This is a genomic window from Pseudomonas putida (genome assembly GCF_025905425.1).
In the GTDB taxonomy this organism is placed as follows: Bacteria; Pseudomonadota; Gammaproteobacteria; order Pseudomonadales; family Pseudomonadaceae; genus Aquipseudomonas; species Aquipseudomonas putida_AF.
Genome location: NZ_CP109603.1, coordinates 4951046 through 5181731, shown reverse-complemented (window position 1 = coordinate 5181731; position 230686 = coordinate 4951046). Strand labels below are relative to the sequence as shown.

178 protein-coding genes, 4 tRNA genes, 7 rRNA genes and 1 pseudogene (1 of these 190 only partly in view) are annotated in these 230686 nt (G+C 61.2%); 115 read left to right on the top strand and 75 right to left on the bottom strand.

What is annotated here, in order from left to right:
* From OGV19_RS23290 to OGV19_RS23280, 3 genes are all read right to left on the bottom strand, one after another.
* Positions 1–88: the beginning of an NAD(P) transhydrogenase subunit alpha part 2 gene (locus tag OGV19_RS23290; protein WP_027591944.1), read on the bottom strand. Its footprint begins 227 nt before the window's first position; only the first 88 of its 315 coding nucleotides appear in the window; its start codon is at positions 86–88; its stop codon lies beyond the left edge, outside the window.
* A gap of 11 nt (positions 89–99) precedes the next feature.
* Positions 100–1221, bottom strand: coding sequence for a Re/Si-specific NAD(P)(+) transhydrogenase subunit alpha (locus OGV19_RS23285; RefSeq protein ID WP_264310826.1), 1122 nt, complete (start codon positions 1219–1221; stop codon positions 100–102).
* A gap of 422 nt (positions 1222–1643) precedes the next feature.
* Positions 1644–2543, bottom strand: coding sequence for a LysR family transcriptional regulator (locus OGV19_RS23280; RefSeq protein WP_264310825.1), 900 nt, complete (start codon positions 2541–2543; stop codon positions 1644–1646).
* Positions 2544–2705: 162 nt separating this feature from the next.
* Between OGV19_RS23280 and OGV19_RS23275 the strand changes: the two genes are divergently transcribed.
* From OGV19_RS23275 to rrf (OGV19_RS23225), 11 genes are all read left to right on the top strand, one after another.
* Entirely contained in the window at positions 2706–3887 is a 1182-nt protein-coding gene (locus tag OGV19_RS23275; protein WP_264310824.1) for an acyl-CoA dehydrogenase, read from the top strand.
* A gap of 14 nt (positions 3888–3901) precedes the next feature.
* Positions 3902–5122, top strand: a complete 1221-nt coding sequence (locus OGV19_RS23270) for a CaiB/BaiF CoA transferase family protein (protein ID WP_413470107.1) — start codon at positions 3902–3904, stop codon at positions 5120–5122.
* A gap of 567 nt (positions 5123–5689) precedes the next feature.
* Positions 5690–7226 (top strand): 16S ribosomal RNA (locus OGV19_RS23265).
* 310 nt (positions 7227–7536) lie between these two features.
* Positions 7537–10429: ribosomal RNA gene (locus OGV19_RS23260) — 23S ribosomal RNA — on the top strand.
* A 135-nt stretch (positions 10430–10564) separates the two neighbouring features.
* Positions 10565–10680 (top strand): 5S ribosomal RNA (gene rrf, locus OGV19_RS23255).
* Between the two features lie 450 nt (positions 10681–11130).
* Positions 11131–12667: ribosomal RNA gene (locus tag OGV19_RS23250) — 16S ribosomal RNA — on the top strand.
* A gap of 87 nt (positions 12668–12754) precedes the next feature.
* Positions 12755–12831 (top strand) — tRNA-Ile (locus OGV19_RS23245).
* 24 nt (positions 12832–12855) lie between these two features.
* Positions 12856–12931: transfer RNA gene (locus OGV19_RS23240), tRNA-Ala, on the top strand.
* 237 nt (positions 12932–13168) lie between these two features.
* Positions 13169–16061, top strand: a 23S ribosomal RNA gene (locus tag OGV19_RS23235).
* Between the two features lie 135 nt (positions 16062–16196).
* Positions 16197–16312: ribosomal RNA gene (gene rrf, locus OGV19_RS23230) — 5S ribosomal RNA — on the top strand.
* Positions 16313–16421: 109 nt separating this feature from the next.
* Positions 16422–16537, top strand: a 5S ribosomal RNA gene (gene rrf / locus OGV19_RS23225).
* Together the 16S, 23S and 5S rRNA genes with 2 tRNA genes alongside form the textbook arrangement of a ribosomal RNA operon.
* Positions 16538–16590: 53 nt before the next feature.
* On the opposite strand, the gene OGV19_RS23220 is transcribed toward rrf (OGV19_RS23225), so the two are convergent.
* The 4 genes from OGV19_RS23220 to OGV19_RS23205 all read right to left on the bottom strand — a co-directional run bounded on the left by OGV19_RS23220 (position 16591) and on the right by OGV19_RS23205 (position 21457).
* Positions 16591–19005: a TonB-dependent siderophore receptor gene (locus tag OGV19_RS23220; protein WP_319026089.1), complete on the bottom strand. Its 2415-nt coding sequence runs from the start codon at positions 19003–19005 to the stop codon at positions 16591–16593.
* 168 nt (positions 19006–19173) lie between these two features.
* The gene (locus OGV19_RS23215; RefSeq protein WP_264310823.1) at positions 19174–20142 is read right to left on the bottom strand and encodes a FecR domain-containing protein; all 969 of its coding nucleotides are present in this window, start codon (positions 20140–20142) and stop codon (positions 19174–19176) included.
* The gene (locus OGV19_RS23210) at positions 20139–20642 is read right to left on the bottom strand and encodes a sigma-70 family RNA polymerase sigma factor (protein WP_264310822.1); all 504 of its coding nucleotides are present in this window, start codon (positions 20640–20642) and stop codon (positions 20139–20141) included. The genes OGV19_RS23215 and OGV19_RS23210 overlap by 4 nt, the downstream gene beginning before the upstream one ends.
* Positions 20643–20767: 125 nt before the next feature.
* Positions 20768–21457 carry a GntR family transcriptional regulator gene (locus tag OGV19_RS23205; protein ID WP_264310821.1) on the bottom strand — a complete coding sequence of 230 codons (690 nt, stop codon included), beginning with the start codon at positions 21455–21457 and terminating at the stop codon, positions 20768–20770.
* Between the two features lie 202 nt (positions 21458–21659).
* Between OGV19_RS23205 and lapG the strand changes: the two genes are divergently transcribed.
* Positions 21660–22421 carry a cysteine protease LapG gene (lapG, locus tag OGV19_RS23200; RefSeq protein WP_264310820.1) on the top strand — a complete coding sequence of 254 codons (762 nt, stop codon included), beginning with the start codon at positions 21660–21662 and terminating at the stop codon, positions 22419–22421.
* 10 nt (positions 22422–22431) lie between these two features.
* Entirely contained in the window at positions 22432–24378 is a 1947-nt protein-coding gene (gene lapD, locus OGV19_RS23195) for a cyclic di-GMP receptor LapD (RefSeq protein WP_264310819.1), read from the top strand.
* A gap of 73 nt (positions 24379–24451) precedes the next feature.
* On the opposite strand, the gene OGV19_RS23190 is transcribed toward lapD, so the two are convergent.
* From OGV19_RS23190 to OGV19_RS23180, 3 genes are read right to left on the bottom strand one after another with little or no spacing between them, the layout of a single operon-like run.
* Complete coding sequence (locus OGV19_RS23190; RefSeq protein WP_264310818.1) at positions 24452–25810, bottom strand: HlyD family type I secretion periplasmic adaptor subunit; 1359 nt, start codon at positions 25808–25810, stop codon at positions 24452–24454.
* Positions 25811–25817: 7 nt separating this feature from the next.
* The gene (locus OGV19_RS23185) at positions 25818–27974 is read right to left on the bottom strand and encodes a type I secretion system permease/ATPase (protein WP_264310817.1); all 2157 of its coding nucleotides are present in this window, start codon (positions 27972–27974) and stop codon (positions 25818–25820) included.
* A gap of 44 nt (positions 27975–28018) precedes the next feature.
* Positions 28019–29356: a TolC family outer membrane protein gene (locus OGV19_RS23180; RefSeq protein WP_264310816.1), complete on the bottom strand. Its 1338-nt coding sequence runs from the start codon at positions 29354–29356 to the stop codon at positions 28019–28021.
* A gap of 347 nt (positions 29357–29703) precedes the next feature.
* Here OGV19_RS23180 and OGV19_RS23175 point away from each other — a divergent pair, with 347 nt between their 5' ends.
* The 6 genes from OGV19_RS23175 to OGV19_RS23150 all read left to right on the top strand — a co-directional run bounded on the left by OGV19_RS23175 (position 29704) and on the right by OGV19_RS23150 (position 64025).
* The gene (locus OGV19_RS23175; protein WP_264310815.1) at positions 29704–59637 is read left to right on the top strand and encodes an immunoglobulin-like domain-containing protein; all 29934 of its coding nucleotides are present in this window, start codon (positions 29704–29706) and stop codon (positions 59635–59637) included.
* Between the two features lie 163 nt (positions 59638–59800).
* Positions 59801–60142, top strand: a complete 342-nt coding sequence (locus OGV19_RS23170) for a tryptophan synthase subunit beta (RefSeq protein ID WP_264313991.1) — start codon at positions 59801–59803, stop codon at positions 60140–60142.
* A gap of 200 nt (positions 60143–60342) precedes the next feature.
* Positions 60343–61242, top strand: coding sequence for a TauD/TfdA dioxygenase family protein (locus OGV19_RS23165; RefSeq protein WP_264310814.1), 900 nt, complete (start codon positions 60343–60345; stop codon positions 61240–61242).
* An 18-nt stretch (positions 61243–61260) separates the two neighbouring features.
* Positions 61261–62280 carry an ABC transporter substrate-binding protein gene (locus tag OGV19_RS23160; protein ID WP_264310813.1) on the top strand — a complete coding sequence of 340 codons (1020 nt, stop codon included), beginning with the start codon at positions 61261–61263 and terminating at the stop codon, positions 62278–62280.
* 6 nt (positions 62281–62286) lie between these two features.
* Positions 62287–63147 (top strand): ABC transporter ATP-binding protein, encoded by an 861-nt coding sequence (locus OGV19_RS23155; RefSeq protein ID WP_264310812.1) that lies wholly within the window; start codon positions 62287–62289, stop codon positions 63145–63147.
* Positions 63148–63161: 14 nt separating this feature from the next.
* Positions 63162–64025 (top strand): ABC transporter permease, encoded by an 864-nt coding sequence (locus OGV19_RS23150; RefSeq protein ID WP_027595109.1) that lies wholly within the window; start codon positions 63162–63164, stop codon positions 64023–64025.
* A 117-nt stretch (positions 64026–64142) separates the two neighbouring features.
* On the opposite strand, the gene OGV19_RS23145 is transcribed toward OGV19_RS23150, so the two are convergent.
* Complete coding sequence (locus OGV19_RS23145) at positions 64143–64703, bottom strand: WCX domain-containing protein (RefSeq protein ID WP_264310811.1); 561 nt, start codon at positions 64701–64703, stop codon at positions 64143–64145.
* A gap of 206 nt (positions 64704–64909) precedes the next feature.
* Here OGV19_RS23145 and OGV19_RS23140 point away from each other — a divergent pair, with 206 nt between their 5' ends.
* The 9 genes from OGV19_RS23140 (at position 64910) to OGV19_RS23100 (ending at position 73284) form a co-directional block, all read left to right on the top strand.
* Positions 64910–65704: a tetratricopeptide repeat protein gene (locus OGV19_RS23140; RefSeq protein ID WP_264310810.1), complete on the top strand. Its 795-nt coding sequence runs from the start codon at positions 64910–64912 to the stop codon at positions 65702–65704.
* 263 nt (positions 65705–65967) lie between these two features.
* Complete coding sequence (locus OGV19_RS23135) at positions 65968–66420, top strand: MarR family winged helix-turn-helix transcriptional regulator (protein WP_264310809.1); 453 nt, start codon at positions 65968–65970, stop codon at positions 66418–66420.
* The gene (locus OGV19_RS23130) at positions 66417–68504 is read left to right on the top strand and encodes an FUSC family protein (RefSeq protein ID WP_264310808.1); all 2088 of its coding nucleotides are present in this window, start codon (positions 66417–66419) and stop codon (positions 68502–68504) included. The genes OGV19_RS23135 and OGV19_RS23130 overlap by 4 nt, the downstream gene beginning before the upstream one ends.
* The gene (locus tag OGV19_RS23125; protein ID WP_136912409.1) at positions 68501–68713 is read left to right on the top strand and encodes a DUF1656 domain-containing protein; all 213 of its coding nucleotides are present in this window, start codon (positions 68501–68503) and stop codon (positions 68711–68713) included. The genes OGV19_RS23130 and OGV19_RS23125 overlap by 4 nt, the downstream gene beginning before the upstream one ends.
* Complete coding sequence (locus tag OGV19_RS23120) at positions 68710–69585, top strand: efflux RND transporter periplasmic adaptor subunit (RefSeq protein WP_264310807.1); 876 nt, start codon at positions 68710–68712, stop codon at positions 69583–69585. The genes OGV19_RS23125 and OGV19_RS23120 overlap by 4 nt, the downstream gene beginning before the upstream one ends.
* Positions 69582–71000, top strand: a complete 1419-nt coding sequence (locus tag OGV19_RS23115; RefSeq protein ID WP_264310806.1) for an efflux transporter outer membrane subunit — start codon at positions 69582–69584, stop codon at positions 70998–71000. Before OGV19_RS23120 ends, OGV19_RS23115 begins: the two co-directional genes overlap by 4 nt.
* A 307-nt stretch (positions 71001–71307) precedes the next feature.
* Positions 71308–72243 carry an IS110 family transposase gene (locus OGV19_RS23110; RefSeq protein WP_264309399.1) on the top strand — a complete coding sequence of 312 codons (936 nt, stop codon included), beginning with the start codon at positions 71308–71310 and terminating at the stop codon, positions 72241–72243.
* 632 nt (positions 72244–72875) lie between these two features.
* Positions 72876–73019 (top strand): hypothetical protein, encoded by a 144-nt coding sequence (locus OGV19_RS23105; RefSeq protein ID WP_264310805.1) that lies wholly within the window; start codon positions 72876–72878, stop codon positions 73017–73019.
* A gap of 16 nt (positions 73020–73035) precedes the next feature.
* Positions 73036–73284, top strand: coding sequence for a DUF3077 domain-containing protein (locus OGV19_RS23100; RefSeq protein WP_027595118.1), 249 nt, complete (start codon positions 73036–73038; stop codon positions 73282–73284).
* 33 nt (positions 73285–73317) lie between these two features.
* On the opposite strand, the gene OGV19_RS23095 is transcribed toward OGV19_RS23100, so the two are convergent.
* Positions 73318–74814, bottom strand: a complete 1497-nt coding sequence (locus OGV19_RS23095) for a Fic family protein (protein WP_264310804.1) — start codon at positions 74812–74814, stop codon at positions 73318–73320.
* Positions 74815–75019: 205 nt separating this feature from the next.
* Between OGV19_RS23095 and OGV19_RS23090 the strand changes: the two genes are divergently transcribed.
* Positions 75020–76963 (top strand): cytochrome c/FTR1 family iron permease, encoded by a 1944-nt coding sequence (locus OGV19_RS23090; protein ID WP_264310803.1) that lies wholly within the window; start codon positions 75020–75022, stop codon positions 76961–76963.
* A 27-nt stretch (positions 76964–76990) separates the two neighbouring features.
* On the opposite strand, the gene OGV19_RS23085 is transcribed toward OGV19_RS23090, so the two are convergent.
* A complete protein-coding gene (locus tag OGV19_RS23085; RefSeq protein WP_264310802.1) occupies positions 76991–77236 on the bottom strand; it encodes a TIGR02647 family protein in 246 nt (81 codons plus the stop codon).
* 69 nt (positions 77237–77305) lie between these two features.
* Positions 77306–77605, bottom strand: a complete 300-nt coding sequence (locus OGV19_RS23080) for a hypothetical protein (RefSeq protein WP_264310801.1) — start codon at positions 77603–77605, stop codon at positions 77306–77308.
* A 147-nt stretch (positions 77606–77752) separates the two neighbouring features.
* Here OGV19_RS23080 and OGV19_RS23075 point away from each other — a divergent pair, with 147 nt between their 5' ends.
* Complete coding sequence (locus OGV19_RS23075) at positions 77753–78415, top strand: glutathione S-transferase (RefSeq protein ID WP_264310800.1); 663 nt, start codon at positions 77753–77755, stop codon at positions 78413–78415.
* Positions 78416–78549: 134 nt separating this feature from the next.
* On the opposite strand, the gene argH is transcribed toward OGV19_RS23075, so the two are convergent.
* Entirely contained in the window at positions 78550–79944 is a 1395-nt protein-coding gene (argH, locus tag OGV19_RS23070) for an argininosuccinate lyase (protein ID WP_264310799.1), read from the bottom strand.
* Positions 79945–80254: 310 nt separating this feature from the next.
* Between argH and OGV19_RS23065 the strand changes: the two genes are divergently transcribed.
* The 7 genes from OGV19_RS23065 to rsd all read left to right on the top strand — a co-directional run bounded on the left by OGV19_RS23065 (position 80255) and on the right by rsd (position 86654).
* On the top strand, positions 80255–80998 hold the full coding sequence (locus OGV19_RS23065) for a LytR/AlgR family response regulator transcription factor (protein WP_027595125.1): 744 nt from the start codon (positions 80255–80257) through the stop codon (positions 80996–80998).
* 124 nt (positions 80999–81122) lie between these two features.
* Positions 81123–82064 (top strand): hydroxymethylbilane synthase, encoded by a 942-nt coding sequence (hemC, locus tag OGV19_RS23060; RefSeq protein WP_264310798.1) that lies wholly within the window; start codon positions 81123–81125, stop codon positions 82062–82064.
* Positions 82061–82828, top strand: a complete 768-nt coding sequence (locus OGV19_RS23055) for a uroporphyrinogen-III synthase (RefSeq protein WP_264310797.1) — start codon at positions 82061–82063, stop codon at positions 82826–82828. The genes hemC and OGV19_RS23055 overlap by 4 nt, the downstream gene beginning before the upstream one ends.
* Positions 82829–82873: 45 nt before the next feature.
* Positions 82874–83974 (top strand): uroporphyrinogen-III C-methyltransferase, encoded by a 1101-nt coding sequence (locus tag OGV19_RS23050; protein WP_264310796.1) that lies wholly within the window; start codon positions 82874–82876, stop codon positions 83972–83974.
* Positions 83971–85209 carry a heme biosynthesis protein HemY gene (locus tag OGV19_RS23045; protein ID WP_264310795.1) on the top strand — a complete coding sequence of 413 codons (1239 nt, stop codon included), beginning with the start codon at positions 83971–83973 and terminating at the stop codon, positions 85207–85209. Before OGV19_RS23050 ends, OGV19_RS23045 begins: the two co-directional genes overlap by 4 nt.
* A 236-nt stretch (positions 85210–85445) precedes the next feature.
* Complete coding sequence (locus tag OGV19_RS23040; RefSeq protein ID WP_264310794.1) at positions 85446–85952, top strand: disulfide bond formation protein B; 507 nt, start codon at positions 85446–85448, stop codon at positions 85950–85952.
* A gap of 231 nt (positions 85953–86183) precedes the next feature.
* Entirely contained in the window at positions 86184–86654 is a 471-nt protein-coding gene (gene rsd / locus OGV19_RS23035; RefSeq protein ID WP_264310793.1) for a sigma D regulator, read from the top strand.
* A gap of 9 nt (positions 86655–86663) precedes the next feature.
* Here the strand turns inward: rsd and OGV19_RS23030 are convergent, their stop codons facing one another.
* Entirely contained in the window at positions 86664–87314 is a 651-nt protein-coding gene (locus OGV19_RS23030) for an FKBP-type peptidyl-prolyl cis-trans isomerase (protein WP_264310792.1), read from the bottom strand.
* A 228-nt stretch (positions 87315–87542) separates the two neighbouring features.
* Here OGV19_RS23030 and OGV19_RS23025 point away from each other — a divergent pair, with 228 nt between their 5' ends.
* On the top strand, positions 87543–88568 hold the full coding sequence (locus OGV19_RS23025; RefSeq protein WP_264310791.1) for an AlgP family protein: 1026 nt from the start codon (positions 87543–87545) through the stop codon (positions 88566–88568).
* Here the strand turns inward: OGV19_RS23025 and OGV19_RS23020 are convergent.
* Complete coding sequence (locus OGV19_RS23020; protein WP_264310790.1) at positions 88544–89026, bottom strand: TIGR02444 family protein; 483 nt, start codon at positions 89024–89026, stop codon at positions 88544–88546. The two genes, OGV19_RS23025 and OGV19_RS23020, sit on opposite strands and share 25 nt — an antisense overlap.
* A 50-nt stretch (positions 89027–89076) precedes the next feature.
* On the opposite strand from OGV19_RS23020, the gene OGV19_RS23015 reads away from it, so the two are divergent.
* From OGV19_RS23015 to OGV19_RS23005, 3 genes are all read left to right on the top strand, one after another.
* Positions 89077–90987 carry an ATP-binding cassette domain-containing protein gene (locus OGV19_RS23015; RefSeq protein WP_264310789.1) on the top strand — a complete coding sequence of 637 codons (1911 nt, stop codon included), beginning with the start codon at positions 89077–89079 and terminating at the stop codon, positions 90985–90987.
* On the top strand, positions 90987–91574 hold the full coding sequence (locus tag OGV19_RS23010; RefSeq protein ID WP_264310788.1) for a mechanosensitive ion channel family protein: 588 nt from the start codon (positions 90987–90989) through the stop codon (positions 91572–91574). The genes OGV19_RS23015 and OGV19_RS23010 overlap by 1 nt, the downstream gene beginning before the upstream one ends.
* 133 nt (positions 91575–91707) lie before the next feature.
* Positions 91708–92340, top strand: a complete 633-nt coding sequence (locus OGV19_RS23005; protein ID WP_264310787.1) for a LysE family transporter — start codon at positions 91708–91710, stop codon at positions 92338–92340.
* 31 nt (positions 92341–92371) lie between these two features.
* Here the strand turns inward: OGV19_RS23005 and OGV19_RS23000 are convergent, their stop codons facing one another.
* Positions 92372–93124, bottom strand: a complete 753-nt coding sequence (locus tag OGV19_RS23000; protein ID WP_027595137.1) for a slipin family protein — start codon at positions 93122–93124, stop codon at positions 92372–92374.
* 2 nt (positions 93125–93126) lie between these two features.
* The gene (locus OGV19_RS22995) at positions 93127–94476 is read right to left on the bottom strand and encodes an NfeD family protein (protein WP_264310786.1); all 1350 of its coding nucleotides are present in this window, start codon (positions 94474–94476) and stop codon (positions 93127–93129) included.
* Between the two features lie 97 nt (positions 94477–94573).
* Here OGV19_RS22995 and OGV19_RS22990 point away from each other — a divergent pair, with 97 nt between their 5' ends.
* From OGV19_RS22990 to OGV19_RS22980, 3 genes are all read left to right on the top strand, one after another.
* The gene (locus OGV19_RS22990; RefSeq protein ID WP_264310785.1) at positions 94574–95032 is read left to right on the top strand and encodes an aminoacyl-tRNA deacylase; all 459 of its coding nucleotides are present in this window, start codon (positions 94574–94576) and stop codon (positions 95030–95032) included.
* 61 nt (positions 95033–95093) lie between these two features.
* Positions 95094–95336 carry a DUF2789 domain-containing protein gene (locus OGV19_RS22985; protein ID WP_264310784.1) on the top strand — a complete coding sequence of 81 codons (243 nt, stop codon included), beginning with the start codon at positions 95094–95096 and terminating at the stop codon, positions 95334–95336.
* A 69-nt stretch (positions 95337–95405) separates the two neighbouring features.
* The gene (locus OGV19_RS22980) at positions 95406–96044 is read left to right on the top strand and encodes an NADH:ubiquinone oxidoreductase subunit N (RefSeq protein WP_264310783.1); all 639 of its coding nucleotides are present in this window, start codon (positions 95406–95408) and stop codon (positions 96042–96044) included.
* A gap of 6 nt (positions 96045–96050) precedes the next feature.
* Here the strand turns inward: OGV19_RS22980 and OGV19_RS22975 are convergent, their stop codons facing one another.
* On the bottom strand, positions 96051–96488 hold the full coding sequence (locus OGV19_RS22975; RefSeq protein WP_264310782.1) for a CBS domain-containing protein: 438 nt from the start codon (positions 96486–96488) through the stop codon (positions 96051–96053).
* 255 nt (positions 96489–96743) lie between these two features.
* Here OGV19_RS22975 and OGV19_RS22970 point away from each other — a divergent pair, with 255 nt between their 5' ends.
* Genes OGV19_RS22970 through OGV19_RS22960 form a run of 3 tightly spaced genes read left to right on the top strand, consistent with a single transcriptional unit; the run spans position 96744 to position 100786 of the window.
* On the top strand, positions 96744–98300 hold the full coding sequence (locus OGV19_RS22970) for an OmpA family protein (RefSeq protein WP_264310781.1): 1557 nt from the start codon (positions 96744–96746) through the stop codon (positions 98298–98300).
* Positions 98301–98321: 21 nt separating this feature from the next.
* Positions 98322–99956 carry a hypothetical protein gene (locus OGV19_RS22965; RefSeq protein WP_264310780.1) on the top strand — a complete coding sequence of 545 codons (1635 nt, stop codon included), beginning with the start codon at positions 98322–98324 and terminating at the stop codon, positions 99954–99956.
* Positions 99953–100786: a hypothetical protein gene (locus tag OGV19_RS22960; RefSeq protein WP_264310779.1), complete on the top strand. Its 834-nt coding sequence runs from the start codon at positions 99953–99955 to the stop codon at positions 100784–100786. The genes OGV19_RS22965 and OGV19_RS22960 overlap by 4 nt, the downstream gene beginning before the upstream one ends.
* Positions 100787–100911: 125 nt before the next feature.
* On the opposite strand, the gene OGV19_RS22955 is transcribed toward OGV19_RS22960, so the two are convergent.
* The 4 genes from OGV19_RS22955 to OGV19_RS22940 form a co-directional block, all read right to left on the bottom strand.
* Entirely contained in the window at positions 100912–102642 is a 1731-nt protein-coding gene (locus tag OGV19_RS22955) for a dipeptidase (RefSeq protein ID WP_264310778.1), read from the bottom strand.
* A gap of 192 nt (positions 102643–102834) precedes the next feature.
* Positions 102835–103575 carry an SDR family NAD(P)-dependent oxidoreductase gene (locus OGV19_RS22950; RefSeq protein ID WP_264310777.1) on the bottom strand — a complete coding sequence of 247 codons (741 nt, stop codon included), beginning with the start codon at positions 103573–103575 and terminating at the stop codon, positions 102835–102837.
* A gap of 29 nt (positions 103576–103604) precedes the next feature.
* The gene (locus tag OGV19_RS22945; RefSeq protein WP_264310776.1) at positions 103605–104435 is read right to left on the bottom strand and encodes a shikimate dehydrogenase family protein; all 831 of its coding nucleotides are present in this window, start codon (positions 104433–104435) and stop codon (positions 103605–103607) included.
* Positions 104436–104719: 284 nt separating this feature from the next.
* Positions 104720–105433 (bottom strand): FadR/GntR family transcriptional regulator, encoded by a 714-nt coding sequence (locus OGV19_RS22940; RefSeq protein ID WP_264310775.1) that lies wholly within the window; start codon positions 105431–105433, stop codon positions 104720–104722.
* Positions 105434–105714: 281 nt separating this feature from the next.
* On the opposite strand from OGV19_RS22940, the gene OGV19_RS22935 reads away from it, so the two are divergent.
* From OGV19_RS22935 to OGV19_RS22875, 13 genes are all read left to right on the top strand, one after another.
* Positions 105715–106956, top strand: coding sequence for a branched-chain amino acid ABC transporter substrate-binding protein (locus tag OGV19_RS22935; protein ID WP_264310774.1), 1242 nt, complete (start codon positions 105715–105717; stop codon positions 106954–106956).
* A 59-nt stretch (positions 106957–107015) separates the two neighbouring features.
* Positions 107016–107957 carry a branched-chain amino acid ABC transporter permease gene (locus OGV19_RS22930; protein WP_264310773.1) on the top strand — a complete coding sequence of 314 codons (942 nt, stop codon included), beginning with the start codon at positions 107016–107018 and terminating at the stop codon, positions 107955–107957.
* Positions 107958–107960: 3 nt separating this feature from the next.
* On the top strand, positions 107961–109238 hold the full coding sequence (locus OGV19_RS22925) for a branched-chain amino acid ABC transporter permease (protein ID WP_264310772.1): 1278 nt from the start codon (positions 107961–107963) through the stop codon (positions 109236–109238).
* Entirely contained in the window at positions 109235–109990 is a 756-nt protein-coding gene (locus OGV19_RS22920) for an ABC transporter ATP-binding protein (protein WP_264310771.1), read from the top strand. Before OGV19_RS22925 ends, OGV19_RS22920 begins: the two co-directional genes overlap by 4 nt.
* Positions 109987–110709 (top strand): ABC transporter ATP-binding protein, encoded by a 723-nt coding sequence (locus tag OGV19_RS22915; RefSeq protein ID WP_264310770.1) that lies wholly within the window; start codon positions 109987–109989, stop codon positions 110707–110709. The genes OGV19_RS22920 and OGV19_RS22915 overlap by 4 nt, the downstream gene beginning before the upstream one ends.
* Before the next feature lie 116 nt (positions 110710–110825).
* Complete coding sequence (locus OGV19_RS22910) at positions 110826–112067, top strand: OprD family porin (protein ID WP_264310769.1); 1242 nt, start codon at positions 110826–110828, stop codon at positions 112065–112067.
* Positions 112068–112184: 117 nt separating this feature from the next.
* On the top strand, positions 112185–113027 hold the full coding sequence (locus OGV19_RS22905; protein WP_264310768.1) for an SDR family NAD(P)-dependent oxidoreductase: 843 nt from the start codon (positions 112185–112187) through the stop codon (positions 113025–113027).
* Between the two features lie 60 nt (positions 113028–113087).
* A complete protein-coding gene (locus OGV19_RS22900; RefSeq protein WP_264310767.1) occupies positions 113088–115280 on the top strand; it encodes an alpha-ketoacid dehydrogenase subunit alpha/beta in 2193 nt (730 codons plus the stop codon).
* Positions 115277–115762: a VOC family protein gene (locus OGV19_RS22895; protein WP_264310766.1), complete on the top strand. Its 486-nt coding sequence runs from the start codon at positions 115277–115279 to the stop codon at positions 115760–115762. The genes OGV19_RS22900 and OGV19_RS22895 overlap by 4 nt, the downstream gene beginning before the upstream one ends.
* Positions 115762–116979: a pyruvate dehydrogenase complex dihydrolipoamide acetyltransferase gene (locus OGV19_RS22890; protein WP_264310765.1), complete on the top strand. Its 1218-nt coding sequence runs from the start codon at positions 115762–115764 to the stop codon at positions 116977–116979. Before OGV19_RS22895 ends, OGV19_RS22890 begins: the two co-directional genes overlap by 1 nt.
* Before the next feature lie 10 nt (positions 116980–116989).
* Positions 116990–118381, top strand: a complete 1392-nt coding sequence (gene lpdA / locus OGV19_RS22885) for a dihydrolipoyl dehydrogenase (protein ID WP_264310764.1) — start codon at positions 116990–116992, stop codon at positions 118379–118381.
* 197 nt (positions 118382–118578) lie between these two features.
* Positions 118579–119004 carry an SRPBCC family protein gene (locus OGV19_RS22880; RefSeq protein WP_264310763.1) on the top strand — a complete coding sequence of 142 codons (426 nt, stop codon included), beginning with the start codon at positions 118579–118581 and terminating at the stop codon, positions 119002–119004.
* A complete protein-coding gene (locus OGV19_RS22875; RefSeq protein WP_264310762.1) occupies positions 119001–119438 on the top strand; it encodes a MarR family winged helix-turn-helix transcriptional regulator in 438 nt (145 codons plus the stop codon). The genes OGV19_RS22880 and OGV19_RS22875 overlap by 4 nt, the downstream gene beginning before the upstream one ends.
* Before the next feature lie 41 nt (positions 119439–119479).
* Here the strand turns inward: OGV19_RS22875 and OGV19_RS22870 are convergent.
* The 4 genes and pseudogenes from OGV19_RS22870 to OGV19_RS22855 all read right to left on the bottom strand — a co-directional run.
* A pseudogene (locus OGV19_RS22870) lies at positions 119480–119701 on the bottom strand (helix-turn-helix domain-containing protein); the annotation flags it as partial.
* 81 nt (positions 119702–119782) lie between these two features.
* Positions 119783–119859 (bottom strand) — tRNA-Arg (locus OGV19_RS22865).
* Positions 119860–119939: 80 nt separating this feature from the next.
* Entirely contained in the window at positions 119940–120803 is an 864-nt protein-coding gene (locus OGV19_RS22860) for an ABC transporter ATP-binding protein (protein WP_264310761.1), read from the bottom strand.
* Positions 120800–122398 (bottom strand): ABC transporter permease, encoded by a 1599-nt coding sequence (locus OGV19_RS22855; RefSeq protein ID WP_264310760.1) that lies wholly within the window; start codon positions 122396–122398, stop codon positions 120800–120802. Before OGV19_RS22855 ends, OGV19_RS22860 begins: the two co-directional genes overlap by 4 nt.
* 300 nt (positions 122399–122698) lie before the next feature.
* Here OGV19_RS22855 and OGV19_RS22850 point away from each other — a divergent pair, with 300 nt between their 5' ends.
* Together OGV19_RS22850 and OGV19_RS22845 are read left to right on the top strand one after the other, a co-directional pair.
* Positions 122699–123736, top strand: a complete 1038-nt coding sequence (locus OGV19_RS22850) for an ABC transporter substrate-binding protein (protein WP_264310759.1) — start codon at positions 122699–122701, stop codon at positions 123734–123736.
* A gap of 36 nt (positions 123737–123772) precedes the next feature.
* Positions 123773–124678, top strand: a complete 906-nt coding sequence (locus OGV19_RS22845) for a TauD/TfdA dioxygenase family protein (RefSeq protein WP_264310758.1) — start codon at positions 123773–123775, stop codon at positions 124676–124678.
* Between the two features lie 117 nt (positions 124679–124795).
* On the opposite strand, the gene OGV19_RS22840 is transcribed toward OGV19_RS22845, so the two are convergent.
* Positions 124796–125710, bottom strand: coding sequence for a LysR family transcriptional regulator (locus tag OGV19_RS22840; protein ID WP_264310757.1), 915 nt, complete (start codon positions 125708–125710; stop codon positions 124796–124798).
* Between the two features lie 193 nt (positions 125711–125903).
* Between OGV19_RS22840 and OGV19_RS22835 the strand changes: the two genes are divergently transcribed.
* From OGV19_RS22835 to OGV19_RS22815, 5 genes are all read left to right on the top strand, one after another.
* Positions 125904–128240, top strand: a complete 2337-nt coding sequence (locus OGV19_RS22835) for a TonB-dependent receptor (protein WP_264310756.1) — start codon at positions 125904–125906, stop codon at positions 128238–128240.
* 17 nt (positions 128241–128257) lie between these two features.
* Complete coding sequence (locus tag OGV19_RS22830) at positions 128258–129934, top strand: aryl-sulfate sulfotransferase (RefSeq protein ID WP_264310755.1); 1677 nt, start codon at positions 128258–128260, stop codon at positions 129932–129934.
* A gap of 338 nt (positions 129935–130272) precedes the next feature.
* Complete coding sequence (gabD, locus tag OGV19_RS22825; RefSeq protein WP_264310754.1) at positions 130273–131715, top strand: NADP-dependent succinate-semialdehyde dehydrogenase; 1443 nt, start codon at positions 130273–130275, stop codon at positions 131713–131715.
* Between the two features lie 180 nt (positions 131716–131895).
* Positions 131896–133173, top strand: a complete 1278-nt coding sequence (gabT, locus tag OGV19_RS22820; protein WP_264310753.1) for a 4-aminobutyrate--2-oxoglutarate transaminase — start codon at positions 131896–131898, stop codon at positions 133171–133173.
* Between the two features lie 136 nt (positions 133174–133309).
* Entirely contained in the window at positions 133310–134572 is a 1263-nt protein-coding gene (locus OGV19_RS22815; protein WP_264310752.1) for a response regulator, read from the top strand.
* A 91-nt stretch (positions 134573–134663) separates the two neighbouring features.
* On the opposite strand, the gene OGV19_RS22810 is transcribed toward OGV19_RS22815, so the two are convergent.
* Together OGV19_RS22810 and desA are read right to left on the bottom strand one after the other, a co-directional pair.
* The gene (locus tag OGV19_RS22810; protein WP_264310751.1) at positions 134664–135695 is read right to left on the bottom strand and encodes a GGDEF domain-containing protein; all 1032 of its coding nucleotides are present in this window, start codon (positions 135693–135695) and stop codon (positions 134664–134666) included.
* A 100-nt stretch (positions 135696–135795) separates the two neighbouring features.
* Complete coding sequence (gene desA / locus OGV19_RS22805) at positions 135796–136980, bottom strand: delta-9 fatty acid desaturase DesA (protein WP_264310750.1); 1185 nt, start codon at positions 136978–136980, stop codon at positions 135796–135798.
* 147 nt (positions 136981–137127) lie between these two features.
* Here desA and dibA point away from each other — a divergent pair, with 147 nt between their 5' ends.
* Positions 137128–139023 carry a phosphodiesterase DibA gene (dibA, locus tag OGV19_RS22800; protein WP_264310749.1) on the top strand — a complete coding sequence of 632 codons (1896 nt, stop codon included), beginning with the start codon at positions 137128–137130 and terminating at the stop codon, positions 139021–139023.
* Positions 139024–139069: 46 nt separating this feature from the next.
* Here the strand turns inward: dibA and OGV19_RS22795 are convergent, their stop codons facing one another.
* From OGV19_RS22795 to tcyJ, 9 genes are all read right to left on the bottom strand, one after another.
* Positions 139070–139714, bottom strand: coding sequence for a methionine ABC transporter permease (locus OGV19_RS22795; RefSeq protein WP_264310748.1), 645 nt, complete (start codon positions 139712–139714; stop codon positions 139070–139072).
* Positions 139704–140813 carry a methionine ABC transporter ATP-binding protein gene (locus tag OGV19_RS22790; RefSeq protein ID WP_264310747.1) on the bottom strand — a complete coding sequence of 370 codons (1110 nt, stop codon included), beginning with the start codon at positions 140811–140813 and terminating at the stop codon, positions 139704–139706. Before OGV19_RS22790 ends, OGV19_RS22795 begins: the two co-directional genes overlap by 11 nt.
* Before the next feature lies 1 nt (position 140814).
* Positions 140815–141615: a MetQ/NlpA family ABC transporter substrate-binding protein gene (locus OGV19_RS22785; RefSeq protein ID WP_264310746.1), complete on the bottom strand. Its 801-nt coding sequence runs from the start codon at positions 141613–141615 to the stop codon at positions 140815–140817.
* Positions 141608–142999: an LLM class flavin-dependent oxidoreductase gene (locus tag OGV19_RS22780; RefSeq protein ID WP_264310745.1), complete on the bottom strand. Its 1392-nt coding sequence runs from the start codon at positions 142997–142999 to the stop codon at positions 141608–141610. The genes OGV19_RS22785 and OGV19_RS22780 overlap by 8 nt, the downstream gene beginning before the upstream one ends.
* Complete coding sequence (locus OGV19_RS22775) at positions 142999–144180, bottom strand: SfnB family sulfur acquisition oxidoreductase (RefSeq protein ID WP_264310744.1); 1182 nt, start codon at positions 144178–144180, stop codon at positions 142999–143001. The genes OGV19_RS22780 and OGV19_RS22775 overlap by 1 nt, the downstream gene beginning before the upstream one ends.
* 134 nt (positions 144181–144314) lie before the next feature.
* Positions 144315–145556, bottom strand: a complete 1242-nt coding sequence (locus OGV19_RS22770) for an SfnB family sulfur acquisition oxidoreductase (protein WP_264310743.1) — start codon at positions 145554–145556, stop codon at positions 144315–144317.
* 313 nt (positions 145557–145869) lie between these two features.
* Entirely contained in the window at positions 145870–146628 is a 759-nt protein-coding gene (gene tcyN / locus OGV19_RS22765; RefSeq protein WP_264310742.1) for an L-cystine ABC transporter ATP-binding protein TcyN, read from the bottom strand.
* Between the two features lie 2 nt (positions 146629–146630).
* A complete protein-coding gene (gene tcyL, locus OGV19_RS22760) occupies positions 146631–147299 on the bottom strand; it encodes a cystine ABC transporter permease (protein WP_252826408.1) in 669 nt (222 codons plus the stop codon).
* Positions 147296–148090 carry a cystine ABC transporter substrate-binding protein gene (gene tcyJ / locus OGV19_RS22755; protein ID WP_264310741.1) on the bottom strand — a complete coding sequence of 265 codons (795 nt, stop codon included), beginning with the start codon at positions 148088–148090 and terminating at the stop codon, positions 147296–147298. The genes tcyL and tcyJ overlap by 4 nt, the downstream gene beginning before the upstream one ends.
* 270 nt (positions 148091–148360) lie before the next feature.
* Between tcyJ and epsC the strand changes: the two genes are divergently transcribed.
* Together epsC and betT are read left to right on the top strand one after the other, a co-directional pair.
* On the top strand, positions 148361–149293 hold the full coding sequence (gene epsC, locus OGV19_RS22750; protein ID WP_264310740.1) for a serine O-acetyltransferase EpsC: 933 nt from the start codon (positions 148361–148363) through the stop codon (positions 149291–149293).
* Between the two features lie 256 nt (positions 149294–149549).
* A complete protein-coding gene (gene betT / locus OGV19_RS22745) occupies positions 149550–151511 on the top strand; it encodes a choline transporter BetT (protein WP_264313990.1) in 1962 nt (653 codons plus the stop codon).
* Between the two features lie 131 nt (positions 151512–151642).
* Here betT and tauD read toward each other — a convergent pair whose 3' ends face one another.
* The 4 genes from tauD to tauA are packed head-to-tail and all read right to left on the bottom strand — an operon-like array spanning position 151643 to position 155131.
* Positions 151643–152476 carry a taurine dioxygenase gene (gene tauD, locus OGV19_RS22740; protein ID WP_264310739.1) on the bottom strand — a complete coding sequence of 278 codons (834 nt, stop codon included), beginning with the start codon at positions 152474–152476 and terminating at the stop codon, positions 151643–151645.
* Between the two features lie 45 nt (positions 152477–152521).
* Positions 152522–153361 (bottom strand): taurine ABC transporter permease TauC, encoded by an 840-nt coding sequence (gene tauC, locus OGV19_RS22735; protein WP_264310738.1) that lies wholly within the window; start codon positions 153359–153361, stop codon positions 152522–152524.
* Positions 153358–154146 (bottom strand): taurine ABC transporter ATP-binding subunit, encoded by a 789-nt coding sequence (gene tauB, locus OGV19_RS22730; RefSeq protein ID WP_264310737.1) that lies wholly within the window; start codon positions 154144–154146, stop codon positions 153358–153360. Before tauB ends, tauC begins: the two co-directional genes overlap by 4 nt.
* Positions 154147–154159: 13 nt before the next feature.
* The gene (tauA, locus tag OGV19_RS22725) at positions 154160–155131 is read right to left on the bottom strand and encodes a taurine ABC transporter substrate-binding protein (RefSeq protein ID WP_264310736.1); all 972 of its coding nucleotides are present in this window, start codon (positions 155129–155131) and stop codon (positions 154160–154162) included.
* Positions 155132–155627: 496 nt separating this feature from the next.
* On the opposite strand from tauA, the gene OGV19_RS22720 reads away from it, so the two are divergent.
* The 8 genes from OGV19_RS22720 (at position 155628) to OGV19_RS22685 (ending at position 162784) form a co-directional block, all read left to right on the top strand.
* Entirely contained in the window at positions 155628–156956 is a 1329-nt protein-coding gene (locus tag OGV19_RS22720; RefSeq protein ID WP_264310735.1) for an OprD family porin, read from the top strand.
* A 165-nt stretch (positions 156957–157121) separates the two neighbouring features.
* The gene (locus tag OGV19_RS22715) at positions 157122–157760 is read left to right on the top strand and encodes a peroxiredoxin (protein WP_264310734.1); all 639 of its coding nucleotides are present in this window, start codon (positions 157122–157124) and stop codon (positions 157758–157760) included.
* Between the two features lie 284 nt (positions 157761–158044).
* The gene (ssuE, locus tag OGV19_RS22710; protein ID WP_264310733.1) at positions 158045–158638 is read left to right on the top strand and encodes an NADPH-dependent FMN reductase; all 594 of its coding nucleotides are present in this window, start codon (positions 158045–158047) and stop codon (positions 158636–158638) included.
* Positions 158639–158732: 94 nt separating this feature from the next.
* Positions 158733–159698 (top strand): sulfonate ABC transporter substrate-binding protein, encoded by a 966-nt coding sequence (locus OGV19_RS22705; RefSeq protein WP_264310732.1) that lies wholly within the window; start codon positions 158733–158735, stop codon positions 159696–159698.
* Positions 159699–159758: 60 nt separating this feature from the next.
* Positions 159759–160907, top strand: a complete 1149-nt coding sequence (gene ssuD / locus OGV19_RS22700) for an FMNH2-dependent alkanesulfonate monooxygenase (protein WP_264310731.1) — start codon at positions 159759–159761, stop codon at positions 160905–160907.
* 10 nt (positions 160908–160917) lie between these two features.
* Positions 160918–161715 (top strand): aliphatic sulfonate ABC transporter permease SsuC, encoded by a 798-nt coding sequence (gene ssuC / locus OGV19_RS22695; protein ID WP_264310730.1) that lies wholly within the window; start codon positions 160918–160920, stop codon positions 161713–161715.
* Complete coding sequence (gene ssuB / locus OGV19_RS22690; protein ID WP_264310729.1) at positions 161712–162524, top strand: aliphatic sulfonates ABC transporter ATP-binding protein; 813 nt, start codon at positions 161712–161714, stop codon at positions 162522–162524. Before ssuC ends, ssuB begins: the two co-directional genes overlap by 4 nt.
* 44 nt (positions 162525–162568) lie before the next feature.
* On the top strand, positions 162569–162784 hold the full coding sequence (locus tag OGV19_RS22685; RefSeq protein WP_027595183.1) for a TOBE domain-containing protein: 216 nt from the start codon (positions 162569–162571) through the stop codon (positions 162782–162784).
* A gap of 123 nt (positions 162785–162907) precedes the next feature.
* On the opposite strand, the gene OGV19_RS22680 is transcribed toward OGV19_RS22685, so the two are convergent.
* The 4 genes from OGV19_RS22680 to OGV19_RS22665 form a co-directional block, all read right to left on the bottom strand.
* Complete coding sequence (locus tag OGV19_RS22680) at positions 162908–163540, bottom strand: TetR/AcrR family transcriptional regulator (RefSeq protein ID WP_264310728.1); 633 nt, start codon at positions 163538–163540, stop codon at positions 162908–162910.
* The gene (gene gshA, locus OGV19_RS22675) at positions 163540–165117 is read right to left on the bottom strand and encodes a glutamate--cysteine ligase (protein WP_264310727.1); all 1578 of its coding nucleotides are present in this window, start codon (positions 165115–165117) and stop codon (positions 163540–163542) included. The genes OGV19_RS22680 and gshA overlap by 1 nt, the downstream gene beginning before the upstream one ends.
* A 153-nt stretch (positions 165118–165270) precedes the next feature.
* The gene (locus OGV19_RS22670) at positions 165271–165654 is read right to left on the bottom strand and encodes a PaaI family thioesterase (RefSeq protein ID WP_264310726.1); all 384 of its coding nucleotides are present in this window, start codon (positions 165652–165654) and stop codon (positions 165271–165273) included.
* Positions 165654–167978 (bottom strand): Tex family protein, encoded by a 2325-nt coding sequence (locus tag OGV19_RS22665; RefSeq protein WP_264310725.1) that lies wholly within the window; start codon positions 167976–167978, stop codon positions 165654–165656. Before OGV19_RS22665 ends, OGV19_RS22670 begins: the two co-directional genes overlap by 1 nt.
* A 227-nt stretch (positions 167979–168205) precedes the next feature.
* Between OGV19_RS22665 and ompR the strand changes: the two genes are divergently transcribed.
* Together ompR and OGV19_RS22655 are read left to right on the top strand one after the other, a co-directional pair.
* Positions 168206–168946, top strand: coding sequence for an osmolarity response regulator transcription factor OmpR (gene ompR, locus OGV19_RS22660; RefSeq protein WP_027595187.1), 741 nt, complete (start codon positions 168206–168208; stop codon positions 168944–168946).
* A gap of 13 nt (positions 168947–168959) precedes the next feature.
* Positions 168960–170273 (top strand): ATP-binding protein, encoded by a 1314-nt coding sequence (locus tag OGV19_RS22655; protein WP_264310724.1) that lies wholly within the window; start codon positions 168960–168962, stop codon positions 170271–170273.
* A 91-nt stretch (positions 170274–170364) separates the two neighbouring features.
* On the opposite strand, the gene rimK is transcribed toward OGV19_RS22655, so the two are convergent.
* Both rimK and OGV19_RS22645 read right to left on the bottom strand, forming a co-directional pair.
* On the bottom strand, positions 170365–171270 hold the full coding sequence (rimK, locus tag OGV19_RS22650) for a 30S ribosomal protein S6--L-glutamate ligase (RefSeq protein WP_012316721.1): 906 nt from the start codon (positions 171268–171270) through the stop codon (positions 170365–170367).
* A complete protein-coding gene (locus OGV19_RS22645) occupies positions 171267–171749 on the bottom strand; it encodes a retropepsin-like aspartic endopeptidase RimB (RefSeq protein ID WP_264310723.1) in 483 nt (160 codons plus the stop codon). Before OGV19_RS22645 ends, rimK begins: the two co-directional genes overlap by 4 nt.
* A 109-nt stretch (positions 171750–171858) precedes the next feature.
* On the opposite strand from OGV19_RS22645, the gene OGV19_RS22640 reads away from it, so the two are divergent.
* Positions 171859–172260: an Hsp15 family ribosome-associated heat shock protein gene (locus OGV19_RS22640; RefSeq protein WP_027595190.1), complete on the top strand. Its 402-nt coding sequence runs from the start codon at positions 171859–171861 to the stop codon at positions 172258–172260.
* 65 nt (positions 172261–172325) lie between these two features.
* On the opposite strand, the gene OGV19_RS22635 is transcribed toward OGV19_RS22640, so the two are convergent.
* Positions 172326–173120: a phosphatase PAP2 family protein gene (locus tag OGV19_RS22635; protein WP_264310722.1), complete on the bottom strand. Its 795-nt coding sequence runs from the start codon at positions 173118–173120 to the stop codon at positions 172326–172328.
* A gap of 119 nt (positions 173121–173239) precedes the next feature.
* On the opposite strand from OGV19_RS22635, the gene hslO reads away from it, so the two are divergent.
* The gene (hslO, locus tag OGV19_RS22630) at positions 173240–174139 is read left to right on the top strand and encodes an Hsp33 family molecular chaperone HslO (RefSeq protein ID WP_264310721.1); all 900 of its coding nucleotides are present in this window, start codon (positions 173240–173242) and stop codon (positions 174137–174139) included.
* A 179-nt stretch (positions 174140–174318) separates the two neighbouring features.
* Positions 174319–175860, top strand: coding sequence for a phosphoenolpyruvate carboxykinase (locus OGV19_RS22625; protein WP_264310720.1), 1542 nt, complete (start codon positions 174319–174321; stop codon positions 175858–175860).
* A 56-nt stretch (positions 175861–175916) separates the two neighbouring features.
* On the opposite strand, the gene OGV19_RS22620 is transcribed toward OGV19_RS22625, so the two are convergent.
* Complete coding sequence (locus tag OGV19_RS22620) at positions 175917–176189, bottom strand: type II toxin-antitoxin system RelE/ParE family toxin (RefSeq protein ID WP_264310719.1); 273 nt, start codon at positions 176187–176189, stop codon at positions 175917–175919.
* Entirely contained in the window at positions 176189–176653 is a 465-nt protein-coding gene (locus tag OGV19_RS22615) for a ParC-related protein (protein WP_264310718.1), read from the bottom strand. Before OGV19_RS22615 ends, OGV19_RS22620 begins: the two co-directional genes overlap by 1 nt.
* A 102-nt stretch (positions 176654–176755) precedes the next feature.
* Between OGV19_RS22615 and OGV19_RS22610 the strand changes: the two genes are divergently transcribed.
* The gene (locus tag OGV19_RS22610; protein WP_264310717.1) at positions 176756–177196 is read left to right on the top strand and encodes an acyl-CoA thioesterase; all 441 of its coding nucleotides are present in this window, start codon (positions 176756–176758) and stop codon (positions 177194–177196) included.
* A gap of 55 nt (positions 177197–177251) precedes the next feature.
* On the opposite strand, the gene OGV19_RS22605 is transcribed toward OGV19_RS22610, so the two are convergent.
* The 3 genes from OGV19_RS22605 to fdhD form a co-directional block, all read right to left on the bottom strand.
* Positions 177252–177731 (bottom strand): glycine zipper domain-containing protein, encoded by a 480-nt coding sequence (locus OGV19_RS22605; protein ID WP_027595195.1) that lies wholly within the window; start codon positions 177729–177731, stop codon positions 177252–177254.
* Between the two features lie 316 nt (positions 177732–178047).
* Positions 178048–180393: an FdhF/YdeP family oxidoreductase gene (locus OGV19_RS22600; protein ID WP_264310716.1), complete on the bottom strand. Its 2346-nt coding sequence runs from the start codon at positions 180391–180393 to the stop codon at positions 178048–178050.
* A gap of 5 nt (positions 180394–180398) precedes the next feature.
* Positions 180399–181229, bottom strand: coding sequence for a formate dehydrogenase accessory sulfurtransferase FdhD (fdhD, locus tag OGV19_RS22595; protein WP_264310715.1), 831 nt, complete (start codon positions 181227–181229; stop codon positions 180399–180401).
* 174 nt (positions 181230–181403) lie between these two features.
* Between fdhD and lysM the strand changes: the two genes are divergently transcribed.
* Positions 181404–181844: a peptidoglycan-binding protein LysM gene (gene lysM, locus OGV19_RS22590; protein WP_264310714.1), complete on the top strand. Its 441-nt coding sequence runs from the start codon at positions 181404–181406 to the stop codon at positions 181842–181844.
* Positions 181845–181963: 119 nt separating this feature from the next.
* Here the strand turns inward: lysM and yrfG are convergent, their stop codons facing one another.
* Entirely contained in the window at positions 181964–182626 is a 663-nt protein-coding gene (gene yrfG / locus OGV19_RS22585; RefSeq protein WP_264310713.1) for a GMP/IMP nucleotidase, read from the bottom strand.
* 64 nt (positions 182627–182690) lie between these two features.
* On the opposite strand from yrfG, the gene nudE reads away from it, so the two are divergent.
* A complete protein-coding gene (nudE, locus tag OGV19_RS22580) occupies positions 182691–183257 on the top strand; it encodes an ADP compounds hydrolase NudE (protein WP_264310712.1) in 567 nt (188 codons plus the stop codon).
* Positions 183254–184081: a 3'(2'),5'-bisphosphate nucleotidase CysQ gene (gene cysQ, locus OGV19_RS22575; RefSeq protein ID WP_264310711.1), complete on the top strand. Its 828-nt coding sequence runs from the start codon at positions 183254–183256 to the stop codon at positions 184079–184081. The genes nudE and cysQ overlap by 4 nt, the downstream gene beginning before the upstream one ends.
* Positions 184082–184327: 246 nt before the next feature.
* Here cysQ and OGV19_RS22570 read toward each other — a convergent pair whose 3' ends face one another.
* From OGV19_RS22570 to rfbC, 4 genes are all read right to left on the bottom strand, one after another.
* Positions 184328–184783, bottom strand: a complete 456-nt coding sequence (locus OGV19_RS22570) for a thioesterase domain-containing protein (RefSeq protein WP_264310710.1) — start codon at positions 184781–184783, stop codon at positions 184328–184330.
* Positions 184780–186189, bottom strand: a complete 1410-nt coding sequence (locus tag OGV19_RS22565; protein WP_264310709.1) for a sigma-54-dependent transcriptional regulator — start codon at positions 186187–186189, stop codon at positions 184780–184782. The genes OGV19_RS22570 and OGV19_RS22565 overlap by 4 nt, the downstream gene beginning before the upstream one ends.
* A complete protein-coding gene (locus OGV19_RS22560; protein WP_264310708.1) occupies positions 186186–188000 on the bottom strand; it encodes a sensor histidine kinase in 1815 nt (604 codons plus the stop codon). The genes OGV19_RS22565 and OGV19_RS22560 overlap by 4 nt, the downstream gene beginning before the upstream one ends.
* Before the next feature lie 90 nt (positions 188001–188090).
* Positions 188091–188636, bottom strand: coding sequence for a dTDP-4-dehydrorhamnose 3,5-epimerase (gene rfbC, locus OGV19_RS22555; RefSeq protein ID WP_264310707.1), 546 nt, complete (start codon positions 188634–188636; stop codon positions 188091–188093).
* Between the two features lie 257 nt (positions 188637–188893).
* Here rfbC and aguA point away from each other — a divergent pair, with 257 nt between their 5' ends.
* Positions 188894–190000 (top strand): agmatine deiminase, encoded by a 1107-nt coding sequence (aguA, locus tag OGV19_RS22550; RefSeq protein WP_264310706.1) that lies wholly within the window; start codon positions 188894–188896, stop codon positions 189998–190000.
* Positions 190001–190183: 183 nt separating this feature from the next.
* Positions 190184–190381, top strand: coding sequence for a hypothetical protein (locus OGV19_RS22545; RefSeq protein WP_264310705.1), 198 nt, complete (start codon positions 190184–190186; stop codon positions 190379–190381).
* 50 nt (positions 190382–190431) lie between these two features.
* On the opposite strand, the gene OGV19_RS22540 is transcribed toward OGV19_RS22545, so the two are convergent.
* Positions 190432–192516, bottom strand: a complete 2085-nt coding sequence (locus OGV19_RS22540; RefSeq protein WP_264310704.1) for a TonB-dependent receptor — start codon at positions 192514–192516, stop codon at positions 190432–190434.
* A gap of 468 nt (positions 192517–192984) precedes the next feature.
* Here OGV19_RS22540 and OGV19_RS22535 point away from each other — a divergent pair, with 468 nt between their 5' ends.
* Positions 192985–194304: an OprD family porin gene (locus OGV19_RS22535; RefSeq protein WP_264310703.1), complete on the top strand. Its 1320-nt coding sequence runs from the start codon at positions 192985–192987 to the stop codon at positions 194302–194304.
* Positions 194305–194442: 138 nt separating this feature from the next.
* Here the strand turns inward: OGV19_RS22535 and OGV19_RS22530 are convergent, their stop codons facing one another.
* The 3 genes from OGV19_RS22530 to OGV19_RS22520 all read right to left on the bottom strand — a co-directional run bounded on the left by OGV19_RS22530 (position 194443) and on the right by OGV19_RS22520 (position 198348).
* A complete protein-coding gene (locus OGV19_RS22530) occupies positions 194443–196113 on the bottom strand; it encodes an FMN-binding glutamate synthase family protein (protein WP_264310702.1) in 1671 nt (556 codons plus the stop codon).
* A gap of 146 nt (positions 196114–196259) precedes the next feature.
* Positions 196260–197627: an ATP-binding protein gene (locus tag OGV19_RS22525; protein WP_264310701.1), complete on the bottom strand. Its 1368-nt coding sequence runs from the start codon at positions 197625–197627 to the stop codon at positions 196260–196262.
* A 1-nt stretch (position 197628) separates the two neighbouring features.
* Positions 197629–198348 (bottom strand): response regulator, encoded by a 720-nt coding sequence (locus OGV19_RS22520; RefSeq protein WP_264310700.1) that lies wholly within the window; start codon positions 198346–198348, stop codon positions 197629–197631.
* Between the two features lie 140 nt (positions 198349–198488).
* Here OGV19_RS22520 and OGV19_RS22515 point away from each other — a divergent pair, with 140 nt between their 5' ends.
* Positions 198489–200786, top strand: coding sequence for a TonB-dependent siderophore receptor (locus OGV19_RS22515; RefSeq protein ID WP_264310699.1), 2298 nt, complete (start codon positions 198489–198491; stop codon positions 200784–200786).
* Between the two features lie 68 nt (positions 200787–200854).
* Here OGV19_RS22515 and OGV19_RS22510 read toward each other — a convergent pair whose 3' ends face one another.
* Positions 200855–201061, bottom strand: a complete 207-nt coding sequence (locus OGV19_RS22510) for a DUF3079 domain-containing protein (RefSeq protein WP_264310698.1) — start codon at positions 201059–201061, stop codon at positions 200855–200857.
* Positions 201062–201216: 155 nt separating this feature from the next.
* The gene (locus OGV19_RS22505; RefSeq protein ID WP_264310697.1) at positions 201217–201546 is read right to left on the bottom strand and encodes a DUF2834 domain-containing protein; all 330 of its coding nucleotides are present in this window, start codon (positions 201544–201546) and stop codon (positions 201217–201219) included.
* An 887-nt stretch (positions 201547–202433) separates the two neighbouring features.
* Between OGV19_RS22505 and OGV19_RS22500 the strand changes: the two genes are divergently transcribed.
* From OGV19_RS22500 to OGV19_RS22390, 23 genes are all read left to right on the top strand, one after another.
* Positions 202434–203882: a site-specific integrase gene (locus OGV19_RS22500; RefSeq protein WP_264310696.1), complete on the top strand. Its 1449-nt coding sequence runs from the start codon at positions 202434–202436 to the stop codon at positions 203880–203882.
* A gap of 1394 nt (positions 203883–205276) precedes the next feature.
* Positions 205277–205582: a helix-turn-helix domain-containing protein gene (locus OGV19_RS22495; RefSeq protein WP_264310695.1), complete on the top strand. Its 306-nt coding sequence runs from the start codon at positions 205277–205279 to the stop codon at positions 205580–205582.
* 320 nt (positions 205583–205902) lie between these two features.
* Positions 205903–206061 carry a hypothetical protein gene (locus OGV19_RS22490; RefSeq protein ID WP_198749610.1) on the top strand — a complete coding sequence of 53 codons (159 nt, stop codon included), beginning with the start codon at positions 205903–205905 and terminating at the stop codon, positions 206059–206061.
* Between the two features lie 325 nt (positions 206062–206386).
* The gene (locus OGV19_RS22485; protein WP_198749611.1) at positions 206387–206686 is read left to right on the top strand and encodes a hypothetical protein; all 300 of its coding nucleotides are present in this window, start codon (positions 206387–206389) and stop codon (positions 206684–206686) included.
* Positions 206683–206898, top strand: coding sequence for a hypothetical protein (locus OGV19_RS22480; RefSeq protein WP_198749612.1), 216 nt, complete (start codon positions 206683–206685; stop codon positions 206896–206898). The genes OGV19_RS22485 and OGV19_RS22480 overlap by 4 nt, the downstream gene beginning before the upstream one ends.
* Positions 206895–207611 (top strand): hypothetical protein, encoded by a 717-nt coding sequence (locus tag OGV19_RS22475; RefSeq protein WP_198749613.1) that lies wholly within the window; start codon positions 206895–206897, stop codon positions 207609–207611. The genes OGV19_RS22480 and OGV19_RS22475 overlap by 4 nt, the downstream gene beginning before the upstream one ends.
* Before the next feature lie 2 nt (positions 207612–207613).
* Positions 207614–207898: a hypothetical protein gene (locus OGV19_RS22470; protein WP_264310694.1), complete on the top strand. Its 285-nt coding sequence runs from the start codon at positions 207614–207616 to the stop codon at positions 207896–207898.
* Positions 207891–208118, top strand: a complete 228-nt coding sequence (locus OGV19_RS22465) for a hypothetical protein (protein WP_196128462.1) — start codon at positions 207891–207893, stop codon at positions 208116–208118. The genes OGV19_RS22470 and OGV19_RS22465 overlap by 8 nt, the downstream gene beginning before the upstream one ends.
* Positions 208115–209005 (top strand): toprim domain-containing protein, encoded by an 891-nt coding sequence (locus OGV19_RS22460; protein WP_264310693.1) that lies wholly within the window; start codon positions 208115–208117, stop codon positions 209003–209005. Before OGV19_RS22465 ends, OGV19_RS22460 begins: the two co-directional genes overlap by 4 nt.
* Positions 208992–210791, top strand: a complete 1800-nt coding sequence (locus tag OGV19_RS22455) for a DUF927 domain-containing protein (protein WP_264310692.1) — start codon at positions 208992–208994, stop codon at positions 210789–210791. Before OGV19_RS22460 ends, OGV19_RS22455 begins: the two co-directional genes overlap by 14 nt.
* Positions 210792–211127: 336 nt before the next feature.
* Positions 211128–211430 (top strand): hypothetical protein, encoded by a 303-nt coding sequence (locus tag OGV19_RS22450; protein WP_264310691.1) that lies wholly within the window; start codon positions 211128–211130, stop codon positions 211428–211430.
* Entirely contained in the window at positions 211427–212026 is a 600-nt protein-coding gene (locus OGV19_RS22445) for a hypothetical protein (protein ID WP_264310690.1), read from the top strand. The genes OGV19_RS22450 and OGV19_RS22445 overlap by 4 nt, the downstream gene beginning before the upstream one ends.
* A gap of 3 nt (positions 212027–212029) precedes the next feature.
* A complete protein-coding gene (locus tag OGV19_RS22440; protein ID WP_050580700.1) occupies positions 212030–212974 on the top strand; it encodes an RNA polymerase sigma factor in 945 nt (314 codons plus the stop codon).
* Positions 212975–213150: 176 nt separating this feature from the next.
* Positions 213151–213762 carry a hypothetical protein gene (locus OGV19_RS22435; protein ID WP_060538543.1) on the top strand — a complete coding sequence of 204 codons (612 nt, stop codon included), beginning with the start codon at positions 213151–213153 and terminating at the stop codon, positions 213760–213762.
* Between the two features lie 281 nt (positions 213763–214043).
* Positions 214044–214229 carry a hypothetical protein gene (locus tag OGV19_RS22430; RefSeq protein ID WP_264310689.1) on the top strand — a complete coding sequence of 62 codons (186 nt, stop codon included), beginning with the start codon at positions 214044–214046 and terminating at the stop codon, positions 214227–214229.
* Positions 214230–214320: 91 nt separating this feature from the next.
* Positions 214321–217935, top strand: a complete 3615-nt coding sequence (locus OGV19_RS22425; RefSeq protein WP_264310688.1) for a phage tail length tape measure family protein — start codon at positions 214321–214323, stop codon at positions 217933–217935.
* Positions 217932–218246, top strand: coding sequence for a hypothetical protein (locus tag OGV19_RS22420; protein WP_264310687.1), 315 nt, complete (start codon positions 217932–217934; stop codon positions 218244–218246). Before OGV19_RS22425 ends, OGV19_RS22420 begins: the two co-directional genes overlap by 4 nt.
* A gap of 144 nt (positions 218247–218390) precedes the next feature.
* On the top strand, positions 218391–219005 hold the full coding sequence (locus OGV19_RS22415) for a recombinase family protein (protein WP_264310686.1): 615 nt from the start codon (positions 218391–218393) through the stop codon (positions 219003–219005).
* 1202 nt (positions 219006–220207) lie between these two features.
* On the top strand, positions 220208–221104 hold the full coding sequence (locus tag OGV19_RS22410) for a DUF6731 family protein (RefSeq protein ID WP_264310685.1): 897 nt from the start codon (positions 220208–220210) through the stop codon (positions 221102–221104).
* Positions 221088–221492: a hypothetical protein gene (locus tag OGV19_RS22405; protein ID WP_264310684.1), complete on the top strand. Its 405-nt coding sequence runs from the start codon at positions 221088–221090 to the stop codon at positions 221490–221492. Before OGV19_RS22410 ends, OGV19_RS22405 begins: the two co-directional genes overlap by 17 nt.
* Before the next feature lie 984 nt (positions 221493–222476).
* On the top strand, positions 222477–222722 hold the full coding sequence (locus tag OGV19_RS22400) for a hypothetical protein (RefSeq protein ID WP_264310683.1): 246 nt from the start codon (positions 222477–222479) through the stop codon (positions 222720–222722).
* A gap of 222 nt (positions 222723–222944) precedes the next feature.
* Positions 222945–223148: a hypothetical protein gene (locus tag OGV19_RS22395; protein ID WP_027610146.1), complete on the top strand. Its 204-nt coding sequence runs from the start codon at positions 222945–222947 to the stop codon at positions 223146–223148.
* Between the two features lie 659 nt (positions 223149–223807).
* The gene (locus OGV19_RS22390) at positions 223808–224056 is read left to right on the top strand and encodes a pyocin activator PrtN family protein (RefSeq protein ID WP_264310682.1); all 249 of its coding nucleotides are present in this window, start codon (positions 223808–223810) and stop codon (positions 224054–224056) included.
* Between the two features lie 122 nt (positions 224057–224178).
* Here OGV19_RS22390 and OGV19_RS22385 read toward each other — a convergent pair whose 3' ends face one another.
* From OGV19_RS22385 to OGV19_RS22375, 3 genes are all read right to left on the bottom strand, one after another.
* Positions 224179–224358: a helix-turn-helix transcriptional regulator gene (locus tag OGV19_RS22385; RefSeq protein ID WP_319026088.1), complete on the bottom strand. Its 180-nt coding sequence runs from the start codon at positions 224356–224358 to the stop codon at positions 224179–224181.
* A gap of 403 nt (positions 224359–224761) precedes the next feature.
* A tRNA-Thr gene (locus tag OGV19_RS22380) sits at positions 224762–224837 on the bottom strand.
* A gap of 98 nt (positions 224838–224935) precedes the next feature.
* The gene (locus OGV19_RS22375) at positions 224936–225184 is read right to left on the bottom strand and encodes a hypothetical protein (protein ID WP_264310681.1); all 249 of its coding nucleotides are present in this window, start codon (positions 225182–225184) and stop codon (positions 224936–224938) included.
* A 456-nt stretch (positions 225185–225640) separates the two neighbouring features.
* Here OGV19_RS22375 and OGV19_RS22370 point away from each other — a divergent pair, with 456 nt between their 5' ends.
* Positions 225641–225934: a DUF3077 domain-containing protein gene (locus tag OGV19_RS22370; RefSeq protein ID WP_264310680.1), complete on the top strand. Its 294-nt coding sequence runs from the start codon at positions 225641–225643 to the stop codon at positions 225932–225934.
* A 236-nt stretch (positions 225935–226170) separates the two neighbouring features.
* Here the strand turns inward: OGV19_RS22370 and OGV19_RS22365 are convergent, their stop codons facing one another.
* The 5 genes from OGV19_RS22365 to OGV19_RS22345 form a co-directional block, all read right to left on the bottom strand.
* Positions 226171–227382 carry a methyltransferase gene (locus OGV19_RS22365; RefSeq protein ID WP_264310679.1) on the bottom strand — a complete coding sequence of 404 codons (1212 nt, stop codon included), beginning with the start codon at positions 227380–227382 and terminating at the stop codon, positions 226171–226173.
* A 125-nt stretch (positions 227383–227507) separates the two neighbouring features.
* Complete coding sequence (locus OGV19_RS22360; RefSeq protein WP_264310678.1) at positions 227508–228197, bottom strand: ABC transporter permease; 690 nt, start codon at positions 228195–228197, stop codon at positions 227508–227510.
* Complete coding sequence (locus OGV19_RS22355; protein ID WP_264310677.1) at positions 228197–228889, bottom strand: ABC transporter permease; 693 nt, start codon at positions 228887–228889, stop codon at positions 228197–228199. Before OGV19_RS22355 ends, OGV19_RS22360 begins: the two co-directional genes overlap by 1 nt.
* 55 nt (positions 228890–228944) lie before the next feature.
* A complete protein-coding gene (locus tag OGV19_RS22350; protein WP_264310676.1) occupies positions 228945–229706 on the bottom strand; it encodes an ABC transporter substrate-binding protein in 762 nt (253 codons plus the stop codon).
* A 13-nt stretch (positions 229707–229719) separates the two neighbouring features.
* A complete protein-coding gene (locus tag OGV19_RS22345) occupies positions 229720–230493 on the bottom strand; it encodes an ABC transporter ATP-binding protein (RefSeq protein ID WP_264310675.1) in 774 nt (257 codons plus the stop codon).
* Positions 230494–230686: the final 193 nt, after the last annotated feature.

Sequence of the window (230686 nt, the reverse complement as noted above, 5' to 3'; positions counted from 1 at the left end):
CGTTCCACACCACGTGGTAACCCACATAGATGGCCAGCACGAAAATGATCAGGTTGTAGATGCCGTGGGAAATCAGCATGTCTTCCATTGTCGTGCTCCTTAGCCGTTCTTGCGGACGACTTGCCCGTCGCGGCACATGAGGCAGGCCGCGACGATATCGTCTTCGAGGTTGATGACCAGCGCGTTGTCCTTGTCGAACAACAGCTTCATGAAGTCCAGCAGGTTGCGTGCGTACAGCGCTGAAGCATCGGCCCCCACCTGGGCAGGCAGGTTGGTGGGGCCGACGATGGTCACGCCGTTCTGCAGCACCACTTGATCGGCGACGGTCAGCGGGCAATTGCCGCCTTGGGCTGCCGCCAGGTCGATGACCACCGAGCCTGGCTTCATCTGCGCGACGGTTTCGGCGCTGAGCAGTGTCGGTGCCTTGCGGCCAGGGATCAGTGCCGTGGTGATGACGATATCGGCCTGCTTGGCGCGCTCGTGTACGGCCTGGGCCTGGCGCTGCATCCAACTGGCCGGCATCGGCCGGGCATAGCCGCCAACCCCTTCGGCGCACTCACGTTCCTCGTCGGTTTCGTAAGGCACGTCGAGGAACTTGGCGCCCAGCGACTCGATCTGCTCCTTGACTGCGGGGCGTACATCCGAGGCTTCGATCACGGCGCCCATGCGTTTGGCGGTGGCAATGGCCTGCAGGCCTGCAACGCCGGCGCCCAGAATCAGCACACGGGCAGCCTTCACGGTACCGGCGGCGGTCATCAGCATGGGCATGAAGCGAGGGTAGTGATGCGCTGCCAGCAGCACCGCCTTGTAACCAGCGATGTTGGCCTGGGACGACAGCACGTCGAGGCTTTGTGCCCGCGAGGTACGCGGCGCCGCTTCAAGGGCGAAGGCGGTGATACCGCGTTCGGCCATCTTGCCGATCATTTCGCTGTTGAACGGGTTGAGCATGCCCACCAGGAGGCTGCCGCTGTTTATCAGCGCGAGCTCTTGATCGTTGGGCGCGACCACTTTGAGTACGAGTTGCGCGCCGTAGGCGTCGGCGGCGCTTCCCAGGGAGGCCCCCACGACCTCATAGGCACTGTCCGGAATGCTGGCGTTTAGCCCTGCCCCCCGTTGGACGGTGACCTGATGGCCTTGGGCAACCAGTTTTTTGATGGTTTCAGGGGTCGCGGCGACCCTTGTCTCACCCGTCTGCGTCTCGAGAGGAACACCAATGTGCACGACTTTGTCTCCTGCGGTGACCTTTTGTCTTTGTGGAAGCCAGCGTACTTCGGGTGGTGCGCTGGTACGGTCGTTGAGCGTCAACCCGCCGAATCCCAGGCGGGCCAGGCATTTTGCAGATGAACCCAGGGGCCTACAACCAGTTCTGGAGCGAAACCAGGTTAAAACTACAAGTCACCCTGTGACCGTATGTCGCAAGCTTACGGTCGCAGCCCGTCAAACATGGGCCATTGGGAGATTAGGAGAAAAAAACAAAAAAATCGCGGTAATTCGCTCACAGCTTGGTGAATGTCGCAATTTAACCCTGAAAGCCGCGTAGTAAGCTGGGTTAAAGGGGATTTTCAGGCTTGCGTAACAGTTTACGTAGATGCGACAAATACATACATCTGTAGGTGTTTAAAATAATTGACTACGAGGTCAGCTTAGGCCGAGGCGGTGTATTCCTGGGCTTGTGCCACCAGCCAGTCGCGGAAGGCTCGCAGTGAGGCAGACTCCACTTTGCGTTCGGGAATCATCAGATAGTAGGCCTTGTCGCTGCTCAGGGCATGCCTGTTAGCGACCACCAACCTACCCTCCTCCAACTCTCGCTGGATCAGGAAGGGTGGGATCAGTGCGATGCCCATTTCGTGCATTGCCGCCTGCGCGAGCATGGAGAATAGTTCATAGCGTGGGCCTGTCATGTCGCGCTCCACGTTCATGCCCAGGCTGCCGAACCATTGTCGCCAGGCATAGGGGCGTGTGGTCTGCTGCAGCAATGGCAGTTGTGCAATGCGCCGAGCGTCGAGCATGCCCTGCCCGTCCAGCATGGCTGGGCTGCACACCGGCACTGGGTTTTCACCCATCAGCCGGTGCGACTGTGTGCCCGACCAGTCGGCATCGCCGAAATAGATGGCGGCATCAAAGGCGGTGTCGGCGAACAGGAACGGCCGGGTGCGGTTGGTCAGGTTGACGGTGACGTCGGGGTGGCGCTGCTGGAGGTCCTTGAGCCTGGGAAGCAGCCATTGGGTGCCAAAGGTAGGCACCACGGCAAGCTCGATCACATTGGCGCCTTGCTGGCGCATCACCGACAGGGTGTCGCGCTCAACGGCATCCAGTTGCGCGGCGACCTGGCGGCTGTAGGAAAGCCCGGCCTCGGTCAGCTTCACCCCGCGCCGTGAACGACGAAACAGTTCCACATTAAGGAAGGCCTCCAGGCCGCCGATCTGCCGACAGACGGCGCTTTGGGTCAGCGCAAGCTCTTGCGCGGCCTTGGTAAAGCTCTCGTTTCGCGCCGCGGCTTCGAAACAGACCAGGGCGGCAGTGCTGGGGATCTTGCGGCGCATGTACGTCAACCTCACTTGTAAGGCTGTGAATGTGGCGTTTTGCTGATTTACGAAGTGACAAATTATCACTAATCCGTGCGCAATCCTCGTTTGTCGCGGCAGCCGATCAGGCCTAGGCTCAAGGGCACAAGAATTTGCTCTCTCTATTCGAGGATTTCGCTCATGGCCGGTAAAGCAAGCTTCAACTGGATCGATCCGCTGCTGCTGGATCAGCAGCTCACTGAAGAAGAGCGCATGGTGCGTGACAGCGCTTATCAGTTCGCCCAGGACAAGTTGGCGCCGCGTGTGCTCGAGGCTTTCCGCCATGAGCAGACCGACCCGGCGATCTTCCGCGAGATGGGGGAAATCGGCTTGCTGGGTGCGACCATCCCCGAGCAGTACGGCGGCAGCGGTCTGAATTATGTGTGCTACGGGCTGATTGCACGTGAGGTCGAACGCATCGACTCTGGCTATCGCTCGATGATGAGTGTGCAGTCCTCCCTGGTAATGGTGCCGATCAACGAATTTGGCACTGAGGCGCAAAAGCAGAAGTACCTGCCCAAACTGGCCACCGGTGAGTGGATCGGCTGCTTTGGCCTGACCGAGCCTAACCATGGCTCCGATCCCGGTTCGATGATCACCCGCGCCAGGAAGGTCGACGGTGGCTACCGTCTCACCGGCAGCAAGATGTGGATCACCAACAGCCCGATCGCCGATGTATTCGTGGTCTGGGGCAAGGATGATGCTGGCGACATTCGGGGCTTCGTCCTGGAAAAGGGCTGGGAAGGCCTCAGCTCTCCGGCGATCCACGGCAAGGTCGGCCTGCGTGCTTCGATCACGGGTGAGATCGTGATGGATAACGTATTCGTGCCTGAAGAAAACATCTTCCCGGACGTGCGTGGCCTCAAGGGGCCGTTCACCTGCCTGAACTCGGCCCGCTATGGCATCTCCTGGGGGGCGCTGGGCGCTGCCGAGGCTTGCTGGCACACCGCGCGCCAATACACCCTGGACCGTCAGCAGTTCGGCCGCCCGCTTGCAGCCAATCAGCTGATCCAGAAAAAGCTGGCGGACATGCAAACCGAGATCACCTTGGCGCTGCAGGGCTGTCTGCGGTTGGGGCGCATGAAGGACGAAGGCACGGCAGCCGTCGAGATCACGTCGATCATGAAGCGTAATTCCTGCGGCAAGGCCTTGGATATCGCCCGCATGGCGCGTGACATGCTGGGTGGTAACGGTATTTCCGATGAGTTCGGCGTGGCCCGTCATCTGGTCAACCTTGAGGTGGTCAACACCTATGAGGGCACCCATGATGTACATGCATTGATCCTGGGGCGTGCTCAGACCGGTATCCAGGCCTTCTATTAATAAGGAGTCTGCCCATGGGCGCGCTATCACATCTGCGGGTGCTGGACCTTTCGCGCGTGTTGGCCGGCCCATGGTCTGGCCAGATTCTCGCTGACCTTGGGGCTGACGTGATCAAGGTCGAGCGCCCTGGCAATGGCGACGATACCCGCTCGTGGGGGCCGCCTTTCCTTAAGGATGCACAAGGTGAGAACACCAGCGAAGCGGCTTATTACCTCTCGGCCAACCGCAACAAGCGTTCGGTGACGATCGACTTCACGCAGCCTGAGGGTCAGCGCCTGGTGCGTGAGCTGGCGGCCAAGTCGGATATCGTCATCGAGAACTTCAAGGTGGGCGGCCTGGCGGCGTACGGGCTGGATTACCAAAGCCTGAAAGCGCTCAACCCGAAGCTTATCTATTGCTCCATCACCGGCTTCGGCCAGACGGGGCCATATGCCAAGCGCGCGGGGTATGACTTCATGATCCAGGGGCTGGGCGGGCTGATGAGCCTGACCGGGCGGCCTGAGGGTGAGGAAGGCGCGGGGCCGGTAAAGGTTGGCGTAGCACTCACCGACATCCTCACTGGGCTGTACTCGACGGTGGCGATTTTGGCGGCCCTCGCTCATCGTGATCAGGCCGGCATCGGTCAGCATGTCGACATGGCGTTGCTCGATGTGCAGGTGGCGTGCCTGGCCAACCAGGCGATGAACTATCTGACCACGGGTAATCCACCTCGACGCCTGGGCAATGCGCATCCCAATATCGTGCCTTACCAGGACTTCCCTACAGCAGATGGCGATTTCATCCTTACCGTGGGTAATGACGGTCAGTTTCGCAAGTTTGCCGAGGTGGCTGGGCAGCCCCAGTGGGCGGATGATCCGCGCTTTGCTACCAATAAGCTGCGGGTAGCCAATCGCGGTGAGCTGATTCCGTTGATTCGTCAGGCCACGGTGTTCAAGACCACGGCGCAGTGGGTGAGCCAGTTGGAGAAGGCAGGGGTGCCATGTGGACCTATCAATGACCTGGCGCAGATGTTCCAGGATCCGCAGGTAGTGGCTCGAGGGTTGGCGGTGAATATCCCGCATCCGCTGGCGGGGAGTGTGCCGCAGGTGGCCAGCCCTATTCGGTTGTCGGAGACGCCGGTGGAGTACCGGCGGGCGCCACCGTTGTTGGGTGAGCATACCGAGGCGGTATTGAGTGACGTGCTGGGGCTGGATGCTGATGCGGTACACCGCTTGCGCAGTGCCGGGGTGCTTTGAGGCTATATAGAGCTATGGAACAGCGGGGAGGCCGAAGGCCTCCCCGCTTTGCTTTTTAGCGATATTAAGGTTTCGTGAAATTAAAGGTTGACGGGGTTTCGAATCCCCTTATAATGCGCCCCACTTCCAGCGTAGTTGGAACGAAAAACTCCTTGAGTATCAAAGAGTTAATCAATTCAGGTGATGATGGAAGGGCTTCGATCGAAAGATCGTCAGCGGTTGAAATGGTGGTTGACAGCGCTTCTAAACGCTGTAGAATTCGCCTCCCGCTACGAGAGATCGCAGCGAGTTAAGTGTTTGAAGCTAAACGAGATTCTCGCGAAAAACTTCAAAATAAACGCTTGACAGGCCCTGAGGAAAGCGTAGAATGCGCGCCTCGGTTGAGACGAAAAGCTCTTAACCAAACGCTCTTTAACAAATTGAATCAAGCAATTCGTGTGGGTGCTTGTGAGTATGGACTGATAGTCAAAAAGATTATCAGCATCACAAGTGACCATGCGAGAAATCACATAGTCATTTGAGATTGCTGAGCCAAGTTTAGGGTTTCTTAAAAACCCAAGCAGTATTGAACTGAAGAGTTTGATCATGGCTCAGATTGAACGCTGGCGGCAGGCCTAACACATGCAAGTCGAGCGGATGAGAAGAGCTTGCTCTTCGATTCAGCGGCGGACGGGTGAGTAATGCCTAGGAATCTGCCTGGTAGTGGGGGACAACGTTTCGAAAGGAACGCTAATACCGCATACGTCCTACGGGAGAAAGCAGGGGACCTTCGGGCCTTGCGCTATCAGATGAGCCTAGGTCGGATTAGCTAGTTGGTGGGGTAATGGCTCACCAAGGCGACGATCCGTAACTGGTCTGAGAGGATGATCAGTCACACTGGAACTGAGACACGGTCCAGACTCCTACGGGAGGCAGCAGTGGGGAATATTGGACAATGGGCGAAAGCCTGATCCAGCCATGCCGCGTGTGTGAAGAAGGTCTTCGGATTGTAAAGCACTTTAAGTTGGGAGGAAGGGCAGTAAGCGAATACCTTGCTGTTTTGACGTTACCGACAGAATAAGCACCGGCTAACTCTGTGCCAGCAGCCGCGGTAATACAGAGGGTGCAAGCGTTAATCGGAATTACTGGGCGTAAAGCGCGCGTAGGTGGTTTGTTAAGTTGAATGTGAAAGCCCCGGGCTCAACCTGGGAACTGCATCCAAAACTGGCAAGCTAGAGTACGGTAGAGGGTGGTGGAATTTCCTGTGTAGCGGTGAAATGCGTAGATATAGGAAGGAACACCAGTGGCGAAGGCGACCACCTGGACTGATACTGACACTGAGGTGCGAAAGCGTGGGGAGCAAACAGGATTAGATACCCTGGTAGTCCACGCCGTAAACGATGTCAACTAGCCGTTGGAATCCTTGAGATTTTAGTGGCGCAGCTAACGCATTAAGTTGACCGCCTGGGGAGTACGGCCGCAAGGTTAAAACTCAAATGAATTGACGGGGGCCCGCACAAGCGGTGGAGCATGTGGTTTAATTCGAAGCAACGCGAAGAACCTTACCAGGCCTTGACATGCAGAGAACTTTCTAGAGATAGATTGGTGCCTTCGGGAACTCTGACACAGGTGCTGCATGGCTGTCGTCAGCTCGTGTCGTGAGATGTTGGGTTAAGTCCCGTAACGAGCGCAACCCTTGTCCTTAGTTACCAGCACGTTATGGTGGGCACTCTAAGGAGACTGCCGGTGACAAACCGGAGGAAGGTGGGGATGACGTCAAGTCATCATGGCCCTTACGGCCTGGGCTACACACGTGCTACAATGGTCGGTACAGAGGGTTGCCAAGCCGCGAGGTGGAGCTAATCTCACAAAACCGATCGTAGTCCGGATCGCAGTCTGCAACTCGACTGCGTGAAGTCGGAATCGCTAGTAATCGCGAATCAGAATGTCGCGGTGAATACGTTCCCGGGCCTTGTACACACCGCCCGTCACACCATGGGAGTGGGTTGCACCAGAAGTAGCTAGTCTAACCTTCGGGAGGACGGTTACCACGGTGTGATTCATGACTGGGGTGAAGTCGTAACAAGGTAGCCGTAGGGGAACCTGCGGCTGGATCACCTCCTTAATCGACGACATCAGCCTGCTGATGAGCTCCCACACGAATTGCTTGATTCATTGTCGAAGACGATCAAGGCCTTCTATAGGTCTTATCTTGTTCCTGATCAGAACTTAGAAATGAGCATTCGCTTCGAATGTTGATTTCTGACTTTTGTCAGATCGTTCTTTAAAAATTCGGATATGTGATAGAAATAGACTGAACACTACTTTCACTGGTAGTGGATCAGGCTAAGGTAAAATTTGTGGGCTCGAAAGAGCAAAACGAATTTTCGGCGAATGTCGTCTTCACAGTATAACCAGATTGCTTGGGGTTATATGGTCAAGTGAAGAAGCGCATACGGTGGATGCCTTGGCAGTCAGAGGCGATGAAAGACGTGGTAGCCTGCGATAAGCTTTGGGGAGTCGGCAAACAGACTGTGATCCAGAGATCTCTGAATGGGGGAACCCACTCAGCATAAGCTGAGTATCTTGTACTGAATACATAGGTGCAAGAGGCGAACCAGGGGAACTGAAACATCTAAGTACCCTGAGGAAAAGAAATCAACCGAGATTCCCTTAGTAGTGGCGAGCGAACGGGGACCAGCCCTTAAGTTGGTTTGAGATTAGTGGAACGCTCTGGAAAGTGCGGCCATAGTGGGTGATAGCCCCGTACACGAAAATCTCTTATCAATGAAATCGAGTAGGACGGAGCACGAGAAACTTTGTCTGAATATGGGGGGACCATCCTCCAAGGCTAAATACTACTGACTGACCGATAGTGAACTAGTACCGTGAGGGAAAGGCGAAAAGAACCCCGGAGAGGGGAGTGAAATAGATCCTGAAACCGTATGCGTACAAGCAGTGGGAGCCTACTTTGTTAGGTGACTGCGTACCTTTTGTATAATGGGTCAGCGACTTATATTCAGTGGCGAGCTTAACCGAATAGGGGAGGCGTAGCGAAAGCGAGTCTTAATAGGGCGTTTAGTCGCTGGGTATAGACCCGAAACCGGGCGATCTATCCATGGGCAGGTTGAAGGTTAGGTAACACTGACTGGAGGACCGAACCGACTACCGTTGAAAAGTTAGCGGATGACCTGTGGATCGGAGTGAAAGGCTAATCAAGCTCGGAGATAGCTGGTTCTCCTCGAAAGCTATTTAGGTAGCGCCTCATGTATCACTGTAGGGGGTAGAGCACTGTTTCGGCTAGGGGGTCATCCCGACTTACCAAACCGATGCAAACTCCGAATACCTACAAGTGCCGAGCATGGGAGACACACGGCGGGTGCTAACGTCCGTCGTGAAAAGGGAAACAACCCAGACCGTCAGCTAAGGTCCCAAAGTCATGGTTAAGTGGGAAACGATGTGGGAAGGCTTAGACAGCTAGGAGGTTGGCTTAGAAGCAGCCACCCTTTAAAGAAAGCGTAATAGCTCACTAGTCGAGTCGGCCTGCGCGGAAGATGTAACGGGGCTCAAACCATGCACCGAAGCTACGGGTATCATCTTATGATGATGCGGTAGAGGAGCGTTCTGTAAGCCTGTGAAGGTGAGTTGAGAAGCTTGCTGGAGGTATCAGAAGTGCGAATGCTGACATGAGTAACGACAATGGGAGTGAAAAACTCCCACGCCGAAAGACCAAGGTTTCCTGCGCAACGTTAATCGACGCAGGGTTAGTCGGTCCCTAAGGCGAGGCTGAAAAGCGTAGTCGATGGAAAACAGGTTAATATTCCTGTACTTCCAGTTATTGCGATGGAGGGACGGAGAAGGCTAGGCCAGCTTGGCGTTGGTTGTCCAAGTTTAAGGTGGTAGGCTGAGATCTTAGGCAAATCCGGGATCTCAAGGCCGAGAGCTGATGACGAGTTGCCTTTAGGCGACGAAGTGGTTGATGCCATGCTTCCAAGAAAAGCTCCTAAGCTTCAGATAACTGGGAACCGTACCCCAAACCGACACAGGTGGTTAGGTAGAGAATACCAAGGCGCTTGAGAGAACTCGGGTGAAGGAACTAGGCAAAATGGCACCGTAACTTCGGGAGAAGGTGCGCCGGCGAGGGTTAAGGACTTGCTCCGTAAGCCCATGCCGGTCGAAGATACCAGGCCGCTGCGACTGTTTATTAAAAACACAGCACTCTGCAAACACGAAAGTGGACGTATAGGGTGTGACGCCTGCCCGGTGCCGGAAGGTTAATTGATGGGGTTAGCGCAAGCGAAGCTCTTGATCGAAGCCCCGGTAAACGGCGGCCGTAACTATAACGGTCCTAAGGTAGCGAAATTCCTTGTCGGGTAAGTTCCGACCTGCACGAATGGCGTAACGATGGCGGCGCTGTCTCCACCCGAGACTCAGTGAAATTGAAATCGCTGTGAAGATGCAGTGTATCCGCGGCTAGACGGAAAGACCCCGTGAACCTTTACTATAGCTTTGCACTGGACTTTGAATTTGCTTGTGTAGGATAGGTGGGAGGCTTTGAAGTGGGGACGCCAGTTCTCATGGAGCCATCCTTGAAATACCACCCTGGCAACTTTGAGGTTCTAACTCAGGTCCGTTATCCGGATCGAGGACAGTGTATGGTGGGTAGTTTGACTGGGGCGGTCTCCTCCCAAAGAGTAACGGAGGAGTACGAAGGTGCGCTCAGACCGGTCGGAAATCGGTCGTAGAGTATAAAGGCAAAAGCGCGCTTGACTGCGAGACAAACACGTCGAGCAGGTACGAAAGTAGGTCTTAGTGATCCGGTGGTTCTGTATGGAAGGGCCATCGCTCAACGGATAAAAGGTACTCCGGGGATAACAGGCTGATACCGCCCAAGAGTTCATATCGACGGCGGTGTTTGGCACCTCGATGTCGGCTCATCACATCCTGGGGCTGAAGCCGGTCCCAAGGGTATGGCTGTTCGCCATTTAAAGTGGTACGCGAGCTGGGTTTAGAACGTCGTGAGACAGTTCGGTCCCTATCTGCCGTGGACGTTTGAGATTTGAGAGGGGCTGCTCCTAGTACGAGAGGACCGGAGTGGACGAACCTCTGGTGTTCCGGTTGTCACGCCAGTGGCATTGCCGGGTAGCTATGTTCGGAAGAGATAACCGCTGAAAGCATCTAAGCGGGAAACTTGCCTCAAGATGAGATCTCACTGGGATCTTGAATCCCCTAAAGGGCCGTCGAAGACTACGACGTTGATAGGTTGGGTGTGTAAGCGCTGTGAGGCGTTGAGCTAACCAATACTAATTGCCCGTGAGGCTTGACCATATAACACCCAAGCAATTTGAGCGTAAGACGCCGAATTGTGGTGGTGAAGACGAAATAACCGAAAATTCGTAACCACAAATATCGCATATCCGAATTCGCTGGGCTGTCCATCTGGACATTCTGGCTACAGAATTTCTTGACGACCATAGAGCATTGGAACCACCTGATCCCATCCCGAACTCAGTAGTGAAACGATGCATCGCCGATGGTAGTGTGGGGTTTCCCCATGTGAGAGTAGGTCATCGTCAAGATTCATTTCGCAAAACCCCTATCTGCGCAAGCAGGTAGGGGTTTTGTCTTTAAGTAGAAGCTCAAGCTTCTTGCTGACCAGGTTGAATGACCGCTCAGCAGCGGCAAAAAGGTGGTTGACAGCGTTTTTGAATGCTGTATTATTCGCCTCCCGCTACGAGAGATCGCAGCGAGTTAAGTGTTTGAAGCTAAACGAGATTCTCGAAAGAAACTTCAAAATAAACGCTTGACAGGCTCTGAGGAAAGCGTAGAATGCGCGCCTCGGTTGAGACGAAAAGCTCTTAACCAAACGCTCTTTAACAAATTGAATCAAGCAATTCGTGTGGGTGCTTGTGAGTATGGACTGATAGTCAAAAAGATTATCAGCATCACAAGTGACCATGCGAGAAATCACATAGTCATTTGAGATTGCTGAGCCAAGTTTAGGGTTTCTTAAAAACCCAAGCAGTATTGAACTGAAGAGTTTGATCATGGCTCAGATTGAACGCTGGCGGCAGGCCTAACACATGCAAGTCGAGCGGATGAGAAGAGCTTGCTCTTCGATTCAGCGGCGGACGGGTGAGTAATGCCTAGGAATCTGCCTGGTAGTGGGGGACAACGTTTCGAAAGGAACGCTAATACCGCATACGTCCTACGGGAGAAAGCAGGGGACCTTCGGGCCTTGCGCTATCAGATGAGCCTAGGTCGGATTAGCTAGTTGGTGGGGTAATGGCTCACCAAGGCGACGATCCGTAACTGGTCTGAGAGGATGATCAGTCACACTGGAACTGAGACACGGTCCAGACTCCTACGGGAGGCAGCAGTGGGGAATATTGGACAATGGGCGAAAGCCTGATCCAGCCATGCCGCGTGTGTGAAGAAGGTCTTCGGATTGTAAAGCACTTTAAGTTGGGAGGAAGGGCAGTAAGCGAATACCTTGCTGTTTTGACGTTACCGACAGAATAAGCACCGGCTAACTCTGTGCCAGCAGCCGCGGTAATACAGAGGGTGCAAGCGTTAATCGGAATTACTGGGCGTAAAGCGCGCGTAGGTGGTTTGTTAAGTTGAATGTGAAAGCCCCGGGCTCAACCTGGGAACTGCATCCAAAACTGGCAAGCTAGAGTACGGTAGAGGGTGGTGGAATTTCCTGTGTAGCGGTGAAATGCGTAGATATAGGAAGGAACACCAGTGGCGAAGGCGACCACCTGGACTGATACTGACACTGAGGTGCGAAAGCGTGGGGAGCAAACAGGATTAGATACCCTGGTAGTCCACGCCGTAAACGATGTCAACTAGCCGTTGGAATCCTTGAGATTTTAGTGGCGCAGCTAACGCATTAAGTTGACCGCCTGGGGAGTACGGCCGCAAGGTTAAAACTCAAATGAATTGACGGGGGCCCGCACAAGCGGTGGAGCATGTGGTTTAATTCGAAGCAACGCGAAGAACCTTACCAGGCCTTGACATGCAGAGAACTTTCTAGAGATAGATTGGTGCCTTCGGGAACTCTGACACAGGTGCTGCATGGCTGTCGTCAGCTCGTGTCGTGAGATGTTGGGTTAAGTCCCGTAACGAGCGCAACCCTTGTCCTTAGTTACCAGCACGTTATGGTGGGCACTCTAAGGAGACTGCCGGTGACAAACCGGAGGAAGGTGGGGATGACGTCAAGTCATCATGGCCCTTACGGCCTGGGCTACACACGTGCTACAATGGTCGGTACAGAGGGTTGCCAAGCCGCGAGGTGGAGCTAATCTCACAAAACCGATCGTAGTCCGGATCGCAGTCTGCAACTCGACTGCGTGAAGTCGGAATCGCTAGTAATCGCGAATCAGAATGTCGCGGTGAATACGTTCCCGGGCCTTGTACACACCGCCCGTCACACCATGGGAGTGGGTTGCACCAGAAGTAGCTAGTCTAACCTTCGGGAGGACGGTTACCACGGTGTGATTCATGACTGGGGTGAAGTCGTAACAAGGTAGCCGTAGGGGAACCTGCGGCTGGATCACCTCCTTAATCGACGACATCAGCCTGCTGATGAGCTCCCACACGAATTGCTTGATTCACTTGTATAAAGACGATGCTGTAACGCGACCCTGTTATAGGTCTGTAGCTCAGTTGGTTAGAGCGCACCCCTGATAAGGGTGAGGTCGGCAGTTCAAATCTGCCCAGACCTACCATTACATGGTTCAGCCGTAGAATACGGGGCCATAGCTCAGCTGGGAGAGCGCCTGCCTTGCACGCAGGAGGTCAGCGGTTCGATCCCGCTTGGCTCCACCACTTTCGCCGTAAGCAGTAGCTTGTCAGAACTTAGAAATGAACATTCGTTAATGAATGTTGATTTCTGACTTTTGTCAGATCGTTCTTTAAAAATTCGGATATGTGATAGAAATAGACTGAACACTACTTTCACTGGTAGTGGATCAGGCTAAGGTAAAATTTGTGGGCTCGAAAGAGCAAAACGAATTTTCGGCGAATGTCGTCTTCACAGTATAACCAGATTGCTTGGGGTTATATGGTCAAGTGAAGAAGCGCATACGGTGGATGCCTTGGCAGTCAGAGGCGATGAAAGACGTGGTAGCCTGCGATAAGCTTTGGGGAGTCGGCAAACAGACTGTGATCCAGAGATCTCTGAATGGGGGAACCCACTCAGCATAAGCTGAGTATCTTGTACTGAATACATAGGTGCAAGAGGCGAACCAGGGGAACTGAAACATCTAAGTACCCTGAGGAAAAGAAATCAACCGAGATTCCCTTAGTAGTGGCGAGCGAACGGGGACCAGCCCTTAAGTTGGTTTGAGATTAGTGGAACGCTCTGGAAAGTGCGGCCATAGTGGGTGATAGCCCCGTACACGAAAATCTCTTATCAATGAAATCGAGTAGGACGGAGCACGAGAAACTTTGTCTGAATATGGGGGGACCATCCTCCAAGGCTAAATACTACTGACTGACCGATAGTGAACTAGTACCGTGAGGGAAAGGCGAAAAGAACCCCGGAGAGGGGAGTGAAATAGATCCTGAAACCGTATGCGTACAAGCAGTGGGAGCCTACTTTGTTAGGTGACTGCGTACCTTTTGTATAATGGGTCAGCGACTTATATTCAGTGGCGAGCTTAACCGAATAGGGGAGGCGTAGCGAAAGCGAGTCTTAATAGGGCGTTTAGTCGCTGGGTATAGACCCGAAACCGGGCGATCTATCCATGGGCAGGTTGAAGGTTAGGTAACACTGACTGGAGGACCGAACCGACTACCGTTGAAAAGTTAGCGGATGACCTGTGGATCGGAGTGAAAGGCTAATCAAGCTCGGAGATAGCTGGTTCTCCTCGAAAGCTATTTAGGTAGCGCCTCATGTATCACTGTAGGGGGTAGAGCACTGTTTCGGCTAGGGGGTCATCCCGACTTACCAAACCGATGCAAACTCCGAATACCTACAAGTGCCGAGCATGGGAGACACACGGCGGGTGCTAACGTCCGTCGTGAAAAGGGAAACAACCCAGACCGTCAGCTAAGGTCCCAAAGTCATGGTTAAGTGGGAAACGATGTGGGAAGGCTTAGACAGCTAGGAGGTTGGCTTAGAAGCAGCCACCCTTTAAAGAAAGCGTAATAGCTCACTAGTCGAGTCGGCCTGCGCGGAAGATGTAACGGGGCTCAAACCATGCACCGAAGCTACGGGTATCATCTTATGATGATGCGGTAGAGGAGCGTTCTGTAAGCCTGTGAAGGTGAGTTGAGAAGCTTGCTGGAGGTATCAGAAGTGCGAATGCTGACATGAGTAACGACAATGGGAGTGAAAAACTCCCACGCCGAAAGACCAAGGTTTCCTGCGCAACGTTAATCGACGCAGGGTTAGTCGGTCCCTAAGGCGAGGCTGAAAAGCGTAGTCGATGGAAAACAGGTTAATATTCCTGTACTTCCAGTTATTGCGATGGAGGGACGGAGAAGGCTAGGCCAGCTTGGCGTTGGTTGTCCAAGTTTAAGGTGGTAGGCTGAGATCTTAGGCAAATCCGGGATCTCAAGGCCGAGAGCTGATGACGAGTTGCCTTTAGGCGACGAAGTGGTTGATGCCATGCTTCCAAGAAAAGCTCCTAAGCTTCAGATAACTGGGAACCGTACCCCAAACCGACACAGGTGGTTAGGTAGAGAATACCAAGGCGCTTGAGAGAACTCGGGTGAAGGAACTAGGCAAAATGGCACCGTAACTTCGGGAGAAGGTGCGCCGGCGAGGGTTAAGGACTTGCTCCGTAAGCCCATGCCGGTCGAAGATACCAGGCCGCTGCGACTGTTTATTAAAAACACAGCACTCTGCAAACACGAAAGTGGACGTATAGGGTGTGACGCCTGCCCGGTGCCGGAAGGTTAATTGATGGGGTTAGCGCAAGCGAAGCTCTTGATCGAAGCCCCGGTAAACGGCGGCCGTAACTATAACGGTCCTAAGGTAGCGAAATTCCTTGTCGGGTAAGTTCCGACCTGCACGAATGGCGTAACGATGGCGGCGCTGTCTCCACCCGAGACTCAGTGAAATTGAAATCGCTGTGAAGATGCAGTGTATCCGCGGCTAGACGGAAAGACCCCGTGAACCTTTACTATAGCTTTGCACTGGACTTTGAATTTGCTTGTGTAGGATAGGTGGGAGGCTTTGAAGTGGGGACGCCAGTTCTCATGGAGCCATCCTTGAAATACCACCCTGGCAACTTTGAGGTTCTAACTCAGGTCCGTTATCCGGATCGAGGACAGTGTATGGTGGGTAGTTTGACTGGGGCGGTCTCCTCCCAAAGAGTAACGGAGGAGTACGAAGGTGCGCTCAGACCGGTCGGAAATCGGTCGTAGAGTATAAAGGCAAAAGCGCGCTTGACTGCGAGACAAACACGTCGAGCAGGTACGAAAGTAGGTCTTAGTGATCCGGTGGTTCTGTATGGAAGGGCCATCGCTCAACGGATAAAAGGTACTCCGGGGATAACAGGCTGATACCGCCCAAGAGTTCATATCGACGGCGGTGTTTGGCACCTCGATGTCGGCTCATCACATCCTGGGGCTGAAGCCGGTCCCAAGGGTATGGCTGTTCGCCATTTAAAGTGGTACGCGAGCTGGGTTTAGAACGTCGTGAGACAGTTCGGTCCCTATCTGCCGTGGACGTTTGAGATTTGAGAGGGGCTGCTCCTAGTACGAGAGGACCGGAGTGGACGAACCTCTGGTGTTCCGGTTGTCACGCCAGTGGCATTGCCGGGTAGCTATGTTCGGAAGAGATAACCGCTGAAAGCATCTAAGCGGGAAACTTGCCTCAAGATGAGATCTCACTGGGATCTTGAATCCCCTAAAGGGCCGTCGAAGACTACGACGTTGATAGGTTGGGTGTGTAAGCGCTGTGAGGCGTTGAGCTAACCAATACTAATTGCCCGTGAGGCTTGACCATATAACACCCAAGCAATTTGAGCGTAAGACGCCGAATTGTGGTGGTGAAGACGAAATAACCGAAAGTTCGTAACCACAAATATCGCATATCCGAATTCGCTGGGCTGTCCATCTGGATATTCTGGCAACAGAATTTCTTGACGACCATAGAGCATTGGAACCACCTGATCCCATCCCGAACTCAGTAGTGAAACGATGCATCGCCGATGGTAGTGTGGGGTTTCCCCATGTGAGAGTAGGTCATCGTCAAGATTCATTTCGCAAAACCCCTATTTGCGCGAGCAGGTAGGGGTTTTGTCTTTAAGTAGAAGCCATAGAATTTCGCGGGTACGTCTTCAGGACGGGCCGGCACACAGAATTTCTTGACGACCATAGAGCATTGGAACCACCTGATCCCATCCCGAACTCAGCAGTGAAACGATGCATCGCCGATGGTAGTGTGGGGTTTCCCCATGTGAGAGTAGGTCATCGTCAAGATTCAAACCCAAAGCCCCTGTCTGCGATGCAGACAGGGGCTTTGTCTTTTCCGGTCAGAACTGATAGCTGACCGTAGCGCTTACGTTTCGCTCTTCACCCATGTAGCAGTAGTTCAGGCTGGCACATGAGGTGATGTAGCTTTCGTTGGTGAGGTTGTTGGCGTTCAGGCGCACATCCACCCCCGTCAGGCCTACCTTGCCCAGGTCATAGCCGATGGAAGCGTCAAATAGCGTGTAGGAAGGCACCTTCATGCTGTTTTCCGCATCCACCCAGCTGTACCCCACATACCGTACCCCGCCGCCCAGTCGCAGGCCGTCCAGCGCTCCCTGACGGAAGTTGTAATCAGCCCACAGTGAAAACATCTGCTTGGGTGCCTGGGTAGGTGAATGACCCTTGTTGTCCAGGCTGGGGGCCACCAGGCTCGGCATCGTCTTGGAATACTCGATGTCGGTAAAGGTGTAGCCGCCCAGCAGCTTGAGGTTATCGGTCACCTGAACATGGGCCTCCAATTCCAGCCCTTGTGAGCGAACTTCACCCACGGGGCGATAGAACTCCTCGTTCGGCTGCTTGGATGCCAGGTTCTCTTGCTCGATCCGGAATACCGATGCGGTGAACAGGTTGTCACTGCCTGGTGGTTGATACTTGATACCCGCCTCCCACTGAGTGCCCTCGGTCGGAGCCAGCGGGCGGCCATCCTGGTCAGAAACGGTATTGGGGTTGAACGACTCCGAGTAGCTGACATAAGGCGCCATACCGTTCTCGAACAGATACAGCACACCCGCCCGGGTGGTGAACTTGGTGCGCTGGTCGTTGACCTTGGTGTTGCTGTCACGGTTCTCCTCAGAGACTTTCACCCAGTCCTGGCGCAGCCCCAACGAGAAGCGCCATTGGTCCAGCTCGACCAGGTCCTGCAAGTACACACCTGTTTGCTGCAGACGGCGCTGATAGCGGTTTTCACCGAGCACCTGCAGGTTGCCATTGCCGTATTGAGGGTTGCCCGCATCCAGCGGATCGACTGTGCCGTAACGCCATTCAACGTCCGCCTTGCGGCGCTGATAGTCGGTGCCAAGCAGCAAGGTATGCTTGGCCGCGCCTGTGAAGAACTCTGCCTGCAGCATGTTATCGATGATGTACGAATGCAGGCGCTCGTCACCGCCGGTATAGGCGCGGTTGAGGATGTTGCTGTCGGCATCCGCCCAGCCGGCCGAATACACCTGGTCCATCGAGACATCAGAGTCCTGGTAGCGGAAGTTCTGCCGGGCGGTGAACACGTCGTTGAAGCGGTGCTCGAACTGGTAGCTGAACGACTGCTGTGTGCGTTCGTAGTTGTCGACCCCGGGTTCGCCCTCAAAGAAGTGGTCTGACAGGCGCAGCCCGTTGCGCTTGTGCAGCATGCCGTCCGCCGGGTTGCCGCCGTGGTAGCCGCCATTGGGGTCGTGCTGCAGATACGCCTGCAGCGTCAGTGAGGTGTCTTCGGTGAAGTCGATGCTGATAGCCGGAGCGATGGCGTAGCGTTCTTCCTTGCTGTGGTCGAACTGGGTGTCTGAGCTATCCGCCAGGCCTGTCAGACGATAGGCGATACGTTTGTCGTCATCTACCGGGCCGCTGAAGTCGAAACCCATGCCACGCTGGCCCTGGGTGCCCACAGTGGCCTGGATCTGATGGAAAGGGGTAAACAGGGGCTTCTTGGTGGTCAATGCCACCAGCCCCCCAGGGGAGCTGCGGCCATAAAGGACCGAAGAGGGCCCTTTGAGGATGTCGATGCGTTCAAGGAAGTAAGGGTCCACCTGCATGGTGCTGTAGGTGCCGTTGTCACCCATGGACTTCAGGCCATCGACGTAGATGTTGTCCACCGAACCATCATTGAAACCACGCATGGCCACATAGTCGTAGCGGTGCGTAGCGCCATAGGGGTTGGTCAGTACCCCTGGGGTATAACGCATGGCCTGGGCGACGGTCTGCGAGCCCTGATCATCCATTTGCTGGCGGGTCACCACCGAGACTGATTGCGAGGTTTCCACCAGTGGCATGCTGGTCTTGGTCGCAACCTGGCTGTGCGTAGCGTTATAGCCGTCCATGCTGCCCAGGGCATTGCCAAGGCTGAAGCTGCGGATGTCGGTGTCTGGCAGCGACAGCGCGGCACCCTCAGGCAGTGCCCGCAACACATAGTTGCGCCCACCTTGGCTGACGGCTTCCAGGCCGCTGCCATTGAGCAGTTGGCGCAGAGCCTGTTCGGGCGAGTAATGCCCTTGCAGGCCACTGGATTGCAGCCCGCTGGTCAATTGCGGTGTGCTCGATAAGGTGATCCCCGTCTGGCGTGCAAACTGGTTGAGCACATCGTTCAATTGGCCGGCCGGGATCGCATACTGCTGGCTTGCCTGAGAGGCCTCGGCGGCCAGGGCTTGAAGCGGCAGGGCGGTCATGCCCAGGGCGGTGCCGAACAGGGCTGCCCGTACGGCTTTGCGCAGGCTGGCTGAATTCAAGACAGGTCGAAAATCATTCGCGTTGGATGGGCGTGCGGGTGTTGAGGCGATGGGCATGAATGAGTCCATTAAAGGGGAGGGCAGAAGGCGTTGCTTACTGTCCTAGCCGGATCGGCGCCCAAATCCCGCCAAAAAATCAGCACGTGGGTGAAGTCAGGCAATGTGCTCAACGCGAATCCACCAGCGCGTGCGTTGGCGAAGCCTCACAGGCAGCGTTTGGGGCAGCAGTTGCAGCAGTTGTTCAGGGTCCTGGAGACGGAATACACCTGACAGGCGCAGATCGGCAATATCATCGCTGCAGCCCAGGTAGCCGTTGCGATAACGGCTCACCTGCTGAAGAAAATCGCGCAAGCGCATGTCGCGGGTCACGATCAGCCCTTCGCTCCAGGCCGCCGGGTCCATGGCCACGCGGTCCAGGCGTTGTGCACTGTTTACGTCCAGGCGCCAGTCCTGACCGCTGGTGATCCACTGCACCTGGCCATTCCCCGGCCGGTGGATCGCCACATTGCCCTGGCTGACGCTGACCCTTGTGCAGTCGATATCCTGCCGTACCACAAAGCGCCCATTGAGACCTTCGAGCAGGGCGTGTTGCGTCTGTACCAACAGGGGGCGTGGCGGATTCGGCGCCTCGCTGCAGGTGAGCATCAACTCCCCTTGCTTGAGGCGGATCAAACGCTGCTGATCGTCAAAGGCCAGGTCCACGGCACTGCGCGTATTCAGTTGCATCAGCGAGCCATCGGGCAGGCGGAAGCTACGCCGTTCGCCAGTGGCAGTAGCGTAGTCCGAGGCCCACACGCTGACACTATCGAGGTCTTTGGCCAGCCATGCAGCAGTGCCCGCCAGGGCAGCACCGCCAAGCAATTTGAGCGCCTGGCGGCGGTGCAGGCGTCGTTGGCTGGTTTCCAGGGTCTGCAGGGCAACCCCCGCGCCGGGGATAGCGCGCAGGTCAAGGTCCTGATGCAGATGAACCACCCGCTGCCACGCCAGCTCGTGTTCGTGTCGCGCGCGACGCCACTGCTCGCATTGATGCTGCAGTGCGGGGCTATTGCCGCTCTCGCGCAGCCTGAGCATCCACTGAATGGCCTGCTTGACTGTTTTGGCCGAAGGGGCGGCGGCTGTCATCGCTCGTCTTCGAAGCGCAGCAGGTAGCAATGGTAGAGCGCATCCGCGATATAGCGCTCCACGGTGCGTACGGAGATACCCATTTGCTCGGCAATGGCCTGATGCTTCAGCCCTTCGCATTGGGCCAGCAAAAATGCGCGGCGCACTTTAGGCTTGAGGCCATCGAGCATACGCGCGATACGCTCCAGCAGTTCCAGCAACACTTCGCGGGTTTCGGCCGAAGGCGCCAGGGCCTCAGGCAGATGAGCCAGTGCTTCGAGGTAAGCCCGATGCAGTTCTTCACGACGCCAGTGATCGATCACCAACCCACGTGCGACGGTGCACAGGAAGGCCCTTGGCGTGTTGAGCTGCACCTGCTCGCGGCGCTGTAACAGCCGGACGAAGGTGTCCTGGGCCAAGTCCGCGGCATCGGCGGCATTGCCCAGCTTGCTGCGCAGCCAGGCATGCAGCCAGCCGTGGTGGTCACTGTAGAGCGTTTGCACGGAGTCATTGGAAGGCATGGAGGAGGGCGCTGGCTTCAATGGACATGAATGATAATTAGTCTCATTGTTTGCGGTGCAAGGCTAATTTGCAACAGTCTGATGTCGGGCTGCTATGCAACCCGTGGCCAGGCCAGGCAGAACCGTTAGCGCCCCAACTGTGTATCCAGGTAGTTCCTGATAACACGCGCCCCTGAGTTCAAGTGCCGCTCCAGCACCGCGATGGCTTCATCCACCAGCTTGTCGCTGGCCGCGTCCACCAGGGCGTTGTGATCGTCCTGGGTGAGTTTCCCCAGCCCCATGGACGAAAGATGAAAGCGCAGAAAACGCTCTTCCTCGTTCAGCTCGTTCTCGATCAGGCGTAGCAACTTCTTGTTCGACGCCTTGCTGTACAGCGTCATGTGGAGCAGACGGTTGAGGCGACCGATTTCGGCGTGGAGGGTCTCGTTTTCGAGTTGCTGGATGTAGCCGCGGGCTCGGGCGATGTCGTCGCTATCAAGCAGCGGCACCGATTGGCGCAGCGCCTCGCTTTCGAGCAGTACACGCAGGGCATAAGTGTCCACTGCGTCCTCGCCAATCAATGGCGCAACCACCGCCCCTTTGTGCATCTCCACTTTCAGCAGCGATTGCGCTTCGAGTTGGCGCAGGGCCTCGCGCACAGGCATGCGGCTGACCCCGAACAAGGTAGCGAGCTCTTGTTGACGCACAGCAGTACCTGGCGGCAGACGACCATCAAGAATGGCGCTGCGCAGGCGCTCTTCGATCACGGCACGTGCCAGGTGCGGGGATAGCTGTTCGCTAGCCAGCACGTTGCTCAATTTGATTTTCTCGGCCACGCGGAGTCTGCCTCGACAATAACGAAAGTTGGATCCAATGACACTAGTAATAGGCAAGGGGGCTTGTCAAACCGTCAACCGCACTGGAGCGGGTGACCCAAGGCCGCGGCTATGGTGTATGAAGTCGCCTGCCAAAGGAAGCGGCACATAGAACGAGATAGCCATAAAGTTATTATGGCCCGACCATTGGCGTGATTGCAGGGTGCCATTGTCTTTTGCACTGGCAGGCCGCACCATCGCTGCTTTCGACTGGTCTGAACAGGTCTTCGCAGTGGCGATATCCTGGATGTTCAAAACCGCTGTGCGACGTGTCGGCCTTGCCGCGCTGCTGGGTAGCTTGCTACTGGGCGGTTTGCACGCGGATTGGGATTTTTCCCAGATCAGTCGCAAGTCGCAAGCCCTGTATGGCCCGCTGGGCGCAGGGCAGGGGCGTATCGACGCCTGGCAGAACCTGATGACCACGCAGAAGCAGGCCAGTGAGTTGGAGCAGCTGCAGGTGGTCAATCGCTTCTTCAACCAGCAACTGCGCTACGTCGAAGATATCGACCTGTGGCGCGAGGTCGATTATTGGGCCACGCCGGTCCAGGCCTTGATCAAGGGGGCTGGTGATTGCGAGGACTACGCTATTGCCAAGTATTTCAGCCTACGGCGCATGGGCATCCCCAGCGAAAAGCTGCGTATCACCTACGTCAAGGCGTTGCGGCAGAACCGAGCGCACATGGTGCTGACCTATTATGCAAGCCCACAGGCCCAACCGTTGGTGCTCGACAGCCTGATGGATGCCATCAAGCCAGCGAGCCAGCGCCCCGACCTGTTGCCGGTATACGCCTTCAATGGTGAGGGGCTGTGGCTGACAGGTGCTGCCGGCAACAAGAAGGTCGGCGATACCAAGCGGCTGTCACGCTGGCAGGATTTGCTGAAAAAAATGCAGGCCGAAGGGTTCCCGGCCGAGCCGGTTTACTGAAGGAGCACAGATGTCACTGTTCAAACAATTGCTGTTGGCCATTTGCCTGTTCCTGGTGGTCGCGTTCAGCGGCAGCTTCATGGTCAGCCTGGAGAGCTCGCGCAGCCAGTACGTCAACCAGCTGCGTTCGCACGCCCAGGATGCAGCCACCGCCCTGGCGCTGTCGTTGACGCCAAACATAGATGACCCGGCGATGGTCGAACTGATGGTCAGTTCGATCTTCGACAGTGGCTACTATGCGAGCATCAAGGTCGTCGACCTGGGCTCCAATGCCGTGCTGGTGGAGCGCCATGCCGAGCCTGATCGGGGAGGTGTGCCAGCCTGGTTCGTGCACCTTATCGGCCTTGAAGCTGCCGGTGGCGACGCCATCGTCAGCCGTGGATGGCAGCAGGCCGCCCGGGTCGAGGTGATCAGCCATCCGATGTTCGCCATCGCCAAGCTCTGGCAGAGCGCGTTGGGCAGCCTGGGCTGGTTGTTGCTGTGCGGCGCTGCCAGCGCGGTGCTCGGTGCCTTGCTGCTGCGCCGCCAATTGCGGCCGCTGGATTACATGGTCGAGCAATCCCATGCCATCGCCCGACGCGAATTCCTCAGCCTGCCAGACCTGCCGCGTACACCTGAACTGCGCCGTGTGGTACAGGCGATGAACCAGATGGTCGAGAAGCTCAAGGCCCTGTTCACCGAGCAGGCCGAGCGCAGTGAGCGGTTGCGTGCAGAGTCCTACCAGGACAGCCTCACCGGCTTGTCTAACCGCCGTTACTTCGAGATGCAGCTCAATACGCGCGTCAGCAACATGGAGGAGGCGCGTGCCGGTTACTTGCTGTTGCTGCGGGTGCAGGGGCTGGCAGGCCTCAACGCACGCTTGGGCGGGCAGCGTACCGATCAGCTGTTGCAGGCCGTGGGCGAGCAGTTACGCCGCACCTGTGCCAGCTACCCAGAAACCAAAGACCTGATTTCGCGTAGCCGTGGCGGCGAGTTCGCCGTGCTGGCGCCGGGCATGGTGCATGAGGAGGCGGTGCAGCTCGCCCAGGCCCTGGAGGCAACGCTACAGAGCCTGCACGAGACGGGCGCCAGTGATGTCGACCCGGTGGCGTGCATCGGCCTTGCGCCCTTCAGCCCCGGCGATGCGCCACAGGCATTGCTGAAACTCGCCGACGAAGCCCTGGCCCGCGCCGAAAACCAACCGACGCCGGGCTGGGTGTGCCTTGAACAGGGTGCGGCCGCGGTGGCTGGCGATAGCCATCATGCCTGGCATGAGCGGCTCGATCAGGCATTCCTCAACGGTCATTTCGAGCTGTTCTTCCAGCCGGTGGTGGACTGCGGCACAGCGCAACGGGTGTTGCATCACAAAGTCATCTCGCGCTTGCAGGATGAGCCGGGCGAGGCGCTGCCGGCCGGCCGCTTCCTGCCCTGGCTGGAGCGCTTTGGCTGGATGCCGCGTCTGGATGTGCTGGTGCTGGAAAAGGTGCTCGCTCACTTGCGCAGCCATGATCAGATGCTGGCGCTGAACCTGTCTGCTGCAACCTTGGCCGACCCCAAGGCGCTGCAACGCGTGTACGAGTTGCTAAGCCAGAATGCGGCGCTGGGCCCACGCTTGACGTTCGAGATCGGCGAAGAGCAGTTGCCCGAGCAGTCTGCACTGGAACAACTGACCCGCCGCCTGCACGCACTTGGCTTCGGGCTGGCGCTGCAGCGCTTTGGTGGCCGCTTCAGCATGATTGGCAACCTGGCGCACCTGGGCCTTGCTTACCTGAAAATCGATGGCAGCTACATCCGCAACATCGACCATGAGCAGCACAAGCGCCTGTTCATCGAGGCAATCCAGCGTGCGGCACACAGTATCGACCTGCCGTTGATTGCTGAACGGGTCGAGACGGAAGGGGAAAGGTTGGTGCTACGGGAGATGGGCGTGGGCGGTATTCAGGGGCAGTTGGTGGGTGAGCCCGCGCCCTGGCGCTGAACCCTGTGTAGGAGCGGCCCTGCGTCGCGAAAGGGCCGCTCCTACACAGGCAGCGCACGTTTAGTGTCAGCCCTTAACGCTCGCGCAAGGCCTCCGAGCGCGCCTTCATGATCGGCTTGAGCAGGTAGCTCATGATGGTCTTCTTGCCGGTCATGATATCCACCGTCGCCACCATCCCGGGAATGATCAGCAGGGGCTTCTCGTCAGTGCCCAGGTGGCTGCGATCGGTGCGCAGCTTGATCAGGTAATACGTGGTCTTCTTGTCTTCATCGGTGATGGTGTCGGCACCGATCTGTTCCAGCTTGGCCTTGAGGCCACCGTAGATGGTGTAGTCATAGGCAGTGAACTTGACGGTTGCCTCCTGGCCCGGGTGCAGGAACGCGATGTCCTTGGGCAGGATCTTGGCCTCGATGACCAGCGTGTCGTCCAGTGGCACGACCTCGACGATGTCGCTACCCGGCTGGATCACCCCGCCGATGGTGTTGACCAGCAGCTGTTTGACGATACCGCGCACAGGCGAGGTGACCATGGTGCGGTGAACCCGGTCATCCAGTGCTTTGCTGGTGGCGGTGGCTTTGCTGAGCTCGGTGCGGGCCTCGTTGAGCTGGGTCAGCGCTTCGCTGCGGAACTTGCCACGGGTTTCCTCGACCTTGCTCTGTACTTCCCGGATGGCGGCCTCGGCACGCGGGATGGCGAGCGCGGTGGAGTCCATCTGGCCGCGGTTTTCCACTTCGGCACGGCGCAGGCGCAGCACCTCGACCTGGGAGATCGCGCCCTGGGCTACCAGCGGCTCGGACATCGAGATTTCCTGACGCAGCAGTTGCAGGCTGTTGGCGTACTGCGCGCGCTTGGAGGTGTACTCGCGCAGCTCTTGCTGGCGCTGTACCAACTGCTGCTGCAGGCCACCAATCTCATCCTGCAGTTGCTGGCGCCGGCTCAGGTACAGCGACTCTTCGTTGGCTGCCTGGCTAGGCGCTGCCTTGCGCAGTTCTTCATCGATTTTCAGCGGGCGGTCTTCGACCTCGGCACTCAGGCGTTCGACGCGCAGGGCCATGGCCAGGCGGTCGGCCTCGGTCTCGCCGACGTTGGAGGCGAAGCGGGTTTCGTCCAGGCGCAGCAAGGGCTGGCCGACTTCGACGATTTGCCCTTCCTTGGCGTAAATTTCGGCGACGATGCCGCCCTCAAGGTTCTGGATCTTCTGCACCTTTGAGGATGGAATGGCCTTGCCTTCACCGCGCGTAACCTCATCGATCGGCGCAACGCTGGCCCAGACGATCAGGAACACGAAAAACGCGATCACACCCCAGATGGTCAGGCGCACCACCCGCGGCGCGTCCTCGATCAGTGCCTTGTTGACCTCGGGCAGCGGCTGCCCGCCAAGCGAATCGGAGCCTTTGAAGTAGCGCCGCAGGCCATCCTTAAACTGCCCCATATCGAGCTTATGCAACACTGATCTGCCCCTTCTTCAGCGCATCCATGACCGCGGCTTTCGGGCCGTCGGCGACAATCTGCCCGCGATCGATGACGATCAGCCGGTCCACCAGCGACAGCAACGAGGCGCGGTGTGTCACCAGCAGCACCGTCTTGTTTTCGATTACCGCCTGCAGACGCTGTTTGAGGCGCTCTTCACCGGTGTTGTCCATGGCGCTGGTCGGCTCGTCGAGCAGCAGGATCTGTGGGTTGAGCAGCAATGCACGGCCCAGGGCAACGTTCTGCCGCTGGCCGCCGGAGAGGTTCTGGCCACGCTCACCCACTTGCAGCTCATAGCCGTCGGGGTGCAGCCGGGCAAACTCATGAACACCAGCAAGTTCCGCAGCCTGGAGGATCATTTCGTCTTCGATGTAGCGCGCGCCGCTGACCAGGTTGTCGCGCAGGGTGCCGGCCATCAGCTGGATGTCCTGAGGCACATAGCCGATGTTGTGGCGCAGCTCGCTGACGTCGATTTGACGGATATCCACGCCATCGACCAGCAGAGACCCACCGTCGGACTCATACAGGCCAACGATGAGCTTGGCCAGAGAGCTCTTGCCCGAGCCGCTTCGGCCAATGATGCCAACCTTTTCGCCGGGGCGAATGGTCAGGTTGATGTTCTTCAGCGCCAGGTTCTGCTGGTTCGGGTAGGTGAAATCGACCCCGCGGAACTCGATGCTGCCCTGCAGCACACGGCGGCTCAGTGGGCGTTCCTCGAAGTTGCGCTCCTGCGGCAGTTCCATCATGTGGTCGGTGGAGACCATGGTCACCTTGGCCTGCTGATAACGGGCCAGCAAACCGTTGAGCTGGCCCAGCGGGCCGAGGGCGCGGCCGCTGAGCATGTAACAGGCGACCAGGCCACCCATGCTCAGGTTGCCGTCGATGATCATGTAGACACCGACGCAGATCATCGCCACGCCAGCCAGCTGCTGGATCAGCAGGGTGATGTTCATCGCCAGGCTCGACAGCACTTTGACGCGCAATTCCAGACGGCTGAGGGTGCCCAGCGTCTGCTCCCACATGTACTGGCGCTCGCTTTCGGCGTTGTTGACCTTGACCGCATCCAGGCCCGCTAGGGTCTCGATCAGGCTCGACTGACGCTCCGAGGCCAGGGCCATGGTCCGCTCCATGGTCGCCATCAGCGGCCGTTGCAGGGCGTAACCGATGCCCAGGGCCAGCGGGAAGGCAATGATCGGGATCCACACCAGGTGCCCGCCAATGATGGCGATGACGATCAGGATCAATAGCGTGAACGGCAGGTCGATCAGGCTGGTCAGGGTCAAGGACGCCAGGAAGTCGCGTAAACCCTGGAACTCATGGATGTTCTGGGCAAAGCTGCCGACCCGCGCCGGGCGGTACTTCATCGACATGCCGACGATACGCTCGAACAACGTCGCCGAGATGATCAGGTCGGTCTTCTTGCCGGCCAGGTCCAGACAGAGGCCGCGCAGGCCTTTGAGGATCAGGTCGAAGAGGTAGGCGCCGGCGATGCCGACGGCCAGCACCCACAGGGTGGAGGTCGCCTGGTTGGGCACCACCCGGTCATACACGTTCATGACGAACAGCGGCGCGGCCAGGGCGATCAGGTTGATCACCAGGCTGGCGGCGATGGCGTCGATATACAGCCATTTGCTGCGCAGCAAGGTGTCGCGGAACCAGGATTTGGCACGCGGGATGAGGTTGCCGTGGTTGACGTCGAACTTGTGCTGCGGCTGAGCGAAGAACACGCGCCCGCTGTAGTCACTGAGCAGCGCTTCGCGGCTGACGTGCACCTCGCCACCATCGCTCTCGCTGAGCAGCAGGCGTGCGGTGTCTTCGTTCTCCCAGCCCAGCAGGACGGCGCTGCGGCCTTCCTTGAGCAACAGCATGGCCGGCATGGCGATACTGGGGATCTGCTCCAGCTTGCGCTGCAGCAGCCGCCCTTGCAGGCCGGCCCTGGCTGCCGCACGGGGCAGCAGCTCGGGGCTCAGGCGCTGGGCGGGCAGCGGCAGGCCGGTGGTCAGCATGACCCGGCTGGCAGGTTTCTGGTGCAGGACACACAGGCTCAGCAGGCTATCCAGCAAGGGATCGTCATGCTGACTGCGTGGATCGTGGCTGAGTTGGACTCGACTGACTTCGGATTCCACGCGGCGCTCTCTTCATCCTTGCGGTGGGTGGGGCAGGGTGTGCCTCAGTTCAGGCCTGGCAGGCTCACCCTCGGTTTCAGATCGTTCTGCACAACGGTGGCCAGCGGGGCTACGACACCCTGACTCTTGAGCAGCTGGCCAATGGTCGCCTTGATTCGATACTGAGTAAACAATTGTATGTTCTTCACTTCCACCAGGCGACGCTGGGCAGTGAAGGTTTCATTCTCGCTGTCGAGCAAGTCGAGCAGGGTTCGCTCGCCCAGGCTGAATTGCTGTTGGTAGGCGCTGCGCACACGGTTGCTGTGATCGACATACTGCTGGGCGATCGGCAACTGGGCGTTGGCGTTATCCTGAGCATTCCATGCCAGTCCCAACTCTTCATTGAGCTGACGCAAGGCATTGTTGCGGATATCCAGCGCCTGGTTGGACAGGTACGACTTGGACTCCAGGTCTGCCTTGTTGCTGCCGCCAGCATACAAATTGAAGTTCATTCGCAGCATAGCCTGCCATTCGTTGTTATGGCCTGCGGTGCCGTCGATATTGTTATCGGCCGTGCGTCCGAGTTCTGCATCGAAGCGGGGGTAGAACGACGACTTTGCCGCCTCGTACTGTTTTTCTGCTGCGGCAATGTCCGACTCGGCCGAGCGCAGCACTGGGCTGCTTTCCACCAGCTGCGTGCGGGCTTCTTCCAGTGTGGCTGGTAGCAGGTCGATGAACGGCGCAGGTGCGCTCAGCTCATCGGGCAACTGGCCCACCACGCTGAGGTAGTTGGTGCTGGCATCGGCCAGGTTGGTCTTTTCGGTAATCAGATTGTTTTGCGCCTGGGCCAGGCGTGCCTCAGCTTGGTCCAGGTCAGCCAGGCGGCCGACGCCGCGGCTGGTGCGCAATTTGATCTGATCCAGAATGCGTTCGTGGTTGCTCAGGTTGTCTTCGGCCAGGCGCACCATCTCGCGTCGCGACAGCACATCCAGGTACACCTGGGCGACGTCGAGCGCGGTGCGCTCGGAGGTGCCCATCAGGGAGTAGGCGCGTGCGTTGGCGGTGGCTTGTTGACGGCCGACTTCATTGGACGTGGCAAAACCGTCAAAAACCATTTGGCGAAGACGGATTGCTGACTCGCCTCGGTTCAGCGTGTCCCAGCGATTACCGGTGCTCGGGCTATCGGTACCCTCGCGACCATACCCTGCCGTCACATCCACCCGCGGCAGATAGCCACCCTTGGCCGCACGCAGCTGATAATCAGCGGCCACTCGAGCATTCACACCGGCCTGGATTTCCGGGTGTCTCTCAAGGGCTGTCTGCATGGCTTCGGGCAAGGATTGTGCTTGTACGAACGTGGCGGCTAGGGTGATGGGAAGAACGGTAAACAGTGACGCACGCATTTTTGGCGGGTTCCCGAGGGCGCTATTGTCCTGAATCACGGTTTTTGCTGTTCAGGGCCTGGAAAATGGCAACTGATCTGACCGATGAGCGGACTTCCTGCGGGCACTGGATTAGTACTAAAGGAAGGGGTGGCAAAGGTACAAATATCAATGTGACATTACATTGCCGATTGTTTAGGATGGCGAGTATAAGGTCAATAGTTTGGCAGATGGTTAATTCCAAACAGTTATAGACGTAATTTTGACGTCAAATCGTCAACATATCAATCGACACAGATCCGCCGGAAGTGGCTTAAGAGCGCCGCTCTGGCAGGGAAGTACCCGAATCGGGTCACACGGAGAGTCCAATGAGCAGCGTTGTAGCCATCGTCAAAAGCATTGTCGGCCAGGTTATTGCGGTATCCCCAGAGGGCATCCGGCGTGTACTCATCGAAGGTGATCGCCTGTTGGCGGGTGAGGAAGTGCTCACCGGCCCAGGCGGCGCTATAACCCTCGAGCTGGCCGACGGCCGTCTGCTCGACCTGGGTCGCGACAGCCACTGGAGCGCGGATGCGCCCTACAGCAGCACCGACCTGGGCCAGGCCACTGCGGAGGCAGCGCCGTCGGTTGAAGAGTTGCAGCAGGCGATCGCTGCGGGTGTCGACCCGACTACCGAACTCGAAGCTACCGCAGCAGGCCCGGCAGCGGCGAGCGGTGGTGGTGCGCTGGGGGGGGGCCACAGCTTTGTCATGCTTGAGGAGACCGCGGGCCGTGTTGACCCGAGTATCGGTTTCCCGACCGACCCATTGGGCTTTGCCGCAGTGCAGGACAATGAAGATGTCGGCGCGGTGGATACCAGTAACAACAACCAGGTCATTCCGCCCACAACCGAGACCAATGTCACTACCGCCCTGGTCCTCAACGCCACCCCTTCCATCACCGAAGCGGGTGGCGTAATCGTTTATACGGCGACAGTTGGCCAGGCGCCGACGTCGAATCTGATCGTCACCCTGGCCAACGGCGCAGTGATCGTCATTCCGGCAGGGCAGACCAGCGGTAGCGTAAATGTCACCATCCCGGCCAATGACACGCCGTACATCGACGGTGGGCAGATTTCGACGACCGTCACGGGCACGACCGGTGGTAACGGCCTGATCGTGACCCTGCCGCAAACGCCGGCGGTTACGCAGATTACCGACACCATCGACACCACTACGGCGACCTTGACGGCCAACCCTTCGGTGACCGAAGGCGGCGTGATCACCTACACCGTGACCCTGAGCAACCCTGCTCAAACTCCGGTGACCGTGACCCTGTCCAATGGCCAGACCATCACGATTGAACCTGGTAAAACTCAAGGCAGCGTTGATTTCCAGACCCCGGCCAATGACGTTTACAACAATGGCTCGACCGTTAGCACCACCATCACGGGTGCTACCGGCGGTAACTTCGAGCAGTTGACGCCGAATCCTGCACCGGCCGAGACCACGATCAACGACTCGGTGGATGTGACCACTGCGACCCTGACCGCTTCGCCAAGCGTGACCGAAGGCGGCGTGATCACCTACACCGTGACCCTGAGCAACCCTGCTCAGACTCCGGTAACCGTGACCCTGTCCAACGGCCAGACCATCACTGTTGAGGCTGGCAAGACCCAGGGCAGCGTTGACTTCCAGACCCCGGACAACGACGTCTACAACAACGGCTCGACCGTTAGCACCACCATCACTGGCGCGACTGGCGGTAACTTCGAGCAACTGACGCGGAACCCGACTCCGGCACAGACCACAATCAATGATTCGGTCGATGTCACCACCGCGACCCTGACTGCTTCGCCAAGCGTGACCGAAGGCGGCGTGATCACTTACACCGTGACCCTGAGCAACCCAGCTCAAACTCCGGTGACCGTGACCCTGTCCAACGGCCAGACCATCACCGTTGAAGCGGGCAAGACCCAGGGCAGCGTTGATTTCCAGACCCCGGACAACGACGTTTACAACAACGGCTCGACCGTTAGCACCACCATTACTGGCGCGACTGGCGGTAACTTCGAGCAACTGACGCCGAACCCGACCCCAGCGCAGACCTCGATCAATGACTCGGTCGATGTGACCACTGCGATCCTGACCGCCAATCCTTCGGTAACCGAAGGCGGCGTAATCACTTACACCGTGACCCTGAGCAGTCCAGCTCAAACTCCGGTGACCGTGACCCTGTCCAACGGCCAGACCATCACCGTTGAAGCGGGCAAGACCCAGGGCAGCATTGACTTCCAGACCCCGGACAACGACGTCTACAACAACGGCTCGACCGTTAGCACCACCATCACTGGCGCGACTGGCGGTAACTTCGAGCAGTTGACCCCGAACCCGACTCCGGCGCAGACCTCGATCAATGATTCGGTCGATGTCACCACTGCGACCCTGACCGCTTCGCCAAGCGTGACCGAAGGCGGCGTAATCACTTACACCGTGACCCTGAGCAACCCAGCTCAAACTCCGGTGACCGTGACCCTGTCCAATGGCCAGACCATCACTGTTGAAGCGGGCAAGACCCAAGGCAGCGTTGACTTCCAGACGCCGGACAACGACGTCTACAACAACGGTTCGACTGTTAGCACCACCATCACTGACGCTACCGGCGGTAACTTCGAGCAACTGACGCCGAACCCGACTCCGGCGCAGACCTCGATCAATGACTCGGTCGATGTCACCACTGCAACCCTGACCGCCAATCCTTCGGTAACCGAAGGCGGCGTGATCACCTACACCGTGACCCTGAGCAACCCTGCTCAGACTCCGGTAACCGTGACCCTGTCCAACGGCCAGACCATCACTGTTGAAGCGGGCAAGACCCAGGGCAGCGTTGATTTCCAGACCCCGGACAACGACGTCTACAACAACGGCTCGACTGTAAGTGTCACGATCCAGGACGCTACCGGCGGTAACTTCGAGCAACTGACGCCGAACCCAACCCCGGCGCAGACCTCGATCAATGACTCGGTCGATGTCACCACTGCAACCCTGACCGCTTCGCCAAGCGTGACCGAAGGCGGCGTAATCACTTACACCGTGACTCTGAGCAACCCTGCTCAAACTCCGGTAACCGTGACCCTGTCGAACGGCCAGACCATCACTGTTGAGGCTGGCAAAACCCAGGGCAGCGTTGATTTCCAGACCCCGGACAACGACGTCTACAACAACGGCTCGACTGTAAGTGTCACGATCCAGGACGCTACCGGCGGTAACTTCGAGCAACTGACACCGAACCCGACTCCAGCGCAGACCTCGATCAATGATTCGGTCGATGTCACCACCGCGACCCTGACCGCCAATCCTTCGGTAACCGAAGGTGGCGTGATCACCTACACCGTGACCCTGAGCAACCCTGCTCAAACTCCGGTGACCGTGACCCTGTCCAACGGCCAGACCATCACTGTTGAAGCGGGCAAGACCCAAGGCAGCGTTGACTTCCAGACCCCGGACAACGACGTTTACAACAATGGCTCGACCGTTAGCACCACCATCACTGACGCTACCGGCGGTAACTTCGAGCAACTGACGCCGAACCCGACCCCGGCGCAGACCACGATCAATGATTCGGTCGATGTGACCACTGCGACCCTGACCGCCAGTCCTTCGGTAACCGAAGGCGGCGTAATCACTTACACCGTGACCCTGAGCAACCCTGCTCAAACTCCGGTGACCGTGACCCTGTCCAACGGCCAGACCATCACCGTTGAAGCGGGCAAGACTCAGGGCAGCGTTGACTTCCAGACCCCGGACAACGACGTCTACAACAACGGCTCGACTGTTAGCACCACCATCACTGGCGCGACTGGCGGTAACTTCGAGCAACTGACGCCGAACCCGACTCCGGCACAGACCACAATCAATGATTCGGTCGATGTCACCACCGCGACCCTGACTGCTTCGCCAAGCGTGACCGAAGGCGGCGTAATCACTTACACCGTGACCCTGAGCAACCCAGCTCAAACTCCGGTGACCGTGACCCTGTCCAACGGCCAGACCATCACCGTTGAAGCGGGCAAGACCCAGGGCAGCGTTGATTTCCAGACCCCGGACAACGACGTTTACAACAACGGCTCGACCGTTAGCACCACCATTACTGGCGCGACTGGCGGTAACTTCGAGCAACTGACGCCGAACCCGACTCCGGCACAGACCACAATCAATGATTCGGTCGATGTGACCACCGCGACCCTGACCGCCAGTCCTTCGGTAACCGAAGGTGGCGTGATCACTTACACCGTGACCCTGAGCAACCCTGCTCAGACTCCGGTAACCGTGACCCTGTCCAACGGCCAGACCATCACTGTTGAAGCGGGCAAGACCCAGGGCAGCGTTGATTTCCAAACTCCGGACAACGACGTCTACAACAACGGTTCGACCGTAAGTGTCACGATCCAGGACGCTACTGGCGGTAACTTCGAGCAACTGACGCCGAACCCGACCCCGGCGCAGACCTCGATCAATGATTCGGTCGACAACACCACCGCGACCCTGACTGCTTCGCCAAGCGTGACCGAAGGCGGCGTGATCACCTACACCGTGACCCTGAGCAATCCTGCCCAGACTCCGGTAACCGTGACCCTGTCCAACGGCCAGACCATCACCGTTGAAGCGGGCAAGACCCAGGGCAGCGTTGATTTCCAAACCCCGGACAACGACGTCTACAACAACGGCTCGACCGTTAGCACCACCATCACTGACGCTACCGGCGGCAACTTCGAGCAACTGACACCGAACCCGACTCCGGCGCAGACCACGATCAATGATTCGGTCGATGTCACCACCGCGACCCTGACCGCCAATCCTTCGGTAACCGAAGGTGGCGTGATCACCTACACCGTGACCCTGAGCAACCCTGCTCAAACTCCGGTGACCGTGACCCTGTCCAACGGCCAGACCATCACTGTTGAAGCGGGCAAGACCCAAGGCAGCGTTGACTTCCAGACCCCGGACAACGACGTTTACAACAATGGCTCGACCGTTAGCACCACCATCACTGACGCTACCGGCGGTAACTTCGAGCAACTGACGCCGAACCCGACCCCGGCGCAGACCACGATCAATGATTCGGTCGATGTGACCACTGCGACCCTGACCGCCAGTCCTTCGGTAACCGAAGGCGGCGTAATCACTTACACCGTGACCCTGAGCAACCCTGCTCAAACTCCGGTGACCGTGACCCTGTCCAACGGCCAGACCATCACCGTTGAAGCGGGCAAGACTCAGGGCAGCGTTGACTTCCAGACCCCGGACAACGACGTCTACAACAACGGCTCGACTGTTAGCACCACCATCACTGGCGCGACTGGCGGTAACTTCGAGCAACTGACGCCGAACCCGACTCCGGCACAGACCACAATCAATGATTCGGTCGATGTCACCACCGCGACCCTGACTGCTTCGCCAAGCGTGACCGAAGGCGGCGTAATCACTTACACCGTGACCCTGAGCAACCCAGCTCAAACTCCGGTGACCGTGACCCTGTCCAACGGCCAGACCATCACCGTTGAAGCGGGCAAGACCCAGGGCAGCGTTGATTTCCAGACCCCGGACAACGACGTTTACAACAACGGCTCGACCGTTAGCACCACCATTACTGGCGCGACTGGCGGTAACTTCGAGCAACTGACGCCGAACCCGACTCCGGCACAGACCACAATCAATGATTCGGTCGATGTGACCACCGCGACCCTGACCGCCAGTCCTTCGGTAACCGAAGGTGGCGTGATCACTTACACCGTGACCCTGAGCAACCCTGCTCAGACTCCGGTAACCGTGACCCTGTCCAACGGCCAGACCATCACTGTTGAAGCGGGCAAGACCCAGGGCAGCGTTGATTTCCAAACTCCGGACAACGACGTCTACAACAACGGTTCGACCGTAAGTGTCACGATCCAGGACGCTACTGGCGGTAACTTCGAGCAACTGACGCCGAACCCGACCCCGGCGCAGACCTCGATCAATGATTCGGTCGACAACACCACCGCGACCCTGACTGCTTCGCCAAGCGTGACCGAAGGCGGCGTGATCACCTACACCGTGACCCTGAGCAATCCTGCCCAGACTCCGGTAACCGTGACCCTGTCCAACGGCCAGACCATCACCGTTGAAGCGGGCAAGACCCAGGGCAGCGTTGATTTCCAAACCCCGGACAACGACGTCTACAACAACGGCTCGACCGTTAGCACCACCATCACTGACGCTACCGGCGGCAACTTCGAGCAACTGACACCGAACCCGACTCCGGCGCAGACCACGATCAATGATTCGGTGGATGTGACCACTGCGACCCTGACCGCCAATCCTTCGGTAACCGAAGGCGGCGTAATCACTTACACCGTGACCCTGAGCAACCCTGCTCAGACTCCGGTAACTGTGACCCTGTCCAACGGCCAGACCATCACCGTTGAAGCGGGCAAGACCCAGGGCAGCGTTGATTTCCAAACCCCGGACAACGACGTCTACAACAACGGCTCGACCGTTAGCACCACCATCACTGGCGCGACTGGCGGTAACTTCGAGCAACTGACACCGAACCCGACTCCGGCGCAGACCACAATCAATGATTCGGTCGATGTCACCACCGCGACCCTGACTGCTTCGCCAAGCGTGACCGAAGGCGGCGTAATCACCTACACCGTGACCCTGAGCAATCCAGCTCAAACTCCGGTAACCGTGACCCTGTCCAACGGCCAGACCATCACCGTTGAGGCTGGCAAAACCCAGGGCAGCGTTGATTTCCAGACCCCGGACAACGACGTCTACAACAACGGCTCGACCGTTAGCACCACCATCACTGGCGCGACTGGCGGTAACTTCGAACAACTGACGCCGAACCCGACTCCGGCACAGACCACAATCAATGATTCGGTCGATGTGACCACCGCGACCCTGACCGCCAGTCCTTCGGTAACCGAAGGTGGCGTGATCACTTACACCGTGACCCTGAGCAACCCTGCCCAGACTCCGGTAACCGTGACCCTGTCCAACGGCCAGACCATCACTGTTGAGGCTGGCAAGACCCAGGGCAGCGTTGACTTCCAGACGCCGGACAACGACGTTTACAACAACGGCTCGACCGTTAGCACCACCATTACTGGCGCGACTGGCGGTAACTTCGAGCAACTGACGCCGAACCCGACTCCAGCGCAGACCACGATCAATGATTCGGTCGACAACACCACTGCGATCCTGACTGCTTCGCCAAGCGTGACCGAAGGCGGCGTAATCACTTACACCGTGACCCTGAGCAACCCTGCCCAGACTCCGGTGACCGTGACCCTGTCCAACGGCCAGACCATCACCGTTGAAGCGGGCAAGACCCAGGGCAGCGTTGACTTCCAGACCCCGGACAACGACGTCTACAACAACGGCTCGACCGTTAGCACCACCATCACTGGCGCTACTGGCGGTAACTTCGAGCAGTTGACCCCGAACCCGACTCCGGCGCAGACCTCGATCAATGACTCGGTCGATGTCACCACCGCGACCCTGACTGCTTCGCCAAGCGTGACCGAAGGCGGCGTGATCACCTACACCGTGACCCTGAGCAATCCAGCTCAAACTCCGGTAACCGTGACCCTGTCCAACGGCCAGACCATCACTGTTGAGGCTGGCAAGACCCAGGGCAGCGTTGACTTCCAGACGCCGGACAACGACGTTTACAACAACGGCTCGACCGTTAGCACCACCATTACTGGCGCTACCGGCGGTAACTTCGAGCAACTGACGCCGAACCCGCCCCCGGCGCAGACCTCGATCAACGACTCGGTCGATGTGACCACCGCGACCCTGACCGCCAGTCCTTCGGTAACCGAAGGCGGCGTGATCACCTACACCGTGACCCTGAGCAACCCTGCTCAGACTCCGGTAACCGCGACCCTGTCCAACGGCCAGACCATCACTGTTGAAGCGGGCAAGACCCAGGGCAGCGTTGACTTCCAGACCCCGGACAACGACGTCTACAACAACGGCTCGACCGTAAGTGTCACGATCCAGGACGCTACCGGCGGTAACTTCGAGCAACTGACGCCGAACCCGACCCCGGCGCAGACCACGATCAATGATTCGGTGGATGTGACCACTGCGACCCTGACCGCCAATCCTTCGGTAACCGAAGGTGGTGTGATCACTTACACCGTGACCCTGAGCAACCCAGCTCAAACTCCGGTGACCGTGACTCTGTCGAACGGCCAGACCATCACCGTTGAAGCCGGTAAGACCCAGGGCAGTGTCGACTTCCAGACCCCGGACAACGACGTCTACAACAACGGCTCGACTGTAAGTGTCACGATCCAGGACGCTACCGGCGGTAACTTCGAGCAACTGACGCCGAACCCAACCCCGGCGCAGACCTCGATCAATGATTCGGTCGATGTCACCACCGCGACCCTGACTGCTTCGCCAAGCGTGACCGAAGGCGGCGTGATCACCTACACCGTGACCCTGAGCAATCCAGCTCAAACTCCGGTAACCGTGACCCTGTCCAACGGCCAGACCATCACTGTTGAGGCTGGCAAGACCCAGGGCAGCGTTGACTTCCAGACCCCGGACAACGACGTCTACAACAACGGTTCGACTGTTAGCACCACCATCACTGGCGCGACTGGCGGTAACTTCGAGCAACTGACGCCGAACCCGACCCCGGCGCAGACCACGATCAATGATTCGGTGGATGTGACCACTGCGACCCTGACCGCCAATCCTTCGGTAACCGAAGGTGGCGTGATCACTTACACCGTGACCCTGAGCAACCCAGCTCAAACACCGGTGACCGTGACCCTGTCCAACGGCCAGACCATCACCGTTGAAGCCGGTAAGACCCAGGGCAGTGTTGATTTCCAGACCCCGGACAACGACGTTTACAACAATGGCTCGACTGTCAGCACCACCATCACTGGCGCGACTGGCGGCAACTTCGAGCAATTGACGCCGAACCCGACTCCGGCGCAGACCACGATCAATGACAGTATTGATACCGTCACGGTAAGCATCGTCAGCAATGGCAACGTGACTGAAGATCAGCAGCCATCCTTCACGGTAAAAGTGAGCCAGGCACTGGACCGTCCGTTGACGATCACTCTGTCGAACGGCGAAACCGTCACCATCGAGGCCGGCAAGACCGAGGTCGAATACAAGACCCCGGCCCAGGGTGACGACGTCATCAAGGACGCGGGCTCGGTGACGCTGAGTGTCACCGACGCTACTGTGTCTGGTGCGACCTTCGAAAATCTCGCCCTCGGTGGCCCGGCTACCGTAGAGATTTCGGACACTATCAGTGAAGTCATTGCAACCCTGACTGTCGACAAGTCGACCGTGGCGGAAGGTGGTCAGGTGACCTACACCGTCACCCTGACCAACGCACAGGGGCTGTCTGTCACTCAGCATGGCGCGCTGACTTTCACCCTCACCGACGGCACAAAAGTTACGATTCCGGCCAATAGTGCATCTGGTACTGCAACCGTCACGGTTAATGATGACGTGTATGTCGGTGGTCAGACCGCTATCGCCAACAAGCTTGAATCGGTATCGGGTGCAGACAACTTCGAGAAGCTGACTCTGGGTAGTGATACCGTCAGCACTTCCGTGACGGACGAGCCGGGCTCGGGTACTCCAGGCACTGGCAACGAAGGCGACTTGGTCAAAGTCACCATCACTGCCGACCAGGTTTCGGTCGCTGAGAACGTCAAACCGACCTTCACCGTTCACATCAACACCGCTCTGGCCCACGACCTTGTCGTGACCTTGAGCAACAACGCCACCGTCACCATCAAGGCTGGCGAAACCAGCGCGCCGTACACCCACGACGCGCAGGGCGACGACGTCTACAAGGATGCTGGCGAAATCGAGCTGGGTATCAAGTCCGCCGTCGATGTGGATGGCCGTGCCTTCGAAAACCTGCAGTTGGGCGACGCCGCTTCGGTCAAAGTCACTGACACCACCGACGACGTGGTGGCCAAGCTGACTGCTACACCTTCGGTAACCGAAGGTGGTGTGATCACGTACACCATTACCCTGACCAACAAAGACGGTCTGCCGATCGACAAGCATTCGGCGCTGACCTTCACGCTGAGCGATGGCACTACCGTCATCACCGTCCCGGCTAACAGCACCACTGGTTTCATCACCGTGACTGCCCCGGACAACGTCTACACCGGCACCAACGACCCAGTGATCAAATCGATCGCCACCGTCGACGGCACCGATGTTGGCAAGTTCGAGAACCTGGTTCTGGACAAGACCCCGGTCAGCACTGCTGTGACCGATGAGCCAGGCACTCCGGGCAACGAAGGGGATCTGGTCAAAGTCACCATCACGGCTGACCAGGTGTCGGTCGCCGAGAACGTCAAACCGACCTTCACCGTCCACATCAACACCGCTCTGGCCCACGACCTGGTCGTGACCTTGAGCAACAACGCCACCGTCACCATCAAGGCTGGCGAAACCAGCGCGCCATACACCCACGACGCGCAGGGCGACGACGTCTACAAAGATGCTGGCGAAATCGAGCTGGGCATCAAGTCCGCCGTTGATGTTGACGGTCGTGCCTTCGAAAACCTGCAGCTCGGCGATGCGGCGTCGGTCAAAGTCACCGATACCACCGATGACGTGGTGGCCAAGCTGACCGCTACGCCTTCGGTTACCGAAGGGGGTGTGATCACCTACACCATCACCCTGACCAACAAAGACGGTCTGCCGATCGACAAGCATTCGGCGCTGACCTTCACTTTGAGCGACGGCACCACCGTCATCACCGTCCCGGCCAACAGCACCAGCGGTTTCATCACCGTGACTGCCCCGGACAACGTCTACACCGGCACCAACGACCCAGTGATCAAGTCGATCGCAACCGTCGACGGCGCCGATGTTGGCAAGTTCGAGAATCTGGTTCTGGACAAGACCCCGGTCAGCACTGCTGTGACCGACGAGCCTGGTACTCCGGGCAACGAAGGTGATCTGGTCAAAGTCACCATCACCGCTGACCAAGTGTCGGTCGCCGAGAACGTCAAACCGACCTTCACCGTTCACATCAACACCGCCCTGGCCCACGACCTGGTCGTGACCCTGAGCAACAACGCGGTTGTGACCATCAAGGCCGGTGAAACCAGCGCACCGTACACCCACGACGCGCAGGGCGACGACGTCTACAAAGACGCTGGCGAAATCGAGCTGGGCATCAAGTCGGCAGCAGACATCGACGGCCGTGCCTTCGAGAACCTGCAGCTGGGCGACGCGGCGTCGGTCAAAGTCACCGATACCACCGATGATGTGGTGGCCAAGCTGACTGCTACACCTTCGGTCACCGAAGGCGGGGTGATCACTTACACCATCACCCTGACTAACAAAGACGGTCTGCCGATTGATAAACACTCGGCACTGACCTTCACGCTGAGCGACGGCACTACCGTCATCACCGTCCCGGCTAACAGCACCACTGGTTTCATCACCGTGACGGCTCCGGACAACGTCTATACCGGCACCAACGACCCAGTGATCAAATCGATCGCAACCGTCGACGGCGCCGATGTTGGCAAGTTCGAGAATCTGGTTCTGGACAAGACCCCGGTCAGCACCGCTGTGACCGACGAGCCAGGTACTCCAGGCAACGAAGGCGATCTGGTCAAAGTCACCATCACCGCTGACCAAGTGTCGGTCGCGGAAAACGTCAAACCGACCTTCACCGTTCACATCAATACTGCCTTGGCTCACGACTTGGTCGTAACCCTGAGCAACAACGCGGTTGTGACGATCAAAGCTGGCGAAACCAGCAGCGCACCGTACATCCACGACGCGCAAGGTGACGACGTCTACAAAGACGCCGGTGAAATCGAGCTGGGTATCAAGTCCGCCGTCGATGTTGACGGTCGTGCCTTCGAGAACCTGCAGCTGGGCGATGCGGCATCGGTCAAAGTCACCGACACCACCGACGACGTGGTGGCCAAGCTGACCGCTACGCCTTCGGTTACCGAAGGCGGGGTAATCACTTACACCATCACCTTGACCAACAAAGATGGTCTGCCGATCGACAAGCATTCGGCGCTGACCTTCACCTTGAGCGACGGCACCACCGTCATTACCGTCCCGGCTAACAGCACCACTGGTTTCACCACCGTGACGGCTCCGGACAACGTCTACACCGGCACCAATGACCCAGTGATCAAATCGATCGCCACCGTTGACGGCGCCGATGTTGGCAAGTTCGAGAACCTGGTTCTGGACAAGACCCCGGTCAGCACCGCAGTGACCGACGAGCCTGGCTCGGGCACTCCAGGGACTGGCAACGAAGGCGATCTGGTCAAGGTCACCATCACGGCTGATCAGGTATCGGTCGCCGAGAACGTCAAACCGACCTTCACCGTTCACATCAATACTGCCCTGGCTCACGACTTGGTCGTAACCCTGAGCAACAACGCCACCGTCACCATCAAAGCTGGCGAAACCAGCGCACCGTACACCCATGACGCGCAGGGCGATGACGTTTACAAAGACGCTGGCGAAATCGAGCTGGGCATCAAGTCGGCAGCAGACATCGATGGCCGTGCCTTCGAAAACCTGCAGCTGGGCGATGTCGCGTCGGTCAAAGTCACTGACACCACCGACGACGTGGTGGCCAAGCTGACTGCTACGCCTTCGGTTACCGAAGGCGGGGTAATCACTTACACCATCACCTTGACCAACAAAGACGGTCTGCCGATCGACAAACACTCGGCGCTGACCTTCACCTTGAGCGACGGCACCACTGTCATCACCGTGCCGGCCAACAGCACCACCGGTTTCACTACGGTGACTGCCCCGGACAACGTCTACACTGGCACCAACGACCCAGTGATCAAGTCGATCACCACCGTCGATGGCGCCGATGTCGGCAAGTTCGAGAACCTGGTCCTGGACAAGACGCCGGTCAGCACCGCTGTGACCGACGAGCCAGGTACTCCGGGCAACGAAGGCGACTTGGTCAAAGTCACCATCACCGCTGATCAGGTCTCGGTGGCGGAAAACGTCAAACCGACCTTCACCGTTCACATCAACACTGCCCTGGCCCACGACCTGGTCGTGACCTTGAGCAACAACGCCACCGTCACCATCAAGGCTGGCGAAACCAGCGCGCCATACACCCATGACGCGCAGGGCGATGACGTTTACAAAGACGCTGGCGAAATCGAGCTGGGCATCAAGTCGGCAGCAGACATCGATGGCCGTGCCTTCGAGAACCTGCAGTTGGGCGATGCAGCCTCGGTCAAAGTGACTGACACCACCGACGACGTGGTGGCCAAGCTGACCGCGACACCTTCGGTCACCGAAGGCGGTGTGATCACCTACACCATCACCCTGACCAACAAAGATGGTCTGCCGATCGACAAACACTCGGCACTGACCTTCACCTTGAGCGACGGCACCACCGTCATCACTGTCCCGGCTAACAGCACTACCGGTTTCACCACCGTGACTGCCCCGGACAACGTCTACACCGGCACCAATGACCCGGTGATCAAATCGATCGCTTCGGTGGATGGCGCCGATGTCGGCAAGTTCGAAAATCTGGTTCTGGATAAGACGCCGGTCAGCACCGCTGTGACCGACGAGCCAGGTACTCCGGGCAACGAAGGCGACTTGGTCAAAGTCACCATCACCGCTGATCAGGTCTCGGTGGCGGAAAACGTCAAACCGACCTTCACCGTTCACATCAACACTGCCCTGGCCCACGATCTGGTTGTGACCCTGAGCAACAACGCTACCGTCACCATCAAAGCTGGCGAAACCAGCGCGCCATACACCCATGACGCGCAGGGCGATGACGTCTACAAAGATGCCGGTGAAATCGAGCTGGGCATCAAGTCCGCCGTCGATGTTGACGGCCGTGCCTTCGAGAACCTGCAGTTGGGCGATGCAGCCTCGGTCAAAGTGACTGACACCACCGACGACGTGGTGGCCAAGCTGACCGCTACGCCTTCGGTCACCGAAGGCGGTGTGATCACCTACACCATCACCCTGACCAACAAAGACGGTCTGCCGATCGACAAGCATTCGGCGCTGACCTTCACCCTGAGCGATGGCACCACCGTCATCACCGTGCCGGCGAATGGCACCTCGGGCTTTGTGACTGTCACCGCTCCGGACAACGTTTACACCGGCACCAATGACCCGGTGATCAAGTCGATCGCCACCGTCGACGGCGCTGATGTTGGCAAGTTCGAAAATCTGGTTCTGGATAAGACGCCGGTCAGCACCGCTGTGACCGACGAGCCAGGTACTCCGGGCAACGAAGGCGACTTGGTCAAAGTCACCATCACCGCTGATCAGGTCTCGGTGGCGGAAAACGTCAAACCGACCTTCACCGTTCACATCAACACTGCCCTGGCCCACGACCTGGTCGTGACCTTGAGCAACAACGCCACCGTCACCATCAAGGCTGGCGAAACCAGCGCGCCATACACCCATGACGCGCAGGGCGATGACGTCTACAAAGACGCCGGTGAGATCGAGCTGGGCATCAAGTCGGCAGCAGACATCGATGGCCGTGCCTTCGAAAACCTGCAGCTGGGCGATGCCGCGTCGGTCAAAGTCACTGACACCACCGACGACGTGGTGGCCAAGCTGACTGCTACGCCTTCGGTTACCGAAGGCGGGGTAATCACTTACACCATCACCCTGACCAACAAAGACGGTCTGCCGATCGACAAACACTCGGCGCTGACCTTCACCTTGAGCGACGGCACCACCGTCATTACCGTCCCGGCTAACAGCACCACTGGTTTCACCACCGTGACGGCTCCGGACAACGTCTACACCGGCACCAATGACCCAGTGATCAGATCGATCGCCACCGTTGACGGCGCCGATGTTGGCAAGTTCGAGAACCTGGTTCTGGACAAGACCCCGGTCAGCACTGCTGTGACCGACGAGCCTGGTACTCCGGGCAACGAAGGTGATCTGGTCAAAGTCACCATCACCGCTGACCAAGTGTCGGTCGCCGAGAACGTCAAACCGACCTTCACCGTTCACATCAACACCGCCCTGGCCCACGACCTGGTCGTGACCCTGAGCAACAACGCGGTTGTGACCATCAAGGCCGGTGAAACCAGCGCACCGTACACCCACGACGCGCAGGGCGACGACGTCTACAAAGACGCTGGCGAAATCGAGCTGGGCATCAAGTCGGCAGCAGACATCGACGGCCGTGCCTTCGAGAACCTGCAGCTGGGCGACGCGGCGTCGGTCAAAGTCACCGATACCACTGACGATGTGGTGGCCAAGCTGACCGCTACGACTTCGGTTACCGAAGGCGGGGTGATCACTTACACCATCACCTTGACCAACAAAGACGGTCTGCCGATTGATAAACACTCGGCGCTGACCTTCACCCTGAGCGATGGCACTACCGTCATCACCGTCCCGGCTAACAGCACCACCGGTTTCACCACCGTGACTGCACCAGACAACGTCTACACCGGCACCAACGACCCGGTGATCAAGTCGATCGCCACCGTCGACGGCGCTGATGTTGGCAAGTTTGAAAATCTGGTTCTGGACAAGACGCCGGTCAGCACCGCTGTGACCGACGAACCGGGTACTCCGGGCAACGAAGGCGACTTGGTCAAAGTCACCATCACCGCTGACCAGGTTTCGGTGGCGGAAAACGTCAAACCAACGTTCACCGTCCACATCAACACTGCCCTGGCTCACGATCTGGTTGTGACCTTGAGCAACAACGCGGTTGTGACGATCAAGGCGGGTGAAACCAGCGCGCCATACACCCACGACGCGCAAGGTGACGACGTCTACAAAGACGCCGGTGAAATCGAGCTGGGTATCAAGTCCGCCGTCGATGTTGACGGTCGTGCCTTCGAAAACCTGCAGCTGGGCGACGCCGCTTCGGTAAAAGTCACCGATACCACCGATGACGTGATCGCCAAGCTGACCGCCACCCCTTCGGTCACCGAAGGCGGTGAGATCACTTACACCATTACGCTGACCAACAAAGACGGCTTGCCGATCGACAACCACGCGCCGTTGTACTTCACCCTGAGTGACGGCAAAACGGTCATCACCGTGCCGGCCAACAGCACCACCGGTTTCACTACCGTGACTGCCCCGGATAACGTTTACGTCGGTGCCAACGACCCTGTGGTCAAATCGATCGCCGATGTCAGCGGCGCTGACGCGTGGAAGTTCGAAAACCTGGTTCTGGATAAGACCCCGGTCAGCACTGCTGTGACCGACGAGCCAGGCACTCCGGGCAACGAAGGTGACGTGGTCAAAGTCACCATCACGGCTGACCAAGTGTCGGTCGCCGAGAACGTCAAACCGACGTTCACCGTCCACATCAACACTGCTCTGGCCCACGACCTGGTCGTGACCCTGAGCAACAACGCGGTTGTGACCATCAAAGCCGGTGAAACCAGCAGCGAACCGTACACTCACGACGCACAAGGCGACGACGTTTACCAAGATGCCGGTGAAATCACCCTGGGCATCAAGTCGGCAGCAGACATCGACGGCCGTGCCTTCGAAAACCTGCAGTTGGGTCATGAAGCCTCGGTCAAAGTCACCGACACCACCGACGACGTGGTGGCCAAGCTGACTGCTACACCTTCGGTCACCGAAGGCGGCGAGATCACTTACACCATCACCTTGACCAACAAAGACGGCTTGCCGATCGACAACCACGCGCCGTTGTACTTCACCCTGAGTGACGGCAAAACGGTCATCACCGTGCCGGCCAACAGCACCACCGGTTTCACCACCGTGACGGCTCCGGACAACGTCTACGTCGGTGCCAACGACCCTGTGGTCAAGTCGATCGCCGATGTCAGCGGCGCTGACGCGTGGAAGTTCGAAAACCTGGTCCTGGACAAGACCCCGGTCAGCACCGCTGTGACCGACGAGCCAGGTACTCCAGGCAACGAAGGCGATCTGGTCAAGGTCACCATCACGGCTGACCAGGTGTCGGTGGCAGAAAACGTCAAACCGACCTTCACCGTTCACATCAACACCGCTCTGGCCCACGACCTGGTGGTGACCCTGAGCAACAACGCCACCGTCACCATCAAGGCCGGTGAAACCAGCGCGCCATACACCCATGACGCGCAGGGCGATGACGTCTACAAAGATGCTGGCGAAATCGAGCTGGGCATCAAGTCCGCCGTCGATGTGGATGGCCGTGCCTTCGAGAACCTGCAGTTGGGCGATGCGGCATCGGTCAAAGTCACCGACACCACCGACGACGTGGTGGCCAAGCTGACCGCTACGACTTCGGTTACCGAAGGCGGTGTGATCACTTACACCATTACCCTGACCAACAAAGATGGCTTGCCGATCGACAAGCATTCGGCGCTGACCTTCACCCTGAGCGACGGCACCACCGTCATCACTGTGCCGGCCAACAGCACCACTGGCTTCACCACAGTCACAGCCCCGGACAACGTCTACACCGGCACCAACGACCCAGTGATCAAGTCGATCGCCAACGTCGACGGCGCCGATGTCGGCAAGTTCGAGAATCTGGTTCTGGATAAGACGCCGGTCAGCACCGCAGTGACCGACGAGCCTGGCACTCCGGGCAACGAAGGTGATCTGGTCAAAGTCACCATCACCGCTGATCAGGTATCGGTCGCCGAGAACGTCAAACCGACCTTCACCGTCCACATCAACACTGCTCTGGCCCACGACCTGGTCGTGACCCTGAGCAACAACGCGGTTGTGACCATCAAGGCCGGTGAAACTAGCGCGCCGTACACCCATGACGCACAGGGCGACGACGTCTACAAAGACGCTGGTGAAATCGAGCTGGGTATCAAGTCGGCAGCAGACATCGATGGCCGTGCCTTCGAAAACCTGCAGCTGGGCGATGCCGCGTCGGTCAAAGTCACTGACACCACCGACGACGTGGTGGCCAAGCTGACCGCGACACCTTCGGTCACCGAAGGCGGTGTGATCACCTACACCATCACCCTGACCAACAAAGACGGTCTGCCGATCGACAAGCATTCGGCGCTGACCTTCACCTTGAGCGACGGCACCACCGTCATCACTGTCCCGGCTAACAGCACTACCGGTTTCACCACCGTGACTGCACCGGACAACGTCTACACCGGCACCAACGACCCAGTGATCAAGTCGATCGCCACCGTCGATGGCGCCGATGTCGGCAAGTTCGAGAACCTGGTTCTGGACAAGACCCCGGTCAGCACTGCTGTGACCGATGAGCCTGGTTCGGGCACTCCAGGGACTGGCAACGAAGGCGATCTGGTCAAGGTCACCATCACCGCTGACCAAGTGTCGGTGGCTGAAAACGTCAAACCGACCTTCACCGTCCACATCAACACTGCCCTGGCTCACGACTTGGTCGTAACCCTGAGCAACAACGCGGTTGTGACAATCAAAGCTGGCGAAACCAGCAGCGCGCCGTACATCCATGACGCGCAGGGCGATGACGTCTACAAAGACGCCGGTGAAATCGAGCTGGGTATCAAGTCCGCCGTCGATGTTGACGGTCGTGCCTTCGAGAACCTGCAGTTGGGCGATGCGGCGTCGGTCAAAGTCACCGACACTACCGACGACGTGGTGGCCAAGCTGACCGCCACCCCTTCGGTCACCGAAGGTGGTGCGATCACGTACACCATCACCTTGACCAACAAAGACGGTCTGCCGATCGATAAGCACTCGGCACTGACGTTCACGCTGAGCGACGGCACCACCGTCATCACCGTCCCGGCTAACAGCACCACTGGTTTCACTACTGTGACTGCGCCGGACAACGTTTACACCGGCACCAACGACCCGGTGATCAAATCGATCGCCACCGTCGACGGCGCCGATGTCGGCAAGTTCGAGAACCTGGTTCTGGACAAAACGCCGGTCAGCACTGCTGTGACCGACGAACCGGGTACTCCGGGCAACGAAGGCGATCTGGTCAAGGTCACCATCACGGCCGACCAGGTTTCGGTCGCCGAGAACGTCAAACCGACGTTCACCGTTCACATCAACACTGCCCTGGCTCACGACCTGATCGTGACCCTGAGCAACAACGCGGTTGTGACGATCAAAGCTGGCGAAACCAGCAGCGCGCCGTACACCCATGACGCGCAGGGCGATGACGTCTACAAAGACGCCGGTGAAATCGAGCTGGGCATCAAGTCCGCCGTCGATGTTGACGGCCGTGCCTTCGAGAACCTGCAGTTGGGCGACGCGGCGTCGGTCAAAGTCACCGACACCACCGACGACGTGATCGCCAAGCTGACCGCGACCCCTTCGGTCACCGAAGGCGGTGAGATCACCTACACCATTACGCTGACCAACAAAGATGGTCTGCCGATCGACAACCACGCGCCGTTGTATTTCACCCTGAGTGACGGCACCACCGTCATCACCGTCCCGGCTAACAGCACTACCGGTTTCACCACGGTGACTGCCCCGGACAACGTCTACGTCGGTGCCAACGACCCTGTGGTCAAGTCGATCGCCGATGTCAGCGGCGCTGACGCGTGGAAGTTCGAAAACCTGGTTCTGGATAAGACCCCGGTCAGCACCGCTGTGACCGACGAGCCAGGTACTCCGGGCAACGAAGGTGATCTGGTCAAAGTCACGATCACCGCTGACCAAGTGTCGGTCGCTGAGAACGTCAAACCAACGTTCACCGTTCACATCAACACTGCCCTGGCTCACGACCTGGTCGTGACCTTGAGCAACAACGCGGTTGTGACGATCAAAGCTGGCGAAACTAGCGCGCCGTACACCCATGACGCACAGGGCGATGACGTTTACAAAGACGCCGGTGAAATCGAGCTGGGCATCAAGTCCGCCGTCGATGTGGATGGTCGTGCCTTCGAAAACCTGCAGCTCGGCGATGCGGCGTCGGTCAAAGTCACCGATACCACCGATGACGTGGTGGCCAAGCTGACCGCTACGCCTTCGGTTACCGAAGGTGGTGTGATCACTTACACCATCACCCTGACCAACAAAGACGGTCTGCCGATTGATAAACACTCGGCGCTGACCTTCACCCTGAGCGACGGCACCACCGTCATTACCGTGCCGGCTAACAGCACTACCGGTTTCACCACCGTGACGGCTCCGGACAACGTCTACACCGGCACCAACGACCCGGTGATCAAGTCGATCGCTACCGTTGACGGCGCCGATGTTGGCAAGTTCGAAAACTTGGTCCTGGACAAGACGCCGGTCAGCACTGCTGTGACCGATGAGCCTGGTTCGGGTACTCCGGGCACGGGCAACGAAGGTGATCTGGTCAAGGTCACCATCACCGCTGACCAAGTGTCGGTGGCTGAGAACGTCAAACCAACGTTCACCGTCCACATCAACACCGCTCTGGCTCACGACCTGGTCGTGACCCTGAGCAACAACGCCACCGTCACCATCAAGGCCGGTGAAACCAGCGCACCGTACACCCACGACGCGCAGGGCGACGACGTCTACAAAGACGCTGGCGAAATCGAGCTGGGTATCAAGTCCGCCGTCGATGTGGATGGCCGTGCCTTCGAGAACCTGCAGTTGGGCGATGCGGCGTCGGTCAAAGTCACCGATACCACTGACGACGTGGTGGCCAAGCTGACCGCTACGCCTTCGGTCACCGAAGGTGGTGTGATCACTTACACCATCACCCTGACCAACAAAGACGGTCTGCCGATTGATAAACACTCGGCACTGACCTTCACGCTGAGCGACGGCACCACCGTCATCACTGTGCCGGCCAACAGCACCACTGGCTTCACCACCGTGACTGCCCCGGACAACGTCTACACCGGCACCAACGACCCGGTGATCAAATCGATCGCCACCGTCGACGGCGCCGATGTCGGCAAGTTCGAAAACCTGGTTCTGGACAAGACCCCGGTCAGCACTGCTGTGACCGATGAGCCTGGTTCGGGCACTCCAGGGACTGGCAACGAAGGCGATCTGGTCAAGGTCACCATCACGGCTGACCAGGTGTCGGTGGCTGAGAACGTCAAACCAACGTTCACCGTCCACATCAACACCGCTCTGGCCCACGACCTGGTCGTGACCCTGAGCAACAACGCCACCGTCACCATCAAGGCCGGTGAAACTAGCGCACCGTATACCCACGACGCGCAGGGCGACGACGTCTACAAAGACGCTGGCGAAATCGAGCTGGGTATCAAGTCCGCCGTCGATGTGGATGGCCGTGCCTTCGAGAACCTGCAGCTGGGCGACGCGGCGTCGGTCAAAGTCACCGATACCACCGATGACGTGGTGGCCAAGCTGACCGCCACCCCTTCGGTCACCGAAGGCGGTGTGATCACTTACACCATCACCTTGACCAACAAAGACGGTCTGCCGATCGACAAACACTCGGCGCTGACCTTCACGCTGAGCGACGGCACCACCGTCATCACTGTGCCGGCCAACAGCACCACTGGCTTCACCACCGTGACTGCCCCGGACAACGTCTACACCGGCACCAACGACCCGGTGATCAAATCGATCGCCACCGTCGACGGCACCGATGTTGGCAAGTTCGAGAACCTGGTTCTGGACAAGACCCCGGTCAGCACTGCTGTGACCGATGAGCCTGGTTCGGGCACTCCAGGGACTGGCAACGAAGGCGATCTGGTCAAGGTCACCATCACCGCTGACCAAGTGTCGGTGGCTGAGAACGTCAAACCAACGTTCACCGTCCACATCAACACCGCTCTGGCTCACGACCTGGTCGTGACCCTGAGCAACAACGCCACCGTCACCATCAAGGCCGGTGAAACCAGCGCACCGTACACCCACGACGCGCAGGGCGACGACGTCTACAAAGACGCTGGCGAAATCGAGCTGGGCATCAAGTCGGCAGCAGACATCGACGGCCGTGCCTTCGAGAACTTGCAGCTGGGTGACGCTGCGTCGGTCAAAGTCACCGATACCACCGACGACGTGGTGGCCAAACTGACCGCTACGCCTTCGGTCACCGAAGGCGGTGTGATCACTTACACCATCACCCTGACCAACAAAGATGGCTTGCCGATCGACAAGCATTCGGCGCTGACCTTCACCTTGAGCGACGGCACCACCGTCATTACCGTCCCGGCTAACAGCACCACTGGCTTCACCACCGTGACTGCCCCGGACAACGTCTACACCGGCACCAACGACCCGGTGATCAAGTCGATCGCTACCGTTGACGGCGCCGATGTTGGCAAGTTCGAAAACTTGGTCCTGGACAAGACGCCGGTCAGCACTGCTGTGACCGATGAGCCTGGTTCGGGTACTCCGGGCACGGGCAACGAAGGTGATCTGGTCAAGGTCACCATCACCGCTGACCAAGTGTCGGTGGCTGAGAACGTCAAACCAACGTTCACCGTCCACATCAACACCGCTCTGGCTCACGACCTGGTCGTGACCCTGAGCAACAACGCCACCGTCACCATCAAGGCCGGTGAAACCAGCGCACCGTACACCCACGACGCGCAGGGCGACGACGTCTACAAAGACGCTGGCGAAATCGAGCTGGGTATCAAGTCCGCCGTCGATGTGGATGGCCGTGCCTTCGAGAACCTGCAGTTGGGCGATGCGGCGTCGGTCAAAGTCACCGATACCACTGACGACGTGGTGGCCAAGCTGACCGCTACGCCTTCGGTCACCGAAGGTGGTGTGATCACTTACACCATCACCCTGACCAACAAAGACGGTCTGCCGATTGATAAACACTCGGCACTGACCTTCACGCTGAGCGACGGCACCACCGTCATCACTGTGCCGGCCAACAGCACCACTGGCTTCACCACAGTCACAGCCCCGGACAACGTCTACACCGGCACCAACGACCCGGTGATCAAATCGATCGCCACCGTCGACGGCGCCGATGTCGGCAAGTTCGAAAACCTGGTTCTGGACAAGACCCCGGTCAGCACTGCTGTGACCGATGAGCCTGGTTCGGGCACTCCAGGGACTGGCAACGAAGGCGATCTGGTTAAGGTCACCATCACGGCTGACCAAGTGTCGGTCGCTGAGAACGTCAAACCGACCTTCACCGTTCACATCAATACCGCTCTGGCCCACGACCTGGTCGTGACCCTGAGCAACAACGCGGTTGTGACCATCAAGGCCGGTGAAACCAGCGCACCGTACACCCACGACGCGCAGGGCGACGACGTCTACAAAGACGCTGGTGAAATCGAGCTGGGTATCAAGTCGGCAGCAGACATCGACGGCCGTGCCTTCGAGAACCTGCAGTTGGGCGACGCGGCGTCGGTCAAAGTCACCGATACCACCGACGACGTGGTGGCCAAGCTGACCGCTACGCCTTCGGTCACCGAAGGTGGTGTGATCACTTACACCATCACCCTGACCAACAAAGACGGTCTGCCGATTGATAAACACTCGGCACTGACCTTCACGCTGAGCGACGGCACCACCGTCATCACTGTGCCGGCCAATAGCACCACTGGCTTCACCACAGTCACAGCCCCGGACAACGTCTACACCGGCACCAACGACCCAGTGATCAAGTCGATCGCCAACGTCGACGGCGCCGATGTCGGCAAGTTCGAGAATCTGGTTCTGGATAAGACGCCGGTCAGCACCGCAGTGACCGACGAGCCTGGCACTCCGGGCAACGAAGGTGATCTGGTCAAAGTCACCATCACCGCTGATCAGGTATCGGTCGCCGAGAACGTCAAACCGACCTTCACCGTCCACATCAACACTGCTCTGGCCCACGACCTGGTCGTGACCCTGAGCAACAACGCGGTTGTGACCATCAAGGCCGGTGAAACTAGCGCGCCGTACACCCATGACGCACAGGGCGATGACGTTTACAAAGACGCCGGTGAAATCGAGCTGGGCATCAAGTCCGCCGTCGATGTTGACGGTCGTGCCTTCGAAAACCTGCAGCTCGGCGATGCCGCCTCGGTCAAAGTCACCGATACCACCGACGACGTGGTGGCCAAGCTGACCGCGACGCCTTCGGTCACCGAAGGTGGTGTGATCACTTACACCATCACCCTGACCAACAAAGACGGTCTGCCGATTGATAAACACTCGGCACTGACCTTCACGCTGAGCGACGGCACTACCGTCATCACCGTGCCGGCCAATAGCACCACTGGCTTCACCACCGTGACGGCCCCGGACAACGTCTACACCGGCACCAACGACCCGGTGATCAAATCGATCGCCACCGTCGATGGCGCCGATGTCGGCAAGTTCGAAAACCTGGTTCTGGACAAGACCCCGGTCAGCACCGCTGTGACCGACGAGCCTGGCTCGGGCACTCCAGGGACTGGCAACGAAGGCGATCTGGTCAAGGTCACCATCACCGCTGACCAAGTGTCGGTGGCTGAGAACGTCAAACCAACGTTCACCGTCCACATCAACACCGCTCTGGCTCACGACCTGGTCGTGACCCTGAGCAACAACGCCACCGTCACCATCAAGGCCGGTGAAACCAGCGCACCGTACACCCACGACGCGCAGGGCGATGACGTCTACAAAGACGCTGGTGAAATCGAGCTGGGTATCAAGTCGGCAGCAGACATCGACGGCCGTGCCTTCGAGAACCTGCAGTTGGGCGACGCTGCGTCGGTCAAAGTCACCGATACCACCGACGACGTGGTGGCCAAGCTGACCGCTACGCCTTCGGTCACCGAAGGCGGTGTGATCACTTACACCATCACCCTGACCAACAAAGATGGCTTGCCGATCGACAAGCATTCGGCGCTGACCTTCACCTTGAGCGACGGCACCACCGTCATTACCGTCCCGGCTAACAGCACCACTGGCTTCACCACCGTGACTGCCCCGGACAACGTCTACACCGGCACCAACGACCCGGTGATCAAGTCGATCGCTACCGTTGACGGCGCCGATGTTGGCAAGTTCGAAAACTTGGTCCTGGACAAGACGCCGGTCAGCACTGCTGTGACCGATGAGCCTGGTTCGGGTACTCCGGGCACGGGCAACGAAGGCGATCTGGTCAAGGTCACCATCACCGCTGATCAGGTCTCGGTGGCCGAGAACGTCAAACCGACCTTCACCGTTCACATCAACACCGCTCTGGCTCACGATCTGGTTGTGACCCTGAGCAACAACGCGGTTGTGACGATCAAAGCTGGCGAAACCAGCAGCGCGCCGTACACCCACGACGCGCAGGGCGACGACGTCTACAAAGACGCCGGTGAAATCGAGCTGGGCATCAAGTCCGCCGTCGATGTTGACGGCCGTGCCTTCGAGAACCTGCAGTTGGGCGATGCGGCGTCGGTCAAAGTCACCGACACCACCGACGACGTGGTGGCCAAGCTGACCGCCACCCCTTCGGTCACCGAAGGTGGTGTGATCACTTACACCATCACCCTGACCAACAAAGACGGTCTGCCGATTGATAAACACTCGGCACTGACCTTCACCCTGAGCGACGGCACCACCGTCATCACCGTGCCGGCTAACAGCACTACCGGTTTCACCACCGTGACGGCTCCGGACAACGTCTACACCGGCACCAACGATCCAGTGATCAAGTCGATCGCCACCGTCGACGGCGCCGATGTTGGCAAGTTCGAAAACCTGGTCCTGGACAAGACGCCGGTCAGCACTGCTGTGACCGACGAGCCAGGCGTAGGCACCCCAGGCACCAACAACCAGGGCGACAAGGTCGAACTGAGCATCGTTGCCAACCAGACTTCGGTCTTCGAGATCGAGAAACCGACCTTCACCGTCAGCATCAAACAGGCCCTGGACCAGGACCTGACCGTGCAGCTGAGCGAAGGCAAGTCGGTAGTGATCAAGAAGGGCGAAACCTCGGCCATCTTCACCCACGACGCCCAAGGCGAAGACGTGTACGTCGATGCCGGTTCGCTGACGGTCAGCATCACCGGCACCAGCGTGCCGGATGGCCGCCAGTTCGAGAACCTGGTGGTCACCAAGCCTTCGGCCTCGGTGGACATCAAGGACACCTCGAACGAAGTCATCGCCAAGCTGACGGCAACCGAGTCGGTTACCGAAGGCGGCTCGATCGTCTACACCGTGACCCTGACCAGCAAAGATGGCCTGCCGGTCAACAACCACGGCGCACTGACCTTCACGCTGAGCGATGGCAAGACCGTCATCAACGTGCCGGCCAACGGCACCGTCGGTACGGCCACTGTCGCTGCGCCGGATAACGTCTACATCGGCCAGACTTCGGTCAGCCAGACCCTGCAATCTGTAGGCGGCGCGGGTGCCAGCAAGTTCGAGAACCTGACCCTGGACAAGGCCCCGGCCACCACCACGGTCAACGACGAGCCAGGCGTAGGCACCCCAGGCACCAACAACCAGGGCGACAAGGTCGAACTGAGCATCGTTGCCAACCAGACTTCGGTCTTCGAGAACGAAAAACCGACCTTCACCGTCAGCATCAAACAGGCCCTGGACCAGGACCTGACCGTGCAGCTGAGCGAAGGCAAGTCGGTAGTGATCAAGAAGGGCGAAACCTCGGCCATCTTCACCCACGACGCCCAAGGCGAAGACGTGTACGTCGATGCCGGTTCGCTGACGGTCAGCATCACCGGCACCAGCGTGCCGGATGGCCGTCAGTTCGAAAACCTGGTGGTCACCAAGCCTTCGGCCTCGGTGGACATCAAGGACACCTCGAACGAAGTCATCGCCAAGCTGACGGCAACCGAGTCGGTTACCGAAGGCGGCTCGATCGTCTACACCGTGACCCTGACCAGCAAAGATGGCCTGCCAGTCAACAACCACGGCGCACTGACCTTCACGCTGAGCGATGGCAAGACCGTCATCAACGTGCCGGCCAACGGCACCGTCGGTACGGCCACCGTCGCTGCGCCGGATAACGTCTACATCGGCCAGACTTCGGTCAGCCAGACCCTGCAATCTGTAGGCGGCGCGGGTGCCAGCAAGTTCGAGAGCCTGACCCTGGACAAGGCCCTGGCCACCACCACGGTCAACGACGAGCCGGGTGTCGGCACCCCAGGCACTGGCAACCAGGGCGATGTCACCACCATCGGCATCACCGGCACCACCTCGTTGACCGAAGGTGAAACCGGGAAATACACCCTGACCCTGAGCAACCCATCGAAGGCGGAAGTCACCGTAACCCTGACCTACAGCGGCACCGCCAACGGCCAGGATTACACCGCAGTCACCACCGTGAAGATCCCGGCCAACAGCAGCAGCTTCACCTTCGATATCAAGACCATCGACGACAAGCTGGTTGAAGATACCGAAAACTTCACCGTGACGATCGGCGCCGCCACCGGTGGTAACTTCGAGAACCTGCAGGTCGATAGCAGCAAGTCGAGCGTTACTACCAACATCCTCGACAACGACCACCTGCCGGTCTCGACGGGCGGTGCGGTCAAAGGCGTGGAAGACACCGACTACCTGTTCACCTGGAATGACTTCAAGGTCACCGATGCCGATGGCAACACCGGCTTGTTCGTGACCATCACGTCCCTGCCGGTCGACGGTAGCCTGAAGTTCTACAACGGCACCGCGTGGGTCGATGTGAAAGCGGGGCAGGTCGTCAGCCAGGCCGACATCACCAGCAACTACCTCAAGTTCGTACCGAAGGCGAACGAGTCGGGTACCGATGGCTATGGCGGTTCCGGTGTCGGCAACAAGCAGGCTGACTACGCGCAGTTCAAGTACAAGCCGAACGATGGCACCAACCTGGGCAGCGAAGTGACCATGAAGGTCGACATCAGCCCAGTGGCCGACAAACCGACCCTGACGATCGGCAGCACCGACGTCGAGTCCAAAGGCCTGACCAAGGAAGTCTGGAGCACCCTGAAAAACCTGGGTACCGGTGGTAATGGCATTACTGGCGAAGAGCTGAAGACTGTCTTTGCCAACTCCGGCAATGCCACCTCCAGCGCCACCACTACCAACGTGCAGTCCGATGGCAGCGTTACCGCTGGCAGCGGTTCGAAAACCTCGGGCCTGCTCTTCCTGGAAGCCGGCAAAACCTACACCTTCAGCGGCATCGCCGATGACAGCATGGTGGTCACCATTGGTGGCAAGACCGTGGTCACGGCGACCTGGGGCGCAGGTGGCCAGATTTCCGGCACCTTCACCCCAACGTCCAGCGGCTACTACCCGATCGAGGTCTACCACGCCAACCAGTCTGGCCCAGGTAGCTATGACCTGAACATCCAGGTGGGCTCCGGTGCGGCCACCGACCTGAGCAGCAGCAACATCCCGATGTACCAGAACGTGACCGAGATGGCCAACGCTGGCCTGGGCGTGTCCGATCTGCACACCGTCAACGGCCAGAGTTACTACGACGGCTACAAGCTCAACGAAGGGCCAGAAGGTGGTTCGGTCAAGCTGGTCGGTATCAGCACCGGCCTGACCGACACCGATGGTTCCGAAACCTTGAACGTGACCCTCAGCGGCATTCCGAAAGGGACTGTGCTGAGCGATGGTGCGGGCCACACCGTGACTGTCGGCGGTACGCCGGTTGATGTGACAGGCTGGAAACTCAGCGGCCTGACACTGACGCCGCCTGCCTACTACAAAGGCTCGTTCGACATCACCGTTACCTCGACCGCCACCGAAAGCCTCGGCGGCTCGGACAGCATCACCGGCAAGATTCCGGTCACTGTCTACGCCGCCAACTACAAGGCAACAGTGGGTACCTCGGGCGATGACACCATCAATGGCAGCGAAGGCAACGACATCATCGTCGCCGACGTGGCTGGCCTGAACGTGGTTGCGGGCAAGAACTACAACATTGCCTTCATGGTCGACAGCTCGGGCAGTATGAGCACCCAGTCCGTCGCCGCGGCCAAGGCCCAGTTGGCTTCGGTGTTCCAGACGCTGAAAGCCAGCCTGGGCTCCGATACCTCGGGGACGGTGAATATCTTCATCGCCGACTTCGACACCCAGGTAAACAAGAACGTGGCGGTCAATCTTGCCGATACCGACGCACTGACCAAGCTTCAGGCGGTGCTGGACTCGATGGTGGGTGGCTCAAGCTACGGCGGTGGTACCAACTATGAGGATGTGTTCAAGACCACGGCCAACTTCTTCAAGAGCACCATGGCTACCGGTAACAGCGGCGCGGACAACCTGACCTACTTCATCACCGACGGTAAGCCGACCTATTACCAGGCCAATGAGACGACCAACTACCGCCTGTGGAGCGGCGGCAAGTACCTGGATGACGTGGTCAACGTCAACAACTACAAGGTGGGTGACACCTTCAGTGTCTGGGCCGACGCAACACACAAAGTTGAAATCAATAGCGAAGGCACCCTCAAAGTGCTGACCTACTCAGAAAACCGTTGGGGCAACCTGGTGCTTGATTCCACCCGTACTATCGGGACGATTCATGCGCAAGGGGATGGCACCTACGAGTTCTCCGGCCTGGGCGGTACCGGTTATGCCGACTCCTGGAACTACGCGGATTCGGCGAACAACACCTCTGCCAGCTTCGCCCTGTTGGGCGGGACCAACGGCGTAAGCAAGGTTCAGGCAATTGGTTTGAACAGCGATGTCAGCCTGACTGACCTGAAGCCATACGACAGTGCCGGCAAACCGCAGGCCAATATCGACCCATCCAACCTGGCCAGCGCGATCCTCGGGCATTCCGAGGCGACACTGCCAGGCGCCGACAAGGTCGATGGCGGCAATGGCAACGACATCATCTTCGGTGACCTGATCTCCCTCAACGGTGTCGTCAGCGAGGGCTACCAAGCCCTGCAGACGTACGTTGCGCAGAAGAGCGGCGTCGAGGCCAGTGCGGTCACCACCAGCAATGTCCACCAGTACATCACCGAGCACTACACCGAGTTCGATATCTCCGGTGCCAACGACGGCAAGGACTTCCTGTCGGGCGGCAATGGCAACGACATCCTCTTCGGCCAAGGTGGCGATGACACCCTCGATGGTGGCAAAGGTAACGACATCCTGCTGGGCGGTAGCGGCAAGGACATCCTTATCGGTGGCCAGGGTGACGACATCCTGATCGGCGGTAGCGGTGCCGACACCTTCGTGTGGAAGTCGGGCGATGTCGGCAACGACGTGATCAAGGACTTCAAGGTGGCCGAAGGTGACCGTATCGACCTGAAGGATCTGCTTCAGTTCGAGAAGGGCAGCACCATCGACAACTACCTGAAGATCACCACGGTGGACGGCTCCTCGACGCTGCAGGTCAGCAGCGAAGGCAAGCTCAACGCCGCAGGTGGCCTGGCCAACGCCGATGTGACGATCAAGTTGGAAGGGGTCAACTGGTCCAATACCTCGATCAACTCGTTGATCAGCGGTGGCGACCCGACCATCCGTATCGATAACAAAGACAGCTGATGCCCACCCCACCCGTGCGGTCGAAATGACCGTACGGGTGGGGGCCGGCTCTTTCCTGCCTTCCCATGACAGCGCATACTCCTGCGCCGGGCCTGCGTGCCCGGAAATCTTTGCCTATGCTGCTGTCTACCAACAAGGAACCAACGTGACGAGGGACACCGCCATGTTCTACGTGCAACGCGACGCCACCGGCCAGTTGCTGCGGGTAGAAGCAGCTTCATATGAGGGGTTCAGCGAAATACTCCCCGCCGACAACGCCGAAATCCAGGAATGGTTTGGCGATGACGAGGTGGAAAACAGCCTCAAGCAGCTCAAGCAAAGCGATCTGGACATGATCCGTGTGCTTGAGGACTTGATCGATGTGCTGACCGCCAAGGGCGTCTTCAGCATCACCGACCTGCCTGCCGGGGCACAGGCAAAGCTGCTTAACCGTTCCAAGGCGCGCAGGGCGCTGGGCAGCCTGAACAACCTGATTGATGAAGAAGAGCAGGGTGGGTTGATCTGACGGCGGATCAGCCCCGTTCCACGGTGATATGGTTATTCTTTAAAGGTATTTAAAATATCCTGCTTATGACTTTATAGTCATTCCCACTGCGTACCCGTCGACCAATCGATGCGCCGCACGACTTGAACCCACACGGGAAATCCCCGTGCGTTTCTGATCGTTGCGCGCCTTTGACGTCGCGCACTGCGTGGGAGTGAACCATGTCCGCCGCCTCGAACGCCTTGTCGTCCATCGACAGCGCCCAGCCGCAAAGCTTTGAAATCCGCCCATTCTCTGGTGCCGTCGGCGCCGAGATCATCGGCCTGGACCTGACCAAGCCGGTCAACGCCGAGGATTTCACCCGTATTCACCGCGCCCACCTCGATCACCATGTGTTGGTGTTTCGCGACCAGCGCATCACCCCAGACCAACAGATCAGCTTCAGCCGCCGATTTGGCGAGCTGCAGATCCATGTGCTCAAACAGTTTCTGCTGACCGGGCACCCCGAGATTTTGATCGTATCCAACATCGTCGAAGACGGCCGCAACGTCGGCCTTGGGGATGCGGGCAAGTTCTGGCATTCGGACCTGTCGTACAAAGCACTCCCCAGCCTGGGTTCGATGCTCCATGCCCAGGAGCTGCCCAGTGAGGGCGGCGACACCCTGTTTGCTGACATGCACAAAGCCTGGGACGCCGTACCCGAAGCCCTGCGCAAGGTGGTCGAGGGCCGGGACGCGGCTCACTCCTACACGGCCCGTTACGCCGAAACCAAGTTCGAAGGCAACTGGCGCCCGACCCTCAGCGCCGAGCAGTTGGCCCAGGTGCAGGAAGTCATCCACCCGGTGGTACGCACCCACCCGGAAAACGGCCGCAAGGCGCTGTTCGTCAGTGAAGGTTTCACCACCCGTATCGTCGGCCTGCCGGACGATGAAAGCCGCGATGTGCTGCAACAGCTATATGCCCTGAGTGTGCTTGAGCAGAACATCTACCGCCATCAGTGGCAGCCCCACGACCTGGTGTTCTGGGACAACCGTTCGCTGATCCACCTGGCCACCGGCTGCCCCGCGCACCTGCGGCGCAAGCTCTATCGCACCACCATCCAGGGCGATGCCCCGTTCTGACGACTGAGGAAACACATCATGCGCAAATCCATCAGCCGCCTGGCGGCAAGCATCGGCCTGGGCGCGAGCCTGGTCGTCGGCAGCCTGGCAGCCCCTGCAGTGGCCCAGGCCGAAGGCGAGATCCGTATCGCCGAGCAGTTCGGCATCGTTTACCTGTTGCTGAACGTGGTACGTGACCAGCACCTGATCGAGAAACACGGCAAGGAGCAGGGCATCGACATCAAAGTCGATTGGGCTCAGCTTTCTGGCGGTGCGGCCATCAATGACGCGCTGCTGTCTGGCTCGGTGGACATCGCCGGTGCTGGCGTTGGCCCACTGTTGACCGTCTGGGACCGCACCAAGGGCCGGCAGAACGTCAAGGCTGTCGCCTCGCTTGGCAACTTCCCGTACTACCTGGTCAGCAGCAACCCCAACGTGAAGACCATCGCCGATATTTCCGAGAAGGACCGCATCGCCGTACCGGCAGTCGGCGTCTCTGTGCAGTCGCGGTTCCTGCAGTACGCCGCTGCCCAGCAGTGGGGCGACAAGGAATACAACCGCCTCGACAAGTACACCCTGGCCGTACCGCACCCCGATGCTACGGCTGCGCTGATAGCCGGCGGCACCGAGCTCAACGGGCACTTCTCCAACCCGCCGTTCCAGGACCAGGCGTTGGCCAACAAAGACGTACATGTAGTGCTCAACAGCTATGACCTGCTGGGCCCTAACTCGCCGACCCTGCTGTTTGCCACCGAAAAATTCCGCAATGACAACCCCAAGACCTACAAGGCCTTTGTCGACGCCCTGGCCGAGGCTGCGGATTTCGCGCAGAAGGACAAGGCTGCCGCCGCCGATACCTACATCCGCGTGACCAAGGCCAAGATCGACCGCGACACGCTGATCAAGCTGATCGACAACCCGCAGTACGAGTTCACCGTAACGCCGAAAAACACCTACAAGCTGGCGGATTTCCTGTATCGGGTTGGCGCCATCAAGCACAAGCCGGCGTCGTGGAAGGATTATTTCTTCCAGGATGAACGCCCGCTGCAGGGGAGCTGATCGATCATGACCGCCCCATTGCCAGGCCACGCGGCCAGCAACCTGAGCCGTGTCGCCACGCCACCGTTACTCAAGGTGGACAACCTCAGCCTCGAATACCGCACCGCACAACGCGTGGTGCGGGCCACCCACCAGGTCAGCTTCGAAGTCGATCGCGCCGACCGTTTCGTCTTGCTGGGGCCTTCGGGCTGCGGCAAGTCCACCTTGCTCAAGGCCGTGGCCGGGTTCATCACCCCCCAGGAAGGGCAGATCCTGCTGCAGGGCCAGCCCGTCAAAGGCCCAGGCCCTGACCGCATCGTGGTGTTCCAGGAGTTCGACCAGTTACCACCGTGGAAGACGGTGAAGCAGAACGTCATGTTCCCACTGCTGGTGTCTGGCCAGCTCAAGCGTGCCGAGGCCGAAGAACGGGCGCTGCACTACTTGGACAAGGTCGGCCTGGCAGCGTTTGCCGATGCCTATCCACACACCCTGTCGGGTGGCATGAAGGCGCGCGTGGCGATTGCCCGGGCCTTGGCTACCCAGCCGAAGATCCTGCTGATGGACGAGCCATTCGCCGCGCTGGACGCGCTGACCCGGCGCAAGATGCAGGAAGAACTCCTGCTGCTGTGGGAAGAGGTGCGCTTCACCTTGCTGTTTGTGACCCACTCCATCGAAGAGGCACTGGTGGTCGGTAACCGCATCCTCCTGCTGTCGCCCCACCCAGGGCGGGTGCGGGCCGAGGTGCACAGCCATCAGTACGATCTTGCCAGCCTGGGCGCCGCCGACTTCCAGGCCAGTGCCCGGCGCATTCATCGTTTGCTGTTCGATGAGGCAGAGCCCGAGCAGGCTGACGACCTTGGCTTCAACGATATCCGTATCGCCTACTGACAGGAGCTTGCGCCATGACCACTACCCCTGTACGTCAGGAATACGAGGTGCAGCTGGAGCCACTGCTCAGTGTGCCTCTGGAACGCCAACTGCCACTCGCCCAGCGTTTGTGGCAACAAGGCTGGCTGCGCAAGGCTGTCATCCTGGTGGTGATCGCCGCGCTGTGGGAGGCCGTGGCCCGCTATCAGGGCAACGACCTGCTGCTGCCGAGCTTTCTGCAAACCTCCGCTGCGCTGTGGGACGGCCTGCTCAGTGGCGAGCTGCCCGCCAAGGTCGGCGTGTCGCTGGTGATCTTGCTCAAGGGCTACGTGCTGGGCATTGTGCTGGCCTTTGGTTTGACCAGCCTGGCGGTCTCTACCCAGCTCGGTCGTGACCTGCTGGGCACCTTGACCTCGATGTTCAACCCGCTACCGGCGATCGCCTTGTTGCCGCTGGCGCTGCTGTGGTTCGGGCTGGGCGACAACAGCCTGATCTTCGTGCTGGTGCACTCGGTGCTGTGGGCGCTGGCGCTGAACACCTATGCGGGCTTTCTTGGTGTGTCCGAGACCCTGCGCATGGCCGGCCGCAACTATGGCCTGAAGGGCTTGCGCCTGGTGCTGCACATCCTGGTACCAGCGGCTTTGCCGTCGATTCTGTCGGGGTTGAAGATCGGCTGGGCGTTTGCCTGGCGCACCTTGATCGCCGCCGAACTGGTGTTTGGCGCCAGCAGCGGCAAGGGCGGGCTGGGTTGGTACATCTTCCAGAACCGCAACGAGTTGTACACCGACAAGGTGTTTGCCGGGTTGGCGGTAGTGATTTTGATTGGTTTGCTGGTCGAGGGGTTGGTGTTCAATACCCTGGAGCGGCTGACCGTGCGGCGGTGGGGAATGCAGCGCTAACCGGTAGCCTGCCCCGGCCTCTTCGCGGGCAAGCCCGCTCCCACAGGTTTCGCACCACTTTCAAGGTTGGTGATGACCTTGTGGGAGCGGGCTTGCCCGCGAAGAGGCCGGTACAGGTCATGGATTCTGGTATTGAGCCGCCGCATTGCTCAACATCTTGCCAATTTCTTCGCGCAACCCTTCCGGTTGCTCCACCACCACCCCATCCCCCTGGCTCAACAGCCACCAGCGCAACGGCCAGCCATCGCTCACCGTGGCACGCAGCCGATGCCCATGTTTCAGCGCTGTCAGCTGCATGTCGGTGCTCAATGGCGTCTGGCGCAACTGCCGCGCCAATGCGTCATTGATCCGCGCCACCAGCTCTATCCCCTCGCCCTGGACCGGCTGCAAGGCGTCACCCCGCAGGTAGGTCAGCAGATCGAAATTGCCCCGCAGCTCACCCACGGCACTCGACGACCAGTGCCAGCCGAACGGTATGCTCTTGTCATTGCGCTCCAGCGGAAAAATCAGCGACAGCTCGTTGAGGTCGCGCTCAACCGTGCGTTTGCTGACATTGAAGCCCACATCACGCAGGCGCCAGACCAGCTCGGCGCTGGTGATGCCTGGGGAGCGGCTGGGCAGTTGGCGCAGCAGCGCCCACTGACGGCTGAGGGTGGCGCGAGTGGTGGCGAACGGCAAAAGATAACGTCCTTGTCTAGGCTTGCCGCAATAGGATGGCGGCACGAGCGGGGCATGGCAATTGGCCACAGCCTGCTCAGATCAAGGAAGTCGCATTTGGTTGCCTCGTGCCGAATCGTTCGCGACAGGTTTTGTCGTGACGTCACGCAGAATCACGCCTCATCACAGCCAAGGTTGGGATTGTGTGTCGTTCAATGAGGATGAACATGTCTGCTGCCAGCAATATCCATTCGCTGCTTGCCCGTCTTCTGCCAGAGCGGGTGATCGCTCCTCCAGCCCCTGCCGGGAGACGTCATCGGCTGTTTGCCGGGGTCGGGTTGCCCAGCCAGCGGTCGCTGTTGGTCAGCCGCCTGGATGAGGCCAGTGATTTGCAGGTGGTGTATGCCGACCTGCGCCACCAGGCGCTGCAAGGCAGCGTGGCTGCGCTCAATGACCTCGGCTGGATCTGGCTCAATGGCAAGTACTGGCGTGCCGATACCGTGCTGGCCGGCCACCTGCTGCGCATGGCAGCCTTGCAGGGCAACGCCGCGGCCTGGTTCAACCTGGGCCAACAGCACTACTTCGGTAAAGGGATCGAGACCTCCTACGTGCAGGCGGCCGAGTGTTATCGGCAGGCGTTTGACCGCGGCATGTTGCATGCTGCCGCCGCGCTGGGTGATTTGTATGAAGAAGAAGTGTGCGATGGCGACCTGGACTGGCAGGTCGACCTGGTGCAAGCCTACCAATGGTTCATGCGCGGTGCCGAGCGGGGCGAAGCGCGCTGCCGGTTCGAGGTGGGTTACCGGCTGATGCATGGCCTGTACGTGGAGGCCGATATCAAAGGTGCGCTGTATTGGCTTGAGTTGGCGGCTGCGGCGGGGGTGATGCAGGCTGCCGAGGAGCTGGCGGTGCACTTCAGCAGCCGCGACAGTGCGCGGTACCTGGAGTGGCGCGACCGGGCAGTGCAGATGGGCAGCACGCTGGCGCTGACGATGAAGCTGGAAGACCAGGTACAGCCTTGATCGTTGCATCAAATTCGGGGGAAGACGCAGCCCATGTGTGGCCCTTTCGCGGCGCAAGGCCGCTCCCACAGGTAATACGCCAGTTTTTAGAAGTTGAGCAAGACAGTTGCCCCCACAGGGATTTGAGCTGGATTTGATCAAGGCGCAAAGGCCCAACATGAACAACAATTCACCCACGCTATCCGTCGCCCCCTGTTGACGACAGGGGGAGGGCCAGGCGTATATTGATAGTTAGCAAACTATGAATATCCTTGGTTCCTTTCATGTCCCTTGATCTCCTGCGCCTGCAAGTCAGCAGCGGCATGGTGGTTGCCGCTCGCCATTGGCGGCGCATCTGCCACGCCGCGTTGACCAGCTACGGCATCTCCGAGGCCTGCGCCGCACCGTTGCTGATGATCGTGCGCCTAGGCGATGGCGTGCATCAGGTGGCGGTGGCCCAGGCCGCCGGCCTCGAAAGCCCGTCGCTGGTGCGCCTGCTCGACCAACTGTGCAAAGCCGGGCTGGTGTGCCGCAGCGAGGACCCATTGGACCGTCGCGCCAAGGCCCTGAGCCTGACCGCCGAAGGCCGCGCCCTGGCCGAGTCCATCGAGGCTGAGCTGGTGCGCCTGCGCCGTGATGTACTGCAGGGCATCGACCAGGCCGACCTGGAGGCCGCCCTGCGCGTCCTGCGCGCCTTCGAGGCCGCCGGCCTCGGCACACCCGGCGGTGCAGCATGAACGGCTTCTTCAGTTCGGTACCCCCGGCCCGCGATTGGTTCTACGGCGTGCGCACCTTCGCCGCGTCGATGATCGCCCTGTACATCGCCCTGCTTATGCAGTTGCCGCGCCCTTACTGGGCGATGGCGACCGTCTACATCGTCTCCAGCCCCTTCGTCGGCCCGACCAGTTCCAAGGCGCTGTACCGTGCCCTCGGCACGTTGCTGGGTGCCGGTGGGGCGATACTCCTGGTGCCGCCTTTGGTACAGTCGCCGCTGTTGCTCAGCGTCGCCATTGCCTTGTGGACCGGCACCTTGCTGTTCCTCTCGCTGAACCTGCGCACCGCCAACAACTACGTGCTGATGCTGGCCGGCTACACCCTGCCGATGATTGCCCTGGCAGTGGTCGACAACCCCACGGCGGTGTTCGATGTGGCCTCGTCGCGGGCCCAGGAAATCTGCCTGGGCATCGTCTGCGCGGCCGTAGTCGGTGCGATCTTCTGGCCGCGCCGCCTGGCCCCGGTGGTGGTCGGCTCGACCGGTAACTGGTTCGCCGAGGCGATCCGCTACAGCGACACCTACCTGGCCCGCGACATCGCCGCCGACAAGGTGGGCGGCATGCGTGCCTCGATGGTGGCCACGTTCAATACCCTGGAAATGATGATCGGCCAGCTTGGCCACGAAGGCGCCGGCCCCCACACCCTGAAGAATGCCAGCGAACTGCGCGGGCGGATGATCCACCTGCTGCCGGTGATCGACGCCCTGGACGACGCTCTGATCGCCCTTGAGGGCCGTGCGCCTGTGCAGTTCGCCCAGCTGCAACCGTTGCTGGCCGAGGCCCGCGAATGGCTCAAAGGCACCGCCGACGATGCCTCCCTGGCACCCTGGACCGCGCTGCACGAGCAGATCACCCGCCTGCAACCCAGCGCCGCCGCTCTGGACCAGCGCGGCGGCCTGCTACTGTCCAACGCCCTGTATCGTCTGACCGAGTGGGTCGACCTCTGGCAAGACTGCTGCACCCTCCAGCACGCCTTGCGCAAGGACGACGCCACGCCCTGGCGCGCGGCCTATCGCCATTGGCGCCTGGGCCGTTTGACGCCCTTCTTCGACCGTGGCCTGATGCTCTACTCGGTGTTCTCCACCGTTACCGCGATCATCGTCGCCAGCGGCCTATGGATTTTGCTCGGCTGGAACGACGGTGGCAGCGCGGTCATTCTCGCTGCCGTGGCCTGCAGCTTCTTTGCCGCGATGGACGACCCGGCGCCGCAGATCTACCGGTTCTTCTTCTGGACGCTGATGTCGGTGATCTTCTCCAGCGTCTACCTGTTCCTGGTGCTGCCCAACCTGCACGACTTCCCGATGCTGGTGCTGGCGTTCGCCGTACCCTTCATCTGCGTCGGCACGTTGACCGTGCAGCCGCGTTTCTACCTTGGCACCTTGCTGACCATCGTCAACACCGCCACGTTCATCAGCATTCAGGGCGTCTACGACGCAGACTTCCTAACCTTCATCAACGCCAACCTGGCCGGCCCGGTCGGGCTGCTGTTCGCCTTCATCTGGACCCTGCTGCTGCGCCCGTTCGGCGTGGAACTGGCCGCCAAGCGCATGACCCGCTTCGCCTGGCGCGACATCGTCGAGATGACCCAGCCCGCCACCCTGGCCGAACACCGCCAGGTCGGCGTACAAATGCTCGACCGCCTGATGCAGCACTTGCCGCGCCTATTGCAGACCGGCCAGGACAGCGGTGTGGCGCTGCGTGACCTGCGTGTGGGCCTGAACCTGCTCGACCTGCTGGCCTACATGCCGCGCGCTAACCCGCAGGCCCGCGAGCGCCTGGCCACGGTCATCGAGGAAGTCGGCGCCCACTACGCCGCTTGCCTGCGCGCCAACCAGCGCCTGCACGCCCCGGCCGCGCTGCTGCGCAACATGGAGCGTGCGCGGCAAGGGCTGGCGCTGGACGATCACAACGACCGTGGCGACGCCCGTGTGCACCTGCTGCACGCCTTGAGCGGCCTGCGCCTGGCATTGCTGCCCGGTGTCGAAGTGATGCTTGAGCCTACCGAACAACCGCAACTGCCCCCCGGCATCGATGGAGCCCCACTGTGATCGGTGATCTGGATATCAGCGGGGTGTTCCTGCCCACGCTGCTGGTGATGATGGTGTTCACCTACTTGCTGTTTCTGGGCGTGCACGCCGTGCTGGTGCGCCTGCATTTCTACCGCCTGGTCTGGCACCGGGCATTGTTCAACGTTGCCCTCTACGCCGTGATGCTGGGCGCGGTCGACCACTTTTGCCGAAACCTGATGCTGCCATGAAAAAACCTTTGCTGACCCTGGGCCGTGTGGTCCTGACCTTGCTGGTCGTGAGTTTCGCCGCCGTGCTCGTGTGGCAGATGGTGGTGTACTACCTGTTCGCCCCCTGGACCCGCGACGGCCACATTCGCGCCGACGTGATCCAGATCGCCCCGGATGTGTCCGGGCTGATCCAAAAGGTCGAGGTGCGTGACAACCAGGTGGTCAAGCGCGGCGACGTGCTGTTCACCATCGACCAGGACCGCTTCAGCCTGGCCTTGCGCCAGGCCCAGGCAACCCTCGCCGAGCGTGAGGAAACCCTGGCCCAGGCCGCCCGCGAGACGCGCCGTAACCGCACGCTGGGCAACCTGGTCGCGGCCGAGCAGTTGGAAGAGAGCCAGTCCCGCGAAGCCCGCGCCCGTTCGGCGGTCAACGAGGCGCAGGTGGCGGTCGATACCGCCCAGCTCAACCTCGACCGCTCGGTGGTGCGCAGCCCGGTGGATGGCTACCTCAACGACCGCGCCCCGCGTAACCATGAGTTCGTCACCGCCGGCCGGCCAGTGCTGTCGGTGGTCGACAGCGCCTCTTACCACGTCGATGGCTACTTCGAAGAAACCAAGCTCGGTGGCATCCACATCGGCGATGCCGTGGACATCCGCGTGATGGGCGACAACACGCGCCTGCGCGGCCACGTACAGAGCTTCGCCGCCGGCATCGAAGACCGCGACCGCAGCAGCGGCGCCAACCTGCTGCCCAACGTCAACCCGGCGTTCAGCTGGGTGCGCCTGGCTCAACGGATACCGGTGCGTATCGCCTTCGACGAAGTGCCACAAGACTTCCGCATGATCGCCGGGCGCACGGCCACGGTGTCGATCATCGAGGACAAGCGCCCATGAAACGCCTGATGCTGGTGGGCATGGCCCTGTCCCTCGGTGCCTGTGCCCTGGTTGGCCCGGATTACGAAGTGCCGAAAGACGCGGCCGTGCAGCGCAGCGACCTCAACGGCCCGCTGCGCCAGGACGCCGACAGTGTGGTGTCGGCGCCGGTGCCCGAAGACTGGTGGCAGCTGTACCAGGATCAACGCCTCAACCAACTGGTGCGCCAGGCGTTGAGCGCCAATACCGAGCTGCGGGTGGCTGCGGCCAACATCGCCAAGGCCCGCGCCCAGGTCGAAGTGGCCGAATCGCAGGGCGGCTTCAGTGGTGGCATCAAGGCCGGCGCCCAGCGCTTGCAGGAGTCCGGCGAGGCCTTTTTGCTGCCCGAGAAGGTGCCTGTGGCCAATATCGGTGAAGCCATCATTAGCGCCTCCTACCAGTTTGACCTGTGGGGCACGTTCAAGCGCGGTACCGAGGCGGCCAAGGCCAACGCCGACGCGGTGCAGGCCGCAGCGGACACGGCGCGCATCACCCTGGTGGCGGATGTGGTCAAGGCGTATACCCAGGTGTGCTCGGCCAACGAGGAATACCACATTGCCCGCGAGTCGCTGGACCTGCAGGAGCAAGGTGTAAAGCTGAACCAGCGCCTGCGCGATGCCGGCCGTGGCGACGAAACCCAAGTCACCCGCTCGCAGACCCAATTCAAATCCCTGCGCGCTGAGCTGCCACGCTTCAAGGCCGAGCGCGAGACCGGCCTGTATACCCTGGCCGCACTGCTGGCCAAGCCGGTCGAGCAGTTGCCCGCCGGCACCGCCGATTGCGCCGAACTGCCGCACCTGGCCCAGCTGATCCCGGTGGGCGACGGCGCCGCGCTGCTCAAGCGCCGCCCCGACGTACGCCAGGCCGAGCGCCAATTGGCGGCTGCCACCGCTTACATCGGCGTGGCCACGGGCGCGCTGTACCCGGATATCAGCATCGGCGCCCAAGTTGGCACCATCGGTATCCTCGAGAACCTCGGCGAGCCGGCGACCAACCGCTGGGGCTTTGGCCCACAGATCAGTTGGACCATCCCCACCAACGGCACCCGTGCACGCATCCGCATGGCCGAAGCCTCGACTCAGGCGGCGCTGGCGCATTTCGACGGCGTGGTGCTGAACGCCATCCGCGAGACCCAGACCCGGCTGGCGCAGTACAGCGCCTTGCTCGACCGGCGCGATGCATTGGCCGAGGCGGAGAAGTCGGCCAAGGAAGCGGCGGACCAGACGCACCGGTATTACCAGGCTGGGCGTGAGTCGTTCCTGGCGGACTTGCAGGCGACGCGGACGTATACCGATATGCGCGCGCAGTTGGCGGCGGCGAATAGCCAGGTGGCGGTGGGGCAGATAGGGGTGTTTTTGGCGTTGGGTGGGGGCTGGAAGGGGGGTGGCACTCCTTGATCATTGTGGGGTGGCGGGAAGGTGTTTGGCGATTGAGCTGCAGGGTCTTTGAGATCGAGCGCCGCCCGCGCGGCGCTTCGCGGGGCAAGCCCGCTTGTGTCTTGGAGAGGGAATAGAATCTGAAGTGAGAGCGGTGAATGGCAAGCTGATAGCCCGAGGTGCCCAGAGCACGTGTGGGAGCAAAAGCTGCCATTCACCGTTCCACTTTGGCGAGAGCCCGAACAGTTGGATGAGGGGCGTAATCTCGAATCACAAGCGTGGGCCAAGCCAAAGCGCTCTCACTCCTTGAGTTTAAGAGGGTTTGGCCATGTCTTCCTCTGTCGGCATCGATGTTTCCAGTGCCACACTTGCTGTTCACATCCGCCCTGAGGGGGTGAACTTCAGTGTTTCCAATGACTTGAAGGGATTCCAACTGCTCGTCGAAAAGCTTGGCGGGTATGCAGTTTCAATGGTCTTGCTCGAAGCTACCGGTGGCTACGAGTGCAATGTCCTCAAAGCGCTGCAGGATGCCGATTTTCCGGTTTGCCGGATCAATCCCAGTCGTGCCCGGGACTTTGCCAAGTCGATGGGTAAACGCGCCAAGACCGATCCCATTGACGCAGCTGTTTTGGCTCACCTGGCTGAAGTTATGCCCCCACGGCCTTGCCAGGTGATGACACCCGAGCGGGCCTTGCTGCGCGAACTGCTTATGCAGCGGGATCGCTTCGTCCAACAGCGCGACGATGACAAGCGGCGCCTGAAGCAGGCGCGGGCTCCCAGTGTTTGTTTGCGGTTGGAACAACACATCGCCTATCTGAAGGGTGAAATTCGAGCGCTGGAACAAGAGATCGCACAGCAGGCAGCAGCTTTGCCTGATGATCGGGTTAAACAGCTCACTCAAGTCAAAGGAATTGGTCTGATTACTGCCGGAAAGCTGATGGCCTTGCTGCCAGAGCTGGGCCAGGTGGATAAGAAGGAAATTGCCGCCTTGGTCGGTGTTGCGCCGTTCAATCAGGACAGCGGCAAGCAGTCGGGCAAGCGTTCAATCTGGGGGGGACGCTCACAAGTCAGGCGGGCGCTCTATATGGCCTGCTGGGTGGTGATACGGCACAACAAGGACTTCTGCGAGCGCTACAAAGCACTGCGAGCCCAGGGGAAGTGCGCGAAAGTATCGGTGGTGGCGTGTATGCGAGTATTGATAGTGAGGCTAAATGCGATGCTCAAGACCGGAACGCCCTGGAAGGAGCAAATAGCTCATTCGTAGGAGCAAGCCTTGCTGGCGATGCCCGGCACAGCCGGGCCTGGGGCGCTACGCGCCCCATCGCCGGCAAGGCCAGCTTCCACAAGAAGACAGTTGCTCCCACATCTGTATCGGGCCATTCTCGCCTGTGATTGAGGCGCGCGACCGCCTTGTTTGTACCACGCGATATTAAGACGGGCACCAAGGGGCCGAGCGCAAATGCTTCAGGAGTAACTGGCCCGAAACAGATGTGGGAGCGGGCTTGCCCCGCGAAGCGCCGCGCGGGCGGCGCTCGATCTCAAGAGCGCTGAAACGCTGACGGCGAACACCTTGAAGCCGTAAGACATTTCCGAACTTGAAGCCAATTGCTTCAGCTCTCCCCATCAGGAGAACTATCCTACGCGCCTGTCGGAAGGTGCTGTCTAGGCGGTGAAATGCCCCAGGAATAATGTCCTCGGGTCGCCTCGCAAGGCGATCGGGCGTGAGACACCTGGTTTGCATTCGGTAGCACACTGCTTCATGGCGGTCGTGCGCGGGCAGGCTTCGGCCTGGCCGGGGTTACCGTATGTCCCGGGTCTCACTCCGTGCACGACTGCCACCCAATTCCGTGAGACGAGGAGGACGGTAGTTTTTCTTTCCGCATACGGAGCCGCACCATGAAAAAAATCGTCCCCGACTCACCGCCCGCAACCCTCCTTCTGCTCGACCCGCCCATCATCACACTCCAAGACCCTCCCTGCGCCGAAGCGTGCGACTTGCTGATCCGCGCCCTGTACGACCACACCCGCGCCAGCGCCTGAGCCGAGGAACGATACGATGCGCGACGATCCCACAGCGTCCTCCACCGCAGGCGAGGAAACCTTCGACCTGTTCCGCCTGCAACCTGACGTACCCTTCAACCACGCCTTCTCTCAGCTGTCGGTACTGCTCGGCTGCATCCGCCACCTGACCACGGAAGCGGAAATGGAGAATGACCGCGTGGCCGGCAGTGCAGCGCGGATTCTCAGCGAGATGGCCAAGGCTTTGATCGATGATATGGAACGGGGCATGAACAGGGTGCATTGAGTGCACTAGCGCCAAGGCAGCGAGTGAGTGCGCTCACTCCTGCTTGGCTTCGGCCCGTTGTGCCGCAAGGATGTGTTGCGACTGCTGTTCGATGAAGTCGAATACCTCGACCGGAACGGTGTATTGGAATTGCTTGCGCCGGTTCCTGGATACGATGCCATCATTGGTCAGGCACATCATCACCAGGTTGGCCAAGTCGCTGCCACGGACATCGTACTGATCGTCCACTGCCCGATAGACAGCGTCGTAGCTGGCCAGAAAATCGGCTTCCTTCTGCAGTTCCACTTCAAGGGCTATTCTGGCCATGTCGAGCGTGAAGGCCACGCACGGCGTCGCATCCCAATAGCGATAGACAGCTTCGTGGCCCTTGAACTCGAAGCTATATTGGCCAAAATCGATCCACCTCACCTCCCATAAATCCCGCACCGGTCGTGAGAACGATTGCAGGGCTTCCAGATAGCGAAGTTCTTGGCTTTTCATTGCTACTGACATGGGCAACAGCAGACCATTGTCTAATGCCCCCGCGCGACACAGCGCTTGGTGAATCAAAAAGCGTGACAAACGACCATTGCCATCCATGAACGGATGGAGCAGCACAAACCCAAACGAGGTAATGCCTGCTGCCACTAAAGGGTCAACCTGAGTCGGAGCGTCATTGGCAAAGCTCATCAAGCTTTCCATGAGTTCCCGGCACAGGTCTGGAGGGGGCGGCAGGAAGGTAACCCCAGTAGCACCTGGTGTACCATCCGAGAGATAGTTTTGCTCGTGCCTGAAGGCTGCTGCCAGATCGAAGGGGTTGGACACCGTCGCATTCTGCAGGGCTACTAGATAGTCCTCGGTAAGAGGCTGGCGCTGGTGAGCCTGACGGAGTAGCTGGATAAAGCGGCGGGACTTGTCTTCAGAAGGGGACTCTCGCTCGATGGCGAATGAATCCTTGGTTTCATGCATGTAGGCCCAATTCAGTGCCCGGTCCATCATGACGGGAGGTAATGCCGCGATGAATGCTTGTGCTTTAGTGAGGATGTCATGATCGAGTAGCGACTGGATTTCGGCAGTACGCTCGACTGTCGCACAGTAGGTCAGGTCGCCAAGGCCATTGAAGTCGATTCGCCATTTCGTGTTCCGCTCGCCGGCGCGGGTGATATAGCGCTGTGGATCGAAAAGCGGACGATACGGACCTGTGACTTTGACAGTCTGCTTGAGTTGCTCGCCCGTGAATGCTTCCCGTAAATAGCAGGCCTTTCTAATGAAAACGCCATTCGGAGACTCCCGGTGGGCGTGTTCAAAGTCGGCAGCTGGAATCCGTGGCAATGCCTGGGCGAGAGCAGCCAAGTTGATGCCTTCATGTTTAAGTGCAAACAGCACGTGAGCCAGTAGCTCATTTTTTGCAGGGGTAATGGCCGCAGGGACTGCCAGTGTGGTTCCGATGAGCTTCAATCGGGTAACAGGAAGCACCGTAGCAGGCCGCAGCATAGGCACCGCAGCCAGACCCAGTTGTTGAATGAGGTGCGCGTAGCCAGCGGCTTCCATTTCAAACCTCCTTCACCAGGTCCAAATTCGCCATTTTATTTTCAGCGGGCTTAGAAAATTTTCAATTGAAGAGACTTTGATCATTTTTTTTTCAAAATCCTAGGTGAAAATTGTAAACGTCACGCCTGATTTCCCCCTGTTTTGTCACAAGATTTTTCATGAAATCCGCCCGCCACCCTTGAGAGAAATAGAGTGGAAGTGAACAATGTTCTCTTTCGCATTCCCTCCGAGACTGGCCATGAAAACCCGTTCCCGTCTGCTAGCTTGGCTGCCTGCTTTATTGCTTGGCCCAGTGCTGGCGCTGTGCAGCACCGTGGTGCTGGCCGAAACCCCCGCCGAGGCCACCAAGGCCTTGCACCTGCTCGATTACCTCGGTGCCGACTACCCGCCGACCGTGCGTGACGGCAAGGTGATCGACGAGGGCGAATACCGCGAGCAACAGGAGTTCAGTGCGGTGCTGGCCGAGCTGGTCAAAGGCTTGCCGGCGCATGCCGAGCAACCCGCACTGGAGCAGGGCGTGCAGGGCTTGCGCCAGGCCATCGAGCAGCGTCAGGACGGCGCCGCCGTTGCCCGCCAGGCCCGCCAGCTGGGCGCGCGCCTGGCGGTGGCCTACGAGGTCAGCCAGGCCCCGGTGATTACCCCGGACCCGGCCCGCGGGGCCTCGCTGTATGCGCAGAATTGCTCGATCTGCCACGGCGACACCGGCGCCGGCGATGGCCCGGCCGGTGTTGGCCTGGAGCCGCCGCCCGCCAACCTGCGCAGCGTCGAGCGGCTTGACCAGTTGAGCCTGTTCGACCTGTACAACACCCTTGGTTTGGGCATTGAAGGCACCGAGATGCCGTCGTTCGCCGATCAGCTTGATGAGCGTCAACGCTGGGACGTCGCCGCCTATGTGGCGAGCTTCACCGCCAAGCCCGACGCCGCCAAGGGTGACAAGGCCTGGAACCTGGCAGACCTTGCCCGCCAGACCCCAACCGAAGTCGCCGCCAACGAAGGGGCCGGTGCGCTGGAGGCGTTTCGCGCCCAGCGTGCTCAGCCGCCACAGGCCAAACGCGGCCCGGCGCAGTTGCTCGAATACACCGCCAGCACCTTGGACAAAAGCCTGGCGGCCTACCGCGAAGGCGATCATGACCAGGCGTATGACCTCTCGGTAGCCGCGTACCTGGAAGGGTTCGAGTTGGTGGAAAGCTCGCTGGACAACATCGATACCCAGGCGCGCAAGGACACTGAAAAATCCCTTATGGCCTACCGCCAGTCGCTGCAGGACGGCTTGCCAGTGGCCCAGGCCGAGCAACGCCTGGTCGAAGCCAAGGCCAAGCTCGACCAGGCCGCCAAGCTGCTGGGCAGTGATGGCCTGAGCTGGTCGCTGAGCTACATCTCCGGGCTGTTGATTCTGCTGCGTGAAGGCCTTGAGGCGATTCTGGTGCTGGCGGCGATCCTCGCCTTCCTGCGCAACACCGGCCAGCAGTCGGCGGTGCGCAGCGTCAATGTCGGTTGGGGGCTGGCGCTGGTCGCAGGTTTCGCCACCTGGGCCCTGGCGGCCTATGTGATCGATGTGGGCGGTGCCCAGCGCGAGCTACTCGAAGGCTGCACGGCGCTGTTTGCTGCGGTCATGGTGCTGTGGCTGGGGGTATGGATGCACGACCGCCGTCACGCTGCGGCCTGGCAGGACTACATCAAGAGCAGCCTGGTCAGTGGGGGCGGGCGTTTCGGTTTTGCCGTGCTGGCGTTCTTCTCGGTGTACCGCGAGCTGTTCGAAGTGATCCTGTTCTACGAAACCCTGTGGCTGCAGGCAGGGCCTGCCGGGCATCAGGCGGTGCTGGCAGGGGGCGCCACGGCCCTGGTGCTGCTGGTGGGGTTGGCGTGGGTGATATTGCGAGGCTCGGCCAAGCTGCCGCTGTCGCTATTCTTCAGCATCAACGCGGCGCTGTTGTGTGCGCTGTCGGTGGTGTTCGCCGGGCACGGCGTCAAGGCACTGCAAGAGGCCGGGGTGCTGGGCACGCGGCCGGTGGCGTTCTTTGAGTTCGACTGGTTGGGCATTCACGCCGATGCCTACTCGCTGGCGGCCCAGGCGGTGGCACTGCTGGCCATCGTGTTCCTGTACGGGCGCTCGCGGTTGGCCGAGAAGCGCAGGGCGGCGGCCAACTGAGGCCGCCCTCCTGGTAACGCTATTTGATCAGGCCGGTTGTGGCGCTTTGAGAATGTTCTGCAGCAGTTGAACACTGTCGACGGCGTCATGACCCAGGCTGGTCAGGTAGCCACCATCGGGTTGATCGGTCAGCCCTTTATCGTACAGGCGCTGTGCGGCCGCAATCAGGGCAGGAGCGGCGTTGCTGTTTATCTTGATGCCTTCTTGGCTGCTGTCGTGTTTGAACAGCGCAAGGACTTCCAGTTCGGCGATCAGATCGGGGGTAAAGGACATGGCGACTCCTGACTTCCAGACGAGGATAGCGGCACCGTCATCGGTGCCTGACCTTCGAGTGTAGTCGGGTTATTCGTCGTCGCCTTGATCCATCTCAGGTGGCAGCTCGGGCAGGGCGCGCAGGGCGTTCTCGTACCATTCGCTGTCGAACGCGCGGTCTTCCACCAGCATGTTGTCGATCTCGAAGGCCAACACATGGGCCATCAGGTTGAGGATGTCCTCGCGCGCGTAGCCGACCAAGGTCAGCTTGTTGAAGGTGGCCTTGGCCGCCGCCGGTTCGCCGCTTTCGATCTGGTTCTCGATGGCCTGGGTCAGCGTTGCCTCGGCGAAGGCTTCGTCGTCATTGTCGATGTCGGTGGGCTCGCTCATGGCGGTACTCCTGTGATGGGGCATACAGTTTGCCACGCCTGTGGTGGCAATGTCCGGTCATCGAGCGGGTGCATGACGCTGGTCAGGCGCAGGCATAGGGTCTATAAAAGCCGGGCCATCCCCTTACGGCCTGGAGGCTGTTACCCCATGCTCAAGCTTCACGGATTCTCGGTCAGCAACTACTACAACATGGTCAAGCTGGCCCTGCTGGAAAAAGGCCTGCCTTTCGAGGAGGTCACCTTCTATGGCGGCCAAGCGCCCCACGCGCTGGAAGTCAGCCCGCGCGGCAAGGTGCCAGTGCTGGAAACCGAGCACGGCTTTATCAGCGAGACCAGTGTGATCCTCGACTACATCGAGCAGACCCAAGGCGGCAAGGCGCTGATGCCGGCGGACCCGTTCGAGCAGGCCAAGGTGCGTGAGCTGCTCAAGGAAATCGAGCTGTACATCGAGTTGCCGGCGCGTACCTGCTATGCCGAGTCGTTCTTTGGCATGTCGGTGGAGCCGCTGATCAAGGAGCGGGCCCGCGCCGACCTGCTGGCAGGCTTCGCCACGCTCAAGCGCAATGGGCGCTTTGCCCCCTATGTGGCGGGTGAGCAGCTGACGATTGCCGATTTGATGTTCTGCTTCTCGGTCGATCTGGCTTGTGCGGTGGGCAAGAAGGTGCTCGACATCGACTTCCTCGCGGATTTCCCCGAGGCCAAGGCGTTGCTGGAGAAGATGCGCGAGAACCCGCACATGGCGCGGATCATGGCAGACAAGGAGGCGGCGATGCCGGCCTTTATGGAGATGATTCGTAGCGGTAAGCGGTAACTACCGGGGGCTGCTTTGCAGCCCATTCGCGGGGCAAGCCCGCTCCCACAGGTGCCGCACTTTTCCTGAAGCATGCACACATCTGTGGGAGCGGGCTTGCCCCGCGAACGAGGGCGAAGCCCTCGCAATGGCCCTTAGCGCGAAGCCAGCAAGGCTTGACCGCGCACCACCGCCGCACGCACCTGCGCCGGCGCCGTACCACCAATGTGGTCACGGGCATTGACCGACCCTTCCAGGGTCAGCACGGCAAACACGTCCTGCTCGATCTGGTCGCTGAACTGGCGCAGTTCGTCCAGGCTCATTTCGGCCAGGTCCTTGCCAGTGTCCACACCATACTTCACCGCGTGGCCGACGATTTCGTGGCAATCACGGAACGGCAGGCCTCGGCGTACCAGGTAGTCAGCCAGGTCGGTGGCGGTGGAGAAGCCGCGCAGGGCCGCTTCGCGCATGATCGCGTGCTTGGGCTTGATGGCCGGGACCATGTCGGCAAAGGCACGCAGCGAATCGCGCAGGGTATCGGCGGCGTCGAACAGCGGTTCCTTGTCTTCCTGGTTGTCCTTGTTGTAGGCCAGCGGTTGGCCTTTCATCAGGGTCAGCAGGCCCATCAGGGCGCCAAACACGCGGCCGCTCTTGCCACGTACCAGCTCCGGCACGTCCGGGTTCTTCTTCTGCGGCATGATCGAGCTGCCGGTGCAGAAGCGATCAGGCAGGTCGATGAACTGGAACTGCGCGCTGGTCCACAGCACCAGCTCTTCGGAGAAGCGCGACAGGTGCATCATCGCAATGCTTGCGGCAGCGCAGAATTCGATGGCGAAGTCACGGTCCGAGACGCCGTCCAGCGAGTTGCCGGATACGTCCTCGAAGCCCAGCAGCTTGCAGGTGAGCTCGCGGTCGATTGGGTAGGTGGTGCCTGCCAGCGCGGCGCTGCCCAGGGGCATGCGGTTGGTGCGCTTGCGGCAGTCGACCAGGCGCTCGTAGTCGCGGCTGAGCATTTCGAACCAGGCCAGCAGGTGGTGGCCGAAGGTGACTGGCTGAGCGGTCTGCAAGTGGGTGAAACCGGGCATGATGGTCTCGGCTTCACGCTCGGCCTGCGCCAGCAGGCCCTGTTGCAGGCGGGTGATCTCGGCCAGGATCAGGTCGATCTCGTCACGCAGCCACAGGCGGATGTCGGTGGCGACCTGGTCGTTGCGGCTGCGGCCGGTGTGCAGCTTCTTGCCGGTGATGCCGATGCGGTCGGTCAGGCGTGCTTCGATGTTCATGTGCACGTCTTCGAGGTCGACGCGCCAGTCGAAGTTGCCGGCCTCGATCTCGCCCTGGATGGTCTTCAGGCCATCGATGATGGTGTCGCGCTCGGCATCGCTGAGCACGCCGACCTGCGCCAGCATGGTGGCGTGGGCGATCGAACCCATGATGTCGTGGCGGTACAGGCGCTTGTCGAAATCGACCGAAGCGGTGAAACGGGCGACGAAGGCGTCGACGGGCTCACTGAAGCGGCCGCCCCAGGACTGATTGGTCTTGTCGGTGCTCATGGATTCACTCATTGCAGGCGTGAACGAAAAAGTGGCGCCGATAATAGCAGGGTTGGGCGCGCTGCCGCAGGACGCCGGTCGAGAGAAATGTCGCCAAAACGCCAGGCAAACGAGCAAGCAAGGATTTGCAGGAATGAACGGCAGTGTTCCACGGACCGTCTACAGTTGGACAGAGGACTGGCAGTGAATCTGCCGGCCGAGTGAATCTTTGGCCATCGCACCGGTCTAGAGCGTGACACGCAGTGTCGCTCGAACCACACCTGTCTACGCTATAACCTGTGCGAGACTCATTCAGGAATCCAGCGCAATTATGAATGTCCTGATCGTTGATGACGAACCCCAAGGCCGTGAACGCCTCAGTAGGCTACTCGGCGAACTAGAGGGTTATACCGTGCTGGAGCCTAGCGCCACCAACGGCGAGGAGGCCCTGGCGCTGATTGAAAGCCTCAAGCCCGATGTCGTCCTGTTGGACATCGGCATGCCTGGCCTGGATGGCCTGCAGGTTGCCGCTCGCCTGTGCGAGCGCGAGGCGCCGCCGTCGGTGGTGTTTTGCACCGGCGACGATGAATACGGCACCGAAGCTTTCAAGGACAGCACCCTCAGCCATGTGACCAAACCCTTCCAGCCCCAGGCGCTGCGCGATGCTTTGCGCAAGGCCGAGAAGCCCAACCGCGCCCAGTTGGCGGCGCTCACCCGGCCGGCTAATGAAGGCGGAGGCCCGCGCAGCCATATCAGTGCGCGAACGCGAAAGGGCATCGAGCTGATTCCCTTGCCCCAGGTCATCTATTTCATCGCTGACCACAAATACGTGACCTTGCGCCACGAGGGCGGGGAGGTGTTGCTCGATGAGCCCCTCAAGGCCCTGGAAGACGAATTCGGCGAACGCTTTGTGCGCATCCATCGCAATGCGCTGGTGGCTCGCGAGCGTATCGAACGCCTGCAGCGCACCCCGCTGGGGCATTTTCAGCTGTTTCTCAAAGGCCTGGACGGTGATGCCCTGACCGTCAGCCGGCGCCACGTGGCCGGCGTGCGCAAGATGATGCAGACGCTCTGACCCTGTCTTTGCGCGGCCACTTCCATGGCCGCGCACAGGCCGCACACCGCCATTGACCCGCATCTGCTAGCGATGCCCCCGGAGCTGTTATCATCGGTGGTATTTCTCTGCATCGGGGCGTTCCATGTCCACTCGCGAAATCCGCATTGCCACCCGTAAAAGTGCCTTGGCCTTGTGGCAGGCCGAATATGTCAAAGCCCGCCTCGAGCAGGCTCACCCTGGGTTGCTGGTGACCCTGGTGCCCATGGTCAGCCGCGGCGACAAGCTGCTTGATGCGCCGCTGGCGAAAATCGGCGGCAAGGGCCTGTTCGTCAAAGAACTGGAAACCGCCCTGCTGGACAACGAAGCCGACATCGCCGTGCATTCGATGAAGGACGTGCCCATGGACTTCCCCGAAGGCCTGGGCCTGTACTGCATCTGCGAGCGTGAAGACCCGCGCGATGCTTTCGTTTCCAACCGTTTCGAAAGCCTCGAAGCCTTGCCCGCTGGCAGCATTGTCGGTACCTCCAGCCTGCGCCGTCAGGCCCAGTTGCTGGCGCGTCGCCCGGACCTTGAAATCCGCTTCTTGCGTGGCAACGTCAATACCCGCCTGGCCAAGCTCGATGCCGGTGAATATGACGCGATCATCCTCGCCGCAGCCGGCTTGATCCGCCTCGGTTTCGAAGACCGCATCACCTCCAGCATCAGTGTCGACGACAGCCTGCCAGCGGGTGGCCAAGGCGCGGTGGGTATCGAATGCCGCAGTGCCGACAGCGAAATCCATGCGCTGCTGGCGCCTTTGCACCATCTCGACACTGCCGACCGGGTGGTGGCCGAACGGGCCCTGAACAAGCGCCTCAATGGCGGCTGCCAGGTGCCGATTGCCTGCTACGCGGTACTTGAAGGCGACCAGCTGTGGCTGCGTGGCCTGGTCGGCCAGCCCAGCGGTGGCACCTTGCTGGTGGCTGAGGCCCGCGCGCTACGCGCGTCGGCTGAAGCGTTGGGCGTGCAGGTTGCCGAAGACCTGCTGAGCCAGGGCGCCGAAGCCATCCTCAAGGAAGTCTATGGCGAGGCCGGGCACCCGTGAGTCGCTGGCGCCTGCTGCTGACCCGGCCTGCCGATGACTGCACAGCACTGGCGCAATACCTGGCGGCGGCGGGGGTGGCTAGCAGCTGTCTGCCGCTGCTGGCGATAGAAGCTGTCGCTGTGGATGACCGGCAACGTCAGTTGCTGGGTGACCTGCAGGGTTTTCAGGCAATCATCGTGGTCAGCAAGCCGGCAGCCAGATTGCTGCTCGAACGGCTGGCCCAGGCCGGGCTGCAGCCGCCCCCAACAGGTTGGTTCACCGTGGGCGAGGCGACCGCAGCTGTGCTGCAGGGCGCAGGCCTTGAAGTGGCCTGCCCGGCGCACGGCGATGACAGCGAAGCCTTGCTTGCGCTTGCGGCCCTGCGCGCGGCAATCAGCGTGTCTGCGCCGCGTGTCTTGATCGTCCGTGGCGTGGGAGGTCGCGAACTGCTGGCAGAGCGTCTTGCAGAGCAAGGTGCTAGTGTCGATTATCTGGAACTGTATCGTCGCTGCCTGCCGGAGTACCCAGCGGGCACCTTGATGCGCCGCATCGAAGCGGAACGCCTCAATGGCCTGGTGGTCAGCAGTGGGCAGGGTTTCGAACATTTGCAGCAGATGGCCGGCGCCGATTGGCCGCAGGTAGCGCGTCTGCCGCTGTTCGTGCCGAGCCCGCGGGTTGCCGAGCAGGCCAGGGCCGCCGGGGCCCAACAGGTTGTGGATTGCCGTGGCGCCAGTGCCACGGCCTTGCTGGCAGCCGTGCAGCGCAGCGCTGCACCTGCCTCTTAAGGCGCTAAGCTGAACGCCAAGCGCCCCCATGCAAAGGATGGATACGTGAGCGAAACTGTCTTGTCCAACAATGATCAGCCGTCGGCCCAGACGCCGGCGGACCCCGTCACCGCCACACCCGCCAAGCGCTCCGGCAGCGGTCTGGCAGCGCTGGCCCTGCTGCTGGGTGCGGCCGGGGTCGCGATAGGTGGCTGGGGTGTCTGGCAGGTGCGTCAACTGCAGGGCAGCGAGTTTAACCAAGGGCAACACCTTGAAGCACTGAACCAGCGCGCCGAAGCGCTGCAGCAGCGTGAACAGCAAATCAGTGCGCAGTTGGCCAGCCTGCCGGCCGCTAGCGAGCTGGAAGACCGCCGCCGCCTGGTGTCGCAACTGCAGGGTGATCAACAGCGCCTCAGCCAGCGCCTGGAAACCGTGCTTGGCGAGAGCCGCAAGGAATGGCGCCTGGCAGAGGCCGAGCACTTGCTGCGCCTGGCCACCCTGCGCCTCTCGGCCCTGCAGGACATCACCAGTGCCAAGGCCCTGGTCGAAGGCGCCGACGAAATCCTTCGCGAGCAGAGCGACCCGGGCGCCTTCGCCGCCCGTGAGCAGTTGGCGCGCAGCCTGGCAACGCTCAATAGCACGCAGCAACCAGACCGCACTGGCCTGTTCTTGAAGCTTGCCGCGCAACGTGAACTGGTGCAGCAGCTCAGCGCCCAGTCGCCGGAGTTTGACAGCAATGCCGATGCGCTCGGTGCGCTGACCGCCGACGGCGATGGCGCCAGTCGCTGGTCGCAGTGGTGGGCGGAAATCTCCAAGTATTTCCAGATCGACTTCAATGCCGATGACAACGTACGGCCACTGCTGGCCGGGCAGTCGCTCAACCAGCTGCGCCTGGCCCTGAGCCTGACCATCGAGCAAGCTCAATGGGCGGCGCTCAATGGTGATGCGAAGGTTTACACCCAGGCACTGGATGATGCACGCAGCGTGCTGTTGGCCAACTTCAACGCCGACAACCCGCAGAGCAAGGCCATGCTCGACAGCCTCAACGCCCTGGCCGAGCAACCGGTGTCTGTCGTTACGCCTGATTTGAGCGAGAGCCTGGCTTCGGTGCAGGCCTACATCCAGCGCCGCCATCTGCCGGACGAGGGTGAAGGGGGCAAGCCATGAAGCGGGTCTACCTGCTGGCCGTGCTGGCGATCGTGATCGCGGCCGCCTTGGGCATCGCGGTGGCCAAACACAGCGGTTATGTGCTGATCTCCTATGGCAGCTTCCGCTATCAGTCGGGGCTGTGGGCCGCGCTGGCCGGGCTTATCGCCGTGGTTGCCGTGCTCTGGTTGCTGCGCTACCTGGTCGGCCTGGTGCTGACGTCCAGTGGTGTGGTCAACCCGTGGTCGCGACGCAACCGCAGCCGCCGCATCCGCCTGGCCATCGAGCAAGGCCAGTTGGACCTCGCCGAAGGCCGCTGGGCCAGTGCCCAGCGCCATCTGCACCGCGCCGCCGAAGCCGAGCGCCAGCCCTTGCTCTACTACCTCGGTGCCGCCCGTGCCGCCAACGAGCAGGGCCGCAAGGAAGACAGCGACAACCTGCTTGAGCGCGCCCTGGAGCGTCAGCCGCAGGCGGAACTTGCCATTGCCCTTACCCATGCCCAGTTGCAGATGGACCGTGGTGATACCGACGGTGCCCTGGAAACCCTGCTGGCGATGCAGGAGCGGCACCCGCAAAACGGCCAGGTGCTGCGCCTGTTGCAGCGCTTGCACTTGGAGCGAGGCGACTGGTCGGCGCTGATTCGCCTGCTGCCTGACCTGCGCAAAGGCAAGGTGTTGCCAGCCGAAGAGCTCGCTGCACTTGAAAAGCGTGCCTGGGGTCAGAACCTGAGCCTGGCGACGACCCGTGGCGAAGATGCGAAAACTGCGCGTCAGGCCCTGGAACGCGCTTGGCAGCAACTCACCGCCGCCCAGCGCCAGGAACCCCAGCTGGTGCTTGCCTACGCTGAGCAACTGCGCCAGGTGGGCGCCCAGGGTGAAGCAGAGCAGGTGTTGCGCACCGCCCTCAAGCGCGAATACGAAAGCCACCTGGCCCGTTTGTATGGCCTGGTGCGCGGTGATGACCCGGCGCGTCAGTTGCAGGCTGCCGAAAGCTGGCTGAAGGCGCACCCGCAGGACCCGAGCCTGTTGCTGACCCTCGGCCGCCTGAGCTTGCAGAACCGTCTGTGGGGCAAGGCACGGGATTATCTGGAAAGCAGCTTGCGGATGGAGCGCAATCCGGAAACCTGTGCGGAGTTGGCCCGCTTGCTCGCCGGCCTCGGCGAGACCGAACGCAGCAACCAGCTGTTCCAGGAAGGCCTCGGTTTACTGGATGAGCGTTTGCTGGCGCTGCCGTTGCCAGAAGCTGTCCGCGCCTGATCTGAACGACTCCTGAGCTACCCCTGAGACCGTGCCAGCATGCGGGCTCAGGGGGTGGGTAACTTGTCCGGCGTTATAAGTTAGATCTGCAATCCATTTCTTAAGACGTTTCCTACTTCCCGGATGGAAACTTCCTTTGCTATTCAGCGACTTGTCGTTCCTGTAGCGCCTTGAAACAAAGCGGTTCTTTCCTCTACCGTTTCAAGCCACTTCATTCCCCGGGACCACCATCACCCATGCTGCCGGCCCGCTTACGCACCTTTTTTCTCCCTGCCTGCCTTGCCTCACTGGCGGTGCTGGTCGGCTCCTTTCACCTTGAAAGTGCTCTGGGGCTGGTGCCCTGCCCGTTGTGTTTCACCCAGCGCTTGCTGCTTGGGCTGTACGCGGTGCTATGCCTGGGTGCAGTGATGCAGGCGCCAGGTATGCCGGGTATTCGTCGTTATGCGCGGGCAATGCTGGCCTGTTCGCTGGCGGGGGCGCTGCTGGCGGCACGGCATGTCTGGTTGCAGGGGGCGGGCGGGGCGATCCCGCTGTGCCCGGCACCCATCTGGCGGGTATTCGAGCAATCCTGGCGCGAAGCCGCCCGGCAATTGCTGCTGGGTGGCCCGGACTGCAACTCGCTGACCTGGAGCTTTCTTGACCTGACGCTGCCTGAATGGAGCCTGTTGGCGTTCCTGCTACTGGCCGCGCTGCCCTTGAGCCACCTGCTGGCGTATCGTTTCCGCACTCTGGCTGGCGTTTGACCTGGCGCAAGCCTGGTACGCCATCGCGACCAATGGCGATGTGACAGGGTATTAAACACTTGTATGAACTTTGTCTGCTGCGTACCTTGATGGTCAGCACGCGCGGGAATAATCTCCCAGCACGCATACCGAAAATACAACTGCTCGATGCCGTCCTGCTGATGTCACCTTTGTGCTGCGCGGTCGTGGTACGAGGTGCAGCGGCATCTACCCAGAAGGGAAGAGATCGCCATGCTCGATAGTTGTCAGAATGCCCAGGAACGCTGGGGTGGGGTTCACAAGCTGATCGACCGTTGGCTGGAGGAGCGCCAGGAACTGGTGCAGGCTTTCCGCGCATTGCGCGATTTGAAGCCAGCCTTCGCCGATAAGGACACCAACGGGGACTTTTGCGCGCTCCTGGTCGACTACGTTTCGGCGTGGCATTTCGAGGTCAGCGAACAACTGGTCAGCGAAGCCAAGGCCTTCGGTGATACGCGCGGCCTTGAACTGGCTACACAGATCAATCCACGTATCGATGACAGCACCCAGATCGCCCTGGCCTTCAATGACCATTGCGTAAAGGGTGAGTGCACGGACCCAGAACGTTTCGCCGACAAGCTGACGAAGTTGGGTGCCCTGCTGCACGAGCGCTTCGAGCTGGAAGATTGCCTGATTGAGGTGCTGCACAACGCGCACAAGGAAGAAGGCGCGGTCGAAGCCTGAAGCGGGGCGTCAGTCGCCAACCGCCAGCAGTTCGATTTCGAATACCAAGGGTGTATAGGGCGCGATCAGGTCACCTGCGCCCTCTGCGCCGTAGGCTTGGGCCGACGGGATCACCAGGCGCCACTTGGCGCCTGCATGCATCCGAGGCAAGGCCACTTGCCACCCCTCGATCACCGAGCCCAGGCTGAACCACTGTGGCTGTTGGTTTTGATCGAACACCGAGCCATCCGGCAACCTGCCCACGTAGCGTACCTGCACCTTGCCGCCCGCGTTTGGCTGCGCGCCCGCACCGCTTTGCAGTTCGCTGTAGAGCACGCCTTCGGGCAGCTCATGCACACCGGCACGCGCCCGCTCGTTGGCCATGAAGCGTGTTTCCACCGCCTGTTGTTTTTCTGCCTGAGCCTGCTCGGCCGTAGTCGCTGCCTGCACTTCATGCTGCTGCAGCACGGCCTGCATGCGTGCCTTGTCGAGCGTTAGCGGTTGCCCTTGATAGGACTGGCGCAGGCCTTCGACCAAGGCGTCCAGTTGCAGCCCCGGCATCTCATCTCGCAAACGCTCGCCCAGGCTGGCGCCCAGGCTGTAAGCCAGGTCATGGTCGTCCGCATCGGCCAGGGCAAAGGGCGCCACCAGGCACAAACCTAAAACAAGAAAACGAGGCATGGACAGTTCCTGCGCAATGAGCGGGCCGTTACAGCCAACATCCGGGTTGGCCGGTATCGGCCAAATATGAGCAACGCTTTATTCTGCAACTACACTTTCACGGAGCTGCAAGATAACAACTTTGCCCAGGCATGCAACGCGGCGTAAATATTACTGTCAACATGCCCTAGCGGCGGTAGCAGCAGAAGCATAGTATGAGCCGCAATCTCGTCAGCCAGGAGGTAAACCATGTCGGCCAAAAAGAAGCCAGTAAGTACGCCGTTGCACCTGCTCCAGCAACTTTCGGGCAGCCTGCTCGAACATTTGGAAGATGCCTGCTCGCAAGCGCTGGCTGATGCGGAAAAACTGCTGGCCAAGTTGGAAAAGCAACGTGGCAAGGCACAAGAGAAACTGCATAACGGTCGTCTGAAACTGCAGGACGCGGCCAAGGCAGGTAAGGCCAAGGCGCAGAACAAAGCACAAAAAGCCATCGGTGAACTTGAAGGTTTGCTCGACTCGCTCAAGGGCCGCCAGACCCAGACGCGCACCTATATCCAACAGCTCAAGCGTGATGCCCAGGACAGCCTGAAGCTGGCCCAGGGCGTGGGTAAAGTGCGTGAAGCCGCCAGCAAGGCACTGGACCAGCGCGCCGTCGCTGCCAAGGCTGCAAAACCGGCCGCTGCCAAAGCCCCGGCGAAAGCCGCCGCTACCAAGCCCGCCGCTCGTTCCGCTGCCGCCAAGCCCGCCGCCAAAGCACCTGCAGCCAAAGCACCAGCAGCCAAAGCACCTGCAGCCAAGGCCCCGGCCAAACCCGCTGCGGCCAAAGCGCCCGCCAAAGCCGCCGCCGCCAAACCTGCGGCCAAGCCCGCCGCTAAAGCCGTCGCTGCCAAAGCACCGGCCAAGGCTGGCGCTGCTAAACCCGCCGCCAAACCGGCTGCTGCAAAAGCACCCGCCAAGGCCGCCGCTGCTAAACCTGCAGCCAAACCTGCGGCGACTAAAGCCCCGGCCAAAGCGGCTGCTGCAAAACCGGCTGCGAAACCAGCGGTTGCCGCTAAAGCACCCGCGCGTGCTGCCGCCAAGCCAGCGGCAAAACCGGCGGTGAAGGCTGCGGCCAAACCCGCTGCCGCCAAGCCCGCCGCGAGCAAACCAGCCGAAACCAAAGCGGCCACGGCTGCCACCAGCGCGCCTGCCGCCGCGACCAACTCGGCCTCCCCGGCTGCAGCGCCGTCGGCACCCGCCAGCACCCCGGCTCAGGCGCCGTCTTCGGCATCCTGAAGCGCTGCCGCCGCGACGCGCAACTGATGCAGCGCGCGGTGATCTCGGGCCTGGTCCGGCGCTAGCCGGGCCAGCCAGTCGTCCGCGGGCTCGTGGGAGCCCGCGGGCCACTGTTGCGAACGCGCCTGCAGGCGTTCCAGCAAGGCCTTCTCGGCCTGCAATTCCAACCCCTTTAGTTGCTCACGCAACGCCGCCAACTGCGTATCGGTGTGCGCTGCCGTGCGCCATTGTTGGCGCAGGCCCCGTAACGGGGTCACTACCTCACGCTGCCAAGGCGCGGCAATGTTGCGCAGGGCTTGCGCGCGCTCATCATTTGCGGCCACGCCGCGTGCTTGCAGCCAGGTCGCACAGAGCAACAGGCAAACGTCACCGCCCAGCGCTTGCACGCCAAGGCAGGCCTCTTCAACGCCGGCCCTGGCATACAAGGCCAGGGCGTGATTCCACAGGTCGGTGCACATGATTCCACTCACGCTACGGGCCGAGGAAGCTGGTAGACTCCGCGACCATCATGATCAGACTATCCAACCTCACTTTACAGCGTGGTCCGCAGCGCTTGCTAGAAGGCGCCGAGATGACCTTGCACGCCGGCCACAAGGCCGGTTTGATCGGTGCCAACGGCGCCGGAAAATCCAGCCTGTTCGCCTTGCTGCGCGGTGAGCTTTCGCCCGATTCCGGCGATTGCCTGCTACCCGGCGACTGGCGCATAGCCCACATGCGCCAGGAGGTCGACACCCTCGACCGCCTGGCGGTGGACTATGTACTCGATGGCGACGTGCGCCTGCGCAAGGTGCAGGCCGAGCTTGCGGTGGCCGAAACGGCCCATGACGGCACAGCCCTGGCGCGCCTGCACAGTGAGCTGGAAAGTGCCGATGGCTATACCGCCGATGCCCGTGCGCGCAAGTTGCTGGCCGGCCTTGGCTTCATCAACGAGCAGATGGACCGCCGTGTCGGTGACTTCTCCGGTGGCTGGCGGATGCGCCTGAACCTGGCGCAGGCGCTGATGTGCCCGTCCGACCTGCTGCTGCTCGACGAACCCACCAACCACCTGGACCTGGATGCGATCCTCTGGCTGGAAGACTGGCTCAAGGGCTACCCCGGCACCTTGCTGCTGATTTCCCACGACCGCGATTTCCTTGATGCCGTGGTTGACCACGTGGTGCACGTCGAGCAGCGCAAGCTCAACCTGTACAAGGGCGGCTACAGCGCCTTCGAACGCACCCGCGCCGAGCGCCTGGCGCAACAGCAGCAAGCCTACGAGAAGCAGCAGGCCCAGCGTGCGCACATGGAAAAGTACATCGCCCGCTTCAAGGCACAAGCCACCAAGGCCCGCCAGGCACAGAGCCGGATCAAGGCCCTGGAACGCATGGAAGAATTGTCGGCGGCGCACGTCGATTCGCCATTCGACTTCGTCTTCCGCGAATCGCAGAAAATTTCCAGCCCACTGCTGGACATGTCTGAAGGCCGCCTGGGTTATGGCGACAAAGCCATCCTGGAGAAGGTCAAGCTGCAGCTGGTCCCGGGTGCGCGAATCGGCCTGCTCGGCCCCAATGGCGCGGGCAAGTCGACCCTGATCAAGAACCTTGCCGGCGAGCTTGCGCCGCTGTCGGGGCGCCTGGTACGTGGCGAGAACCTGGCGGTGGGTTACTTTGCCCAGCACCAGCTCGACTCCCTCGACGACAAGGCCAGCCCACTGTTGCACCTGCAGCGCATTGCCTCGGCCGAGCGCGAACAAACGTTGCGCGACTTCCTCGGCGGCTTCGACTTCCATGGCAACCGTGTCGACGAACCGGTGGTGAACTTCTCCGGTGGCGAAAAGGCCCGTCTGGCCCTGGCACTGATCGCCTGGGAGCGGCCGAACCTGTTGCTGCTGGACGAACCGACTAACCACCTCGACCTGGAAATGCGCCTGGCCCTGACCATGGCCTTGCAGGAATTCGCCGGTGCCGTGGTCGTGGTGTCCCACGACCGTCACCTGCTCAAGAGCACCACCGACGATTTCCTGCTGGTGGCCGACGGCAAGGTTGATACCTTCGATGGCGATCTTGAGGACTACAGCCGCTGGCTGGTCGAGTACCGTCAGCGCAATGCGCCGGTCAGCAACGCCCCGGCCAACCCGGATAAGACCGACAAGAAAGCCCAGCGCCAGGCGGCAGCGGCGTTGCGTCAGCAACTGGCACCGCACAAGAAAGCGGCTGACAAGCTGGAGGCCGAGCTCAACCAGGTGCATGCGCAGTTGGCCGAGATCGAAACAGCGCTGGGTGACAGTGGCCTGTACGAAGCGGCGCGCAAGGATGAACTGCGTGACCTGCTGGCTCGCCAGAGCAAGCTCAAGCAGCGTGAAGGTGAGCTGGAAGAGGGCTGGATGGAAGCCCTGGAAACCCTCGAAAGCATGCAGGCAGAGCTTGAGGCGCTGTCCTGATGGAGGAACTGCGTTCGCTGCTGCCGGGGCAATGGATGGATACCTTCTGGCTGGGCCTGCAGATTCTGCTGATCCTGGCCATTGCCTTTGTCCTGCAGCGCGTCATCGCCCGTGGTCTGAGCCGCCTGGGCCAGCGCTACCCGTTACCGCCCGAGCTGCTGGTGCCGGTGCGTGGCGGCTTGCGCTGGTTGATCATGGGCAGCGCACTGCTGTTCGTGTTGGAGCGCCTGGGGGTTTCCGCAACCGTGCTGTGGACCGCGTTGTCCGGTTTCGTCGCGGTGGCTGCGGTCGCGTTCTTCGCCATGTGGAGCGTGCTGTCCAACCTGCTGTGCGCGGTGCTGATCTTCACGGTCGGGCCGTTTCGCATCGGTGATGTGGTCGAGCTGGTCGATACCCTGGACAAGCCCGGCGTCAAAGGCCGGGTAATTGCCATCAACCTGCTGTTCACCACGCTGATGGAATTGCCCGAGGCGGGCGGGGCGCTGGTGCAGGTGCCGAACAGCCAGTTCTTCCAGAAGTCCGTGCGGCGTTGGCGGGGGGCTGAAGTGCAGGCGCTGAGCAAAGACTTGTCGAGCGAGTCGGACTGACATCCTGGTGTTTCCGCCTCCGGCCTCTTCGCGGGCAAGTCGGACCGCCGCACACTTTCAAAAAATTACTGGTTATTTTTTCGCCATCATCTTAGCTTAACGTTTTGCAACATATGTTAGAGCGAGGTGTGTGATGTCGATGGAAGTGTGGTTGGGCTTCTTTGCCGCCTGTTGGGTGATCAGCCTTTCACCCGGGGCCGGGGCGATTGCCTCGATGTCCAGCGGCCTGCAGTACGGTTTCTGGCGCGGTTACTGGAACGCACTAGGCCTGCAGATTGGCCTGATCGTGCAAATCGCCATCATCGCCGCTGGCGTGGGCGCCATCCTGGCGGCTTCCGCCACTGCCTTCACGATTATCAAGTGGTTTGGCGTCGCCTACCTGGTCTACCTGGCCTACAAGCAATGGCGTGCGTTGCCGATGGACATGAGCGAAGAGTCTACCGTGCGCCCGATCGGCAAACCGCTGAGCCTGGTGTTCCGTGGTTTTCTGGTCAACGTCAGTAACCCCAAGGCGCTGGTGTTCATGCTGGCGGTGCTGCCGCAGTTCATCAACCCCCATGAGGCGCTGCTGCCACAGTATGTGGCAATCACCGTCACCATGATCACCGTCGACATGCTGGTCATGGCGGGTTACACCGGCCTGGCTTCCCGGGTGCTGCGCCTGCTGCGCACGCCCAAGCAGCAGAAGCGGCTGAACCGCACCTTTGCCGGGTTGTTCCTCGGCGCGGCAACCTTCCTCGCGACCCTGCGTCGCGCGCCTATCTGATAGGGCGGCGGGGGCGCAAGAGCGCCCCCGGCTATTTCGGCTTTTCCACAAAACCCTTGAGCAAATCCAGCGGCAGCGGAAACACGATGGTCGAGCTCTTGTCCCCGGCAATCGCCCCCAGCGTCTGCATATAACGCAACTGCATGGCCCCCGGCTCCTTGCTGAGCATCTGTGCTGCCTGCATCAGTTTTTCGGACGCCTGCAGCTCCCCTTCGGCATGGATCACCTTGGCCCGTCGTTCACGTTCGGCCTCGGCCTGACGAGCGATGGCGCGCACCATCGATTCGTTGAGGTCGACGTGCTTGATCTCGACATTGGCCACTTTGATGCCCCAGGCATCGGTTTGCGCATCCAGCACCTGGCGGATATCGGCATTCAGCTGCTCGCGCTCGGCCAGCAGCTCGTCCAGTTCGTGCTTGCCGAGCACCGCACGCAAGGTGGTTTGGGCCAACTGGCTGGTGGCGACGAGAAAATCCTCGACCTGAATGATCGCTTTTTGTGGGTCGAGCACGCGAAAGTACAGCACGGCATTGACCTTCACCGAGACGTTGTCGCGGGTGATCACATCCTGCGGGGGTACATCCAGCACGACGGTGCGCAGGTCGACCCGGACCATCTGCTGGATGACCGGGATCAGCAGAATCAGCCCAGGTCCTTTGACCTGCCAGAAGCGCCCCAGCTGGAATACCACGCCGCGCTCGTATTCGCGCAAGATACGGAACGCCGACAGCAACAGCACGCCCAGCAGCATCAGCAGGGCGCCGAAACCCAATTGCATGAACATCGTCATTCTCCTTGCGCCGAAGGGGCCGCAGCGCTCACCTCCAGCATCACGCCACGACGCGCCGTGACTCGTACGTGTTGGCCGGGTTGCAGCGGCGTCGCGCACTGTACCTGCCACTGTTCGCCTTGCGCCTGTACCGAGCCGCAGTACGGGTTGTCTGCCAGCACCTGGGTAACGGTGACCAGGCTGCCGACCAGGCCGGCATCGCCGCTGACCAGGGCGCGCTTGCGCGCTTTCAGGGCCATGCCCAGCACACCACCGATAAACAGCGCCGAAAGCACCGCCAGGCTGGCGATCAGGGGCAAGGGGATGCCAAACCCTGGGGCGTCGGTGTCCATCAGGATTACCGCGCCGACCACGAAGGCCACGATGCCGCCAAAGCCGACCACGCCAAAGCTGGGCAAGAACGCCTCGGCGATCATGAAGGCCAGCCCCAGCAGGATCAGCGCCACTCCGGCGTAGCTCACCGGCAGCAACTGCAGGGCGTACAGCGCCAGCAGCAGGCAGATACCCCCTATCACACCGCCAACGCCGGAGCCGGGGTTCATGAACTCGAACAGCAGGCCGTACACGCCGATCATGATCAGGATCAGCGCCACGCTGGGGTTGGTGATGACGGCCAGCAGGCGCGTGCGCCAGTCAGGCAAGTGCTCGACCAGGCTGGCACCGTGGGTCTGCAACAGTCGCGGTTGGCCGGCAACGTCCAGCGTCTTGCCATCGAGCTGGCGCAGCAGGTCGGGCAGGTCATTCGCCACCAGGTCGATCACCTTCAGGCGCATCGCCTCGCTGGCAGCCAGGCTGACCGCTTCGCGCACGGCCTTCTCCGCCCAATCGGCATTGCGCCCGCGCAGCTGCGCCAGGCCGCGTATATAGGCAGCGGCGTCATTGACCTGCTTGCGGGCGAGGGTTTCTTCATCGCCACTGGGCCTGGCCTTGTCGTCCTTGGGCACGCCTGGGGGGCCGCCGATCTGCACGGGGGTGGCGGCACCCAGGTTGGTGCCGGGGGCCATGGCCGCGACGTGGCTGGCATAGAGGATGTAAGTGCCAGCGCTGGCAGCCCGGGCCCCGCTGGGGGCGACGAAGCTTGCAACCGGCACCGGGCTGGCGAGTATGGCCTTGATCATCTGGCGCATGGCGCTGTCCAGGCCGCCCGGCGTATCCATGCGGATGACCACCAGTTGCGCGCCTTGCGCATGGGCTTGGTCCAGGCTGCGCACCAGGTAGTCGGCACTGGCCGGGCCGATGGCATCGTCGATGCTCAACACCCAGACAGCACCGGGCGCTGCCTGGCCGCCCGGCGTCAGCCCAAGCAGCATCAACAGCAACAGCCAGCGCCACCAGCGAGCGGCCACCTGTCGTCACCTCGTTAGCATCTATTACACAAGTTTAGTCATGCCTGCCGGGCCAAGGCCTAAAATTGAACATTGGGGGCAACTCCGGAGGTGCATCATGCGTATGGCAAAAACCCTGCAGGCTCGCCTGGACAAGGCCAACTGCGATTACGACATCATTCCCCATCCACATTCGGCCACCAGCCTTGAATCGGCACGCACGGCCGGCGTACCCGCCGAGCGGGTCGCCAAGTCGGTGATGCTCGATGACCGGCATGGCAACTACATCATGGCCGTGCTACCGGCCAACCGGCATCTGGATATGAGCAAGGTGCGCATGTCTGGCGCCTGGCAACTGACCCGCGAAAGTGGCTTGCCGACCCTGTTCGGCGACTGCGAACGTGGCGCGGTACCGGCGCTTGGCGACGCCTACGATATAAAAATGCTGCTCGACCCGACCCTTACCCGGCAAGGTGATGTCTACTTGGAGGCGGGTGACCACGATCACCTGATCCACATGAGCATGGAGCAGTTCATGAAGCTGGTACCGCACGCCGAAGTGCGCGAGCTGTGCTGATGTTCTCAAGCCAACGCCGGGCGGGCGTCGTGGACGGCCTGTCCGGCTTTTAGGAGGAATCATGGAAGCGCCGATCCATCCATTTGCCGAGCTGTTCAAACAGCTGGGCTTACCTGACGATGCCTTGAGTATCGATCAATTCATCACCAGCCACTCGCCGCTGCAAAACGAGATCAAGCTGGTCGATGCCCCGTTCTGGACCGAAGCCCAGCGCAACTTCCTCATCGACAGCATCAACGAAGATGCCGATTGGGCAGTCCCTTTCGATCAACTCAACGAAGCATTGCGCCGCCCCCGAAAATAAAGCGCCGAGCGGCACCTGACGACTGATTGGCCGTTGCTATGCTCAGGAAAACAATAAGGGGATAGCGCGATGAAAGATCCCTACGCACCAGGCTTCTGGTGCTCCGTGACGATCCTGGGCACCCTGACGGCCAGTTACTTCTATGGCATCAGGCAGACGCAACAGATGAACCAGGCGGTGCAGTTTCTGTACGCCGCCGCCGCGGTCACCGTGGCGGTTGCGCTGGTGGCGCTGACCTGGATCGCCTGGCAGCATTTGCACCTGAACAAACGCGAAGTGGTTCAGGGGCGAACGCTATTGACCATTTGGAACACCAAAGTAGCCCTGCGCCGGGTCGAGACGGTTTTCGACCGTTATTTCTGGGGCAGCTACTGGCATTCCGGGCGCACCTTCGAAGAGGTCATGGGCGAGCTCAAGGGCACACCGCTGGAGCAGAGCCTGGACGCCCTCAAGCGCCAGTGCCGGGCGCTCGACCGCGAAATCCACGATCACCAACACCATTGGCTGGCCAACGCGCGGGATCTATCCAGTGTGGCGACGGCGATGGCCCGTGAGCGCTACCAGCTCGACCTGGGGGAGCCGACCAGCAGTGGCAATGGCACTACCGCCGTGCTCAATCGGGACCTTGAAGTGCTGGTTTACACCTGGTCGGCGCGCCTGCGCAGCTTCGACCACCAACTGGACGAGCTGGAACGCGCCTACCATTGAGGTGGCTCACTCTCCGCGGATGTACTGCTCCAGCTGCAGAATCAGGTTGGCCTGCTCGGCGATGGTTTCCTTCACCAGGTCACCGATCGACAGGAGGCCCTGCAGCTCGCCGTTGCTGACCACCGGCAGGTGGCGCAAATGACGATCGGTCATCTCGTTCATGCAATATGCCAAGCTCTGCGTCGGATCCACTGTAATCACTGGGGCGCTCATGATCTCGCGGACGGGCGTTGCCGCTGACGAGCGGCCCTTGAGCACCAGCTTGCGGGCGTAGTCGCGTTCACTGACGATGCCCACCACCTTATTGTTTTCCACTACCGGCAGCGCGCCGATATTTTTCTCCGCCAGCAGCTTCAGCGCCTCCAGCACCGAGTCATCAGGGCCGATGGTGTAAACGGTCTGGTGTTGCGACTTGGTCTTGAGGATTTCTTTGACGGTCTTCATACGGGCCTCTGCGGGTGGAAAAAGCGCGGTCTCAATGTAAATAAAGCATCCGACACGGCGCTCTGCACAACAATGCAGGAAACGGCATCAAGGCCATTGAAAAACGTCATGGTTGAGTCAATTGCGGATCACGCACCGCGTAAGCCGCGTGATCGGTGCTGGAGATGCTTACCTGGGTGGGGCAAAATCCCCGGTAATCTGTGACAATGCATGTCAATTTGCCACCATCCAGACCTCGTTCGGCAAGGAGCCGCAATGCAAAGTATGTTTCGCCTTACAGCGCTAAGCTGCGCCTTCATTACCGCTGCCGGTTGCAGCAGCCAACAGATGGACAATATTTCCAAGAGTGTTAAAGACATTGGCAGGGACTACGGCCTGCCCGTGCTCTGTGGTGTCGGCGCGGTGGCCGGGGGGGCTGCCGGGTATGCCCTCAAAGGCAAGGACGGTATCTTGCCTGGCGCCGCTGCTGGCGGGGCGCTGGGTTGCGCCGTCGGTTATGTCTGGCAGTCGCGTCTGCAGGAGCTTGACCGCATCGCCAAGGAAGAGAACCTGCGGATCACCACCGAGAAACTGACCGTTGCCTCCGCCGCTGTCGTCACCGCTGTGCCAGAGGATGCCGGCCTGGTGACCCAGATCGAAGACACCGGGATGTTCGCCACCGGCTCCGACCAGTTGACCGTGAACGGTCAACGCGCGGTGGCCAAGCTGGCGCAGATGTATGCCAAGCCTGCGGCCACCGACAAGCAGGCCGCTGCCAAGGAATCCCAGGCTCGTCGCTTGCTGATCGTTGGCCACAGCGATGCCGTGGGTAACGCCGATTTCAACCAGAAGCTGTCCGAACGCCGTGCCAAGACCGTCGGCAAGGTCATGCTGCAGGCCGGCATTCCCGCCAATGCGATCTATTACCAAGGGGCCGGTGCGTCCCGCCCGATTGCCGACAACAGCGACCCGCTGCTGCGTGGCAAGAACCGCCGTGTGGAAATTGTCGAGCTGGCCAACGAACAGGCCCTGGTGATGCGCGCCCAGGCTGAAGCGAGCAACACCCGCTACCTGCACTACGGCACCTCGACCGCAACCAAGCCCCGCCAGGCCACCACGACCGCACAAGCGAGCAGCAAGCCTGCGGCGAACAAGCCCACCACCGCGCAGCGTACGCCTGCCGCGACCAGCACCAGCACCAGCACCAGCACCAGCACCAGCACCAGCACCGCGAAGGCCGTTGCTTCCGTGCGCCCGCAGGTTGATTTCGCGGGTACGCCAGTGGCCAGCTACAACTGGACCATGGCGCAGAGCATCAAGCCGAAACAGAGCGGCTTCACGCTGATCAGCAGCGCCTATGCTACGCAGATGCCGATGTCCAGCTGCGAAGCCGACCGGCCGCGTAATGCTGGCGAAGTGCTGAGCATGGTCAACGACCAGCCCTTGCAGCGTCGCGCGACCAAGGATTACCTGCCGGGTTACAACAACCGGGTGTGGGCCAACCTGGTCAACGGGCACCTGGTGACCGTGTCGCCGGTTTCGATCCTGCGTGAGAACGCCATGGTCGACCGCCAGCCAATTCTCCAGCTGGTCGAAGACTACAAACAGCCTACTCAGCACAAGCCACAGACAATGAAAGCCGTGGCCAACACCTATGAAGGCGAAAGCGAAGTGCTGTACCGGGTCTTCGCCAGTGATGCCCAGGCATCGATTTCCTGCATGGATATCGTGTTCAGCAAAGGCAACGCCGAGGTCAGCCAAGGTGCCTTGTTCTATGCCGCTGGCAGTGATGCGTTTGTCGCTTCCTACAAGCCGATCCCGGCCACAAAATAAACCCAGTCAAGGACGTCCTGAATGGAAGACTTTTCGCTTGCTGCACTCAAATCACTGATTCTTGCCAATCAGTTGCTCTCCGCCGGCCTGCTTTCACTGCTGATCACTGCGGTGATCGTGCGTAACTACTGGGAAGAGGTTTCCTACTTCCTGATCCGTGTCTGGCACAGCTTCCCGTTGATCGGTACGGTGGCGCGCCTGTCGCGCAAGCCGGCTTCGGTCGACGCTGAAGGCTGGATCAACCACGAAGTCAACCTGTCGAACGTGTACAACAAAAAATTCAAGTTGTACGCCAAGGACGCGAACGCCTACAGCGCCTACCTCGATTACCTGGCCAAGGCCGGTGAGGCCGGGCGTTCCGCGCGCCCGTGGTGGGTGTTGGCGGTCGTCCTGATGCTGGTGGTGGTCGAGGCCATGGGTTTTGCCTATGTGGTCGCAGGCTGGGTGAACATGGATGCCTCGACCAATGACCGTCATTGGCTGACGGCGTTCGTGGCGATTCTGCTGGCCGTCGCTTCGGCGTTTCTTGCCGAGGCTGCCGGGCATGCGGTGCACCACAACAGCCTGGTCGCCCGCGCGCGCCATTGGTGGCAAGGGGAAGAGCCTTCCAAGCGCTCCCGTTCGCTGAAAGCCAACAAAGCGATCAACCTTGAAGACTCCTTCGCCGACTCGGACAAGCCTGACTACGAGCAGCTGCTGGCCCGGGTAAAGGACGTGAACGCCAACGTCTCGCGCAAGTTCTTCTGGTTGATCACCTGCGGTGTGTTCGTGGTCGCCATGGCCATCGGCGCCTTCCTCATCCGCTCGGCCACCCTGGACAGCATCGAGACTGAGATGGTCAACGGCATGCGTGCTGAAGCGTCCACGCAAAGCAGCAGTGCGGGCTCGCCATTCGACCTGCCGGCAGAGTCCCAGGCCATCAACGATGAAGCGGACAACGCCACCATCGACGACAAGATGCAGGCGATCCGCAAGGCGAGCCTGACGACCTATGTCATGCTGTCGCTGATCTACGTGGCGATCCAGGGTATCAGCCTGTGGTTGGCCAGCCGCTACTTCTTCGCCGGTACGCACTCGCATACCGCCTGGCAGCGTACCCACAAGTACGCCACCTCCGAAGAGATGCTCGACGCAATGGATCAGAAACGTTCGGCCATCGCCAGCCATGCCGATGACAAGCTGCGCCGTCTGCAGACCTTGTTGTCCAGCCGCGACCACACCGATGCCAATGTGCTGACGGCGCTGGATGGGGAAAATACCGCACGTCGCAACTTCCTCAGCTTCGTCGAGCACAAGGCTGACAAAGTCTCGGAGCAGCCGGAGAAGCCTGCGCGCCCCGTTGAAACTGTTGCACCAGCACCAGCACCAGCACAAGCACAAGCACCAGCTGCCGTAGCCGTCGCCATGCCGCCGGTCGAGCTTCAGCCTGTCGCTGCTCCTGCTGCCCCCGCTGCTGCAGTGGCCGAACCGGTCGCCACAGTCGCTATCAAGGCCTCCGAGTTCCACGATGTTACCGGCCTGCCGGAAGAAAGCCTGGCCGCCGCCAGCCGTGCGCTGAATGTCAGCGAGGCGCAACTGCGCGACATCCGCGAGCAACAGCAGGCGCTCAAGGCGCTTGGCCTGTTCCCGGTGAAGAAGGAGGGCATGCTGTCATGAGGCTTGCCAAGGCCCTGATCCTTGCGCTGGCGCTGCCTTGTGCAGCGCTGGCCGCCGAACGCAACGACCTGCAGAGCTGCTACACGCGCAATGGCCTGGCCGATATCAAGCCAGCAAGTTCCGGCCGCGAGCTGGTGGTGATCATCGATCAGACCATCCCGATGCCTGAAGACTTGCAGCGCAGCAGTTGGGGCCAGATCGACCGGTTCGTCCAGCCGGGCGATCGTGTCCGGCTGTATACCTTCTCGGCGTTTCTGCCGGGTGAGTATCAGCGCCTGGTGTACGCGGGCGAGCTGGACATGCCGTTGCAGGGCGAGGTTCGCGACGATGTGAACATGCGCAAACTGCGTGGCCTGGACCAGTGCCTGGCGACCCAGAAGAAAGCGTTTCAGGCAGGCTTTGGCGGCTTGTTCGTGAAGGGCCTGCGCGAGGCCCGCCAGGACATCCCCAAGAGCGAAATCATGAACACCCTGCGCCGTGTCGGTGAAGACATGGGCAAGGAGCAGGGTGTCCAGGAGCGGGTGGTGTACCTGATTTCGGACATGCTCGAACATTCCGACTACACCAGCTTCTACGCCGCCAACCAGATCAAGCAACTTAACGTTGGCAACGAGCTCAAGCTTGCGCAAAGCAAGGGCTTGTACGCAGACCTGCAAGGCGCCCGGGTGTATGTGACTGGCGCAGGCCTGGTCACCGATGCGGTGAAGCATGCCTATCGCTCTGGCAAGACCATGGATGCGCTGAACGACTTCTGGGCACAGTACCTGAATGCCTCCAACGCGACGTTGGAAGGGTTTGGTACACCGAGCCTGAGTACCGACCTTCGGTAAACCGGGGGCCGCTTTGCGGCCCATCGCCGGCAAGCCAGCTCCTACAGGCCCCTGCAAACCTCAAGGTGCGGGAGCTGGCTTGTCGGCGATGGGCTGCGCAGCAGCCCCGTTTCACGCGGTCTGGCTTACAGCTTCGGCATCTGCCCGATGCGCGCCACCATCTCGCTCACCACCTGCAGATCCAGCATGAACTGCTCCACGGTCTTGAACTCGTTGTCGTTATGCCCGGTGTATTTCACGTTGGGCATGGCCAGCCCGAATTGCACGCCGTTGGGCAGGTCATGCACTGAAGTAGCCCCCGCCGAAGTGCCAAATTCGTGCTTCATGCCCAGGTTCTCGCTGGCCACGGCAAGCAGAGCCTTGACCCATTCGCCCTCCGGGTTGCGGTACATCGGCGCGTCGAGGCTGTAGTCGAAGGCGACCGGAACGTGGCTGGCGCTCTTCCACTTGTCGAGTTTGGCAGCCAGGTCATCCTTGATCGTGGCAATTGCCTTGCCCTTCGGGATACGCAGGTTGACCGCCAGTTTCAGCCCCTTGTCGTCCACACCCACAAAGGTCGGCGATGCCGTCAGTGGCCCCATGAACGCGTCTTCAAAGCCCACACCGAGCTTTTTGCCCAGGTAGTCCAGGCCCCAGTTGTCGTTGGCATAGCGGGCAGCATCGGTGAACTGGTTGTGCTTGAGCGGCACCTGCTTGCCCAGGCCATCGATGAACACCAGCATGCGCGCCACTGGGTTGACCCCGGATTCAGGCTCGGACGAGTGGGCCGAGACGCCTTTCACCGTGAGCAGCACTTCCTTGCCGACCACTTTGGCATCAATGCTGAAATCACCGCCGTTGCCCTTCACATACGCTGCGCCAGCCTTGTTCAGGCTCGCCGCCAGCTCGGCGGGCTTGTCGCCGGTCAGGGTCGCGACCGATGTCGTGGGGATCTGGTTGGTGGCCAGGCCGCCGGTGAGGTGGGTGATTTCGGCGCCCTTGCCGGTGGCGGAGCGCTTGGCGAAGCTGGCCATGACCGTGCCGTAGCCTTTCTCGGCGATCACTACTGGATAGCCGCCATCCAGCGCCAGGTTGTAGTCGGGTGTCGGATTGCGCTCGAAGTAGTAGGGGATGGCATCGCCGCTGGTTTCTTCGGTGGTGTCCACCAGCAGTTTGAGCTGGCGGGCCAGGGGCAGTTTCTCGTCCTTGGCCACTTTCAGCGCATACAGCGCCACGACGATGCCGTTCTTGTCGTCTTCGGTGCCACGGCCGTACATGCGGTCGCCTACCAGCGTGACCTTGAACGGGTCGAGGCGAGTGCCATCGTCCAGCTTCCAGTTGTCCGGGTTGACCGGCACCACGTCAGCGTGGGCATGGATGCCCACCACTTCCTTGCCTTCGCCGAGGGTGATCTCGTACACCCGATTGTCGATATTGCGGAACGTCAGGCCAAAGCCTTCGGCCAAGGCTTTGATCTTGTCGGCGATCTTCAGGAACTGCGGGTTTTCATGCTGCGGTACGCCTTCGACGTTGAAGGTGGGGATGGCCACCAGTTCGCGCAGTGTCTCGGTGGCGGCTTTGCCGTACTTGATACGGGTATACAGGCCCAGCAGGCGATTGATTTCGTTCTGCTGCTCGTCGGCCAGCGGCGTGTTGGCCAGGTAGGCGCTCAGCGTCTCGCCGAGGTTGTCAGCCTTGGCCAGGTCGCTGCCGTTGAGCTTGCCGATGAATTGCTTGAAGTCCGCCGGATCCGTGCCGTCGTAGGCCTTGATGATGGCCGCGGACTGTTGCTGGGAGAGGTTGGCCTGGGCCGGTACGCTGAACAAGCCGATGCTGGCCAGCAGCAGTGAGGTAGCGGTAAGTTTTTTCAGGTACATGGGCGCGCGCATTCCTTCGCGAGTTGTTGTTAGGGGGCACCCGTTCGAAAAACGGGAAGGTGCCCACGCTAACACCAATGCCATGCAGTACGGGAGTACCAGAAGCGCGACACGTCGCCTTGCGCACTGCGCGTGGGTAAGTGCTGCCCCCGGGCCTCCTGAACACCGCCGGTAGAACCCAGGCGGCCTGACTCATCCGGCGATGTACAGCCCCCCGTTCACGTGCAGCACTTCACCGGTCATGAAGCTTGAGCCGTTGCTGCACAGAAAGGCGATCACCGAGGCGATTTCGCTGGGCTGACCCAGGCGTTTGAGCGGGGTCTGTTCCACCGAATCGGTGCCGCGGGTGGCGATCAGGGCCTGGGTCATCGGGGTTTCGATGATCCCCGGAGACACGGCGTTCACCCGGGTCTGTGGGCCCAACTCCCGCGCCAGGGCTCGGGTCAGGCTCAGCAGGCCGCCTTTGGAGGTGCCATAGTGCGCGTTCGCGTATGCCCCCCGGTGTGCGGCTACCGAGGTCAGGTTGACGATTGCACTGTTGGCGCGCAGTGCCGGGATTGCTCGACGGCAAAGATAGAACACCCCGTCGAGGTTGATCCCCAGGGTCTGGCGCCATTGCTCATCGGTCATCTGGTGAATCGGCTGCGACTGGTACAGGCCGGCTGACGGCACCAGGAAGTCAATGCCACCGAAGCGTTCGATAGCCAACTGCACCGCCTTGGCCGAATCTTCCGGGTCGGCGGCATTCATCTTCAGGGTGGCGATGCGTTGGCCGCTGGCGTCGAGTTGCTGGGCAAAGTCTGCCAAGCCATCGCCGTCCAGGTCAGCGAGTACCATCGAGGCGCCGTATTGATAGAACAGCTTTGCCACCTCGCGGCCAATGCCACCGTTGGCACCCGTCAGCAGCAGGACGCGATTGTTGAAATCGTACATGGTCGGGTTCTCTGAAAAGGTGCCTGGGCTCATTGGCCGAGAATGCGAGCCAGATGCTCGGGTTGTAGGTCAACGCCGAGAAAGCGGCAGATCTGTACGATCTGGCCATAGATCATGTGCTGTCCGTGGTGTACGCGGCAGCCACGCTGGCGTGCTGCAGCCAACAGGGGGGTGTCTCCGGTGCGCATCACGGCTTCGCAGACCAGGGCATCCGCCCGTAGGGTGTCAGGGTCGAGCGGCAGGGCATCGTCGTCGTTGAGGCCCAGGGAGGTGGCGTTGATAATGACGTCGAAGTCCTGCGCATTGCCATCACTGGTGCTCAGGTCAACGCTGGGGAACTGCGCTTTCAGGCGTTCCAGCAGGGCTTCGGCGCGGGCGGGGGAGCGATTGTAGATCGCCAGCCGTGCCGGTTGTTGCCGGGCAATCGCCACGGCAATCGACTTGCCGGCGCCACCGGCCCCTACCAGCAGCACGCGCTTGCCTTGTAACTGATGACCCTGCTGATGCAGGCCGGCGAGCATGCCGTCACCATCGAAGTTGCCGCCAATCAGCCGACCGCTCTCGGGCTCGATCCGCACGGCATTGACCGAGCCAACCTGGCGCGCGATGTCGGTCAGTTCGTCGCAGTATTCAACGATGCTTTCCTTGTAGGGAATGGTTACCACCAAGCCGTTCAGATTGGCGATACCAGATGCGCCGAGCAGTACCTTGTGCAGGTTCGTCCCTTGTACGTGCAGCGGCACGCAGATCAGGTCAAGGCCCTGGTTGGCGGCACTGTGGTTGATCACTTGCGGGGTTTTTACATGGGCGATCGGATCGGCAACGATGCCGATCAGGCGCGTCTGGCCACTGATGTGCATGGGGAACCTCAAAGGCAGGAGTGGGAGCGGACGTTGGCTGTCACGCCGCAATCCACCGCATGAAGTGCAGGCCCGAAAAAGGGATCTAGCGCAAGCAGCAATACCGGTGATCGGGCTGCCGAGTTGAGGGCAGGGGCGGCGCTGGCGGCGCGGATCAATGAAGCCAATAGCTGTAACTGTGCTCTGATACGGCTCATGAGGAGCAACCTGTCTGACATATTTTATTGTTGTCAGACATGATCGTAAGAGGCTTCGCTTTTCGGTGTCAAGCGTACTGCAGGGGATCAGGCCTGCAGGTACATGTTCATACGCTTGGCGGCATTGCGTAGATGGCGCTCGGCGGCTTCGCCAGCCAGCACCGGGTCACGCGCCTGGATGGCCTGGAAGATTGCCTGGTGCTCGTCCTGCACGTCCTGGATCAGCTCGTTGTAGATCTCGGCGGTGTTGCTGCGTGCCTCGCGAATCAGGCGTCGGACGCTGTGGTCGAGGTATTCGTTGAGCGATTTGAAATGCGGGTTGTGGGTGGCCGCGACTATCGCCTGGTGGAAGGCATAGTCTTCGTCGTCGCCCAGTTGATCATTGACCATGGCGTATTCCATACCCACCAGTGCCTGGCGAATCTTCTTCAGGTCTTCGGGCGTATGGCGCAAGGCCGCCAGGCGCGTGGCACCCACTTCAATGGTGATCAAGAATTCGAGGATATGCAGCAACGCACCCTCTTCGCCCAGCGACACCTCTTTCAAGCGAAACGCATGGCGCTCGCCGCGCTTGGCGACGAATGCGCCCTTGCCTTGCTGAGTGGTGATCAGCTCCTCGAACTTGAGCTGCGACAAGGCTTCGCGCACCACCGCCCGGCTTACCGAGAACTGCTCGCATAATTGCCGTTCGCTGGGCAGTTGATCGCCGGTAGCCAGCCGTCCGGACTGTATCTCGCCACTGAGCCAGTTGACGATCTCCATGGGCAGGGGCTGGCTGGGGTGCACGTTATCGCTTTTCATTGTTCAGTCCTCTGCCTTGAGGCAGCACGGTACGCGTTCGAATGATGGGGCTTTGATAGTGAAGTATTGGGCTGTGGTCTTACAAGTTTTTGAAAAAAACAATCTCGGGTGATGTCGGCTATTTTCAAGGGCTGTACGTGACCGGGCAAAAAAAAAATGATAAATCCGGGCTCGGGTGCTTTGACTTCACGGCATGGTTGACGTAGCTTTCGTCAACTGGTCAGACATGTTGCGCCTAATGTTCTACCAGATTGTAGATAACAATAAAAAAGAGGCTCCCCATGCACATCAAGACCACGCTGAGTCTGCTCACCCTCGGCACGACCCTGTTCGCCGGTATCACCTGCGCTGATCCTTTGAAAGTGGCGTTGGTCGAGACCCTGTCGGGGCCGTCCGCCGCCACCGGGCAAATGTTCCGCGCTGCCACGCGCTTTCAGATCGACCGGCTCAATGCCGAGGGCGGCTGGAATGGCGAACCCATCCAACTCCTTGAATTCGATAGCCAGGGGACCCCGGCCGGGGCCTCCGAAAAACTCAAGGCCGCTATTGGCAGCGGCGCGCAAATGATTGTTCAAGGCGCTTCGTCAGTGGCTGCCGGGCAGATCACTGAGGATGTGCGCAAGTACAACCTGCGCAACAAAGGCAAGGAAGTAGTGTTCCTCAACGTGGGGGGCGAGGCACTGGAGCTGACCGGCAGCAAATGCCATTTCTATCATTTCCGTTTCAACGGTAATGCGCCGATCCGGGTCAAGACACTGGTTGCGGCGATGAAAGACGCGGGCACCCTGGGCAGCAAAGTCTATTCCATGAACCAGAATTACAGCTGGGGCCAGGACATGGAAAAAGCCATTACGGAAAACGCTGCGGTAGGCGGCTATGAGCTGGTGGGTAAAAGCCTGCACGATACCCAGAAGGTGCAGGATTTTTCTCCCTACATCGCTCGCATCCAGGCCTCTGGCGCACAAACCGTATTGACCGGCAACTGGGGCAACGACCTGTTGCTGCTGATGAAGGCCAGCCGCGCCGCTGGCCTTAAACTGCGCTTTGGTACCGCCTTCCTCGATCAGCCGGGCAACCTGGCCAACGCGGGCGATGTCGCGCTGGGGCACTATGTTTCCCATCCCTTCAATATCGAGGCGGCAGGTGAGCAGGGCGAACGCTTTGCCACGCAGTACCAGGCCAAGACCGGGCACCTGCCGGCCTACATTGAACCCCAGACCGTATTTGCCTTGCAGATGGTCGGTAATGTGTTGAAGAAGCTGCCAGCAGAAGAAGGCCGCCTCAATACCCGCAGTTTTGCCCTGGCGCTGGAAAAGGCCACAGACAGCAACCCGCTGGGTGAAGTGCGGATGCGCGCTGAAGACCACCAACTGTTGATGCCGTTCGTGGTGTCGGTAGTGTCGAAGAAGGCTCGCTACCCCGTAGACGGCACCGACATGGGCTTCGTACCGATCAAGTCGTTCAGTGCCGATGAAGCCGCAGCGCCTGTCCAGGATGCCTGCCGGATGCAACGGCCCGAGTGACGTCGCGTGGCGTGCCACTCGGCGCGCCTTCCTGTCCATCGCGAATGCTGGAGTCGCTTATGGAATTTCTCACAGTTTCACTGCTTAACGGCGTGATCTACGGCCTGCTGTTGTTCATGGTTTCTGCCGGTCTGACTTTGATTTTCGGCATGATGGGCGTTCTCAACTTTGCCCATGCCTCCTTTTATATGGTGGGTGCCTACCTGGCGTACACCCTGCAGAAGTTTGTCGGCTTTACCAGCGCGGTGCTGCTTTCGACCGTGCTGGTGGGCTTGCTCGGGGTAGTCGTCGAGCGCTTCTTCCTGCGCCGGGTGCACAAGCATGGCCACGCCCATGAACTGCTGCTGACCTTCGGCCTGACGTTCATTATTGCCGAACTGATCAAGTTGTTTTACGGCAACTTTTCTGTCGAGTACCGGGTGCCGGAGTTCCTCAACTTTGCTGCATTCCAGGTATTCAGTACCGACTATCCGTTCTATCGCTTGCTGATGGGCGGGGTCTCGCTGCTGGTGTTCGGCCTGATCTATCTGCTGTTGACCCGGACGCGCGTCGGCATCGTCGTGCGGGCGGCGATCCATCGGCCGCAAATGGCCGAGGCCTTGGGGCACAACGTACCGCTGGTGTTTATGACGGTGTTCGGGATCGGCGCTGCATTGGCCGGCCTGGCCGGAGCGTTGGCCGGTGCGTTCTACACCACCAACCCCAATATGGCCCTGGAGCTTGGGGTCATTGTTTTTGTAGTGGTCGTGGTCGGCGGCCTGGGCTCGATGGCCGGGGCAATGATCGCATCGTTGTTGATCGGGCTGATTTCCTCGTTCGCCGTGGGTGTGGATGTCAGCCTGGCGTCGCTCTTGGGCGGGTTGGGTGCTGGCGACTGGGCGCAGCAGATGGGTGGGTTGATGACCCTCAAGGTGTCCAGTGTGGCAGCGACCATTCCGTTCGCGCTGATGCTGCTGATTTTGCTTGTCCGGCCGTCCGGGTTGATGGGTGAGAAGGGGTAGACCATGAAACTGACGAAAATCCTGCTGGCGGTGCTGCTGCTGGCGCTCCTGGTGCTGCCCGCCATCCTGCCAGCGGCGATGGTCAACGCGGCCATCCAGATGCTGATTGCGGCCCTGTTTGCGTGTGCCTTCAACCTGTTGTGCGGCCAAGGCGGCATGCTGTCGTTCGGCCACGCGGCGTACTTCGGCGTCGGTTCGTTCGCCACCTTGCATGCGATGAACGCGCTCAATGGTGAAGGCTTGCTGCCAACGCCGTTGCTGCCGCTGATCGGTGCCATGGGCGGCTTTATCTGTGGCCTCTGCGCCGGCTGGTTCGCCACCAAGCGGGCGGGTGTGTACTTTTCCATGATCACGCTGGCGCTGGCGGAGTTGCTGCATTCTCTGGCCCCACACCTGAGCACGCTGTTCGGGGGCGAGGCGGGTATTTCGTCCATGCGTACACCCGCCTGGGGCCTGGATTTTGGCGACGCCACCCAGGTGTATTACCTGACCCTGGGCTGGGTGGTGCTGTCGATCACCTTGCTCTACGCCTTTACGCTGACGCCCATGGGGCGGCTGACTTTCGCCCTGCGTGAGAACGGCCATCGTCTGCAGTTTCTGGGCTACAACGTGCATCGCTTGCGGGTGCTGGTGTTTGCCTTGTCGGCGATGTTCGCTGGCATTGCCGGTGGCCTGCAGGCCCTGAACCTGGAATCGGCCAACTACGTGTTGTTCGACATGCGCTTTTCCGCTGAGGTGGTGCTCAATACCTATATCGGCGGCGTCAACGTGTTCCTGGGCCCGGTGCTGGGCGCGGCACTGATGACGTTCTTTGGCAATGCCGCCTCTGACCTCACGCAATCCTGGTTGTTGTATCAGGGCCTGCTGTTCATGTTGGTGATGATGTTCATGCCCAGCGGTCTGGCCGGGTTGGTGCTGTGCTGGAGTGCGCAGATCCGGCGGCGCGGTTGGCTGGCAATCATCCCGGCGGCGTTGCCGGCACTGCTCAGTGCAGGGTTGTTGAGCCTGGCGGTAGTGTTTGCGATCGAGACATTGCAGCGGGCGTTCAGCCAGGACTATCAGGCACTGCTGATCGCGGACCAGCCGTGGCCGGCGATCAGCCTGTTCGGCCGCGACTGGCTGCCAGGGGCGCCGCTGACGTGGTCTATGCCGTTGCTGTTGGGGCTGGCCGGGCTGTTGGTATTGAAACTGGCCCGCCGGCAATGGCTGCGCCTGCTGGATGATGAAACAGTGGCCGGTGCCGCTGCACTCGAGCCTCGGGTCGAAGGAGAACAACCATGAGCGGCGCGATCCTGCAGTTGCGTGATGTGCACAAGTCGTTTGGCGAGGCCCATATCATTCGCGGCGCGCAGCTTGAACTGCGCGCCGGCGAACGCCATGCGGTGATCGGCCCCAACGGAGCCGGAAAGTCGACCCTGTTCCATTTGATTTCCGGGCAATTGCAGCCCACTAGCGGGCAGATCCTCTTGGGTGATCAGGCGATCCAAGGCCATTCGCCGCAGCACATCAATCACCTGGGCTTGTCGCGCTCGTTCCAGATCACCAACATTTTCCCAGGGCTTTCGGTGTTCGAGAACCTGCGCATTGCGGTGATGCGCAAACACCGCATGCAATACCACTTCTGGCGCTCGATTCAGCGTTACCCAGAGGTGCGTGCGCAAACCGAACAATTGCTTGAAAAGGTACGGCTACAGGGCAAGAAAACAGTGTGCGCGGCAGAGCTTTCTTACTCGGAACAACGCGCCCTGGAAATTGGCATGACCCTGGCCTGTGACCCGCGGGTAATCCTGCTCGACGAGCCGATGGCGGGCATGTCCCATGAAGAGACCGAGTACGCCCTGAGCCTGATACGCGAGGTGACTCACGGCCGTTCGCTGTTGATCGTCGAGCATGACATGGACGTAGTGTTTTCCCTGTGTGACCGCATCAGCGTGCTGGTCTACGGCGAAGTTATCGCCACCGGTACGCCGGACGAGATCCGTGGTGACCGACGGGTACAGGAAGCCTATCTGGGTGAGGAGCAATGCGCATGAACCCGACCTCGCAAAACCTGCTGTCGATCAGCGACCTGCACGTGCACTACGGCAAGAGCCATGTGTTGCATGGGGTTGACCTGAGCATCGGTCGCAACGAAGTGGTGAGCCTGCTGGGGCGCAATGGCGCCGGGCGCTCGACCACGATGAAAGCCGTGATGGGCCTGGTGCCGGCCAGCGCCGGCAGCATCCAGCTGGCCGGCCGTGAGTTGACGGGGCTGCGGCCGTATCGAATCAGCCGTGCCGGCGTCGGTTTTGTCCCGGAAGAGCGTGAAGTGTTCGCCAACCTCAGTGTTGAAGAAAACCTGCGCATGGGGCAGCAGGCGGCTACCGACGGTGCCACTGCGTGGAACGTCGAGCAGATGTTCGACTACTTTCCGCGGCTGCGTGAGCGGCGCAACACCGGCGCTGGCAACCTCTCCGGTGGTGAGCAACAGATGCTCACCCTGTGCCGTTCGTTGCTGGGTTGCCCCAAGGTGCTGTTGATCGATGAGCCCACCGAGGGGCTGGCGCCGAAGATCGTTGCGGTGGTCGCCGAGGCCATTCGTGATATTCACCAGCGAGGGGTGTCGATCCTGTTGGTGGAACAGAAACTGACCATCGCCCTCAAGGTCTCCACACGGGTCTGTGTGATGGGCCATGGGCGGATCGTCTTCGAAGGCACGCCCCAGGCGCTGACCGATGACCCGAACCTGATGAAGGCGTGGCTGGCGGTCTGAGACTGTCTGCCCTTTCAACCGGCAGGTTCGCCTGCCATTTTCACGCGGATTCTGTGGCGGCGCTGGCGCTCGCCAGGGGCTGCTGCGTGTGCAAACCACCGGGGATAACAATAACAATGAGCCTAACCAAACACTTCACCGCACGACCGCTGCTGTTGCTGAGTACCTTGCCGGGCCTGGCCATGGCCGAGGAGCATGGGTTCATCGAGGACGCGACGGCCCGCGTACAGATGCGCAATTTCTACTTCAACCGCGACTTTCGCGACAGCGGTGCCGCCAAGGCCAAGAGCGAGGAGTGGGCCCAGGGCTTCTTGCTCAATGCCCAGTCTGGCTATACCCAGGGTACCGTGGGCGTTGGGGTCGATTTGATCGGCCGCCTCGGGGTCAAACTTGACAGCGGCGGCGGACGCGCCGGCAGCCTGTTGCTGCCCGACGACGGCGATGGCTCGGCGGATGATTTCTCCAGCCTGGGGGCGGCAGTCAAACTGAAAGTGTCCAACACCGAGTTGAAAGTCGGCGAACTGCTGCCGACCCTGCCGATTCTTCAGTACAACGATGCCCGCCTGCTGCCCCAGACGTTCCAGGGTGCCATGCTGACCTCGAAAGAAATCACCGGGCTGACCCTTAATGCCGGACAGATGCGCTCGTTCACCCAGCGCAACTCCAGCGACCGTCAGGACTTGTTCATTGATGGTCGCGCCTTCGCCACCTCCGATCGCTACAACTACCTGGGCGGTGAGTACCGCTTCAACCAGGAGCGGACGATGGTCGGCTTATGGGGCGCGCAGTTGGAGGATATCTACCGCCAGCGCTATATCCAGTTCACCCACAAACAACCGGTCGGCGCCTGGACGCTGGGCGCCAATGTCGGCTTGCTCGACTCCGAGGAAGAAGGCCAGGCCAAGGCCGGGCAGATCGACAACCGTTCGTTCTACACGGCCCTGAGTGCCGGCATTGGTGGGCATACGCTGATGGCGGCCTGGCAACGCATGTATGGCGACGACGGCACGATCTGGTTGAGCCCGACCACTACCGTGTTGCCCAGCGATATCCAGGTGCGCAATTTTGCCTCGGCCGAGGAGAAAGCCTGGCAATTGCGCTACGACTACAACTTCGCGGCCATGGGTATACCGGGGCTGAGCGCTTTTGTGCGCTACGTCAGTGGCGATAACGTAGCAGTGGCTGGCGGTAACGGCGGCAAGGAGTGGGAGCGGGACTTCGACCTGTCCTACGTCATCCAGAGCGGGCCGTTGAAGAACCTCGGGTTGCGCTGGAGGAATGCCATGGTGCGTTCCAATTTCGGTCCGTCGGTGGACGACAACCGATTGATCGTCAGCTACAGCCTGGCGCTGTTCTGATCGGCGCCTTTTCAGCAAATTGCTTTGACAGACCTTTAGTCGGACGTTAGTTTTTATCAGCTGGTCTGACAAGTACAAATAAATGTAGGACCAGACATGACAACAAGTGAGAACACCATGTCCCATCCAGATTACTCTCCCGCGTTGCCCGAGCAGCTACAGCAAGATACAGCCGTTTTCCAGCACAGCGCCTATGCCGGTATCAGTGGCAAAGTCGTGGTCGTTACCGGTGGCGGCAGTGGTATCGGCCTGGCTCTGGCCGAGGGCTTTGCCCGCAACGGCGCGCACTTGCTGCTGATCGACATCAACGCCCAAGCGATGGCGGATGCGAAGGGCGCGCTGCAGCAAAGCTTCCCAACGATTCAGGTTGAATGCTTCCAGGCCTCGGTCACCGACGAAGCCGCTGTCGAGGCCGCCTTTGCTCATGCCAAGGCGTGTTTCGGGCGCATCGACGTGTTGCTCAACAACGCGGGCGTGTCCATCAACAAGCCTTCCCTGGACATCACGCCAACTGAATGGCGCCGAGCCATCGAGATCAATTTCAACAGTGTGTTCTTCTGCGCCCAGGCGGCGGCCCGGCACATGATCGATCAACAGGGCGGCGTGATCATCAATACCTCGTCGATGTGGGGCGTGTCCCATTCTGCGGACCGCACCGCGTACTGCGCGACCAAGGCCGCCGTGGTCTCCATGACCAAATGCCTGGCAGTGGAGTGGGCCCGGCATGGCATCCGCATGAACGCCATCGGCCCTGGCTACACCCGCACTCCGCTGGTGGAAGAGCTGCAACGAGCCGGGCGCCTGGACGTCGAGGCGCTGCGCAAGCGCACGCCGCTGCAACGCCTCGGTGAGCCGGGCGAGATGGCGGAGCTGGCGCTGTTCCTGGCGTCGAGCAGCGCGACCTTCATCACGGGGCAAATTTACGTGTCGGACGGCGGCTGGACCGCCAACGGCTTCTAGATAGCCCTCGCAGCGCCGGCCGCCGTGGCCTGTTGATTGAGTCATTTGTGGAGAAGTGAAATGCCGAAAAGTGTTGCCTTGTCGCCGGCGTCGCCGTGGGTTGAGCTCAGTACCACCGACACCGACTGGAAGCAGGCCGACCCTGCGTTGCTGGGTACTCTGCTCAGCCAGTTGCACCTGATTCGCGCCTTTGAGGAGACCGTGCTGGAACTGGCCGGTGAAGGCCTGGTGCATGGGCCTGCGCATTCGAGCATCGGTCAGGAAGGGGGCGCAGCCGGCTCTATTGTTGCGCTGGGCGCGGCGGATGAAGTCAATGGTTCGCACCGGGGCCACCACCAGTTCCTGGCCAAGGCGCTGGTGTACCTGATGCCCGAGGGTATCGACCCGAAAGCACCGATCAACGCCCCGATTCAGGATTTGCTGCAACGTACCCTGGCGGAAATCCTTGGCTTGGCCCAAGGGTTCTGCAAAGGCCGTGGCGGCTCGATGCACCTGCAGTGGGCCGAGGCTGGCGCCCTGGGTACCAACGCCATCGTCGGCGGCGGTGTGCCGCTGGCGGCCGGGGCAGCCTGGGCCCACCGGCATGCCCAGACCGACACCGTGGCGGTCACCTATTTCGGTGATGGCGCGGTGAACATCGGTTCGGTGCTGGAGACCATGAACCTGGCGGCTGCCTGGAAACTACCGCTGTGCTTCTTTATCGAGAACAACCTGTACGCGGTGTCCACGACGGTTGACGAAGCCACTGCCGAACCGCGCCTGTCGGCGCGTGGGCTGGGCTTCAATATCCCGAGTTGGAAAGTCGACGGCATGGACCCGCTGGCGGTTTACCTGGCCATGCAGCAAGCGCTGGCGCATATGCGTGCCGGTAACGGCCCGACGGTCATCGAGGCGGATGTGTACCGCTTCTTCCATCAGAACGGCCCGTTCCCCGGCAGTGCATTCGGCTATCGCAGCAAGGAGGAGGAGCAGAGCTGGCGTGCCCGTGATCCGCTTGAGCGCCTGGCCCGGGAAATGAAAAAGCGCGAGCTGATTGACGATGCTGGCCTGGCCGACCTGCGCGAAACCATCAAGCTGGCAATGGCCCAGGCGGCTGCGGCATTGCTGGAAGCCGACCCTAACGGCAAGCCGGGCAAGCGCCGAATTCGTCCCGAGTTGTGGCCTTCGCCGGACTTTCGCGACGTCGGTATTCGTGGCGACCTCAGCGAGCTGGCCGACGCCCGCACTTGTGAGCAATCGAGCTACCGCGGAGGCCTGGAGCAACGCAAGTTCATCGATGCCATCGCCGATGTCATGAACCGACGCATGGAAACGGACGACAGCATCGTTGTCATGGGTGAGGACGTACACCGCCTCAAAGGGGGGACCAACGGCGCTACTCGCGGCCTGAAAGAGCGTTTTCCGGAGCGCATCCTCGGCACCCCGATCAGTGAGAACGCCTTCTGCGGGCTCGGTGGCGGCATGGCCCTGGACGGGCGCTTCAAACCGGTGGTCGAGTTCATGTACCCCGACTTCATGTGGGTCGCCGCCGACCAGGTGTTCAACCAGATCGGCAAGGCCCGGCATATGTTCGGCGGGCAAAGTGACGTGCCACTGGTACTGCGCACCAAGATCGCCATGGGCACCGGCTACGGCTCGCAGCACTCCATGGACCCGGCCGGCATCTACGTGACAAACCCAGGCTGGCGCATTGTTGCGGCCTCAACGCCGTTCGACTACATCGGCCTGATGAACACCGCGCTGGCCTGCAAGGACCCGGTGTTGGTGATCGAACACGTCGATCTGTACAGCCAAAGCGGCGAAGTGCCGGTGGATGACCTGGATTATCAGATCCCGTTCGGCACCGCTGCCGTGCGCCGCGAAGGGCGTGACCTGACCATCCTTACCTACTTGAGCATGGTCGGGCATTCCTTGGAGGCGGTGGCGCAGACCGGGATCGATGCCGAGGTCATTGACCTGCGTTTTCTCGACCGTGCCAGCTTTGACTGGGCCACGGTCGAGGCGAGTATTCGCAAGACCAATAACGTGCTGATCGTCGAGCAGGGCGCCCGGGGCACGTCGTACGGCGGCTGGCTGGCGGACGAACTGCAGCGCCGGTGTTTCGACTGGCTCGACCAGCCGATCCAGCGTGTGACCGGTGGCGAAGGTTCGCCGAGTATTTCCAAAGTCCTGGAGCGCGCCGCCTGTGCCCGCACCGAGGAAGTGATCGAAGGCCTGCAACAGGTCATCCGTGAAAAAGGTGCACATCAATGAGCCTGAACATGCTGGTTCCCATGGAAGTGGGTATTTGCTGCGTCGATCTGCCGGCACTCAGCCGCTTTTATCAGCAAGTACTGGGTTTTACCTTCGTCGCCCAGGTGCAGATGCCGGCTGCGGCCGCGCAGCGGGTGGGCCTGAGCGAAGGCGGTTACAGCGTGGTGCGTTTGCAGACGCCCTACGGTGAACGCATCAAGCTGCTGGCGCCTGAGCGAACGCCGACCCGGCCTGAGCAGGGGATGATTCTCGACCGGCAGAATGCGAGCTACCTGACGTTCATTGTCGAAGACATCGCCAGCTTGGTAGCCGACCTGAAAAGTGCCGGCGCAACGTTCTGCGCCGGCGACGCCCCGATCCAGCTGCGCCCTGATGTGAAGGCGTTGTTCTGCTGTGACCCCGAGGGCAACGTGCTGGAATTGGTGGAATACGCTGATATCGCCGCCTACCGTCCTGACCTGTTCAACGATCGGAGTGCCTGATGGCCAAGCTCTTACATATGCCAGAGGTATCGGCCAACGCTACCCACGCCGCGATCCAGAACTGGACCCTCAAAGAAGGCGACAGCATTTGCGCCGGTGATTGCATCGCCGAGATCGAGACCGAAAAGGCCCTGGTCGAGCTGGCAGCCGAAGAAGATGCGGTGCTGGGCAAGATCCTGGTCGAGCCGGGGCGCGAAGTGGAGGTAGGGGCACCCATCGGGGTGTTGTTTGCCAGAGGCGAAACGCAAGTCGATATCGCTGCTCTGTTGGCCAAGGCCGGCGCAGCGTTGGCGGCCAACGAACCGGTGGTGGACGACACACCTGCACCTCAAGCGCGGGCTGAACAGGCACCCCCGGTGGCTGCGCAGGACAGTCGGCGTATTTTCGCCAGCCCTCTGGCTCGCCGGCTGGCAGCAGCCAAGGGGCTTGAGCTGGCGTCGCTCAAGGGCAGCGGGCCCAATGGGCGTATCGTCAAGCGCGACGTTGAGTCAGCAACCGTTGCCAGTGCAGTGACTGCGGCAACACCGGCAGCACTTGTCGACTTTGCTGAAATCCCCCACAGCAGCATGCGCAAGACCATTGCCCGGCGCCTGGTGGAGAGCAAGGCGACGGTACCGCATTTCTATCTTGAGCTGGAATGCCGGATGGAGCGATTGCTGGCCCTGCGTGAGCAAGCCAACCAGCATGCAACCAAGAAAATCTCGATCAATGATTTTATCGTCAAGGCCGTGGCGGTTGCGCTCAGGCAGGTGCCGGCGATGAATGTGACCTGGACCGACACAGCCTTGCGCCAGTACCACCAGGCGGACGTCTGTGTGGCGGTCGCCACCGCTACTGGCTTGATCACGCCGGTGGTGCGCAATGCCGATGGCAAGGCCCTGTCGCAGATCAGCGCAGAGGTGGCCGAACTCGCCGGGCGTGCCCGAGACGGTCGTCTACGGCCCGAGGAGTACCAGGGCGGGAGCTTCACTATCAGCAACCTGGGGATGCTTGGCGTCGAGCAGTTCAGCGCCATTATCAATCCCCCCCACGCAGCCATTCTGGCCGTGGGGGCAACCCTGCAAAAACCGGTGGTTGAAAACGGGGAGCTGAAGGTGGGTTCGGTACTGCGCTGCACCTTGTCGGTAGATCATCGGGCCGTGGATGGCGCGCTGGCTGCGCAATGGCTGGCCGTGTTCAAGGGCCTGATGGAAAACCCGTTGGGCATGCTGATCTGAGGGAGTTCCCATGAGCGATACGAAATTCGATCTGATCGTCGTGGGGGGCGGCCCCGGCGGTTATGTGGCCGCTATCCGCGCCAGTCAGTTAGGCCTGCGCACCGCATTGGTGGAAAAGGCACAACTGGGCGGGGTTTGCCTGAACTGGGGCTGCATTCCGACCAAGGCCTTGTTGCGCAGCGCCGATGTATTGCGTCTGCTCAACAGTGCGGGCGATTTCGGTATTGAGGTCGGCCCGGCCAGGCCGAACCTGGAGGCTATCGTCAAGCGTTCCCGTGATGTGGCCAGCCAGCTACAGCGGGGTGTCAACGGACTGATGAAAAAGCACCGTGTCCAGGTGTTCAACGGCCACGCACGCCTGGATGGGCCACAGCGACTGAGGGTAAATACAGAGCAGGGCGAGCTCATACTGAGCGCACCGCATATCATTCTTGCAACCGGTGCCCGGGCCCGAGTGCTGCCGGGCATGGAGCCAGACGGCCAGTATTTCTGGACCTATCGCCAAGCACTGGTGCCGCACAGTGTGCCCAAGCGCCTGGTGATCGTGGGGGCAGGTGCGATCGGCATCGAGTTTGCCAGTTTTTATCATGCCCTGGGTTCACAGGTCAGCGTGGTTGAAATGGCCGATCGGATCTTGCCGGTAGAGGATCAGGAGATCAGTGCCCATGTGGCCCAGGCCCTGACCCGCGACGGTATACGCCTGTACACCGGCTGTGCGCTGCAAGGCAGCAAGGTGGAACGGGGCGCGGTACAACTGCGCCTTGAAGGCAACAGCAATGAGACCCTGCAGGCCGACGTGGTGCTGGTGGCGGCGGGCATTGTCGGCAATGTCGAAGACCTGGGGCTGGAAGGCACTGGGGTCAACGTGCAGCACAGTCATGTAGTGGTGGATGAGTTCTGCCGCACCGGCGAGCCGGGCGTGTACGCCATTGGTGATCTGGCCGGGGCCCCGTGGCTGGCGCACAAGGCCAGCCACGAGGCGCTGATCTGTGTCGAAAAGATCGCTGGCCATAACCCTCGTCCTCTGGATCCTAGAAGCGTGCCGGCCTGCACCTACAGCCACCCGCAAGTCGCCAGCGTCGGCTATACCGAAGCCCAGGCGCGCAGCGCTGGCAAGGCCCTCAAGGTCGGCAAGTTTCCCTTCGCTGCCAATGGCAAGGCGATTGCCACGGGCGCCACGGCGGGCTTCGTCAAAGTGGTGTTCGACGCAGGCAGCGGCGAGCTGTTAGGCGCGCACATGGTCGGTGAGGAGGTGACCGAGATGATCCAGGGTTACACCATTGCGCGGGGCCTGGAGACCACGGAGGCTGAACTGATCGAAAGCATCCTGCCACACCCGACGATGTCCGAAGCCATGCATGAAGCGGTGTTGGCAGCGTACGAACGAGCCCTGCATAGCTGAGTGCTGATGCCGCAAGGTACGCGCTGCGCTTGCGGCATGTGTTCTCGGCGCGACGGCGCAGCTAAACGGGTTGGGCAATCTTTACGGGTGAGTGCGCCTACCCCGTTGGGTGCGTGGGATCGGGTTGGTTTGCAGCTGGTTTAAATTAGTAAATATATTTACCATTGCGCTTTGACAGGTGACTTAAGGAGTGAGCCATGACGATCAAAGCGTCCATTGAGATCAGCGCTGAGCCAGAGCGCGTGTTCAGGCTGTACCAGGACGCCGCCCACTGGGTCGATTGGGATACGGAGGTGACTGCCGCCAGTTTGCCCGAAGGCCTCAAACAGGGCGCCAAGGGTTGGCTGAAACCCAAGGGTGGGCCGAAGGCCAGCATCCAGGTCGTCGAAGTGACGCCAGGTAAGTCATTCTCGGTCCAGAGCCGGTTGCCGCTGTGCCGCATGTTGTTCGGCCACAGCCTGTCGGCGACGGGTGGACGGACCGTTGCAACCCATTGGGTCGAGTTCAGCGGCCCTTTGAGTTTTTTGTTTCGTTACTTGATCGGCAAGTCTATTCAGGCTTCGTTGCCCAATACGATGCTTGGCCTCAAGCGCGCCAGCGAAGTTCAGGTCAGTGCATCGTGAGTGCGGACACGTTGGTTGTTGACGAAAATTGGAGTGGCTCTGCCTACGTGGGGCCAAGCAACAGCCCAGGGTTTCGACTCTGGCGCGAATTTCTGGACTGGCAGCGCCAGCTCAATGCGCTCCTGAAACCCATGGGGCTCACCCAGCCGCAGTTTGCGATCCTGGCTGTGTGCGGTTGGCTGACACGCGACTGTGCGCAAATCACTCAACATGGCATCGCGAACTTCACCGGCATGGACCGCATGCACATTTCGCAGATCGTATCCCGCTTGGAAAAGGACGGGCTGATCGAGAAACGGACAGACCCGCAAGATCAGCGGGCGAATCTGCTATCACTCAGCGAGGCGGGGCATCACCAGTTGCGCATCGCCATGCCGGTTGTTGAAGCGTTCGACAGAGCGTTTTTTCTCAAAACCTCAACGCTTCCTCAATGATCCGAGCTGCCTGCGGGCGAGATCGTCAGGACGGATAGCGTTTACTGGCGCAGTTGCTTTGGGGAAGCGTGCAACAGGCGGCGCATAAGCCGCCGTAGGGCCGTGGCATCCTGGTATCCCACCTGCTCAGCGATAGACTCGACGGAGAACCTGCTGGTTTCCAGCAGGACCCGAGCCCGGTTCAACTGCACGCGCTGGATCAAATGCTGGGTCGAAAAACCGGTCGCTTTTCGCACATGTCGGGATAACGTTCGCTCGGGCATTGCAGGAAGTAAACGATTTGCGCGGGGCCGGGCAGCCCGTGCGGCGATTCCCCCGTGTACTACGGGGGAAAGGAAAGAAGATGGCGCACTCGGCGGGATTCGAACCCACGACCCCTGCCTTCGGAGGGCAGTACTCTATCCAGCTGAGCTACGAGTGCAACGCGCACGCATGATACCGATCTGTTTCGGTTGCGTCTATCGCCTTGAACTGTGGCTGTTTTTCCCGGTGGCACAAAGATCAGAGTGCGATCAGCTCGGGTCGCAGCCCTTCTACCCGGCGAGGCGCAGGCGGCAGGTAGCCACCGGTGCCGGTGATCTGCTGCAGCACTTTCTCGCGCAGCCCATGCAGCGCCACGCCTGTGCGCAGGCGCGGGTGCGGCAGGTCGATTTCGACCACCGACTTGATCCGACCTGGGCGCGGCTCCAGCACCACGACCCGGTCGGCCAGGTAGGTGGCCTCTTCTGCGTCGTGGGTCACCAGCAGGGTGGTGATGCCGGCGCGTTCCCGAATGGCCAGCAGCTCATCCTGCAGTTGCTGGCGAGTCAGTGCATCGAGGGCACCGAAGGGCTCGTCGAGTAGCAGGATCCGTGGGCTTGCCACCAACCCGCGGGCGATTGCCACGCGCTGTGCCATGCCGCCCGAGAGCTGGTGCGGGTAAGCCGACTCGAACCCGCTGAGGCCGACCAGCAGCACGAACTCATGCACACGCCTGGCGCGCTCGCCCTGGGTGAGCTGCTCGTTGACCAGCCCCAGGGCGATGTTCTGCTCCACCGTCAGCCAGGGGAACAGGCGGTGCTCCTGAAACACGATGCCACGTTCGCCACCGATGCCACTGACCGGCTGCCCGTCGACGCGGATGCTGCCGCTGTAGTCGGTGTCGAGCCCCACCAGCAGCCGCAGCAGAGTGGATTTGCCACAGCCGGAGGCACCGACGATGGCGATGAACTCGCCTTCGTTGATCGACAAGTTGAAGTTGTGAATGGCCTCGAACGGTTGGCCATCGACGCGGAATACTTTACCGACCCCCTCGAAGCTGACCAACGGCGGGGTGACATCGGCCTGGTTGGCGGCGGAAAGGTGCGAGGTGTTGAAGGCGTTCATGCAGTTCTCCAGCGCGTGGCGCGCGATTCGAGGCGTTGTCCGAGGGTGCCGAGCAGGGCGCCGACCAGGCCGATCAGGACCATGGCGGCCATCACCTGGTCCATGCGGAACAGCTGTTGCGCGCCGATCATCAGGCTGGCGATGCCGCCGTCAGAAGGCATGAAGTATTCCGCGCCGATGGTGCCCAGCCAGGCATAAATCAGCGACAGGCGCAGGCCGGCAAAGATCGCCGGGGCGGCGCCCGGCAGCACCAGCAGGCGCAGGCGCTGCAACAGGCCCAGGCGCAAGGTGCGGGCCGCTTCGCCCAGCTGTGGCGACAGCCCGGCGATGCCGCGCTGGGTAGCAATTAACAGCGGGAAGAACGCCGCCAAGGCCACGAACACGGCCTTGGCGCCTTCGCCCAAACCGAACCAGGCCGTAAGCAGCGGCACCCAGGCAAACAGTGCCACCTGGCGCACGGCGGTCAGGCTTGGCCCCAGCACGCGCTCGGCGCGGTGTGAAAGGCCCAGCAAAAGGCCAACCAACAAACCCGCGCCACCCCCCAGCACCAGGCCGGTCAAGGTGCGTTGCAGGCTCAGCAGCAACGCTTCTGACAGCGTGCCGTCGGCCAGCCCGCTGAACAGGGTACGCAGCACGCCCAGCGGCGAGGTGAGGATGTTTGGGTCGACCCAGCCGAGGCTACTGGAGGCCTGCCACAGCGCCAGCAGTGCGATCGGCAGCAACAGGCTTTGCCAACCTTTTGCGAGGGGGCCGCGCTGCTGCTCGCCCGTGGCAGGTTGGGGCCAGAACAGCAGGCGTTTTTCCAGGCGCGAGAAGCCTTGCTCCATCAACGCCCCCACCAGGCCGATCACCAGGATGCACAGCAACACCAGGTCCAGCATGAACAACTGCCGGCCCCACACCATCAGGTAGCCGATACCTTCGCTTGAGGCCAGCAGCTCCACGGCCAGCAACGATGTCCAGCCGGTAGCCAGGGCCAGGCGTACGCCGGTGAGGAAGGCGGGCAGGGCGGCGGGTAACAGCAGGCGCAGGAACAATAAGTGACGTGGCAGGCGCAGCGCTGCTGCAGCTTCACGCAGTTTGGGTTGGGCATCGCGCACACCGACCAGGGTGTGCAGGGTGACCGGGACCACCACGGCCTTGACCAGCACCACCAGCTTGAGCAACTCGCCGATGCCCAAAAACAGCATGAACAGCGGAATCCAGGCCAGGGTGGGGATCTGCGCCAGCGCGACGAAGGTGGGCAGCACCAGCGTCTGGGCCTGCCGCGACGACCCCAGCCAGGTACCCAGCAGCAAACCGCTGGCAATCCCCGCCGCCAACCCCCAGAACAGCCGCTGCAGGCTTATCCACAGGTGCCCCCAAAGCTCCCCGGAGCCAAACTCCACGGCGCTCTGCCACACCCGCGAAGGCGCCGGCAGAATCTGTTCGCTCATCCAGTGCTGCCGGCTGGCGACCACCCACAACACCGCTATCAGCACCGGCAGTACCCACGAAAGATACGCAGATCCCCTGTAGGAGCGGCCTTGCGTCGCGAAAGGGCCGCGAAGCGGACCCCGCAGCCATCCCCAACTCCTGTTCAAAATTCCATTCATCGGCATCTCTCGAACGAAGCGTTGTTATCTTATGCACTAATGGAATTAAAAAATCATAAGTGCGAACTTCAAGAGATAAAAGCATGCAACCCCTGCAGGCGGAAGCCCTTCACCGTTGCGTTTTCCTCATATTTTCCATGCGTTCTCCGCAAGCGCCCCGCAGGACCGCAGAACACCTGATTTATGCTTTCTGGTTACTAAAAAATGAAGTTTTGATCTTTGTAGGTTCTAACCAGACCTGCCTAGCTTCTGGCCAAAGCGCCGGCCATCGTCGGTGGCAGCCTGCCAAGGAGCCTTGCCATGAAAACCCCATTGCGCCACCTGATCACCGCCCTTGGGCTGGTCTTCACCCTCAACGCCCACGCCGCAGACTCGGCAAAGCCTGAGAGCATCCGCATCGCCGTGCCTGACCTGAGCGCAGGCAGCAAGCACAGCGCAGGCGGCGTGGTCGATGTGCTGCGTGACCAGCAACTGCTGGAGAAAGAATTCGCCAAGGACGGCATCCGCATCGATTGGCACTTCTTCAAGGGCGCCGGGCCGGTGGTAAACGAGGCCCTGGCCAACGGCCAGGCCGACTTTGCCTACCTGGGCGACCTGGCCGCGATCGTCGGCAAGGCCAATGGCCTGGATACCCGCGTGTTGTCGGCCGGCGTGCGCGGGGTGAAAAGCTACCTGGGGGTGGTGCCGGGGTCCGGCATCAAGACCCTGCACGACCTCAAGGGCAAGCGTGTGGCGGTGTTCCGCGGCACCGCCAACCAGCTGTCGTTCGCCAGTGCGCTGGCAAGCCAGGGTTTGTCCGAGCGTGACCTGAAAGTGATCAACCTGGACTTCAACGCTGCCAACGCCGCGCTGGCCGCCAAGCAGATCGACGCCACCTGGGGCTTGTCGAACCTGCTCTCGCTGCGTGAACGCGGGTTGGTCGAGTTGCCCGTCAGCTCGCGTGATCTGCAAGGCGCCGGCAGCACCCAGGCGGTATTGCTGGGCACCGGCGAATTCATCCGCCAGCACCCCGACCTGGTCCAGCGCCTGGTCAATGCCCAGGAGCAGGCCACCGAGTGGCTGCGCGATGAACGCAACCGTGATGCCTTCGTCGACCTGGTGGCGAATAACGCCAGCTGGCCGCGCAGCATCCTCAGCGACGACCTGGCCAAGGAAAACCTCGCGCACTACTTCGACCCCCGCCTGGATGCCGATTTTCTGGCCCAACTGCAGCAGGGCGTCGACCTGGCCGCCAAAGAGCGCCTGATCCGCCGTGGCTTCCAGGTCGCCGACTGGGTCGAACCCCGCTTCCTCGACGCCGCACTGCAACAACAGCAGGCCGTGCAGGCCGCCCGCTAACCCTTTGAACCGACAACAACCGAAAGGACCACGACCATGAGCAATGCCGCCCTGGCCACCGCGCCACTCGCCCTTGAACTCGACATTCATCCGGTTGCCGGCCGTATCGGCGCCGAGATTCGCGGGTTGAAGCTTTCCGCCGAACTGGATGCCGCCACGATCGAAGCCATTCAGGCGGCGTTGGTCCAGCACAAGGTGATCTTCTTCCGTGGCCAGACGCACCTGGACGACCAGCGCCAGGAAGGCTTCGCCAAGTTACTTGGCGAACCGGTCGCCCACCCCACCGTGCCCGTGGTCGATGGCACCAGCTACCTGTTGCAGCTTGACGGTGCCGAGGGCCAGCGGGCCAACTCCTGGCACACCGATGTGACCTTCGTCGATGCCTACCCCAAGGCTTCGATTCTGCGCAGCGTGGTGGCGCCGGCGTCCGGCGGCGATACCGTCTGGGCCAACACCGCGGCGGCGTACCAGGAGCTGCCCGAGCCGCTGCGCGAGCTGGCCGACACGCTGTGGGCGGTGCACAGCAACGAATACGACTACGCATCCCTCAAGCCGGATGTAGACCCGGCCAAGCTGGAGCGCTATCGCAAGGTGTTCACCTCGACGGTGTACGAGACCGAGCACCCGGTGGTGCGCGTGCACCCGGTCAGCGGTGAGCGGGCGCTGCAATTGGGGCATTTCGTGAAGCGCATCAAGGGGTATTCGCTGGCTGATTCACAGCACCTGTTTGCGGTGCTGCAGGGGCATGTGACGCGCTTGGAAAATACCGTGCGCTGGCGCTGGGAAGCCGGGGATGTGGCGATCTGGGATAACCGCGCGACGCAGCATTATGCGGTGGATGACTATGGCACCCAGCCGCGTGTGGTTCGGCGGGTGACGTTGGCGGGTGAGGTGCCGGTGGGGGTGGATGGGCAACTGAGCCGCACAACCCGTAAAGGCTGATAATTGCGGGGCCGCGTTGCGGCCCAATCGCGAGGCAAGGCCGCTCCCACAGGAGATTGCATACCAAGGCGGGAGCAACTGTCTTGTTCAAATTTCTGGGGGCAAAGCCCCCGCCGATCACGCCTCGGTATCACAGGCAATCAACTGCCTGACCAACCCCTGCGCCAACGGCGACAACCCATACCCCACCCGGCTCACCACCCCATAGCGGGTATAAAACGCCTCTTCCTGCTCCGGCTCCAGGTCCGAAAGCTTCAACGCCACCAGCCCCCCGTCGCGTTGATACGGCCGCAGGTTGGCATTGCAGGCAATGCCGATGGTGTCCGAATGCATCACCACATTCAGCAACGCATAACCGTGCTCGCATTCCACCGAGGGCAGAAAGTCTTGCCGCCCGCTGAGGTCGCTGAGGATCTTGCGGATGTTCGGCGGGCGAAAGGTAGTGGCCAACGGGTACTCGAACAGGTCTCGCGCCTGCACCGTGCTCCGCGTGGTCAGTGGGTGCCCGGCGCGGCAGCAGAAGTGCCAGCGCTGGGGCGCCAGCTTGTGCACGCGGTAATCCGGGTCTGACTCGAACTGGCGGGTGTCGGCGACGAAAAACTCGATCTCTTCGGCAATCAGCTTGCGGTTCAACGCCTGCCAGTTATCCACCTGAAAACACGTGCGCGCCGCCGGGTATTCGGCGACGAAGCGCGCCACTGCCCGTGGCACCAAGCCGCCGGCCGGTGCAGGGCCGGACCCGAAGCGCACCACACCGGTGGTGGCGCCGTTGAACTGGTGGATCTCATTGACCAGGTTGTGCGCCCCATGCACCAGCCGCCGTGAATGCTCCAGTACCAGCAAACCTTGGCGAGTCGGGGCCAGCTCTTTGCTGGCGCGGTCCACCAAGCGGCAGCCGATGTTGTGCTCAAGGGTCTGGATGCTTCGGCTGAAGGCCGATTGCGACAGGTTCACCGCAGCCGCCGCAGCCACGAAACTGCGGTGCTCGACCAGGGCAATGTAGTGACGCAGCTGACGCAGATCGATATGCATTTTCTACATTAAAACCTTCGGTCAAATGCAATTGCTGACAAGGGTGAGTCCCCTTATAAAGGGTGTTACTTATTCCACTAAATATGAATTACAAATATTTATATCACTTAAAAGAATATAAGCCCGACTGACCGCGATTCGGTTCCGCCAACGGAAATGCTCGCCCAGGGCCCATGCCTTAAGGAGCATCAGCATGTCCCGAGTTTTCCGTTGGCCTGCGCGCGCATCGCGGTTCACCCTGCAACCCTTGGCCGCTGGCGTGTTGCTGGCGGCGTCCAGTGGCAGCTTCGCCGAAGAGCCTGTCAGCACCGCCCCTGCCGTGGAGCAGGACGCCAAGCTCGGCACCGTTACCGTCAATGCTCGCCGTCGTGAGGAAACTGCCCAGAGCGTGCCCACCGCGATCAGCGTACTGAACAGCGAAACCCTGGAAACCCAGCGCATCTACCGCGTGCAGGACCTGCAACAACTGGTGCCCAGCACCAACGTTGCCTATGTGCATGCGCGGCAATCGAGCATCTCGATCCGGGGCCTGGGTAACAACCCGGCCAGTGATGGCCTGGAAGGCAGCGTCGGCATTTACCTGGACAACGTCTACCTCGGTCGCCCCGGCATGGCGGTCTTCGACCTGCTCGATGTCGAGCAGCTGGAAGTGCTGCGCGGCCCGCAAGGCACGTTGTTCGGCAAGAACACCACAGCCGGTGTGCTCAACATCACCACACGCAAGCCGACCTTCCACCGCGAGGGCAGTATCCAGCAGTCGATAGGCGAGGATGGCTACCTGCAGACCCAGGGCAGTTTCTCTGGGCCGATCAGCGAAACCCTGGCCGGGCGCATCAGTGCCTACCGCACCGAAGACGATGGTTATGTGAAAAACATCCACAACGGTGACGACCTCAACGGCGGCAAGCGCCAGGGCTTTCGTACCCAGTTGCTGTTCAAACCCAGTGAAACCTTCAACCTGCGCTGGATCGGCGAGTACAACGAAGAAGACTCCAACAACGGCATCCTCAGCCTGTACAGCACCGGGCCTACCATCAACGGCGTCAACCGCTACGAGAGCCTGGCTGCCCAGGCCGGCGCGACGCTGGTGTCGGGCAAGGACCGCAAGGTCAATTTCGATGCCGACCAGCAGGTGACGGTATTCCAGGGAGGCACCTCGGTAGAGGCCAACTGGACCTTGCCCAACGACTTCACCCTGACCTCGATCACCGCCTACCGCTGGTGGGACTTCACCCCGCGCAACGACGATGGCCTCAACGTGCCGGTGTTCTACAGTGCCGGTGTGTCGGTGCGCGACAAGCAGTACTCGCAGGAGATTCGCCTGGCTTCGCCGACCGGTGGCGCCTTCGACTACGTGCTGGGCGCGTACTACTTCAAACAGGACCTGGACAATAAGTCCTTCACCTATTACGGCCCCCAGGCAGACATCTGGAACCTTACCCCGGCTGGCGCACTGAACAACGTCAATACCGTCGGTGACGGGCACATCGACACCGACAGTTATGCGCTGTTCGCCCAGGGCACCTGGCATGTCACCGACCGCCTGGACTTCACGGCGGGCATTCGCGGTACCTACGAAGAGAAGAGCGCCTGGGTGACCCGGGATGCGCCTACGGGCGGCGCAGCGGTTACTGGCGCTGCAGCTGCGGCGCGCCAAGGCCGGGTGGGGGCGTACGATTCGGGTGACCTCAACCAGTACAGCTTCAGCCCCTCTGGCCTGCTGGGCCTGAGTTACCGCTTCAACGACCAGGTACTGGGTTACGCCACCCTGACCCATGGCGAGAAGTCCGGAGGTATCAACCTTACCGTCGGCGCCGCGCCACGCCTGGGCACCGATTCGCTGCTGGTCGGCACCGAGCGGGTCAACAATGCCGAGGTCGGGGTCAAGAGCACGTTGTTCGATGATCGCCTGCAACTCAACGCCAACCTGTTCTGGGCTGAAGTGCATGGTTACCAGGCCAACGTGTATGACCAGGTCAACCGCGTGCAGTACCTGGCCAACGCCGGGCGCGTGCGTTCGCGCGGCCTGGAGTTCGAGGCCACGGCGCTACCGGTGCGTGGCCTCACGGTCAACTTCAACGGCTCGTGGAACGACGTGCGCTACACCGAGTACGACGATGCGCCGTGCCCGCCAGAAGTCAGCCTGGCCAATGCCACCGCCACCTGCGACCTGTCGGGCCATCAGGTGGTCGGCGCCTCCAAGTACATCGCCAACCTCAATGCCCAATACAAGTGGCAACTGGCCGAGCGCATCGAGCCGTATGTCACCGCCAGCTATGCCTTCCGCTCCAAGGCGGTGGGCACCATCGACGATTCCGACTTCGGCCAGATCCCCAGCTACGCGCTGGTCAACCTTTCCACCGGCGTGCGCCTGGACCAGGGCGACGGCGTGCTTGACCTGTCGCTGTGGGTGAAAAACGCCGGCGACAAGACCTACTTCACCAGCCTGTGGAACTCCGCCAACGGTGGCTATGCCGGGGTACTCGGCACGCCCCGCACCTTCGGCGCCACCGCCCGTTACGACTTCTGAGCACAAGGAGCTTTGCCATGAATGCCAAAACCGAAACCCCCGCACTGCCTGAAGGCGCCTGCCTCACCGCCAAAGTCCCCGCGCCCGATGAGGCACTGCTGGGCGATGTGGTGGTCAACCCGTACCGCCTGGCACCGCTGACGGCCATCATCCGCGACGGCGGGCGCACATTGAGCGCGGCCCATGTGCGGGTGCTGGGCCGTGGCGAGCGGGGCGTGGACATCGCCTACGAGGTGTCGGACCGCTCGCTGTGGACTTATGGCGGCATCCCGGTGTTCGGGCTTTACCCCGACTACGTCAACCAGGTGGAAGTGACGTACAAACTTGATGGCGAGCGCATCCGCGAGCGGTATCAGGTTTATGCGCCTGCCGTGCGTCTGCCGGTGGTGGCGAAGCAGACCGCCGCATTGCCGGAGGTCGAGCCGGTCAAGGTGGCGCCCGGTTTCGAAAACCGCTTGTACCTGTTCAACCACCTGCAGGGTGATATCCCCGGTGGTCGGGCCTTCAAATGGAATGGCCTGGGGGGCGCGGCCGAGTGGGACCAGGTGGGCAACAACTGGATCGCCGACAGTAATGGCGACGTGCGTTGGTACTTGGATATCGAGCAGATCCACGACGCCAACCGCCGGGACGGCCTGGGCGGCACCATGGGCTTCCAGCAGACCCGTGACGGCAAGTTGATCTGGGGCCAGGGCCAGACCTACTCCAAGTACGACCTGCTTGGCCGACGTGTCTGGCAGCGCAGCCTGCCGGACAAGTTTGCCGATTTTTCCCACGAAATCCGCGAGACCACGAACGGCACCTACCTGTTGCGGGTCGGCACCAGCGACTACCGCCGCCCGGACGGCAAGCGCGTGCGCTCGATCCGCGACCACATCATCGAGGTCAATGAAGCGGGGGATGTGCTCGACTTCTGGGACCTGAACCAGATCCTCGACCCGTACCGTGGCGACCTGCTGGAAACCCTCGGCAAGGCAGCGATCCAGTTGCCCGATGGTGTGCACAAGCAGGAAGACCGGCTGGCCAACGAACTGGCCGAAGGCGACCTGCCATTTGGTGACACCCCAGGCGTGGGCACAGGGCGCAACTGGGCGCACGTCAATGCCATTGATTACGACGCAGATGACGACAGCATCATCGTTTCAGCACGTCATCAAGGCGTGGTGAAGATTGGCCGCGACAAGGCCGTGAAGTGGATTCTCGCCTCGCCTCAGGGGTGGCCGCAGCGGTTGCAGGGCAAAGTGCTGACGCCAGTGCAAAGCGAAGGCTTCGATTGGTCCTGGACCCAGCACACCGCCTGGTTGACCGGCAAAGGCACGCTGACCGTGTTCGATAACGGTTGGGGGCGCGATTTTGCCCCGACCAAGCTGACCGGCAACTACAGCCGCGCGGTGGAGTACAAGGTCGACGAAGCCAAGGGCACGGTCGAGCAGGTGTGGGAGTACGGCAAGGCGCGCGGTGACGAATGGTACAGCCCGGTCACGTCGGTGGTGGCCTACCGACCAGAGACCGATACCCAGTTTATCTACTCGGCCTCGGTGAATTTCCTGACCCCAGAGAAACTGACCACCACCGTGCTCAATGAGGTGCGCCGTGGCACCCAGGAGGTGCTGGTGGAGCTGAAGGTGCACAGCCGGCAGCCGGGCAGTGTCGGCTACCGGGCGCTGGTGATCGACCTGGCCAAGGCCTTCTGACCCATTCCTTCCGGGAGGGCCGTCGGTCCTCCCTTCACATTTCTTTCAGTTCAATCGTCTAACCTGTACCGGCCTCTTCGCGGGCAAGCCCGCTCCCAACAGGATCTCCGTATTTTCCAAGGTATGCGCAGCCCCTGTGGGCGCGAGCTTGCCCGCGAAGAGGCCGGCTGCGGTGTAAAAAACCATGAAATTTACCGGGGGTGTTCAACCATTCGTTCTTTTTTTCGAACAGCCTATTGTCCTACACCCCAGCAGCCGCTTAGCATTCGTTTGAGATTTCAAACGCTCGATGCCCTGCTTTGGGCGCTTTTCAACAATCAACAATTCGGGAAGCCGACATGCAGCTCAAAGACGCTCAGTTGTTCCGCCAGCAAGCCTATATCAATGGTGAGTGGCTGGATGCGGACAACGGCCAGACCATCAAGGTGACCAACCCGGCCACCGGCGAAGTCATCGGTACCGTGCCGAAGATGGGCACTGCGGAAACCCGCCGCGCCATCGAAGCCGCCGACAAGGCCCTGCCGGCCTGGCGCGCCCTGACCGCCAAAGAGCGTTCGGCCAAGCTGCGTCGCTGGTTCGAACTGATGATCGAGAACCAGGACGACCTGGCTCGCCTGATGACCACCGAGCAAGGCAAGCCACTGGCCGAAGCCAAGGGCGAAATCGCCTACGCCGCCTCGTTCATCGAGTGGTTCGCCGAAGAAGCCAAGCGCATCTACGGTGACACCATCCCGGGCCACCAGCCCGACAAGCGCCTGATCGTCATCAAGCAGCCAATCGGCGTTACCGCGGCCATCACCCCGTGGAACTTCCCGGCGGCGATGATCACCCGTAAAGCCGGCCCGGCCCTGGCCGCTGGCTGCACCATGGTGCTCAAGCCTGCTTCGCAGACCCCATACTCCGCCCTGGCCCTGGTCGAGCTGGCTCACCGTGCCGGCATCCCGGCTGGCGTGCTGAGCGTCGTTACCGGCAGCGCTGGCGAAGTCGGCGGCGAGCTGACTGGCAACTCCCTGGTACGCAAGCTGTCCTTCACCGGCTCGACCGAAATCGGTCGCCAGCTGATGCAAGAATGCGCCAAGGACATCAAGAAGGTTTCTCTGGAGCTGGGCGGCAACGCGCCGTTCATCGTGTTCGACGACGCTGATCTGGATAAGGCAGTCGAAGGCGCGATCATCTCCAAGTACCGTAACAACGGCCAGACCTGCGTCTGCGCCAACCGTATCTACGTGCAGGACGGCGTCTACGACGCGTTCGCCGAGAAGCTGGCCGCTGCAGTGGCCAAGCTCAAAATCGGTAACGGTCTGGAAGACGGCACCACCACTGGCCCGCTGATCGACGGCAAGGCTGTCGCCAAGGTTCAGGAACACATCGAAGACGCCGTTGCCAAAGGCGCCAAGGTGCTGGCCGGTGGCAAGCTGATCGAAGGCAACTTCTTCGAGCCGACCATTCTGGTCAACGTGCCGAAGACTGCTGCTGTCGCCAAGGAAGAGACCTTCGGCCCACTGGCGCCGCTGTTCCGCTTCCAGGACGAAGCCGAAGTCATCGCCATGTCCAACGACACCGAGTTCGGCCTGGCTTCGTACTTCTACGCCCGTGACATGAGCCGTGTGTTCCGTGTTGCCGAAGCGCTGGAATACGGCATGGTCGGCATCAACACCGGCCTGATTTCCAACGAAGTCGCGCCGTTTGGCGGTATCAAGGCTTCGGGCCTGGGCCGCGAAGGTTCCAAATACGGTATCGAGGACTACCTCGAAATCAAATACCTGTGCATCAGCGTCTGATCACCGGTTAAAAGGCTTTACCTCTGCCAGCGGGGCGCGAGAGCGACGTCTCGCTGGCCTTTTTTACATGCAGTACCTGGTGGCCAGGGTGTTTACGGCAGTCGATCAACGAATACTGTTCGCGAGCACACCAGCTACCCCCGAGTAAAAGCGCCGCTCATCGGCGCACATGAGGGCATTATGAGCAAGACTAACGAATCCTTGATGCAACGCCGTGTAGCTGCCGTCCCACGTGGCGTCGGCCAAATCCACCCGATCTTCGTGGACACCGCGAAGAACTCGACCGTGATCGACGTTGAAGGCCGCGAACTGATCGACTTCGCGGGCGGCATCGCAGTACTGAACACCGGCCACCTGCACCCGAAAGTGGTTGCAGCTGTGCAAGAGCAGCTGACCAAAGTCAGCCACACCTGCTTCCAGGTGCTGGCCTACGAACCCTACGTAGAGCTGTGCGAAAAGATCAACAAGCTGGTCCCAGGCGACTTCGACAAGAAGACCCTGCTGGTCACCACCGGCTCCGAAGCCGTTGAGAACGCCGTCAAGATCGCCCGTGCCGCCACTGGCCGCGCTGGCGTGATCGCCTTCACCGGCGCCTACCACGGCCGTACCATGATGACCCTGGGCCTGACCGGCAAGGTCGTGCCGTACTCCGCTGGCATGGGCCTGATGCCAGGCGGCATCTTCCGCGCACTGTTCCCGAACGAACTGCACGGCGTGAGCGTCGATGACGCCATCGCCTCGGTTGAGCGCATCTTCAAGAACGATGCCGAGCCTAAGGACATTGCCGCGATCATCCTGGAGCCTGTTCAGGGTGAAGGTGGCTTCCTGCCGGCGCCGAAAGAGCTGATGCAGCGCCTGCGCGCCCTGTGCGACCAGCACGGCATCCTGCTGATCGCTGACGAAGTGCAGACCGGCGCTGGCCGTACTGGCACCTTCTTCGCCATGGAACAGATGGGCGTCGCGCCTGACCTGACCACCTTCGCCAAATCCATCGCTGGCGGCTTCCCGCTGGCCGGTGTGTGCGGCAAGGCTGAGTACATGGATGCCATCGCGCCAGGCGGCCTGGGCGGCACCTACGCCGGTTCGCCGATCGCTTGCGCCGCGGCCCTGGCCGTGATCGAAGTGTTCGAAGAAGAAAAACTGCTGGACCGCAGCAAGGCTGTTGGCGAGCACCTGGTTGCTGGCCTGCGCAAGATCCAGGAAAAGAACCCGATCATCGGTGACATCCGTGGTATGGGCTCGATGATTGCTGTCGAAGTCTTCGAGAAAGGCACTCACACCCCGAATGCCGCTGCCGTTGGCCAAGTGGTTGCCAAGGCACGTGACAAGGGTCTGATCCTGCTGTCTTGCGGCACCTACGGCAACGTCCTGCGTATCCTGGTTCCGCTGACCGCCGAAGACGCGCTGCTGGACAAAGGCCTGGCCATCATCGAAGAGTGCTTCGCTGAACTCGCCTAATGTGACACGCTTCAGAAAAAACCCGCCTCGGCGGGTTTTTTTTATGCCCAGAAAACCTGAGGGACGCTATCGTTGTCCCAGGACTTGCCTTGGAAGCTGCGACGGATTGCGTGTCAGGGATACTCAGGAGTTGGCTATGAGCGCTGTACACCCCACCCCACCTTGCGTACTGATTGCCGAGGGCGACCCGTGGGTGCGTGACATGCTCAAGGAGATGCTGCTCAGCGTGCGTTGCGACGCCCGTCTGCAGGTCTGCGCCGACGGCTCGCAGGCGCTGACCGCGCTGTCGAGCAAGCCCGACCTGATCATCGCTGCGCGTGAGCTGGCGGGCGTCGATGGCCTCGACCTGCTGCGCAAGGTCCGCGCCAAAGGCCCGGGGTTGCCGTTCATCCTCATGAGCAACCGCAGCGACAGTGCCAGCGTGCGCGAGGCGTTGCCCTTGCATCCCACGGCCTATTTGAGCAAACCACTGAACCTGGGCAACCTGCGCAAGCGCCTGGAAGAACTGCTGCTGGCTGTCGGCGAGGAAATCGCCTGCCCGGTGCCGCCTTTGCAGCCGGGGGCCAGCCTGCCGGGTTACCTCGAGCAGCGCCGCGCTACTGCCGATGGCGGGCCGTTGCTGGCCGATTTGCAGGTGGCGATCAAGCGAGCGCTGGACCCTCAGGGCCTGAACCTGAAAGTGCTCGAAGAGGAAGTGCGCAACGACCCGCAGGTCACCGCGGTGCTGATCGCCGCCGCCAACAGCGCCGCCCTGCACCGCGACGCGCCCGTGCAGACCCTGCTGCAGGCGTTGAACAAACTCGGCAGCACCCAGAGCATGAACTTGATCCTGGGCATGACACTCAAGCGCAGCGCACGGCTGAGCGACCCACTGCTGGCTCAGCACGCGGCGCAATACTGGAACCTCTCGCTGCACTGCGCCGAATACGGCCGCAGCCTAGCGCGCATGCTGGAGTTGGACGAAGGGCGTTGCTATTGCGCAGGGCTGTTGCACTGCCTGGGCGACCTGGCGGTGCTGCGTTGCCTGCAGGAGTGGAGCCTGGCCGGAGGCGCGCTGGATGAGGGCACGGTCCGCCAGTCGCTCGATGAGTACGGTGCGGCGTTCGGTTCGGCTTTGCGCACGCGCTGGCGCTTGCCACTGGCGCTGCGTGAGTTGATCGCGGCTATTTACCAACTGGGCGGTGGCGTGTATTCACGGGAGATCCTGGCGATGAACCTGGCCGGGCAGTTGACGCGGCTGCCGACGGATCACGGGCTGGAACAGGTTGTCAGCAGCAAGACTGCGCGGCTACTCAAGATCGGCTTGCCGGAGATTAGCCGGTTGCGCAAGGTGGAGAACCCTGAGGCACCGCCGCAGCGTGAGGAAATACCTGTGGATGAGAACGGGGCAGATAGCTGACATCCTGGGACCGCTTTGCGGTCCTTTCGCGAGACAAGCCCGCTCCCACAATGACCCATGTTATCTGTGCGACAGCGCATCCCCCCGGTCCTTATCCCCGCACGATCTGATTCTTCCCCTGCCGCTTGGCCCGATACATCGCCGCATCGGCGCGGGCGAACAGGCTGTCCAGCGACTCGTCCTCATCGGTCAGCGCCGTCAGCCCCTGGCTCACGGTCACGCCGTACGCCTGGTCGCCATGGCTGAAGCTCAGCCGTTGGATCTCCCGCTGCAAACGCTCGGCGATTTGCTCCGCCACCTGCGCGTTACAGCCAGGGAACACGGCCGCAAACTCCTCGCCACCAATGCGTCCGAACTGGTCTCCACGCCGTAGCACGGCTTTGCCGCTGTCGGCGATACGCTGCAGCACCTGGTCGCCTTCCTGGTGGCCGTAACTGTCATTGACCTGTTTGAAGTCGTCGATGTCCAGCAGCAGGAAGGCCAGCGGCGTGCCGTCCTCGCGTGCACTGTCAAAAGCCTGTTGGGCGCACTCGAAGAAGTGCCGGCGGTTGCTGCTCTGGGTCAGTACGTCGGTGGTAGCCAGACGATGCAGTTCGCCTTCGAGCTGCTTCTTCTCGGTGATGTCCTCGGCGATGCCGACCACGATCACCCGCTGTTCGCCCTCGCGTTGCTGGTTGATGTAGCACTTGTCGCTCAGCCAGCGCACCTGGCCTTCAGCATTGAGGATGCGGTACTCGCGGTCTTCCACCGAACCTTTGAGTAGCACCTGGGCCAGGCTGCGCTCGGCGTATTCCAGGTCGTCGGGGTAGATGCTGTCGCGCCACTCGTTGTAGTCGGCCATCACCAGGCTGACCGGGCGCCCAAAGATGCGTTCATACGCAGGGCTGACGTACAGCACCTGGCGGGCTTCCCAGTCGAACGCCCAGAGCACGGCGTTGACGCTGTCGAGCAGCGAACTGAAGAGTTGTTCGCGCTCACTCAGGCGGGCGACTTCGCCTTGGGCGTGAAGCAGGGCCAGCAAGGTTTTGGCGGCTTCTGGAGGTGGGGTGCCGGGCAGGGATGTTGGAATGTTCTTGGCCATGTGCACGGAGCGAGTCTCGACAAGGAAGCGTGCGGCCAGCATCAGGCCCGCCACGCGGGCGATGTGGCGGTTTGGAGTGATAATCAGGGCGTGAAGTTCCGGGCGACACGCCCCGCTGGAAGGGCGTGCCGATCAACGGCGGTCAGGTGCCGGTCGGGCGCAGGGAGTAGGTCTTGAGCTGTGCGGCGAAGTCGTGCAGGGCGTGGATGCCGCTGGCTTCTGCCTCGTGTACCCAGTCCTTCATGGCGGCGAGCATGTCGTGGCCATTGGCGCTGGTGCGTGCCCAGATCTGCTGCAGGGCCAGGCGCTTTTCGTAAATGGTCTTGAGCGCCTGGCTGTGCGCGAGCAGCGTCTCGATGCGTACGTGGTGGCGGTCTTCCAGCAGGCTGGTCTCCCGCGACAGCAGGCGCTTGGCGCGGCGAAAGCGGTGGCGCACCGACGCATCGACCTTGGCCAGCTCCTGCTGGACCAGCGGGCCGATCACCAGCTTGCGGTACTGGGCCATGATCTGGAAGCGGTTATTGAGGATGGCCATGGCGGTGTCCATGTCCAGGTTGGCCTTGCCTTCGACCCGGTGGGCGATCGGTGCCACGCGCTGCACCTTGGCCAGGCGCAGCAGGCAGAACAGGCGGATCCAGGCCCAGCCCATGTCGAACTCCCAGCGCTTGACCGAAAGCTTGGCCGAGTTGGGGTAGGTGTGGTGGTTGTTGTGCAGTTCTTCGCCACCAATGATGATGCCCCACGGCACCAGGTTGGTGGCAGCGTCACGGCATTCGAAATTGCGATAGCCCAGCGCATGGCCCAGGCCGTTGACCACGCCGGCGGCCCAGAACGGAATCCACATCATCTGCACCGCCCAGATGGTGATGCCAATGGTGCCGAACAGCAGCAGGTCGATCACCGCCAGCAGGGCAATGCCGCCCAGCTTGTAGCGCGAGTAGAGGTTGCGCTCGATCCAGTCGTCCGGGCAGTTCTTGCCATAGATGCGCAGGGTCTCGGGGTTGCGTGCCTCTTCGCGGTAGAGCTCGGCGCCTTTGCGCAGGACCGTGCTCAACCCCTTGTGTACCGGGCTGTGCGGGTCGTCCGGTGTTTCGCATTTGGCGTGGTGCTTGCGGTGGACGGCGGTCCACTCGCGGGTGTTCTGCGCCGTGGTCAGCCACAGCCAGAATCGGAAGAAGTGCTTGAGCGCGCCATTGAGCTCCAGGGCCCGGTGCGCGGAGTAGCGATGCAGGTATACCGTGACGCTGACGATGGTCACATGGGTCATCAGCAGAGTGATGCCGACCAGTTGCCAGGCCGACAAGTCGAGCAGGCCGTTGTACCACATAGGTGTTGAAACCCTCGAGAACACAGGGGAAGGGCATGATTATCCCTTGGCAGGGAAATAAAACCAGTCACCCTTTCAGATAGGACGTCACGACATGTTTCACCCTTTATAATGCCCCCTCTTCGTTCATGGGCCATTGCACCCGACATGTCTGTTTCCGTTCGCGACGCCTTGCGCATGGCTGCGCTCTATGTGGTGCTGTCGATCCTCTGGCTGGTGCTGGCGGAGACACTCCTGCATGGCATGACTGACGACCCGCTGGCGCTGACCGTCGGGCGGCAGATCAATGTGGTGATCTGGGTGTTGTTCAGTGCTGTGCTGATCTTCGTTTCGCGGGCGCGGCTGCTCAACTTCATCGGCATCGGCGCGCGGTTGCGCTGCGAAGACCGCGAGCGGCTGCGCATGGCGGCGGCGGTATTCGACAGCACCCTCGAAGGCGTGCTGGTAACCGACCGCCAAGGCTTGATCGTGCACGTCAACCGCGCCTTCATGCGCATCACCGGCTACCAGCAGGACGAGGTCATCGGCCAGCGCCCGAACAAGTTCAAGTCGGGCCGCCATGGCGTGGCGTTCTACCAGCAGATCTTTGCCACCCTGGCCGAGAAGGGCGAGTGGAGCGGCGAGATCTGGAACCGGCGAAAAAGTGGCGAAATCTATCCGCAATGGCAGACGATCTGCGCCATACGCGATGATGCCGGCGAGCTGAGCCATTACGTGGCGGTCTTCAGCGACATCAGCGCGATCAAGCACACCGAACAGGAACTGGCCTACCTGGCTCATCACGACCCGTTGACCGGCTTGCCCAACCGCTTGCTGTTCACCGACCGCGTCGAACAGGCGCTGGTCACGGCGCAAGCCAACAAGCGCGGCTGCGGTTTGCTGCTGCTCGACCTGGACCATTTCCAGAGCATCAATGACGGCCTTGGCCACACCATCGGCGACCAGTTGCTCAAGCTGGTAGGTGAGCGCCTGGGCGACGTGGTGGGCAATGGCGTGACCCTTGCGCGTCTTGGGGGGGACGAGTTCGGCGTGCTGGCGGAGAACTGCCAGCAGGTCGGCCAGGCGGGCAAGCTGGCGCAACGCATCATCGAGCGCATGCGCGAGCCGTTCGTGTTCGATGGCCATCGCCTGTTCATCAGTGTCAGCGTGGGCATCAGCCTGTTCCCCAGCGATGCACTGGGTGCCGAGCAGCTGCTGCGCAATGCCGACGCGGCGCTGTTCAAGGCCAAGAGCAGCGGGCGTGCCTGTTATGCGCTGTACACCGAAGAGCTGACCGCGCACGCCCAGCACCGGGTGGAAACTGCCGGCGAGCTGCGCCGGGCCTTGGAGCAGGATGAATTGCGGGTGTACTTCCAGCCGGTGCACGACCTGGCCACGGCGGAGCGCGTGGGGGTCGAGACCCTGGTGCGTTGGGCGCATCCCCAGCGCGGCCTGGTACCGCCAAGTGAGTTCATTCCGATTGCCGAACGCACCGGGCTGATTGCCGAGATCGACACCTGGGTACTGCGTCAGGCGTGCCGGCAGATGGTGCAGTGGCAGCGCGAAGGCCGGCAGTTGGCGTTCGTGGCGGTGAATATCTCCAGCCGTCTATTTGGCCAGCACGAGCTGTATCGGCAGGTATCCGAGGTGTTGCACGAGACCGGCCTGGCCCCGGGTTTGCTGGAGCTGGAAGTCACCGAGAGCGCGGTGATGGAAGACCCGGAAGTGGCGCTGGAGCAACTGCATCGCTTGCGTGAGCTGGGCGTGACCTTGGCGATCGATGACTTCGGCACGGGGTATTCGTCGCTGCTGCGGCTCAAGCGCTTGCCGGTGCAGAAGCTGAAGATCGATCAGGGCTTTGTCGCAGGCCTGCCGTTTGACGATGACGATATCGCCATCGTGCGGGTGATCATCGCACTGGCCCGAAGCATGGGCATGCAGGTGCATGCCGAAGGCATCGAGCAGCAAGAGCAGGCCAGCTTCCTGCTGCAGGAGCAGTGTCAGTTGGGCCAGGGCTACTGGTTCGGCCGGCCGGTGCCGGCGCAGGATCTGCATTGGGGGTGATGGGGTCGCCTGTAGATCCTGGGGGCTGCAGAGCCCCCCAGATGACTCACCGCTTGTTCAAACCCTTCGCCAACCGATCCCCGCCCAGCTGAATCACCGCCACCAACGCCACCAGCATGGCGATCACGGTCAGCATGATCTGGCTGTCGAAGCGCTGGTACCCATACCGATAGGCAATGTCCCCCAGCCCGCCGGCACCAATCGCTCCGGCCATGGCCGACGAGTTGATCAAGGTCACCAGGGTAATGGTGAACCCCCCGACGATGCCGGGTAGCGCCTCGGGCAGCAGCACGTGCCAGACGATGTGCCAGCGCCGGCAGCCCATGGCTTGCGCGGCTTCCACCAGGCCATGGTCCACTTCGCGCAAGCTCACTTCGGCAATCCGTGCAAAGAAGGGTGTGGCAGCGATGGTCAACGGCACCACGGCCGCCCATACGCCATAGGTGGTACCGACCACCAGGCGGGTGAAGGGGATCAGCGCGACCATCAGGATCAGAAAGGGGATCGAGCGGAACAGGTTGACGAACGCCCCCAGCACCCGGTTCAGCAGCGGCGCTTCGAATATCCCGCCTTTGTCGCTGGTGACCAGCAGCACCGCCATCGGCACCCCGACCAGCAGGGCGATCAGCGACGACACGCCGACCATCAGCAGGGTATCGAGCAAGCCTTCAAGCAGGCGATCAAACCACATGGCCCAGTACCTCCACGTCTTCGGCCCAACGGCGGGCGCGTTCCAGCAATTGGTGGGTGTCGTGTGACGAGTGCTGCACCGACAGGATCAACTGCCCAAGCGCATGTTCACCGATAGTTTCAACGCCGCCTTGAAGCAGGCGCACACGGCCGCCCAGGTCGGTGAACAGGGCCGACAGCTCCGGCTCGCCGAGCAGGGTCAGCTTGAGCACCACGGCGCTGTCGCGGCTTATCGGGCTGGCCTTGAGGCTGGCCTGCAAGGCAGCGGGCAACTTGGCCTGCAAGGGTGCAAGCAAGGTCCGTGTCACCTCGTGGTGAGGTGTGCCGAATACTCGCCAGACTTCGCCCTGCTCGACCACTTCGCCGCGCTCCAGTACCACCACGCGGTGGCAGATATCGCGGATCACCGCCATTTCATGGGTGATCAGCACAATGGTCAGGCCCAGGCGCTGGTTGATGTCACGCAGCAGTTCGAGGATCGAGGCCGTGGTTTCAGGGTCGAGTGCCGACGTGGCCTCGTCGCACAAAAGGATCTCGGGATCATGCACCAGCGCCCGGGCGATGCCGACGCGTTGCTTTTGCCCGCCCGACAGCTGCGCCGGGTAGACATGGTGCTTTTCCTGCAGGCCGACCAGCTCCAGCAGCGCGCGTACCTTGCGTTGGCGCTCGGCCTTGGGCACACCGGCCACTTTCAGCGGCAGCTCGACGTTCTGCCACACGGTCTTGGCCGACATCAGGTTGAAGTGCTGGAAGATCATGCCGATGCGACGGCGCAGCGCGACAAGGCGGTCTTCGTCGAAGGGCGCGATGTCTACCTGGTCGATCAGTACGCGGCCCTGGCTCGGTTGTTCCAGGCGGTTGATGGTGCGCAGCAGCGACGACTTGCCGGCGCCGCTACGGCCGATGATGCCAAAAATCTCACCGTGGCGGATGTTCAGGTCGATGCCTTGCAAGGCGGGCTGTGCCTGGCCTGGGTAGGTCTTGCCCAGGCCGATGAAGCGCACGTGGGCTTCGTTGACCTCTGGGCGCAGGGCCTGTTCCTTGGCCGTTGGCGGCAATGGTTGTGGGGTAGGCGCCCTGAGCGCGCTGGCCTGGCTCATGTCAGCCCTCCCAGCCGGCCTGGTAGAGGTTGCCGTGGGCTTTGTTCAAGGCCGCGCGCACCGCTGGCGAATGCTGGTAGATATCGACGAACTTGGCCAGGCGCGGGTCGTCTTTGCTTTGCGGGCGGATGACGAACTGGATCACGTATTCCTTGTTTTCCAGGCCGTCAAACAGCAGCGCCGAAGTAGCATCGAAGCTGTTGGCTAAGCGGATGTAGGCCGGGTAGCCCTGGACCAGGTCGGCATCGTCATAGGCGCGCACCAGCTGCACCGCCTCGACCTGAAGAATTTTCAGCTGCTTGGGGTTGGCGACGATATCGTCTTCGGTCGCCTTGTAGCCGACGCCGGGTTTAAGCGTGATCAGCCCCGCCTTGGCCAGTAGCTGCAGGCCACGGCCGCTGTTGATCGGGTCGTTGGCGATGGCCACGCTGGCGCCTTCGGGCAGCTCGGCGAAGCTTTTGTACTTTTTCGAGTACAGGCCGACGTTGTTGATGATGCCAGGGGCGTAGGGCACCAACTTGAAGCCCGCGGCGGCCTTGGCGTTCTCCAAGAACGGAATGTGCTGGAAGTAGTTCACGTCGATGTCGCCGCTGTTGAGGCTGACATTGGGCGCGATCCAGTCGCTGAACTCGATCAGCTTTACGTCCAGGCCTTGCTTGTGGGCCTCTTCTACTGCGGTTTCCAGGGGGATAGCGAAGGCGGAGGTCGTCCCGATTTTCAATGGCTCGGCAGCGAAGGCGCTGGCGGACAGGCCAAGGGTGAAGGCGATGGCCGCGACGGGCCGGAACAGTTTCTCAAGCATGGTGCAGGGCTCCAGTCGGGGCAGGGGTTGGGGTAAAGCGGTAGCGCGAGCCCGGATGGCCAGCGGGCAGGTGCGGGTGGTCGGTGTCGAACAACTTCTCGCGCAGGGTGCCTTCGGCGTAAGCGGTCTTGTAGCGGCCACGCTGTTGCAACTGCGGGATGACCAGGTCGATGAAGTCTTCAAAGCTTTCCGGGGTGACGGTGCGGGTCAGGTTGAAGCCGTCTAGCCCGGTTTCGTCGGTCCAGGCGATCAGGGCATCGGCGACCTGTTCAGGTGTGCCGACCAGGGTCACGTAGCGTCCGCCCAGGGCGTGCTGATCAAGCAGGCGGCGGCGGGTCCAGGCGTTTTCCTGCAACTGGCGCGTGGCCGACTGAATGGCGTTGCCCTTGCTGAAACCGATTGGCTCGTCCAGCCCATAGGCCGCGAAGTCGATGCCGGTGGAGGCGGCGAAGTGCGCGACGCCGGCCTCGGGGCTTGCGTAGCGCAGGTACTCGGCATGCTTGGCCTGGGCCAGTTGCTCGGTGGCCGCAACGATGACCGTGATGCCCATGAACACCTTGATGGCCTGTGGGGCGCGGCCGGCTGCCTTGGCGGCGCTGCGCACCTTGTCGACCTGGGCGCGGGTGGCGGTTTTGTCCTGGCCGCTGATGAACACGCACTCGGCATGGTCGCCGGCGAACGCTAGGCCGCGCGGGGAACTGCCGGCCTGGAACAGCACCGGTGTGCGCTGCGGTGAAGGTTCGCTCAGGTGGTAGCCCTCGACGTTGTAGAACTCGCCGTGGTGGCTGACCTTGCGCACCTTGTCGGGCTGGGCGTAGACACGCTGCTCGCGGTCGGCGACCACCGCATCGTCGGCCCAGCTGCCTTCGAGCAGTTTGTACAGTACTTGCAGGTACTCGTCGGCCTGGTCGTAGCGCCGATCATGCTCGGGTTGTTGCTCAAGGCCCATGGCGCGGGCGGCGCTGTCCAGGTAGCCGGTGACGATGTTCCAGCCGACCCGGCCCTGGGTCAGGTGATCGAGTGTGGAGAGGCGGCGGGCGAACAGGTAGGGCGCCTCGTAAGTGAGGTTGGCGGTGAGGCCGAAACCCAGGTTGCGGGTGACGGCGGCCATGGCCGACACCAGCAGCAAGGGGTCGTTGACCGGTAGCTGGATCGACTCCTTGAGGGTCACATCCAGCGACTGGCCATAGATGTCGTAGGTGCCGACGATGTCGGCGATGAACAGGCCGTCGAACAGCCCCCGCTCCAGCAGGCGTGCCAGGTCGGTCCAGTATTCGAGGGTCTTGTACTGGGTCGAGGTGTCCCGCGGGTGGGTCCACAGGCCATGGTTGATATGCCCGATGCAGTTCATGTTGAAGGCATTGAGCAGGATCTGCTTGGCCATCAGATGGTCCCCCGGCGCGGCGGGTTTTCGTTGTTGAGGTAGTAGTTGCCGATGGCGTGGTATTTCCAGCGCACCGGATCGTGCAGGGTGTGCACCCGGGCGTTGCGCCAGTGGCGGTCGAGGTTGTGCTCGGCGAGGGTGGCCTGGCTGCCCGCCAGCTCGAACAACGTGGTACCGGCGGCGAGGGAGATATCGGTGCTGATGGCGCGTGCTTCGGCCACGGCGATGGAGGCGGCGGCGACATTGTCAGCGCTGCTGTCTTGCTGGGCGCGGTCGAGGTATTCGCCGGCGCGTTCGAGCAGGGCTTCGCTGGCGTGCAGGCGGATCGCGAGCTGGCCGAAGCTTTTCAGGGTCAGGGGGTCTTCGCTGGCCTTGTCCAGGCCTGAGTCGACCCAGGGGCGGCTGCGGGTGCGCACGAAGTGCAGGGCATCTTCATAGGCGGCGCGGGCGATGCCGGTGTCGATGGCGGCGTGGAGAATCTGTGCCAGCGGGCCGACCGGGGTCGGGCGTTCGAAGGCGCTCTGGAAGGGGACTACGTCTTGGGCGCTGACCCACACGTTGTCGAACACCACCGACCCACTGCCGGTGGTGCGCTGGCCGAAGCCGCTCCAGTCGTCGATCACCTGCAGGCCTTGGCTGCCTTCGGGGACGAAGGCCAGTTGCTGCACGCCGTCTTCGTCGATCACCGACGTGGGGATGCGCTGGGCGTAAATGGCACCGGTGGCGTAGAACTTGCGGCCATTGATACGGAACCCGTCGCCGTCGCGGGTCAGGCGGGTGGTGCGGTCGTTGGCGGTTTTGGTGCCCAGCTCGGCCAAGGCATTGCCGAAGCGACGGCCTGCCAGCACTTCGGCGTAGAGGCGCTGTTGCTGCTCGGGGCTGCCGTTTACCCGCAGTACTTCCAAGGCATAGAAGTGGTTTTGCGGGATTTGCCCCAGGGAGCCGTCAGCCTGGGCGATGCGGGCGATGACCTTGGCCAGCGTGACGTTGGACACACCGGCACCGCCGAAGGCCTTGGGCACACTGATGGCCCACAGGCCAGAGTGGGTGAACAGGTCGAGCTCGGCGTGGGGCAGGCGGCGCTCGCGGTCGCGCAGGGCGCTGTCGCGGCGCAGTTGCTGGGCGATGTCTTCGGCGATGGCCAGGGCTTGGGTGTCGCTGGTGATGATATTTGTGGTCATGGTGTTTCTCCGGGGGCCGCTGTGCGGCCCATTCGCGGGGCAAGCCCGCTCCCACAGACACACTGCACTGATCTCAGGTGTGGGAGCGGGCTTGCCCCGCGAATGGGCTGCACAGCAGCCCCAAAGGCTGCAAATCAGATCCAGGAATGCCGCGCAGGCAGGGTGCCGTTGAGGTGGTACGCGCCCACCGCGTGGTACTTCCAGCGCACCGGGTCATGCAGGGTGTGCACGCGGGCGTTGCGCCAGTGGCGGTCGAGATTGAACTCGGCCAAGGTGGCGCGGCTGCCGGCCAGCTCGAACAGCTTCTCGCTGGCCTGCAGGGAGATCTCGGTGGTCAGCACCTTGGCCTCGGCCACCGCGATCGAAGCGCGGGCCGCAGAGGCGGCGTCGATCGGCGCGGCATTGACCTCGTCGAGTACCCGCGCCGCCTTGCGCAGCAGCGCCTCGGCAGCGTGCAGTTCAAGCTTGAGGCGGCCGATATCGGCGATCACATACGGATCGTCACTGGCGCGATCGACCTTGGCCTCGATCCACGGCCGTGATTTTTCGCGTACAAAGCTGATGGCATCTTCGATGGCCGCTTCGGCGATGCCAGCGTCGATGGCCGCCTGGATCAGCTGCGAAGCCGCGCCCTGGATGTTGGGCGTGTCGCGCTGGCGCCAGTTGTCGATCACCAGCTCCGCGTCCACCGGCACCTGGTCGAGCAGCACGGTGCCACTGGCGGTGGTGCGCTGGCCGAACCCGGACCAGTCATCGACGATGCGCAGCCCAGGGCTGCCTCGGCGGACAAACGCCAGGCGTTGGCGGCCCTCGTCATCCAGCGCCTTGACCGCCACCCAGTGGGCATACAGGGCGCCGGTGGAGTAGAACTTTTCACCACTGATGCGATAGCCATCGCCTGCGCGGGTGATCTTCGCTTTCAGGGTCAGGGTGTCCTTGGTGCCGCGCTCGGGGCCGGCATTGCCGATGCGCCAGCCGTCCAACACGCTGCGGAAGATCACCGCCTGCTGTGCCTCGGTGGCGGTCAGGCGCAGCAACTGCAGCATGCCAAATTGATTTTGCGGGATTTGCCCCAGGGCCGGGTCGGCGGCACTGATCAGGCGGAAGACTTCGGCGACAGTTTCGAACGAGACATCGGGGCCGCCATGGGCCTTGGGTACGCTGATGCTGCCCAGGCCGCTACGGGTGAATTGCTCGATCTCTGCCCACGGCAGTTTGCGTTGCTGGTCGCGGCGTGCGGCCTGCTCACGGGCCGCCTCGGCCAGCTCGCGTGCAGCTTGCAGGGCCTCGGCGTCGTTACGCAGCACCTTGGCTGGCAGCAGCAGGGGCGAGCTGTCGACGTCGCTGTGGAAAAGGGTATTTGGCTGGCTGGACATCAGTACCGCTCCTTGGCTGCACTCAATGCCCTGGCGATACGCACTGGGGTGATTGTGATCCTGACCATTCCTAACCTCACAAAAGTAGATGCGTCGCTTCAGCTGATGGCGACTGACGTTTGCTGGTCCGGTGGTCCGGTGTATATACCCTAATGACTTATTAAAGGTTTATGAACTAACCTTTTGGAATATATATAGAAGTTGAGATTTGCACAGGACGTGCCGGCCTCTTCGCGGGCAAGCCCGCTCCCACAGGTGAGTGTTACATACACACTGTGGGAGCGGGCTTGCCCGCGAAGAGGCCAGTACAGGTTTATTCGGAGGCCGCAGTACCCAGGAACTTGCGCAAGAACTGCCGGGTACGTTCTTCCTTGGGCGCCGCAAACAACGCCTTGGCCTCACCCTGCTCGACGATCACCCCTTTGTCGAAGAAGATCACCCGGTTCGCCACGTCCCGCGCAAAACTCATCTCGTGGGTGACGATGATCATGGTGCGCTTCTCCTCGGCCAGGCCGCGGATGGTGGCGAGTACCTCGCCGACCAGCTCCGGGTCGAGCGCCGAGGTCGGCTCGTCAAACAGAATCACCTCAGGCTCCATCGCCAGGGCTCGGGCAATGGCTACCCGTTGCTGCTGGCCACCGGAAAGGCGCCGGGGGTAGGCGTCTTCCTTGCCCGCCAGGCCCACCTTGGCCAGCAGTTTGCGGCCCAGTTCGATGGCCTGGGCGCGAGGCGTCTTTTTGACGACTACAGGCCCCTCTATGACGTTCTCCAGCGCGGTGCGGTGGGGGAACAGGTTGAAGCTCTGAAACACGAACCCAGCCTGCTGGCGCAACCGGCGAATCGCACTCTGCTGCCCACCCAGCGGGCGATTGGCGTCGATGCTGATGGCACCGATCTGGATCTGCCCGGCGTCGGGGGTTTCCAGCAGGTTGAGGCAGCGCAGGAAGGTGGTCTTGCCCGAGCCGCTGGGGCCGATGATGGCGACCACTTCGCCCGGCTGCACGGTCAGGTCGATGCCGTTGAGCACGGTCTGGCCCTTGAACTGCTTGGACAGGCCTTTAACTACGATCATGCTCAATGCTCCTGGTCATGCTGGTTGACCCGCGCTTCCATGCGGTTCTGGAAGTGCGCGAGGATACTGCAGAGTATCCAGTAGATAACGGCCACAGCCAGGTACATGGTGAAGACTTCGAAGGTGCGTGCGGTAATCAGCTGGGCCTGGCGGAACAGCTCGGGCACCTGGATGGTCGCCGCCAGGGCGGTGTCCTTGACCAGCGAGATGAAGCTGTTGCCCAACGGCGGCAAGGCGGTACGCAGAGCTTGCGGCAGGATCGCCCGGCGCATGGCCTGGGTGCGGGTCATGCCGATACTGGCAGCGGCCTCCCACTGGCCACGGTCGATCGAAGAAATCGCCGCGCGCAGGATTTCGCAGATGTAGGCTGCCATGTTCAGCGACAGGCCGATCAGCGAAGCTGGGATCGGGTCGAGTTCGATGCCGATCTGTGGCATGCCGAAGTAGATCACGAACAGCTGCACCAGCAGCGGCGTGCCACGGAAGAACGACACGTAGATGCGTGCCAGCCAGTTCAGCGGCAGGATCTTCGACAGCCGCATCAGTGCCAGGGCAAACCCCAACACCAGGCCGAAGAACATGCCGCCGACACTGAGCAGCACCGTATAACCCGCGCCCTTCAGCAGGAAGGGCGTGGAATCGACAACGAGTTGCAGGCTTTCAGCGATCATTTAGTGACATCGGCACCGAAGTATTTTTCCGACAGCTTGGCCAGCGTGCCGTCGGCCTTGAGCTTGTCGATGGCCTTGTTGATCGCCGCCAGCAGTTCAGGCTCGCCCTTGCGCAGGGCCACGCCGCTTTCCAGACGCGAGAAGGCGTCGCCGGCAAGCTCGGTGTCCTTGGCTTTTTGTGCGTATTCCAGTGCGGCCAGGCGGTCGATCAGGATGGCGTCGATGCGGCCGTTGCGCAGGTCGGCGAACTTGGTCGGGTCGTCTTCATAAGTGCGAACTTCGGCTTTCGGAACGTCCTGCTTCACCCACTGCTCGTAGTTGGTGCCCAGGCCTACGCCGACTCTCTTGCCAGCCAGGTCAGCGGCTTTGTGGATGTTCAGCTGCTCGGCCTTCTTCTTCAGGATCAGCGCCTGGATGCCGGAGATGGTGTAGGGCTCGGAGAAGTCGTACTTCTTCTTGCGCTCTTCGGAAATGGTCACCTGGTTGATCACCACATCAAGGCGTTTGGACTCCAGCGCGGCAAGGATGCCGTCCCATTTGGTCGGTTGAACCTTGGCCTTGACCCCCAGCTCCTTGGCCAGCAGTTCGGAAAGCTCGACCTCGAAGCCGGCCAGTTTGCCGTTTTCGTCCTGGAAGCTGAACGGTGGGTAGGTGCCTTCCAGGCCGACGTTGATCACGCCCTTTTCCTGAATGGTCTTCAATTGCTCGCCGGCGAAGGCCTGGCTGAGCAGGCCGGCACCCAGCAGGATGGCCAGGCTGGCGTTGAGTAGCGGTTTGGCGAATTTCGACATGTCAGGCCCCGCGCTTGTGGTGGTAGTAGTGGGTGGCGACTATAAAGTTGGCCGCTTAGGCCCGGAAATAATAAAAAATTATTTTATTATTCCATTTTTGTTTTTTGTCGGAATAACACAGCTTTGAGGGTAGGCCAGGATGCTGGCGCCGTCATCGCGGCTTATGCCCGACTTAGCGCAGGATGGAATAAAGCGTTGTTTTTTCCAAGGGATGGATTTGCCGTAAAGTGGATTGCATAACGACAGATTGGCCTCAGGCAGGAGAACACCGTGAGCGAACACCCCACATCCGCGCATTGGCAGTTGCACAGCATTGTCAGTGGTTTGCGCAGCGCCCGTGAGCAGTGGCGCAGTCGCAATGGCCGCAGCATTGGCGAGCAGGGCGGGCGCGAACTGCCCTCTCGCGAGGCCATTCGCCAAGTCCTCGAGCAGTTGTGCGGGGCGCTGTTCCCGATGCGCCTGGGGCCGGTCGACCTGCGCGAAGAGAGCGAGGATTTTTATGTAGGCCACACCCTGGATGCGGCCTTGACCGCGTTGTTGGCTCAGGCTCGCCTGGAGCTGCGCTACGCCGCCCGGCAGAGCCAGGGCGACCTGGCCGCGGTGGATGCCCAGGCCCTGCGCCTGATCCAGGATTTTGCCGCAGCGCTGCCCAACTTGCGCGTGTTGCTCGACACCGACGTGCTGGCCGCCTACCACGGCGACCCGGCGGCGCGCAGTGTCGATGAGGTGCTGCTGTGCTACCCAGGCATCCTGGCCATCATCCATCACCGCCTGGCGCACCACCTGTACCAGGCAGGTTTGCCGCTGTTGGCGCGTATCAGTTCGGAGCTGGCGCATTCGGCCACCGGTATCGACATCCACCCCGGCGCGCAGATCGGCCCGAGCTTCTTCATCGACCACGGTACTGGTGTGGTGATCGGCGAGACCGCGATCATCGGCGAGCGGGTGCGTATCTACCAGGCGGTGACCCTGGGCGCCAAGCGCTTCCCCAGCGATGAGTCGGGGACACTGCACAAAGGCCTGCCGCGCCACCCCATCGTCGAGGACGATGTGGTGATCTATGCGGGGGCGACGATCCTGGGGCGCATTACCATCGGCAAGGGCTCGACCATTGGCGGTAATGTGTGGCTTACCCGCAGTGTGCCGGCCGAGAGCAACATTACCCAGGCGAACCTGCAGCTGGATTGCCAGGACAAGAACTGACCTAAGCTATCTACTGCCTTTGCTGGCCCCGCGAAAGGGCCGGCAAAGGCATGCACCAATCAGCACCCCGGTTCGCATCAAATCCCGATTCATGTTTAACTTGAACGCTTGTTCAATGAAAAAACGCTGGTCCGCTGCCGGTGTTCAACAGGAGGATTCCTTTGCTGAACCCGTTCATTTCGAACCTCACGTCACTTGACGAGGTGCATGCTCGATGAGTGCACCGACCCCCTCCCTTGCCAATGGCAAGATGCGCATGAACCCTCCGGTGTTCTATTTCGCGGCGAGTTTCATCCTTATCTTTGGCCTGATAGTCATCAGCAATCCGCAAACCGCAGGCGACTGGTTGCTGGCGGCGCAGAACTGGGCGGCCAACACGGTCGGCTGGTACTACATGCTGGCGATGACGCTGTACCTGGTCTTCGTGGTGGTCACCGCCTTGTCCGGCTACGGCAAGATCAAGCTCGGTGCCGACCACGACGAACCCGAGTTCAGCTACCTGTCCTGGGCCGGCATGCTGTTTGCCGCCGGTATCAGCATCACGCTGTTCTTCTTCTGCGTGTCCGAACCGCTGACCCACATGCTGCAGCCGCCCCAGGGCGAAGCAGGCACGGCAGAGGCCGGGCGCCAGGCGATGCAGATCCTGTTCCTGCACTGGGGCCTGCACGGCTGGGGTGTGTTTGCCTTCGTCGGTATGGCGCTGGCCTACTTTGCCTACCGGCATAACCTGCCACTGGCCCTGCGCTCGGCGTTGTACCCGCTGATCGGCAAGCGCATCAACGGGCCGATCGGCTACGCAGTGGACGGCTTCGGCATCATCGCCACGGTGTTTGGCCTGGGTGCCGACATGGGCTTTGGCGTGTTGCACCTGAACGCCGGCCTGGACTACCTGTTCGGCATCAGCCACAGCCAGTGGGTACAGGTCGCGCTGATCACCCTGATGATGGGCGCGGCGGTGGCCGTGGCGGTTGCGGGGGTGGAGAAGGGCGTGCGGGTGATGAGCGACATCAACCTGTTCCTGGCCTGCGCGCTGTTGCTGTTCGTGCTGTTCGCCGGCCCTACCCAGCACCTGTTCAACACGCTTATCCAGAACCTGGGTGATTACCTCGGCGCTTTGCCCCGCAAGAGTTTCGACGTCTATGCCTATGGCGACAACCGCGACTGGCTGGGCGGCTGGACGGTGTTCTACTGGGCCTGGTGGATTGCCTGGGCGCCTTTCGTGGGCTTGTTCATTGCGCGTATTTCGCGTGGGCGCACCATCCGCGAGTTCGTCTTTGGTGTGTTGCTGATTCCGCTGGGCTTCACCCTGGCGTGGATGTCGATCTTCGGCAACAGCGCCCTGGACCAGGTCATCAACCATGGCATGACCGCGCTTGGCCAGTCGGCGCTGGATAACCCGTCGATGAGCCTGTACCTGCTGCTGGAGACGTACCCCTGGAGCAAGGCGGTGATCGCGACCACGGTGTTCATCAGCTTCGTGTTCTTTGTCACTTCGGCCGACTCGGGCACCGTGGTGCTGTCGACCTTGTCGGCCAAGGGTGGCGACCCGGATGAAGACGGGCCTAACTGGCTGCGGATCTTCTGGGGCGCGATGACCGCGCTGATCACCAGTGCCTTGCTGTTCGCCGGCAGTATCGATTCGTTGAAGTCGGCGGTGGTGCTGACCTCGTTGCCGTTCTCGCTGATCTTGCTGTGCATGATGTGGGGGCTGCACAAGGCGTTCTACCTGGAGTCCCAGCGGCAGATCGCGCAGATGCATTCGCTGGCCCCGTTCGCCCAGTCACGCCGTGGGCGTGGTGGCTGGCGCCAACGCCTGAGCCAGGCCGTGCACTTCCCGTCACGCGATGAGGTGTACCGCTTCATGGACGACGTGGTGCGCCCGGCGATTGCCGATGTGCGTGAGGTGTTCGAGCAGAAGGGCCTGGTGCTGATTACCCAGGACGACCCGAGCCATGACAACGTCAGCCTGAAGATCGGCCATGGTGAAGAACAGCCGTTCATTTATCAGGTGCAGATGCGCGGGTACTTCACGCCGTCGTTTGCGCTGGGTGGGCTGGGTGCTCAGGAGCTGAAGAACCGTCGCTATTACCGGGCGGAGGTGCACCTGAGCGAGGGCAGCCAGAACTATGACCTGGTGGGCTATAGCAAGGAGCAGATCATCAACGACATCCTCGACCAGTACGAGCGGCATATGCAGTACTTGCATCTGGTCCGCTAGCCGTCGATTCCTGTACTGGCTTCTTCGCGGGGCAAGCCCGCGCCCACAAGTACCCCGCTGCCTTCAGGCACTGTGCGGTCTCTGTGGGAGCGGGCTTGCCCCGCGAAGTGCTAGTACAGGCTCCAGAATCACTAGAACGGCGCATCCCCAAGGATCGTCGCCCGGTGCATCACCCGCCGATTCGGCCGGTAATCATCCACCGCAAAATGCTGGGTCACGCGGTTGTCCCAGAACGCCACATCATTCTCCTGCCACCGCCAGCGAATGCTGAACTCAGGCCGGGTCGCATGGGCGAACAGCAGCTTGAGCAATGCTTCGCTCTCATACTCGTTCAATTCGTTGATGCGCGTGGTGAACCCCTCATTGACGAACAGTGCCTTGCGCCCGCTGACCGGGTGCGTGCGGATCACCGGGTGCGACAGTGGCGGGTTGTTGCGTCGGGTCGCCTCCCAGCGCGCCAGGTCTTCCGGGGTAGTGCCAAACCGCTCCAGCGGGAACGACTTGGTGAAGTCATGGGTCGCGGTCAGCCCGTCGAGCATCTCGCGCAGGGGCGCCGACAAGGCTTCAAGGGCGGCAATGCCACTGGCCCACAGGGTGTCGCCGCCATACGCCGGCAGCTGCTTGGCGCTGAGCACAGCGCCCAGGGCCGGGGTTGGCAGGAAGGTCACGTCGGTGTGCCATACAGCGTTATCGCGCACATCGGTGACCGCCGTATCGAGCACCAGTACCTCTGGAGTTTCCGGCACGTTGGGGTAGATCGGGTGGATGTGCAGGTCGCCAAAGCGGGCAGCGAAGCGGGCTTGCTGCTCCGGGTTGATCGGTTGATCGCGGAAAAACAGCACCTGGTGCTTGAGCAGCGCCTGCTCGATGGCATCGCGCTGCTCGGCGGTGATGTCGCGGCTGATGTCCACGCCGCTGATCTGGGCGCCGAGCGCCGGGCTGAGAGGGGTGATGGTCAGGCTCATGTCGGTCTCGATCTGTTTGTTCTAGGCGCCGAAATGCCGGCGTGGTCAGTGGCTTTGCCCGTGCCAGGGCACCAGCTTGCGTTGCAGCGCGCGCAGGCTCATCTCCAACGCGAAGGCAATCAGGGCAATCAGCAGGATGCCCAGCACCACCACATCAGTGACCAGAAACTGCGCCGCCGATTGCACCATGAAGCCCAGGCCGCTGGTGGCGGCGATCAGTTCTGCTGCCACCAGGGTCGACCAGCCGACGCCCAGGCCGATGCGGATGCCGGTGAGGATGTCGGGCAGGGCGCTGGGCAGGATCACGTGGCGGATCAGCTGCGCCTTGGTGGCGCCCAGCGATTGCGCGGCGCGCAGTTTGGCCGGGTCGACGGTGCGTACGCCGGTGGCGGTGGCGATGGCGATCGGGGCGAAGATCGCCAGGTAGATCAGCAACACTTTCGACAGCTCGCCGATGCCGCACCAGATGACGATAAGCGGCAGATAAGCCAGCGGCGGAATCGGGCGGTAGAACTCGATCAGCGGGTCGAGAATGCCCCGCGCCACGCGGTTGTAACCGATGGCGATGCCGACCGGGATGGCGGTCAGGGTCGCGGCGACCAGTGCCAGGCCGATGCGGCCCAGGCTTGCGCCCAGGTGCTGCCACAGGCTGGCATCCATGTAGCCCTGGGTCAGCAGGGTCCAGGCCCTGGCCAGGATATCGCCGGGTGCCGGTAGAAACAGGGGCTCGATCCAACCGGCCGCAGTCACCAGCCACCAGACCAGCAGCAGGCTGGCCAAGGTCAGGGTGCTGATCCAACGGGTGGACAGCTGACGGCGTGGCTTTTCAGCAGGCCGGGTGGGGGCGTCGCGTTTGCCGGTGACCGGCAGATCCAGGCTGCTCATGCGCGCTCCTGCAGGCTTTGGCGTTGGGAGAAGACCCGCGCCAGCACATGCTCGCGGGTTTCGATGAAGCGTGGGTCGGACTTGATTGCCCGGGCCGGCTCGCCAGCGGCATAGCGCTGGCCGAAGTCCAGTTGCAGGCGTTCGACCACACGGCCCGGGTTGGGCGCCAGCAGCACCAGCTCGCTGGCGAGGAACACGGCTTCTTCGATGTCGTGGGTAATCAGGAATACCGGTTTTGCGGTGCGCTGCCAGACCTGCAGCAGCAGCTCCTGCATCTGCTCGCGGGTGAACGCGTCGAGCGCGCCGAACGGTTCGTCCATCAGCAGTACCCGTGGGTCGGCTGCCAGCGCGCGGGCCAGGCCAACGCGTTGCTTCTGGCCGCCAGACAATTGCCAGATACGCCGCTCGGCAAACCCTTCCAGGTCGACCAGGGCCAGCATCTCGCGGGCCTTGGCCTCACGCTGGGCGCGCGGCACGCCAGCCAGCTCAAGGCCGAAGGCAACGTTGCCCAGCACGTTCTGCCAGGGCAGCAGCGCATCGTCCTGGAACACCACGCCACGCTCGGCGCCTGGGCCTTTGACCGGTACGCCGTCAAGGGTGATGCGCCCACCGCTGGGGCTGACGAAGCCGGCGATCAGGTTGAGCAGCGAGGTCTTGCCGCTGCCCGAGGGGCCCAGGGCCACCAGCAGCTGGCGTGGCCCGAGGCTCAGGTTGATGTCGGCCAGCACCGGGGTGCTGGCGCCGGGGTACTGTGCGCTGATGCGCTCCAGTTCAAGCAAGGCCATGACGGGCTCCGGATCAGTTGGGCAGGAACTTGGCGCTGACGTACGGCGAGTAGTCCGGCAGCACTGCGTCAACCTTGCCTTGCTGCTTGAGGAAGGTGGCTGTGTCGGTCAGCGCTTGAGTGGTCGGTGCACCCAGGGCGTTGGCCTGGTCTGCGGCCAATGGGTAGACGTTGCCTTCCAGCAGTACCGGGATATCGCTGGCCTTGGCGCCGGACAGCTTGACCAGCTTGGCCACGTTGTCCTTGTTGGCCAGCCAGGCTTTCGGGTCTTTGCGGTAATCGGCGTAGGCGTCGAGGGTGACCTTGGCGAAGGCCTTGACCACCTCAGGGTGCTTGTCGGCGAAGTCCTTGCGCACGATCCAGGCGTCGAAGGTGGGTGCGCCTTTCTCGGCCAGCTCACCGGAGGTGATCAGCACTTTGCCGTTTTCCTTGGCCACGCCCAGGGCGGGGTCCCAGACGTAGGTGGCGTCGATGTCACCGCGCTTCCAGGCAGCAATGATGGCCGGTGGCGCGAGGTTGAGGATCTGCACCTTGGACGGGTCGATGTTCCAGGCCTTGAGCGCTGCCAGCAGGCTGTAATGGCCGGTGGAGACAAAGGGCACCGCAACCTTCTTGCCGATCAGGTCTTGCGGGGTCTTGATGCTGTCGCGCGCCACCAGTGCTTCGCCAGCACCGATCTGGGTGGCGATCAGGAAGGTCTCGACCGGCAGCTTGCGGGTAGCCGCGGCGGCCAGCGGGCTGGAGCCGAGGTAGCCGATTTGCACGTCGCCGCTGGCCACGGCGGTGATCACATCGGCGCCGTTGTCGAATTTGCGCCAGTCGATGCTGGCCTTGCTGGCTTTCTCGTAATCGCCATCGACCTGGGCCACTTTGGCTGGGTCAACGGTGGTCTGGTAGGCCACGGTCAGGTCGGCAGCCTGGGCCAACCAGCTGGTGCTGGCGAGAGTCAGGGCGGCGAACAGGCGCAGCGGAGCGTGCGGGATCATGGTGAACCTCTCGTCAGGCAATCGATGTGATGGATGGCAAGAAGACTAGATGATCTAAGAAATCGAAAATAAATAACTTTTTAGAATTAGCTTAGGAGCCAAATGCTTTAAGCCTGCTGGGCCGATTTCGCTCAATGGCGAAATCCGAGACGGCTGCTAGGCTTTTTCGTCCCCATAGAACGGGATGGAATTAGGTTATGAGCAAACGTTTGCAAATAGCCGAAAGTTATGAGTGGTGGTGCTGTCTACAACAAATGGCAGTAAAGGTTCCTAACATATTCCGGAAAAATCTTACGAATTCATAAAACGGTCATTTTGGATTTATAGGATTGTCATTATCCTGTAGCGCAGGTGGCCTTAGACCAAAGTCGCGAAACGTTTAGAAACGATTGACTTCATGGTCACGCTTTGGGACTAAATCGCCAATCCACGGTGAGCGAGGCAGCAGACTTCGCCGCCAGAGATACACAAGAATTAGAACGTAGAGGAGCAAAACATGTACAAGTCCAGCCTGGCTCTGGCCGTGGCACTGGGGGTTCTCGCCCAACAAGCAGGCGCTGCCGGTTTCGTTGAAGACAGCAAACTGTCGCTCAGCTCGCGCACCATGTACTTCAACAACGACAACCGTGACGGCGGCGCTGACAACCGCGAGTCTGGCCAGGGCTTCAAGCTCGACTACCTGTCCGGTTTCACCGAAGGCACCGTTGGTTTCGGCGTCGATGTCCAGGCCCTGTGGGGTATTCACCTGGATGGCGGCCGCGGCAAGCACCCTGACAACAGCAGCTTCTTCCCAAGCGATACCGACGGCTCTGCAGTGAGCCAGTGGGCCCGCGTGGGCGGTAACGCCAAGGCTCGCTTCTCCAAGACCGAGGTTCACTACGGTAGCGCCCTGGCGCCGAACCTGCCGATCCTGGTGGCCAACGATGGTCGTCTGCTGCCGCAGACCTTCGAGGGTGGCACCATCCAGTCGAAGGAAATCGACAACCTGACCGTCAACGCCGGTCAGCTGACCCACGCCATGGGCCGTGCTTCGAGCAACCGTACCGGCCTGTCCGTGGCGGGCGCTAGCCAGGACAGCAACAAGTTCCGCTACGGCGGCCTGGACTACAAGCTCACGCCAGACCTGACCCTGCAGTACTACTACTCGAACCTGGAAGACTTCTACAAGCAGCACTTCCTGGGCGCGACTCACGTGTTCAAGATCGCTGACGACCAGTCGTTCAAGACCGACCTGCGCTACTTCGACAGCAGCAGCGACGGCAAGAACGGTGAAGCCGGCTACCGCTTCAACAACAACGGCGGTTATGCCAAGAACGCTGGCGAGGTCGACAACAAGACCTGGACCGCCATGTTCACCTACACCCTGGGTGGCCATGCGCTGATGCTCGGTCACCAGCGCGTCAACGATGACGGTGGTTTCGTCTGGCTCAACCAGGGCAGCGTCGTTGATGGCAATGGCCGCAACGAAGGCGCCGGTGGCTCCAGCTTCTACCTGTTCACCGACAGCATGATCAACCAGTTCGCCAAGGCCGGTGAGAACACCACCTTCGGTCAGTACTCGTATGACTTCGCGCGTCTGGGCGTACCTGGCCTGAAAGCTTCGGTCTCCTACCTGAAAGGTGAAGACGGCAAGAACGCCAACGGCAACGGTACCTTCAGCGAATGGGAACGTGACGCCCGCGTTGACTACGTTATCCAGGAAGGCACCTTCAAGGGCCTGGGCGCCAGCCTGCGTCACGGTGTCTACCGTGGCACTGGCACCAGCTCGCTGGCTGACCAGGATCAGACCCGTCTGATCTTCAACTACACTTACAACTTCCTGTAAGCCGTAGCTGAACCAGAAGCCTCGCCTAGTGCGAGGCTTTTTTGTGTGTGCGATTAGGTATGCTCTAAGGTTATAAATAAATCAGTATTTATTCTTTTTGTTTTTAACTGAATGCAGGCACATTGAACCCAACAAGGCCAGAACACAGCACAGGAGCCGCACCCCATGAGTCTCAAACTCGGCGACATCGCCCCCGACTTCGAACAGGATTCCAGTGAAGGCAAGATCCGCTTCCACGAGTGGCTCGGCAACAGTTGGGGTGTGCTGTTTTCTCACCCGGCCGACTTCACCCCTGTGTGCACCACCGAACTGGGCCTGACCGCCAAGCTCAAGGACGACTTCACCCAGCGTGGGGTCAAGGCCATCGCGCTGTCGGTGGACCCGGTCGACTCGCACCACAAGTGGATCGATGACATCAACGAGACCCAGAACACCGTGGTCAACTTCCCGATTATCGCCGACGCTGACCGCAAGGTCTCCGATCTGTACGACCTGATCCACCCGAACGCGAACGACACCCTGACCGTGCGCTCGCTGTTCGTCATCGACCCAAACAAGAAGGTGCGCCTGACCATTACCTATCCGGCCAGTACCGGGCGCAACTTCAACGAGATCCTGCGGGTGATCGATTCGCTGCAGCTGACCGACAACTACAAGGTCGCCACGCCAGGTAACTGGCAAGACGGTGACGACGTGGTGATCGTGCCTTCGCTCAAAGACGAGGAGGAGATCAAGCAGCGTTTCCCCAAAGGGTATCGGGCAGTTAAGCCTTATCTGCGCCTGACGCCGCAACCTAATCGTTAAAGGATCCTCGTTGCATTGCTCTTAGCCATAGCAGGGATTTCGGGCCGTTTCGACGGCCCTTTTTTATGCCTGCAATTCGGCGTTGGACGCTTCGCGGGCAAGCCCGCTCCCACAGGCACAGCGCTACCCTCATGCCCAGTGCGGTCATTGTGGGAGCGGGCTTGCCCGCGAATGGGCGGAAAACGTAATGATCAAAAATGGAATAAACAAATGAAAAAATATGATTTCTAGATATATATACGGCCTGTTAATGTCACCCCAACAGAACACAAGGAAGCGCTCCAATGTTGGTCGTCTCAATCGGTGGTAGCCCTGGTACCCGTTCACGCTCCGGCGTGCTGCTCGAGCGCTCGCGCCAGTGGCTGCAAAACCGTGGCGTCGAAGTGGTGACCTTCCAGGTGCGTGACTTCGCCGCCGAGGACCTGCTCCATGCGCGCTTCGACAGCCCGCAGGTGCAGCACTTCCAGCAACTGGTAGCCCAGGCCGACGGCCTGATCGTCGCCACCCCGGTGTACAAGGCATCGTTCGCCGGTGCACTGAAGACTTTGCTCGACCTGCTGCCCGAACGCGCCCTGGAGCACAAGATCGTGCTGCCAATCGCTACCGGCGGCAGCATCGCCCACATGCTGGCGGTGGATTACGCGTTAAAACCGGTGCTGTCTGCACTCAAGGCGCAAGAGACCCTGCAAGGGATCTTCGCCGACGACAGCCAGGTCGCCTACGCAGAAGGCGCCAAGGCGGCGCAGCTGGCACCCGCTCTGGATGAGCGCCTGCAGGACTCGCTGGAAACCTTCCACGTTGCCCTGGCCCGTCGGCCACGGCCCGTGGCCCCCGGCGTACTCAACGAACGCCTGATCAGTGCCCGCTGGAGCATCTGACCCGGTTCAACGGCTTTACCGCGTCATTCACCTTACTCGCCCGTCAACGAGGCAAGCAGGTGCAACCCGAACCCTATTCGCACAGGAGAGCGCCATGCGCACAGTCTTCTTGCGTCGTGGTCTGGTCGCCCTGTTTGCGGCGGCTGTGTCCTTCGGCGCCATCACCCAAGCCCAGGCCGAGAGCCTGCGTATCGGTTACCAGAAATACGGCACCCTGGTGCTGCTCAAGGCCAAGGGCACGCTGGAAAAGCGCTTGGCCGAGCAAGGCGTGCAAGTGCAATGGACCGAGTTCCCCGGTGGCCCGCAGCTGCTGGAAGGGCTGAACGTTGGCTCTATCGACTTCGGCGTCACCGGCGAAACGCCACCCGTGTTCGCCCAGGCCGCCGGTGCCGACCTGCTCTACGTCGCCTACGAGCCGCCTGCGCCGCACAGCGAAGCGATCCTGGTGCCGAAGGGCTCGTCGATCCAGTCGGTAAAAGACCTCAAAGGCAAGAAAGTCGTCCTCAACAAAGGCTCCAACGTCCACTACCTACTGGTGCGTGCCCTGGAAGATGCAGGCCTCAAGTACAGCGACATTCAACCGGTCTACCTGCCGCCGGCCGATGCCCGCGCTGCATTCGAGCGTGGCAGCGTCGATGCCTGGGTTATCTGGGACCCGTACCAGGCCGCCGCCGAGAAGCAGCTGCAGGCGCGCACCCTGCGTGACGGTAAAGGCCTGGTCGACAACCATCAGTTCTACCTCGCCACCCGTGACTATGCCACCCAGCACCCTGCCGTGATCAGCACCTTGATCGAGGAAGTGCGCGCCGTGGGCGAATGGTCCCAGGCCAACCCGCAGGAGGTCACCGATCAGGTCGCGCCACTGCTGGGGCTGCCTGCCGACATCACCCTGACCTCGGTCAAGCGCCAAGGCTACGGGGCCGCGCCGCTCACCCCCGAGGTGGTGGCCGCGCAACAGAAGATCGCCGACACGTTCCAGGCGCTGAAGCTTATCCCCAAGCCGCTGAGCATCAAGGACGTGATCTGGACACCCCCGGCCAAGGTCGCCAGTGCGCCTTGATTGATTTGCCTGCGCCGGGGCGCCGCTCCGGCTTGAGCCACCCTTGAGGAGACAACTCCAATGAGCCTTAATATTTTCTGGTTTCTTCCCACTCACGGTGACGGCAAGTACCTGGGCACGTCCGATGGCGCCCGTGCGGTCGATCACGGCTACCTGCAGCAGATTGCCCAGGCTGCCGACCGCCTGGGTTTTGGCGGCGTGCTGATCCCGACCGGGCGTTCCTGCGAGGATTCCTGGCTGGTGGCCGCGTCGCTGATCCCCGTGACCCAGCATCTGAAATTCCTGGTTGCCCTGCGCCCCGGCATCATTTCGCCGACCGTGGCGGCGCGCCAGGCCGCGACCCTGGACCGCCTGTCCAACGGCCGTGCGCTGTTCAACCTGGTAACCGGCGGCGACCCGGACGAACTGGCCGGTGACGGCCTGCACCTGAGCCACGAAGAGCGCTACGAAGCCTCGGTCGAGTTCACCCGTATCTGGCGCAAAGTGCTGGAAGGCGAAAACGTCGATTACGATGGCAAGCACATTCAGGTGAAAGGCGCCAAGCTGCTCTATCCGCCGATTCAGCAACCGCGTCCGCCGCTGTACTTCGGGGGTTCGTCCGAAGCCGCCCAGGACCTGGCTGCCGAGCAGGTCGAGCTGTACCTGACCTGGGGTGAGCCACCTGCCGCCGTTGCCGAAAAAATTGCCCAGGTGCGCGAAAAAGCTGCCGCACAAGGCCGCGAAGTGCGCTTCGGTATCCGCCTGCACGTGATCGTGCGTGAAACCAACGAAGAAGCCTGGGCCGCCGCTGACCGCCTGATCTCGCACCTGGACGATGAGACCATCGCCCGTGCCCAAGCCTCGCTGGCGCGTTTCGACTCGGTGGGCCAGCAGCGCATGGCTGCCCTGCATGGCGGTAACCGCGACAACCTGGAGGTCAGCCCCAACCTGTGGGCGGGTGTCGGCCTGGTACGTGGCGGCGCCGGTACCGCGCTGGTCGGCGATGGCCCGACCGTGGCAGCCCGGGTCAAGGAATACGCCGAGCTGGGTATCGATACCTTCATCTTCTCGGGTTATCCACACCTGGAAGAGTCCTACCGCGTGGCTGAACTGTTGTTCCCGCACCTCGACGTACAGCGCCCGGAGCAGCCGAAAACCGGCGGCTACGTGAGCCCGTTCGGCGAGATGGTGGCCAACGACATCCTGCCCAAGTCCGTGTCGCAGAGCTGAGGGCCGGGCCATGAGTCGTGCAACTTCTTCCACCCTGACCCAGCGCCTGGCGCCGTGGGCACTGCCGGTACTGCTGCTGGCAGTCTGGCAGCTGGCCGTCAGCGCGGGCTGGCTGTCGACCCGCATCCTGCCGGCGCCGAGCGCGGTGGTCAGCGCGGGTGTCGAACTGGTGCGCAGTGGCGAGATCTGGACCCACCTGGCGATCAGTGGCTGGCGTGCCGGGCTTGGTTTTGTCATCGGCGGCAGCATCGGCCTGGTGCTGGGCTTCATCACCGGCCTGTCGAACTGGGGCGAACGCCTGCTCGACAGCTCGGTGCAGATGATCCGCAACGTGCCGCACCTGGCGCTGATTCCGCTGGTAATCCTGTGGTTCGGCATCGACGAGTCGGCGAAGATCTTTTTGGTCGCCCTGGGCACGCTGTTCCCGATCTACCTCAACACCTACCACGGTATCCGCAACGTTGACCCAGCGCTGGTGGAGATGGCGCGCAGCTATGGCTTGTCCGGCTTCGGCCTGTTCCGTCAGGTGATCCTGCCGGGTGCATTGCCCTCGATCCTGGTCGGTGTGCGCTTTGCCTTGGGCTTCATGTGGCTGACCCTGATCGTTGCAGAAACCATTTCGGCCAATGCCGGTATCGGTTACCTGGCGATGAACGCCCGTGAGTTCCTGCAGACCGACGTGGTGGTATTGGCCATCGTCCTGTACGCCGTGCTTGGCAAGCTCGCCGACCTCGCTGCTCGCGGCCTGGAACGTGTTTGGCTGCGCTGGCACCCAGCCTACCAAGTGGCCAAGAAGGAGGGCGCATGACCGTGCTCAAGGAACAGCCGCCACGCCTGTTGCGTGGCATCCCCCTGGCATCCAACGGCCTGCGCAAGACCTTTGGCCAGCGTGAAGTACTCAAAGGCATCGACCTGCACATCCCGGCGGGTCAGTTTGTCGCCATCGTCGGTCGCAGTGGCTGCGGCAAGAGCACCTTGCTGCGCTTGCTGGCCGGCCTCGACCAACCCAGCGCCGGTGAGCTGTTGGCGGGTGCTGCACCGTTGGCCGAAGCCCGCGAAGAAACGCGGCTGATGTTCCAGGACGCGCGCCTGCTGCCCTGGAAGAAGGTGATCGACAACGTCGGCCTGGGCCTGTCGGGCGACTGGCGCCCACGTGCGCTGGACGCGCTGGAGGCGGTCGGCCTTGCCGACCGCGCCCACGAATGGCCGGCGGCACTCTCCGGTGGCCAGAAGCAGCGCGTAGCGCTGGCGCGGGCACTGATCCACCAGCCACGCCTGTTGCTGCTGGATGAGCCGCTGGGTGCCCTGGACGCGCTGACTCGTATCGAGATGCAGCAGCTTATTGAACGCCTCTGGCGTCAGCACGGTTTTACCGTGTTGCTGGTCACCCACGATGTCAGCGAGGCGGTTGCCGTGGCTGACCGGGTGATCTTGATTGAAGACGGCGAGGTCGGGCTCGACCTTACTGTTGACCTGGCACGGCCAAGGGCGCGTGGTTCGCACCGTTTGGCAGCGTTGGAAAGCGAAGTGCTCAACCGTGTTCTGTCGGCACCGGGCACTGCGCCCGAGCCGGATCCTGTAGCCCCTTTGCCCACGCAACTGCGTTGGGCGCACTGAACGACTCACTTACCAGACTGAAGCCAAAGAGAAGGAATCAAGCCATGACTATCAAAGCCATCAACGTTCGCAACCAGTTCAAAGGCACCGTGAAAGAAATCCTCGAAGGCCCGGTACTGTCGGAAATCGACGTACAGACCGCCTCCGGCGTCGTCACCTCGGTGATCACCACCCGTTCCGTGCGTGAGCTGGAGCTGCAGGTGGGCAGTGAAGTGATTGCCTTTGTGAAGTCGACTGAAGTGTCCATTGCCAAGCTGTGATGCTGGTGTTGAATGGGGCTGCTCTGCAGCCCTTCGCGGGGCAAGCCCGCTCCTACAGGAGATCGAATTCCCATGTGGGAGCGGGCTTGCCCCGCGAAGGGCCGCAAAGCGGCCCCACTCATTTCAGCCCAAACGCTTAGCCAAAAACGGCGGCAAATAGAGCCCCAGATACGCCTCGAACACCCGCTTGCCTTCTTCGGCCATGCGCGCCGTAATCTGCTCATGCAACTGCACCGACCGCGCATACACCCGGTCGCTCAGCTCCATGGCCAGGGCAAACACATCCACATCCGCCGGCATCACCGGCAAATGAAAATGCTGGTCGAACAGCTTGTGCATCAGGTCGCCCAGCTCCATGTCGTGCTGCCGGTCAGCCTGCACCACCTCGCTCAGACCATGCTGGGCCAGAATCAACTGACGCGCCGCAGCATCCCCGTTGTAGATGTCGAGCATGCGCTGTTCGATCAGCCGCGACAGCTCATGCCAGGTGGCGAATGCGCTGCTGTCGATCGGTGCGCTCAGTGCCTCGCGAAACGCCCGGTGCACATCGGCGGTCAACGCCTCCAGCAAGGCCGGCACGCTGGCGAAGAAGTGGTACACCGACGACGGCGGTATCTGCGCCCGCTCGGCCACGCTGTAAATCGACAACCCCGCCACCCCAAGCTCTGCAAGCAGCTCGCGCGCGGCCACCAGGATCATCTCGATCCTGGCCTGGCTGCTGGCGCGCGGCTTGCGCGGGGAGGCGGTGCGGCTCATCAGTTGCTGATCGCCAGGATACTGGCCTGGTAGGCGCCGACGAACAGGTCGAAGTCGCCGACCTCTTCCTGTTCCAGCTCGGACTGCTTGGCGAGCGATTCGCGGGCCAGTGTTTCGAACGCCTGTTGCTGTTCGTTGCTCAGCGGCTGTTCGCGGAATGTTTCGGCGTGGACCCGGCTTTGGCGCAGGGAGAACTGGATGAAGGTTTCGTCGTGCTCGGTCATGCGTGCCAGCACCTGGGCCGACGGGGTCAGCGAGGCATCATCGACCTTGGCCTGCTGGGCATCCAGGGCTTTGGCGTGGGCTTCGCCGCCTTGCGCCTGGTCGAGCAGGTCGGCCAGCGGCCGGATACGTTCGATCAGCTCGCTGGCCCAATCCTTCAGGGAGATCGGCTGGCCATCACGATGCAGCTCCAGGCCCGGGCGACGGCCTTCCTTGACCACGGACAGGAAGTTGTCGGTGCACTGGCCGCATTCGCCGTTGTCCAGCTGCGGGCTGTCTTCGAGTGCGCAGAACAGCAGGAACGCATCGAGGAAGCGCGCCTCGGGCAGGTCGATCCCGACCGGCAGGAAAGGGTTGATGTCCAGGCAGCGCACTTCGACGTATTGCACGCCGCGGGACGTCAACGCCTGGATCGGCCGCTCGCCGGTGTAGGTGACACGCTTGGGGCGGATGTTCGAGTAGTACTCGTTCTCGATCTGCAGGATGTTGGTGTTCAGCTGCACCCACTCGCCATCCACGTGCGTGCCGACTTCAACGTAGGGCGGGTAGGGCGTGCCCACCGCCTTGCGCAGGCTGTCGGTGTAGCTGGCCAGGTTGTTGTAGCAAGGCGTGAGGCCGGCCTGGGCGTTGCTCTGGTAACCCAGGTCGCTCATGCGCAGGCTGGTGGCGTAGGGCAGGAACAACGTTTCGGCGTCCAGCTCTTCGAGCTGGTGCGGGCGGCCTCGTAGGAAGCCTTTGTCCAGCGCTGGCGACGCGCCGAACAGGTACATCAGCAGCCAGCTGTAGCGACGGAAGTTGCGGATCAGGGCAATGTAGGCCGACGACTGGTAGTCGCGGTTGTCTTGCGTGCTGCCTTCGGCTTCGCGCAGCAGAGGCCACAGGGCTTCGGGCAGCGAGAAGTTGTAATGGATACCGGCGATGCACTGCATGGTGCGGCCGTAGCGCAGGGCCAGGCCCTTGCGGTAGACGTGCTTGAGTTTGCCGATGTTCGAGCTGCCGTACTCGGCGATCGGGATGTCCTCCTCGGCCGGCAGCGTGCACGGCATCGACGGGCTCCACAGGTATTCGTCACCCAGCTTGCTGTAGACGAAACGGTGGGTCTGTTCGAGGCTTTCGAGCACCTTGGCCGGGTCGGGCAGGGCCGGGGTGATGAACTCCAGTAGCGACTCGGAATAATCGGTGGTGATCTGCTCGTTGGTCAGCGCCGAACCCAAGGCCTCAGGGTGCGGGGTCTGGGCCAGGCGACCGTCATCGGTCACGCGCAGGCATTCTCGCTCAATACCGTGCAGGCACTGCTTGAGCAGGGGGAGATTTGCGCCGAGCAGGCTCAGGCGGCGGTTGAGGAGGTCGCTCAAGATGGATTCCTTCACGCGTCAGTCGCCCCAATATGGGGGTGGAGATAACGGTCTACAAGGGTAGGAAGAAAGGAACTGGCGTTGTCGCCTGGTTTACGCGGTTCCAGCAGTGCCAGCGCACTGCTGAAAATACCGCAGATACAGCTTGGTGAGCTAGAGAACCGCGAAGGTTCCTTGCGCTTTGGCCACCAGTTTGTCGCCTTGAACTACGTCGGCGTCGACCACCAACGTGCGCCGCCCGGCGTGCAGCACACGGGCCGTGCACACGACCTCGCCGTCACTGACGGCGCGCATGTAGTTGATCTTGCATTCGATGGTCACGCTTTGCTGGTCGAAGCCATGGCTGGCCGAGCAGGCCAGGCCCATTGCGATGTCCACCAGGCTGAAGATCGCCCCGCCGTGCAGTTTCTGGCCACGGTTGCGCAACTGTGGCTCAAGCGCCAGGGCCACCTCGGCAACGCCTGTGTCCAGGCGTTGCAGGCGGCAGCCAAGCAGCTGGCTGAAGGCGCTTTCGACGTATTCGCGGGGGACGTCCATCACTTCTTCTTCAGCTGCTTGGCGTTGGCGAACAACGACGCCATGGCATTGTTGGCCGGGGCCGCCGAAGTGGTTTCACGCGGGCGTGGCGCTTGTTGCTGGCGGTTGCCGCCGTTGCCACGGCCGCCGCCACGGTTGCCTTCGACCTTCTCGCCTGGGGTGTCGCCCATGCGCATGGACAGGCCGACCCGTTTGCGCGGGATGTCCACTTCCATGACCTTGACCTTGACCACGTCGCCGGCCTTGACCGCTTCGCGCGGGTCTTTGACGAACTTTTCCGACAGCGCCGAGATGTGCACCAGGCCGTCCTGGTGCACGCCGATATCGACGAACGCACCGAAGTTGGTGACGTTGGTGACCACGCCTTCGAGGATCATGCCGGGCTCCAGGTCCTTGAGGTCTTCGACGCCGTCCTGGAAGGTGGCGGTCTTGAACTCAGGGCGTGGGTCGCGGCCGGGTTTGTCCAGTTCCTGGAGGATGTCGGTGACGGTCGGCAGGCCGAAGGTCTCGTCGGTGAATTTTTTCGGGTCGAGGCGCTTGAGGAAGCTGCTGTCGCCGATCAGCGAGCGGATGTCGCGGTCGGTGCCGGCCGCGATGCGCTGCACCAGCGGGTAGGCTTCAGGGTGCACGGCAGAGGCGTCGAGCGGGTTGTCACCGTTCATGACGCGGAGGAAGCCGGCGGCCTGTTCGAAGGTCTTTTCACCGAGGCGGCTGACCTTTTTCAGCGCCGCGCGGGTGGCGAACGGGCCATTGGCGTCGCGGTGCGCGACGATGTTCTGCGCGAGTGTCGCGTTGAGGCCCGAGATACGGGTCAGCAGCGCCACGGAGGCGGTGTTGACGTCCACGCCCACGGCGTTCACGCAGTCCTCGACCACCGCGTCCAGGCCACGCGCCAGCTTGAGCTGGGACACGTCATGCTGGTACTGGCCGACGCCGATGGATTTCGGGTCGATCTTCACCAGCTCGGCCAGCGGGTCCTGCAGGCGACGGGCGATGGACACGGCGCCACGGATCGACACATCCAGGTCCGGGAATTCGCGTGCGGCCAGCTCCGAGGCCGAGTACACCGAAGCGCCGGCCTCGGAGACCATCACCTTGGTGACCTTCAGGGCTGGGTACTTCTTGACCAGCTCGGCCACCAGCTTGTCGCTCTCGCGGCTGGCGGTGCCGTTGCCGATGGCAACCAGCTCCACCGAGTGCTTGGCGCACAGGGCGGCCAGCACGGAGATCGTGCGGTCCCAGTCGTTGCGCGGTGCGTGCGGGTAGACGGTGGCGGTGTCCAGCAGTTTGCCGGTGGCATCGACCACGGCGATCTTGCAGCCGGTGCGCAGGCCAGGGTCCAGGCCCAGAGTGGCGCGCGGGCCGGCCGGGGCGGCCAGCAACAGGTCGTGCAGGTTGTGGGCGAAGACGTTGATTGCCTCACCCTCGGCGTTGTCGCGCAGCTCACCGAACAGGTCGGTTTCCAGGTGGGTGTACAGCTTGACCTTCCAGGTCCAGCGCACCACCTCGGCCAGCCACTTGTCGGCCGGGCGGCTGCGGTTTTCCAGGCCGAAGTGGCCACCGATCATGACTTCGCACGGGTGCAGGGTGCCGGGCAGTTCTTCACCGACCTTCAGCGATGCGCTCAGGATACCTTCGTTGCGCCCGCGGAAAATCGCCAGGGCACGGTGCGACGGCGCGCTGCGCAGCAGTTCGTCATGGGCGAAGTAGTCGCGGAACTTGGCGCCTTCCTCTTCCTTGCCGGCCACCACGCGGGCGCTGAGTACCGACTCCTGCTTGAGGAAGTTGCGCAGCTTGTCGAGCAGGGCGGCGTCTTCGGCGAAGCGCTCCATGAGGATGTATTTCGCGCCTTCCAGCGCTGCCTTGACATCGGCCACGCCCTTTTCGGCATCGACGAAGCGTGCCGCTTCGGTTTCCGGGGTCAACTGCGGGTCGTTGAACAGGCCGTCGGCCAGCTCGCCGAGGCCGGCTTCCAGGGCGATCTGGCCCTTGGTGCGGCGCTTTTGCTTGTACGGCAGGTAGAGGTCTTCGAGGCGGGTCTTGGTGTCGGCGAGCTTGATCTCGCGGGCCAGTTCCGGGGTCAGTTTGCCCTGTTCCTCAATGCTGGACAGGATGCTGGCGCGGCGCTCGTCGAGTTCGCGCAGGTAGCGCAGGCGCTCTTCCAGGTGGCGCAGTTGGGTGTCGTCCAGGCTGCCGGTCACTTCCTTGCGGTAGCGGGCGATGAAGGGCACGGTCGAGCCTTCGTCCAACAGGCCCACGGCCGCTTCGACCTGTTGTGGGCGTACGCCCAGTTCCTCGGCGATACGGCTGTTGATGCTGTCCATGTAAACCACCTGACAATTGTGAATACGGGGGCCGCGCGCGGGCCTGGAGCCCGACGGCGCTGGATGAAAGCCGCGCATTATACCCATCGTGACTGGCTTGCGGTGATGGCGCCAAGCCAGCCTGAATGGCCCGGAACTGGCGCCGGGGGAAAAATCTGCTAACAATGCTCACGGCACGCGTTGCAATGGCTACGCCATAATGCGCGGCGATACCAGAGGAGTTATTCATGACCGGCACTGCAAACACCGCTGAAGGTGACAAGATTCTCATCGTCGACGACGATCCGGGGCTGAGCAGCCTGCTGGAACGTTTCTTCACCAGCAAGGGCTACCGTGCCCGCGCGGTGCCCAACACCGAGCAGATGGACCGCCTGCTGTCGCGCGAGGTGTTCAACCTGGTCGTGCTCGACCTGATGCTGCCGGGCGAGGACGGCCTGTCCGCGTGCAAGCGCCTGCGCCAGTCGAACAACCAAATCCCGATCATCATGCTCACCGCCAAGGGCGACGAGCTCAGCCGTATCAAGGGCCTGGAGCTGGGCGCTGACGACTACCTGGGCAAGCCGTTCAACCCTGACGAGCTGATGGCCCGGGTCAAGGCCGTGCTGCGCCGCCAGGCACCGAGCGTCCCTGGCGCCCCGGGCAGCGAGGACGAGTCGGTCACCTTCGGTGATTACGAGCTGTCCCTGGCAACCCGCGAACTCAAGCGCGGCGACGAAGTGCACATGCTCACCACCGGTGAGTTTGCCGTGCTCAAGGCCCTGGTCATGCACGCGCGTGAACCGCTGACCCGCGACAAGCTGATGAACCTGGCCCGTGGCCGTGAGTGGGATGCTTTGGAGCGTTCCATCGACGTGCAGATCTCGCGCCTGCGCCGCATGATCGAGCCGGACCCATCCAAGCCACGTTACATCCAGACGGTCTGGGGCGTGGGTTACGTCTTCGTACCGGACGGAAACGCCGGCAAATGATGCCGTGCCGTCGATGAAAACGCCGCTGTGGTTTCCGCAGAGTTTCTTCGCCCGCACGCTGTGGCTGGTGCTGATCGTCGTCCTGTTTTCCAAGGCGCTAACCCTCGTTTACCTTTTGATGAACGAGGATGTGCTGGTCGATCGTCAGTACAGCCACGGTGTGGCACTGACCTTGCGCGCCTATTGGGCTGCCGATGAAGAGAACCGCGACAAGATCGCCGAAGCAGCAGGCCTGATCCGGGTGACCGGTGCTGGTGTGCCGGAAGGCGAGCAGCATTGGCCATACAGCGAGATCTACCAGCGTCAGATGCAGGCCGAATTGGGTGAAGACACCGAAGTGCGTCTGCGCATCCATGCACCACCGGCGTTGTGGGTCAATGCGCCGAGCCTCGGCCCTGGCTGGCTCAAGGTGCCGCTGTACCCGCACCCGCTGCGGGGGCAGAAGATCTGGAACGTGCTCGGCTGGTTCCTGGCCATCGGCCTGTTGTCCACCGCGTCGGCCTGGATTTTCGTGCGCCAACTGAACCAGCCGCTCAAGCGCCTGGTGTTTGCCGCTCGGCAACTGGGTCAGGGGCGCAGCGTGCGCTTGCCGATCAGCGACACGCCCAGTGAAATGACCGAGGTCTATCGGGCGTTCAACCAGATGGCCGAGGATGTCGAACAGGCAGGGCGTGAGCGTGAGCTGATGCTGGCCGGGGTTTCCCACGACCTGCGTACACCGCTGACGCGGCTGCGCCTGTCGCTTTCGTTGCTGGACAGTGACAACGAGTTGAGCGATGACATGGTCCGCGACATCGAGGATATGGACGCGATTCTCGACCAGTTCCTGGCGTTCATCCGCGATGGGCGTGACGAGCCGGTGGAAGAGGTCGACCTGGCCGACCTGGTGCGCGAAGTGGTGGCACCGTACAACCAACCGGAAGAGCGTGTACGGCTGTGCCTTGAGCCTATCCCACCGTTCCCGCTGCGCCGGGTTTCGCTCAAGCGCATGCTGGGCAACCTGATCGGCAACGCCTTGCACCATGCCGGCAAAGGGGTAGAGGTGGCGGCCTATGTGTCGGGCGACGAGAGCGCGCCTTACGTGGTGCTCAGCGTGCTGGACCGGGGGACGGGGATCGATGAGTCGGAGCTGGAGACCATCTTCAACCCGTTCATTCGTGGGGACCGTGCCCGTGGTGGCAAGGGAACCGGGTTGGGCTTGGCGATCGTAAAACGGATCGCGGCCCAGCATGGCGGGAATGTCGAGTTGCGCAATCGGTCTGGTGGCGGGATCGAGGCGCGGGTGAGGTTGCCGTTGGGGCTTTTGTTGCCGCGTAATGCGGTGTGATCTGTAGCGGCTTCTTCGCGGGGCAAGACCGCTCCCACAGGTATTACGGTGGGAGCGGGCTTGCCCCGCGAAGAGGCCGGCAAGACCAACCCTAGCCTTTCCCCTTGGTCCGGGTCTGATTCGGCCCGCCATTCTTCTCCAGGTGCTCGATGATCATCCCGGCCACGTTCTTGCCGGTGGTCACTTCAATGCCCTCCAGCCCCGGCGATGAGTTCACCTCCATCACCAGCGGCCCATGGTTGGACCGCAGGATATCCACCCCCGCCACACTCAAGCCCATGACCTTGGCCGCACGAATCGCGGTTATCCGCTCTTCCGGCGTGATCTTGATCAGGCTGGCGACGCCGCCCCGATGCAGGTTGGAGCGAAACTCACCCGGCTTGGCCTGACGTTTCATCGAGGCAATGACCTTGTCGCCCACCACGAAGCAGCGAATGTCGGCACCGCCGGCCTCCTTGATGTACTCCTGCACCATGATGTTCTGCTTCAGGCCCATGAACGCTTCGATCACCGACTCGGCCGCCTGGGTGGTCTCGCACAGCACCACGCCAATGCCCTGAGTACCCTCCAGCACTTTGATCACCAGGGGGGCACCATTGACCATCTGGATCAAGTCCGGGATGTCGTCAGGCGAGTGGGCGAAGCCGGTGATCGGCAGGCCGATGCCGCGCCGCGACAGCAACTGCAACGAGCGCAGTTTGTCACGCGAGCGGGCGATGGCCACCGATTCGTTGAGCGGGTAGACGCCCATCATCTCGAACTGACGCAGCACTGCGCAGCCGTAGAACGTGACCGAGGCACCGATGCGCGGGATCACCGCATCGAAGCCTTCCAGCGGTTTGCCGCGGTAGTGGATCTGCGGCTTGTGGCTGGCGATGTTCATGTAGGCCCGCAGGGTATCGATCACCACCATTTCGTGGCCACGCTGGGTACCGGCTTCGACCAGGCGGCGGGTGGAATACAGACGCGGATTGCGCGACAGCACAGCGATCTTCATGCAGCACCTGTGACAGGGGAAAGGGTGGCCGCAAAGGCCGGTTTGTCTTGTACGTACTTCAGGCCAGGGTTGACCACCAACTGGCCGTGAATAAGTGCCTTGGAGCCGAGCAACAGGCGGTAACGCATTTCTTTGCGACAGGCCAGGGTGAACTCTACTTCCCACACGCTATCGCCCAGCGCCAGCGACGTGCGAATCACGTAGCGGGCTTGGGCGTGGCCATTGGAGCTCTTGATGGTCTTCATGGTCACCAGCGGGGCTTCGCAACGGCGGTGACGCAACTGCACCACCGAGCCCAGGTGCGCGGTAAAACGCACCCAGGGCTGGCCGTCACGCTCGAACGGCTCCACCTCGGTAGCGTGCAGGCTGGAGGTGCTGGCGCCGGTGTCGATCTTGGCGCGCAGCCCGGCGACGCCAAGGTCGGGCAGGGCCACCCACTCGCGCAGGCCGATCACAGTCAAATGGTCAAATGTCTTCACGAAACGCGCCCTGGGGATAAGGTGGTGAACTGTAAGCACGGCGTGGACTTTTTGCATCCGCAAGATACGGTAGTACAGTTCGATTAAAGACAGAATTCGAGGTAACGGGATGGCACATAAGGCGGAAGAAGACGACAAGGTTCGCCTGGACAAATGGCTGTGGGCGGCGCGGTTTTACAAAACCCGGGCGCTGGCCAAGGCGGCCATCGAAAGCGGCAAGGTGCACTGCCGGGGTGAACGCTGCAAGCCCGGCAAGGAACCCAGGGTGGGGGATGAATTTGTCCTGCGTACCGGGTTTGACGAGCGCACGGTAGTGGTCAAGGCGCTGTCGGTGGTGCGGCGTGGGGCGCCCGAGGCGCAAGCGCTGTATGCCGAGACGGAAGAAAGCGTACGCCGTCGTGAGCAGGCTGCCGAGATGCGCAAGGCCGGAGCGATGGGCGTGACCACCGATGGCCGGCCAAACAAGAAGCAGCGGCGGCAGATTCACCAACTGCACGGTAGCTTTGACTGAACAGGGGCAAGACAAATGTGCGAGCGGGCTTGCCCCGCGAATGGGCCGCAAAGCGGCCCCCGCTGTTAGCGAACCACCGCCAATCTGCCGACCAACGGTAACCTGGCTGCCAAAGCAAACACCGGCGCTGTCCAGCGCAGCAACGCCGCGCTGCCTTTGGCCGCCAAAGGCGTATAGCAGCTCCACCCCAAGGCCAGTATCGCCATCAGCAACCCGCCGATGTAGTCATCCTGGCCCCAATGGGCGCCTGCCACCAAGCGCGGCAACATGAACACGACCGCCAGCGCCCAGACCACCAGGTAGTGCACCAGGCGGCGGCTGAACAGGCTCATGAACAACGCCCAGATCAGCAGCACCGAGGCGTGATCGCCCGGGAAACTCTTGCTGGAGCGGTCCTTGAGTTCCCAGGCAGCTTCCAGCTTGGGGTAGTAGTCGCTGAGGTGCACGACGCCGTCGAAGATCATCGACGGGCTCTTGTGTTGCCACCCTGCGGCATCCACCCACTTGGAAAACAGCGCGCGAATCACCACTAATAGGATCAGGGTGACCAAAAAGCCGAAAAAGGCCTCACGCACCTGGCAGGCTTTGAACACCCAGTTGCCACGGATCAGCACTGTCAGAAGGATCAGCCCGACCACAATGTCGAACGGGCGCAGGCTGCCAAGGGTCCAGATATAGCGCCAGGTGGTGTTGTCGGCCAGCGGCGCATTGAGGCTTTGGAACAGCCACTCGTCGAAAGTCAGGCACAGGATCTGGCCAATAGGCCATAACCAGAAACACAGTAGAGCGATGGGCAGCAGCGTGCAGGCTGCCAATGGCCCGAAGGACCACCTTGCTTGGAACAGTGGTCGATTGTCCATAAGATACCTCTATTGCCAACAGAAATCGGAGCGCCTTGTGAGCGCTCTCCCACGGGCTTCGCAACTGTTTCGAAATCCCGTGTAACCATTTTGTCATCATTTTCAGATAGCCAGAACCTATGAGCGAATTGCCGGATACCGATTTCACCCAACGTTTCCTCTTCGACGACCGCGACATCCGCGGTGAGTGGGTGGGGCTCGACCGCAGCTATGCCGAAGTGCTGGCGCGCCACCCGTACCCCCAACCTGTGGCATCGCTGCTCGGTGAATTGATGGCCGCCACCGCATTGCTGGTGGGCGCCCTGAAGTTCGACGGCCTGCTGATCCTGCAGGCGCGCTCCCATGGGCCGATCCCGTTGCTGATGGTGGAGTGCTCGGGCGACCGTGAGATTCGCGGCGTGGCCCGTTACGAAGCCGATCAGATTCCTGCCGATGCGACATTGGCGCAGCTGATGCCCGACGGCCACCTGACCCTGACCATCGACCCGGTCAAAGGCCAGCGCTACCAGGGCACCGTCGACCTGGACGGCACCAACCTGTCGGAATGCTTCACCAACTACTTCGTTCAGTCGCAGCAGCTCAATACCCGTTTCTGGCTCGATGCCAAAGATGGCAAGGCGCGCGGCCTGCTGTTGCAGCAGTTGCCGGTAGACCGCCAACGCGACGAAGAAGAACGCGCCGAGAGCTGGCAGCACGTGACGGCCCTCGCCAGTACGCTCAAGGGCGAAGAGTGGGTGCTGGGCAACGAGACCCTGCTGCATCGCCTCTACCATGAAGACGCTGTGCGCCTGTTCGATATTGAGCCACTGCGCTTCCGCTGCAGTTGCTCGCGCGAGCGTTCCGGCAATGCGCTGGTCAGCCTCGGCGAGCACGACGCCAAGCAGTTGGTTGAAGAGTGTGGCGGCACGGTAGAAATCGATTGCCAGTTCTGCAACGAGCGCTACTTCTTCGATGCTGGCGATGTGGCGCAACTGTTTGCCGGTGGCGGTACAGACACGGCGTCAGAAACTCGCAACTGAAACGTTTAATTGCAGGGAAATCTCCTGTCGAATTGCGCAAAAGCGCGGTTACGACAGGAGGGGCCTACTTTTTTTGGGCGTTTCTGGCATAATCCGGCCACTTTTTTCGCTGTAGTAGTTTTTTACAGACAACTACAAAACGTTTGGAGCACTCGGCCTCGGGCCGGATGGGGTATCTCATGACGCAAGCCAACAACACCGTGTACACCGACCTGAGCGTCGATGAGCTGGTAAAAGAAGCGCTGCAACGCGGTGAAGGCGTACTAGCCGATACCGGCGCACTGGTCGTTGAGACTGGGCACCGTACAGGCCGTTCGCCGGCTGACCGTTTCATCGTCGAAGAACCTTCCACTCAGGACGCTATTGCCTGGGGCCCGATCAACCGCAAGTTCCCGGCCGACAAGTTCGATGCCCTGTGGGACCGCGTCGAGGCGTTCAACAACGCCCAGGATCACTTCGTTTCCTACGTTCACGTAGGCGCTGCCGCCGAGCACTACCTGCCGGTGAAGATGACCACCCAGACTGCCTGGCAGAACCTGTTTGGCCGTTGCCTGTTCATCAACCCTGAGCAGTTCAACCCGGCTGGCCGTGACCAGTGGCAGGTTCTCAACGTTGCCAACTTCGTGTGCGAACCTGAGCGTGACGGCACCAACTCCGACGGCTGCGTGATCATCAACTTCGCCCAGAAGAAGGTACTGATCGCTGGCATGCGTTACGCCGGTGAAATGAAGAAAGCCATGTTCTCGGTGCAGAACTTCCTGCTGCCGGCTGCCGACGTGCTGCCAATGCACTGCGCCGCCAACATCGGCGAAGCAGGCGATGTGACCCTGTTCTTCGGCCTGTCCGGCACCGGCAAGACCACCCTGTCGGCCGACGAAAGCCGTTACCTGATCGGTGACGACGAGCACGGTTGGGGCGAAGGTGTTGTCTTCAACATTGAAGGCGGCTGCTACGCCAAGTGCATCGACCTGTCCGAGAAGAACGAGCCGGTCATCTGGAAAGCCATCAAGCATGGCGCAGTACTGGAAAACGTCGTCCTCGACGCCAACAAGCACGCCGACTACACCGACGTCAGCCTGACCCAGAACAGCCGTGCGGCCTACCCGCTGGAGCACGTTGCCAAGCGTTCCGAAAAGAACCTGGGCGGCGAGCCTAACGCGGTCATCTTCCTGACCTGCGACCTGACCGGTGTTCTGCCTCCGGTATCGATCCTGAACAACGAACAGGCTGCCTACCACTTCCTGTCCGGCTACACCGCGCTGGTGGGTTCCACCGAAATGGGTTCGGGCGGCGGCATCAAGTCGACCTTCTCCACCTGCTTCGGCGCGCCGTTCTTCCCGCGCCCGGCTGGCGAGTACGCCGAGCTGCTGATCAAGCGCATCAACGGCTTCAACTCCAAGGTCTACCTGGTCAACACCGGCTGGACTGGCGGTGGCTACGGCGTTGGCAAGCGTTTCAGCATCCCGACCACCCGTGCCGTGATCGCTGCGATCCAGAGCGGTGCTCTGGTAGGTGCCGAGACCGAGCACTTGGACATCATCAACCTGGACGTGCCAAAAGCCGTTGCGGGTGTCGAGACCGAACTGCTCAACCCGCGCACCAACTGGGCTGACAAAGCGGCTTACGACGAAGCTGCAAAAGGCCTGGCCAAGCTGTTCATCGAGAACTTCAAGAAATTCGAAGTTTCCGACGCGATCAAGGCTGCTGGTCCACAGCTGTAAGCTGCTAGCAGTTGCTACGACAGAGCCGCCCTAAGGGCGGCTTTTTCGTATGTGAGTCAAGGCCATTTTTGCCGTGCATGCAGAATTCGAATGATTTCAACGCACTCACCCGAGACGCGGTAAATCATCACACAGTTGGGCCGTACCACGATTTCTCGTGTCTTTGGGTACCTACCCTCTTTGTACAGGGAAGGATTGTGGGCAGCGCGCCTGGCTTTCTCCCTGAAGGATTCGTCCAGCATGATGGCTGCTTCAGGGTTATCTTGCGCAATATGGTCCATGATGCGTAAACGGTCTTTACGTGCCATCTGACGCCATACCAGGCGCATCAGCGGATATTGGCCCTGAGCGCAGCGCGGTGTGCGGCGAACAGTCGTTCCGCTTCTTCATCCTCCATGAGCGGTGAAGTATCGTTCAGGCTTGCCTCGACCTGTTCGGTAAACCAAGCCTCATAGGCTGCGGCCTCATGGGCTTTTTTGAGGGCCTGGGCACGATCAGGCCGTTGATACGTACTCGTTTGGCCAGGATCAAACGTGGATGCATCAACCTCAAAATGCTCGATACCCAGATCGAGCAGGTAAGTCACCAGGGTTTCGAATTTCTTGAACAGCCTCACGTTGCCGCTGCGTTGGGCGGTCAGAATGTGTTCCTGCTGATTGATATCAACCTGGATGGCCCAGCCTCCCGGCTGGCCCACGATGTGAGTGGCGTTGATTCGTCCTGCTTCAGCCAATCGGCTCAGGTTGGCATGATCTAACTGATGAGTGGGCACGGGTGTTTTTCTCGGTTTCATCGGGATAAACCATGCTATGCAATCTATAGTTGATTGCGACTATATGCCTTCCGATATTGTTGTGGGAAGCTTCCTTCTGGTGTCACCAACTGTGGATAACTAATGACCGAATCTCCTCAGCGTTCCTCGTTCACCCACTTCCACCCCATCCTCACCCGCCCGCAGGACAACGATCACAACGGCCATATCGCCGGTGCCACTGTGCATGGCTTTTTCGAAACCGCCATCCAGGCCTTTCTGGTGGAGCAAGCCGAATTCGACCTGCGCGAAGGTGAGCTGGCGGCGTTCGTGGTCAGTTCGGCTGCGGACTTCTTCGCCCTGCCGGGTTTTCCGGATGTGCTTGAGGTAGGCCTGGGCGTGACGCGCCTGGCGGGCAGCACGGTGGAGTACCGGTTGGCCCTGTATCGCCCAGGCGAAGCGGATGCTTGTGCGGCGGGGACGGTGGTGCAGGTGTTCATCCAGCGCGCAAGTGGCCGGCCTGTACCGTTGCCTGAGACGCTGCAGGTAGTCCTCGCCGGCCTTCAGCTCGACCCACAGGCATAAAAAAGCCCCGCCGGTCTGGGCGGGGCTTTTGCTGCCAGGGCTGGGCCCTCAGGCATCAGTCGCGCCAGTGGCGCTTGTGCTTGCGGTGGCCGTAATGGTGACCGCGATCGTAGTGACGACGGTCGTCGTAGCTGCGACGGTAGCGGCGATCGTCATGACGCTCGTCTTCGTCGGCCTTGTTGCCCATGTAGTTACCCAGTGCGCCACCGGCACCACCGCCGGCTGCTGCGCCAATGTAGCTACCGGTGGTGCCGCCCACGGAGCGACCGACCACGTTACCGCCCGCAGCGCCCAGCGCGCCACCGATGGCGGCCTCGCCACGCTGGCGTTTGTCGGCACCCAGGGCACCGCCGGCCGCACCGCCCAGGCCAGCACCAATGGCGCCGCCTGTGCTACCACCGATGGAGTTGCCCACCACGGAGCCGAGTACCCCACCCAATGCGCCGCCAATGCCGGCCTCGGTATTGCCACCGGCCATGGCAACGCCGCTGAGCAAGCTGAAAGACAACAACAGAATCGAGGAGTACTTCTTCATCAAGAGAGCCTCATAGGGATGACGAGGCGAATTTGAGGCTCTGGAGGGCGGCTGGCAATGAAAATCCGACGAGTAGCACGAGTTGTACACAATTCTCTAAGTTACTGTATTTGCTGTGAAACTTAATCGATTTTCGGCTGTCAGAGGTACTTATGACAAAGCCCTGAACCGTTACGGAACAGGGCTTTTTTCGTTTTTAGCGGTGCTGCTCCCGGCGCTTTCGCGGGCAAGCCCGCTCCCACACCATTGGCCCAATGCTCAAGCCTTGTGGAGTACCTGTGGGAGCGGGCTTGCCCGCGAAGAACCCAACACTTTTCTACAGAATGCGCCCGTCGTCCCGCGCCCGCTCAAGCTTGATGGCAATGAACTTGGACGTCGGCGTATGGCTGCCATCGCCAATGCTCTCAAGCGGCACCAGCGGGTTCACCTCTGGGTAGTAAGCCGCCGCCTGCCCGGCGGGGATATCGAAGGCCAGCAAGGTGAAACCGTGCACCCGGCGCACATGCTCATCCCCCCACAACGATACGATGTCGACCTTCTGCCCTGGCTGGAAGCCGAGGCGGACAATGTCGGCCTCGTTGACGAACAGCACCTCGCGCTGGCCACGCACGCCCCGATAACGGTCATCCAGGCCATAGATGGTGGTGTTGTACTGATCGTGCGAACGCATCGACTGCATGACCAGGTCGGGCAATTGGCCGCTGGCCCGCACCCGTTCATCCAGCAAGGTGTCCGGTAGTTGGTTGGCCTTGAAGTTGGCGCGTCCGGTGCTGGTCTTCCATTCGCGGTTGGCGGCGCTGTTGCCCAGATAGAAGCCGCCCGGTTCACGCAGGCGTTCGTTGAAGCCGCTGAAGCCGGGGAGGGTGTCGCCGATCAGGTCGCGGATACGGTCGTAATCAGCCACCAACCAGTGCCAGTCGACCGGCTGCTTGCCCAGGGTGGCGGCAGCGATGCCAGCAACCACTGCGGGCTCCGAGCGCATTTGCGTCGACAGCGGCTTCAACTGGCCGTTGGACGCGTGGACCATGCTGAACGAGTCTTCCACGGTGACCGCCTGTGGGCCGTCGGCCTGCAGGTCGATGTCGGTACGGCCCAGGCACGGCAGGATCAATGCCTGCTTGCCATGGATCAGGTGGCTGCGGTTGAGTTTGGTGCTGATGTGCACGGTCAGCTCGCAGTTGCGCAGCGCTTGGGCGGTACGCTCGGTGTCTGGGGTGGCTTGGGCGAAGTTGCCGCCCAGGCCGATGAACACCTTGGCGCGGCCGTCGAGCATGGCGTGGATCGCTTCGACGGTGTTGTGGCCGTTGTGCCGCGGCACGGGGAACTGGAAGCGTTTTTCAAGCGCATCGAGCAGCGCCACCGGCGGGCGCTCGTTGATGCCCATGGTGCGGTCGCCCTGGACGTTGCTGTGGCCACGCACCGGGCACAGGCCGGCACCTGGCGCGCCGATGTTGCCACGCAGCATCTGCAGGTTGACGATTTCCTGAATGGTCGGCACCGAGTGGCGATGCTGAGTGATGCCCATCGCCCAGCACATGATCACTCGCTTGCCCCGGCAATACATGCGCGCGGCCAGCTCGATGTCGGCCAGGGTCAGGCCGGATTGTGCCTGGATGTGCGCCCATGAAGTGGCATCCACCACGGCCAGGTATTCATCGACGCCGTGACCATGCTCGGCAATGAAAGCGTGATCGAAGACCGCAGGCTCGCCCTTGGCCTGGGCTTCACGCTCCCACTGCAGGACGAACTTGGCCATGCCACGCAGTAGCGCCATGTCGCCGCCAAGGGCCGGGCGGAAGAACGCGGTGTTGGTCGGCCGGTCGCTGTTGGTCAACATCTCCAGCGGGTTCTGCGGGTGCTGGAAGCGCTCCAGGCCACGCTCTTTCAGCGGGTTGACGCACACCACCTGGGCGCCGCGCTTTACCGCATCGCGCAGCGGGTCGAGCATGCGCGGGTGGTTGGTGCCTGGGTTCTGGCCCCAGACGAAGATGGCATCGGCATGCTCGAAATCGTCGTAGGTGACCGTGCCCTTGCCGACGCCGATGCTCTGCCCCAGGGCCACGCCGCTGGCTTCGTGGCACATGTTCGAGCAGTCGGGGAAGTTGTTGGTGCCGTAGGCCCGCACGAACAGCTGATAGAGGTAAGCGGCTTCGTTGCTGGCACGGCCCGAGGTGTAGAACTCGGCCTGGTCAGGGGTGGCGAGGTTGTTCAGTTCGCGGGCGATCAGGGCAAAGGCTGCCTCCCAGCTGATGGGCTGATAGCGGTCGCGTTGTGCGTCGTAGACCATCGGCTCGGTCAGGCGCCCCTGGTACTCCAGCCAGTAATCGCTTTGCTCGCGCAGCGTGCTGACGCTGTAGCGGGCGAAGAAGGCAGCGTCCACACGGCGCTTGGTGGCTTCCCAGTTGACCGCCTTGGCGCCGTTCTCGCAGAACTTGACCATGCCGCTTTCCGGCGAATCGCCCCAGGCGCAGCCGGGGCAGTCGAAGCCGCCATTCTGGTTGGTCTTGAGCAGGGCGCGAATGTTCTTCAGCGCGTTATCGCTGCTGACCCAGGCCTTGGCCACACTGCGTAACGCACCCCAGCCTCCGGCCGGGCCGTGGTAGGGCTTGTAGCGAGGGGAGGAGGCTGGGGCGTTGTCCGGAAGGTGCTGGTACGAGGTCACGGCTGTTACGACTCCGCCGCTGGGCTGTAGACCCGCGGTGCGCTGTGTTTGGGCAGGTGGATGAGGTTGAGGTTGTGCTTGCGTGCCCATTGCAGCGCAAGGCCGGTGGGCGCCGAGAGGCTGACCAGGGTCTGGATGCCGGCACGCAGGACCTTCTGGATCAGCTCCAGGCTGCAGCGGCTGGTGACGATGGCCAGGCCGCCGGCACTGTCGATGCCTTGGCGCAGCAGGGCACCGATCAGTTTGTCGAGGGCGTTGTGCCGGCCGATGTCTTCGCGGCCAAGCAGCAGCTCGCCGTTGCGGTCCATGAACAGCGCCGCATGCACCGCGCCGCAATGCTGGCCAAGCGGCTGGAAGGCGTCGATGCGCTGACGTAGGCCAGCCAGCCAGTGCGCGGGTGGCAGCGGCGCGCCGGGCAGTTCGGCAAGCTCGGGCAGTGCCTGTTCCAGGGCCTCGACCCCACACAGGCCGCAGCCGCTGGTGCCGGCCAGTTGGCGGCGCTGGTTTTTCAGGTTCCAGAAGGCGCGGCTGGAGATTTCCAGGTCGGCGTACATTGCCGAACCGCTGCCGGAAAGCTTGAGGTCATAGATTTCGTCGGTGCTTTCGACAATCCCGCTGCCAACGCTGAAACCCACCGCAAAGTCTTCCAGGTCGGTAGGGCTGACCAGCATCACGGCCTGGTTGAGGCCGTTGAAGGCGATGGCCAGGGCCACCTCTTCGGCCAGGGGCGTGCTGGCGCGCTCGGCGTCGCTGAGCTGGACGTAATCGTAAGTGTTGCTGGCGGCGGGCAAGGCCAAAGGCGATGAGGCCGCGCAGACCGGAGGTTTGCTGTTCATCGGGGCTGGCTACCGGCGGCGATTTGATAGCCCAAGCCTAGGCCTGTGGGCCGGTCACGTCTAATCGCTAGGGTCTATGCCGTGATAGACCGCGTCGATTGGTCGCAGTGGGGCAGGTCGGTCAATCCTGGCCTAGACTCCTGGCTCCGAGGTTTTATCGACAAGGAGAACGCAATGAGCCTGTTCAGTTTTGTGAAGGAAGCCGGCGAGAAGTTGATCGACCTGCTGACCCCCGGTAATGCCAATGCCGAGGAGCAGCTGAAGAAACACGTGCAAGACGTTGGCCTGGGCAACCCGAACATCACCGCCACGGTAGAGGGCGACAAGATCATCCTCACGGGTGAAGTGGCCAGCCAGGAGGAGAAAGAGAAGATCATTCTGGCGGCGGGCAACATCAGTGGTGTGGCCAGCGTTGATGATCAGATCACCGTAACAGGGCCGGTCGTTCAGGCTGCGCGGTTCGTTACCGTGAAAAAGGGTGACACGCTGTCAGCCATTGCCGTCGTCGTGTATGGCAACGCCGGCCAGTACAACAAGATCTTCGAGGCTAACAAGCCGATGCTCAAGCACCCGGACAAGATCTACCCGGGGCAGGTGCTGCGGATTCCGGACTGATAGATCGCTATAGGCTGTGCCGGCCTCTTCGCGGGGCAAGCCCGCTCCCACAGGTATCCCGCAACACTGCAGTATGGCGGGATACCTGTGGGAGCGGGCTTGCCCCGCGAAAAGGGCCCTCACAGGCCAGCCAGTAAATCCCGGTAATCCTCAACCGCCGCAAATTCCTGGGTGTCGCGAGGGGCCGCCTGGCTGTCCGGCTGGCGCACCGCCAGCAAATGCCCCACGCCAAACTGCTGGGCACTGCGCAGGATCGCCAGTGTGTCGTCGATAAACAGGCTGCGTCCCGGATCGAAGCCGATATCCGCCTGCAACGCATCCCAGAACTGCGGGCTTTCCTTCGGATAACCATAGTCATGCGAGCTGATCAGCCGTTCGAAGTACGGCGCCAGCTCCACCCGCTCAAGCTTGAGCGACAACGAGTCACGATGGGCATTGGTGATCATCACCACGCGTTTGCCTGCCTGGCGGATAGCGGCCAGGAAGGTGTCGGCGTCCGGGCGCAGGGCGATCAAGTCGGCGATCTCGCGTTTGAGCTCACGAATCGGCAGCTTCAGCTCACGGCTCCAGAAGTCCAGGCAGTACCAGTTGAGCGTGCCGGCATTGCGCTCGAACAGGGGCTGCAGCTCCAGTTCCGCCATGGCCCGGCTCACGCCATGCAGCTCGGCATAGCGTTGGGGGAGGTGGTCCAGCCAGAAACGGTTGTCGTAGTGCAGGTCGAGCAGCGTGCCGTCCATGTCCAGCAGGACGGTATCGATGGCAGACCAGGGAAGAACAGGCATGGGAAACTCTCGTTCAGTCGGCTAGCCACGGTATAGTAACCCGTTCACGCCAAGGAGCTGCCCCATGCGCCAGAAACCCACCGTCCTCAACCGCGAAATCGTTGCCAGCAGCCGCTTGTTCCGCGTCGAGGCCGTGCAACTGCGCTTCAGTAACGGCGCCGAGCGCACGTATGAACGCCTGGTCGGCCGGGGCAATGGTTACGGCGCGGTGATGATCGTGGCCATGCTCGACGCTGAGCATGCCGTGCTGGTCGAGGAGTACTGCGGTGGTACTGACGAGTACGAGCTGTCTTTGCCCAAGGGGCTGATCGAGCCGGGTGAAGACGTGCTGGCGGCAGCGGACCGTGAGCTCAAGGAAGAAGCCGGTTTTGGCGCGCGGCAGCTGGAGCACCTGACCGAGCTGTCGTTGTCGCCGGGCTACATGAGCCAGAAGATCCAGGTGGTGCTGGCGACCGAGCTGTATGAAGAACACCTTGAGGGCGATGAGCCAGAGCCCATGCGAGTCGACAAGGTCAACCTGCGCGAGCTGTCGGCCCTGGCCATGCACCCGCAATTCACCGAGGGCCGTGCCCTGGCGGCGCTGTACCTGGCCCGCGACCTGCTGATCCAGCGGGGGCTGCTGGAGCTATGAACGACCTGCAACTGATGCACGAAGTGGTCAAGCTGGCCCATCGGGCGGGCGAGGCGATTCTGCCGTTCTGGCGTGCCGACGTGGCCGTGGCCAACAAGGCCGATGACTCCCCGGTGACCGCCGCAGACCTGGCAGCCCACCGGATCATCGCCGATGGCTTGCTGGCGCTGGCGCCGCAGATCCCGGTGCTGTCCGAGGAGGACTGCGACATTTCGCTGGCCGAGCGCCAGAGCTGGAGCCGCTGGTGGTTGGTCGACCCGCTGGACGGCACCAAAGAATTCATAGCGGGCAGTGAAGAGTTCACGGTCAACATTGCGCTGATCGAAAACGGTGAGGTGGTGTTTGGTGTGGTTTCGATGCCGACCAACGGGCGCTGCTACTTTGGTGGGCGCCAGTTGGGTGCCTGGCGTGCCGAGGCGGGCGAAGCTGCCCAGCCGATCCAGGTACGCATCGCACCGCCTGGCGATGGCCGTTTCACCGTGGTCGCCAGCCGTCGCCATTCCAGCCCGGAGCAAGAGGCGCTGTTGGCTGGGCTAGGGGCTGCGGTGGGTGACCTGCAGCTGGCCAGTATCGGCAGCTCGCTGAAGTTTTGCCTGCTGGCCGAAGGCAGCGCCGATTGTTATCCGCGCCTGGCGCCGACGTCGCAGTGGGATACCGCCGCTGCACAGGGTGTGGTCGAAGGTGCTGGTGGCGAGGTGATCGGGCTGGATGGCCAGCCGTTCCGCTACCCGGCGCGTGAATCCCTGCTCAACCCCTTCTTCCTGGCATTGCCCAGCGCAGCCACCTGGCGCCAAGCCTTGATCGACCTGGCGCGCACTTTGTAGAGACTCAAGTAACACGTAGCTTAACGACTAAGCAGGGAGCAACTGTCTTGCTCAAAATCTAAAATTCTGCGCGATCACTGTGGGAGCGGGCTTGCCCGCGAACACGGGCGAAGCCCGTGCCATCCAACGCGTCGCTTGCTTCGCGGGCAAGCCCGCTCCCACAGGTAATGCACCAATTATTAGACATTGAGCAAGACAGTTGCCCCCACAATGACCAAAGGGCTGGGCGATCACCTACAGAACAAGCTAGCGGTGCAGCACGTACTGCCCGCTGAATCTCACGGCAGGCGCGTCGCTACCGGCATTGCTGACGGTGGTTTCCAGCGTCAAACGCGCCCGACCACGGCGCTGGTACATTGTCACGAAGCGCGCCCAGGTCTTCTCATCCGGCGCCGCACAGCGAGCCACCGCGGCACCTGTGACCGGCAGCGGGTAACTGATCTGCCCCTCCTGGATGACGATATGCCCGTCATCGATGCCCAGCTCGCGCAAGCGCAGGTGCAGCCACCCCCAACCCACCAGCACTGCGGCGCAGTACAAGCTGCCGCCGAACATGGTGCTCTTGTGGTTGACGTTGGCTGCCAGCGGCAGTTGCAGGCGCAGGGTGTGCTGCTGCCAGTCGATGACCTCCAGGCCCATTTCGCGGGTCAGGGGGATATCGCTGTGCAGTACGGACTGCAAATACTGGCTGTCGGTGTTCATGGACGGTTGTCCTCCTGGTCGTCGTGGCCGCCGCTGCCGCCTTCAAAACTGAGGCTGTGTTTACGCAGCTTGTCATGCAGGGTCTTGCGGGGAATGCCCAGCGCCTCGGCCAGGCTGCGCATGGAGCTATGCGGCTGGGCGAGCTCGGCTGCAATCAGCGAGCGCTCGAACTGTTCGACCTGCTCGCTGAGGTTGCCGGTCAATACCGCCGCTGTTGGCGTTGCCGCTGCCGGCGCCTGGCCGTCGAGGGCCAGCTCCAGGCCAAGGGCGAAGCGTTCGGCGACGTTCTGCAGCTCGCGCACATTGCCTGGCCAGTCGTGGCGCAGCAGCAAGGCGCGCTGTGCCGGCTGCAGGGTGTGCGGCGCCAAGCCGTGACGCTGGCTGGCTGCATCGGCGAAGTGCTGGAACAACACCAGGATGTCGTCACCGCGCTCACGCAGCGGGGGGATGCGCAGCGGCGCCACGTTCAGGCGGTAATACAGGTCGGCACGGAAGCGCCCCTGGTCGGCGGACTGGCGCAGGTCTTCCTTGGTGGCGGCAATGATGCGGATATCCAGCGGGATCAGCTGGTTGCCACCCAGGCGCTCGACCACTCGCTCCTGCAGCATGCGCAGCAGTTTGACCTGCACATCCAGGCTCATGCTCTCGATTTCGTCGAGGAACAGCGTGCCGCCATTGGCGAACTCGAACTTGCCGATACGCCGCTTCTGCGCCCCGGTGAAGGCGCCGGGTTCATGGCCAAACAGCTCGCTCTCGACCACTGATTCGGCCAGTGCCCCAGCGTTGATGGCCACGAAGGGCCCCTCGCGGCGGCTGGACAAGTCATGCAGGGCGCGGGCCACCACTTCTTTGCCCGCGCCGGTTTCACCCAGAATCAGCACATCGGCGCGGGTGCCGGCCAGGGCGCCGATCTGCTCGCGCAGGCGCAGCATTGCCGGCGACTGGCCCACCAGGCGGGTGGCCAGTTGCTGGCGGTCGCTCAAGGCCAGGCGCAGGCTGCGGTTGTCCAGCACCAGGCGACGCAGGGCCAGGGCACGGCGCACGCTGTCGAGCAGGGCGTCGCTGGCGAACGGCTTTTCGAGAAAGTCATAGGCACCGGCGCGCATGGCCTGTACTGCTAGCGGCACATCGCCGTGGCCGGTAATCAGCAGCACGGGCAGTTCGCTGTCGCGACCGTGCAGTTGCTCCAGCAGCTGTAGGCCATCGATGCCAGGCATGCGGATGTCGCTGACCACCACACCGGGCCAGTCAGCTTCGATACGCTCGGCCAGGCCTTGGGCATCGGCCAGCGCCACCACCTTGAGCCCGGCAAGGTCCAGGGTCTGGCTCAGGGCCTGGCGCAGGTGCGGGTCGTCGTCGACCAGAATGACCTGGGCTTGGCTGTCGATCAGTGTCTCGGGGGTCATGCCGAGGGGTCCTCCGAATTGGGCAGGGTAGCGCCGGGTGCGGCCACGCGCAGTTGCAGGGTGAGCAAGGCGCCGCCTTCAGGGTGGTTGGCCAGCAGCAGTTCGCCGCCAAGGGCGCGCATCAGGCTTTCGCAGATGGCCAGCCCCAGGCCCAGACCCTGGGTACGGGTCTTGGTGGTGAAGAACGGTTCCTTGGCATGCTCCAGCGCCTGGCGGCTGAAACCCGGGCCGTTGTCGCGAATGTACAGGTAGACGTAGCCATCGCGCTGTTCGGCACTCAGCCAGAGGCGGCGCGGGTTGGCTTTTTCGGTGAGGGCGTCGAGGGCGTTGGCCAGCAGGTTGCCGAGCACCTGGCGCAGTCGGGTTTCACCCGCCTGTACCCACAAGGTGGCCTCCGGCAGGTCGCGGATCAGCTCAACGGCCATCGCTCGGCGGCGCTTGGCTAGCAGCGCCAGGGCGTCGTCCAGCGCCGGCTGCAGGGCCACGCTTTCCGGGGCGTGGCGGTCGCGGCGGGCGAAGGCGCGCAGGTGGGCGATGATCGAGGCCATGCGCCCGGTCAGCTCACCGATCAGCTTGAGGTTGCCACGGGCGTCATCGGTGCGCTGGTGGTCGAGCAGGATCTCGGCGTTCTCGGCGTAGCTGCGGATGGCCGCCAGCGGCTGGTTGAGCTCGTGGCTGATACTCGCCGACATGGTGCCCAGCACCGACAGCTTGCCGGCCTGGACCAGTTCGTCCTGGGCCCGCACCGCTTCCTGCTGGGCATTTTCACGGTCGAGCACGGCACGCTTGAGGCGGGTGTTGAGGCCTTCGAGGTCGGCGGTGCGTTCGGCCACGCGTTTTTCCAGCTCCTGGCGGCCGCGGGCCTCGAAGTCGATGCGGTCGATGTAGTGACGCCGCCGTTGCATCACCAGGCCGGCCAGCAGCACCAGCACCAGCAGCGTGCCGGCGCCGATGGCCATCACGGTCTGCACCGAGCGGTCGACCAGGATGCGCGGGGCGAGGATGCTGACCTGCCAGCCGGTTTCCTTGATGTCGCGGGTCTGGGTGATCCACGCATCGTGGTTGAGCTGCAGCGGTTGCGGGGCCTGGGTCGGGTACGGCTGGATGGCGATGATCGCCTGGCGCTCGGCCTCGGTCAGTGCACGGGTGGCGCGGAAGCGCCAGTCCGGCCGAGAGGTGAGGATCACCACGCCGTTATGGTCGGTCAGCAACAGTTGCTCTGGGGTGCGGCCCCACAGGGTTTCGGTGTGGTCCAAGTCGACCTTGACCACCAGCACGCCCACGATCCGCTCGCGGTCGCGCACGGCGGCGGCGAAGAAGTAGCCACGCTTGGCCGAGGTGGTGCCCTGGCCGAAGAAGCGCCCCAGGTGGCCGGCCATGGCCTCGTTGAAGTAGGGGCGGAAGGCGAAGTTGCGACCGACGAAGCTGTCGTGCTTGTCCCAGTTGGAGGCGGCCAGGGTATTGCCGCTGACGTCCATCAGGTACATCACCTCGGCACCGGTCTGCTGGACGATGTCCTTGAGCAGGCGGTTGGCGTTGGTCACCGCTTCCAGGCGGAACGGGTCGGCCAGCACACCGCGCAGCGCCGGCAGGTCGCCGAGGATCTGCGGCAGGGTTTCGTAGCGGTGCAGGGTGCCTAGCAGGTTGGCGACATACAGGTCGAGGGTCTGGCGGTTCTGTGAGGCCAGTTCTTCCTGATAGTAGCGCTCGGCCAGGTGATGCAGCGGCCACAGGAGTGGGATCAGGCACAGGGTCAGCAGGGCCAGGCTGCGCCAGCGGGGACGGCGTGGAGGCGTGGGTTTTGCGATCATCACGTAAGTGCGCCAGAAAAGTCTGACGCAATTATGCGCTACTTGAGGCAGTCGATCAGCGCCTGCTGCCAGTGTGGCGGACGATGATCGTCAGGGCAGCAACTGCGCCTCGCTCAGCGCTACACCGACCTTGTCCTTTTCCGACAACACCGGCGGCCCTTCGAGTTGCCAGTCGATGGCAAGCTGCGGATCGTCCCAACGGATGCAACGGTCGGCGCCAGGGTTGTAGTAGTCAGTGGTCTTGTAGAGAAACTCGGCCGAGTCGCTGACCACCGAGAAACCGTGGGCGAACCCAGGTGGAATCCACAGTTGCCGATGATTATCGGCCGACAGGTGCACCGCAACCCACTTGCCGAACGTGGGCGAGCGCTTGCGTACATCCACGGCAATGTCGCGTATCTCGCCCTGTACCACGCGCACCAGTTTGCCCTGGGTGTTTTCCACCTGGTAGTGCAGGCCGCGCAGCACGCCCTTGATGGAGCGCGAGTGGTTGTCCTGGACGAAGTCCAAGGTGACGCCGGTCTGCTTCGCGAATTCGCGGGCGTTGAAGGCTTCGAAGAAAAAGCCACGGCTGTCACCGTACACCGTCGGCTCGATGATCAGTACGTCAGGGATCTCGGTGGGAATGATGTTCATGCCGACTCGTTAGCCAGGTTGATAGTCATGCAAGCAGCCTAGCTCGTCGGCTAGGGTGGTGGCAGACAAATATCACTGCGGTGAGCTATGCGTTATGGAGTACATCGATTGTTATCGGTATATTCGGCGTGATACTGTTTGTTTTCTGTAAGCCGTGGTTAAAATGCCGATAAATATCGGTTATAAAAGTGCCTCACCCCTACTCATCGACCAACGCCCCAGCGCACATCGGCTCAGGGCCTACGCAGAGGTTCACCATGAAAACCCTCAATTCTACCCCCCGTGCCGACGGCTTTCACATGCCCGCTGAATGGGCGCCGCAGACCCAGGTTTGGATGGTCTGGCCGGAGCGTTCGGACAACTGGCGCCTGGGTGGCAAACCGGCGCAGGCTGCCCATGTGACACTGGCCAAAGCCATCGCCCGTTTTGAGCCGGTGACCGTGGGCGTTTCCGCAGGCCAATACGAAAACGCCCGTCGCCAACTCGACCTGCCGAACATCCGCGTCGTGGAAATCAGCAATGACGATGCCTGGGTGCGCGACACCGGCCCTACCTTCGTCATCAACGATCATGGCGAAGTACGCGGCGTTGACTGGGGCTTTAATGCCTGGGGCGGTTTCGATGGCGGCCTCTACGCGCCATGGAACCGTGACGAGGAGCTGGCCGCCAAGGTCCTGGAAATGGAGCGCTGCCAGCGCTACCAGACCGAAGGCTTCGTGCTGGAAGGTGGCTCGATCCACGTGGACGGCGAAGGTACCGTGATCACCACCGAGGAATGCCTGCTCAACCGTAACCGCAACCCGCACCTGGGCCGCGAGCAGATCGAAGCGGTACTGCGCGAGCACCTGGCGGTCGATACCGTGGTCTGGCTGCCGGACGGCCTGTACAACGACGAAACCGACGGCCACGTCGACAACTTCTGCTGTTACGTGCGCCCAGGCGAAGTGTTACTGGCCTGGACCGATGATTCCAACGACCCCAACTACGCACGCTGCCACGCCGCCCTGGAGGTGCTGAAAAACACCCGCGACGCCAAAGGCCGTGAGTTCGTGGTGCACAAGATGCCGATTCCGGGCCCACTGTTTGCCACTGCCGAAGAGTGTGACGGTGTCGATCAGGTGGCCGGCAGCCAAGAGCGCGACCCATCGGTGCGCCTGGCTGGATCGTACGTGAACTTCCTGATCGTCAACGGCGGCATCATCGCGCCGAGCTTCGATGACCCGGCCGATGCCCAGGCCAGAGCGATCCTGGCCAAGATCTTCCCGGATCACGAAGTGGTGATGATCCCTGGCCGTGAGTTGCTGCTGGGGGGCGGCAACATCCATTGCCTGACCCAGCAGCAACCGGCACCGGTCAAGCGCTGAAGCCACCCTGAACGAAGAGGCCTGTCATGTGACGGGCCTTTTTTTTCAGGCGACCTCCGGCGGCGTGTTTGGCATACGTTTTGTATTGTTTTTCAAATAGATAGCTCGGCTTGGCGGGGCTCTCGGATCTGTAACAATACCTACGTAAATTAGCCGCTCACGGGCAAGGGAGTACGTGTAGAAATGAACGCAGCAAGTGAGTCGGCTTTGTGCCCATCGGCAGTGAACCACCCATCGCTCGAGGTTCTGGCGCAGTGGTTGAAGCACCATGGAAACATTCAGGTCAGGACGACCGACCCACGACGTCTGCTTGCCGGGCGATACCCCCAAGGGCTGATCAGCGAAGCGGAGATGCAGGCGCTGATGGCGGTGTGGCACTGACATTATCGGGGTAGCCTGCACCGGTCCTGACACCGGTGCAGGCAGGAGCATCAGAACCTGTAAGTGCTCGTCACCACCAGGCTGCGCGGGTCGCCCACCTGGATCTGCGCAGCACTGGTTGCCGAACTGTAGTAAGTCTTGTCGGCAATGTTGTTCAACGCCGCCCGCACATCCCAGTCGTGGGTGCGGTAGCCGGCCAGCGCATCCCAGCGGCCATAGCCTGGCAACACCGTGGTGTTCTGGTTGTCGGCATAACGGTCACCGACCAACGTCAGCCCGGTCTCGGCGTACCATCCCAGCTCCGGCTTCCAGGTCACGAACAGGCTGGCGTTACGCTTGGCCACGTCGTTGATGCGGTTGCCCTCCTGGTTGTTGTTGTCCTTGACGATGGTTGCATCCTGCAGGCCGATGCCCCCACGCACGTACCAGTTGCCGACAATGTTGCCGGTGGCGGTCAGCTCGATGCCCCGTGAACGTTGCAAACCGGTGAGCACGGTGATTCTCGGGTCGTTGGCGTCACGCGTGCGGCGGTTGTACAGCTCCAGTTCATACACCGCGAGGGTGGTGGTCAGGCGCTGGTCGAGCCAGTCGCTCTTGACCCCGATCTCTTTCTGCCGGGTGAGCTCTGGCCCGGTGTCATTGCTGTTGCCCGGCGCGCCAGGGGTAATGCCGATCAGGCCACCGCCCACCGGCGAGAAGGTCTTGCTCCACGAGGCGTAGAAGGAGTGGTCGCGCCACGGCGTGTAGACCACACCCAGGCGCGGGCTGGTGGTGTTGCTGTCCTGCGGCTCGGTCAGGCCGTCCTTGTTGGTGGTCTCTACCTCGAACTGGTCGAATCGCACGCCGGCGAGCAACTGCCATTGATCGTTCAGGCGGACCTGGTCTTGCAGGTAAAGGCCACGGCTTTGAACCACGGTGTGGTTGTCGCTCGACAGCAACATGGGGCCAGTGTGTTGCAGGCCACGGTTGGGGTTGCCGACGTCCAGGCTTGGCACAGAGTTCGGCGCAGCGCTGTAAAGGGTCGGGTCGCGCCGTTGGCTGCCGAACTCCAGGCCTACCAATAGCTTGTGCTCCAGCCCCAAGGTGTTGAAGTCGCCCTCGGCTTCGAGGTTGTTGAACAGGTTGCGGGTGTTCAGGTCCTGCTGCCAGCGCTGGCGAGTAACGGTGTTTTTGCTGGCGTCGTAGCCCACCGCGTAGGTGTTGTCGAACTCGCTGTCGAGCTTGAACAGGCCAAGGGTGTGGCGCAGTTGCCAGGTTTCGTTGAGCTGGTAGTTGAGCCGCGAGCGCAGCGACTGGGCGCGGTCATCGATGTAGTCGCGTTGGGTATCGCCATAGGTGGTGCTGCGGCTGACGTCTGCCGGGCGGCCATTGACCCCGGGGATGCCACGGTCTGGGGTGCGGTTGTAGCGGCTGTACTCGTACTGCACCAGCCAGTTCAGGTCGGGCGAGAGCTGCCAGCTCATCGACGGGGCGAACAACTGGCGGCTGCCATCGATGCCATCGCGGAAGCTGTTGGTGTCCTGGTTGCCCAGGTTCAGGCGCAGGCTGATGGTATCGCTGGGGTCGGCGCTGAGGTCGGCGTACAGGCTGCGCAGATCTTCGCTACCGCCTTGCGCCTCGATGCTCGAGCGGCGGCCGTGCTCCGGCGCCTTGCTGACGCGGTTGACGATGCCACCCTGGCTGCCACGGCCATACAGCACCGCTGCCGGCCCTTTGAGCACTTCGACCCGCTCGATGTTATTGAGGTCGCGGATGTACTGGCTGTCGTCGCGAATGCCGTCCAGGTAGAAGTCGTTGCTGGCCTCGAAACCGCGGATGCGCACGCTGTCGAAGCGGGTGTCGGCGCCGCTGCTGACGTTGGGGATGCCTTCAAGCGCCTTGCCCAGGGTGTTGTTGCCGTAGTCCAGAACGTTGGCGGTCTTTACCGTGTCGATGGCCTGGGGCACGTAGCGCACCGGCGTCGAGGTGCGCGTTGCGGTACTGACCTCCTTGACCCGCGGGTTGTCCTCTTCGCGCTCGCTTTCGGCGGTGACTGACAGTTCCGGCAAGGTGGTGGTGGCGGCATTGGCCAGGCTGGCGCTGAACAGCAGCGACAGGCCAAGCGTCAGGGGAGAAAGGCGGCAGGGTACAAGCATGAATACATCCGGACCGAGGCAGGTGAAAAGAGGGTGCGAATGGTAATGCTTGCTATTTGCTGTTGCTTGGGTATTTGTAAAGGCTTGTCTTTACATATGTATCACTTTGTAACTACGCCTTTTGTATACGCCGCTCGCCGAATGTTGGCTGGTTGGTCAAGGCGACATTTCTGACAAAAGAAAAAATGCCCACTGATGGCCTGAACAGGCATGGAAATGCACCAGAGCAGCGGGTGATTTTGGTTATATCAACCTGCATTTCACGACTTTTTGACATTTGTAATCGCACACGGATAGGATTCGGCCAACGCCTGCTGGCCATGACATGGCCATGCTGCTGTTAAAGGCCACCGTGCGATTGCCGGCAAGCCTTCCAGTTTGGATCCGCATAGCGTCGAACCTACGAAGGGGCGTTGGTTCCTGGCGTCATATTGCAGAGCGTTTTTGATTAGGAATAAGGAAAACAACATGTTGAAAACCAGGATCAGCCTGGTCGCCTTGGCGATGATCGCCGCGACCCAGGCACAGGCCAATGAGCAGGCCGACAGCAAGGGCTTTATCGAAGACAGCCACGCCAATGTGCTGCTGCGCAACGCCTACATCAACCGTGACAAGAAGCACGGTACCGATGACCAGATCGAATGGGGCCAAGGCGTCATCGCCAACTTCTCCTCCGGTTTCACCCAGGGCACCGTCGGTGTCGGCGTCGACGCATTCGGCCTGTATGCCCTGCGTCTGGACGGCGGCAAAGGCCACAACGGTGGTGGCGGCGTCGACTTCTTCAAACCGCACGAGACCAAGAACGCCGACGGCAACGCCAGCTCGCCGCATAACCTGGCCCGTGGCGGCGCTGCCGTGAAATTCCGCATCTCCAACACCGTGCTCAAGTACGGTGACCAGATGCCAGCACTGCCAGTGCTGCAGTACGACGACGCACGTCTGCTGCCAGAAAGCTTCACCGGTACCTTGATCACCTCCAAAGAGATCGAGGGCCTGGAACTGAACGCCGGTCGCTTCACCCAGGAAGCGCGCAAGAGTGCCGAGCGTCGTGACGGTGGTGGCCTGAAGTCGATCAACGTCTTCGGCGGTAGCTACAAGTTCACCGACAACTTCACCGCTTCGCTGTACACCGCAGACAACGAAGACGTGATGAAGAAGCACTACCTGGGCTTGAACTACGTCTTCCCGATCGCCAGCGACCAGTCCCTGACCCTGGACTTCAACGGCTACAAGTCGGACATCGACAAGAAGTACGTCCAGGCCGCCGGCCTCAACGGCGACTCCAACACCATCTGGAGCCTGGCAGCCACTTACGCGTACGGTGCACACTCGTTCACCCTCGCGCATCAGCGCAGCACTGGCAGCACCGGCTACAACTACGGCTTCTACCAGAACGCCGGTGGCGTGGGTGACGGTGGCTCGACCATCTACCTGGCCAACTCGTACTGGTCCGACTTCAACGCCGAAGACGAGCGCTCCTGGCAGCTGGGCTACGGCCTGGACTTCGGCGCCTACGGCGTACCGGGCCTGACCTACAAGCTGGCCTACGTGGTGGGTGACAACATCAACACCCGCAACGGCGCCAACCCACAAGGCTTCGGTGAAGGTAAAGAGCGCGAGATCTTCAACCAGATCCGTTACGTGGTTCAGGACGGCCCGGCCAAAGACCTGTCGATCAAGCTGCGTAGCTCGTTCGTGCGTACCAACAATGCTGTGCAGCAGAACGGCTACAACGACGACGGCAACGAAGTCCGCGTATTCGTCGAGTACCCGATCAGCATCTTCTGATACTGATCCAGCTGGGGCTGCTCTGCAGCCCCTTCGCGGGCAAGCCCGCTCCCAAGGTAAAGCGCTTTGTATGGGCATTGCGCTGGCCCTGTGGGAGCGGGCTTGCCCGCGAAGGGGCCGCAGAGCGGCCCCAGTTCATCAAGCTGGAACTGCCTCTTCGCGTTGTTTAGTGGGCACTGCCGCCACGCTTGCAACGTCTCCCGTCTCCGACGCAAAACTGTCGCTGCGAGCCATCCGCCACATCCGCGCATAAAACTCGCTTTCAATCGAGCCACTGAGCAACTCGCCAGGCTTGAGGAACGTATGCAGGTCCGAGAACAAGCCGATTTCGCTGGCACTGACCCGTCGTGCCAAGTGCTTGGGCTTGAGTTCGCAAGGGTGCTCCAGGCCTGCCGCCGCAAGCATCTCGGCCAAGGTATGCAGCGTATTGCGATGGAAGCTGGCCACCCGTTGGGCCTTGTCCGGTACCACCAGGGCGCGCTGGCGTAGCGGGTCTTGTGTGGCAACGCCTGTCGGGCACTTGTTGGTGTGGCAACTCTGCGACTGGATGCAGCCGATGGCGAACATGAAGCCACGCGCCGAATTCACCCAGTCGGCGCCAATGGCCAGCACACTGGCGATATCGAAAGCGCTGACGATCTTGCCCGCCGCACCAATGCGAATATTTGAGCGCAGGTTCAGGCCGACCAACGTGTTGTGCACGAACATCAAGCCTTCGCGCATGGGCACGCCCATGTTGTCGCTGAACTCGCGTGGCGCCGCGCCGGTGCCGCCTTCCTTGCCGTCGACGACGATGAAGTCGGGAGTGATGCCGGTGGCCAGCATGGCTTTGGCGATGCCCATGAATTCCCACGGGTGGCCCAGGCAGAACTTGAAACCCACCGGTTTGCCGCCCGACAGTTCGCGCAGGTTGGCAATGAATTGCAGCAGTTCGACCGGGCTGCGAAAAGCGCTGTGCGCAGCAGGTGAAATGCAGTCTTCGCCCTCACGCACGCCACGGGTAGCAGCAATTTCAGGGCTGACCTTGTGCCCCGGCAGGATGCCGCCGTGGCCCGGTTTGGCGCCCTGGCTGAGCTTGATCTCAATCATCTTCACTTGCGCTGAGCGGGCTTGCTCGGCGAAGCGTTGCGGGTCGAAACGGCCCTCTTCGGTGCGGCAGCCAAAGTAACCGCTGCCGATCTCCCAGATCAGGTCGCCGCCATGTTCGCGGTGGTAGGGGCTGATGCTGCCTTCACCGGTGTCATGGGCAAAGCGCCCCAGGCGTGCCCCCTGGTTGAGGGCTGCAATGGCGTTGGCGCTGAGCGCGCCGAAGCTCATGGCCGAGATGTTGAAGATCGATGCCGAGTAGGGTTGCTGGCACTGCGGCCCGCCAATGGCGATGCGGAACGAGGCAGGGTCTGGTGTGGCCACCGGCAGCATCGAATGGCTGATGAACTCAAAGCCGGGCTTGTAGGCATCGTTGAGTGTGCCAAAGGCTTTCTCAGCGCTTTCATTCTTGGCCCGGGCGTACACCAGCGAACGCTGGGAGCGGGAGAACGGCAGCTTGTCGTCGTCACCTTCGATCAGGTATTGGCGGATTTCTGGGCGGATGGTTTCGATCAGGTAACGGATGTTGCCCAGAATCGGGTAGTTGCGCCGCACCGCGTGGTGGCTTTGGCGCAGCTCATTGAGGCCGACCAGGCTGAGCAGGGTGGTGATCAGTGTGAAGGGCCAGAGCCAGGCATGCTGGGCCAGTAACGGGAGGCTGGCAAGGGTGAACAGCAGGCAGATGAACAGGCAGGCGTAGCGGCTGGGCAGAGAGTGTTTCATGGGTCCATCGCAGGCAGGATGACCCGCCTAGGATAGGCAATGGCGGGCTGCGGAAAACCTGGGGAATCGGTAAAAGACTGTTACCTGATTCCAGGCCTGCGCTATCTATTGCACCGTGCGCAGCTGTTTGTAGGCGCGCGGACAGGTTATCCAGGTAACAGCACGCTGGCCCGCAGCCCACCGCCGTCGCGGTTGGACAACAGCAACTCGCCGCCATGGCTGGCCGCGATCCGCTCTGCGATGCTCAACCCCAGCCCATACCCCCCAGACGCCTGGTTGCGCGACCCTTCACCCCGCACGAACGGGTCGGTGACCGTCGCCAGCAAGCCTGGCGCGATACCCGGCCCTCGGTCATCGACATGGATATAAACCCCCGTGGTCGCACGCTCCAGCGTGACAGAAACCTCTTTGGCGTAACGCAGTGCATTAACCAGCAGGTTTTGCAGGCAGCGCTGCAGCAGCAGGGCATCGACCCGCAGGCTGCCACCCTGGCCATGAACTGGCAGTGGCTCGCTGGCTGTGGACAAGTCGGCACACTGCCGCGCCACCAGCCGGTCCAGGTCCACCTGTTGCAGGTTCTGCTGCTCACCGGCACGCAGGTAATCGAGTACCTGGCCAATCATGTCGTCCATCTGCGTGATGTTCTGCCGCAGGCGCTCACGCTGCTCGTCATCCGGCAGGCGCTCCAGGCGCAGGCGCATGCGCGTCAGCGGGGTGCGCAGGTCGTGGGACACGGCGGCCAGGAAGTAGGCCTTGTCGTTGACCATCGCAATCAGCCGTTGCTGCATCGCATTGAAGGCCTGCGCGGCCTGGCGCACCTCTTCCGGCCCATCCAGCGCCAAGGGCGGCTGCTCCAGATTGCTGCCCAGCCCCCGCGCAGCATCCGCCAGGCGCCGCAGCGGGCGCAGGCACAGGCGCACCGCCAGCAGGCACACCAGCAACACGGCGACGATGCGCAGGGCATAGACGCGAAGCAGGTAGTCGCTGATCAACACCCAGGCGGACTCGCCGCTCCAGCCTTGCAGCTCTTGGCCATCGATGGTCAGCCAATGCCCATCGGTCAGCGGCACGGCAAACTGTATGTGCGCCTGCGCCGTGCGTAAACCGAACAGGCTGCGCCAGACAATCGGCTGGCCCAGTTCATCGGTCAGTTGCACCTTCATTAGCCGAACGTCCTGAGCATGGCCCAGCTCGTACTTCAGGGCCTGATGCAGCAGCAGCTCGATGCGCTTGCGCCCTCTACGCTCGTCCACCTCCTGCACGGGCAGGGACTCGGCGCAGCGCACCTGATAGTGGGCCGGCGCCTGCACGGTACCGGCATGGCAGTCGGCCCTGGCGATCAGCGGCGCGCTGCGGGCAGCGATCAGCCGAACGGGGGCTTCGAGCACCTGAGCGAAACGTACATCGAACCAGATGCTGCTCGACAGCAACTGGATCACCACCGTGCCACTGACCATGATCAGCAGCAGTTGGCCAAACAACGTGCGCGGCCACAACCGGCGGAGCCAACGCATGTCAGGCATCAGCCTCGCTGCGGGCAATGCTCAGCAAGTAGCCTTCGTTGCGGATGGTGAGGATCTGCGCGACGCCGCCCGGCGCCCGTCGCAGTTGCTGGCGCAGGCGGCTGACGCACATGTCCACCGAGCGGTCGTCGGGCAGGTGGTCACGGCCAAACGCACTGCGGGTCAGCTGATCGCGCGATACCACACGGTTGTTGGCCTCCAGTAGCTCGCGTAACACGCGGTGATCGGAGCGGGGCAGGGTCAACGTTTCGCCGTCAGGGCGGGTGAGCAGGCGTTTGACGTGGTCGAGGCGAAACCCGGCGAACTGCTGCGCTTCGACAGCCGGTTTTGCCACGGGCGTGTCGAGGCGCTGGGGCCGACGCAGCACGGCCTTGATCCGGGCAATCAGCTCGCGTGGCTCGAAGGGCTTGGCCAGGTAATCGTCGGCGCCCACTTCCAAACCGATGATGCGGTCCAGCGTGCTGCCTTTGGCAGACAGCATGATCACCGCCAGGCCAGGCGTCGATTGCAACTGGCGGCACAAGCTCAAGCCATCCTCGCCGGGCAGCATCAGGTCCAGCACCACCAGCTCGACCTTGTGCCCAGCCAGTTGCTGGCGCATCTCGATGCCATCAGCGGCCGCCAGCACGGTGTAGCCGGCATCTGTCAGGTAATCGCAGAGAAGTTCGCGGATTTCGTCGTCATCGTCGACAACCAGCAGGGTTGTGCTCATTTGAAAAAACACCTGTTCGGTGAGGGCCGGGGGCGCTCGTTACGTTCAATTACATCCCCGTACAAGCCGGCTCTGGAGCCCCAAGGGCGGATCCCTAGAATCGTAACAAAAAATCATCTGCGAATACGAAGCCTTCCCAAATGAAACCTCGGAGCATTATGAACGACTTCTCTCCCATCAGCCGAGGCGGAAGTCGCCTCAACCCGCTGGCCTTCTTCATTGCCATGGCCATAAGCGGCGGCGCCATGGCGGCTGACAGCCAGCCACTGGAGCTGGATGCCACGCAGATCGAAGACAGCGCGCTGGTGCCTGCCGATGAAACCGGCCAGCTAGGGTACACGGTCGAGAGCAGCCGCAGTTCCACCGGCCTCAAGCTGACGCCGCGCCAGACGCCGCAGTCGGTGACTACCATTACCCGCCAGCAGATGGATGACCGCGCCATCCACACCATCGAGCAGGCGCTGGAAACCACGCCTGGCGTGACCGCCAGCAAGGCCGAAGTGGGTGGCCGCACCGACTACCGTGCCCGCGGGTACTCCATCACCAACTGGAAGGTCGATGGCCTGCAGTTTCAGGGCGGCTCCGATTTCAGCGGCGGGGGTAATGCCCTGAACATGGACCTGTACGAGCGCATCGATATCGTCCGTGGCGCCAACGGCCTGCTTGGCGGCACCGGCGACCCGTCGGCCACCGTCAACCTGATTCGCAAGGCCCCGACCAAGACCTTTGGCGGCAGCGCGTACGCCACCTACGGCAGCTGGGACAAACGCCGCCTGGGCGCCGACCTGAACCTGCCGCTGTCCGAAGATGGCCGCCTGCGTTCACGCTTCGTGATGACCCAACAGGACGCCAACTCGTTCCGCGACAACCAGTCCGAGCGCTCCCGCGCCGCGCTGGCCAACTTCGAGTTCGACCTGGACGACGCCACCACCCTGGGCGCCGGTTACCAATACGAATACAACAAAGTCGTTGGCGGCGGTTGGGGCGCAAACATCCCGATCTGGTACCGCGACGGCAGCAAGACCGACCTGCCACGCAGCACCAACGTGGTGCCAAGCTGGAGCTTCGGCGAATACACCACCCGCACCGCATTCGGCTCCCTTGAACACCGCTTCGACAACGACTGGACCCTTGACCTCAAAGCCGCACAAAGCACCGCCGAGGCCCTCAACCACCGTGGCCTGGCCAAGGTCAACTCGGCTGGGCGCGGCAGCTTTGGCGGTTACTGGGACCAGGATGGCAGCGGCGCCGTGCTTAACGGCCTGCACAGCTCCAGTGACACCACCCAGCAGTCTGCGCAAATCGACCTGTCCGGCCCGTTCCAGCTGTTTGGCCGCACCCACCAGGCGATGGTCGGTTACAACGACAGCCGCACTGTGGCCTGGTCGCCGGAATACACCTGCAACATGGTCAGCGACGGCCGCGTCAGTGCCGCCGCGCTGGGTTGCCAGTTCCGCGCCAACAACGGCTTCCCGCTGACCGACTGGCGCAATGGCGTGGATGACGATTACGACATGCTCGCCTCGCGCACCGGCCGCCACAGCAAGACCACCACCCGCCTGCAGGGCATGTACGCGGCAACCCGCCTGAGCATCACCGACCCGCTGTCGGTGATCGTCGGCGTGCGTACCAGCAACTACTCGGCCATTACCCGCAGCAATGCCGGCGTGCGTACCAGCCAGGAAGAAAACGGCATCGTTACCCCGTACCTGGGGGCTATTTACGACCTCAACGACACCTACTCGCTGTACGCCAGCTACACCGACATCTTCACCCCGCAGACCGCCGAGACCAGCAGCGGCAGCAAGGTTGAACCGATTCGCGGGCAGAGCTACGAGACTGGCATCAAGGGCGAGTGGTTTGATGGCCGCCTGAATGCCTCGGCGGCGTACTTTCGCACCAAGCAGGAAAACAAGGCCGTGCTGGACGGCGACCTGACCACCCCGACCGGCAATGACGCCTACAAGGCCGGGTCTGGCCAGGAAACCGACGGTATCGACTTGGAGATTGCTGGCGCACTGACCCCGAATTGGAACGTTTACGCCGGCTACACCTACCTGCACTTCCGCCGCATTGACAGTGATGGCCGCAGCGATCCGTCACACCTGTTCAAGGCTTCGACCACCTATCGCCTGTCCGGCGCACTGGACCGCCTGACGCTTGGTGCGGGGGTTACTGCGCAGAGCAACATTCGTGCGGTGTCTAGCCCGGCTGGGCAGCCGAGTAATGGCGTCAGCACGGGCTCGACCGACGTTAACTGGTCGGGGTATGCGATTTGGAATGCCATGGCCAAGTACCAGCTGACGGATGAGACCAGTGTCAGCCTTAACGCCAATAACTTGTTCGACAAGCATTACTACACCCGGTACGGGTTCTATGCCGGGGCGATCTATGGTGACCCCCGCAATCTGTCGCTGACGCTGAGCACGTCATTCTGACGCCGCCCCTGTAGGAGCAGCCTTGTGCTGCGAATGGGCCGCAACGCGGCCCCTTTCCCCCCACACAGTCAACTGGATTGCACCCGCCGCACCTCATGAATCGGCTTATCCAGCTGACCCTCAAACCTGTCCCAGTCCTCGCCAAACAACTCCACCGGATGCATGGTCCGATCTGCCCCATTGCCACAGGCTAGCGCCTTGGCAGGGCAGTAAAGGTCGCACCCCCAGCAGATACGCTCGGGGTAGCTCGGGTGGGTGGGGAATTTTTTGGCCATGGCGTTCAGTCTCGTAAGCGTGGGCTGATACCAAGCTATGCGTTCTGGCGCTTTTAGCCTTGATAGAAATCAAGGCGGGCTGCGTCTCGGGGTGAGGTTTTCAACTTATCCTTTCCACGATCAGCATGTAATTGCGAGGGACTGTTCGAGCAGTATCACTGGCAAGCTTCCACAGGCGCTGCCGCAAGGTGGCGCTCCCGCAGCAAGAGAAACAGTGGCAACGCCAATGAAGGGCCGACGGCAAGGCACGACAACGGCAACCACAGCCGGGGGATAGCAAGCCTGCGACCTTCCGCAATCACGAAAAAGACCACCGCTACACCTGAAACGAGTACATCAGCCCAAGCGAACGCAGCAATGTTGCTGGACGTTGCCTGTTGTAACAGGAGCGGTACGTTGAGGCTATGTGCAGCAAGCCACGGGAAAAATTGTGAGAGAGGCAACGCCGCGCCCGTAAGGCAGAGAAAAAGGTAGATGAACTGCACATTGCCTCCTGTAGGGCTTAAGCGAACTTGTTAGCGAGCACGCCACCCACCGGCCATCTTAGGCGCTCGCGGGTTGAATGGGGATTAAAGCAGCTTGGTGGCCTGGTCGGAAATGTCCAGCTTTGATGCCCCCGAATTAACCGGAATGGGGGGCAATCTAAGGAGATTCGCGGATCTGTCTTTGACGTTGATTACGGCGTTTGTTGGGGGCATCTGGGGCTGCTGCGCAGCCCATCGCAGGCAAGCCAGCTCCTACAGGGACCGAGCCGTATTCAAGGGCATTGTTGTCCTGGAGGTGCTGACTTGCCCGGCAAGCGGCCCGCGTTCGCCGCGAATGGGCCCCATATGGTTGCTGATGGCGGCACGCTTTGCGAGCTCGATACGTTCGATTGAGTCCTGATTCGCTCCTGCGGTGGCAGCAAGATAGTCGGTTCCGGTTGGCTCGTAGGAATAAACTAATCGCGCCCGTGACTGGCCAAAGTGGAGCCGGTGGCTATAGCGTGGGTCGTGGCCAGTCGGGGGTGGGTATTTGAAGGATTTGGCGAGATTGCATCGATAAAGCGTCCCCGCCTGCGGGCGGTTCAGCCCTTTTCAGGTAGGAGACGTTAGGGGCAGCGGACACCCAAACAAAAAAAGGCCCACCTTTCGGTGAGCCTTTTTTGATACTGCGTATGGTGCGGCACCAGGAATCGAACCCGGGAACTACTGATTACAAGCCGTTTGCTCTGATGGTTTTCGAGAGGTCACCGATTCTCATGGGATGCCGTGATAACCAGAGAAAGCCCCACATAACGCCGTCTTGATGTCTTTCTATGTTTCACCCGATAGCGTACCTTTGCATCGAAAACGGGGATCGAACGGGGAAAACGTGGAGGCAACGGGGAAAAATGGCTAAGCGCACGCGCATGACTGAGATGGAGGCATACTCCGTAAAAACCCGACAGTCTGAGCCGGTGGGTTCTCGTGGAAAGGGCACTCTGCTTCTCGAGCGCAAAGCATCAGGTGCAATCCAGGCCTATTACCGAGAGCGCACACCTGACAGCGATAAGAGGCTGGTGCTGGGGACGCTCTCCAAGAAGCCCCGTGTAGGGACAGGTGAGCATACCCTTGATGGAATCCGCGCCGAGGCGATGCGTATCTCTGTTGAGGCCGCGGCTGCGGGAGGCCTGGCCAAGTACCTGACGTATGTTGCTCAACAGAAGGCAGCAGTCGAGATCGAGCAAGAGAACGCGGCTGCGCGGATGGAACAAGAGAGGCTTGAGCGCTTGCGCTTGGCTGAGATAGACGCAGCCCGCGGCAGCTTCCATGACCTTTTCTTAGATTACATCGAGTCACGCCGGGCCAAGGCGACCATAGGCGTTGTGAAAGAGCTGGAGCGCTTGTTCAAGAGCAACCTGGCAACCCCCCATCCCGACATCATGCTGATGAAGGCCCGGGACATTCGATCAGAGCATATCCTCACGATCCTCAACCCGATCTGGAATCGCGGCTCCAAGGTCCAGGCCGATCGGATGCGTTCTTTCCTTGTCGCGGCTTTCAATCATGGCCTTACGGTCGAGAGCGTCGTAGGGCGCTCAAACGACAAGGTCTATAGCCTTGAGATCAACCCGGCCGCAATGGTGAAGGTGGAGAAGGTCTCCGCTCCTGTCGAGCGGGCCCTCTCGGATGCTGAGCTGAAGCACTTTTGGCAGACGATCGAGAGCACAGATGGCATTGGTCCGGTGATGGCGCTGCTGTTCAAGTTTGTAATCGCGACTGGTGGCCAGCGCATCAAGAACATCGTCGAAACCACATGGGCTGACTACGACCTGGACGAGGGCACTGTTCTACTCGTTCACCGTAAGGGAAGGGGCGGGCAGACCTTGAGCCGGCCGCACCTGGTCCCGCTTTCGGATCGTGCGATCTCGATCATGCGGCGCGTGCTTGAAATCAGCGGTGACCATCAATGGCCTTGGACTACGCATGGCAAGCAGCCCTTCGTTATCAGTAGTCCGACCCATGCGATAGCGGATTGGATGGATTCCAAGCATGCTGTGGTCGACGGAGTGCGGATGTCGCCCTTTTCGCCCCGCGACCTGCGCCGCACTTGCACCCAGCTTATGCAGCGGTGCGGTGTTGATGATCGCCTGTCCGACCTTCTGCAGGCGCATGGCCAAACGGGGGTTGTATCGAAGCACTATCGGAACAACGCTGAGGCTGCGTTACCGGAGAAGCGTCGAGCACTTGAACAATTTGAGCACTGCTTGGCAGTTGCTCTGGGCGAGCTGAAAAATAAAGATGGCAATGTGCTATCAATGGGGCGGCGGGTCAAGAAAAGCTCCAGGTCAAAGCCGTAACGCATGTCAGCGGCCCCATTCTTGCAGGCGAAGAAGCCGGGCTGATTTAGCAGCTAAATTTTGAGCTCCCGCTTCAATCCCGCCTCCCACCATAGATGCCTGGGCGCCGATGGCTTCAGCAGCGCTGATGATCATTCCGCCCCCCAGGCTGCTGCACGTCGACATTCTCCGCTTGGGGCGACCTCAGGCCCTTATTCAATTCAAAAGAACCCATGGGGAACAGGTCGGAACGGTGAATAGGGTAGCGAATAAGCCCAAATAAACAACGTATCGTATTACGCAGCGTTGTTAGTTACCGGTCAGGATCTTCTGCATCTTACAAAAGAGCGTGCGCGCCACAAAATCGTACTTCATGGTTTTGTGGCGCGAGGTGACGGCTACTTGTTACAGATGAAAAAGAAGATCGGTGCGTGATTGCGAGATGTGGACGGGCGAGGATCGAATGAGGCCCTCATGAGGCCCTCAATAGGGGCCAGTAAAACCGGGGGTTTCAGACGCATCACCTACCGTTCGTCGGCATTTTTTCCTGAATCCATAATCTGCTTTTGCACGTATTGAGACCTTGTTGGTACGTGTGGGGACGTATGGGGCAATGTATACAGGCGCGGGTAGAATGGCTGAGAGGTTTAGTTATCTAAAGGTAACTGCTGACGAGCAGAGAAAGTTGTTGCGACATCACGGGCATCGCCGCTAACATCTGGGCATTCCTAAAGCAGCCGCCAGTTATTTAAACACTATGGCGAACTGTTGGGATGATGGGTCGCGAATCTGCAGACAAAGAAAAGCCCCGACGCTACCAACGTCGAGGCCTTGATCGGGAAGGACGCTACCAACGTCCGCTGCATGATGGTCGACCCAGCAAGCACCCCGAGGTGAAGCATTTCTACGGGCTTCGCGGCGGACTGTAGTACCGGAAGGAACAATACGCAACTGGGTATTTATGCAGTGGCTATGGGCCCTTCAAGCAGTTCGCTCCCTCGGTACGTCTATATCTTAGAGGTACCTACCATGGCTCAAGCCGCCACTTGCATTGCCGATGTATCCAACCTGCCGATCCCCGGCGCCCGCGCTACCGCAGCTCAGCTTTGCGCCAAGTATCAAGTCAGCCGCTCCACTTGGTGGCGCTGGTCCAAAACTCCCGGCTTTCCGGCTCCTATTCGCTTCGGTCGTTCTGTCCGTTGGGAACCTGACTCTGTGGAATCCTTCCTGCGCAGCCAGGAGGCCTAACCCATGATGTCCAATCAACTCTGCGTGAGCGCAGAGAAGGGATCGGCTGGCTTGGAAAAAGCGGTTCTATCCCTTCCCGTACCCTTAAAAAATTTGGTGCATCCCCGCGAGGTCCAGCAGGGGCATAAGAGCGAGCGCGATCAAGCAGGCTGTGAAGGCGAGGGGGCATGAACATGGCAGACACTCCGCCTCTCAATAGTGGTTGCCCAGCGTGCGATAACAATGACACCAGCGGCAGCGCGCAGCGTATTCGCTTGCTTGCCCACTTGCGCCAGCACGGCTCGATCAACACCTTCCAGGCCATCGCGCAGCTGAACATCGTGCGCCCGGGCGCGCGTATTGCCGAGCTTCGCGCCCTGGGTCACAAGATTGCTACTCATCTGAGCACGCTGAAAGATGACCATGGTCGCGATCATCGCAAAGTGGCCACGTACTTCCTGAGCGCTGGGTCGGCGCAGAAGGTGGTCGAATGATGCCGTCACTAAAGATCCGCGATGAACGGTCGATAATTCTGGTTGCAGGCAATTGTGATGCTCGGTATGGTTCGCCGGTCGCTGCAAATTCAGCGGCCGGGTTTGGCGACCCGTCACACGTTAGGCGCAACAGCGCCCCCATCACGATTGCAGGCGCTTTTTTTGTGCCCGCAGTCCCGTGTTATGGCGGCTGTGCGCGGGAGACCTTCGGGTCTGCCGGGTTCCTAACGTCCCGGTTCGCCAACCTGCGTACAGCTGCCACCCATAATCGTTTGGCGACGGTTCGTGGCAGCTCCCACTCAACGTTAGGAGCTCGACCCATGCACGCCCTCAATCCATCCAAAATCCGCGCACACGCCCACCGGCGTCTGGCCCTGGCCGCACTTCGCGCAAATTCTTCCCTGTCTGTCCGTCTCGCCCGCTATAACCATCACGCCGAGATCGCCCGCGCCCTGGAAGGGCAAGGCGGTGCTCAGTGACTCACATTCAGCAAGTCGTCGAGGCCATACAGGGCTTCATCCAGTCTCAGGTCGTGGTCACGAATCCAGGGCAACAAGTGTTCCGTCTACCCCCAGTGGTTGGGGTAGGCCTCGCAGGTGATATCGCCACTTTGGCAAGTGCGGACTTTCCGCAAGCAGCTGTGAGCATCCTGGGTCGTTGCCGTGGCTCTTTGGCCGGGCTGGACGAGGCCATGCGTGTGTCGGATGAAGTCCGTGCCGCGTTGGAGGAATGCCGGCGACAGGCGCACCCAGGCGCAGCTCTGGTGGAACACTTTCAGGCGGCTGTCAATGTCGGAGGTGCCCAATGAATCACTTCCCAATCGATGCAACCATTGAAGGCGAGGTGCTTTCAGAGGCGGTTCTTGATGCCCGCGAGATGTGCTGCATGAACTTTGCCCGCGACGAGCACAAGAAGCTGGAGACGATCCTGTTGACGCTCGTGATCCCAGCGCTGGGCGGGTATGACAACGAGCTGGCCTGCGACATTGCCCGTCACCTCGAGCAGATCCAGTCCTTCAGCGGCAATTATTGTTGGCGCCATCGCCACCTTGGTGCCTCGCATGGTGTTGTTGGCCAGCCTGCTGCTAACGGAGGTCTTGTATGACTTCCGTTATCCAGATGCCGGACGATATCCGGGACGATCTTCGCGACGTGCAAGGCATCCTTGTGCTGTTGAGCATGGCCCTGGCAGTGATCGCCTCGCCTGCCACCCCAGTCATCGTTGCCCGTGTCACTGCCGTGATGGCGCAGCACACCGCCATGGCCTGGGCCGAAATGCTGGACGGCATGATTGCTGAGCAAGGGGGTGATCTGTGAAGACCGACACCACCCAGCGCATCACCCGCACGCAATACCGTGACTTCGCCGAGCTGGCCAAGGAGAGCGGCCTGGCTTTGACGATTGCCACCTTCACTGAGCTTGGTGGCATCTGGGGCGAATACAGCTGCTGGGCGCAGCCGATCGTTCGTGACGCATTGAGCGATCAAACCCAACGTGACGAGCGGGTTGCTATCAAGCTGGCAACCAGTATCAATGCGGGCCGTTTCCGCAGCGCTACTCGTCCGGAAATTGACTGGTCGGCGCTGGATGACAGCGAGATTTATTCATTCATCTTGCATCACGAGATTGGCCACCACCTCGACAACTTCTCGCTCTGGGACTTGATCCTCGCTCCCGATCAGGTGGTAGGCGACCAATGCCACAAGGTGATGTACCGCGTGAACGAGATGCTGGCAGACCGTTATGCGTGGGAGCAGGTGCGGCCTGGCGAGCCACTGCCGCTGAGCGAGACGGGTAAGCGCATGCAGGAGGTAATGGCCGATGACCTGGATCTGTTGCAAAGGCACCTCCCCCGTAAGCGCAGAAAGCCCAGGGCACTGCCGGGCGGCCAGTACGCCTATGTGCCTGCCTCGATGCTGAAAACCGAGGAACTGGCCGCATTCGTCGGGCCGCACGTCTCCCCGGCGCTGATTGAGCACACCCGGAACCACCGCCGCGTTCATCGTCGCGACTCCAGACTGAGGGGTTAAACATGACCAATTTTCAACAGCGCCGCGCTGCGCTGAGGGATTCGTTCATCCCGAAGAAAGCCACCGAGCTGTATTACGTGAGACATCCGAAGGTCGACCGGGCGCTACTGGGGCCGTTCTTGAGCCTGGCCGACGCCGAGTGTGGGCGCGTAGTTTTGCGTAGTCCTGATGCGGTGGTGACGGCCTGCCGCGTCGAGTCGCTCGGCGCGCTGACCTACTGGCACGCGGTGAACAATGGCCAAGTTTGCCGGACCTTCGCAGGCGCTGAAGGGGTGAACCATGAGTAAGGTCACTTCCATTCGACGCAAGGGTGCCGGTGGTCCGCCGACTGCTGGCGCCTACATCGACAGCGCCAGCTACACGCTGCTGGTGGAGAGCCTGGTGGGGTTTCTGGAACTGCGCATTGCCGAGGGTGACGCTGGCCGTCACTGCCCTGAGCTGGAGCGCCTGACCAATCAACTGGAACGGCTGGCCAAGCGCTTCACGCCGCCGCAGGGGGCCGCATGACTGATCCTGTGATCTTGTTCAGCGACGTGCTCCAGTCGGCCTATGGTCTGCTCGACTGGTTACCACTGGACGATGGCGACATTCACCGCTTCCACGTCCCCGGCGACAAGCCCGGCACGCTCAATGGCTGGTACTGCCTGTTTGCTGATGGCATTGCCTCGGGCGCGTTCGGGAGCTGGAAGACGGGCGGCACCAACACTTGGTGTAGCCGTGAGCCGGTGGACGCCCGCGAAGCCGAGCAGGTGCGCCAGCGCATGGAGCAAGCCCGGCGCCAGCGGGAGGCCGAACGGCAGCGGCGCCAGCTTAGGGCGGCCGGCCTGGCGCAGCGCTGGTGGCGTGACGCCCGTCGTGCTGATCCGGCCCACCCCTACCTGGTCGCTAAGTCCATTCGAGCTCACGGTTTGCGCCAGCGTGGTGACGACCTGCTGATCCCTCTGTACGCGGCTGGTGTGCTTGTGAACCTGCAGCGGATCGCCCCAGATGGCGACAAGCGCTTCCTGTATGGCGGGCGAATCAAGGGCGCCTATTCGCCGCTGGGGCGCATCACCCCGGGCATGCCGCTGTGCATCTGCGAAGGCTGGGCTACGGGCGCCACGCTCCACGCAAGCGGCTACACGGTCGCCTGTGCGATGAACGCCGGGAACCTGAAACCGGTGGCACTGGCGCTGCGGGCCGACCACCCCGGCACCGAAATCATCATCGCCGGCGACGACGACCGCGAAACCGAGGCCGAAGGCAAGGGCAATCCGGGGCGCACAGCCGCCCATGAGGCCGCTGTCGCGTGTGGCGGTCTAGTGACCTTCCCCGAGTGGCCGGCCGACGCGCCGCTGTCCCTTTCCGACTTCAACGACCTCGCCGCCTGGAGGTGCCGTCATGCGCCCGCCTGATACCAACGTCATCAACCTGCGCCCCGAAGCACCCAAAGTCGAGCCTGACCGCCCGTGCTGGGGTGTGTATGAGCACTGGGTGACAAATGAGAAAGGCCGCAGGCTCAAACCCGGTGTGTACTGGCACGGCTTCAAGCGCAGCGCCGGCGACGACGACAGCGACGACGATAAGGCAGATCGCCCGATCACTGACGAGTGGATCGCCACGCCCGTGACCGTCGCCGCTCGCACCACCAACAGCGACGATGGCAGCGAAGGCCGGTTTCTGCGCCTGCTCACCGACAGCGGCACCAAGGAGTGGATCATTCCCATGGAGGTGTTCGGTGGAAGCGGCGAGGACGCAAGGCGGACGCTGTTCGGCATGGGCGTCATCATCGCCCTGAAGAAGCGCGGCCAGTTCATGGAGTACCTGCTGGACCAGCACCCTGCAGAGGTGTTCGCCACCACCTGCCGCCCCGGCTGGCATGAGTCAGGCGCCTTTGTGCTACCTGGGCGCACCATCGGCAGCGACAAAGTGCGCTATCAGGCCAGCGCCAGGGGGCAGAACCTGTTCAGCGTGCGCGGGAGCCTGGAGGGTTGGAAGATCGAGGTAGCGGCCAAGTGCGAGGGCAACCCGGTGCTGACCCTGGCCATCGGCTGCGCCCTCGCTGGCCCGCTGCTGAGCTTGGTTGGCGTGTTGGGTGGCGGTGTTCACCTGGTGGGCGACAGCTCCAGCGGCAAGTCGCTGGCGCAACTGATCGGCTCGTCCGTATGGGGCGACCCAGGCATCTTCGCTGCGTCCTGGGATATGACCAAGGGCGGACTGGAGATCGAGGCGTCCAGCCGCAACGACACCATGTTGCCTTTGGACGAGATCAAGCGGGCTGACCCCAAGCGCGTACAGGAAATGGCCTATTCGCTCGCCAACGGCCAAGGCAAGGGCACCATGACCCGCGACCGGGAAGCCCGCGGCAAACTGAGCTGGCGCCTGCTGGCGCTTTCCAGCGGCGAGCGCTCCCTGTCCGAGCACGCGGCCATCAGTGGGAACGCCGCCCATGCTGGCGCTGAGCTGCGCATGGTCGACGTGAACGCCGGTACCCGCACGCACCGCGCCTTTGATGAATTGCACGGCCTGGAGGGCGCTGACTTCCACCGCCAGCTCACGGTGGCCGTAGGAGCGAATCATGGGCACATCGGGCCGGCCTTTGTGGAGAAGCTGCTGGCCAGCGATGACCGCCCCGGGCTGCTCGAGGACTTCGCCGGTATCCGTGCACAGTTTGTCGAGGACAACGCCCAGGCCGGGCGAGTGGCTGATCGCTTCGCGGTGATCGCCCTGGCGGGCGAAATGGCCATTGCCTACGACCTGCTGCCCTGGGCGCCAGGCACCGCTCTGGCCGACTGCCAGCTGCTGTACGGCGAGTGGCTGAGCCGTGTGGGCGGCGGCAATGCCGAAGACCGCCAGATCCTGGCCGGCATCCTCGACTTCATCGACAAGCACGGTAGCAGCCGTTTTTCGGACGTAGAAGACCAGACGCTGGACACCAAGGTGTTCAACCGCGCCGGGTACTGGGAGGTGGTCGGCGCCAAGCGGCTTTATCTGTTCAACAAGTCCGCGCTGACCGAGGCCGCCCATGGTCACGGGCTGGCGCGGGTTGTGAAGGCGCTGGAGGGCGCTGGCGCTCTCGCCAAGCACGATACCGACCGGGACAGCCGCAGGACCAAGAAGTACCGCCTGCCTGCTGGTGGGTCTGCTCGCCTCTATGTGATCGATCCCGACGCCATGGATAGCGAAGGCGGTGGCCTATGACAGTCATCACCACCCAACGCCAATGCCCGAATCCACAGGAACCTAAAAACGTGGGGAACAGGGGGAACGGGGGAACAGCCAGTAAATACGCGGTCTGTAGCCGTTCCCCCTTATTGAAGTGTTGGGGAACAGGGGGAACACAAACATGTTTTTGAATATAAGCGCCTGCTGTTCCCCTTCTGCTTGGTTATCACTGTTCCCCAGTTTTTCGGGTGGGGAACACGTACCCCAGCTGGAGACCCCGGAAATACTGGGGGTTCCCCGCGTTCCCCCGTTCCCCCGATCTTTTTTCACAGACACATTTGGGCGTTATGGGAATCCGGGGGAGGTGACGCCATGAGCCTCCTTTCCGACCTGCTCAATCACATGCCGCCGAACGGTGCCGGCGCTAGCAAGCCACCGATGGCGAAACGCGCTCCGGATCGCCCGCGGCTGGTGTTGGTCGAGCCTATGCAATTGCCATCCGGCCCCTACGCCAACGCCGCCAATGCCACGCCTGCGTGGCGCCAGGCCCGCGACCGGTACATCAGCCACGTCATGACCTGCCGAGGCTGCTATGCGCCTGCCGGTCGCCATTGCCTGACCGGCGCCGGACTGCGCGCCACCTACGACAACACGTCCATGGAGGCCTACCCATGACAATGACCCCGACCATGCGCCTTTGCGATATCGCCCTGAAACCCGGTATAAGCGCCAGCACGCAGCTCATCACCACCCGGCGAATTTGCCGCAACATAGGTCGCAACCTTGATGCGATCCGTGCTGAGCGACGTGCCATGCGCCGCCAGGCTGGCAAGCTGAAAGCGTTCCTGCCGTTCACCCGCCAGGCCATTGCCGATCTGGAGCAGCAGGCAATGGCGCATCGAGATAATGAGTGGAGCAAGGCCAAGGCCGCGCTGGCCGGGTTCGGCCAGTCATTGCTGTTCGATAATGACGGTCTGGCCCGCGCCCTGGGATTCGACCGTATGTGCGACCTGCTGAGTGTGAACACCGTGGAGCGGGAGCAGGCCAGGCGGGATGGCATCACCAGCCTGAACGACCTGGTGTTCACCCATGCGCTGGAGGATAGCGCAGAGCGCCGGGCACAGGACTGGAATGACGCCCCGCTGTTCAACGCCTGCCACGCTGCAATGGCGGACTTCATCAGGGAATGCCCGGATGGCGTGTTGCCTGACCCCTTCGCACCTGGGGCGCCATTCGGGCCAAGGCAGCCACCGAAGCTGCGGGTGGTGTGAGCCATGACCAAGCCAGAATCGAAACAGCCTGATTCACCCGTGAAGACGAAACAACGGGTTTCAGACAAGCAGCGGCGGCAAGTGCTGGACCTGCGCCGGCGTCACTCGCTCCGTGAGGTGGCCCAGATCACCGGCATACCGCTAGGAACGGTGAAGACCCTAGTTTCACGCTCTGGGGCATTCCGCGACAACGAGCAGCATCGTGCCTTGTTCACCCTGCCGCCGATTAGCGCCAGTGCCGAGACCCTACCGAGCGTGCCCGAGCTGCCGCCCCAAGAGGTGGTTACCGGGGACACGGAGGTGGATGCTGTGCTGTGGCTACGCTCGATCATCAGCACCGGCCAGGCCGCGCTGATTGGCCTGGCCATGGAGGGTGCCAAGAAGATCAAGACGCCGCTCAATGTTCTAGAGAAGCGGTACCGGGATTACTTGGTGGCCACCAATCCAGGGCACCTTTTCGCTGCTATGTCGTCGTTCGGCTTCGCTGACTTGGATGCGCTGGCCTCCCGGGCCATTGAGCAGAACCGGCTGAGGCTGGAGGGCGTCGCTCGCTTCGGTGATACCCTGCTGGCCGACACCGAGGCTGAAACGTTCTGCATCGAGGCGCTGCGCGGACTGCGTGCTACCGGCCAGTTCGGTGACTTCGATAAGCGCCAGGTAGCCGCGCGGTTCAACGCCCACCCTGAATTGCTGCCTCATACCTTAGCGGATTGCCTGTACGAGCTGGGCTACTGGGACCAGCTCTACCGGCTGCGTAACGCCGTCGACCGTGACGCCAGCGACGGACCACCCGATGCGACTGCACGGGACTGGTTCGTGTTCGGCCTGCTGGCGCAGATCCGGCCCCGTGACAAGGCCGAGGGACTGGCAGTGTTCCGCTACCTGGTCGCCAGCCAGCGCGACGATATGCCGGAATCGGAAGCAATTCTTGTAAACCTCATTGGGTAGCCGATTCACGATGTCCCGCGTCTTTACTGGCTCATCCCTAGGGTATCCAACAGCAGCGGGCCATTTGAGCAATTGGCATTGTAGGGAGTTGGCGGGTATAAAACCCTGGCCAAGAGCACTTGGCCATCACCTAAGGACGCAGTCGGGGCGCTTTCTGCCCGCTAAGAAGGATGAACATGAAACGACTCTGCACGCTTGCCCTAGCGCTGGCCCTAGCCGGTTGCGCAGGTGTAACTCCCGAAGTCGAATGGGTCACCGTCAGAAGCACTGACCAGTTCACGGACAAATCTACCTGTGGCGTGACTGTGGGCAGCTTCTACACAGGCGGAGGTGTATTTACTGCTTCCAACCACTACTACCCGTACATCGAGTCGGTGAATGGGGAGCTGAGGGTAGGGATTCGAAGCGGGGGCCGTTTCAAAATTCCTGTCGGAGATGTCCAGCTTAGGATCGACCAAAACCCCGCGTGGACCATTGCGACAGGGGAGACCCCAGTGGACTACGTGCCGGAGGGGCAGCTCAAAGCCATGCAGGCATACGGCGGGGATGCCAAGCAGCAGCAGATGCTGGAGAGCACCTACAAGGCCGCCCTGCAGGCCTCTGCCCAGGCTATGTCTCCATTCACCGCAGCGACTGGTGAAAAGGCCGAGAAGATCCTAGCGCAAATGAAGACTGGCAAGGTGCTGATCTATCGCACGCTAGGCATGAACCAGGCTGCCAGCACCACGGGCGAATATGCCCTTGATCAATCGCTGACCAAGGCCTTGGCCGAATGCGGCATTAAGTGATCCCTGCTCGCGCCACAAAACGTTGTACTCCTGTTTTGTGGTGCGCGCACAGCTGGTCAGCCTGGCGCGTAGCATCGTTGACGCCCTATCGTCGTTTCGTATCAATTTGAGTTGCCCCTAGATACTGCTACGAAATTCCCTTCTCGACCCCTCCGTTTGTTGTGTCAGGACGTGCCAGGATGTGTCTCTATTGAGGTGCACCCATAAAACACTGTCTATAAAGCCAGATTAAGCCTAATTTGACCTTTGTGATGCTTTCAACAGCGAACAGAGGACCGACCATGACAGCCACTCCTAAGATGCGCGGCCAGCAGACCAAGCCCACGACTGCAGAAGTCAGAGACGCCTGGGCGCGCCTCCGTGATGCCGCGGGCAAAGGTGATGTACAGGCGAACGCGCTCATCATCGCGCTGACAGAAAACAAGCCGACGTTTTCGCTTCCGCCAGTCTTTAGTCAGGCTGGTTGATTACCCCGCTGCGCCTACCTTTTGGCCGCGTGCGCACTTCGCCGCAATGTCGTGGGCACGCAGATAGGCGCCTGAACAAGGAACTACTCATATGGCGCTCACATCCCGCTTGGCTATTGAGGTCGACGGACGTTCTGCAGAGCAGCAGGTTAAAGACATAAGGGCTGCGCTCGAGGCTTTGGAACAAGCTGGTATCAGGGCAAGCGCCACGTTGCGCAAGTCCGGGGGCGACTACTCCAACTTAGCGATGTCTCTGGCCAGGGTGCAGGCGGCTAACGAAAAAGCTTCATCCTCGACAGATGCGGCCGCCAAGAGCGCGGAGGCAGCGGCAAAGGCTGCTGCCAGCCAGCGCAAAGAGCTAGACAGCCTTCTAGGCAAGATCGACCCCCTAACCAAGAAGCTGAACGACCTAGCGGCCCAGGAAGCCGCGCTGGCCCAAGCCAGAGATTCTGGCCAGATCAACTCGGCAGCCTACGACGCATACAGCCGCAAGCTGCAGGAGTCGCTGAACTCGCTCGCAGGTGTCTCGAATGCCCAGAAGGTGGTGGGCGAAACGGCAGAGCAGGCCAGAACCAGAATCCTGGCGATTGCCGATGCTTCAGTGAAGGCGGCGCAGGAGCAGCGCAACCTCGCCAGCGTTGCGACCGGTCTGTCTGAGGCAGAGCAGGGCCTGCTGTCCGGCAACATGGTCCTCGCGGCCAATCAAGGGCGACTAGCTGAGTCGACCCAAAAGGTAGCAGCGGCCAATCGCCAGGCAAAGGTGGCTACTGAGGCGCAGACCGAGAGCCTGAATGATCTTCTTGCCGCGATCGACCCAACCACTCGCGCACTCAACCGCCTAGATGAGCAAGAGCGCAAGTTGGCTCAACAGAAAAAGATCGGCGCCCTCGATGCAGATACCTTCACGTATTACCAAGGCAAGATCGACCAGGCCCGCGCAGCCCTCACGGGGTTCGATCAATCTCTGAACCGTACCGGGAATACAGCGAAGCAGAATGCCGCAGCGCTCAGGATGCTGCCGGCGCAGTTCAGCGACGTTGTGATCAGCCTGCAGGCAGGACAATCGCCGCTGACAGTCTTCTTGCAGCAAGGATCGCAGATCAAAGACTCCTTTGGCGGGATGGGTCAGGCCGCCCGCGCAACAAGCAGCTATATCATTGGCCTGGTCAACCCATTCACAGTCGCTGCCGCAGCGGCCGGCGTTCTCGCACTGGCCTACAAGCAGGGGAGTGACGAAGCTACCGCCTTCAATGCTTCGCTGGCTTTGACCGGCAATACGGCCGGCACGTCTACCGAGCAGCTTGCCGGGATGGCCCAGCAGGTTTCGGCAACCGGCGGCACGGTGGGTAAAGCAGCGGCCGTATTGGCCCAACTTGCTGCCTCGACCCGTATACCGGTTTCGTCTTTTGAGTCGATCACCAGGGCGGCCATCGACTTCGAGTCGGCCACCGGCCAGGCTGCAGAAGAGACCGTCAAGAACTTCGAGAGGATCGCCAAAGATCCAGCGGCCGAGATTCTGAAACTCAACGAGTCGATGAACTTCCTGACGGCCTCGACCTACGAGCAGATCAAGGCATTGCAGGAGCAGGGGAAAACCCAAGCAGCTGCAGAGCTTGCGAACGATGCGTATGAGCAGGGCCTGAATCGGACCTCGAAAGGTGTGCGGGACAACCTCGGCTACATCGAGGCGAGCTGGAAGGCTGTGACGGGAGCAGCTAAAGCGGCCTGGGATGCTGCTCTCAACGTCGGCCGAGAGAAGACTCTAGATGAACAGCTTAAAGCGCTGGACGAGCAACTGGCCACCATCGCGGAGGCGGCAAACCGGAGAACTCAGCGCAAGCCGGGCGGCGGCCAGGCAGACCCAATCAGCAATCTGGCACCGGCTGACACCTTCCGTCAGGAGGCCCTGGAAGCCGAGAAGACTCAGCTGCTTATCATGAAAGCCGAGAAGGATCGGCGCGCAATGGCCCAGGGTTTGGCCCAGCAGCAGCAAAAACAATCGCTGGATGACCAACTGGCCCTGGATAAGCTTCGCGAAAACTCCGAAAACAATGCAGCGAAGCGCGAGAAGGCTTTGGCCGAGTATCGTCTGCTTGTTGAGAGGAGGGTCGCCGAGGCAAGGGTTAAAAATGATCAGTCGCTACTCATCTCGGCCGATCAGCAAGCCAAAGATATCGCGGCGATCAACGAGAAATACAAAGATCCAAGGACGCCAAAAGGACCGCAGTACAGAGAGGACGCCGGCCAGCGCATGCTAGACGAGGCTCGGCAGCGCTACGCCGTCCTGCAGCAGCAGAGCCGCGTAATCGCCGGTGAGGTCGACCAGACCCAGAAGTTGGGCGCCGAAGCCAAGAAGCTGATCGAACTCGAAAACGAGATCGCCAACCTCAAGGAGAAAAAGACACTCACCACGTCGCAGAAGCAGGTTCTGGCGATGGCTGAGTTGAACCTGGCCCAGCAGAAGCAGAACGCTGAGCTTGAGAAGGCGAATCAGCTGACCCAGGCGCAGTACGAGGTCAAAGCAAAGCTCAAGGCCTACCAGGACAACCTTGATTCTCGAGCTGGCCTTGAAAAGGATCGCTACAGATCTGAACTGGAAGGTGCTGGCCTCGGTGATCGCGCCAAGCAACGAGCGCAGGAGGCGCTGAAGATCCAGCAGGACTATCAAAAGCGCGTCAACAAGATCACCAATGACTACACCGACAGCAACGACAAGAGCGACAGTCGGAAGCAGCTGTATGAAGGCGAGCTTGCAGCTGAGAATAAGGCCTTGAACGATAGCCTTGAGCGGCAGAAGCAGCACTACGCTGACCTTGATGCATTACGTGGCAATTGGCTTTTGGGGGTATCGGAGTCGTGGCAGAACTATGCGGATATGGCCACCGATTACAACGAGCAGGCTAGAGCAGCAACCGAGTCGATTTTGGGTGCGGCCACCATGTCGATTTCGGACAGCTTGGCCGGGATTATTAAAGGCACTCAGTCTCTAGGAGACGCTTTTGGTGACTTGGCCGCGAATATGGCTAACTCAATCATTAATGCTCTGACCCAGATGGCTGCTCAATGGCTGGTTTACCAGGCTGTGCAGTTGGTGGCCGGCAAGGCTACCCAGGCGAGCGCTGCAGGAACTATGGCGGCGAATGCGACAGCGACTTCGTTGCAGGCGGGCTTGGCCGCGTTTGCCTCTACAGCAGCCATTCCCATTGTCGGCCCAGTGCTGGCACCGGAGGCAATGGCCACAGCACTTTCTATTACAGCTCCAATGGCTGCGGCAGTAGCGACTGCCGCTACAGCCGGTATAGGCTTTTCTGATGGCGGTTACACGGGCCCGGGCGGTGTCTATGAGCCGGCCGGCATCGTGCACAAGGGCGAAGTCGTCTGGTCGCAGGCTGATATTCGCCGCTTCGGAGGTGTGTCTGCTGTTGAGGCGCTGCGTGCTGGCAACGTTGTCCCTTCAGGTAACCCTCAAGCGCCTGGGCGACACCTGATAGCGGCTCGGGATGTGCGCACTCCCCCAGCGGCGCATCAGGTATTTATCGTGAACAATAGCAACTCGGTGGTTGAGACACGTACTGGCGAGGATGGCCGTTTAGAGGTTCTCGTCCAGGCGGTGGAGGACCGCTTGGTGGACCAGGTGGCTGCCGGCTGGGGTAACTTCACTCAAGTGCTTGAGCAGTCGTATTCGATGAAAAGGAATGCTTCATGAGTGATATTCAGTGGGACGAGGATGAGCTTCAGCGCAGGCTAGCCGGTTTTTTCTGCGAGTTTTTTGGGATGGAAGATTTGTCGGAAATGCCGATGCATGAGGTGCGAGCGAGAGCTGAGCTTGCGGGCACTTTCATCGGCAGAGCGTTGGCTGTCATTCAGCACAAGGGCCCGGTTGGCTCGGACATAGCGATGACGATTCGCTCTAAGGAGCAAATCTGGAAAACCGCTCTCGTGGACAGCGTGGGACACCTATGTACCCCAGGGGGTGAGCTACGCGAGAAATGGAATAGACGGGAGGGTATCGAATGAGGCGCTCTCGCTAAAGCAGATGTAACCTCGGGTATGCCTGGGCTGATACGGTCTAATTTGACCAAATCAGCCCTTTTCGCTTGATAAGTAACACCCAAAATGCAACAGTATTAGGACAACACCCTAACTGATACAGGTTGCATCATGTTCATTCGCGCCTACCTTCGAGCATCCACCGACGAGCAAGACGCTGGCCGCGCCCGGGCCTCATTGGAAAAGTTTGCCAGCGACCACAACAAGGTCATTGCCTGCGAATACTTGGAGAATGCCAGCGGTGCCGCTGCGGATCGACCGGAGCTGCTGCGCCTGCTCAAGGATGCTCGGAAGGGTGACGTGCTGCTTGTCGAATCTATTGATCGCCTGTCCCGTCTGCCGGCCGACGACTGGGCGAAGCTCAAGAGTGCGATCGACGCCAAGGGTCTGCGCATCGTGGCGTTGGACCTGCCCACCAGCCACCAGGGTATGCGCGACACGAAGGGCGATGAGTTCACCGACCGCATGCTGTCCGCGATCAACTCGATGCTGGTCGAAATGATGGCCGCCATCGCCCGGAAGGATTACGAGCAGCGCCGCGAGCGCCAGGCTCAGGGGATTCAGAAGGCAAAAGCCGAAGGCAAATACCAAGGTCGGCCTGTGGACGAGGAGCTTCACAAGCGCGTGAAGGAGCTTCTCGGCGCCGGGCTAGGTATCCGAGCCACTGCCAGGCATGCGAACTGCTCGACAACCACTGTGCTGCGCATTCGCGACACTGTTGCCTGATACCGTATCGCTCCTGCCCGGCAGCATCACAACCACCTCTCTCGCCAGGCGGTCGAACCTTGACAATTGTTAACAGGGAACTGGGCCGATCAACCAGGGCAAATACTAACTTTTGCTAACAGGCCGGCCCACTAACGCCCGCTCCGATGTCAACATTTGTCAACATGCGGTCCAGTCGTCGAGGTGGATTTCATGACAGGTTTTGACTGGCCGCTAGTGCTGAACATGGCGCTATGATGTGGCGATGAAATGGCGTTCTTGTGCCACGGAATTAGCGCGGATTGGACATTGCTGATGCCGACGAGATGGGCTTCGCACTTTCAGTCCATTGTTGTGCCACAGGAATGCCATTGCGTGCCGCGTCAAAGCCACGGCTACGCCACCATTCAGGTAAACCGAACCCGTACCAGGGTCAGGACTATTTTTGTACCGGGGTCAGGACGTTGTCATTTCAAGCCTGAAAGTGTCCCGAGTCTATTACGGTTTTGGTGAATTTGCCGGTACAGCAGCTGTGTAACACCGTCTCGGACCAATCCAGTTCGGCCTCGGTATCCGCACCGGTATCTAGGGTTTGGGCTAATCATGCTGGATACCTGGCCTAGTTCGCGCAGCGCTTCACGCACGATCGTCACGCAGTCGAAGTGCGCGATCCTTCCACGATGCGCAGCCAGGTACGCACCGGTGGTACGCATTATGGTGTGTGTACCGGCCAGTTCGCGCGCCAGGTTCGCAACCGCCTATGCGCGAACCTGGGCGGCCTGCCTGTTATTAAAAGTTATGGTTTCCAGGTGGAGGTTTCCACTGTGGTTTCCACGGTATCGCAGGTGCCCGGTGACCCACATGCCGCAGTGAATGACCACATGAAAACCGCAATGCTCGCTGCCCAGCGCCAGCCGATCCGATCTCAGGTTTTCTCGGGTTCCACCGTGTAGAAAGCGACACGCTGTGTAGAAATCAACACGGCATACTGGTCAGCGTAGTTTTACCGGGCCTTTACCGAATGTGAGACAGGCATGAGACGGAACCTGCGTGCGCGGACGTCCGAGGCCAGGTGCCAGGCCGCTCGGGTAAAAGCTGACGGTCGGAGTCGTCTCTCATTTCTGCATGCCACGGTAGCCAGTTGCCAGCTACATCCAAATGCCGCACCATCGCTGCCGACGTAGGATCATCAGCGATCCTCTGTGACTCAGGTAAGGGACTGTATGACTGACAGAATGCGGAAGTATGCGATTGACTTTTTCACGGGACACATCGGGCCAGCGAACTCGAAAGAAAAGTTAAGCGCTTTTCTACGTAAACATAGCGGGAAGCTTTGTCCACATGTGGAAGGTGTGACTTATGACGTTGAAATTCGCGGCCTAGTCGAGGCAGAGCCGGGTATATTTCATGGGGTTTTTGCGAAGATTAGAAAAGACGAGTTGCCACATGCTGGTAAGGCTGGTCATCCTGATCGTGACTTAGGGCTGGCGCAGGATGAAGGGCTGGTAGATAAAAACCACTTTGTGTATTACGAGCAGAACGAGCTTTTAGTTATGCAGGCCAACAGGCATGCCGGTACTGCGGTAGCCTTGGGTAAGTATCTTACTGATATACATGGACAGCTTGCAGTTTCATTCAATCCCGTACTTCAGCCCGATGCTACACGCCGGTTGATGCGAGAAGATTTGACCCCGGTCCAGATTGAGACGAGCTTTGCGCGTCCGACGAACCCCGATCTATACCCTGATGACGATTGGTCGCCAGGTCTCCTCGATATGCTTTCTCAGCTTGGCGGCGGGAACGTCAAGCTCTCAGTGACGGCAGACCGCAAGCGAGCCGCGGAAGGAGCGGACAAGCTGACAGACCGTGCCCGCAGGGTTGCACAGGCTTTCAGACAGATACCGAATGTCCGAAAGGTGAAAATCAATATGGAGGATGATGAAGGCATCATCTACCCTATCGACCTTATTGCCGATCGGCTCAAAGTGAAAATTGAAATATCCGTTTCTGGACGCTACCCCAATGAAGCAGGGATGTTCAAAGCATTGAAAGGGGCGAAAAATGACCAGCTCGACAACTTGCAGCAAATATTCGGAATTCCAGGTGCTAACCTTAATTAAGGTCGCCGTGTTTTCTGGAGTTGCAGTGTGTGTTAGCTTTGCGCCTGGCATGACTGATAATGCCGCGAGTTCAATTTCAATTGTGGCGTCGGTCACTAGCACTTTGTTGGGTTTTATTATCGCGGCGGCTGCAATTTTGGTTGCGGTTATCGACAAGCCTTTTATGCAGAATCTAAGTAAAACTGGACACCTGCGCAAGGTCTTACGACAACTGATGCAGTCGGGGTTGTGCATGCTGATGGCGCTAGTTAGTTGCCTGGTTGCTTTGTTCGTCTCCAAGACGATTATGGTTTATGTCTGTGCAGTCAGCTTTGGATTTTTAGCTGTAGCGCTGGCTGACTTAATAGACTGTTCAAATAAATTAATGAAAGTCATGGCGCGACTGTGAATGCAACGAAGTAGAGGCCCGATTGCCAGCGGGCCTTCGTTTTTTGTTTTGCCTTTTGACTTAGCATTGACGGAGTGGAAACTAACCTCACGACGTTGGTGGCCGTCGACAGATGTCTGAGGTTTCCCGCACGCTGGAGGCCGTCCTAGTAGCGGGGCTGATAATGTCGTACCCCAGACAGACCTCAGACGGATTTTGGACAGCTTTGGACGGATCGCCGCTGGTGCTGCTGGCGCTATGGCGTGTGATGGCTAGGCCGACGATCTGGTGGCGGCTTGCTCCGGCCAGACGCTCGTCCAGAATCGCCAGGGGGAACTAGACCGACACTAGACGGCAATAGACGATGGTCGGTAGCCCGGTTCGCTGGATCACTGGCCAGGCTTGGCCTGGTCCTATGCGTGATGGTCTGGCGCGGGCAGTCCCGTCTAATGCCGAAGCCCGAATTCTGGACAGGCTCTGGACGGATCAGCGCCAGCACCAGCAGGTGGAATGGCGTGGGAGCGGTGATTTACCTGGGGGGCGCGGGAGGTTGGCCACCGCCGTCCGGCGTATACCCGTCCAGAATGGCCAGATGATGGCGAAATTCTTGACAGGCCTTGACGGAATCCTTGACAGACCCCTGACGGATTCAGCTGCTGGCGCTTGAGCAGGATCGGCTGTAAGCCTTGCTGTACAAGGGTTGGCGCTGTATATGGCGGGCCTGTGGGAGTGGAGGCCGTCAAGAATTTCCGTGGGTGCTCGTCAAGGTAAAACCGGGTGGTCCAGAACCTGACAAAACCTGACATGCCAGGCTTGCCAGGGACAAAAAAGTGCCAGCTCCTGACACTCTGGCCAGCGGGATGTGGGCTAGGCCGATCGGGCCTCTTCGAGCCAAAGCGCATGCTAGTCCCGACCGTCGTTTCAGAACGCCCCACGATTTGTCAGTGGTAGCCTGATCTGGAACCACCCTCAAGAGAGGGCCCCGGAATGCGTAAGGAGTCGGATATGGAGCCCGAAGTTATCCACGTCCCAGAGCTTGCCATACTGCTCTGCCGATCAGAGTCGGCAATCAGAAGTGCGATGCAGGCGGGGGCGGCCTGGCTTCCGCCATCGTTCAAGCAGGGCCGCCGGATTTGCTGGCGGGTCAGTACCGTCAGGGAGTTCTTGCGAGAGTGTGAGAGCGGACTTCACAAGCCAGTGACACCTGGGCGAAAGCGCCGACCTCCGCCGAGTTTTGCCCGCGTGAAATAGCCCGGATGTTGACCGCGGCGAAACTACCAATTTCGATCGACTCGATTGTCAATTCTGCTACCCGGCAGAGTTGGCCGACCAGGCGGTAGAGCAGCACCCTGGTAGCAGGCCGGAACAGGTGGCCGGGCGGGTCTGTTACAAACTACCCGGATGCTGGGTAGTTATCAGATAATCTGGTGCCTAGCTCGCCACGTTGAGCACCATCACATCGAGGGCCGCGATATGTCCGTTATCGACTGCGACTACCTACCCCAACCGGAGCCGGTCCAGTTCCCGCCAGAGCTGGCGCTACTAATCGTCAGGAAGGCCGCTGCCATGGCCGAGGCATTCGAGAGCAAGGCGCTCGATCAGATGACCATGGACGCCAGCCGGGCGCTTCGCGATGGGATGGAACCGCGCAGGATCATCAGGCAGATGGGGCTGTAGATCCCGGCAAACTTTCCGGTATCTGCTTGAGCAAGGGGTTGCTGTCATCGCAACACCCGCCGGCGAGCAGCCACGGTCATTGGGTGGTGAAGCGCCACCCCACCGTTCCAGGGGAGTGGTGCCCGGCTATACACAACCCCCTGCGCATCGCTTAAACAATGGCTATACACAACCCCCCTCTCACCGACGCAATTGCCCTATGCGCGCCTGCCGGTTACCTGTCGGCCTGAGCCGGATCTTAGTCAGTGCAGAAAGCCGATTGTCATGTAGGCAGCTCATTCTAGGCGGGGCTGTTAGCCTGAGTTAGACCAGAGTTGGCCGAGCGCACCTATCATGAGCCGTGACCAGGTAATGCCAAGAATTCTCAGGTACCGTGACGCCCCTGGGTACTTAGGAATGTGCAGGCTGGAGTTCAACAGGACAGTAAGGCCGTTTGTTGCAGAGTTTCCTATTGGAGTCAGGGGCATCGGTTTCGATCGTTATGAGTTGGACGCATGGGCTGATGCATACATCGCTGCCACACGCGTCCAGAAGGAGCCGAGACAGCGATTGAAGCAAGCTGCTCGGGATCATGAGCAGCAATCTATTGATGCTTCCAAGAAGGCGTTTGAAGATGCGGTACGGCTCGCCACCGGAAAGAAACTGCGTCGAGGCGCGCAGTGAACACTACCTTCTTACTCCTCGCTCAGTACGATGGGATGGTTGTGATCCCAATTGAACGGGTCTGCACCGATTACTTCCCACATCTCTCTGTTGAAAAGCTGAAGGGCAAGATCGCACGCGGCGAAATTCGGCTCCCACTTATCTCGATCGAGAAAAGCCAGAAGTCAGCGCGTGGTGTGCACATTGGGGACCTGGCTTCTTACATTGACGCCAGACGCGCGGAGGCATTGAAAAGTTTGAGATAGGGGCCGCCGCGACCCGTTACGTTCGTGCAGCGAGCGCATAGCAGTTTTGATTGCCGCGGCGGCGGTACCATCTTACCGCCCCGGCGTCAGGCCCAGTCTGTTTCAGATGAAGGGTCTGAACCTCACTCGGCCTCTGATTCATCTGACATCACCGAGGTCATCCAAGCGGAGATATCCGACTGCAACCAGGCGACTGAGTTTGGCCCGAGCCTCACCTGCTTTGGAAATGTACCTTCCCTCATCCGCTTGTAAATGGTGTTTCGGCTGAGTGCGGTGACTCGCGTGACTTCAGCGATACGCATGAAGCGATCATTCTCGGCAGAGACCATTTGCCCCTCCGTCGTAGACAGCGGATTGAGGTCGTCGAATACCCGAAAGGCTTCGCGTTGGCCAAGACGGCCCATCCTTTTACTTTAGCCAAGCGCTTGCGGCTGAGGTGACACAGAGGCCTCTGAATAGGTCAATGCCAAAGCCGGGCTGTGAACCTGGCATGACTCCCGAACCGTCCGGCCGTCCGGCCCTGTCAATGCGCCGCATGGCTGGAGAGCTTTTGCTGCCGGATGTCACGATAGGGCGTTGCGAGGCAGTAAGGAACCAAGGAACAGAGGCAAGCGGAAACGGGGAATGAACGGGGAAAAATGGGGAGTTCAAAGCCCAGAAACGAAAAAGGCCCACCGTGAGGTGAGCCTAAGTCGTTGATTTATATGGTGCCGGCACCAGGAATCGAACCCGGGACCTACTGATTACAAGTCAGTTGCTCTACCATCTGAGCTATACCGGCAATGGGGCGTCATTATAACGATCGTTTGGCGCCTGTAAACCACTTCCTTGCGATTGTTTGCAAATGAGCTAAGTCACCGGCCTAAAAGGAGATTTTTCCTACCAGCCGCGATGGATCGTGTTGACGTTTGGCTCGGTTTTGCCGGGGTTGAAAAACAGCTTGTCGTTGTCGCAGCCGCGCTTGCGGCACGGGGACTCGACGCGCAGGGGCAGGCCTCTGTCGCCGCCCAGCTGCATGCCAGGGGTGTCCCAGCCCAGATTGCTGGAAGGGTGGCTTGAGGTGCCGCTGGCGCACGCGGTCAGGGCCATGGCGAGGGTCAACAGGGCAAGGGTTTTGGCTTGGGTCACGATGAGAAGTCCGTTATTCCATTGTCGGTTCTGGCGCAACGCCAGAAGGTCGCGGGGCTGGCGGTCAGCGCGCGACGTGTCTTTTTAATGATTTGGGTGATGGATGATACACCGTGGAAGGGGAGCGGTGCGTCAGCTGTAAGGCATTTCTGAAGCTGAAACCAAATGCTTCGGGGTTGGCCTGCTTCGGACCTATCCTACGCGCGCTGCCGAAGTATCGCTGTTGTCGGGGAAGTACCTCACGGATACCGTTTTCGGGTCGCTCCGGCGACCGGGTGTGAGAACCCGATTGAGAAATGGCGGCATCGTAATGGTGGCCGTGCGCGGGCAGACTTCGGTCTGGCCGAGTCTTTTCGCGTTTTTCTCCTCGGTTTCTCACCCCGCGTACGGCTGCCACCTTTGATCCGTGAGAAAGATCGGGTGGCAGTTCCTTTTTGAGAAAAATGGAAGTCCGCCATGATCAAGATCGTCCCCGATCCACCCCAGCCCCACATTGAGATCACCACCGCAGGCCTGGAAACCTTCCTCGAAGTCGGCAACCCACCGGTTGGCCTGCTACGCGTACAACCCGGCATCCCCATCGGCGACGCCTACGAGCAGGTCTCGGTCCTGCTCGGTTACATCAAGCACCTGCTCAGGGAGGGTGATATGGAAGACGACCACAAGCTGTTGGGCGCGGCCGATTACCTGACCGCGATGGCCAAGGCACTGATGAACGATATCGAGTTGGCCAACAACAAAAACCGTTGACTCATCGTGCCGCTTTGCGGCCCCTGCAGAAAGCACAACAAAAGTTTATGCACAAGTAGCATTGCCAACTTGCGCGAAAGGCATGCCGAATCCATGCGCCGCTGGTCTTTGCGCAAACGCCTGTTTTTGCAGGCCTTGAACTGCCTCAAGGAATAAGCCAAACGCTTGAAATAGCGCTTGGATCCAACCATTCATCAAAAGCTTGTGCACAGACTTATCCACAGGTTGTGCTGCGGCTAACGGTCGCGTTCCGCCAGGATGAGCATGTTGCGAGGTGTGAGCGGGTAGTCGCAGAACAACCCGAGCCGCACGCTGTAACCCTGTTCTTCCATAAAGAGGGCGCGGTCGAGCACCAGCCACAGTTCCAGTGGGCGGCGGAACAGGTTGCGCACGCGTTCCAGGTTGCGTACTTCGGCCAGGCGCTGCCAGCCGGCGGCTTCAAGGGCAGCCCAGTCCGGCGTGCCGCTCAGGGGCAATTGCTTGAGTGCGGCCAGGTCGCGGCAGTACGCCTCGAAAGGCTTGTCCAGCCAAGCCACCGGCAGCGAGGGGGTGGGCAGGTACTCATCACAGTGGCGCTGCTGGCGTTGCAGCAAGTCGAAGCCCAGGCGGCGGGCCATCGAGGTGTCGCGCTGGCGGCGCACGCGGGCGCCGGCGGTGACGGTTTCACTCAAGGGCAGGCCGAGGTCGTCCAGCGACAATTGCAGGCCGGAAGCTTGTGCGGCTGTGGATAACGGTGGGTAGTGCTGCGCTTCGATGCGGTTGAAGCAGCACGGGGCTACCGCCACTTGCCGGCAGCCTTGCTGGCTGGCCAGGCGCAGCAGGCGCACGTGCAGGTCGCCGCAGGCGTGCAAGGCGACCACGGTTTTTTCGCTGTCGAGGTGGCGGGCGCTGTCGGCGGCCATCACGTCTTGATGCACATGGCGTGCGGTCAGGTGGTGGTGGTCACTCAGGGCTTGGCCGGCGGTGACGAGCTCGGCGTCGTATTCCAGGCAGGTCAGTTGCTGGCCAGGCTGCAGCAGGCGGCGGCCTAGGTGGCCTTTGCCGGAGCACCAGTCCAGCCAGTGTTGCGGTTGTTCGTTGAAGGCCAGGCGGCGGGTGAAGGCTTCGATCTGCTGCCACTTGCGGCCGGGCACGCCGACGTCGAGGCGGTGGGCGGCGGGTGGCAGGCCGGCATCCGGGAGTGCATCGAGGGCGCTTAGGTGGTGGGCTTGCCGGGCCAGCTGGGGGAAGGGCGCAGGCAGGGTGTTTGGGTCGGGCTCGGCTTCGGCGTCGGCCAGGGTGGCTTGGCGCAGGTGGGTGGCGAGCGCTGGGTGTTCGGCTTCCCAATCCAGGCGCAGGGCGGTAAATGGCCTGGGTTTCCACAGGTGCTGGTGCTCGGTCAGGAACTGGTCCAGGGCCTGGAAGCGGTCGCTTAGGGGGTGGCTGTGGAGGATGGGGGGTTGGGTCATGATTGTGGTCGGCAGGGTTGGGGCTGCTTTGCAGCCCTTCGCGAGCAAGCTCGCTCCTACAGGGGGGCATGAGGTCTGAGCCTAGCCTGTGGGAGCGGGCTTGCCCGCGAAGAGGTGGGTGAGGTTTAGCGCCCTTGGCAGGCGTCTACCCGCAACCAGCGCTCCAGCAGTTTGAAGCCTTGCACCAAAACAAACGAGATCGCCAGGTAGAACAACCCGGCGGCAAAGAAGATCTCCACCGGCAGGTAGGTGCGGGCGATGATGGTCCGCGCCATGCCGGTCAGTTCCAGCAGGGTGACGGTACTGGCCAGGGCGCTGGCCTTGAGCATCAGGATCACTTCGTTGCTGTAGGCCGGCAGGCCGATCCGCGCGGCGCGCGGCAGCATTATGTAGAACAGGGTCTTGCCCCGCGACATGCCCAGCGCCCGTGCCGCTTCGATCTCGCCTTTAGGGATCGACTGCAACGCGCCGCGCAAAATCTCGGCGATGTAGGCGGCGGTGTGCAGGGTCATGGTCAGCACGGTGCACCAGAACGGATCGCGCAGGTAAGGCCACAACGAACTGCTGCGCACGGCGTCGAACTGGGCCAGCCCGTAATAGACCAGGAACAGCTGCACCAGCAGCGGCGTACCGCGGAAGAAGAAGATGTAGCTGAACGGCACGGCGCGCACGTACCAGTGGCGCGACGAACGGGCGATGCCCAGTGGGATGGCCAGGATGAGCCCGGCAACCACCGCGATGGCCACCAGCTCAAGGGTCAGGGTCGCGCCCTGGGCCAGGCGTGGCAGCCATTTGATGATGACTTCCCAGTTCATTATTCAGCCCTCGCAAAGCCGCGAGCGGCGCGTTTTTCCATGAAGTGCATGCCGGTCATGGCGACGACGGTCAAGCCCAGGTAGATGCAGGCCGCGACCATGTAGAAGGTGAACGGCTCCTTGGTCATGGTCACGCCGATTTGCGCGTGGCGCATGATTTCTTCCAGGCCGATGACCGAGACCAGCGCGGTGTCTTTCATCAGGATCATGAACAAGTTGCCCAGGCCGGGCAGGGCGATGCGCCACATCTGCGGCAGGATGATCCGCGACAGAATGCGCGCCTTGGACAGGCCCAGCGCCAGGCCAGCTTCGCGGTGGCCCTTGGGGATTGCCAGGATGGCGCCACGGAACACTTCGGTGGCGTACGCGCCGAAGCACAGGCCGAGGGCGATGACGCCGGCGGCGAAGGCACTGAGCTCAAGGCCGGGCATGTTGAGCGCCTCGCCGAGGCTGTTCATCAGGCCGACAGTGCCGAAATAAATAAGCAGGACCCAAAGCAGTTCGGGCACGCCGCGAACCAGGGTCGAGTAGAAGCCACCAAGCCATTGCAGTGGCTTGACCGGGGACGTTTTGGCGAGGGCACCGAGCAGGCCCAGGACTAGCCCCAGCAGCAGGGCGCAAAGCGCCAGTTTTACGGTCATCAAAGTGCCAGCCGCCAGGGCCGGACCGAATCCGTGCAGGTCGATATTCATGGGTAGGGTCGTTCTAGGGACCGGCACGCCGCAAGGGCGTACCGGTCGGGGCGAATCAATAGATGCTGAACGGGAAGTACTTGTCGTTGATCTTTTTGTAGGTGCCGTCGGCGACAATTTCCTTGAGTGCGGCATTGAGCTTGTTGCGCAGCTCATTGTCACCTTTGCGTACGGCAATGCCGACCTTGTCGCTATCGTTCACCGGTTCGCCTTTGAACTCGAAGCTTTTGCCGGCGTCGGACTTCAGCCAGTCGTAGTTGGCGTACTTGTCGGCGAGGATGGCGTCGAGGCGGCCGGACGTCAGGTCCAGGTAGGCGTTTTCCTGGCCATCGTACAGGTTGACCTTGAACTCGCCGTCCATGCCGCCGTTGTCGTCCAGCCAGGTCGCTGCCTGGGTGGCGCGCTGGGTACCGATGGTCTTGCCTTTGAGCGAGGCGCGGTCGGTCTTGAAGTCGACGTTTTTCGGTGCGATGAACTGCTGTTTGTTCGAGTAGTACGGGTCGGTGAAGTCGACGGCCTGCTTGCGCTCATCGGTGATCGACAGCGAGGAGATCAGGAAGTCGAACTTCTTGGCGTTCAGCGCCGGGATGATGCCGTCCCAGTCAGAGGTGACCACTTCGCATTCGACTTTCATCTTGGCGCACAGTGCGTCGCCGATGTCTTTGTCAAAGCCGACCACCTGGCCGCTGGCATCCTTGTTGTTGAAGGGCGGGTAAGCCGCCTCGATGCCCATTTTGAGTTTTTCGGCTGCCATGGCATTTGCCGAGAACACCAGGGTGGCGGCAGCGGCCAGGAGGAATTTCTTATAGGTCTGCATTCGTGTTGCTCCGTTAGCGGTGGCTGGACATGAATTGCTTGCAACGCGCCGAGGTCGGGTTCTCGAAGACCTGTTGCGGCGATCCTTGCTCTTCAACCAGGCCCTGGTGCAGGAAAACCACTTCACTGGACACCTGGCGGGCAAAGTTCATCTCGTGCGTCACCAGCAGCATGGTACGGCCTTCTTCGGCCAATGCGCGGATAACGTTTAGCACTTCCTGGACCATTTCCGGATCGAGCGCCGAGGTCGGCTCGTCGAACAGGATGACTTTGGGCTTCATGGCCAGGGTACGGGCAATGGCGGCGCGCTGCTGCTGGCCACCGGAAAGCTGGGCGGGGTAGCTGTGGCGCTTGTCGTAGATGCCGACCTTTTTCAGCAGTGCTTCGGCGGCCTCGATGGCTTCAGCCTTGCTTTGGCCAAGCACGCGGCGCGGCGCCTCGATGATGTTGTCGAGGATCGACATGTGCGGCCACAGGTTGAAGTTCTGGAAGACGAAGCCGATCTCGCTGCGCAGGCGATTGATCTGGCGGTTGTCGGCGGCGATCAGGTCACCGTTTTTGGCGGCCTTGAGCTTGAGGGATTCACCGGCGACCAGGATTTCGCCCTGGTGCGGGTTCTCCAACAGGTTGATGCAGCGCAGCAAGGTGGACTTGCCGGAACCGGACGACCCCAGGATGGAGATCACGTCACCATCGCGTGCGGTCAGCGAAATGCCCTTGAGAATTTCCTGCTCGCCGTAGCGTTTGTGCAGATTGCGAATTTCCAGCGCGGGCGTGGCCTGGGCCATGTGCGGTCCTCTTGTGTTCGGGTGCGTTCCCAGCTGTTGGCGGCCTTCCTGGCGTGCGCCAAGCTAGCATAGCGGCATTATGACGGCCAACAGGGTCGCTAGGGGCTCGGGTCGCTGTCGGGGCAGATTGTCGCATCGCTGCAGCGCAACGTCGCGAGGATGACCGCGAAGGTCTAGCCCAACACCAGAGCCT

Excerpts from the sequence above, each read along its gene's own strand:
- OGV19_RS23280 (WP_264310825.1), bottom strand. The coding sequence starts at position 2,543 with ATGCGCCGCAAGATCCCCAGCACTGCCGCCCTGGTCTGTTTCGAAGCC.
- OGV19_RS23275 (WP_264310824.1), top strand. The coding sequence starts at position 2,706 with ATGGCCGGTAAAGCAAGCTTCAACTGGATCGATCCGCTGCTGCTGGAT.
- OGV19_RS23270 (WP_413470107.1), top strand. The coding sequence starts at position 3,902 with ATGGGCGCGCTATCACATCTGCGGGTGCTGGACCTTTCGCGCGTGTTG.
- OGV19_RS23215 (WP_264310823.1), bottom strand. The coding sequence starts at position 20,142 with ATGACAGCCGCCGCCCCTTCGGCCAAAACAGTCAAGCAGGCCATTCAG.
- OGV19_RS23210 (WP_264310822.1), bottom strand. The coding sequence starts at position 20,642 with ATGCCTTCCAATGACTCCGTGCAAACGCTCTACAGTGACCACCACGGC.
- lapD (WP_264310819.1), top strand. The coding sequence starts at position 22,432 with ATGTCACTGTTCAAACAATTGCTGTTGGCCATTTGCCTGTTCCTGGTG.
- OGV19_RS23190 (WP_264310818.1), bottom strand. The coding sequence starts at position 25,810 with ATGGGGCAGTTTAAGGATGGCCTGCGGCGCTACTTCAAAGGCTCCGAT.
- OGV19_RS23180 (WP_264310816.1), bottom strand. The coding sequence starts at position 29,356 with ATGCGTGCGTCACTGTTTACCGTTCTTCCCATCACCCTAGCCGCCACG.
- OGV19_RS23175 (WP_264310815.1), top strand. The coding sequence starts at position 29,704 with ATGAGCAGCGTTGTAGCCATCGTCAAAAGCATTGTCGGCCAGGTTATT.
- OGV19_RS23170 (WP_264313991.1), top strand. The coding sequence starts at position 59,801 with ATGTTCTACGTGCAACGCGACGCCACCGGCCAGTTGCTGCGGGTAGAA.
- OGV19_RS23165 (WP_264310814.1), top strand. The coding sequence starts at position 60,343 with ATGTCCGCCGCCTCGAACGCCTTGTCGTCCATCGACAGCGCCCAGCCG.
- OGV19_RS23160 (WP_264310813.1), top strand. The coding sequence starts at position 61,261 with ATGCGCAAATCCATCAGCCGCCTGGCGGCAAGCATCGGCCTGGGCGCG.
- OGV19_RS23155 (WP_264310812.1), top strand. The coding sequence starts at position 62,287 with ATGACCGCCCCATTGCCAGGCCACGCGGCCAGCAACCTGAGCCGTGTC.
- OGV19_RS23150 (WP_027595109.1), top strand. The coding sequence starts at position 63,162 with ATGACCACTACCCCTGTACGTCAGGAATACGAGGTGCAGCTGGAGCCA.
- OGV19_RS23140 (WP_264310810.1), top strand. The coding sequence starts at position 64,910 with ATGTCTGCTGCCAGCAATATCCATTCGCTGCTTGCCCGTCTTCTGCCA.
- OGV19_RS23135 (WP_264310809.1), top strand. The coding sequence starts at position 65,968 with ATGTCCCTTGATCTCCTGCGCCTGCAAGTCAGCAGCGGCATGGTGGTT.
- OGV19_RS23130 (WP_264310808.1), top strand. The coding sequence starts at position 66,417 with ATGAACGGCTTCTTCAGTTCGGTACCCCCGGCCCGCGATTGGTTCTAC.
- OGV19_RS23120 (WP_264310807.1), top strand. The coding sequence starts at position 68,710 with ATGAAAAAACCTTTGCTGACCCTGGGCCGTGTGGTCCTGACCTTGCTG.
- OGV19_RS23115 (WP_264310806.1), top strand. The coding sequence starts at position 69,582 with ATGAAACGCCTGATGCTGGTGGGCATGGCCCTGTCCCTCGGTGCCTGT.
- OGV19_RS23110 (WP_264309399.1), top strand. The coding sequence starts at position 71,308 with ATGTCTTCCTCTGTCGGCATCGATGTTTCCAGTGCCACACTTGCTGTT.
- OGV19_RS23105 (WP_264310805.1), top strand. The coding sequence starts at position 72,876 with ATGAAAAAAATCGTCCCCGACTCACCGCCCGCAACCCTCCTTCTGCTC.
- OGV19_RS23100 (WP_027595118.1), top strand. The coding sequence starts at position 73,036 with ATGCGCGACGATCCCACAGCGTCCTCCACCGCAGGCGAGGAAACCTTC.
- OGV19_RS23095 (WP_264310804.1), bottom strand. The coding sequence starts at position 74,814 with ATGGAAGCCGCTGGCTACGCGCACCTCATTCAACAACTGGGTCTGGCT.
- OGV19_RS23090 (WP_264310803.1), top strand. The coding sequence starts at position 75,020 with ATGTTCTCTTTCGCATTCCCTCCGAGACTGGCCATGAAAACCCGTTCC.
- OGV19_RS23085 (WP_264310802.1), bottom strand. The coding sequence starts at position 77,236 with ATGTCCTTTACCCCCGATCTGATCGCCGAACTGGAAGTCCTTGCGCTG.
- OGV19_RS23080 (WP_264310801.1), bottom strand. The coding sequence starts at position 77,605 with ATGAGCGAGCCCACCGACATCGACAATGACGACGAAGCCTTCGCCGAG.
- OGV19_RS23075 (WP_264310800.1), top strand. The coding sequence starts at position 77,753 with ATGCTCAAGCTTCACGGATTCTCGGTCAGCAACTACTACAACATGGTC.
- argH (WP_264310799.1), bottom strand. The coding sequence starts at position 79,944 with ATGAGCACCGACAAGACCAATCAGTCCTGGGGCGGCCGCTTCAGTGAG.
- OGV19_RS23065 (WP_027595125.1), top strand. The coding sequence starts at position 80,255 with ATGAATGTCCTGATCGTTGATGACGAACCCCAAGGCCGTGAACGCCTC.
- hemC (WP_264310798.1), top strand. The coding sequence starts at position 81,123 with ATGTCCACTCGCGAAATCCGCATTGCCACCCGTAAAAGTGCCTTGGCC.
- OGV19_RS23045 (WP_264310795.1), top strand. The coding sequence starts at position 83,971 with ATGAAGCGGGTCTACCTGCTGGCCGTGCTGGCGATCGTGATCGCGGCC.
- OGV19_RS23040 (WP_264310794.1), top strand. The coding sequence starts at position 85,446 with ATGCTGCCGGCCCGCTTACGCACCTTTTTTCTCCCTGCCTGCCTTGCC.
- rsd (WP_264310793.1), top strand. The coding sequence starts at position 86,184 with ATGCTCGATAGTTGTCAGAATGCCCAGGAACGCTGGGGTGGGGTTCAC.
- OGV19_RS23030 (WP_264310792.1), bottom strand. The coding sequence starts at position 87,314 with ATGCCTCGTTTTCTTGTTTTAGGTTTGTGCCTGGTGGCGCCCTTTGCC.
- OGV19_RS23025 (WP_264310791.1), top strand. The coding sequence starts at position 87,543 with ATGTCGGCCAAAAAGAAGCCAGTAAGTACGCCGTTGCACCTGCTCCAG.
- OGV19_RS23020 (WP_264310790.1), bottom strand. The coding sequence starts at position 89,026 with ATGTGCACCGACCTGTGGAATCACGCCCTGGCCTTGTATGCCAGGGCC.
- OGV19_RS23015 (WP_264310789.1), top strand. The coding sequence starts at position 89,077 with ATGATCAGACTATCCAACCTCACTTTACAGCGTGGTCCGCAGCGCTTG.
- OGV19_RS23010 (WP_264310788.1), top strand. The coding sequence starts at position 90,987 with ATGGAGGAACTGCGTTCGCTGCTGCCGGGGCAATGGATGGATACCTTC.
- OGV19_RS23005 (WP_264310787.1), top strand. The coding sequence starts at position 91,708 with ATGTCGATGGAAGTGTGGTTGGGCTTCTTTGCCGCCTGTTGGGTGATC.
- OGV19_RS23000 (WP_027595137.1), bottom strand. The coding sequence starts at position 93,124 with ATGTTCATGCAATTGGGTTTCGGCGCCCTGCTGATGCTGCTGGGCGTG.
- OGV19_RS22990 (WP_264310785.1), top strand. The coding sequence starts at position 94,574 with ATGCGTATGGCAAAAACCCTGCAGGCTCGCCTGGACAAGGCCAACTGC.
- OGV19_RS22985 (WP_264310784.1), top strand. The coding sequence starts at position 95,094 with ATGGAAGCGCCGATCCATCCATTTGCCGAGCTGTTCAAACAGCTGGGC.
- OGV19_RS22980 (WP_264310783.1), top strand. The coding sequence starts at position 95,406 with ATGAAAGATCCCTACGCACCAGGCTTCTGGTGCTCCGTGACGATCCTG.
- OGV19_RS22975 (WP_264310782.1), bottom strand. The coding sequence starts at position 96,488 with ATGAAGACCGTCAAAGAAATCCTCAAGACCAAGTCGCAACACCAGACC.
- OGV19_RS22970 (WP_264310781.1), top strand. The coding sequence starts at position 96,744 with ATGCAAAGTATGTTTCGCCTTACAGCGCTAAGCTGCGCCTTCATTACC.
- OGV19_RS22965 (WP_264310780.1), top strand. The coding sequence starts at position 98,322 with ATGGAAGACTTTTCGCTTGCTGCACTCAAATCACTGATTCTTGCCAAT.
- OGV19_RS22960 (WP_264310779.1), top strand. The coding sequence starts at position 99,953 with ATGAGGCTTGCCAAGGCCCTGATCCTTGCGCTGGCGCTGCCTTGTGCA.
- OGV19_RS22955 (WP_264310778.1), bottom strand. The coding sequence starts at position 102,642 with ATGTACCTGAAAAAACTTACCGCTACCTCACTGCTGCTGGCCAGCATC.
- OGV19_RS22950 (WP_264310777.1), bottom strand. The coding sequence starts at position 103,575 with ATGTACGATTTCAACAATCGCGTCCTGCTGCTGACGGGTGCCAACGGT.
- OGV19_RS22945 (WP_264310776.1), bottom strand. The coding sequence starts at position 104,435 with ATGCACATCAGTGGCCAGACGCGCCTGATCGGCATCGTTGCCGATCCG.
- OGV19_RS22940 (WP_264310775.1), bottom strand. The coding sequence starts at position 105,433 with ATGAAAAGCGATAACGTGCACCCCAGCCAGCCCCTGCCCATGGAGATC.
- OGV19_RS22935 (WP_264310774.1), top strand. The coding sequence starts at position 105,715 with ATGCACATCAAGACCACGCTGAGTCTGCTCACCCTCGGCACGACCCTG.
- OGV19_RS22930 (WP_264310773.1), top strand. The coding sequence starts at position 107,016 with ATGGAATTTCTCACAGTTTCACTGCTTAACGGCGTGATCTACGGCCTG.
- OGV19_RS22925 (WP_264310772.1), top strand. The coding sequence starts at position 107,961 with ATGAAACTGACGAAAATCCTGCTGGCGGTGCTGCTGCTGGCGCTCCTG.
- OGV19_RS22920 (WP_264310771.1), top strand. The coding sequence starts at position 109,235 with ATGAGCGGCGCGATCCTGCAGTTGCGTGATGTGCACAAGTCGTTTGGC.
- OGV19_RS22915 (WP_264310770.1), top strand. The coding sequence starts at position 109,987 with ATGAACCCGACCTCGCAAAACCTGCTGTCGATCAGCGACCTGCACGTG.
- OGV19_RS22910 (WP_264310769.1), top strand. The coding sequence starts at position 110,826 with ATGAGCCTAACCAAACACTTCACCGCACGACCGCTGCTGTTGCTGAGT.
- OGV19_RS22905 (WP_264310768.1), top strand. The coding sequence starts at position 112,185 with ATGTCCCATCCAGATTACTCTCCCGCGTTGCCCGAGCAGCTACAGCAA.
- OGV19_RS22900 (WP_264310767.1), top strand. The coding sequence starts at position 113,088 with ATGCCGAAAAGTGTTGCCTTGTCGCCGGCGTCGCCGTGGGTTGAGCTC.
- OGV19_RS22895 (WP_264310766.1), top strand. The coding sequence starts at position 115,277 with ATGAGCCTGAACATGCTGGTTCCCATGGAAGTGGGTATTTGCTGCGTC.
- OGV19_RS22890 (WP_264310765.1), top strand. The coding sequence starts at position 115,762 with ATGGCCAAGCTCTTACATATGCCAGAGGTATCGGCCAACGCTACCCAC.
- lpdA (WP_264310764.1), top strand. The coding sequence starts at position 116,990 with ATGAGCGATACGAAATTCGATCTGATCGTCGTGGGGGGCGGCCCCGGC.
- OGV19_RS22880 (WP_264310763.1), top strand. The coding sequence starts at position 118,579 with ATGACGATCAAAGCGTCCATTGAGATCAGCGCTGAGCCAGAGCGCGTG.
- OGV19_RS22860 (WP_264310761.1), bottom strand. The coding sequence starts at position 120,803 with ATGAACGCCTTCAACACCTCGCACCTTTCCGCCGCCAACCAGGCCGAT.
- OGV19_RS22855 (WP_264310760.1), bottom strand. The coding sequence starts at position 122,398 with ATGAATGGAATTTTGAACAGGAGTTGGGGATGGCTGCGGGGTCCGCTT.
- OGV19_RS22850 (WP_264310759.1), top strand. The coding sequence starts at position 122,699 with ATGAAAACCCCATTGCGCCACCTGATCACCGCCCTTGGGCTGGTCTTC.
- OGV19_RS22845 (WP_264310758.1), top strand. The coding sequence starts at position 123,773 with ATGAGCAATGCCGCCCTGGCCACCGCGCCACTCGCCCTTGAACTCGAC.
- OGV19_RS22840 (WP_264310757.1), bottom strand. The coding sequence starts at position 125,710 with ATGCATATCGATCTGCGTCAGCTGCGTCACTACATTGCCCTGGTCGAG.
- OGV19_RS22835 (WP_264310756.1), top strand. The coding sequence starts at position 125,904 with ATGTCCCGAGTTTTCCGTTGGCCTGCGCGCGCATCGCGGTTCACCCTG.
- OGV19_RS22830 (WP_264310755.1), top strand. The coding sequence starts at position 128,258 with ATGAATGCCAAAACCGAAACCCCCGCACTGCCTGAAGGCGCCTGCCTC.
- gabD (WP_264310754.1), top strand. The coding sequence starts at position 130,273 with ATGCAGCTCAAAGACGCTCAGTTGTTCCGCCAGCAAGCCTATATCAAT.
- gabT (WP_264310753.1), top strand. The coding sequence starts at position 131,896 with ATGAGCAAGACTAACGAATCCTTGATGCAACGCCGTGTAGCTGCCGTC.
- OGV19_RS22815 (WP_264310752.1), top strand. The coding sequence starts at position 133,310 with ATGAGCGCTGTACACCCCACCCCACCTTGCGTACTGATTGCCGAGGGC.
- OGV19_RS22810 (WP_264310751.1), bottom strand. The coding sequence starts at position 135,695 with ATGCTGGCCGCACGCTTCCTTGTCGAGACTCGCTCCGTGCACATGGCC.
- desA (WP_264310750.1), bottom strand. The coding sequence starts at position 136,980 with ATGTGGTACAACGGCCTGCTCGACTTGTCGGCCTGGCAACTGGTCGGC.
- dibA (WP_264310749.1), top strand. The coding sequence starts at position 137,128 with ATGTCTGTTTCCGTTCGCGACGCCTTGCGCATGGCTGCGCTCTATGTG.
- OGV19_RS22795 (WP_264310748.1), bottom strand. The coding sequence starts at position 139,714 with ATGTGGTTTGATCGCCTGCTTGAAGGCTTGCTCGATACCCTGCTGATG.
- OGV19_RS22790 (WP_264310747.1), bottom strand. The coding sequence starts at position 140,813 with ATGAGCCAGGCCAGCGCGCTCAGGGCGCCTACCCCACAACCATTGCCG.
- OGV19_RS22785 (WP_264310746.1), bottom strand. The coding sequence starts at position 141,615 with ATGCTTGAGAAACTGTTCCGGCCCGTCGCGGCCATCGCCTTCACCCTT.
- OGV19_RS22780 (WP_264310745.1), bottom strand. The coding sequence starts at position 142,999 with ATGGCCAAGCAGATCCTGCTCAATGCCTTCAACATGAACTGCATCGGG.
- OGV19_RS22775 (WP_264310744.1), bottom strand. The coding sequence starts at position 144,180 with ATGACCACAAATATCATCACCAGCGACACCCAAGCCCTGGCCATCGCC.
- OGV19_RS22770 (WP_264310743.1), bottom strand. The coding sequence starts at position 145,556 with ATGTCCAGCCAGCCAAATACCCTTTTCCACAGCGACGTCGACAGCTCG.
- tcyN (WP_264310742.1), bottom strand. The coding sequence starts at position 146,628 with ATGATCGTAGTTAAAGGCCTGTCCAAGCAGTTCAAGGGCCAGACCGTG.
- tcyL (WP_252826408.1), bottom strand. The coding sequence starts at position 147,299 with ATGATCGCTGAAAGCCTGCAACTCGTTGTCGATTCCACGCCCTTCCTG.
- tcyJ (WP_264310741.1), bottom strand. The coding sequence starts at position 148,090 with ATGTCGAAATTCGCCAAACCGCTACTCAACGCCAGCCTGGCCATCCTG.
- betT (WP_264313990.1), top strand. The coding sequence starts at position 149,550 with ATGAACCCTCCGGTGTTCTATTTCGCGGCGAGTTTCATCCTTATCTTT.
- tauD (WP_264310739.1), bottom strand. The coding sequence starts at position 152,476 with ATGAGCCTGACCATCACCCCTCTCAGCCCGGCGCTCGGCGCCCAGATC.
- tauC (WP_264310738.1), bottom strand. The coding sequence starts at position 153,361 with ATGAGCAGCCTGGATCTGCCGGTCACCGGCAAACGCGACGCCCCCACC.
- tauB (WP_264310737.1), bottom strand. The coding sequence starts at position 154,146 with ATGGCCTTGCTTGAACTGGAGCGCATCAGCGCACAGTACCCCGGCGCC.
- tauA (WP_264310736.1), bottom strand. The coding sequence starts at position 155,131 with ATGATCCCGCACGCTCCGCTGCGCCTGTTCGCCGCCCTGACTCTCGCC.
- OGV19_RS22720 (WP_264310735.1), top strand. The coding sequence starts at position 155,628 with ATGTACAAGTCCAGCCTGGCTCTGGCCGTGGCACTGGGGGTTCTCGCC.
- OGV19_RS22715 (WP_264310734.1), top strand. The coding sequence starts at position 157,122 with ATGAGTCTCAAACTCGGCGACATCGCCCCCGACTTCGAACAGGATTCC.
- ssuE (WP_264310733.1), top strand. The coding sequence starts at position 158,045 with ATGTTGGTCGTCTCAATCGGTGGTAGCCCTGGTACCCGTTCACGCTCC.
- OGV19_RS22705 (WP_264310732.1), top strand. The coding sequence starts at position 158,733 with ATGCGCACAGTCTTCTTGCGTCGTGGTCTGGTCGCCCTGTTTGCGGCG.
- ssuD (WP_264310731.1), top strand. The coding sequence starts at position 159,759 with ATGAGCCTTAATATTTTCTGGTTTCTTCCCACTCACGGTGACGGCAAG.
- ssuC (WP_264310730.1), top strand. The coding sequence starts at position 160,918 with ATGAGTCGTGCAACTTCTTCCACCCTGACCCAGCGCCTGGCGCCGTGG.
- ssuB (WP_264310729.1), top strand. The coding sequence starts at position 161,712 with ATGACCGTGCTCAAGGAACAGCCGCCACGCCTGTTGCGTGGCATCCCC.
- OGV19_RS22685 (WP_027595183.1), top strand. The coding sequence starts at position 162,569 with ATGACTATCAAAGCCATCAACGTTCGCAACCAGTTCAAAGGCACCGTG.
- OGV19_RS22680 (WP_264310728.1), bottom strand. The coding sequence starts at position 163,540 with ATGAGCCGCACCGCCTCCCCGCGCAAGCCGCGCGCCAGCAGCCAGGCC.
- OGV19_RS22670 (WP_264310726.1), bottom strand. The coding sequence starts at position 165,654 with ATGGACGTCCCCCGCGAATACGTCGAAAGCGCCTTCAGCCAGCTGCTT.
- OGV19_RS22665 (WP_264310725.1), bottom strand. The coding sequence starts at position 167,978 with ATGGACAGCATCAACAGCCGTATCGCCGAGGAACTGGGCGTACGCCCA.
- ompR (WP_027595187.1), top strand. The coding sequence starts at position 168,206 with ATGACCGGCACTGCAAACACCGCTGAAGGTGACAAGATTCTCATCGTC.
- OGV19_RS22655 (WP_264310724.1), top strand. The coding sequence starts at position 168,960 with ATGAAAACGCCGCTGTGGTTTCCGCAGAGTTTCTTCGCCCGCACGCTG.
- rimK (WP_012316721.1), bottom strand. The coding sequence starts at position 171,270 with ATGAAGATCGCTGTGCTGTCGCGCAATCCGCGTCTGTATTCCACCCGC.
- OGV19_RS22640 (WP_027595190.1), top strand. The coding sequence starts at position 171,859 with ATGGCACATAAGGCGGAAGAAGACGACAAGGTTCGCCTGGACAAATGG.
- OGV19_RS22635 (WP_264310722.1), bottom strand. The coding sequence starts at position 173,120 with ATGGACAATCGACCACTGTTCCAAGCAAGGTGGTCCTTCGGGCCATTG.
- hslO (WP_264310721.1), top strand. The coding sequence starts at position 173,240 with ATGAGCGAATTGCCGGATACCGATTTCACCCAACGTTTCCTCTTCGAC.
- OGV19_RS22625 (WP_264310720.1), top strand. The coding sequence starts at position 174,319 with ATGACGCAAGCCAACAACACCGTGTACACCGACCTGAGCGTCGATGAG.
- OGV19_RS22620 (WP_264310719.1), bottom strand. The coding sequence starts at position 176,189 with ATGCGCCTGGTATGGCGTCAGATGGCACGTAAAGACCGTTTACGCATC.
- OGV19_RS22615 (WP_264310718.1), bottom strand. The coding sequence starts at position 176,653 with ATGAAACCGAGAAAAACACCCGTGCCCACTCATCAGTTAGATCATGCC.
- OGV19_RS22610 (WP_264310717.1), top strand. The coding sequence starts at position 176,756 with ATGACCGAATCTCCTCAGCGTTCCTCGTTCACCCACTTCCACCCCATC.
- OGV19_RS22605 (WP_027595195.1), bottom strand. The coding sequence starts at position 177,731 with ATGAAGAAGTACTCCTCGATTCTGTTGTTGTCTTTCAGCTTGCTCAGC.
- fdhD (WP_264310715.1), bottom strand. The coding sequence starts at position 181,229 with ATGAACAGCAAACCTCCGGTCTGCGCGGCCTCATCGCCTTTGGCCTTG.
- lysM (WP_264310714.1), top strand. The coding sequence starts at position 181,404 with ATGAGCCTGTTCAGTTTTGTGAAGGAAGCCGGCGAGAAGTTGATCGAC.
- yrfG (WP_264310713.1), bottom strand. The coding sequence starts at position 182,626 with ATGCCTGTTCTTCCCTGGTCTGCCATCGATACCGTCCTGCTGGACATG.
- nudE (WP_264310712.1), top strand. The coding sequence starts at position 182,691 with ATGCGCCAGAAACCCACCGTCCTCAACCGCGAAATCGTTGCCAGCAGC.
- cysQ (WP_264310711.1), top strand. The coding sequence starts at position 183,254 with ATGAACGACCTGCAACTGATGCACGAAGTGGTCAAGCTGGCCCATCGG.
- OGV19_RS22570 (WP_264310710.1), bottom strand. The coding sequence starts at position 184,783 with ATGAACACCGACAGCCAGTATTTGCAGTCCGTACTGCACAGCGATATC.
- OGV19_RS22565 (WP_264310709.1), bottom strand. The coding sequence starts at position 186,189 with ATGACCCCCGAGACACTGATCGACAGCCAAGCCCAGGTCATTCTGGTC.
- OGV19_RS22560 (WP_264310708.1), bottom strand. The coding sequence starts at position 188,000 with ATGATCGCAAAACCCACGCCTCCACGCCGTCCCCGCTGGCGCAGCCTG.
- rfbC (WP_264310707.1), bottom strand. The coding sequence starts at position 188,636 with ATGAACATCATTCCCACCGAGATCCCTGACGTACTGATCATCGAGCCG.
- aguA (WP_264310706.1), top strand. The coding sequence starts at position 188,894 with ATGAAAACCCTCAATTCTACCCCCCGTGCCGACGGCTTTCACATGCCC.
- OGV19_RS22545 (WP_264310705.1), top strand. The coding sequence starts at position 190,184 with ATGAACGCAGCAAGTGAGTCGGCTTTGTGCCCATCGGCAGTGAACCAC.
- OGV19_RS22540 (WP_264310704.1), bottom strand. The coding sequence starts at position 192,516 with ATGCTTGTACCCTGCCGCCTTTCTCCCCTGACGCTTGGCCTGTCGCTG.
- OGV19_RS22535 (WP_264310703.1), top strand. The coding sequence starts at position 192,985 with ATGTTGAAAACCAGGATCAGCCTGGTCGCCTTGGCGATGATCGCCGCG.
- OGV19_RS22530 (WP_264310702.1), bottom strand. The coding sequence starts at position 196,113 with ATGAAACACTCTCTGCCCAGCCGCTACGCCTGCCTGTTCATCTGCCTG.
- OGV19_RS22525 (WP_264310701.1), bottom strand. The coding sequence starts at position 197,627 with ATGCGTTGGCTCCGCCGGTTGTGGCCGCGCACGTTGTTTGGCCAACTG.
- OGV19_RS22520 (WP_264310700.1), bottom strand. The coding sequence starts at position 198,348 with ATGAGCACAACCCTGCTGGTTGTCGACGATGACGACGAAATCCGCGAA.
- OGV19_RS22515 (WP_264310699.1), top strand. The coding sequence starts at position 198,489 with ATGAAACCTCGGAGCATTATGAACGACTTCTCTCCCATCAGCCGAGGC.
- OGV19_RS22510 (WP_264310698.1), bottom strand. The coding sequence starts at position 201,061 with ATGGCCAAAAAATTCCCCACCCACCCGAGCTACCCCGAGCGTATCTGC.
- OGV19_RS22500 (WP_264310696.1), top strand. The coding sequence starts at position 202,434 with ATGGCTAAGCGCACGCGCATGACTGAGATGGAGGCATACTCCGTAAAA.
- OGV19_RS22495 (WP_264310695.1), top strand. The coding sequence starts at position 205,277 with ATGAACATGGCAGACACTCCGCCTCTCAATAGTGGTTGCCCAGCGTGC.
- OGV19_RS22490 (WP_198749610.1), top strand. The coding sequence starts at position 205,903 with ATGCACGCCCTCAATCCATCCAAAATCCGCGCACACGCCCACCGGCGT.
- OGV19_RS22485 (WP_198749611.1), top strand. The coding sequence starts at position 206,387 with ATGAATCACTTCCCAATCGATGCAACCATTGAAGGCGAGGTGCTTTCA.
- OGV19_RS22480 (WP_198749612.1), top strand. The coding sequence starts at position 206,683 with ATGACTTCCGTTATCCAGATGCCGGACGATATCCGGGACGATCTTCGC.
- OGV19_RS22470 (WP_264310694.1), top strand. The coding sequence starts at position 207,614 with ATGACCAATTTTCAACAGCGCCGCGCTGCGCTGAGGGATTCGTTCATC.
- OGV19_RS22465 (WP_196128462.1), top strand. The coding sequence starts at position 207,891 with ATGAGTAAGGTCACTTCCATTCGACGCAAGGGTGCCGGTGGTCCGCCG.
- OGV19_RS22460 (WP_264310693.1), top strand. The coding sequence starts at position 208,115 with ATGACTGATCCTGTGATCTTGTTCAGCGACGTGCTCCAGTCGGCCTAT.
- OGV19_RS22455 (WP_264310692.1), top strand. The coding sequence starts at position 208,992 with ATGCGCCCGCCTGATACCAACGTCATCAACCTGCGCCCCGAAGCACCC.
- OGV19_RS22450 (WP_264310691.1), top strand. The coding sequence starts at position 211,128 with ATGAGCCTCCTTTCCGACCTGCTCAATCACATGCCGCCGAACGGTGCC.
- OGV19_RS22445 (WP_264310690.1), top strand. The coding sequence starts at position 211,427 with ATGACAATGACCCCGACCATGCGCCTTTGCGATATCGCCCTGAAACCC.
- OGV19_RS22440 (WP_050580700.1), top strand. The coding sequence starts at position 212,030 with ATGACCAAGCCAGAATCGAAACAGCCTGATTCACCCGTGAAGACGAAA.
- OGV19_RS22435 (WP_060538543.1), top strand. The coding sequence starts at position 213,151 with ATGAAACGACTCTGCACGCTTGCCCTAGCGCTGGCCCTAGCCGGTTGC.
- OGV19_RS22430 (WP_264310689.1), top strand. The coding sequence starts at position 214,044 with ATGACAGCCACTCCTAAGATGCGCGGCCAGCAGACCAAGCCCACGACT.
- OGV19_RS22425 (WP_264310688.1), top strand. The coding sequence starts at position 214,321 with ATGGCGCTCACATCCCGCTTGGCTATTGAGGTCGACGGACGTTCTGCA.
- OGV19_RS22420 (WP_264310687.1), top strand. The coding sequence starts at position 217,932 with ATGAGTGATATTCAGTGGGACGAGGATGAGCTTCAGCGCAGGCTAGCC.
- OGV19_RS22415 (WP_264310686.1), top strand. The coding sequence starts at position 218,391 with ATGTTCATTCGCGCCTACCTTCGAGCATCCACCGACGAGCAAGACGCT.
- OGV19_RS22410 (WP_264310685.1), top strand. The coding sequence starts at position 220,208 with ATGACTGACAGAATGCGGAAGTATGCGATTGACTTTTTCACGGGACAC.
- OGV19_RS22400 (WP_264310683.1), top strand. The coding sequence starts at position 222,477 with ATGGAGCCCGAAGTTATCCACGTCCCAGAGCTTGCCATACTGCTCTGC.
- OGV19_RS22395 (WP_027610146.1), top strand. The coding sequence starts at position 222,945 with ATGTCCGTTATCGACTGCGACTACCTACCCCAACCGGAGCCGGTCCAG.
- OGV19_RS22385 (WP_319026088.1), bottom strand. The coding sequence starts at position 224,358 with ATGCGTATCGCTGAAGTCACGCGAGTCACCGCACTCAGCCGAAACACC.
- OGV19_RS22370 (WP_264310680.1), top strand. The coding sequence starts at position 225,641 with ATGATCAAGATCGTCCCCGATCCACCCCAGCCCCACATTGAGATCACC.
- OGV19_RS22365 (WP_264310679.1), bottom strand. The coding sequence starts at position 227,382 with ATGACCCAACCCCCCATCCTCCACAGCCACCCCCTAAGCGACCGCTTC.
- OGV19_RS22360 (WP_264310678.1), bottom strand. The coding sequence starts at position 228,197 with ATGAACTGGGAAGTCATCATCAAATGGCTGCCACGCCTGGCCCAGGGC.
- OGV19_RS22355 (WP_264310677.1), bottom strand. The coding sequence starts at position 228,889 with ATGAATATCGACCTGCACGGATTCGGTCCGGCCCTGGCGGCTGGCACT.
- OGV19_RS22350 (WP_264310676.1), bottom strand. The coding sequence starts at position 229,706 with ATGCAGACCTATAAGAAATTCCTCCTGGCCGCTGCCGCCACCCTGGTG.
- OGV19_RS22345 (WP_264310675.1), bottom strand. The coding sequence starts at position 230,493 with ATGGCCCAGGCCACGCCCGCGCTGGAAATTCGCAATCTGCACAAACGC.